The 171,149-nt window shown below is 56.8% G+C and carries 146 protein-coding genes and 1 riboswitch (1 of these 147 running past the window's edge); of the genes, 77 read left to right on the top strand and 69 right to left on the bottom strand.

The features are described from left to right. The 4 genes from VSS37_RS12645 to VSS37_RS12630 form a co-directional block, all read left to right on the top strand. On the top strand, nt 1-773 hold a 773-nt coding region (locus tag VSS37_RS12645; protein ID WP_324695754.1), incomplete at its 5' end, for a restriction endonuclease subunit S. Nucleotides 774-839: 66 nt separating this feature from the next. Next, nucleotides 840-1,058: an AbrB/MazE/SpoVT family DNA-binding domain-containing protein gene (locus tag VSS37_RS12640; RefSeq protein ID WP_324695752.1), complete on the top strand. Its 219-nt coding sequence runs from the start codon at nt 840-842 to the stop codon at nt 1,056-1,058. Further along, on the top strand, nt 1,051-1,467 hold the full coding sequence (locus tag VSS37_RS12635) for a type II toxin-antitoxin system VapC family toxin (protein WP_324695750.1): 417 nt from the start codon (nt 1,051-1,053) through the stop codon (nt 1,465-1,467). Before VSS37_RS12640 ends, VSS37_RS12635 begins: the two co-directional genes overlap by 8 nt. An 84-nt stretch (nt 1,468-1,551) precedes the next feature. Next, on the top strand, nt 1,552-4,812 hold the full coding sequence (locus tag VSS37_RS12630) for a type I restriction endonuclease subunit R (protein ID WP_324695748.1): 3,261 nt from the start codon (nt 1,552-1,554) through the stop codon (nt 4,810-4,812). Nucleotides 4,813-4,826: 14 nt separating this feature from the next. Here the strand turns inward: VSS37_RS12630 and VSS37_RS12625 are convergent, their stop codons facing one another. Then, nucleotides 4,827-5,486 (bottom strand): START domain-containing protein, encoded by a 660-nt coding sequence (locus VSS37_RS12625; protein WP_324695747.1) that lies wholly within the window; start codon nt 5,484-5,486, stop codon nt 4,827-4,829. Continuing rightward, entirely contained in the window at nt 5,483-6,106 is a 624-nt protein-coding gene (locus tag VSS37_RS12620; RefSeq protein WP_324695745.1) for an NAD(P)H-dependent oxidoreductase, read from the bottom strand. Before VSS37_RS12620 ends, VSS37_RS12625 begins: the two co-directional genes overlap by 4 nt. Before the next feature lie 79 nt (nt 6,107-6,185). On the opposite strand from VSS37_RS12620, the gene cysZ reads away from it, so the two are divergent. Then, entirely contained in the window at nt 6,186-6,917 is a 732-nt protein-coding gene (gene cysZ / locus VSS37_RS12615) for a sulfate transporter CysZ (protein ID WP_324695743.1), read from the top strand. 43 nt (nt 6,918-6,960) lie between these two features. Here cysZ and putA read toward each other — a convergent pair whose 3' ends face one another. From putA to VSS37_RS12595, 4 genes are all read right to left on the bottom strand, one after another. Further along, on the bottom strand, nt 6,961-10,137 hold the full coding sequence (putA, locus tag VSS37_RS12610) for a bifunctional proline dehydrogenase/L-glutamate gamma-semialdehyde dehydrogenase PutA (RefSeq protein WP_324695741.1): 3,177 nt from the start codon (nt 10,135-10,137) through the stop codon (nt 6,961-6,963). 152 nt (nt 10,138-10,289) lie between these two features. Beyond that, complete coding sequence (locus VSS37_RS12605) at nt 10,290-10,700, bottom strand: PaaI family thioesterase (protein ID WP_324695739.1); 411 nt, start codon at nt 10,698-10,700, stop codon at nt 10,290-10,292. Nucleotides 10,701-10,784: 84 nt separating this feature from the next. Then, nucleotides 10,785-13,166, bottom strand: coding sequence for a phosphoketolase family protein (locus VSS37_RS12600; RefSeq protein ID WP_324695737.1), 2,382 nt, complete (start codon nt 13,164-13,166; stop codon nt 10,785-10,787). A gap of 110 nt (nt 13,167-13,276) precedes the next feature. Further along, nucleotides 13,277-14,341 (bottom strand): alkene reductase, encoded by a 1,065-nt coding sequence (locus VSS37_RS12595; RefSeq protein WP_324695734.1) that lies wholly within the window; start codon nt 14,339-14,341, stop codon nt 13,277-13,279. Nucleotides 14,342-14,864: 523 nt separating this feature from the next. Between VSS37_RS12595 and VSS37_RS12590 the strand changes: the two genes are divergently transcribed. From VSS37_RS12590 to VSS37_RS12570, 5 genes are all read left to right on the top strand, one after another. After that, nucleotides 14,865-15,215 (top strand): hypothetical protein, encoded by a 351-nt coding sequence (locus tag VSS37_RS12590; protein ID WP_324695732.1) that lies wholly within the window; start codon nt 14,865-14,867, stop codon nt 15,213-15,215. Between the two features lie 460 nt (nt 15,216-15,675). Beyond that, nucleotides 15,676-17,832 carry an HAD-IIB family hydrolase gene (locus VSS37_RS12585; RefSeq protein ID WP_324695728.1) on the top strand — a complete coding sequence of 719 codons (2,157 nt, stop codon included), beginning with the start codon at nt 15,676-15,678 and terminating at the stop codon, nt 17,830-17,832. Next, nucleotides 17,829-18,677, top strand: a complete 849-nt coding sequence (locus VSS37_RS12580) for an HAD-IIB family hydrolase (protein WP_324695726.1) — start codon at nt 17,829-17,831, stop codon at nt 18,675-18,677. The genes VSS37_RS12585 and VSS37_RS12580 overlap by 4 nt, the downstream gene beginning before the upstream one ends. Beyond that, nucleotides 18,674-19,585, top strand: a complete 912-nt coding sequence (locus tag VSS37_RS12575; protein ID WP_324695724.1) for a PfkB family carbohydrate kinase — start codon at nt 18,674-18,676, stop codon at nt 19,583-19,585. The genes VSS37_RS12580 and VSS37_RS12575 overlap by 4 nt, the downstream gene beginning before the upstream one ends. Before the next feature lie 10 nt (nt 19,586-19,595). Further along, nucleotides 19,596-21,551, top strand: coding sequence for an amylosucrase (locus VSS37_RS12570; protein WP_324695722.1), 1,956 nt, complete (start codon nt 19,596-19,598; stop codon nt 21,549-21,551). A gap of 126 nt (nt 21,552-21,677) precedes the next feature. Here VSS37_RS12570 and VSS37_RS12565 read toward each other — a convergent pair whose 3' ends face one another. From VSS37_RS12565 to VSS37_RS12545, 5 genes are all read right to left on the bottom strand, one after another. Then, nucleotides 21,678-22,649, bottom strand: coding sequence for a sugar transferase (locus VSS37_RS12565; RefSeq protein WP_324695720.1), 972 nt, complete (start codon nt 22,647-22,649; stop codon nt 21,678-21,680). 193 nt (nt 22,650-22,842) lie between these two features. Continuing rightward, nucleotides 22,843-24,063, bottom strand: coding sequence for a type II secretion system inner membrane protein GspF (gene gspF, locus VSS37_RS12560; RefSeq protein WP_324695718.1), 1,221 nt, complete (start codon nt 24,061-24,063; stop codon nt 22,843-22,845). Beyond that, nucleotides 24,063-25,589 carry a type II secretion system ATPase GspE gene (gene gspE / locus VSS37_RS12555; RefSeq protein WP_324695716.1) on the bottom strand — a complete coding sequence of 509 codons (1,527 nt, stop codon included), beginning with the start codon at nt 25,587-25,589 and terminating at the stop codon, nt 24,063-24,065. The genes gspF and gspE overlap by 1 nt, the downstream gene beginning before the upstream one ends. After that, entirely contained in the window at nt 25,586-27,697 is a 2,112-nt protein-coding gene (gspD, locus tag VSS37_RS12550; RefSeq protein ID WP_324695715.1) for a type II secretion system secretin GspD, read from the bottom strand. The genes gspE and gspD overlap by 4 nt, the downstream gene beginning before the upstream one ends. Nucleotides 27,698-27,715: 18 nt before the next feature. Further along, complete coding sequence (locus VSS37_RS12545) at nt 27,716-28,501, bottom strand: hypothetical protein (RefSeq protein ID WP_324695713.1); 786 nt, start codon at nt 28,499-28,501, stop codon at nt 27,716-27,718. A 138-nt stretch (nt 28,502-28,639) separates the two neighbouring features. On the opposite strand from VSS37_RS12545, the gene VSS37_RS12540 reads away from it, so the two are divergent. The 4 genes from VSS37_RS12540 (at nt 28,640) to mnmH (ending at nt 33,184) form a co-directional block, all read left to right on the top strand. Beyond that, a complete protein-coding gene (locus VSS37_RS12540) occupies nt 28,640-29,860 on the top strand; it encodes a DUF1015 domain-containing protein (RefSeq protein ID WP_324695711.1) in 1,221 nt (406 codons plus the stop codon). Nucleotides 29,861-29,988: 128 nt separating this feature from the next. Then, entirely contained in the window at nt 29,989-30,852 is an 864-nt protein-coding gene (locus VSS37_RS12535; RefSeq protein WP_324695709.1) for a hypothetical protein, read from the top strand. A gap of 158 nt (nt 30,853-31,010) precedes the next feature. Then, nucleotides 31,011-32,051 carry a selenide, water dikinase SelD gene (gene selD, locus VSS37_RS12530; RefSeq protein ID WP_324695708.1) on the top strand — a complete coding sequence of 347 codons (1,041 nt, stop codon included), beginning with the start codon at nt 31,011-31,013 and terminating at the stop codon, nt 32,049-32,051. Between the two features lie 2 nt (nt 32,052-32,053). Continuing rightward, nucleotides 32,054-33,184 (top strand): tRNA 2-selenouridine(34) synthase MnmH, encoded by a 1,131-nt coding sequence (gene mnmH / locus VSS37_RS12525; RefSeq protein WP_324695706.1) that lies wholly within the window; start codon nt 32,054-32,056, stop codon nt 33,182-33,184. Here mnmH and VSS37_RS12520 read toward each other — a convergent pair. Continuing rightward, nucleotides 33,177-34,814, bottom strand: a complete 1,638-nt coding sequence (locus VSS37_RS12520; protein WP_324695704.1) for an alpha-D-glucose phosphate-specific phosphoglucomutase — start codon at nt 34,812-34,814, stop codon at nt 33,177-33,179. The two genes, mnmH and VSS37_RS12520, sit on opposite strands and share 8 nt — an antisense overlap. A 176-nt stretch (nt 34,815-34,990) precedes the next feature. Between VSS37_RS12520 and VSS37_RS12515 the strand changes: the two genes are divergently transcribed. Both VSS37_RS12515 and iscR read left to right on the top strand, forming a co-directional pair. Beyond that, entirely contained in the window at nt 34,991-35,356 is a 366-nt protein-coding gene (locus tag VSS37_RS12515) for a DUF1249 domain-containing protein (RefSeq protein ID WP_324695702.1), read from the top strand. A gap of 197 nt (nt 35,357-35,553) precedes the next feature. Further along, complete coding sequence (iscR, locus tag VSS37_RS12510; protein ID WP_324695700.1) at nt 35,554-36,051, top strand: Fe-S cluster assembly transcriptional regulator IscR; 498 nt, start codon at nt 35,554-35,556, stop codon at nt 36,049-36,051. Nucleotides 36,052-36,124: 73 nt separating this feature from the next. Here iscR and VSS37_RS12505 read toward each other — a convergent pair whose 3' ends face one another. From VSS37_RS12505 to VSS37_RS12480, 6 genes are all read right to left on the bottom strand, one after another. Then, nucleotides 36,125-36,877, bottom strand: a complete 753-nt coding sequence (locus VSS37_RS12505) for a metallophosphoesterase (RefSeq protein ID WP_324695699.1) — start codon at nt 36,875-36,877, stop codon at nt 36,125-36,127. 142 nt (nt 36,878-37,019) lie between these two features. Next, the gene (locus VSS37_RS12500) at nt 37,020-37,409 is read right to left on the bottom strand and encodes a DUF423 domain-containing protein (RefSeq protein ID WP_324695697.1); all 390 of its coding nucleotides are present in this window, start codon (nt 37,407-37,409) and stop codon (nt 37,020-37,022) included. A gap of 83 nt (nt 37,410-37,492) precedes the next feature. Beyond that, nucleotides 37,493-38,191, bottom strand: a complete 699-nt coding sequence (locus VSS37_RS12495) for a class I SAM-dependent methyltransferase (RefSeq protein WP_324695695.1) — start codon at nt 38,189-38,191, stop codon at nt 37,493-37,495. After that, nucleotides 38,191-38,394, bottom strand: coding sequence for a SlyX family protein (locus tag VSS37_RS12490; protein WP_324695693.1), 204 nt, complete (start codon nt 38,392-38,394; stop codon nt 38,191-38,193). The genes VSS37_RS12495 and VSS37_RS12490 overlap by 1 nt, the downstream gene beginning before the upstream one ends. Nucleotides 38,395-38,406: 12 nt before the next feature. Then, nucleotides 38,407-39,627 carry an argininosuccinate synthase gene (locus tag VSS37_RS12485; protein ID WP_324695691.1) on the bottom strand — a complete coding sequence of 407 codons (1,221 nt, stop codon included), beginning with the start codon at nt 39,625-39,627 and terminating at the stop codon, nt 38,407-38,409. A 109-nt stretch (nt 39,628-39,736) separates the two neighbouring features. Next, a complete protein-coding gene (locus tag VSS37_RS12480; protein ID WP_324695690.1) occupies nt 39,737-40,735 on the bottom strand; it encodes a TapB family protein in 999 nt (332 codons plus the stop codon). Nucleotides 40,736-41,002: 267 nt separating this feature from the next. Between VSS37_RS12480 and VSS37_RS12475 the strand changes: the two genes are divergently transcribed. The 3 genes from VSS37_RS12475 to VSS37_RS12465 are packed head-to-tail and all read left to right on the top strand — an operon-like array spanning nt 41,003 to nt 44,281. After that, on the top strand, nt 41,003-42,106 hold the full coding sequence (locus VSS37_RS12475) for a TRAP transporter substrate-binding protein (protein WP_324695689.1): 1,104 nt from the start codon (nt 41,003-41,005) through the stop codon (nt 42,104-42,106). Between the two features lie 52 nt (nt 42,107-42,158). Further along, complete coding sequence (locus VSS37_RS12470; RefSeq protein ID WP_324695687.1) at nt 42,159-42,695, top strand: TRAP transporter small permease subunit; 537 nt, start codon at nt 42,159-42,161, stop codon at nt 42,693-42,695. Then, nucleotides 42,692-44,281 carry a TRAP transporter large permease gene (locus VSS37_RS12465; RefSeq protein ID WP_324695686.1) on the top strand — a complete coding sequence of 530 codons (1,590 nt, stop codon included), beginning with the start codon at nt 42,692-42,694 and terminating at the stop codon, nt 44,279-44,281. The genes VSS37_RS12470 and VSS37_RS12465 overlap by 4 nt, the downstream gene beginning before the upstream one ends. Here VSS37_RS12465 and rraA read toward each other — a convergent pair whose 3' ends face one another. The 3 genes from rraA to mqo all read right to left on the bottom strand — a co-directional run bounded on the left by rraA (nt 44,282) and on the right by mqo (nt 47,898). Then, nucleotides 44,282-44,773 (bottom strand): ribonuclease E activity regulator RraA, encoded by a 492-nt coding sequence (gene rraA / locus VSS37_RS12460; RefSeq protein WP_324695684.1) that lies wholly within the window; start codon nt 44,771-44,773, stop codon nt 44,282-44,284. 100 nt (nt 44,774-44,873) lie between these two features. Next, nucleotides 44,874-46,181: an isocitrate lyase gene (gene aceA, locus VSS37_RS12455; protein ID WP_445971486.1), complete on the bottom strand. Its 1,308-nt coding sequence runs from the start codon at nt 46,179-46,181 to the stop codon at nt 44,874-44,876. 238 nt (nt 46,182-46,419) lie between these two features. Further along, entirely contained in the window at nt 46,420-47,898 is a 1,479-nt protein-coding gene (mqo, locus tag VSS37_RS12450; protein WP_375339144.1) for a malate dehydrogenase (quinone), read from the bottom strand. Between the two features lie 433 nt (nt 47,899-48,331). Between mqo and VSS37_RS12445 the strand changes: the two genes are divergently transcribed. Then, nucleotides 48,332-48,634, top strand: a complete 303-nt coding sequence (locus VSS37_RS12445; protein WP_324695676.1) for a hypothetical protein — start codon at nt 48,332-48,334, stop codon at nt 48,632-48,634. 780 nt (nt 48,635-49,414) lie between these two features. Here the strand turns inward: VSS37_RS12445 and VSS37_RS12440 are convergent. The 7 genes from VSS37_RS12440 to VSS37_RS12410 all read right to left on the bottom strand — a co-directional run bounded on the left by VSS37_RS12440 (nt 49,415) and on the right by VSS37_RS12410 (nt 55,613). Then, the gene (locus VSS37_RS12440) at nt 49,415-50,680 is read right to left on the bottom strand and encodes an OmpP1/FadL family transporter (protein ID WP_324695674.1); all 1,266 of its coding nucleotides are present in this window, start codon (nt 50,678-50,680) and stop codon (nt 49,415-49,417) included. 150 nt (nt 50,681-50,830) lie between these two features. After that, complete coding sequence (kdsB, locus tag VSS37_RS12435) at nt 50,831-51,574, bottom strand: 3-deoxy-manno-octulosonate cytidylyltransferase (protein ID WP_324695673.1); 744 nt, start codon at nt 51,572-51,574, stop codon at nt 50,831-50,833. Continuing rightward, the gene (locus VSS37_RS12430) at nt 51,571-51,762 is read right to left on the bottom strand and encodes a Trm112 family protein (protein ID WP_324695672.1); all 192 of its coding nucleotides are present in this window, start codon (nt 51,760-51,762) and stop codon (nt 51,571-51,573) included. Before VSS37_RS12430 ends, kdsB begins: the two co-directional genes overlap by 4 nt. Then, nucleotides 51,755-52,726, bottom strand: coding sequence for a tetraacyldisaccharide 4'-kinase (gene lpxK, locus VSS37_RS12425; RefSeq protein ID WP_324695671.1), 972 nt, complete (start codon nt 52,724-52,726; stop codon nt 51,755-51,757). The genes VSS37_RS12430 and lpxK overlap by 8 nt, the downstream gene beginning before the upstream one ends. Further along, on the bottom strand, nt 52,704-54,464 hold the full coding sequence (gene msbA / locus VSS37_RS12420; protein ID WP_324695669.1) for a lipid A export permease/ATP-binding protein MsbA: 1,761 nt from the start codon (nt 54,462-54,464) through the stop codon (nt 52,704-52,706). The genes lpxK and msbA overlap by 23 nt, the downstream gene beginning before the upstream one ends. 1 nt (nt 54,465) lies before the next feature. Beyond that, nucleotides 54,466-54,900, bottom strand: a complete 435-nt coding sequence (locus tag VSS37_RS12415) for an ExbD/TolR family protein (RefSeq protein ID WP_324695668.1) — start codon at nt 54,898-54,900, stop codon at nt 54,466-54,468. After that, nucleotides 54,897-55,613 (bottom strand): MotA/TolQ/ExbB proton channel family protein, encoded by a 717-nt coding sequence (locus tag VSS37_RS12410; RefSeq protein ID WP_324695667.1) that lies wholly within the window; start codon nt 55,611-55,613, stop codon nt 54,897-54,899. Before VSS37_RS12410 ends, VSS37_RS12415 begins: the two co-directional genes overlap by 4 nt. Nucleotides 55,614-55,874: 261 nt before the next feature. On the opposite strand from VSS37_RS12410, the gene ppk1 reads away from it, so the two are divergent. After that, entirely contained in the window at nt 55,875-57,974 is a 2,100-nt protein-coding gene (gene ppk1, locus VSS37_RS12405; protein ID WP_324695764.1) for a polyphosphate kinase 1, read from the top strand. A 56-nt stretch (nt 57,975-58,030) separates the two neighbouring features. Here the strand turns inward: ppk1 and VSS37_RS12400 are convergent, their stop codons facing one another. Continuing rightward, nucleotides 58,031-58,684 carry a lytic transglycosylase domain-containing protein gene (locus VSS37_RS12400; RefSeq protein WP_324695666.1) on the bottom strand — a complete coding sequence of 218 codons (654 nt, stop codon included), beginning with the start codon at nt 58,682-58,684 and terminating at the stop codon, nt 58,031-58,033. Nucleotides 58,685-58,988: 304 nt separating this feature from the next. Here VSS37_RS12400 and VSS37_RS12395 point away from each other — a divergent pair, with 304 nt between their 5' ends. Next, nucleotides 58,989-60,494, top strand: coding sequence for a hypothetical protein (locus VSS37_RS12395; protein WP_324695664.1), 1,506 nt, complete (start codon nt 58,989-58,991; stop codon nt 60,492-60,494). A gap of 82 nt (nt 60,495-60,576) precedes the next feature. On the opposite strand, the gene dapD is transcribed toward VSS37_RS12395, so the two are convergent. Together dapD and dapC are read right to left on the bottom strand one after the other, a co-directional pair. After that, complete coding sequence (gene dapD / locus VSS37_RS12390; RefSeq protein ID WP_324695663.1) at nt 60,577-61,410, bottom strand: 2,3,4,5-tetrahydropyridine-2,6-dicarboxylate N-succinyltransferase; 834 nt, start codon at nt 61,408-61,410, stop codon at nt 60,577-60,579. Between the two features lie 13 nt (nt 61,411-61,423). Then, nucleotides 61,424-62,617, bottom strand: coding sequence for a succinyldiaminopimelate transaminase (gene dapC / locus VSS37_RS12385; RefSeq protein WP_324695662.1), 1,194 nt, complete (start codon nt 62,615-62,617; stop codon nt 61,424-61,426). Nucleotides 62,618-62,837: 220 nt separating this feature from the next. Here dapC and pstC point away from each other — a divergent pair, with 220 nt between their 5' ends. From pstC to phoR, 6 genes are read left to right on the top strand one after another with little or no spacing between them, the layout of a single operon-like run. Then, nucleotides 62,838-64,226 carry a phosphate ABC transporter permease subunit PstC gene (gene pstC / locus VSS37_RS12380; protein ID WP_324695660.1) on the top strand — a complete coding sequence of 463 codons (1,389 nt, stop codon included), beginning with the start codon at nt 62,838-62,840 and terminating at the stop codon, nt 64,224-64,226. An 11-nt stretch (nt 64,227-64,237) separates the two neighbouring features. Next, nucleotides 64,238-65,518: a phosphate ABC transporter permease PstA gene (gene pstA / locus VSS37_RS12375; RefSeq protein WP_324695658.1), complete on the top strand. Its 1,281-nt coding sequence runs from the start codon at nt 64,238-64,240 to the stop codon at nt 65,516-65,518. Between the two features lie 4 nt (nt 65,519-65,522). Next, the gene (gene pstB / locus VSS37_RS12370) at nt 65,523-66,419 is read left to right on the top strand and encodes a phosphate ABC transporter ATP-binding protein PstB (RefSeq protein ID WP_324695657.1); all 897 of its coding nucleotides are present in this window, start codon (nt 65,523-65,525) and stop codon (nt 66,417-66,419) included. A 20-nt stretch (nt 66,420-66,439) separates the two neighbouring features. Then, the gene (gene phoU, locus VSS37_RS12365) at nt 66,440-67,153 is read left to right on the top strand and encodes a phosphate signaling complex protein PhoU (RefSeq protein WP_445971485.1); all 714 of its coding nucleotides are present in this window, start codon (nt 66,440-66,442) and stop codon (nt 67,151-67,153) included. A 12-nt stretch (nt 67,154-67,165) separates the two neighbouring features. Further along, nucleotides 67,166-67,867 carry a phosphate regulon transcriptional regulator PhoB gene (gene phoB / locus VSS37_RS12360; RefSeq protein WP_324695653.1) on the top strand — a complete coding sequence of 234 codons (702 nt, stop codon included), beginning with the start codon at nt 67,166-67,168 and terminating at the stop codon, nt 67,865-67,867. Then, a complete protein-coding gene (phoR, locus tag VSS37_RS12355) occupies nt 67,857-69,152 on the top strand; it encodes a phosphate regulon sensor histidine kinase PhoR (RefSeq protein ID WP_324695652.1) in 1,296 nt (431 codons plus the stop codon). Before phoB ends, phoR begins: the two co-directional genes overlap by 11 nt. Here the strand turns inward: phoR and VSS37_RS12350 are convergent. The 3 genes from VSS37_RS12350 to VSS37_RS12340 form a co-directional block, all read right to left on the bottom strand. Next, nucleotides 69,149-70,414, bottom strand: a complete 1,266-nt coding sequence (locus VSS37_RS12350; protein WP_324695650.1) for an inorganic phosphate transporter — start codon at nt 70,412-70,414, stop codon at nt 69,149-69,151. The two genes, phoR and VSS37_RS12350, sit on opposite strands and share 4 nt — an antisense overlap. A 14-nt stretch (nt 70,415-70,428) precedes the next feature. Beyond that, on the bottom strand, nt 70,429-71,106 hold the full coding sequence (locus VSS37_RS12345) for a TIGR00153 family protein (protein WP_324695648.1): 678 nt from the start codon (nt 71,104-71,106) through the stop codon (nt 70,429-70,431). Nucleotides 71,107-71,190: 84 nt separating this feature from the next. Further along, nucleotides 71,191-71,922, bottom strand: coding sequence for a UDP-2,3-diacylglucosamine diphosphatase (locus tag VSS37_RS12340; protein WP_324695646.1), 732 nt, complete (start codon nt 71,920-71,922; stop codon nt 71,191-71,193). Nucleotides 71,923-72,042: 120 nt separating this feature from the next. Between VSS37_RS12340 and VSS37_RS12335 the strand changes: the two genes are divergently transcribed. After that, nucleotides 72,043-72,792 (top strand): proteasome-type protease, encoded by a 750-nt coding sequence (locus tag VSS37_RS12335; RefSeq protein WP_324695644.1) that lies wholly within the window; start codon nt 72,043-72,045, stop codon nt 72,790-72,792. Between the two features lie 4 nt (nt 72,793-72,796). Here VSS37_RS12335 and VSS37_RS12330 read toward each other — a convergent pair whose 3' ends face one another. The 7 genes from VSS37_RS12330 to queF all read right to left on the bottom strand — a co-directional run bounded on the left by VSS37_RS12330 (nt 72,797) and on the right by queF (nt 81,866). Next, nucleotides 72,797-73,819, bottom strand: coding sequence for a zinc-binding metallopeptidase family protein (locus VSS37_RS12330; RefSeq protein WP_324695643.1), 1,023 nt, complete (start codon nt 73,817-73,819; stop codon nt 72,797-72,799). Between the two features lie 24 nt (nt 73,820-73,843). Continuing rightward, on the bottom strand, nt 73,844-74,692 hold the full coding sequence (locus VSS37_RS12325) for a sulfurtransferase (RefSeq protein WP_324695641.1): 849 nt from the start codon (nt 74,690-74,692) through the stop codon (nt 73,844-73,846). An 85-nt stretch (nt 74,693-74,777) separates the two neighbouring features. Further along, complete coding sequence (locus VSS37_RS12320; RefSeq protein WP_324695640.1) at nt 74,778-78,131, bottom strand: transglutaminase family protein; 3,354 nt, start codon at nt 78,129-78,131, stop codon at nt 74,778-74,780. 9 nt (nt 78,132-78,140) lie between these two features. Next, nucleotides 78,141-79,103, bottom strand: a complete 963-nt coding sequence (locus tag VSS37_RS12315) for an alpha-E domain-containing protein (RefSeq protein WP_324695639.1) — start codon at nt 79,101-79,103, stop codon at nt 78,141-78,143. Then, the gene (locus tag VSS37_RS12310) at nt 79,103-80,578 is read right to left on the bottom strand and encodes a circularly permuted type 2 ATP-grasp protein (protein WP_324695637.1); all 1,476 of its coding nucleotides are present in this window, start codon (nt 80,576-80,578) and stop codon (nt 79,103-79,105) included. The genes VSS37_RS12315 and VSS37_RS12310 overlap by 1 nt, the downstream gene beginning before the upstream one ends. 198 nt (nt 80,579-80,776) lie before the next feature. Further along, complete coding sequence (locus VSS37_RS12305) at nt 80,777-81,400, bottom strand: peptidylprolyl isomerase (RefSeq protein ID WP_375339143.1); 624 nt, start codon at nt 81,398-81,400, stop codon at nt 80,777-80,779. Nucleotides 81,401-81,476: 76 nt separating this feature from the next. After that, nucleotides 81,477-81,866 (bottom strand): preQ(1) synthase, encoded by a 390-nt coding sequence (queF, locus tag VSS37_RS12300; RefSeq protein ID WP_324695636.1) that lies wholly within the window; start codon nt 81,864-81,866, stop codon nt 81,477-81,479. Nucleotides 81,867-82,015: 149 nt separating this feature from the next. On the opposite strand from queF, the gene VSS37_RS12295 reads away from it, so the two are divergent. The 6 genes from VSS37_RS12295 (at nt 82,016) to VSS37_RS12270 (ending at nt 92,548) form a co-directional block, all read left to right on the top strand. Beyond that, nucleotides 82,016-82,579 (top strand): Uma2 family endonuclease, encoded by a 564-nt coding sequence (locus tag VSS37_RS12295; RefSeq protein WP_324695634.1) that lies wholly within the window; start codon nt 82,016-82,018, stop codon nt 82,577-82,579. A gap of 220 nt (nt 82,580-82,799) precedes the next feature. Continuing rightward, a complete protein-coding gene (locus VSS37_RS12290) occupies nt 82,800-87,374 on the top strand; it encodes a PDDEXK-like endonuclease domain-containing protein (RefSeq protein ID WP_324695633.1) in 4,575 nt (1,524 codons plus the stop codon). 76 nt (nt 87,375-87,450) lie between these two features. Next, nucleotides 87,451-87,774, top strand: coding sequence for a type II toxin-antitoxin system Phd/YefM family antitoxin (locus VSS37_RS12285; protein WP_324695632.1), 324 nt, complete (start codon nt 87,451-87,453; stop codon nt 87,772-87,774). Beyond that, a complete protein-coding gene (locus VSS37_RS12280) occupies nt 87,771-88,292 on the top strand; it encodes a PIN domain-containing protein (RefSeq protein ID WP_324695631.1) in 522 nt (173 codons plus the stop codon). The genes VSS37_RS12285 and VSS37_RS12280 overlap by 4 nt, the downstream gene beginning before the upstream one ends. A gap of 42 nt (nt 88,293-88,334) precedes the next feature. Further along, nucleotides 88,335-91,823, top strand: coding sequence for a chromosome segregation protein SMC (gene smc / locus VSS37_RS12275; RefSeq protein WP_324695629.1), 3,489 nt, complete (start codon nt 88,335-88,337; stop codon nt 91,821-91,823). Nucleotides 91,824-91,858: 35 nt separating this feature from the next. Next, nucleotides 91,859-92,548, top strand: a complete 690-nt coding sequence (locus VSS37_RS12270; RefSeq protein WP_324695628.1) for a cell division protein ZipA — start codon at nt 91,859-91,861, stop codon at nt 92,546-92,548. A gap of 52 nt (nt 92,549-92,600) precedes the next feature. Here the strand turns inward: VSS37_RS12270 and VSS37_RS12265 are convergent, their stop codons facing one another. Beyond that, a complete protein-coding gene (locus VSS37_RS12265) occupies nt 92,601-93,146 on the bottom strand; it encodes a helix-hairpin-helix domain-containing protein (protein WP_324695627.1) in 546 nt (181 codons plus the stop codon). A gap of 247 nt (nt 93,147-93,393) precedes the next feature. Here VSS37_RS12265 and VSS37_RS12260 point away from each other — a divergent pair, with 247 nt between their 5' ends. Then, entirely contained in the window at nt 93,394-94,056 is a 663-nt protein-coding gene (locus tag VSS37_RS12260; protein WP_324695625.1) for a potassium channel family protein, read from the top strand. A 17-nt stretch (nt 94,057-94,073) separates the two neighbouring features. Further along, nucleotides 94,074-95,420, top strand: a complete 1,347-nt coding sequence (locus VSS37_RS12255; protein WP_324695624.1) for a TrkH family potassium uptake protein — start codon at nt 94,074-94,076, stop codon at nt 95,418-95,420. Here the strand turns inward: VSS37_RS12255 and VSS37_RS12250 are convergent. The 10 genes from VSS37_RS12250 to VSS37_RS12205 all read right to left on the bottom strand — a co-directional run bounded on the left by VSS37_RS12250 (nt 95,408) and on the right by VSS37_RS12205 (nt 107,522). After that, on the bottom strand, nt 95,408-98,524 hold the full coding sequence (locus tag VSS37_RS12250) for an efflux RND transporter permease subunit (RefSeq protein WP_324695623.1): 3,117 nt from the start codon (nt 98,522-98,524) through the stop codon (nt 95,408-95,410). The genes VSS37_RS12255 and VSS37_RS12250 overlap by 13 nt on opposite strands. A 3-nt stretch (nt 98,525-98,527) precedes the next feature. Further along, nucleotides 98,528-99,646 carry an efflux RND transporter periplasmic adaptor subunit gene (locus VSS37_RS12245; protein WP_324695622.1) on the bottom strand — a complete coding sequence of 373 codons (1,119 nt, stop codon included), beginning with the start codon at nt 99,644-99,646 and terminating at the stop codon, nt 98,528-98,530. Between the two features lie 97 nt (nt 99,647-99,743). Next, nucleotides 99,744-100,496 carry an amino acid ABC transporter ATP-binding protein gene (locus tag VSS37_RS12240; protein WP_445971483.1) on the bottom strand — a complete coding sequence of 251 codons (753 nt, stop codon included), beginning with the start codon at nt 100,494-100,496 and terminating at the stop codon, nt 99,744-99,746. 1 nt (nt 100,497) lies between these two features. After that, nucleotides 100,498-101,544, bottom strand: coding sequence for an amino acid ABC transporter permease (locus VSS37_RS12235; protein WP_324695619.1), 1,047 nt, complete (start codon nt 101,542-101,544; stop codon nt 100,498-100,500). 1 nt (nt 101,545) lies between these two features. Continuing rightward, nucleotides 101,546-102,520 (bottom strand): amino acid ABC transporter permease, encoded by a 975-nt coding sequence (locus VSS37_RS12230; protein WP_324695617.1) that lies wholly within the window; start codon nt 102,518-102,520, stop codon nt 101,546-101,548. Next, nucleotides 102,520-103,551, bottom strand: a complete 1,032-nt coding sequence (locus VSS37_RS12225) for an amino acid ABC transporter substrate-binding protein (RefSeq protein WP_324695615.1) — start codon at nt 103,549-103,551, stop codon at nt 102,520-102,522. Before VSS37_RS12225 ends, VSS37_RS12230 begins: the two co-directional genes overlap by 1 nt. Before the next feature lie 83 nt (nt 103,552-103,634). Beyond that, a complete protein-coding gene (gene lnt, locus VSS37_RS12220) occupies nt 103,635-105,179 on the bottom strand; it encodes an apolipoprotein N-acyltransferase (protein WP_324695612.1) in 1,545 nt (514 codons plus the stop codon). Nucleotides 105,180-105,215: 36 nt separating this feature from the next. Next, nucleotides 105,216-106,088, bottom strand: a complete 873-nt coding sequence (locus tag VSS37_RS12215) for a CorC family transporter (protein WP_324695611.1) — start codon at nt 106,086-106,088, stop codon at nt 105,216-105,218. Next, nucleotides 106,085-106,570 carry an rRNA maturation RNase YbeY gene (ybeY, locus tag VSS37_RS12210; protein ID WP_324695610.1) on the bottom strand — a complete coding sequence of 162 codons (486 nt, stop codon included), beginning with the start codon at nt 106,568-106,570 and terminating at the stop codon, nt 106,085-106,087. Before ybeY ends, VSS37_RS12215 begins: the two co-directional genes overlap by 4 nt. Then, a complete protein-coding gene (locus VSS37_RS12205; RefSeq protein WP_324695608.1) occupies nt 106,530-107,522 on the bottom strand; it encodes a PhoH family protein in 993 nt (330 codons plus the stop codon). Before VSS37_RS12205 ends, ybeY begins: the two co-directional genes overlap by 41 nt. Before the next feature lie 262 nt (nt 107,523-107,784). On the opposite strand from VSS37_RS12205, the gene VSS37_RS12200 reads away from it, so the two are divergent. Both VSS37_RS12200 and VSS37_RS12195 read left to right on the top strand, forming a co-directional pair. After that, complete coding sequence (locus VSS37_RS12200) at nt 107,785-108,867, top strand: FIST signal transduction protein (RefSeq protein WP_324695605.1); 1,083 nt, start codon at nt 107,785-107,787, stop codon at nt 108,865-108,867. Continuing rightward, nucleotides 108,854-110,698 carry a response regulator gene (locus VSS37_RS12195; RefSeq protein ID WP_324695604.1) on the top strand — a complete coding sequence of 615 codons (1,845 nt, stop codon included), beginning with the start codon at nt 108,854-108,856 and terminating at the stop codon, nt 110,696-110,698. Before VSS37_RS12200 ends, VSS37_RS12195 begins: the two co-directional genes overlap by 14 nt. Nucleotides 110,699-110,722: 24 nt before the next feature. Here the strand turns inward: VSS37_RS12195 and murB are convergent, their stop codons facing one another. The 7 genes from murB to VSS37_RS12160 form a co-directional block, all read right to left on the bottom strand. Then, nucleotides 110,723-111,733 carry a UDP-N-acetylmuramate dehydrogenase gene (murB, locus tag VSS37_RS12190; protein ID WP_324695603.1) on the bottom strand — a complete coding sequence of 337 codons (1,011 nt, stop codon included), beginning with the start codon at nt 111,731-111,733 and terminating at the stop codon, nt 110,723-110,725. A 68-nt stretch (nt 111,734-111,801) separates the two neighbouring features. Next, nucleotides 111,802-112,749 (bottom strand): cytochrome-c oxidase, cbb3-type subunit III, encoded by a 948-nt coding sequence (gene ccoP / locus VSS37_RS12185; RefSeq protein ID WP_324695601.1) that lies wholly within the window; start codon nt 112,747-112,749, stop codon nt 111,802-111,804. Between the two features lie 2 nt (nt 112,750-112,751). Further along, nucleotides 112,752-112,979, bottom strand: coding sequence for a cbb3-type cytochrome c oxidase subunit 3 (locus tag VSS37_RS12180; RefSeq protein ID WP_324695599.1), 228 nt, complete (start codon nt 112,977-112,979; stop codon nt 112,752-112,754). Between the two features lie 45 nt (nt 112,980-113,024). Further along, nucleotides 113,025-113,783: a cytochrome-c oxidase, cbb3-type subunit II gene (gene ccoO / locus VSS37_RS12175; RefSeq protein ID WP_324695597.1), complete on the bottom strand. Its 759-nt coding sequence runs from the start codon at nt 113,781-113,783 to the stop codon at nt 113,025-113,027. Nucleotides 113,784-113,803: 20 nt separating this feature from the next. Beyond that, complete coding sequence (ccoN, locus tag VSS37_RS12170; protein ID WP_324695595.1) at nt 113,804-115,249, bottom strand: cytochrome-c oxidase, cbb3-type subunit I; 1,446 nt, start codon at nt 115,247-115,249, stop codon at nt 113,804-113,806. 152 nt (nt 115,250-115,401) lie between these two features. Next, on the bottom strand, nt 115,402-115,761 hold the full coding sequence (locus VSS37_RS12165; protein ID WP_324695594.1) for a diacylglycerol kinase: 360 nt from the start codon (nt 115,759-115,761) through the stop codon (nt 115,402-115,404). Nucleotides 115,762-115,826: 65 nt separating this feature from the next. Then, nucleotides 115,827-116,729 (bottom strand): DMT family transporter, encoded by a 903-nt coding sequence (locus VSS37_RS12160; protein WP_324695593.1) that lies wholly within the window; start codon nt 116,727-116,729, stop codon nt 115,827-115,829. A 71-nt stretch (nt 116,730-116,800) separates the two neighbouring features. Here VSS37_RS12160 and VSS37_RS12155 point away from each other — a divergent pair, with 71 nt between their 5' ends. Beyond that, nucleotides 116,801-117,523, top strand: a complete 723-nt coding sequence (locus VSS37_RS12155) for a sulfotransferase family protein (RefSeq protein WP_324695592.1) — start codon at nt 116,801-116,803, stop codon at nt 117,521-117,523. On the opposite strand, the gene VSS37_RS12150 is transcribed toward VSS37_RS12155, so the two are convergent. Both VSS37_RS12150 and VSS37_RS12145 read right to left on the bottom strand, forming a co-directional pair. After that, nucleotides 117,516-119,027 carry a hypothetical protein gene (locus tag VSS37_RS12150; RefSeq protein ID WP_324695591.1) on the bottom strand — a complete coding sequence of 504 codons (1,512 nt, stop codon included), beginning with the start codon at nt 119,025-119,027 and terminating at the stop codon, nt 117,516-117,518. The genes VSS37_RS12155 and VSS37_RS12150 overlap by 8 nt on opposite strands. Nucleotides 119,028-119,036: 9 nt before the next feature. Further along, complete coding sequence (locus VSS37_RS12145) at nt 119,037-120,710, bottom strand: thiamine pyrophosphate-binding protein (RefSeq protein WP_324695590.1); 1,674 nt, start codon at nt 120,708-120,710, stop codon at nt 119,037-119,039. Between the two features lie 472 nt (nt 120,711-121,182). Here VSS37_RS12145 and VSS37_RS12140 point away from each other — a divergent pair, with 472 nt between their 5' ends. The 13 genes from VSS37_RS12140 to VSS37_RS12080 all read left to right on the top strand — a co-directional run bounded on the left by VSS37_RS12140 (nt 121,183) and on the right by VSS37_RS12080 (nt 134,172). Next, nucleotides 121,183-122,949: an assimilatory sulfite reductase (NADPH) flavoprotein subunit gene (locus tag VSS37_RS12140; protein ID WP_324695589.1), complete on the top strand. Its 1,767-nt coding sequence runs from the start codon at nt 121,183-121,185 to the stop codon at nt 122,947-122,949. A 39-nt stretch (nt 122,950-122,988) separates the two neighbouring features. Next, entirely contained in the window at nt 122,989-123,723 is a 735-nt protein-coding gene (locus VSS37_RS12135; RefSeq protein WP_324695588.1) for a phosphoadenylyl-sulfate reductase, read from the top strand. Next, nucleotides 123,723-125,432, top strand: a complete 1,710-nt coding sequence (gene cysI, locus VSS37_RS12130) for an assimilatory sulfite reductase (NADPH) hemoprotein subunit (RefSeq protein ID WP_324695586.1) — start codon at nt 123,723-123,725, stop codon at nt 125,430-125,432. Before VSS37_RS12135 ends, cysI begins: the two co-directional genes overlap by 1 nt. Nucleotides 125,433-125,684: 252 nt before the next feature. After that, complete coding sequence (locus tag VSS37_RS12125; protein ID WP_324695583.1) at nt 125,685-126,230, top strand: hypothetical protein; 546 nt, start codon at nt 125,685-125,687, stop codon at nt 126,228-126,230. 99 nt (nt 126,231-126,329) lie between these two features. Then, nucleotides 126,330-127,256, top strand: a complete 927-nt coding sequence (cysD, locus tag VSS37_RS12120) for a sulfate adenylyltransferase subunit CysD (protein WP_324695582.1) — start codon at nt 126,330-126,332, stop codon at nt 127,254-127,256. Continuing rightward, a complete protein-coding gene (gene cysN / locus VSS37_RS12115; protein ID WP_324695581.1) occupies nt 127,257-128,528 on the top strand; it encodes a sulfate adenylyltransferase subunit CysN in 1,272 nt (423 codons plus the stop codon). Between the two features lie 117 nt (nt 128,529-128,645). Then, complete coding sequence (locus tag VSS37_RS12110; RefSeq protein ID WP_324695580.1) at nt 128,646-129,659, top strand: sulfate ABC transporter substrate-binding protein; 1,014 nt, start codon at nt 128,646-128,648, stop codon at nt 129,657-129,659. A gap of 56 nt (nt 129,660-129,715) precedes the next feature. Continuing rightward, the gene (gene cysT / locus VSS37_RS12105) at nt 129,716-130,582 is read left to right on the top strand and encodes a sulfate ABC transporter permease subunit CysT (protein WP_324695578.1); all 867 of its coding nucleotides are present in this window, start codon (nt 129,716-129,718) and stop codon (nt 130,580-130,582) included. Beyond that, entirely contained in the window at nt 130,579-131,448 is an 870-nt protein-coding gene (cysW, locus tag VSS37_RS12100) for a sulfate ABC transporter permease subunit CysW (protein WP_445971482.1), read from the top strand. The genes cysT and cysW overlap by 4 nt, the downstream gene beginning before the upstream one ends. Further along, nucleotides 131,445-131,588 (top strand): hypothetical protein, encoded by a 144-nt coding sequence (locus VSS37_RS12095; protein WP_324695577.1) that lies wholly within the window; start codon nt 131,445-131,447, stop codon nt 131,586-131,588. Before cysW ends, VSS37_RS12095 begins: the two co-directional genes overlap by 4 nt. Nucleotides 131,589-131,607: 19 nt before the next feature. Further along, a complete protein-coding gene (locus tag VSS37_RS12090; protein ID WP_324695575.1) occupies nt 131,608-132,699 on the top strand; it encodes a sulfate/molybdate ABC transporter ATP-binding protein in 1,092 nt (363 codons plus the stop codon). Nucleotides 132,700-132,701: 2 nt separating this feature from the next. After that, nucleotides 132,702-133,649, top strand: a complete 948-nt coding sequence (locus VSS37_RS12085; RefSeq protein WP_324695573.1) for a CysB family HTH-type transcriptional regulator — start codon at nt 132,702-132,704, stop codon at nt 133,647-133,649. 130 nt (nt 133,650-133,779) lie between these two features. Then, nucleotides 133,780-134,172, top strand: a complete 393-nt coding sequence (locus VSS37_RS12080; RefSeq protein ID WP_324695571.1) for a hypothetical protein — start codon at nt 133,780-133,782, stop codon at nt 134,170-134,172. Nucleotides 134,173-134,270: 98 nt separating this feature from the next. Here VSS37_RS12080 and gcvP read toward each other — a convergent pair whose 3' ends face one another. From gcvP to gcvT, 3 genes are read right to left on the bottom strand one after another with little or no spacing between them, the layout of a single operon-like run. Then, on the bottom strand, nt 134,271-137,177 hold the full coding sequence (gcvP, locus tag VSS37_RS12075; protein ID WP_324695569.1) for an aminomethyl-transferring glycine dehydrogenase: 2,907 nt from the start codon (nt 137,175-137,177) through the stop codon (nt 134,271-134,273). Nucleotides 137,178-137,223: 46 nt separating this feature from the next. After that, nucleotides 137,224-137,613 carry a glycine cleavage system protein GcvH gene (gcvH, locus tag VSS37_RS12070; protein WP_324695567.1) on the bottom strand — a complete coding sequence of 130 codons (390 nt, stop codon included), beginning with the start codon at nt 137,611-137,613 and terminating at the stop codon, nt 137,224-137,226. 23 nt (nt 137,614-137,636) lie between these two features. After that, nucleotides 137,637-138,743 carry a glycine cleavage system aminomethyltransferase GcvT gene (gene gcvT, locus VSS37_RS12065; protein ID WP_324695565.1) on the bottom strand — a complete coding sequence of 369 codons (1,107 nt, stop codon included), beginning with the start codon at nt 138,741-138,743 and terminating at the stop codon, nt 137,637-137,639. 189 nt (nt 138,744-138,932) lie between these two features. Beyond that, nucleotides 138,933-139,024, bottom strand: a riboswitch (glycine riboswitch). A 210-nt stretch (nt 139,025-139,234) separates the two neighbouring features. Between gcvT and VSS37_RS12060 the strand changes: the two genes are divergently transcribed. The 13 genes from VSS37_RS12060 to VSS37_RS12000 are packed head-to-tail and all read left to right on the top strand — an operon-like array spanning nt 139,235 to nt 150,330. Next, a complete protein-coding gene (locus tag VSS37_RS12060; RefSeq protein ID WP_324695563.1) occupies nt 139,235-139,744 on the top strand; it encodes a Na+/H+ antiporter subunit E in 510 nt (169 codons plus the stop codon). Continuing rightward, nucleotides 139,737-139,997, top strand: a complete 261-nt coding sequence (locus tag VSS37_RS12055) for a monovalent cation/H+ antiporter complex subunit F (RefSeq protein ID WP_324695561.1) — start codon at nt 139,737-139,739, stop codon at nt 139,995-139,997. The genes VSS37_RS12060 and VSS37_RS12055 overlap by 8 nt, the downstream gene beginning before the upstream one ends. Beyond that, nucleotides 139,997-140,335 carry a monovalent cation/H(+) antiporter subunit G gene (mnhG, locus tag VSS37_RS12050; protein ID WP_324695560.1) on the top strand — a complete coding sequence of 113 codons (339 nt, stop codon included), beginning with the start codon at nt 139,997-139,999 and terminating at the stop codon, nt 140,333-140,335. The genes VSS37_RS12055 and mnhG overlap by 1 nt, the downstream gene beginning before the upstream one ends. Next, nucleotides 140,332-140,586 carry a hydrogenase subunit MbhD domain-containing protein gene (locus tag VSS37_RS12045; protein ID WP_324695558.1) on the top strand — a complete coding sequence of 85 codons (255 nt, stop codon included), beginning with the start codon at nt 140,332-140,334 and terminating at the stop codon, nt 140,584-140,586. Before mnhG ends, VSS37_RS12045 begins: the two co-directional genes overlap by 4 nt. Then, the gene (gene mbhE, locus VSS37_RS12040; protein WP_324695556.1) at nt 140,579-141,280 is read left to right on the top strand and encodes a hydrogen gas-evolving membrane-bound hydrogenase subunit E; all 702 of its coding nucleotides are present in this window, start codon (nt 140,579-140,581) and stop codon (nt 141,278-141,280) included. The genes VSS37_RS12045 and mbhE overlap by 8 nt, the downstream gene beginning before the upstream one ends. Next, nucleotides 141,280-141,636, top strand: a complete 357-nt coding sequence (locus VSS37_RS12035) for a sodium:proton antiporter (RefSeq protein WP_324695554.1) — start codon at nt 141,280-141,282, stop codon at nt 141,634-141,636. Before mbhE ends, VSS37_RS12035 begins: the two co-directional genes overlap by 1 nt. Next, nucleotides 141,630-144,764 (top strand): proton-conducting transporter transmembrane domain-containing protein, encoded by a 3,135-nt coding sequence (locus VSS37_RS12030; protein WP_324695552.1) that lies wholly within the window; start codon nt 141,630-141,632, stop codon nt 144,762-144,764. The genes VSS37_RS12035 and VSS37_RS12030 overlap by 7 nt, the downstream gene beginning before the upstream one ends. After that, a complete protein-coding gene (locus tag VSS37_RS12025; RefSeq protein ID WP_324695550.1) occupies nt 144,764-145,684 on the top strand; it encodes a respiratory chain complex I subunit 1 family protein in 921 nt (306 codons plus the stop codon). The genes VSS37_RS12030 and VSS37_RS12025 overlap by 1 nt, the downstream gene beginning before the upstream one ends. A 4-nt stretch (nt 145,685-145,688) precedes the next feature. Beyond that, nucleotides 145,689-146,330, top strand: coding sequence for a NuoB/complex I 20 kDa subunit family protein (locus VSS37_RS12020; protein ID WP_324695548.1), 642 nt, complete (start codon nt 145,689-145,691; stop codon nt 146,328-146,330). Between the two features lie 5 nt (nt 146,331-146,335). Next, entirely contained in the window at nt 146,336-146,863 is a 528-nt protein-coding gene (locus VSS37_RS12015; RefSeq protein ID WP_324695547.1) for an NADH-quinone oxidoreductase subunit C, read from the top strand. A 1-nt stretch (nt 146,864) separates the two neighbouring features. Continuing rightward, complete coding sequence (locus VSS37_RS12010) at nt 146,865-148,037, top strand: NADH-quinone oxidoreductase subunit D-related protein (RefSeq protein ID WP_324695545.1); 1,173 nt, start codon at nt 146,865-146,867, stop codon at nt 148,035-148,037. Continuing rightward, complete coding sequence (locus tag VSS37_RS12005; protein ID WP_324695543.1) at nt 148,034-149,836, top strand: FAD-dependent oxidoreductase; 1,803 nt, start codon at nt 148,034-148,036, stop codon at nt 149,834-149,836. The genes VSS37_RS12010 and VSS37_RS12005 overlap by 4 nt, the downstream gene beginning before the upstream one ends. Further along, nucleotides 149,833-150,330: a ferritin family protein gene (locus tag VSS37_RS12000; protein ID WP_324695541.1), complete on the top strand. Its 498-nt coding sequence runs from the start codon at nt 149,833-149,835 to the stop codon at nt 150,328-150,330. Before VSS37_RS12005 ends, VSS37_RS12000 begins: the two co-directional genes overlap by 4 nt. A gap of 25 nt (nt 150,331-150,355) precedes the next feature. On the opposite strand, the gene VSS37_RS11995 is transcribed toward VSS37_RS12000, so the two are convergent. Further along, on the bottom strand, nt 150,356-150,571 hold the full coding sequence (locus tag VSS37_RS11995; protein WP_324695539.1) for a hypothetical protein: 216 nt from the start codon (nt 150,569-150,571) through the stop codon (nt 150,356-150,358). A 546-nt stretch (nt 150,572-151,117) separates the two neighbouring features. Here VSS37_RS11995 and VSS37_RS11990 point away from each other — a divergent pair. The 4 genes from VSS37_RS11990 to VSS37_RS11975 all read left to right on the top strand — a co-directional run bounded on the left by VSS37_RS11990 (nt 151,118) and on the right by VSS37_RS11975 (nt 154,268). Then, on the top strand, nt 151,118-151,837 hold the full coding sequence (locus VSS37_RS11990; protein ID WP_324695538.1) for a Crp/Fnr family transcriptional regulator: 720 nt from the start codon (nt 151,118-151,120) through the stop codon (nt 151,835-151,837). 72 nt (nt 151,838-151,909) lie between these two features. Next, a complete protein-coding gene (locus tag VSS37_RS11985; RefSeq protein WP_324695535.1) occupies nt 151,910-152,884 on the top strand; it encodes a DUF2167 domain-containing protein in 975 nt (324 codons plus the stop codon). Nucleotides 152,885-152,901: 17 nt separating this feature from the next. After that, nucleotides 152,902-153,624, top strand: a complete 723-nt coding sequence (locus VSS37_RS11980; protein WP_324695533.1) for a site-2 protease family protein — start codon at nt 152,902-152,904, stop codon at nt 153,622-153,624. Between the two features lie 71 nt (nt 153,625-153,695). Further along, nucleotides 153,696-154,268: a YceI family protein gene (locus tag VSS37_RS11975; RefSeq protein ID WP_324695531.1), complete on the top strand. Its 573-nt coding sequence runs from the start codon at nt 153,696-153,698 to the stop codon at nt 154,266-154,268. Here VSS37_RS11975 and VSS37_RS11970 read toward each other — a convergent pair. Genes VSS37_RS11970 through VSS37_RS11955 form a run of 4 tightly spaced genes read right to left on the bottom strand, consistent with a single transcriptional unit; the run spans nt 154,265 to nt 157,787 of the window. Continuing rightward, the gene (locus tag VSS37_RS11970) at nt 154,265-154,846 is read right to left on the bottom strand and encodes a PqiC family protein (RefSeq protein WP_324695529.1); all 582 of its coding nucleotides are present in this window, start codon (nt 154,844-154,846) and stop codon (nt 154,265-154,267) included. The genes VSS37_RS11975 and VSS37_RS11970 overlap by 4 nt on opposite strands. 4 nt (nt 154,847-154,850) lie before the next feature. Next, nucleotides 154,851-156,515, bottom strand: coding sequence for a PqiB family protein (locus VSS37_RS11965; RefSeq protein ID WP_324695528.1), 1,665 nt, complete (start codon nt 156,513-156,515; stop codon nt 154,851-154,853). Next, entirely contained in the window at nt 156,512-157,168 is a 657-nt protein-coding gene (locus VSS37_RS11960) for a paraquat-inducible protein A (protein WP_324695526.1), read from the bottom strand. Before VSS37_RS11960 ends, VSS37_RS11965 begins: the two co-directional genes overlap by 4 nt. Then, nucleotides 157,152-157,787: a paraquat-inducible protein A gene (locus tag VSS37_RS11955; protein ID WP_324695524.1), complete on the bottom strand. Its 636-nt coding sequence runs from the start codon at nt 157,785-157,787 to the stop codon at nt 157,152-157,154. The genes VSS37_RS11960 and VSS37_RS11955 overlap by 17 nt, the downstream gene beginning before the upstream one ends. Before the next feature lie 201 nt (nt 157,788-157,988). Here VSS37_RS11955 and VSS37_RS11950 point away from each other — a divergent pair, with 201 nt between their 5' ends. The 7 genes from VSS37_RS11950 to VSS37_RS11920 all read left to right on the top strand — a co-directional run. Then, a complete protein-coding gene (locus VSS37_RS11950; RefSeq protein WP_324695521.1) occupies nt 157,989-159,806 on the top strand; it encodes an SLC13 family permease in 1,818 nt (605 codons plus the stop codon). Between the two features lie 137 nt (nt 159,807-159,943). Continuing rightward, nucleotides 159,944-161,518: a GNAT family N-acetyltransferase gene (locus VSS37_RS11945; protein WP_324695519.1), complete on the top strand. Its 1,575-nt coding sequence runs from the start codon at nt 159,944-159,946 to the stop codon at nt 161,516-161,518. Between the two features lie 114 nt (nt 161,519-161,632). Then, nucleotides 161,633-165,172, top strand: a complete 3,540-nt coding sequence (locus VSS37_RS11940; RefSeq protein ID WP_324695517.1) for a DUF8742 domain-containing protein — start codon at nt 161,633-161,635, stop codon at nt 165,170-165,172. Then, nucleotides 165,169-166,509 carry an AAA family ATPase gene (locus VSS37_RS11935; RefSeq protein ID WP_324695516.1) on the top strand — a complete coding sequence of 447 codons (1,341 nt, stop codon included), beginning with the start codon at nt 165,169-165,171 and terminating at the stop codon, nt 166,507-166,509. The genes VSS37_RS11940 and VSS37_RS11935 overlap by 4 nt, the downstream gene beginning before the upstream one ends. Before the next feature lie 2 nt (nt 166,510-166,511). Next, the gene (ptuB, locus tag VSS37_RS11930; RefSeq protein WP_324695515.1) at nt 166,512-167,165 is read left to right on the top strand and encodes a retron Ec78 anti-phage system effector HNH endonuclease PtuB; all 654 of its coding nucleotides are present in this window, start codon (nt 166,512-166,514) and stop codon (nt 167,163-167,165) included. After that, entirely contained in the window at nt 167,165-170,563 is a 3,399-nt protein-coding gene (locus tag VSS37_RS11925) for a DUF8807 domain-containing protein (protein WP_324695514.1), read from the top strand. Before ptuB ends, VSS37_RS11925 begins: the two co-directional genes overlap by 1 nt. A 12-nt stretch (nt 170,564-170,575) precedes the next feature. Then, nucleotides 170,576-171,149 carry the start of an AAA family ATPase gene (locus tag VSS37_RS11920; RefSeq protein ID WP_324695513.1) on the top strand. Its footprint extends 614 nt past the window's final position, so the window shows 574 of its 1,188 coding nt (coding positions 1-574); its start codon is at nt 170,576-170,578; the stop codon falls past the right edge of the window.

Below are 171,149 nucleotides of genomic sequence, written 5' to 3'. Positions count from 1 at the left end.
AGCTGCTGGAAGAAATGGCGCAAATCACCTACGAGGAATGGTTTGTGCGGATGAAGTTTCCGGGGCATGAAACAGTAAAAATAGACTATAAAACTGGACTCCCAGAAAACTGGAGAGAGCAAAGCCTCGGTGATTTCATCACAATCAAACATGGCTTTGCTTATAAAGGTGAATATTTTACGGATTCAGAAAGCAATCGAGTATTACTCACCCCCGGAAATTTTAAAATTGGCGGTGGATTAAAGCTAGATAAGCTCAAGTATTATGATAACGATGCTGAATCGCCTACCGATTATGAGCTTTGTAAACACGATTTATTGGTAACAATGACCGATTTGAGCAAGATGGCCGATACACTTGGGTATCCATTGCTCGTTCCTGGCTCAAGTGACAAAGTATTTCTTCATAATCAGCGACTAGGAAAGATTTTATCTTTACCAAACAAGCCCTTTCCAAAGTATTTTTACTACATGCTTTTTAAGGAAGAGCGTTATCGTGGGTTTGTTGTTGGTTCCGCATCAGGAGCTACTGTCAAACATACATCTCCCTCTAAAATATTGTCCTTCAAAATTCATTGTCCCGCATTAGATGGAGAGTTGGTTCTACAATTCAATAAGCAGCTAGAACCAATTTTTGAGATTATTGATCATCTGCAACAACAGAATGCGTTGTTGCGGGAGGCGCGGGATATTCTGCTACCGCGCCTGATGACCGGCATGATTGATGTCGACAAGGTGGAGGTGCCAGAGGCGTTGCTGGAGCGCGTTGCGTAGTATTCGCATTTTGAGGGCGTTCATGCTGAAATAAGAATATAGATTCTTACCAAAGTGGGATACGTCATGCAAATCACCGAACGGGGGCAAGTCACCATCCCCCTCAAACTGCGCGAACAATTCGGTTTTCTGCCTCATACCGAAGTGGAGTTCAGCGTTCAGAACGGCCAGTTGGTCTTGCGTAAAAAAACCGAAGCCAGCCGTAACCGTCTGTCTGGCATCTACGGCAAAAAGCGTTTTGAGCGCTCAACGGATGACCTGATGAAGTTGCTGCGTGATGAGTGAATACCTGATTGATACCAATGTGTTACTGGATGTTATCGGTGCTGATGAGCAATTTGGCGAGCGTTCACGCCTGTTATTGGAACAACTGTCAGAACAAGGGGTGTTGATCATCAACCCAGTTATCTATGCCGAAATCGGCGCAATGTGCGATTCCCTGGAAGAACTGAATGAGTTACTGCCAGAATCACTTTTTCGCCGTGATTCCATCCCCTGGGAAGCCCATTTTCTTGCCGGGCAAGCCTTCCGCCGCTACCGGCATAACAAGGGGCAGCAAAAGCGTGTATTAGCGGATTTCCTGATTGCTGCTCATGCCGCTTACTCAGGCTATACGCTGGTTTCACGTGATAGCGGCCACAAGCGCTACTTCAACATGGAATTACTGAATCCCGCCGTGCAAGCAGTGCCGTAATGGATGACGACCGTGCCAATCTGAGGTAATGTTCAGCAAACAGGACACTTTGTCCTGGATTATTTTTGCTGATAGGGCTGTCGCATGAGCTACGAATATTCCGAAGATGCCTTGATCGAAGACGCGGCTGAAGAAATTCTGCTGGATTACCAGTGGAAGGTAGAAACCGCATGGCACAGAGAAGTCTTTTCCCGTATGCCCGACCGCAGCGATGGCACACTGGGGCGCATCGATAAAACCGAAGTCATTTTGCAGCGCTATTTACTGGCTGCGTTGAAAACGCTGAACCCCGGACTCCCCCTCGCCGCCTATCAGGAAGCCATCGAACAAATCAAACAGGCGGAAGCTGATAAAAAGCTGGCTGACATCAACAAAGCCAAACACGCCATGCTCACTCAAGGTGTTGAAGTCAGTTACCTGGATGACAAAGGCGCGCTGCAAAAGAAAAAACTGGCTGTCTTCAATTTCAGGGAGACGGAGCAAAACCATTTCCTGGCCGTGCGCCAACTGGAAATCAAAGGCCCGCTGTATGACAAACGCCCGGATATTGTCGGTTTCGTCAACGGTATTCCGCTGGTGTTTTTCGAGCTGAAAGCTCACTACACGGATTTGCGCAAAGCCTACGATGATAATCTGACGGATTACAAAGGTGGCAAAAACCACGAAGGCACCATACCCGCCCTGTTTTATTACAACGCCTTCATTATCCTCAGCAATGGCACGGATTCTCGGGTTGGCACCATTACCAGCCCCTACAAGTTCTTTCTGGAATGGAAACGCTATGAGGAAGACGACGAAGGCGAAGTCAGCCTCGATACCATGATCCGTGGCGTGTGCGAGAAAAACCGTTTGTTGGATATTGTCGAAAACTTTCTGCTATTCGACGGCGAAGGCGATGATATGGCCAAGATCATGGCCAAAAACCATCAGTTTCTCGGTGTCAACAAGGTGCTGAATCAGGCCCGGAATATTGAAGAGCTGCAAGGTAAGCTGGGGGTATTCTGGCATACGCAAGGTTCCGGTAAATCCTATTCGATGGTGTTCATGTGCCAGAAACTGCTACGCAAATTTGGTGGCAGTTACACCTTCCTGATGGTGGTGGATCGCAGCGAACTGGAAAACCAGTTGTATGACACTTTCTCTGGCTGTGGAGCCTTGCCCCAGCAATTGCCCAAACGCGGTATCCGTGCGAAAAGCCGGGAGCATTTACGCGAATTGCTGGCGGATAACCACCGCTATGTTTTCACCCTGATCCACAAGTTTTCCTTTGACCCGAAAAAGGAGAAGGAATACCCGTTGATCAGCGAGCGCCCCAATATCATTGTTATTTCTGATGAAGCACACCGCACCCAGGGTGGCACATTTGCCCGCAATATGCGTTTCAATGCGATACCCAATGCTTCCTATCTGGGCTTCACCGGCACACCGCTGATTCATGATGAGGAGGAAATCACCAAAAACATTTTCGGTGATTACATTTCGGTTTATGACTTCAAAAAAGCCATCGACGATAACGCCACCCTACCATTACGTTATCAGAACCGGGGTGAAAAGCTGGCGATTGAAAACCCCAAACTCGACGAACGCATGGCCGCGATTATCAACGAAGAAGAGCTGGACGCTGATCAGATAGCCAAACTCAAACGCGAATTTGCCCGCGATTACCCGATCCTGACTGCTGAAAACCGCTTGCGGGAAATTGCCCGTGATTTGGTGTGGCACTTCAATGAGCGCGGTTATCAGGGCAAGGCCATGTTCGTGGCGCTGGATAAACCCACCGCTGTGCGTATGTATGATCTGATCATGGCTTGCTGGCCTGACTACGTGCACGAACTGGAGCAGCGCCTTAACAATGCTGAAGACGAACAGCAGGCGCAAAAACTCAAACGTCACTTGCAGTGGGTACGGGAAACCGAAGTGTGTGTGGTCGTCAGCCCGGAACAAAACGAGCTGAAAAAATTTGCGGAACTCGGGCTGGACATCCGCCCGCACCGGCAAAAGATGGTGGAACGTGATCTGGAAACCGAATTCAAGGACGACGCCAATCCGTTCCGTCTGGCGATTGTCTGCGCCATGTGGATCACCGGTTTTGATGCGCCCTGTGTGTCCACGGTGTATCTGGATAAACCCATCCACGGCCACACGCTGATGCAAACCATTGCCCGCGCCAATCGCGTGTATGACGATGAAAAGGAAAATGGTCTGATCATTGACTACGGCAATGTCTATCAACAGCTGGAAAAAGCCTATTCCGTCTACGGCGATGGGGGCAATGGCAAACAAAAAACCAACGGGGGCCAAACCGGTGGTGAAAATGATCCCAACGTGGTGGAAAAACTGGAGGGTATGGCATCAGAACTCAGCGCGGCTATCGTTGCTGTGCGCGAATATCTGCAAGAGGTCGGTTTCGAGCTGGATAAGCTGATCCATGCCGAAACTGCCCTGAAAAAACTGGCAGCCCTGAAAGCAGCCGCGAACGCCGTATCGCTCAATGAAACCACTCGCACCCAATACGAATTCGCCGCTCGTAATGTCTTCCGCAAATACAACGCCCTGTACCCTGATCCATTGGTAAAGCCTTACACTCCGGCATTCAACGCGATTGAAGCCATTTACGGCCAGCTCAACCAGAAAACCCAGAGCGCTGATATTTCCGGTGTGATGCGCAGACTGCAACAGGAGGTGAATATGAGTGTTGGCATTCTTCCCGAAGGCGTACAGGAAATAGATGCTCAGGAGGATGATTTTGTTGACCTCAGTAAGCTCGATTTCGACAAGCTACGGGCAGCTTTCGCCAAATCCGGTCAGAAAAATACCGTTGTTTTCGATTTGCAGCAAGCCATTGATCAACGCCTGACGCAAATGCTTCAGCAAAATCCGACCCGGCTGGCGTTCTACGAAAAATACCAGAAAATCATCAAGGCGTATAACGAGGGCAAGGATTTGCAGGCCGTGCAAAAAACCTTTAATGATTTGAGTGACTTTATCCAGAATGACCTCGACCCGGAGGTGGAGCGAGCCACGCGTGAGCAGTTGGATGAAGAAACGCTGGCTATTTTCGACCTGCTGAAAAAACCGAATCTCACCAAAACTGAGCGAGAGCAGGTTAAAACTGTCGCCAGTGGGTTGCTGGAAACTCTCAAGGCCGAAAAATTGCGGATTGAACGCTGGAGCGAGAGCCCTCAGGTTTCCGCACAGGTAAAAATCATCATTGATGAGCGCTTGCAATGGCTGCCTGCTGAAAGTTATCCCGATGAAGAGGTCGATACGAGAAGCACGGCAGTCTATCAACATGTGCATAGCCGCTATCAAGGCGGAGGAATGAGCAATTATGGCGCTGTCTGAGCGGAACCCTATCGCTATTCCACTTCAATCTGGCGGATTTCTTCCTCGCTGAACCGGGCGTTACGGTATTGGGGTTCCTTCGCCACATCGCGCAAGTTTTTCAGCGTATTGAACACCGATTCAACCAGATGGTCATTGCTGGAGCCATTGAACGGTGCCTGTGGGTCAAGCTGAATCTGGTAACTGACCCGGACATTGCCGGGGCTGGCCTGCTGGAACACCCACGAACCCCGCAAGCCCAGCACACGGGTGCGGCCCGGCGCGGCTGGCGCATAGTTTTCCTTGCCGGTCAGGGTGATCGTCAGGGTCGACGTGCGGCGGTTATAGCGGATGACGGAATCAATGTACATGTCCCGGTTTTCCAGCGGAAATGGCGCATCCACCACGGTATACGTGATGCGCTCGGCGGGCGACAGGGTTTTCACCAGCCGCCCTTCCACGCAGCCATGCACCCAGCGCGGGCAAGCGCTGATGTCTTTCAACACTGCCGCCAACGCATCCAGGGTCGCCTCCACCTCCACCACGCCGTTGGTGGTTTCATGGGGCGAGCCGGTCTTCTGCTGCCGCACCTGAATCCCGCCCTCATCCTGTTTCACCACCCAGCCGCCGCCATCCGCATACCCCGGCGGCATCGCCAACAGCAACAGGAAAACGGCGGCCAGCAAGCGTTTCATCGGTACTCCACCATGTCTTCCAGCGGCTGGCGCAGGCGCGGCGTCTGCTCCCCAGCGCGGTAGCCGAAGGTGACAACCACGGCCACGCCATACTGGCTGGTGTCAACGCCCAGCAATTCCTCAACCCCGTGTTTGGAAAAGCCTTCGATCGGGCAGGAATCAATCCCCAGACTGGCGGCTCCCGTCATCATATTGGCCAACGCCAAGTAGCACTGTTTGGAGGCCCAAGCAAACGTGTTCATGTACGGCGCAATTTCAGTGTCGTTATGGGCGGCATACTTGGCCAGATACGCCTCCTCCGCCTCTTGCGGCAGATTGCGGCGGCCAAACAACTTTTTCACGTAAGCGCTGCCCGGCTCCACCGCCGATGTTTTCGCCAGAATCACCACCACATGGCTGCTGTCGGTGATCTGCGGCTGGTTCCAGCAGGCCACGCGCAACTTTTCCCGCAATTCCGGGGTTTGCACCACCACAAAACGCCAATGTTCCATCCCGAACGAAGACGGCGACAAACGCCCGAATTCCAGAATCTGCTGGAAATCCGCTGCGGGAATCGTGCGCTGCGGGTCAAATTTCTTGCAGGCATGGCGGAATGTCATCGCTTGCATGAATGGCTGCATGGTGAAAGCTCCTTCACTTAAAACCGGCTGGTAAATGCGCTACAGTATCACCACGCCGTCACACAAGGATACAGAAATAATGTTTACGGGATTCTTCAAGGGTTTTGGTTACGTGTTCACTGGCCTGTCGCTCATCACGCAGAAAGGCATCCGCCCGTTTGTGCTGGTTCCGTTGTTGATCAACACCATCCTGTTCGCGGGCGGCGTCTGGTTGGCGAAAACCCAGCTCGCCTACTGGATGGGCAGGCTGCTGCCAAACTGGCTGACATGGCTGGAATGGCTGCTGTGGCCGGTGTTCGCCATCCTGATCTTTTTTGTGGTGTTCTATGTGTTCTCCATCGTCGCCAACCTGATCGCCGCGCCCTTCAACGCGGTGCTGGCGGAACGGGTGGAGGCGCGCCTCAACGGCCTGCCGGTTCCGGAATTCGCCGGTTACCAAAGCTTGCCCGGCCTGATCGCCCGCACCTTCAAAAGCGAACTCAGCAAACTCTGGTACATGGGCAAGTGGTTTATCCTGTTATTGATCCTGACCGTGATTCCGGGTCTGAACGTGGTTTCGCCAGTGGCGTGGACAGTGTTCGGTGCCTGGATGCTGGCGATCGAATACGCTGACTACCCGATGGGCAACCACAACCTGTTTTTCAATGACGAATTGCTTGCGCTAAAGAAACGCCGCCCGGAAGCGCTGGGGTTCGGCTGGCTGCTGTCGATCATGACCACCATTCCGGTGCTGAATTTCCTGGCGATGCCGGTAGGAGTTGCGGGCGCAACCGCATTGTGGGTGAAAAGCCTGTCCCCAAACCAACCATAGGATAGGACGTGGATTTGATGCCAACCCACTGGCAGACCCACCCTTACTCACTCTTCAGCGACAACAGTGAAACATCCCCGCCCTGCGCGGTGGTATTAACCGATACCACCCGCTCGGTCGCAAATCGATGCAGGTAATGCGGCCCACCTGCTTTCGGCCCGGTGCCGGACAAACCTTCCCCACCAAACGGTTGCACTCCGACAATCGCGCCAATCTGGTTACGGTTAATGTAGATATTCCCCACTTTGAGCTTGGTCAGCAGATGGTCGATAGTCTGGTTGATGCGGCTGTGGATACCCAAGGTCAGGCCATAACCCGACTGATTGATTTCATCGATCACCCGATCGAGATCCTTCGCGGCATAGCGGCAGACATGCAGCAGAGGGCCGAATTTCTCACCGCCAATCTGGGCGATATTGTCAATTTCAACCGCACTGGGCGCAAAAAACGAGCCATTTTCACACTCAGCCGGAAGTTCGCATTGATGGATCAGCTTACCGACCTGGGTAATCTGTTGCAGGTGCTGCTCCAGCATGGCTTTGGCTTCGGCATCAATGACTGGGCCAATGTCGGTTTGCAGTAACGCCGGGTTGCCGATGCATAGTTCCTGCATGGCACCTTTGAGCATGGCAATGGTCTTGTCGGCAATGGCGTCCTGCAAATACAGGATACGCAGCGCGGAACAGCGTTGCCCCGCACTGTTGAACGCGGAATGCACCACATCATCCACCACCTGTTCCGTCAGCGCAGAGGAATCGACAATCATGGCGTTAATACCGCCAGTTTCGGCAATGAGTGGAATAATCGCGCCAGAACGTTGCGCCAGGGAGCGTTGGATATGCTGCGCCGTTGCCGTACCGCCGGTGAAAACCACGCCACCCAGCCAGGGATGTGACACCAACGCCTGACCCACCACCGCGCCTTCGCCCAGCAACAATTGCAAGACTTCACGCGGCACGCCCGCCTGATGCATCAACCGGGTAGCGAAATGCGCCGTCAGCGAACTTTGCTCTGCCGGTTTAGCCACAACCGCATTGCCCGCTGCCAACGCCGCCGTAATCTGCCCGGTGAAAATAGCCAGCGGGAAATTCCACGGGCTGATGCAGGCGAACACACCGCGCCCGTGCCAGCGCAAGGTATTGCTTTCGCCGGTAGCACCATGCAGCACCAGCGGTTCGCCGAAATCCTGCTGGCAGCGGTAAGCATAATAGCGGCAGAAATCGACCGCCTCGCGCCAGTCGGCCAGCGCATCGTCCAGGGTTTTGCCTGCTTCGCGCACCATCAATGCCAGCAGTTCCACACGCTGCTGCCCGTAAAGTAGCGCGATGTTTTGCAACACTTTGACGCGGGTAATCACAGGCGTGCTATCCCAGCGGTCAGCGTGCTGGGCAGCAAACTCGACTGCCGCCGTAACCGACGCTTTCGACGCATATACTACGCTGCCAACCACATCGCTGTGATCGGCGGGATTGAGCACCGCATGTGGCTCGCCTGCTTCCGTTTCCACACATAGCAAACTGACTGCCTGATACGGCTTGGGAAAAGCGCTTTGCAAAGACTCCTTCAATTGCAGCAGAGTCGGCACATCCGTCAAATCGAGTCCGGCAGAATTTTCCCGTGCAGGCTGATAAAGATCAGGCGGCAACGGAATCGCCGGATGGCGGATCGATTCCAGTTTTCCCACCGCCTCCAATGGCTCTTCGATAATGGCCGCAATCGGCAACTCGTCGTCCTGCACCCGGTTGATGAAGGAGGTATTGGCACCATTCTCCAGCAAACGGCGGATCAGGTAAGGCAGCAGGTCGTGATGATTGCCAACCGGGGAATAGATGCGGCAGTAAATCTTGCGCTGCACCGGACTGTCATCACCCAGCAATTGCGCATATAAGCTTTCGCCCATGCCGTGCAGACGCTGGAATTCAAAGGCACGTTCCGACCCCGCCATGTGCAGGATGGAAACCACTGTTTGCGCATTATGCCCGGCGAATTGCGGATGGATCAGCGGCCCTGCTGCCAGCAGACGTTTGGCGCAGGCCAGATAGGAAACATCGGTATTCACCTTGCGCGTAAATACGGGGTAATCGGCCAAACCTTGTTGCTGGCAGCGTTTGATTTCAGCGTCCCAATACGCACCTTTCACCAGTCGGATATGCAGCGGGCACTGATATTGCTGCGTCAGTTGTTCCAGCCAGTCGATCACAGTCCAGGCACGTTTCTGGTAAGCCTGTACCGCCAGACCCAGGCCATCCCAGCCTTGCGTCGCCGCGTGGTGGTACATGGCGGCGAACAGTTCCAGCGACAATTCCAGCCTCTCGGCTTCTTCCGCATCTACTGTCAGCAGGGTATTGGCTTGCTGCGCCATATCGATCAGCACCAGTAACCTGGGAAGTAACTCTGTCAGCACACGGGCACGCTGCCGGTATTCGTAGCGCGGGTGCAAGGCCGACAACTTGATCGAAATACCGGGCCGGTTTCTGACATCCGCTTCACCCTTCGCCGCCTGTTTGCCAATTTGTTCGATAGCGGATTGATAGGCCTGGAAGTAATGTTCCGCATCCGCTGCCGTGCGTGCCGCTTCACCCAGCATGTCGTAGGAAAAGCTGTAGCCCTGCTTGCGCCAGGCACGGGAACGTTGCAGCGCATCCTGCATGGTGCTGCCCATCACGAACTGCCCGGCCATAATGCGCATACCTTGCCGTACGGATTCACGCACAATCGGCTCGCCAAGTTTCTGCGCCAGGGTGCTGAGGATTTCCGACAGCGGCTTGTCGCCGTATTGTCTGCCGAAATAATCCCGCCCCAGCCAGCGGCCAGTCAGCATCAGCGCCCAAGTCGAAGCATTGGCGAACACGGACGAACTCTTGCCCAGATGTTTGCCCCAATCCGCACAAGCCAGCTTGTCGGCAATCAGCTTGTCAGCGGTTTCCGCATCGGGAATACGCAGGAAGGCTTCGGCCAGACACATCAGCAATACGCCTTCCTCGCTGGAAAGGTCGTATTCGTGCAGGAAAGCATCCAGCCCGCCGCTGGTTTTGCGCTGCTCGCGGATGGCTTGCACCAGTGCTGTAGCGGTTTGTTGAATATCGCGTCGGGTGTCTGGGGAATGCTCAATCTTACCCAATAAAGCCTGTATGGCTTCGGCTTCATCAGTACGGTAATGGCGGGTGATTTCCGCGCGCCCAGTATCGTCTGTCTCAACCATATCGCTCAGAAAATCCATCTTGGCTCCTCCGCCTGCTCGGCGTGCTGACCCCAAAACTGCTTACCGCCTATTTATCCTGATTTGGCCGATTTTGGAAATTGTCTGGTTGGACACCAAGGTGACAAGCTGCACCAGAACGAAACAGGGCGGCCTTGCGCCGCCCTTGTCCATTAAGCCTTGCGGGGTGGCAGCGAATAGGTGCCCACCACATGCGCGACCGGCTGCGGTGTGCCTTGTGAATAGAGGGTGACTTCGCCGACCACCAGCGTTTTGCCGACCTTGATCAGCTTGCATTCCGCCACGATCGGTTTATCCCCCGCCGGTTTGCGCAGAAAATTAACTGTCAGGCTGGTGGTCGCCGCCATCGGCGTAATGCCCGGTTCGCCGTGGATAGCGACATAAAGTGCCACATCCGCAACCCCCATCATGGTCGGGCCGGAAACCGTACCGCCAGGCCGCAGCTCGTTCACCCCGACCTCATGCAGCAGGGTGGAACCACCATTGCCAACCGCCTGCACCACGCATTTGGTTTGGGGAAATTCCTCGGCAATGAATGCCGTCACTTCTTCCAGTGTTGCCACGCTTACTCCTTTGAAACACGGTATGAATGGCTGTTTGCCCCGGTTACGTCATGTACGGGGCAAACAGCACTAGCAGAAAACCACTCAGTATGGCCAAACCCAGGCATCCACTTCCGGCAGGTCGACACCGTTCTGGTAGGCGTATTGGCGGCATTCAATCTGCCTGTCGCGCAGCCGTTCCTTGACGTGCGCACCCGCCACCTGCAAGCGCGGGATACGGTCGATGGCGTCAATCGCCAGCGAGAAACGGTCAATCTCGTTCTGGATCGCCAGCTCCAGCGGCGTATTGATGCTGCCTTTTTCCTTGTAGCCGCGCACATGCAGGTGCAGGTGGTTGCGGCGCCGGTACATCAGGCGGTGGATCAGCCAGGGGTAACCGTGGAAGTTGAAAATGATCGGCTTGTCCAGCGTAAACAGGCTGTCGAAATCCCTGTCGGACAGCCCATGCGGATGTTCCGTCTCTGGCGGCAGCCGGTACAAATCGACCACATTGATGAAACGTATTTTGATGTCGGCGAAGTTCTCACGCAGCAGCACAGTGGCCGCCAACGCTTCCTTGGTTGGAATATCGCCGCAACCGACCATCACCAGATCGGGTTCCACCCCTTCGTCATTGCTGGCCCATTCCCAGATGCCAATGCCTTTGGTGCAATGCTTGATCGCCTGATCCATGGTCAGGTACTGCAAATGTTTCTGCTTGTCGGACACGATCACATTGACGTAATCGGTGCTGCGCAAACAATGGTCTGCCACACACAGCAGGGTATTCACATCCGGTGGCAGGTAAATGCGCGTCACTTTCGGCGACTTGTTCACCACCACATTCAAAAAGCCGGGGTCTTGATGGGTAAAACCGTTGTGGTCTTGCCGCCATACTGTCGAAGTGATCAGCAGGTTGAGTGAGGAAACCGGCGCACGCCAGGGAATCACGCTCGCCATTGCCAACCATTTGGCGTGCTGGTTAAACATCGAGTCAATGACATGCACAAAGGCTTCGTAGGTGGAAAAGAAGCCGTGCCGCCCGGTCAGCAGATAGCCTTCCAGCCAGCCTTCCAGCGTGTGCTCGGACAACATTTCCATCACCCGCCCAAACGGTGACAACTGGCCGCCGTCTTCGTCTTCCGGCAGGTATTCCGCCAGCCAGGTTTTCTTGCTGACTTCGTAAATGTCGTCAAGCTTGTTGGAAGTGTTTTCATCCGGCCCGAATACGCGGAAATTGCTCATATTCCGCGCCATAATGTCGCGCAGGAATTTGCCCAGTGGCCGGGTATTTTCCGCCGTGATTTTGCCTGGGCCGGGAATGTCGGCGGCATACGCGCTGAAATCCGGCATCCGCAACGCCTTGCGCAACAGGCCGCCGTTGGCGTGCGGGTTGGCGCTCATGCGCTGGGTGTATTTGGGCGCCAGCGCTTTCAGCTCCGATATCAGGCGACCATCCTGATCAAACAACTCTTCCGGCTTGTAACTACGCAACCAGGCTTCCAACTGATGAAAGCTTTCCGCATTGCTGCGCACATCGGCAATCGGCACCTGATGCGCCCGCCAGAACCCTTCGACTTTATGCCCATGCACTTCCGCCGGGCCCGTCCAGCCTTTCGGGGAACGCAGCACAATCATTGGCCAGCGTGGGCGCGTCGGGTCATTTTTGGTGCGTGCTTCCGTCTGGATACGGCGGATTTCCAGCACACAGGTTTCCAGCACTTCGGCCATGCGCGCGTGCATGGTCATCGGGTCGCTGCCTTCCACGAAATACGGCGTCCAACCATAGCCCTTGAACAAGTCCTCCAGTTCCTCATGGCTGATGCGCGCCAGGATCGTCGGGTTGTTGATCTTGTAACCATTGAGGTGAAAGATCGGCAACACCGCGCCATCGCGCACCGGATTGAGGAATTTGTTGGAATGCCAGGAAGTCGCCAGCGGTGCGGTTTCCGATTCGCCATCCCCGACCATCACCGTCACAATCAGCTCGGGGTTGTCGTAGGCCGCGCCAAACGCATGTGAAACCGAATAGCCCAGTTCGCCGCCTTCATGGATAGACCCCGGCGTTTCCGGCGTGCAATGGCTGCCGATCCCGCCCGGAAAGGAAAAGTCCTTGAAAAAGCGGCGCATACCGTCTTCATCTTCGCTTTTGTCGGGGTAGATTTCGGAATACGTCCCTTCCAGATACACCGGCCCAAGCACGCCCGGCGCACCGTGGCCAGGGCCTGCCATGAAAATGGCATCCAGGTCATATTTTTTAATCAGCCGGTTCATGTGCACATAGCCGAAAGCCAGACCGGGGCTGGAACCCCAATGGCCTAGCAAGCGGTTCTTGATGTGTTCGGCTTGCAGGGGTTGGCGCAAAAGAGGGTTTGCGCGCAAATAAATCATGCCTGCCGCCAAATAGTTGCAGGCACGCCAATAGGCGTCGATCAGCTGCAATTCCTGGGCAGTGACAACGGGTGAGGGTTGAATGTTGTCATTCATTTTGGTTCTCCTTTGGTGGTCATTTATTTTCGATTGTGGGATTCAACTGTGACGGCCTGATGAAACAAGACCATCACAGTGTCTAAGGAGACAGCAAGATATGCGCCACGTTAATCCGCGAAAGGATAATCCGTGTAGCCGATGGCCGGGTCAGACAAGCCCACGCCATAGAAGCTGTTGAAGTCAGGCGGGTTCAGCGGCAGGCTTTCCTGCATACGGCGCGGCAAGTCAGGGTTGGCAATGATGGTCTTGCCGAAAGCCACCGCATCCGCTTCACCTGCCTGCAACACCTGCTGGGCGCTGGCGGCATCAAAGCCTTCATTGGCGATGTAGAAACCACCAAAGGCTTCCTTCAACTGCGGCCCGATACGGTTTTCGCCCAGCGATTCACGGGCAAAGATGAAAGCGACCTTGCGTTTGCCCAGCTCACTTGCCACATAGCTGAAGGTCGCCAGCGGGTCGGAATCGCCCATGGTATGTGCATCGCAACGTGGCGCCAGATGCACGCCAACCCGCCCGGCTCCCCATACACCAATCACGGCATCAGTGACTTCCAGCAGCAGACGGGCGCGGTTTTCCAGGGAACCACCATAGGCATCGGTACGTTTGTTGGTGCTGTCCTGCAAAAACTGGTCGAGCAGATAGCCGTTGGCAGCGTGGATTTCCACCCCGTCGAAACCGGCGCGTTTGGCGTTTTCCGCACCCTGGCGGTAAGCCTCGATGATGCCGGGCAGCTCTTCCGTCTCCAAAGCACGCGGGGTCACGTAGTTTTGCATAGGCCGTACCAGACTGACGTGCCCTTCCGGCGCAATCGCGCTGGGTGCCACCGGCAGTTCGCCATTCAGGTAGTACGGGTGGGAAACGCGCCCGACATGCCACAGCTGCAGGAAAATCAACCCACCTTCAGCATGCACAGCATCCGTGGTCAGTTTCCAGCCTTCAACCTGTTCGTCAGACCAGACGCCGGGGGTGTCCGGGTAGCCCACACCCATCGGCGTGACAGATGTTGCTTCGCTCAGGAGCAGGCCTGCACTGGCACGCTGACGGTAATATTCCGCCATCAGCGCGTTGGGCACACGGCCTTCGCTGGCGCGGCAGCGGGTCAGCGGCGACATAACAATACGATTGCGCAAATAGAGATCGCCCACCTGGGCCGGGTCAAATAGTGAAGGCATGCTGGGTACTCCATAATTGTTTTAAAAGCCGCCAAGCTTAACATGGGGGCAAAAACCTTACTGTTGATTCAGGGTTAAAGCTTCGTGGATATTCAGTTAAAAGTAGAAAAAATCTATTTATTTAAATAATTTATGTGAAAATGTAAGTGACACACCCATATATCCCATTCCCACCTATCAAGCATTAACAGCCCCTTATCGTCCATCTCACATCATATTTTCCATATTTTAAATATGCTTTTCCCACCCTCCCCGGAATTTAATTTTACATTTGTTAACAGAGGAATAGTTATGCTTGGTGCTGGATCTTTACAACGTAATCTCGCATTGCTTGCACGGACACTTTCAGGGCAGAGGCAACCTGCCGGAATCTCCAGCGAGACCATCGCCAATATCACCACTACGCTGCAAAATCAGTTAAATCGGCTGTCGAATCAACCGGGTATTTCTCAGCAATTGAGAAATCTCATCACGGCGGTCACTGAGCAACTGCAAGCGCTGAACAATTCTGGAGCCACGGGCGGTGCCACCGGAGCCACGGGCGGTGCCACCGGAGCCACAGGTGGAGCCACCGGAGCCACAGGCGGAGCCACCGGAGCCACAGGCGGAGCCACCGGAGCCACAGGCGGAGCCACCGGAGCCACGGGCGGTGCAACAGGTGCCACAGGTGGAGCCACCGGAGCCACAGGCGGTGCCACCGGAGCCACAGGCGGTGCCACCGGAGCCACAGGTGCCACCGGAACCACCGGCGGTGCAACCGGAGCCACGGGCGGTGCAACAGGCGCTACCGGCTCCACAGGCGCTACCGGATTGGGTAACATTGTCATGGGCGACAGCACCTCCGCAGACAGCCGTGCTTTTCTATCATCACTGACGCCCCCTGCCGATGCACTCGCAAAATATCCCAACATATTCCCAGTCCTTATCCGCAAGGAGGGAGAAACCAGCCAAATAGTGGATCTTCAGCATGTGGTTTGGGCAACGTTTTCGGACACCCCAAAAACCGATTGGGAGCCGGTGCTGGAGAATGGACAACCTGTAACTTTTAGCGATGGCCGTCCATTGTATTGGATATATCCGATAATAATAACGAGGTAAACCCCAACCTCAACAGCGTGAGGGGGACTCCCCCTCACGCACAATTATCCGCCGCTGCATTGCGCCCTCCCAATTTCACCCAATCAATGGCCCCAACCAGCCTGATCATTCCCGCCCCTTTCCCTTCCCACAACCTGTAAACAACCACCCTCCCCCCATCCATGCTAGAATAGCCGCCACACCCTCAGACAAACTCCATGCGCGCCAGCTTTTGCGTGCGCAAACCGGAGCACAAAATGACGAACGACAACGGCAAACCTTACCTTGTCCTGATCAGCATCCACGGGCTGATACGCGGGCAAAACCTTGAACTGGGCCGCGACGCCGACACCGGCGGCCAGACCAAATACGTGGTGGAGCTGGCGCGCGCGCTGGGCGAACATCCCGCCGTCGGGCAAGTGGATCTGGTCACCCGGCGGGTGATTGATCCCGCCGTCAGCGACGATTACGCCCAGCCCATCGAACCGCTTTCCGCCAATACCCGCATCGTGCGCATCGACTGCGGCGAGGAAGCCTACATCCCCAAAGAGCAATTGTGGGACAGCCTCGACAGCTTCGCCGACAACCTGATCCATTTCATCAAACAGCAGCCGCGCCGCCCGGCCCTCATCCACAGCCATTACGCGGACGCAGGCTACGTCGGCACACGCATCTCCAGTTTGCTGGGCGTCCCGCTGGCGCATACCGGCCACTCGCTGGGGCGCAGCAAACGCCGCCAGCTGCTGGCCGCCGGACACAGCAAAGAGGCGCTGGAAGCCCGCTACAACATCACCCGCCGCATTGAAGCGGAGGAAACCACCCTGGGCGTGGCCGAGCGCGTCATCACCAGCACCCATCAGGAAATCAACGAGCAATACGCCCTGTACGACCATTACCAACCCGAACGGATGCGGGTGGTGCCACCCGGCACTGATTTGCAGCAGTTTTATCCACCTACCGGGGATGAATTCCATACCAACATTGCCGCCGAAGTCGCCCGCTTCCTGCAAGACCCCGGCAAACCGATGATCCTCGCCCTGTCGCGCCCCGACCCGCGCAAGAACATCGCCCAACTGGTCAGCGCCTATGGCGAGTCGCCGGAACTCCAACAGCTCGCCAACCTGGTCATCATCGCGGGCAACCGCGACGACATCCGCGAGATGGACACCGGCGCACAGGAAGTGCTGCAAGAAATCTTGCTGCACGTCGACCAATACGACTTGTACGGCAAGGTGGCCTACCCCAAACACCACCAGCCAACCGAAGTGCCGACCCTCTACCGGTTGGCCGCGTTTAGCCAAGGCGTTTTCATCAACCCCGCCCTGACCGAACCGTTCGGCCTGACCCTGATCGAAGCTGCCGCCAGCGGCCTGCCCATTGTCGCCACCGAAGACGGCGGCCCCACCGACATCATCGGCAACTGCCACAACGGCCACCTGGTCAACCCGCTGGACAACGCCGACATCACGGACAAGCTGCTGCGCGTCCTGACCGCTGCGGGACAGTGGCAGACCCTCGCCGCCAACGGCCTGCAAGGCGTGAAACAGCACTATTCCTGGCAAGCGCATGTGGAAAAATACCTGGAGGCGACCCGCCCGTTGCTGGAACAGGCGCAGGCTTCCCCACCAATACCGGCCAGACGCCGCAAACAACTGCACCACGACCGCGCGCTGTTCTCCGACCTCGACCAGAACTTGCTGGGCAGGCCGGAATCGCTCACGCCATTCATCCAGGCGCTGCAAGCCAACCGCAAATGCGTGCTGTTCGGCATCGCCACCGGACGGCGGCTGGATTCGGCCATGCAACTGTTGAAGAAACACCGCATCCCACCACCGGACGTGCTGATCACCAGCCTTGGCACCGAAATTTACTACGCCCCCAACCTGCTGCCAGACAGCGCCTGGGAACTGCACATCGACCATCTGTGGAACCCGCGCATCATCCGCCGCACCCTAAGCGGCCTGCCGGGGCTGAAACTGCAACCCAACAACGAACAAAGCCGCTTCAAAGTCAGCTACTTCATTGACCCACAGATTGCGCCAGACCTTCAGCACATCAACAAACTGCTGCACCAGGAAGGGCAGGCGGTGAACGTCATGCTGTCGTTCGGCCAATACCTCGACATCATTCCGGTGCGGGCCTCCAAAGGGCTGGCGCTGCGCTGGTTCGCCGACAAACGCGACATCCCGCTGGAGCGGGTGCTGGCGGCGGGCGGTTCGGGCGCGGACGAAGACATGATCCGCGGCAACACCCTGGCGGTGGTGGTCGCCAACCGCCATCACGAAGAGCTGTCCGAACTGGCCCTGGCCAACGCCGAAGGCATTTTCTTCGCCACCCGCCCGTATGCGGAAGGCATACTGGAAGCCATCGAACATTACCATTTCTTCCAAGCCTGCGAGGTGGCGGCACCATGAACCGGCCATTGCTGATCTGCACCGACCTTGACCGCACCCTGTTGCCCAACGGCGCGGAGCCGGAATCGCCCGCCGCCCGCCGCTGGTTCCGCAAACTGGCGGAACTGCCGGAAATCACCCTCGCCTACGTCAGCGGGCGCCACGCCGCCCTGGTGCGTGACGCCATCATCGACTACGACCTGCCGCTACCAGATTTCGTGATCGGCGATGTCGGTGCCACCCTTTACAGCTGCCAACGCTGGCGCTGGGAACCTTGGCCCGCCTGGACACAGCACATTGCCCCCGACTGGGGTGGGCGTAGCCGCGTGCAATTGGCTGTCCTGCTACAGGACATCCCTGAATTGCGGTTGCAGGAGACAGTCAAGCAGAACACCCACAAACTGAGTTACTACGTCAGCCTGCACACTAACCACCAATACCTGCTGGATCAGGTGAGGCAACGCCTGATCGCCCGCAGCATCCGCGCCAGCCTGATCTGGAGCATTGACGGCCCGGCCAACACCGGCCTGCTGGACATCCTGCCCGCCCGTGCAAGCAAGCGCCACGCCATCGAATTCCTGATGGCGGAGCGGGGCTTCAAGCAGGGGAACACCGTGTTTTCCGGCGACAGCGGCAATGACCTGCCGGTGCTGGTCAGCCCAATTCCGGCCACCCTGGTCAATAACGCCAGCCCCGCCATCAAGGCCGAAGCTTGGCAGACAGTCCGCATGACTGGGGCGGAACGGACGCTGTATCTCGCCCAGGGTGGATTCTTCGGCATGAATGGCAATTACGCCGCCGGAATCCTCGAAGGCATCGCCCATTACCACCCCGCCATCACCGCCCGGCTGGAGAAAACCGCATGACAGACAAACCCCACTGCGCAACCGCTACGCCGCGCCCGGTCATCTTTGGCGAAGTGCTGTTTGACCGCTTCCCGGATGGCTCCACCGTATTGGGCGGCGCGCCGTTCAACGTCGCTTGGCATTTGCAGGCGTTCGGTTTGCAGCCACTGTTCGTCTCCGCCGTCGGTGCCGACCCGTTGGGGGAACAGGTGCGCACGGCCATGCAGGATTGGGGCATGGATGTCTCCGGCCTGCAAACCAGCCCGGATTACCCAACCGGCGCGGTGGAAGTCCGCTTTCATGACGGCGAACCGCATTACACCATCACGCCGGACAGCGCCTGGGATTTCATCCGTGCGGAAAAGCTGCCGCCGCCGCCCGCCAACGCCCTGCTCTACCACGGCAGCCTGGCCCTGCGGCAGCCGGTTTCCCGCCACGCCTGGGAACAACTGGCGCAACAAACCGGCGCGGCGGCGCGTTTCATCGACATCAACCTGCGAGCACCGTGGTGGGACGAAACCCTCCTGACGCCGTGGTTGCAAGGCGCGCGTTGGCTAAAGATCAACGCCGATGAACTGGCGGCCATCGTACCGCAAGCCGGGGACGCTGAAGGGCGCATCCGCAGCCTGTTCGACACCCTGCCGCTGGAATGGCTGGTCATCACCCAGGGCGCGGCGGGGGCGGCCGCGGTTTCGGCCAGCGGCGCACGCTTGCAGGTCAGGCCGGAACAGGCCGCGCAGGTGGTGGATACGGTCGGCGCGGGCGATTCCTTCAGCAGCGTGCTGTTGCTGGGGCTGGCGCACGGCTGGCCGATGGAACAAACCCTGCAACGGGCGCAGCAATTCGCCGCTGCCGTGGTGGGCCTGCGTGGCGCCACCACCCGGCAGCGGGCGTTTTACCAACCATTCATTGATCATTGGGGACTATAAAGGAGCGCTCATGTACGAACAGGTTTCCCATTCCCTGCTCAACGACATCCTGATTGAGCTGGACCCGACCATCAAGGGCGAAGGGCTACGCCACTTTTACACACGGTTGGGGGCGAATTTCTATTCCATCCATTCGCTGTTCAACATCCTGTATGGCAAGCGCGAGGATTTCCGCGTCCATGTCCAACATCTGGTGGAAACCCTGGCGCGGCAATACGTGGCGCGCCCACAACACCTGCGCGATTCCGATCTGGCGCGCGAAAAGGACCACAACTGGTTTTTAAGCCAGGAATGGGTGGGGATGGCGCTGTACGCCGACGGTTTCGCCAAAAACCTGCCGCACCTGGCCGAAAAGGCGCATTACTTCCAGGAACTGGGGGTGAATATGGTGCACCTGATGCCGATGCTGCAATGCCCCCGGGGTGCCAGCGACGGCGGCTATGCGGTCAGCGATTTCCGCCAGATCGGGGCGCGCTTCGGCTCGGTGGAAGACTTGCAGGCGTTGGCGGACGAACTGCGCAAACGCGACATCCTGCTGACCCTGGATGTGGTGCTGAACCACACCTCCAACGAACACGAATGGGCGCAACAAGCGCGGGCGGGCGACCCCAAATACCAGGATTATTACTACATCTTCGACAACCGCGAAGTGCCGGACATGTTTGAAATCACCATGCCGGAAATCTTCCCCGAAACCTCGCCCGGCAACTTCACCTGGGATGAGACGATGGGCAAATGGGTGATGACGGTGTTCAACAACTACCAATGGGACTTGAACTACAGCAACCCGGCGGTGTTCATCGAAATCCTCGACATCATCCTCTACTGGGCGAACCAGGGGGCGGACATCCTGCGGCTGGATGCGGTGGCGTTCCTGTGGAAAAAAATCGGCAGCATCTGCCAGAACGAGCGCGAGGCGCACCTGCTCCTGCAACTGCTGAAAGACTGCTGCCAGGTCACGGCACCCGGCGTGTTGTTCATCGCCGAGGCCATCGTCGCCCCGGTCGAGATCATCAAGTATTTCGGCGAGGACGCCATCAACGCCAAGGAATGTGAAATCGCCTACAACGCCACCTTCATGGCATTGTTGTGGGATGCGGTCGCCACCAAGAACGCCCGGCTGCTGACCCAGGGCATCAAGAGCCTGCCCGACAAGCTGGAGCGGGCGACCTGGCTGAATTACGTGCGCTGCCACGACGACATCGGCCTTGGCTTCGATGACAATGACATCCGCGCAGTCGGTTACGAACCTTACGCCCACCGCCAATTCCTGATCGATTATTACACCGGGCGCTATACCGGCTCACCGGCGCGCGGCCTGCCGTTCGGGCACAACGACAAAACCGGCGACACCCGCATTTCCGGTTCGCTGGCGTCGCTGGTGGGGCTGGAAAGCGCCTTGCAGGCCGACGACCCGGCGCGCACCGACACTGCCATCAAGATCATCCTGCTGCTGCACGGCATGATCCTGTCGTTCGGCGGCATCCCGCTGCTGTACTACGGCGATGAAATCGGCACGCTCAACGACAACACCTATCAGGAAGACCCGGCCAAGGCCAATGACAGCCGCTGGGCGCACCGCCCGCGCATCGACTGGGACAAGGCGGAACTGCGCAATACGCCGGGAACCATCGAATTCCGCCTGTTCAATGCGTTGAAAAAGATGATTGCGGTGCGCAAGGAAGTCAGCGCTTTCGCTGACTTCAACAACCGCGAGCTGCTGGATGTCGGCAATCCGCACCTGTTCGTATTCGCCCGCTTCGAACACTTGCAGCCCGCCAGCCGGGTGCTGGTGGTCGCCAACTTCGACAACTCCCCGCAGCATCTGAACCTGGGGGACATCGGGCATAAAGCCTATTTCCGCAGCGGCGCGGTGCGCGACCTGTATTCGGGGGAGCGCCCGGCCATGTTCAAGGATGAACTGGTGATTCCGCCCTACCGCTTTTACTGGCTGACGGATCAGTAAACAAACAGATCGATGTTGTTTCCGACCCAGGCCATATTTGCGGCTGATACGCCCGCCGCCATTGACGATACGCTACCGAAAGGCCTTGCGGCTCGGCTCCCTTGTAGCCGAAGCCGCACCATAAGCTCAAACACCCTGCCCAGTCACCACTATTTGGATAGTCTTCAGCAATATTTTGACATCCATCCACAAGCTTTGGTGCTTGAGGTAGTACATATCATGCCGATGTTTGTGCATCGCATCTTCGACGGATGCGCCGTAAGTGTAACGCACCTGTGCCAGGCCGGTGACGCCGGGCTTGACCATGTGGCGAAAGCGGTAAAATGGAATATGCTTTTCCAGTTCATGGATAAAGACCTCGCGTTCCGGGCGAGGGCCAATCAGGGACATGTCACCCTTCAGCACGTTAAGCAGTTGTGGCAGTTCGTCAATGCGGGTGCGGCGGATAAACTGCCCCACTTTGGTGATGCGGCTGTCATTGCGCGTCGCCCAGCGGGCACCATCCTTTTCTGCATCCTGGCGCATGGAACGGAACTTGATGATTTCAAATTCCCGGTTGAACAAGCCCGTGCGTTGTTGGCGAAAAAAGACAGCGCCCGGCGATTCCAGTTTGATGGCCAAGGCGGTCAGCAACCAAATCGGGAGGGTCAGCGCCAGCAGGCCCAGCGCCATGATAATGTCCAGCAAACGCTTGAGCCAGTGGCTTTGCTGTTGTAGCTTCTGCTGGAGCAGATTGTTTTCCAGCAGGTAGTCGTCATGCAGCAATTCGACTTCGACAAATTTTAGGCGTTCATCCAAGTGTTCCAACAAAGCTTCCACCTGCCCACCAGCATTGGCGGCGTCCGTCAGAAAAACCCGCTGTTTACAGCTCAGTGCAGAGCGTCGATAAAAACAGAAGGTTTTACCCGCACAATCACCAATATTGTATTGGTTGATAAGATGGGGGATTCCGTTGCGGTTGAGGACATCGGTCACATGGGAGGCTTCCTTTTCAGGAGCATAAACATACAGGACGCTTGGCAGCGTCTGCGGTTCCCGTAACCCCTCCTGATAAAAGGAAGGTGTTGTTAAGCGGAATACTAGGCTTGTTTCTGACATGATGTTTGCTCCACATGGATCGCAGGATGTCTGAAAAATCCTGGCGGTCATTATTTTTGATATTCAATAAGAAAATTTATTGTTTACGCACGGACACTATGCGATTAGGGAGCGATAGGCATCAACGGTGTAGCTTATAACCGAAGCCATTTAGCTGACGAAATGCATGATGAGAAAAAATAATGGCTGCCTGTCAGTGCATTATTTGTGACATGCCGCCCATGACAGGAAGCATGATGGAAAGCACAATCAGGGTGACAATGCCGCCCATGACCAGTATCAGTCCGGGTTCCAGCAAACTGAGCATGGTGGCGATTTTGGTCTGGACTTCACGTTCCTGCTGGACAGCGGCGCGCTCCAGCATATCGTCCAGCTTGCCGCTGCCTTCACCGCTGGCGATCAGATAAATCATCATCGGTGGGAAATGCCCGGAACGCTCCAGCGCCTTGTGGATGGGCATCCCTTCGCGCACCCGTTCGGCGGCGTCCAGCACCGATTCCCGCATGGGAATATTGATGACGACTTCGGCGGAAATTTTCATGGCATCCAACACCGGCACGCCGCTGCTGCTGAGGATGCTGAAGGTGCGGGCGAAGTTTTCGGTATTGACGCCGCGCACAATCCGTCCGATTACTGGCAGGCGCAGCAACAGGTGATGGAATCGGCGTTTCCAGAACGGGCGTTTCAGCAGCCAGACAATGCCCGCAATCAGCAGCAGGACGCTGATCAGCAGCAACAGGCCATAATGTTGCAGGAATTCACTGGCGGCGATCAGCATGCGGGTCAGCAGCGGGAGCTTGATGTCCAGCGTGGCGAAGGCTTCCACCACTTTCGGCACCACAAATCGCAGCAGGGCGGAGACTACGCCAATGGCGACCAGCAGCAGGACAGCAGGGTAAGCCAAGGCGGTGGTGACTTTTTGCTGGTTGTGCTGGCGGTTCTCGGTGTAATCGGCCAAGCGGTCGAGCACTTCGGGCAAATGCCCAGATTGTTCGCCTGCGCCCACTGTCGCCCGATATAGCACCGGAAAGGCACCGGGAAACAATCCCAGCGCCCCGGCTAGCGGATGCCCTTCCATCACCCGTGAGCGGATGGCGGAAAACATGCGGCGGGCGGAGTTGCGTTCAGTCTGGCGCACCACTGCGCCCAATGCCTCTTCCACCGGGGAGCCTGCGCGCACCAGGGTCGCCAACTGGCGGGTCATCAGCGCCAGGTCGGCAGGAGCAAGGCGTCCGCCACCCAGCAGGGAGCGGCTTTCAGATTTTTTCTGCTTTTGCGCGACTTCATTGACTTCCAACGGAACCAAGTCGCGGTTGCGCAATAGCTGGCGCACCTGCCGGGGCGTGTCGGCTTCCAAGATGCCGCGTTCTTCTTTTCCGGCGGCGTTAAGCGCCAAGTATTCATACGCGGGCACTAATGGGAATCCTCACGGGTGACGCGCAGGACTTCATCCAGTGAAGTGCGGCCTTCCAGCACCAGCCGGACGCCATCCTCGCGGATGCTGGGGCAGGACTGGCGGGCGTAGGCATCCAGTTGCATTTCACTGCGGCGGTCATGGATCATCTGGCGTAGGCCGTCGTCCAATTCCACCAGTTCGTAGATGCCGACGCGCCCAATGAAACCGCTGTGGTTGCAGGCGTGGCAGCCGACCGGGCGGTAGAGGATAGGGCGTTCCGTGGCAGTTTCAGCCAGCCGCAGGATTTTCATCTCGCCGTCATCGGCGGCAGCGGGTTGTTTGCATTCTGGGCAGAGCAGGCGCACCAGCCGTTGCGCCACCACCCCCAACAAGCTGGAAGCCAGCAGGTAAGGCTCCACGCCCATGTCCTGCAAGCGGGTGACTGCGCCAATGGCGGTGTTGGTGTGCAGGGTGGAAAACACCAGATGCCCGGTCAAGCTGGCTTGCACAGCGATTTCAGCAGTTTCCAGGTCGCGGATTTCGCCCACCATCACCACGTCCGGGTCTTGGCGCAGGATGGCGCGCAGGCCACGGGCGAACGTCATGTCCACCTTGCTGTTGACCTGGGTCTGGCCGATGCCGTCGATATAGTATTCGATCGGGTCTTCCACCGTCAGGATATTGCGGCGCTGGTCGTTCAGATGGGTCAGCGCGGCGTACAGCGTGGTGGTTTTCCCGGAGCCGGTCGGGCCGGTGACCAGCACGATGCCATGCGGTTTTTCGATCAGGGTTTGCAGGCGCGCATAAATGCGCGGCTCCATACCCAGATGGGAAAGGTTCAGGCGGCCTGCCTGCTTGTCCAGCAGACGTAGCACCACCCGTTCGGTATGGCCGGAAGGCAGGGTGGAAACACGCACATCCACGCCGCGCCCGGCAATGCGCAGGGAGATGCGGCCATCCTGCGGCAGGCGCTTTTCGGCAATGTCCAGCCGCGCCATGACCTTGATGCGTGAAATGATCACCGGGGCGAGTTTGCGCGGCGGTTCGATGATTTCGCGTAAAATGCCGTCCACCCGCATCCGCACCGACATGCGGGTTTCAAAGGTTTCGATATGGATGTCGGAAGCGCCTTCCTTGACCGCCTGGGTGAGCAAGGCGTTGATCAGGCGGATGATGGGGGCGTCGTCTTCCGACTCCAGCAAGTCTTCCGGCTCGGGCAGGGAGCCTGCGATGTCTTGCAGGTCGGCGTCGTCGCCAATGTCCTGCATCATGGAGGCTCCGACCTGGCTGCGGTCATAATGGGCGGCCAGCAGGCGGTCAAAGGTTTCATTGTCAACGGATTGGAAATGCAGCTCGCCATTAACCAGCCGTTGGACTTCCGTCAGTGCCAGCGGCGTGACGCCGTTACGGCACAAGGCCTGCGGGTGCGCCACGCCGGTCTGCAACAGGATGCCGTGGCGCTTGGCGAAGCTGTACGGCAGGCTCAACGCTTCGGCAGGTTCCGCAACCTGTGTATCCGGGGCGGTGGCTTCCCTGGCACTCATAATGCGCCGTTACAGAACGGGTCTGCCTTGTTGCAGCGGCTTTGCGACGCTTTCCGAACGGGTTGCGGTGGCGGTGGCGGCGGGTTGTGCAGGGCATCCGCCGTGCCATTGCTGACTTGGTTCATGTCCGGCGGCAATACAGACGCGCCTTCCGTCAGACGGTTGCGTTGCAGCACCTTGCTGCGCTCCTGCTGCTGCTGCATGGTGTGGTATTTCATGCGGGTGTAAGCGTCGGCGGATTGTCCATCCGGCAGGATGATGGGATGGATGAACACCATCAGGTTGTTCTTGGTCTTGTTGGTGGTGTTGTTGCGGAAGGCACCGCCCAGAATGGGGATGTCACCCAACAGCGGCACCTTGCTTTCGGAGTCGCGGTAGTTGTCTTCAATCAGGCCGCCCAGCACCAGAATCTGGCTGTCTTCCACCATGACATTGGTGGTGATGCTGCGCTTGTTGGTGATCAGGTCGGCGGCACCCACGCTGCTGGAGGCGAGGTTGGATGTTTCCTGCTCGATTTTCAGGTTGACGGTGTCACCCCGGTTGATTTGGGGAGTGATCTTGAACTTGAGGCCAACATCCTTGCGCTCAATGGTCGTGAACGGGTTGGTGGAGGAGTTGGCGGAACTGGTGGACTGGCCGGTGATGAAGGGGACTTCCTGGCCAACGGTGATTTCCGCTTCCTCATTATCCATGGTCACCAAAGTCGGCGTGGAGAGGATATTGGTGGCGGCGTCGCCTTTCAGGGCTTCCACAATAGCGCCAAAGCTGTTGTTGCCACCGCCCAGCAACAAGCCGTTCGGGATGGTGGGGATTGAGCTGGCTTGGATATTGCCGTACAGCCCCGCCAATGTGTTCAGCCCGCCAAAGTTGCTGTAACCGATGGCACCGCTGCCGCCATTATTGGCACCGTTGGAGAGCAGGGCCGCGCCAATCTGGTTGGAGAGATCCGTGGAAACTTCCGCTATGACCGCCTCCACCATGACTTGGGCACGACGACGGTCGAGCTGGTTGATGACGGCGATCATGTTTTTCTGCAAGGTGGGCGGGCCGCTGATGATAATGGAGTTGCTGCTCTTGTCGGCCAATACCTTAACCCCGCCGGAAGTGGCGCTGGCGGCTCCCTGTGTTGTGCCGTCAGGCGACCCGGCAGCGGCGACGTTCGCGCCCGTTGGGGCGGAGTAATCGTAATAGCGGCTTCCGGCATAGCGTTGCAGGTTCGGCGCCACACCGTTGAGGACATTGACCACGTCTTCCGCCTTGGCGTAGCGCAACTGGATGACCTTGGTGTCGCCTTCGACGGCACGCTGCACATCCAGCTTGGCGATGGCATTCTTCATCCGCTCGCGGGTTTGCTTGTCGCCGGAAATCAGGACGCTATTGGTGCGCTCATCTGCCGACGCCTTGCCGGTGGCCGGGATGGCACCGCCGCCCGCCGCCGCTGCGGCACCGCCGCCCATCAACCCTTGCAGGGTGGAGGCAACCTGGGATGCGACGGCGTATTCCAGCGGCACCAACTCGAAATCTTCATTATTGGGCTTGTCGACGTTCCTGATGACATCCAGCAGGCGCGCCACATTTTGCGCCTTGCCTTTGATGACCAGGGAATTGCTGGCCTGATTGGGCAGGATGCTGGTTTCGCCCTGGCCACTGAGCGGCATTAGTGTCTGGATGGCGGTAGTGACGGGAATGTAATCCAGATTGACAACTTGGGTAATGGTTTCATCGGCGTCGCTTTCCGCCGCGTCCGCCACCAGTGGCGCCACATTGGCGCGCGCTTTGCCAGCTGGTACAATCTTGATCAGGTTGCCGGATTGCACCGCTTCATAACCGTGAACCTGCAATACGGCGAGAAACGCTTCATACAACCCATCCTTGTCCAAGCCGCGTCCGGAAATGAAGGTCACCTTGCCGCGCACCTGCTGGTCAATAATGAAGTTCTTGCCAGTGGTTTTCGCCACGATGCCGATCAATTGGCGGATGTCCGTGTCTTGTAAATTGATGGGGGTGGCGTCATCAGCCTGTAGGCTGATAGTTGCTGTCAAAAGCCACAAGGAGCAGGTGATAGCCCCACTGGAAAGGAAGGATTTGAATCTATTGTGCGATTTCATTAAAAACCTGTTATCCGTTTACTGTCGGCTGGCGGCAGCAATCTCGCGCAAGGCCGGAACGTCCAGTCCTGCTTCATCAGCAATCCGCAAGGCGCGTTGCAACCGCGCCGGAGCACTGCGCCCCATGCATTGGTGTCCTGGATCGCCATCAAATGCGACCAGCATGGCTTGCAACAGTTCCTCATGTTCAAGCTTGTTGCCGGTCAGATGTTCTTGTAAGGTGTGGATGTCGCCTGCAATTGTGCGCACCAAGGGTTCATGTTCCGCCCATAGTTTACTGACGTTGCCCCCGACTTTCAGCCCCGCAATATTGCTTGCCAGGATATAATAGTTTTTGCGTACCAGCTCGAATAATAATCGCTCCCGATCATGCACCAGATAAGCGGGAATATCCAGCGCATTCAGACTGCCGGTCAATAGTTCCGCATGCTCACCGTACACGGGGGATGGGATCACCACTTTGACATCCTGCCCTGGCTTTTTTTCAAACCAGATAGAGGCGATGGTCGGGTCAACCAGACCATGACACTGCCAGTCTGCGGGCAACAGTTCATTCTGGATCAAGGCGATGCGGGGTTTCCATTCGTCAGGCAGCTTTTCCAGGGCCGGATGCAAATCGGCCTCCCCCACCGCGACTATGACGACAATGGGTTCAGGAACCTGGCTGCGTTCCGCCTGTATGTCCATGCTGCGGGTGATCGGATAAACCGGATGTCCTGTACGCAGGAAACCCCGCGCAAACACAGCCCCGATTTCGCCAATACCAATAATGACGACCGGATCTTTCACCGTTAAGTCCTTCATGATTAATGTCGGGTATGAGCGCACTGAAGTCTAGCCAACCTTGCCACGGCTCTCAAGTCAAATGGCGGATTGCATGGAAGCTGTTGGAAATGGCGGCTATAATGCGGCGGTTTTTAGCTTTTCGGGAAGGTTTCCAGCATGAATCTGATTTCACCGTTCAAAGGATTGCGCCCTGCGCCGGGGCGGGCCGCCGAAGTGATTGCGCCGCCGTATGATGTGTTGAACTCCGCCGAAGCGCGTGAGCGGGCGCGTGGCAAGCCCTGGAGTTTCCTGCACATTTCCAAGCCGGAAATTGACCTGCCGACAGACACTGACCCCTATAGCGAAATTGTCTACGCCAAGGCAGCGGAAAATCTGGCCCGCACCATTGAGGCTGGGTTGCTGGTGCGTGATGCCACACCTTGTTATTACGCTTACCGCCTGATCATGGGCGAGCATAGCCAGACCGGGTTGGTGGCGGGCGCTTCCGTGGCGGATTACGACACCAACCGCATCCGCAAGCATGAGTTCACCCGCCCAGTGAAGGAAGACGACCGGGTGCGGCAGATTGATGCAGCCAATGCGCAGACTGGCCCGGTGCTGCTGGCGTATCCGGATGCGCCGGTAGTGGATCAGGTTCTGGCGAAGGCTGCGCAGGGCGAGGCGGCGCTGGATGTGACGGCTGATGATGGCATCCGCCACACCCTATGGGTGATTGATGACGAAGCCAGCATTGCGCAATTGACGGCGACGTTCAATACCATGCATGCGCTGTACATCGCTGACGGGCACCACCGTTCCGCCGCCGCTTCGCGGGTGGCCAAAATGCGCAACAACCAGCAAGGTTCCGATTATTTCCTGTCGGTGATTTTCCCGGCGCATGAGATGAAAATCCTCGACTACAACCGCGTCATCCGGGATTTGCACGGTCTGGAGCATGCCCAGTTTCTGGCGGATGTCGAACAGCATTTCGAATTGGAGCCTTCCGCAACGCCGGTCAAACCCGAACGGGCTGGCGTGTTCGGCATGTACATGGACGGCCAATGGTTCAGGCTGACGCTGCGTGCGGAACTGATGCCGAATGATGACCCAGTGGCACGGCTGGATGTCAGCCGCTTGGCGCGTTACCTGATCGAACCCATCCTGGGCATTACTGACCCACGCCGTGACGACCGCATTGATTTCGTGGGCGGGATTCGCGGGCTGCCGGAACTGGAAAAGCGTGTCAACAGCGGTGAAATGGCGGTGGCTTTTGCATTGTTTCCCACCAGTATGACGGATCTGATGGCGGTGGCCGACAACAATGATGTGATGCCGCCCAAATCCACCTGGTTCGAGCCGAAGCTGGCGGATGGCGTGGTGTCCTACCTGCTGGACTGATGCATGCCGGGGGCGGTGGAAACTTCGCCGTCCCCTGCCTTGTAAACATCAGCACCCACTTATATACTCCCCGCATTATTCATGCGGTTTTCCGTGATGCGGAGCCACGAGGGGGCGGAGAATATAAGATGAAAGCCATACCACAGTCCTTGAAACCTACCCTGATCAGCAGCAAAAAGCCGCGCACGATTTCCGTGGGGCTGGATGTGTTCGGCAACGCCATCCCTGAAGTCAGGCCAGCCCTGGTGGAAGGCTCTGGCGGGGCGTTGCGGATCGTCAGGCGGCAGGATGTCATCGTCAGGCCATCGCGCAAGCGCAAGATGGCATCCGCCGGACAAACCTCTGCATCCAAAGCCTTGGTTCCTGTTTCCCCCGCCCTGTTGGGCCGCCTGCTGCCTTGGTGGCTGCAACAAAAGCAGGCGAAAGCCACCGATAACACAGAACCGGCCGTTACGGCGCAACCCTCACTGGGGCATCCGCATCCGGAAGGCGTTGGCGAACGCCTGGAATACGCTTTCCAACACCTGCATCAGGCGTTCAACGAGCGCGAACAGCAGTTGGAAGACAAAATGCGCGAGCTGCGGGAGGAGCACCAGAACCTGCTGGCGGCCAAACCCAAACTGCAAGCATGGGTGTTGCCGACTGTGCTGCTGGGCTCCTCCGCAATGGCTTACATGATGTATGTGATGACCAGCATGCAAGGCTCCATGACCGCCATGTCAGGCAATATCAACACCATGAACGGCCATATCGGCACGATGGCGGCTGACACCCAGTCCATGTCACAAAATACGCAATCCATGTCGCAGAACATGCAGACGATGAACCAGTCCATGTACTACATGAACCATAATGTCGCCTACATGAGCGGCAATGTCGCACAAATGAACCAGAAAGTGGGCACATTGGCGCAAGCCGCCGCGCCGATGGGTGAGGCGGCTTCCACTGTCAGCCCGTTTATGAAAATGTTCAAATCCTTCATGCCGTTTTAGGGTGATGTGGTTTCTGTTTTGTGTTGCCCATCTGCCACCTCGGCAGGGTAGTGCAATCCCTTAGCGAGGTTTCCGGGAGCATTGGCTCCAGGACAATTGAGGACACCAGCCCCTTTCCCGTATGATGTTGCCCTTCGCCTCAATAAAGAACTCCGCACATGGACACCCCAATCCGCATGACCGAATACAGCCACGGTTCCGGCTGTGGCTGCAAGATTTCCCCTGCTGTCCTGGATGTCATCCTGCATAGCCAACTGCCACCCGATGTCTGCGATGCCCTGCTGGTCGGCAACAGCTCCCGCGATGATGCCTCCGTGTATGACCTTGGCAATGGCACCGCCGTCATCAGCACCACCGATTTCTTCATGCCGATCGTCGACGACCCCTTCACCTTCGGGCGCATCGCCGCCACCAATGCCATCAGCGATGTTTACGCCATGGGCGGCAAGCCGATCATGGCCATTGCGATTTTCGGCTGGCCGCTGGACAAACTGCCGCCGGAAGTTGGGCGCGAAGTGGTGGAAGGCGGGCGCAAAGCTTGCCAGGACGCAGGCATCCCGTTGGCAGGCGGCCATAGCATCGACGCGCCTGAGCCAATTTTCGGCCTAGCGGTCACCGGCATCGTCGAAACCCGCCACCTCAAACAAAACAGCACCGCCAAAGCTGGCAATAAACTGTACCTGACCAAGCCCTTGGGGATCGGCATCCTCACCACTGCGCAAAAGCGCAAGGTATTGTTGCCGGAACACGCCAACCTCGCCATCGACACCATGTGCCGCCTGAACAACATTGGCGCACAATTCGGCGCAATGGGGCAAGTCACAGCGCTGACTGACGTGACCGGCTTCGGGCTTGGCGGACATTTGCGCGAACTGTGTGAAGGCAGCGGCTTGCAGGCGGCAATCCAATTCGATCAAGTGCCGCTATTGCCGCATATCCCACATTATCTGGAAATGGATTGCGCTCCCGGCGGAACCAAACGCAATTTTGACAGCTATGGCTATGCGTTGGGCGCAATGACGGAACGCCAGCAGCAAATCATCTGCGACCCGCAAACCAGCGGCGGGCTGCTGGCGGCGGTTGACCCCGCTGGTGAAGCGGCCTTCCTGCAGGTTTGCCGCGACGCGGGACTGGATTTGCAACCCATTGGCCACCTGCGCGAACCGGTTGCAGGCGCTGCCTTGATCACGGTGGAATAGCCATGCCCCTGTCTTCGGCAGGAAAAAACCTGCCCGTGGTGGCAGATTTACAGACGCTGTTCCTACAGGATACGCCGATGCTTGACGTGCGGGCGCCAATTGAATTCAGGGAAGGCGCTTTTCCAAGCAGCGCCAACCTGCCCCTGATGGACGACGCAGACCGCGACGCCATTGGCAAGCGTTACAAACAACTCGGGCAGGACGCCGCCATTGAGCTTGGCTTGCAACGGGTCAGTGGCGGCATCAAGGCATCCAGGGTCAACGCGTGGGAAGCATTTGCCCGCCAACATCCGGCAGGCGTGCTGTACTGCTTTCGGGGCGGGCTGCGTTCCCGCATTTCCCAACAATGGTTATACGAACAAACCGGCATCGCCTACCCGCGCGTACAAGGCGGGTACAAAGCCATGCGCCGCTTCCTGCTGGAACAACTGGAAACCGTGCCGCCACAACTCCAGCCTGTCATCCTGAGCGGACGCACCGGCTCGGGCAAAACCCGTTTCCTCCGCTCATTCCATCAACAAATTGACTTGGAAGCCCTGGCCAACCATCGCGGCTCCGCATTTGGCGCACAACCCACTCCACAGCCTACCCAGATCAATTTCGAAAACGCCCTGGCGATACAGCTGATGCGCAAATGCCATCGGGGACAGCGTGCGTTGCTGTTTGAAGACGAAAGCCGCCGGATTGGTTCATTGCACAATCCTGACACACTTTTCAACATATTGAGTGATGCGCCGGTGGCGCTAATGCAGATTGCCGATGAAGAACGGGTGGAAATCAGCCATCAGGAATACGTGGCGGATGGTTTAGCCGCCTTCACCAAGGTTCATGGCGGTGATAGCGAGGCGGGTTTCATTGCATTCAGCGGCTACCTGTTGGGCAGCCTGGACAAAATCCAGCGGCGGCTGGGCGGTATGCGCCATCAGCAAGCGCGCAAAATGATGCAAACAGCACTGCGTCAGCAGGCGATGACCGGCTCATTGACGGGACATTATGATTGGGTGCGCTTCCTGCTGCTGGATTATTATGACCCCATGTACGATTACCAAATCAGCGGGAAACAAGGCAGGCTGGCGTTTTCAGGTTCACCAGCCGAAGTGCGTGAATACCTGCGGAATCAGGGAATCACGTAATGACGTCCGCCGCTTCGCGCCCGGTAAACTCTTCAATCTTTGCGATCTGCTGGGCGATGGCAACCAGATCCGCTAGGGCTTCCTGCACATCCTGGTCGTGCTTGCCCGGATCAGGTTCGTATTTTTCCAGGTAAACCCGCAGCGTTGCGCCCTGAGTGCCAGTTCCTGACAGGCGGAAAATAATCCGGGAGCCATCGGTAAACAGGATGCGGATGCCCTGATTCTGGCTGGTTGAGCCATCCACCGGGTCGTGGTAGGTAAAACTGTCCGCCGTACCGACCGCCAGCTTGCCAAACTGCGCGCCCGCCAGTGAGGGCAATTGCGCCTGCAAAGCAGCCACCAGCGCATTGGCGTCTTTCAATTCAATCTCTTCATAATCGTGGCGGGAATAATAATTGCGGCCATATTCCGTCCAATGGCTGCGCACAATGTTTTCCACCGAATCCTGTTTTTCCGCCAACAGGTTCAGCCAGAACAACACGGCCCACAACCCGTCCTTTTCCCGTACATGATCAGAGCCAGTGCCAAAGCTTTCCTCTCCGCACAGGGTGATTTTGCCCGCATCCAACAGGTTGCCAAAGAATTTCCAACCGGTAGGCGTTTCGTAGCAAGATAGGCCAAGTTTGGCGGCCACCCGGTCAGGGGCCTGGCTGGTTGGCATGGAACGGGCCACCCCGGCGATGCCGTTGCGGTACCCCGGAATCAGGGTAGCATTCGCCGCCAGAACAGCAAGGCTGTCGCTGGGGGTCACAAAGAAACGCTTGCCCAAGATCATGTTGCGGTCGCCATCGCCGTCAGACGCCGCACCAAAATCAATATCCGAATTGCGGGCGTATAACAGCCCCATCAATTCCTTGGCGTGCGCCTGATTGGGATCGGGATGTCCGCCGCCAAAATCGGCCAACGGTTCGCCGTGAATGACTGTGCCAGCCGGTGCCCCTAAACGTTCTTCCAGAATCCGGAGCGCATAAGGGCCGGTCACCGCATGCATGGCATCGAAACGCATCCTGAACTTGCCGGATTGCAACAAGGCGGCAATCTTGCCGAAATCGAAGATGCTTTCCATCAGCGCCAAATAGTCACTGACAGAATCAATCACCTCCACTTTCATACCGGCAAGCTCATAGCTGCCCAGCTTGTCAACCGGCACAGGCTGGAGCGAAGCAATCCGGTATTCATGAATTTGTTTGGATGCCGCAAAAATGGCCTCTGTCATGCTTTCCGGGGCTGGCCCTCCATTCGGCCCATTAAACTTGACGCCGAAATCGCCATCCGGCCCACCAGCATTGTGGCTGGCTGACAGAATAATGCCGCCTGCCGCCTGATATTGGCGAATCAGATTGGAAGCCGCCGGGGTTGACAGGATTCCGCCCTGCCCCAGAATAATGCGCCCAAAACCTGCCGCAGCTGCCATCCGCAGGATGATCTGGATGGCTTCACGGTTGAAATAACGCCCATCCCCACCCAAAACCAAACTCTTGCCCTGCACATCTTCCATAGTGTTGAAGATGGCTTGTACAAAAGTTTGCAGATAATCCGGCTTCTTGAACTGCTTGACGCTTTTACGCAGGCCGGATGTGCCTGGTTTCTGATCATCGAAGGGTGATGTCTTGATTATCTGGATTGTCATGAGAGTACGCTTACCAGTTGGTTTTTGTTAGGATCAGGGCTTGCCTGCACAGCGTCGCAGCCGTACAAAATTTCTGACCCAATTATGGATTTATGTTAGTCAAAGAACAACCTGCAAACATCTCCCCCCAACCAAAATCTTTCGCCGCCTTGATGGAGATGTATGAAATCAATTACATGCAACTGCGCCTGCTGTGCGGCGATATCCGTACATTGCCTAAAGAAACGGTTTCCCAAATTGCTGGCGGCATTCCAATCCTATTGAGCATTGAGGAAAACACCCGCCATACCACAACCTTGATGCTGACCTACCTATTTCACGAATGCAGCAGCTGTAGGGAAAACCGCCCGGATATGCAGATCCGCATTTATCATGACTCACGGCAAGCCGAGGTCATCAGCCATCGTTGCCGCCTATCAGAAGAACATGTCCAGTATTGGGGCAAAGATCTGGACACTATGTTGCTCTGCCGGTGGCGAATGAACCGTTTCTTATACAAATGGACAAATTATCTACGGCGACAGGGACACCGCTTCGATTGATATAGACATGCTGTACAAGTAATGGATAATAATTACTTGGCAATATGTGCAATTTCTTATGCAATCAAACATAACAAACCATACTTTGTATAACTTTAACTTCAAACATCCTTGACTATAAAACTGGGTTTACTTAATATGTCGAGTAATTCAGTCAAGAATTAGAATGCAGTTACAACTGCAAAGGAGTATACGTTATGAAATTGTCGACAAAAGGTCGGTATGCTGTCACCGCGATGATGGATCTTGCCATTCATGATCATCAAGGGCCGGTGACATTGGCTGATATATCCCAATGCCAGGGCATCTCCCTGTCCTACCTCGAGCAGTTATTCGCCAAATTACGCAAAGAGGGTTTGGTTGAAGGCGTGCGTGGACCAGGCGGCGGTTATCGTTTGGGACGCCCCGCCAGCCAAATCAGCATTGCGGAAATCATCAATGCGGTGGATGAAAACATTGATGTCACCCGCTGCTTGGGCAATAAGGACTGCCATGGCGGAGAGAAATGCCTAACGCATCAGTTGTGGGAAGATTTGAGCCAAAGGTTGTATGAGTTTCTAGATAATTTGACGCTGGCGAATTTTATCAACCGGCCAGAAATCCGTGAGGTATCCCGGCGGCAAGACACCATTGCCAGCCGCATAGCGACCATGTTCCCACCCCGCCCGGTGATTGGCTCAACAGCAAACCTTTAGGGTCAAGCTTAATGGCGGGCAGATGATGGCAGGGAAATCCTCCCATGCTTGTTGCATATAGAGCGTACATGAATCAAGCGGGCATGTGTTCTTCTGTTGCAGTGCGGACATTGAATTGATGCAATTCCAGCAACGGGTGTATTTGCAGCATGGTCAACTTGCCCAAACTGCGGTCTTCCAACAAGGATGCCCCTGTATCAATGTAATAAAAATTTGCCGTTTGCAAAGGTTTGCTGACTGGGGTATGGCCAAACACAACCAAATCGATACCTTCGACCGGAACCGTTCTTCCCATCATTTTAAAATGCTTATACCGGTTGCGTGACCAAAGCGCATATTCCTCCATATCCGGATCAGACTCCAGGGAGCGAATAAACTGATGCCATGGAATACCTGTTGGGATATCTGCGTGGACAATACCGATATGGCCGCATGCAGTTGAAACCTCAAACGCCAAAGGCAATTGTTCCAACACTTTTTGGATGCGAGGACGCATATTGTCGGGAACATTCCGCCACCACGCCCCACCATTATAGCGAGTCCAGTTTTCCATAACTGCGGGGCTATACTCAGAGTCCAACAACATACGTTCGTGGTTGCCCATGATGGAATGGAACCAGTCATAATTGAGAAACTCTATGACCCGATGGGATTCCGCCCCCCGATCGACAAGATCACCGACAGAAAATATCCGATCACAATCACGGTCAAAATTAACCCGTTGCAACAGCTGTTCGAAAGCCGAGAATGAACCGTGAATGTCACCTACGACAAAATCCCGTCCGCGCGAATTTTTACCAAAGAATTTGAAAGGCGTGTAACTCATGGTCATATCCCAGGAACAACCTAATTCAAAATTAGCCAGCCAACACGGGTTTAGTTATAATTTTTTGCGACACCCACTTTACCAGCATCCCTATCTGGAAAAAAGCTTAACCCATATAAGCGCAATAAGAAATAACTCTATTCTATATTTTTTCTGAATCCGCAACTTTTCTTGCTGAAAAAAACAGAAGCATCCAACCAATGATGAAACTCACCCCACCTATTGGTGTAACCGCTACAATACCCTTATACCCTGTCAAAACATAGGCATATAGGCTACCTGAAAACAGGATAATCCCCAGGATAAAAGCATAGCCAGAATATAAATAAATTTTATTATTATACTTATAATAAGCCAAACCAATCACTAGCAAAGCTAGTGAATGATAGAATTGATACTCGACACCCGTATGAAATCGTTGCAACATTTTAGCGTCTACCCAGTTTTCCAGCCCATGCGCGCCAAATGCCCCCAGTATGACTGCAAGCATTCCCGACAGGCTGCCAATCATCAGAAAGTTGTTATATTGCACAAGTAATTGACCTCATGGATACACACCTAAAACGCCAATTATACCGCATCATTCTCAAGCTAATGGCGTGGCTCGGAATTTTTCTATTGCTGGGTGTATTCCTGCGCAGTTGCTTTGCCTAGATAAACGTCATAGCGGACAGTTTTCCCACCAATAACAAAAGCAGGCTTACAGCCCGCCAATTCCGGCGCATGTCTAGGACGCTTCACTACGACCCGATATCTGGCACAGTTACAGGCAAGTTCAAGCAAACTGCCGCTATCCTCGTCTGCGCCTACAATGGCGTGGAAAAAACGCATTTCCTTTTGCACCAATGCTGACTTGTTCCGTTCCGGAAACATCGGGTCGCAGTAGACTACGTCGGCCCCAGGATCATGCTTAAACTGTTTCAGCCATGTGCGCGCATCCGCCAGATGCAAGGTCATGCGCCTGACAATATCCACCACTTCGCTGTCAGCACTGGCCAAAGCACGCCTGAGTGCATCATCCACCAAAGCATGAACGATTGGCGAACGCTCCAGCATGGTGACGGTACAACCCAATGCAGCCAGCACAAAAGACTCGCGTCCCAGCCCGGCGGTCGCATCCACCACATGCGCGTGTTTGAATTTATGCAGGCCAATGGCCTTGGCGATATCTTGGCCTTTGCCGCCGCCAAATTGACGGCGGTGACGAGCCTTTCCCTCCAGAAAATCGACGTAAACGGAACCAACTTTGGGGTCTTGCGTATCGCGGAGCTCCAAGCGTTCTGGCGTCCGCACCAGTTGGTAGCGCTCAGGCATCAATAGTGGGGGGGCGGGGTTTCTTCTGCACGGCTGGCGACAGCGGAAGGTTCGAGGGCTTTAAGCTTGTCGTTCAGGCGCTCGATTTCCAACAGGGCGCGGCGAATGTCCTGCTGTTGCAGGTACAGTTGCCGACTGAGGATTTCGATGGTTTGCTCCTGTTGCATGAACAGGAGCTCCAGTTTTTCCAGGCGTTCTTCCATCAGGGCGATTGATCAGCGGCCCTTGACGGCGGCAATACGCATGCGCAGGGCGTTCAGCTTGATGAAACCTTCCGCATCCTTCTGGTTGTAGGCACCGCCGTCATCGTCAAACGTGGCGATGCGCGCATCAAACAGGCTGTCATCAGACTTGCGGCCCGCCACGGTTGCAGAGCCTTTGTACAACTTCATGCGCACTGTGCCATTGACGAACGCCTGGGAGGCGTCAATCATCTGCTGCATCATCTTGCGCTCTGGACTCCACCAGTAACCGTTGTAAACCAGCTCGGCGTACTTCGGCATCAGGCTATCTTTCAAATGCGCCACTTCACGGTCGAGCGTCAGGGATTCGATCGCGCGATGGGCTGGCAGCAGGATCGTGCCGCCGGGAGTTTCGTAACAGCCACGGGATTTCATGCCGACATAGCGGTTTTCGACCAGATCAAGGCGGCCTACCCCATTCGCCCCAGCCAGCTTGTTCAGCGTTTCCAGAATGGCGGCGGGAGACATTGCCTGCCCATCCAACGCCACTGGATCGCCACCCTGGAAGGTGATTTCGACATAAGTGGGCTTGTCAGGAGCACTTTCCGGGGAAACGCTCCAGCGCCACATGTCTTCTTCGGCTTCGAACCAGGGGTCTTCCAGCGGGCCACCTTCGTAGGAAATGTGCAGCAGGTTGGCGTCCATCGAGTACGGGGATTTCTTGCCCGCCTTTTTGAAATCAACCGGGATATTGTGCTGCTCGGCATAGGCCATCAGCGCTTCCCGGGAATTCATGTCCCATTCGCGCCATGGGGCAATGATCTTGATGCCGGGTTTAAGTGCGTATGCGCCCAGTTCGAAACGCACCTGGTCGTTGCCCTTGCCGGTAGCGCCGTGGGAAATGGCGTCAGCACCGGTTTCATTGGCGATTTCAATCAGGCGTTTGGCGATCAGCGGGCGGGCAATGGACGTGCCCAGCAGATATTCACCTTCGTAAATGGTGTTGGCGCGGAACATGGGGAACACATAGTCGCGCACGAATTCTTCACGCAGGTCTTCGATGAAGATTTCTTCCGGCTTGATGCCCATGGCGATGGCTTTGGCGCGCGCTGGCTCGACTTCTTCACCCTGGCCGATGTCGGCGGTGAAGGTGACGATTTCACAACCGTAATTCTCTTGCAGCCATCTGACGATAATGGAAGTGTCCAGCCCGCCGGAATAGGCCAGCACGACTTTCTTGACTGACTGTGCCATGTCTGTGTTCCCGTTTGGTGATCAAAACGGGGGATTATATGCCTGTCCTCACCTCAAATAAATGCGGAAAAGCGCCAGGGCAACGCCTCGGCGCATTTTCCAGGTGCGGTTATTGCCCTGTGACGGCAGAACCGTTGATTTTTGCCGACTGCAATTCGCTGGTGCTGTCGCCTGCAACGGATTTGACCTCCAAACCGGAACCCATCGCCACCCAATGTGTGCTGGCCTCTGTCGCAGTTGTGCCGACTGCCGTTGTCTTAAGGGATTCCTCATAACGGCAGGCTTTAAATGTGCCCGCTGGCACTGTGACGGTTTCGATGCCAACAAAACGCTTGGTGCGCTCATGGTCTGATGTTTGTGAATAGGGATACCCCATCACGGAAGCATCCGTTTTGATTTTATAGCTTTGGGTGGCCGACTGGTTGGAACCCAGTTCAAAACGGTCTTCCATTGGGGGTGTCAGGGTCAGCGTCGTGGTTCCCGCCGCCACCGCCGGTTCAGTCACATTGATCACTGAGCCATGGTAATACTCGATCATATTGGCGTTATCGATGGTGAAGTAATTGTCCTGGGTTGATTTGGAAGGCGCCGAGCCGGTTGCAGTCACTTCGGAATAAATGTCCATGACGGACTGGCCATTGAAAGTGGCAGTCCCCTTGACCGTATTCTTCGATGTTGAGGTCAGCTGACCGGATGAGGAAACGGTTTTTTCCACCATTTCAACGACTGTGCCGGTTGCATAAAGATCAACGTTGAAGCAGTCGGCGGAATCACCACCGCTGGCCGTGCTGCCCGAACCTGAACCGGAACTTCCCCCCGTGGATGAACCGGAATTGCCCGGATCACTGCCACTGACAGAACCCGAGCCGCCTGATGTGCCCGTAGAACCGCTGCTGGTGGAACCTGATCCGGTCGAAGTGTTGCTTCCTGCATCACCCCCATCACCACCTGTCCCAATCGTGGAGCCACTGGAAGAGCCTGAACTGTCGCCAGAAGAAGTGGCAGAAGCCGTACTCTCAGTACCGGAACCAGAACCGCCGCCATTACAACCGGCAAGAGCCAAACTGAGCGCCAACACACTGGCCAGGGTAAGCATTTTATTATCCATAGACATTCCTCGCATTGTCCCAGATTTATCGGATTGAAGATTTTTTTATGACAATGCACATCTTTGCACCAACCATCAATTCAGTCAATTTATATGGTAATGGGCAAAAATTAATAGGCACACTTTCAGGCCAAGGACACCCCCCCTCAGCCATCGCCTGAACAATGTCAATTCTTCAACCGATTCGCTACACTCTTCCATACAATCATTTACATGACGCCACAAGTCATGCGCATCCACATCCGCTAGAGACACAAAGGAGCCACCATGGAACGCCGATCATTCCTCAAGAAAACTGCATTCAGCGCCGCCGCCCTGGCCGCCACACCCGCCGCCCTGCTGGCCGCCGAAGAAGCCAAATCCGCTGACCTGCCCGCCGTTAGCTGGCGCCTGACTTCCAGCTTCCCCAAATCGCTTGACACCATTTATGGCGCGTCCGACATACTGGCGAATTCCCTCGCTGCCATCACCGGCGGCAAGTTCACCGTCAAAATCTTTGCCGCCGGTGAAATCGTTCCCGGCTTGCAAGTTTTGGACGCCGTGCAAAACGGCACGGTGGAGGCGGGCCATTCCGCCTCCTACTACTATTTCGGCAAGAACGCCGCCCTGGCGTTTGATTGCGCCGTCCCCTTCGGCCTGACCGCCCGCCAGCAGACCGCCTGGTTCATGCACGGCAACGGCAAACAGCTGCTGCGGGAACTGTTCGCCGAATATAACGTGGTCAATTTCATGGGCGGCAACACCGGCACCCAGATGGGCGGCTGGTTCAACAAGGAAATCAACAGTGTCAAGGATCTGGAAGGGCTGAAATTCCGGGTCAGCGGCTTTGCCGGTATGGTTCTCAGCAAACTGGGGGTTGTGCCGCAGCAGTTGCCGGGCGGCGACATCTACCCTGCGCTGGAAAAAGGCACGATAGACGCTGCCGAGTGGGTCGGCCCGTATGACGATGAGAAGCTCGGTTTCGCCAAGATCGTCAAGAACTACTACACACCCGGCTGGTGGGAAGGCGGCCCGCAACTGTCGTTTTACGTCAACAAAGACCAGTGGGAAAAATTGCCTGAACCCTACAAAGCCGCCTGGGAGGCGTCCTGCCAACTGGCGCACAACGACATGCTGGCCAAGTATGACGCCAACAACCCGCAGGCACTGGCCAACTTGGTCAACAGCGGCGTAAAACTGCGCTCGTTCAGCGATGAAGTCATGGAAGCCTGCTTCAAGGCCACGCTGGAAGTCTTTGAGGAACAATCCAAGAGCAACCCATCCTTCAAAAAGATTTTCGACGACTGGAAAGTGTTCCGTAACAACGAAGCGCAGTGGTTCAACGTGGCGGAACAATCCTTCGCCAAGTTTGCCTTCAACAAAAAACTGTAAAACAACCATTGTCAGCCGGGCGCAAGCCCGGCCTGCGCATAGGAAAACACTCATGCTACTTGCCATTTCACACGCGGTTGACACTGCCAACGCTTGGCTGGGGCGTATCGCCAATGTACTGATCCTGCTGGCCTGCGTGGTCAGCGCCGGGAATGCATTGCTGCGTTACGGTTTTGACCTCAGCAACAACTGGCCGCTGGAATTGCAGTGGTACCTGTTTGGGGCCGCCGTGATGCTGGGGGCATCCCACACGCTGCACCAAAATGGCCATGTGCGGGTAGACTTGATCTATGGGCATGTCTCTGAGCGCGCCCGGCTATGGATCGACATTTTCGGCCTGGTGTTCTTCCTGTTGCCTGCCTGCGCCCTGTTTGCCTGGCTGTCATGGGAAACCCTGTTCCTGCCATCATGGGCAATCCTGGAACATTCCAGCAATCCGGGCGGCCTGCCCCGTTACCCGATCAAGTTCATCCTGCCCTTTGGCTTTTTCATGCTGATGTTGCAAGGCCTGTCGGAACTGCTCAAACGCTTCGCCGCCCTGCATGGCGACTTGCAGCTTGACACCCATTACGAGAGGCCGGAGCAATGATCCCACTGGAATTCATGCCGCCGTTGATGTTCGCGGGGCTGGTGCTGTTCCTGCTTGTCGGCTTCCCTGTGGCGTTTTCACTGATGGCGGTCGGGCTATTTTTCGGCTTCATTTCGATTGAAATGGGCTTTTTTACCGAAGCATTCCTGCAAGCCATCCCCCAACGCATCTTTGGCAACGTGCTCGCCAACGAATTGCTGCTGGCGATACCGTTCTTCACGTTCATGGGCGCGGTGCTGGAACGCAGCCGACTGGCCGAAGACATGCTCGACTCGATGGGGCAATTGTTCGGGCGGGTGCGCGGCGGGCTGGGCTATTCGGTGATCCTGGTCAGTTTCGTGCTGGGGGCAATCACCGGCACGGTGGCGGCGCAGGTGATTGCGATGGCGATGATCGCGATGCCGGTGATGATCCGTTACGGCTACAATATGCGCTACACCACTGGCGTGCTGGCGGCTTCAGGCACCATTGCGCAAATCGTGCCACCCTCGCTGGTGCTGATCATCCTCGCTGACCAACTGAAAACCCCGACCGCCAGCGCCGACGTGGGCAATATGTATCTGGGCGCATGGATTCCGGCGGCGATGCAGATCAGCCTGTTCATGCTGTACACTTTTTTCATCACCCGCCTCAAACCCGACTGGTTGCCGGGCATCCCCGAAGACCAGATCACCCTGAAAGGCGTGGCGCTGTGGAAAAAGGCCCTGCGCGGCATTATCCCCACCGCCGTGCTGATTTTCCTGGTGCTGGGAACCATCATGCTCGGCATCGCCACCCCGACTGAATCCGGCGCAATGGGTGCCATGGGTGCCATGCTGCTGTCCTTCCTGCGCAAAAAACAGTTGGGCGGCACGGCGGAATGGTGGAAACTGATCCAGCAAGCTTACAAAAATACCGCACGCATCACCTCGATGGTGGTGTTCATCCTGATCGGCGCCACCACCTTTTCGGTCGTCTTTCAGGGTGTGGACGGCGGGCGCTGGGTGGAGCACCTGTTCTCCGACCTGCCGGGCGGGTGGATGAGCTTTTTGCTGATCGTCAACCTGTTCATTTTCTTCCTGGCGTTTTTCATCGACTTTTTTGAAATCGTGTTCATCCTGGTGCCGCTGCTGGCTCCGGTGGCGCAGAAAATCCTGACACCCGTCTTGCTGGCAAGCATGAACGGCAATGAACAGGCTGCGGCGACCGGCGCGCTGATCTGGTTTGGGATTACCTTGAGCGTCAATATCCAAACCTCGTTCATGCACCCGCCATTCGGCTTTGCCTTGTTTTATTTGCGCGGGGTGGCACCGAAGGAAGTGAAAAGCAGCGACATTTACTGGGGTTCCATCCCTTGGGTTGTCCTGCAAATGATCATGACCGTGATAGTGATGTTCTCGCCGGGGCTGGTGACCGTTTTTCTGGACAAAGGCCATGCAGCCATACCACAGGGACAGGAAATCCAGTTCACGATTGAGAATGATGCGCCCAAGACGGGTTCCGGCGGCAATGAAATCCCGTTCCAACTGGATGGGCAGGCCCCTGCTGCGCCGCAAGAACCTGCCAAACCGCAAAACAATGAAATCCAGTTTCAGCTGGACAAATGATTACTCACCAAGCAATGCAACCGGGGAAACGATGATGCCGTCTTCATCCGAATACAGGTAATGCCCTGGGGTGAACGTCACATCGTAAAAGTGCACCACTTCATTGCGCAGGCCAACACCCCGCTTGACGCTCTTGAGCGGGAACGTGCCCAGCGCCTTCACGCCGATGTCCATCTGGCCAATGTCCACGGAATCGCGGATCAGGCCGTAGATGACGATGCCGCTCCAGCCGTTTTTCACCGCCTTTTCCGCCAGCATGTCGCCCAGCAGCGCGCAACGGGTGGAACCGCCACCATCCACCACCAGCACTTTGCCCTTGCCATCTTCGGCAACCAGTTCACGCACCAGTGAGTTGTCTTCATAAATTTTCAGGGTGACGATTTCACCGGAAAACTTGTTGCGGCCACCGTAATTGCTGAAGCCCGGCTGCACGATTTGCAGCGCCTTGTCTTCATTCTCATCCAACAGGTCGGCTGTTTTAAAATCCGTCATGAAAAACTCCTTTCAATGGCTGAAAAAAGAAAAGCCCGACGGGTAATCGCCGGGCTTTTCCAGATTACTCATTCAAACCCAAAGGCTTGAACCGTCAATCTTAGTGGAACTGCTCTTCTTCGGTGGAACCGGTCAGCGCAGTCACGGAAGAAGCACCACCCTGGATAACCGTAGTAACGTCGTCGAAGTAGCCAGCACCAACTTCCTGCTGGTGAGAGACGAAGGTGTAACCTTGCTCACGGGCAGCGAATTCTGGTTCCTGAACCATGTTGACGTAGTGCTTCATGCCTTCGCCGCGTGCGTAGGCGTGCGCGAACTGGAAGGTGTTGTACCAGTTGACGTGGATGCCCGCCAAGGTGATGAACTGGTATTTGTAGCCCAGTGCGGACAGCTCTTCCTGGAAGGAAGCGATCTGGCTGTCAGACAGGTTCTTTTTCCAGTTGAAGGAAGGCGAGCAGTTGTAAGACAGGATTTGGCCAGGGCATGCAGCCTGGACAGCTTGTGCGAATTCACGCGCAAAGCCGATGTCAGGCGTGCCGGTTTCACACCAGACCAGATCAGCGTAGGGTGCGTAAGCGATACCACGGCTGATGGCCTGTTCCAGACCGTTCTTGACGCGGTAGAAACCTTCGGCAGTACGTTCGCCAGTCAGGAATGGCTTGTCGTTGGCGTCATGGTCGGAAGTCAGCAGGTTGGCCGCTTCAGCGTCAGTACGCGCCAGCACGATGGTCGGGACGCCCATAACGTCAGCAGCGAAACGCGCAGCGATCAGTTTCTCAACCGCTTCATTGGTTGGAACCAACACTTTGCCGCCCATGTGGCCGCACTTCTTGACTGCTGCCAGCTGGTCTTCGAAGTGGACGCCAGCTGCACCGGCAGTGATCATGTTTTTCATCAGTTCGAACGCGTTCAGAACGCCACCGAAACCGGCTTCTGCGTCAGCTACGACAGGCAGGAAGTAATCAATGAACGCTTCATCGCCAGGGTTGACGCCTTTGGACCACTGGATTTCGTCAGCGCGCTGGAAGGTGTTGTTGATGCGGCGAACCATGGTCGGTACGGAGTTGTACGCATACAGGGACTGGTCAGGGTACATGGTCTCGGAGGTGTTGCCGTCAGCAGCAACCTGCCAGCCGGACAGGTAAACCGCTTCCAGACCCGCTTTGGCCTGCTGCATCGCCTGACCGGCAGTGATGGCGCCGAAAGCATTTACATAACCTTTCTTGGCACCACCGTTGATTTTTTCCCACAGCTTTTCTGCGCCACGCTTGGCCAGCGTGTATTCAGGCTGGAGAGAACCACGCAGACGGACAACGTCAGCCGCTTTGTAGCCACGTTTTACGTTGGCCCAACGCGGGTTTTCTGCCCAATCTTTTTCCAGAGCTGCAATTTGCGCTTCACGAGTCATAGTCATGTAAAGTCTCCTCAGAGTCATAGGTGAACGAAACCGGTAAAAATTCAGGCATTACGCCTGCTGGCTGCACGAATGCAACCACGATCCTCCTCGTGTCCGCTATTTGCGAATCTCTCTTTGGGGTATGAAATGCCGGACAATCCTCATGGGAAAGCCGGTCTTGCATGGTATTAAATGGTAAATGTGTCGACAATAAAATAAATTCAATGGTGACCATTGTCCAAGCCAATGTTCAAACCACTGCCGCCTCCGGTGCCTGCATAGTCTCGCCCGTATCTATCAGCCCCAATGTCGACAAAGTGTCCTGACGTATTTGCTTAAGCAGCTCGGCGTCATTTGTCAGCGACCGGCCATATGAGGGGATCATTTCCTTAAGTTTCGCCTTCCACTCTGCTGAAGCCATCTTCTCGGGAAAGCATTTTTCCAACACTTGCAACATCGCTGTGACGGTTACAGAGGCACCCGGCGAGGCACCCAGCAATGCCGCCAGCGAACCGTCAGCCGCACTGATGACCTCGGTGCCAAACTCCAGCTTGCCGCCTTTCTGCGGATCTTTCTTGATGATTTGCACCCGTTGGCCAGCAGTCGCCAATGTCCAGTCTTCATCCTTGGCGTTAGGAAAATATTCACGCAAGGCGTTCATGCGGTCAGCATGGCTTTGCATAACTTCAGTGATCAAATAACGGATCAAGTCAAAACTGCTCATGCCCACTTTGAGCATGGGCCAAAGATTGGCTGGCCGGATGGAGGCAAACAAATCCATGAACGAACCGCGTTTGAGGAATTTGGTGGTGAAACCGGCAAACGGCCCGAACAACAACGCCTTTTCACCATCAATGATACGTGTATCCAGATGCGGGACAGACATCGGCGGCGCACCAATAGAGGCTTTGCCATAGACCTTGGCCAGATGCTGGCTCACGATCTCCGGTTTTTTGCACACCAGCCATTGCCCACTGACCGGAAAACCGCCATATCCGACGCTCTCAGCAATACCCGACGCTTGCAATAGCTGCAATGCTGCACCACCTGCACCCAGGAATACAAAATCAGCGATGATATGCTTGCTGGCAAACGAACCGGACTCGCGCACGCTTACCCGCCATTTGCCATCAGACTGTTTTTCCAACCCATGAATGGAGTGCTTCAGCAGCAAATCAAAATTATCGGAGTTTTGCAGGTAACCCACCATGCTGCGGCTCAGTGAACCGAAGTTCACATCCGTGCCATGTTTGACGCGGGTGCCCGCCACGGGTTGGGCTGGATCGCGCCCATCCATGACCAATGGCATCCATTCACGCAGCACAGCAGGATCCTCGCTGTATTCCATACCGGCAAACATATGGTGCTCGCCAATTGCGGCAAACCGCTTGCGTAGGAAGCTGACATTCTTTTCACCCCAGACAAAGCTCAGGTGCGGGGTTGCATTAATAAAGGAGGTGGGTTCCGGCAATGCCTGCTGATGTATCAGATATGACCAAAATTGCAAGGTGCGTTCAAAGGACTCATTGATGGCAAAAGCCTTGCTGGCATCAATGCCGCCGTCCGCTGTTTCCGGCGTGTAGTTAAGTTCGCAGTAAGCGGCATGGCCGGTGCCGGCGTTGTTCCAGCCACTGGTGCTTTCCTCAGCGACATCATCCAGTTTTTCCACCATGGTAATTGTCAACAATGGATCCAACTGCCTCAACAACACTCCCAGGGTGGAACTCATTATCCCGCCCCCCGCCAGCAATACGTTTACATTCTTCACAGCCATACGGACATTCAGCACTCAAGGATTGGTAAAGTCAGGATGATAGAACGGGATGTACCCTAGTTTCCACCTATTGATGCAGGATTCTTGTAACATTGTCGACAATATTGCAAAAACACCTCTGCTTAAGAAGGCAGAATGCGGCATTGCAATAATCTGGTCAAGTCAAAACCTTTGTATAAGCAAACGTTTGCATTCCCCTGCGTGCGACCCAATCAATCATAGATATTATTTATTGACAAATAATCACTGGACTACAACATATAAGGCCAAGAAATATACAATAAAAAACTTTTCGTCAAAAAAATAATGAAGTGTGCTCGCTATCACATTCTGCGGGCCCTTTTTTAAATATTCTGCTTACACAGGAACAGACAACGGGAGCTAACACATGTTTAACGTATACCTTGATGGTGTTTACCACTCTACACACCAAACGTTTACTGGCGCTTGCCGACATGCCCGCATGGAAGCAGCCAGCAACCAACAATCCTATTTCACCGTATTTGAGGCGGGCGATGAAAGTGAAGACCTGCTGCTGGATAACGAAAAGGAAGTCATGAAAGGCGTCCCTGATTACATTATCGCACCACACACTGTCGTCTCAACAAGCCACGACCAGAGAAAAGTCGGGGTTGCAACACTTGCAGCCGCCGCATCCATTCAAGCAGCAAGGCTTTCCAGGGGCGCATAAAATAAACAACTCAATAAAATATAAGGGCTAAACGGGTAATTTTTACCCGGCAATAATAAGTCTTGGTTTTACAGCAGATGGGGCTTTCTCCGTATACACAAGACAGCTATCAAGCGGGGCATTACCCCGCTTTTCTTTTTTACAACTATCATTTTTTTAATAATTTTTTTAAATAAAAACACATCCAGAAAATTTTTTAATTGCCAATTTTTCAATGTGTGTTTGCTGTCACATCCCAACATCCGCAATTCCCCTATTCTGTACCCATAAAGCAACATGAATGGCAAACAGGAGTCTTTAAACATGTTCAAGGTTTTTTTGGACGGAATATATCATTCAACATACAAATCTTTTGCGGAAGCTTGCCGGAACGCACGTATCCAATCCGCCCGCTACCAACACTCATACTTTACGGTGTTTGAAGCTGGAGAGGAAACTGACCAGCCCCTTCACGCAAACAGCGATACATTGTGTGGCGTACCCGATTACATTATCACCCCAGTTGACACTGTCACCCATGGGGCCATCTCGGTGACAACGCCATCATCGTTGCTGCGCGTCCGCTTGCCGTCACATACGTTCGGGACTCAGGAACATCCACTGATTTAGGTGCATTTAAACAGTTAAAAAAACACCCGAAATAAATTTCGCCTACTTTTAGGGCTGGTAGGCAGAAATTGACAGAGGCGGATTATTGGGCTTATCCGCTTCTAATTTCGGGATAAAAAAGAAAAGCGGGGCAAATGCTCCGCTTTTCCACTCCTCCACTTTCCAATTCTGTCAGAACTCTACACTGTACCCAAGACCAATAATATCCTGATCCATTTTCAAGTCATAAGCATCCAATGGCAGCGGGCCAGGCGGCGGCACAGTTGCATTGCCAGTCACCGTTTTCTTGAAAGCATGCACATAAGAACCCACCAGTTTCGATTTTGGCGTCAGCTTTTTCTCAAAGCCAAGGGAAGCGTGCTTTTCCGTAATACCAGGGGCCAACACGTTAAGGGTCGTTTCATCACTGGAAATCGGGCTTTTCCCATAGTTGTAACCTGCCATTAAGGCAAGGCCTTCATTTAACTGATGTTTGACCCCTAGCTTATAGACTGTTTGGTCATCCCAACCAAACCCCGGGCCATTCGCAGAGCCAAATGGCAATGGGGTGCCGGGCGCATTACCCATCGCTGCAATTTTCGAGTATTCAATTTGTTCAATATCAGCAGCCACGGTTGTCTGGGGCGTCGCTTTATAGGCGATGCCTAGCGTTGTCGCCGCTGGCACATTGAACTCACCGCCATTGGGGAACAACCCGCTATATTTTTCAAACTTACCCATTTTCGTCTTGGAGCGGTAAGCAAGACCTGCGCTCAATTTATCCGTCACCTTGCCCTGGATGCCAACACTTGCGCCCACGCCTGTGGAGGAATCCCCGCCTTTATCGGTCAGGTTGGCAGGGACGCTGCTAAAACCGCTAAATGCGCCCAAACCTTCCGCCTCGAAACGCTGATAGACCATGTTGAGGGAAGCGCCAACCGCCACATTCTCATTCACTTTATAACTGGCGGTGGGGGCAATAAACAATTGTTTGAGGTCAATTCCCGTGGAACCAGGAGTGCCAGAAAAATAGGCCGTCCCAAAAGGCACGCCACCATCATAAGCTGTATTCATCCCACCATTGCCATAAGCGGTGATACCCACCGACAAACCGCCCTTCAGGCTCCTTTTATAGCCCGCATTTGGGATCAGAAACAATTCATCGCCATTGCCATCCGCTGTCGCATCCGCTGGCGCGCCAAACGCTGTACCTTTGAAAGTGGCGCTGCGGCTGGGTTTAAACACCTCTGCGCCAATATCGTAACCATCTTCAACGAATGAAGCGGCAGCTGGATTGGTGGCCATGCTCATGGTATTGGCCGCATAACCGGCAGACGCCCCCCCCATCGACTGCTGAAGCGGATCCAGCCCTGTAGGTGCCATACCGTTTGTCGCCAAAACCGGCTGGGCAGCTATCGCCAGCAAAACCGACGCCGCCAAGGTAGTCTTTTTGAACATAATCATTCCTCCTCTCTACTGATACGTGTGCGAATCCTCACTCTTGTTGCAAAAGAGTGACAGAGGACTATTGATCTGTCAAATGGTAATTATTAACTATAATAATAACTTATTTAGGTATTCTGATATTTTACTTTGAAAACCAACCACTCATCCCTGTTGCAAAAGCGCCGTAACCCTGGCGGCGTCTTCTTCGGTATCGACGCCAACCGCAGGGATTTCCGCCGCAATATCAACATGAATGCGATAACCGTTGGAAAGCGCGCGCAATTGCTCCAGTTTCTCCAGCCGCTCCGGCAAAGAGGGCTGCATGCGCGCAAACGCCCGTAGAAAGCCCGCCCGGTAGGCGTACATGCCAATGTGGCGCAAGGCGTAATCCCCGACAACCATGCCTGCATCCCGCTGGAACGGGATCGGCGCACGGCTGAAATACAACGCCATCCCCTGTTCATCCCGCACCACCTTGACAATATTGGGGTTGGCGAAATCATTGGCGTCCGTAATGGGCGTCGCCAACGTCGCAATGCCTGCCTGTGGATGCTGTTCCAAGTTGCGCGCCAGTTGGTGCAAATTTACAACAGGCGTCAGCGGTTCATCGCCTTGCAGGTTGACGACAATGACCTCATCTTCCCACCCCTGCAAACGCGCCACTTCCGCCAGCCGGTCGCTGCCGGTTTCGTGGGTTGCGGCGGTCATGACCACTTCTGCGCCAAAGCTTTCGCACTCGGCGCGAATGCGTTCATCATCGGTCGCCACCAGCACGGTTGCAAACCCTGCCGCCTGCGCCCTTTCATACACATGCCGGATCAGCGTCTTGCCTGCCAGCACACGCAGGGGCTTGCCCGGCAGCCGGGATGAGGCGTAACGCGCCGGAATCACCACGACCGGATTCATTCGTGCAACTGCTCCACTTCTTCCTGGGTCAAAGGCCGAGCCTCCTCCTCCAGCATCACCGGCACGCCATCCCGGATGGGGTAAGCCAAGCGCGCGGACTTCGAGACCAGCTCCTGTTTGTCCTTGTCATAAATCAGTGCCCCCTTGGTGACGGGACAGACCAGAATTTCCAATAGTTTTTTATCCATGACGGAATCCTTGTAAGCGTGTGAGCAGCGTAGCGGCCAGTTGTGCATCCAGCACTGCCGTAACCGGCAGACACCAAACATTTGGCGTAACGAATTGACGGCATTTTACCGCATCTTTCTCAGTCATGAGGATGGGAAACGCATCGTCAAACTGCAATTCTGCGCCGGAAAAAGCGTGATGGTCGGGGTAAATGTGCGGCAAGACCTGCAAACCGGCTTGTTCCAGTGTGCGGATGAAACGCTGCGGGTTGCCAATGCCGGTCACCACATGGACAGTCCGCCCGGCGAATCCGGCCAGCGCCTGTTGCGCCGCTGTCGCCAGATTCACCAGCATATCCCCGCCCACCTGCATGGTTTCACCATTGGTCACAACAAAATCACAATGTTTTAAGCGGGAAACCGGCTCCCGCAATGGCCCGGCAGGCAAGCAAAAACCATTGCCGAAACGGCGTTCGCCATCCACCACGCAAACTTCCAGGTCGCGCCCCATCCGGTAATGCTGCAAGCCGTCGTCAGCCACCACAACATCACAGGCTGACTGCTGCAACAGGGCGGCAATCGCCTGGTTGCGATCCCGGCCAAGGGCGAGGGGAACGCCGGTGCGTTGGACAATCAGCAAGGGTTCGTCACCAACCTCGGCCGCCCGGTCGCTTTGCGCAACCAACCGTTGCCCACCTTTGGCACCAAACCCCCGGCTCACCACGCCTGGCGTGAAACCGGCCTCACGCAAGCGTTCCACCAGCCAGATCACCAGCGGCGTCTTGCCAGTGCCGCCCACCGAAATGTTGCCCACCACAATCACCGTAACCGGATGCCTGATTTGCCGCCGCTGATGCCGCCAGCGCCGCAATGCCGCCAGCACGCAGAATATCCCACTCAAGGGCAACAGCAGGTATTGGCCCAGCCGACCATCGCCGTACCAGACATCCAACAACCAGCGTTCAAGCCGTCGCCGCATCTTCATGGAACTGCATTGCATGCAATCTTGCATAGTATCCGTTCAATTCCAGCAAATCCGCGTGCTTGCCGGATTCGACAATTGCACCATCCTGCATGACCAGAATCCTGTCGGCGTTTTCTATCGTGGACAAACGGTGGGCGATCATGAAGGTGGTGCGGTTTTCCAGCAAGCGTTCCAGCGCTGCCTGGATATGGCGCTCGGATTCGGTATCCAGCGCAGAAGTGGCCTCATCCAGGATCAGGATGGGCGCATTGGACAGGATGGCGCGCGCAATCGACAGACGCTGGCGTTGCCCACCCGACAGCATCACGCCGTTATCACCGATCAGGGTGTCGAACCCCTGTGGCAGTTTTTCGATAAACTCCAACGCATGGGCGGCTTCCGCCGCCGCTTTCACTTGCGCATCCGGCAACTGGCGCATGTCGCCATAGGCGATGTTGTTGCGCACCGTGTCGTTGAACAGCACGACTTCCTGCCCCACATACGCAATCTGGCTGCGCAGGCTTTGCAGGCGGATGGCCTGCAATGGCGTCCCATCCAACAGGATTTCCCCCTCCTGAATGTCGTGGAAACGCGGCAACAGGTTGACCAGGGTGGTTTTGCCGCTGCCGGATTTCCCGACCAGCGCGATTTTTTCACCCGGCGCGACCTCCAGGTTGATGTGGCTTAACACCTGCTTGTCCGTACCGGGGTAGGCAAAGGAAACATCATGGAACGTCACCGCCCCCTGGCAATGGCTTAAGGATTGCGCCCCGTGATCCGGTTCCGTCGGGCTGTCGAGCAGCTCGAAAATGCCCTCGCCCGCCGCAATCGCCGTTTGCAATTGCGCATTCAATTGGGTGAGGTTGCGGATCGGCGTCAACAGCAAAATCATCGACATAATGAAGGACATGAACACGCCCGGCGTCAGGGCGTCCAACATGGCGTCACGGGTCGCCACGAACACAATCGCCGCCAGTGCCACCGCCACCATAAACTGCACCACCGGCGTACTCAGCAACTCCAGCACCATCCGCTTCATTTGCAGCTCAATGTTCTGCTCATTGGCGGCGCTGAAGCGGCGCGATTCATACTGTTCGCCGTTGAAAATCCTCACCACCTTGTAACCACGGATCATTTCATTGGCGATCTGGGTCACGTCGCCCACCGAATCCTGCACCTTGTGGCTCAACTGGCGCAGGCGGCGCGTCACCCAAGCGATGACCCCAGCGATCAGCGGCACGATGACCAGCATTCCCAGCGTCAATTGCCAGCTGTGCCAAAACATCAACCCGAGCAAACCGATAATGGTGGCGGAATCCTGGATCAGCGATGTCACCCCGCGGATGCTGGTGTTCGCCACCTGTTCAATGTGGTAACTGACGTAGGACAACAGCTTGCCGGAGGAGGAACTCTCGAAAAACCGCACCGGCATCCGCAACAACTGATTGAAAACCTCATCCCGCAAGGTCTTCACCACTATGCGCCCCACCAGCCCGGCATAATAGCCGGACAGGAACATGGCCCCGCCGCGCAGCAGAAAAATACCCAGAATCCCCAACGGCAGCCACTGGATAGTAAGCGGGTCACGTTGGTTGATGGCCTTGTCCAGCAACGGCTCCAAGCTCCAGGCGAACAGCGGCTGGGTGATTGCACCCGCGACCAAACCAAGCAATGCCAGCAACAGGGCGCGTTTCTCCCGCAGCGAATACCCAATCAACCGCCTGTAGTTCTGCAAGCCATCCGTGCGCAGCGTGGTCACCCTATTCCTGTGGTTTGCGTTCCGATTGCGAGGTCGCTATCGAGAAGTTGGTCAGGCCAAGGCGCCCAGCAATGTCCATAGCCGTCACAACCGCCTGATAGTTGACGCTGGCATCGGCGGAAATCACCAATGGCGGCGTACTGTTGCCCATCGATTCCAGCGTTTGGCTCATGGCCTGGAACAAGGTTTCCGGCTGATTGTTCAGCACTTCACGGCCATTGACGTAATAGCGCCCCTGGCTGTCAATCAGCAACTCCAGTTTGTCTTCATCGACTGGCGCAGCCGTATTGCTGGCAGTCGGCAAAGCGATCTTGATTTGCGCATTCTTGTCGAAAGTGGTCGTCACCATGAAAAAGATCAGCAGCATGAACACCACATCGATCAGTGACGTCAGGTCAACCGTACTTTCGCTGCGCACACGGCTGCGGAATTTCATGCCAGCTTACCTCCGCGCCCAGGCATGGCCTGAGCTGGCCGCTGGGCTGCGCCCGTGGGTGCTGCGCCACCTTGCAATGGCCTTGTGGGCGGCGGCACGGGCGTCGTTTTTCGGTTGGAATTGGCGATTTCAATCAAACGCATGGCTTCCCGCTCCATAGTGGCGACGTAGCCATCCACTTTGGCCTTGAAATAGCGCTCGAACACCAGGGTGATAATGGCGATCAGCAAACCTGCCACGGTGGTGATCAACGCTTCGGAAATGCCCCCTGCCATTTGCTGCGGATTGCCAACCCCGGCGACATTGATGGCGCTGAATACGCCAATCATCCCCAGCACCGTACCAAGCAACCCCATCATCGGCGCAATGGTGACAATCGTTCCCAAGGCGGGCAGGTAACGCTCCAATTCATGCACCGCATGCCGCCCAGCCTCCTCCACATTTTCCTTCATGATATGGCGTGGCAGTTCGCGGCTTTCCAGACCCGTCGCCAGCACCCGCCCCATCAACGAACTGTTGCGTAACTCATCCAACTGCGCTTCCGGCAGCCTGGCGATACTGGCCAGTTTCCGCGCCAGATCAATATCCCCTTGCGGCGCAACCTTATGCACCCGCAATGACATGAAGCGTTCAATAACAATCGCCAGCGCCAGGATGGAACTCAGAATCAAGGGGAACATCATGATCCCGCCAGACTTGATCAATTCAAACATATCTATTCATGCCTCATTTTTATATGCTATAGCCCACAGGGTGTGTATGATAAACTGTTTAAACCAACGAATAAATGAATAAAACAATAACAAAGCGCAATACTAACCATGATAATTACAACAAATGGGCTTGCCAAACCGCATTTCCTACCCTACCGCCACCTGTGGTTGCTGGACGAAGATGATCACATCTGCACGGGCTGCAATCAAGTTGCCACACGCTGCGGGCATGTTTGCCGCCAGCAGGGAATAATACCCATTATGGAACAGGAAACCCCGCTACTGGAAAGTGTTTCATACCGCCTGGACGGCGCTGAATATTACATCAATCGTGAACTCAGCCTGCTGGCGTTCAACCGCCGGGTGCTGGAACTGGCGCAGGATCCTGATGTTCCCCTGCTGGAACGCTTGCGCTTCTTGTGCATTTCCAGCTCCAACATGGATGAATTTTTTGAAGTCAGGGTCGCCAGCCTCAAGCAACAGTTGCAACTGGAAGCCGCCTCTGTCGGCGCAGATGGCCTGACACCAGCCGAAGCCTTGCAGCAGATCAGCGTCATCGCCCATGCGCTGGTCGAGCGCCAATACCAGTTGCTGAATGAAGTGCTGATTCCCGCACTGCACCAGGAAAACATCTTTTTTGTGCGCCGCAACCACTGGGATGAGCGCCAGCACACCTGGTTGTCGGATTATTTCGATCGGGAGCTGATGCCGCTGCTCAGTCCGCTGGGGTTGGATCCGGCGCACCCGTTCCCCAATGTCATCAACAAGAGCCTGAATTTTATTGTCAGCCTGTGCGGAACCGACGCTTTCGGGCGCGAAATCGACACCGCCATTGTGCAGGCGCCGCGCACCCTGCCGCGCATCATCCGCCTGCCTGCCGACATGGCGCAAAGCGCAAACAGTTTCGTGTTCCTGTCCTCTGTCCTGCACGCCTTCATTGGGCGGCTGTTCCCCGGCATGGAGGTGCAGGGCTGTTACCAGTTCCGCCTGACCCGCAACAGCAACATGTACGTCGACGAAGAGGAAGTGGACGACCTGCTGCAAGCCATGCAAGGCGAATTGCCGCAACGGAATTATGGCGCGGTTGTACGACTGGAAATTTCCGACCACTGCCCACAAGACAACATCGACTACCTGATGGAGCAATTCGACCTGTGTGAAAAGGATCTTTACAACGTCAATGGGCCAGTCAACCTCAACCGCCTGATGGCGATCGCCGACTTGGTGGAACGGCCCGACCTGCGCTTCCCGCCCTTCCGCCCGGCACCTTCCCTGATGGAACAGCATCCAGACCTGTTTGGACGCATCCGGCAGGAAGATGTGCTGTTGCATCACCCTTACCAAAGTTTCCAGACGGTCACGGATTTCATCGCACAAGCCGCCAACGACCCGAACGTGCTGGCCATCAAGATGACCCTGTACCGCACCGGCAAACAATCCGAACTGGCCAAGCAGCTTGCACAAGCGGCGCGGGCAGGCAAGGAAGTCACCGTCGTGGTTGAACTACGCGCCCGTTTTGACGAAGAGGCCAACATCGGGCTCGCCAACCAGTTGCAGAACGCGGGTGCCCATGTGGTCTACGGCGTCGTCGGCTACAAGACCCACGCCAAACTCTGCCTGGTGGTGCGGCGTGAACACGACTGCCTGCGCCGCTACGCGCACCTTGGCACTGGCAACTACCACTCCGGCACGGCGCGGCTTTATACCGACTTTGGCCTGCTGACCTGCCACCCCGACATTACCGAGGATGTGCACAAGGTGTTCCACATGCTCACTGGGCTTGGCCGGGTGCGTGACCTGAAACACCTGCTGGAATCGCCGTTCACCCTGCATCAGGCCATCATGGAGAAAATCCGGCGGGAAACGGGACACGCCCGCAACGGCAAAGCCGCGCTGATCCGTGGGCGCATGAACGCACTGATTGAGCCGCAAGTCATCCGGGCGTTGTACCAGGCATCCCAGGCGGGCGTGAAAGTGGAGCTGATCGTGCGTGGGGTCTGTTGCCTGCGCCCCGGCATCGCGGGCGTTTCCGACAATATCCGGGTGCGCTCGGTGATGGGGCGTTTCCTGGAACACCCGCGTGTATTCTATTTCCTCAACGATGGGGAGGAAGAGCTGTATTGCTCCAGCGCCGACTGGATGCCGCGCAATTTCTTCCGTCGGGTGGAAGTGGCGTTCCCGATCCTTACCCCAGCGCTGCGCCGCCGCATTATCCACGAAGCGTTTGAACTGCACTTGCAAGACAACAGCCAAGCATGGGAATTACAGGCGGACGGCGAATACCAGCGCCAACAGCCGGAAGATGGCACGCCGCCCATCAGCGCGCAAACCAACCTGCTGAAACTGCTGGGCAAAGGCTGACAAAACAAAAAAGGGCATGAAATTTCATGCCCTTTTCACCATCATTGATTATTGGTTCAATGCTTGTAAAGCTGTGGCGCTTTCGCCTTGTTGAGCTGCCAACCGGCGCGACCGGGTTTGCTGGGCGGCAACACTTTCGGTTTGGATATTTTTACGCCGCCTGCTGTTGTGATTGGGGCCGAAGCCGTCACGACCGGCAACGCCACCGCCTGACCGCTCAGACGGTTGTAAACCGTCAACACCCGGCGCACATAATGCTGGGTTTCAAGATAAGGCGGAATGCCCTTGTACTTGTCGACCGCCCCTTCCCCCGCATTATAGGCCGCGATCGCCCGGTACAGGTCGCCATCGTAGCGATCCATCAGCCAACTCAGGTAACGGGTTCCGCCATGGATATTCTGGTTGCTGTCAAACGTGTTGGCCACCCCAAAACGCTCCGCCGTGGCGGGGATCAACTGCATCAGGCCCTGCGCGCCCTTGGGGGAAACCGCCTGGGTGTTGTAGCAGGATTCAACCGCAATGACGGCCTTGACCATGTCCGAACTGACGCCATATTTATCGGCGTATTTTTGGATAGAGTCCTGATGGAGCTCCGCTTTCTTATTGACTGTGCCTGCATTCAGGCTACAACCGTCGCCTTCCGCCAAAACGGGCTGTGCAACGGCAAAACCAAGCAGTGTGATTAAAATAGCGCTTTTCAAGCGTGTCATCTGTTTTCCCCAAATTAAACCAGCCCGCGAAATATTAGCAAAGCCTGATATTTCAAGTCTATCCCTTTCAGGACAGGCGTCTGCCAAAAGTTCCACCAACAGCTGGGCAAGCGCATTCTATAAGGAATGTGGCGGGGAATGAAGTGATCACCATCACGTATCTTGCTATAGTTTGCCCAACTCGACTTACCCAATGGCGTTCACCATGTTATCAATAAAAAAATTTATCGGTTATGTGGTTTTATTTATTTTTTGTCTCATATCCACCACAACAAGCGCACAGGCGGCGCATTTGCCGTTGGGCATGAACACCAATGAAATCATGCAGGTGGATTCCAGTGTGCCGTTCGCCAACCTGTTCAAAATGGCGTTGCCGTTCGATGAGGCTGACGCCAAACTGACGCACGGCAATATTGTGTATGACGCGGATGGCTGGCCACAGAACCTCAACGGCGGGCAAGCAGGCACCAACTTGCTGCACTGGCTGCCCGCCGGTTCCTTGCCGGAAGGCAATTACACCGTGCTGTACGATGGTGACGGCGACTTGCGGTACGGTGATGACGCCCAGCTTATCAACCATGCCCAAGGCAGGGACATTATCCGGATCGCCGCCGGTGCCGACCGCTACCTCAAGGTCACGCTGACCATCACCCGCACCAATCCGCAGGACTACCTGCGCAATATCCGGGTGTTGCTGCCAGGCGGCATTTGCGCCAGCAACCCGTTCCAGCGCGTCAATGGTTCGGGGCAATGTGATGGCGATTACCGCGACTTCGCCACCCATTACGACAGCATCCTGTTCAACCCCGACTACCTAAACTTCATGCGCCCGTTCAAGACCATCCGCTTCATGAACATGTCCGGCATCACCCGCAACCCGATCACCTCCTGGGAACAGATGCCGCGCATGTCGCAGGCCACCTGGGCAGGCAAGGAAGGCCGCCGCGGCGCGCCGCTGGAAGTGATGGTCAAGCTGGCCAACCAGTTGAACGCCGATGCTTGGTTCAACATCCCACACGCCGCCGATGACAATCTGGTGCGGCAATACGCTGACTATGTGCGCCAGAACCTGCGCCCCAACCTGAAGGCTTACGTGGAATACACCAACGAAGCCTGGAACCCCGCGTTCAACCAAGCGCATTACACCCAGCAAATGGGCCTGCAACAAAAACTGGACGTTGCCCCGGCGCAGGCAGGCAGCAAGTATTACGTCAAACGCGCGCTGGAAATATTCAACATCTGGCGGCAGGCGTTCGGCGATTCCTCCCGGCTGGTGCGGGTGCTGGGCGGCTGGTCGGCCAACCCGAAACTGAGCGCGCTCCTGCTGGGCTACAACAACGCCTACCAGCAGACCGACGCATTTGCGATTGCGCCCTACTTCTACGTGCATGAAAAACAACGGGATGAAATCCGCACCACCGAAGACGTCTTCCGCCTGTTGCAGGACGACCGCAACGCCTACTCCCTGCAAAATGTGCTGACGATGGTGCAAAAGCAGGCTGATGTCGCCAAACAGTACCGCGTCAAACTGATCGCTTACGAGGGCGGGCAACATCTGGTTGACCGCAAGACGCATTCCAGCCGCGAATTCCCCAATCCGCAATACATCGGCGCCAACCGCGCACAGCCCATGGCGGACTTGTACACACAATTGCTGGAAGGCTGGGGGAAAATCACCGGCGGCGGCCTGTTTGTCGCGTTCTCATCCCCGCGCACCTATCAGGCGTATGGCAGTTGGGGAGTGAAGGAATACATCAACCAGCCGACCAACCAAGCCCCCAAATACCAGGCACTGCTGAAATTTCTGTAGAAGAACAGACTGAAAGTAAAGAATAAAAAACCTGCACTGAGGGCGACGGAAAGGGCTTGTCCGCCGCCCTAATAAGCACTGTTTAGATGTCGCGCAACAGTTCGTTGATCCCCACCTTGCTGCGGGTTTTGGCATCCACTTTTTTGACGATGACCGCGCAATACAGGCTGTATGTCCCGTCAGCGGAAGGCAGGTTGCCGGAAACCACCACGGAGCCAGCCGGAACGCGCCCGTACAGGACTTCGCCCGTTTCACGGTCGTAAATGCGGGTGCTCTGGCCAATATAGACGCCCATGGAAATGACGGCACCCTCTTCCACGATCACGCCTTCCACCACTTCGGAACGCGCGCCGATAAAGCAGTTGTCCTCGATAATGGTCGGGCCTGCCTGCAACGGCTCCAACACGCCGCCGATGCCGACACCACCGGACAGGTGCACATTCTTGCCGATCTGCGCGCAGGAACCGACGGTCGCCCAGGTATCCACCATCGTGCCGCTATCCACATACGCACCGATATTGACGTAGGACGGCATCAGCACGCAGCCAGGGGCAATGTAGGAGCCATGCCGCGCAATGGCGTTCGGCACCACCCGCACGCCACCTGCGGCAAACTCATCCGCGCTCAACCCAGCGAACTTGGAAGGCACCTTATCGTAATACTGCGTGCAACCACCATCCATCACTGCATTGTCGTTCAGGCGGAAAGACAGCAGCACCGCCTTTTTCAGCCACTGGTTGACTTCCCAGTCGCCTACGCCGTGCTGGGTGGCGATACGCAGCTTGCCCTGGTTCAACAATTCCAGCGCGGCGTTGACCGCCTCACGGGTCTTGGCGTCTGCATTGCGCGGGTTGATGTCGGCGCGGCGTTCAAACGCCTCCTCAATAATGCTTTGCAGTCCTGCAAATTCAGCCATGATCTTCTCCAGATTAAAGGGTTTCGGTTACGCGCCGGATACGTCCCGCCGCTTCAATACATTCTTCCAGTGAGGCGACCAGCGCCAGCCTGATGCGGTTGGCGCCCGGGTTCAGCCCATTGACCGCCCGTGACAAGTAGCTGCCGGGCACAACGTTGACATGCGCCTGGGCGAACAGTTCGCGGGTAAAGGTTTCGTCATCCACCGGGGTTTGCGGCCATAAGTAGAAACCGGCCTGCGGCATCCGCACATTCAGCACGGGGGCGAGTATAGCCATCACTGCGGAAAATTTCTGCCGGTACAACCTACGGTTCTCCTGCACATGCGCCTCATCATTCCAGGCAGCAATGCTGGCGGCCTGGAACGGCGGCGGCATCGCGCAGCCGTGGTAGGTGCGGAACTGCAAAAAGGCTTGCAACACCGTTGCGTCCCCCGCCACAAAACCGGAGCGCATCCCCGGCGCATTCGAGCGTTTGGACAGGCTATGGAACACCACGCAACGTTTCCAATCGGTGTTCCCCATCTGGGCGGCGGCTTGCAGCAAACCGGGCGGCGGCTGACCCTCGTCGAAATACAGCTCGGAATAGCATTCGTCGGACGCAACAATAAAATCATGCTGTTCCGCCAGCTCCAATACTTGCCGCAAGGTCGCCAACGGCATCACCGCCCCGGTCGGGTTGCCGGGGCTGCAAATATAGAGCAACTGGCAGCGCTTCCAGACCGCCGCCGGAACCGCCGCAAAATCGGGAATGAAGCCATTGTCTTCGGTGCAGGGCAGAAAAACAGGCTCCGCCCCCGCCAGCAGGGCAGCGCCCTCATAAATCTGGTAAAACGGGTTGGGCATGACAATGGCCGCATCCGGCCCGCGCGCCACCACCGCCTGCGCAAAGGCGAACAAGGCTTCTCGGGTGCCATTGACCGGAATGACGTGTTGCTCCGCATCCAGCGAACCTTCCGGCAACTGGAAACGGCGGGCCAGCCAACCGGCAATGGCTTCACGCAGGGCTGCGCTCCCCTTGGTCAAAGGATAATTCGCCAGCCCGTCGAGATTGGCGCTGACCGCCTGATGGATGAAATCCGGGGTCGGGTGTTTCGGTTCGCCAATCGCCAGCGACACCGGCGGCAGCCCGGCGGGTGTGACGTCAGCCAGTAAGTCACGAATTTTTTCAAACGGATAGGGTTGCAAGCGGGCAAGGTCAGGATTCATGGGGCCGTTCAGCTTCCGGATAATGAGGGGAAAGGAGGAGTATACCGAAAACGAAAAATGGCACAAACGGCGGTTTGCAGTATAGGATACCGCAGCACCCTACAAAAGCTTCAAACGTTTGTAACAATACTGTCATATTTCACGCCTACAATCCGGGGCGCCCCGGGGTTGGTTTATGCCACCAGAGGCTTGAGCAACGCCATTCTCCACAGGAGCATCCATGAGTATACCCGCCATTTTGCTGACACTATTGGCGCTTGCTGCTTTCAGTTACTACATAGGCCGTAAACGCTCCCTGGCCGTCGCCAGCCCGGTCAAACGCGGTGGCAACGACCTGCACTCGCTGCCAGGCTATTACGGCCATCTGGTCGCCATCTGGTGTGCGCTGCCAGCATTGCTGATGCTGATTGTCTGGACTTTCGCCGCCACCCCCATCATCACCCAAATGACGCTCGCCCATTTGCCTGCGGAAATGCAAAACCAGTCCAGCGACCAGACCAGCCTGCTGGTCAACCAGATCCATAACTTGGCGGCTGACGGCGCAGGCCCCGAAACCAAACCGGAAATGAAACTTGCGGCGGAGGAATATACCCGGCTGCAAAGTGTCAGCAATTTGGCGAAAACCGTCATCGTGCTGGCGCTGGCGGTGGCAGGCGCATTCATCGGCTTGCGCTTCATCAAACCCAACACCCGTGCCCGCAACCAGGTGGAAATGGTGTTGCAGGCGGCCATGATCATCTGCGCATCCATCGCCATCATGACCACGGTCGGCATTGTGCTTTCCGTCCTGTTTGAATCCTCGCGCTTTTTTGGCCAGATTCCGGTGACAGACTTCCTGTTCGGCACACACTGGAGCCCGCAAATCGCCATCCGCGCCGACCAAGTGGGCGGTTCCGGCTCCTTCGGGGCCATCCCGCTGTTTCTGGGCACCTTGCTGATTTCCTTCATCGCCTTGCTGATCGCGGTGCCGCTTGGCTTGATGTCCGCCATTTACCTGTCGGAATACGCCAACCCCACCGTCCGCGCCTACGTCAAACCGGCGCTGGAAATCCTGGCGGGCGTCCCGACCGTCGTCTACGGCTTTTTCGCCGCCCTTACGGTGGCGCCATTCATCCGCGACATGGGCACAACCCTGGGGCTGAGTGTGGCGTCGGAAAGCGCGCTGGCCGCTGGCATGGTGATGGGCGTCATGATCATCCCGTTCATGTCATCCCTGTCCGATGACGTGATCAACGCCGTGCCGCAGGCCATGCGCGACGGCTCTTACGGCATGGGCGCCACCAAATCCGAAACCATCAAACAGGTGGTGCTGCCTGCCGCCCTGCCGGGGATTGTGGGGGCTTTCCTACTGGCAGCCTCCCGCGCCATTGGCGAAACCATGATCGTGGTGATGGCGGCGGGGCTTTCCGCCAACCTGACCATCAACCCGCTGGAGGCTGTCACCACCGTCACCGTGCAGATTGTCACCCTGCTGACCGGCGACCAGGAATTTGACAGCGTGAAGACACTGGCGGCCTTCGCCCTCGGCCTGACCCTGTTTATCGTCACCTTGATCCTCAATATCATTGCGTTGCATATCGTGCGCAAATACCGTGAACAGTACGAATAAGCGGAGCATCCATGAGTACGACCACCGACAAAGTCCGCGCCAGCCTGGGCAAACGTTACGCCCGCGAAAAGCGTTTCCGCGCCTATGGCATCATCGCCATCACACTCAGCATCCTGTTTCTTGGCCTGTTGCTGATCAATATCTTCAGCAAGGGCCTGCCCGCCTTCACCAGCACCTACATCAAGCTGGATGTGACGCTGGATGCGCAGACCCTGGGCGTCACGCCAACCGACCCGCCGGAAAAACTGCGCGCGGCTGATTACAACGCCGCCATCACCCACAGCCTGCAAACCCTGTTCCCCGGCGTGGACGGGCGCATCCAAAAGAAAGCGCTCAAATCGCTGGTCAGCAGCGACGCCCAGTATGAATTGCAGCGCCGGGTGTTGGCCGACCCCAAGCTGCTGGGAACTGCCCAGACCGTCTGGTTCCTGGCCGATGATGATGTCGACATGTTCCACAAAGGCTACGAGAACCGCACGCTGCCGGAGGCTGACCGCCGCATCAAGGATTTCGAACTGCAATGGCTGGACAAGCTGGAAGCGGATGGACGCCTGGCCAGCAAGTTCAACACCACCTTCTTTACCCGTGGCGACTCGCGTGAACCGGAACAGGCAGGCATCCTGAGCGCCTTGGTCGGCTCCATTTTCACCATGACGCTGACACTGCTGTTTTCCTTCCCGATCGGGGTGATGGCGGCCATTTACCTGGAAGAGTTCGCCCCCAAAAACAACATTTGGGTCGACTTCATTGAAGTCAACATCAATAACCTGGCGGCGGTGCCCTCCATTATTTTCGGCCTGCTGGGGCTGGCCATTTTCATCCAGATTTTTGGCGCGCCGCGTTCGTCACCTTTGGTGGGCAGTTTTGTGCTGACGTTGCTGATCCTGCCGACTATCATTATCGCCAGCCGCGCGGCGCTGAAATCAGTCCCGCCCTCCATCCGGGAAGCGGCACTGGGGCTTGGGGCCTCGAAAACACAGGCGGTGTTCCACCATGTGACGCCGCTGGCGATGCCCGGCATCCTCACCGGCACCATTATCGGCATGGCGCACGCTGTCGGCGAATCCGCCCCGCTGCTAATGGTCGGCATGGTGGCCTTCATCGTGGACGTGCCCCACAGCATCACCGACCCGGCGACCATTTTGCCGGTACAGATTTACTTGTGGGCGGACAGCCCGGAACGCGCTTTCACCGAGCGCACTTCGGCCGCCATCATCATCCTGCTGGCGTTCATGATCACCATGAACCTGCTGGCGATAGTCTTGCGTAAAAAGTTTGAGAGGCGTTGGTAATACCATGGCAGAAGCAGCAACCCTGAATGCAGGCCGCATCCCGGTGACGGTGGGTGTGAGCGACAACAAGACGGTTGTCGATATTGAACGGATCGTGGATGAGCTGAAACATTCCGCCACCGTGGGCAAGCCCCTGATCGACGACCCCAAGTTCGCCTGCCGCAATGTCGATGTTTTCTACAACCAGACCAAGCAGGCCATTTTTGATGTCAGCATGGACATCGGCAAACATCAGGTCGTCGCCATGATCGGCCCTTCCGGCTGTGGCAAATCGACCTTTTTGCGCTGCCTCAACCGCATGAACGACACCATCCCCGGCTGCCGCGTGACCGGCAGCATGGTGCTGGATGGGGAAGATGTCTACGCCCGCGAACAAGACCCTGTCCTGTTGCGCGCCCGGGTCGGCATGGTGTTCCAGAAGCCCAACCCGTTCCCCAAATCCATTTACGACAATGTGGCCTATGGCCCGCGCCTGCATGGCCTGGCCGCCAACCGCGTCGAGCTGGATGACATCGTGGAGGACAGCCTGCGCAAGGCTGGCCTGTTCAATGAGGTCAAAGACCGCCTGAACACCCCCGGCACTGGCCTGTCCGGTGGCCAGCAGCAGCGCCTGTGCATTGCCCGCACCATCGCCGTCAGCCCGGAAGTGATCCTGATGGACGAGCCAACCTCCGCCCTGGACCCGATTGCGACCGCCACCATCGAAGAGCTGATTGACGAATTGCGCCAAAGCTTCACGATCTGTATTGTTACCCACTCAATGCAGCAGGCGGCGCGCATCTCGCAACGCACCGCCTATTTCCACCTGGGCTATCTGGTTGAAGTAAACGACACCAAGACCGTTTTTACCAACCCGCAGCACCAATTAACCGAAAACTACATTACTGGCCGCTTCGGCTAAGGCGGTCATGGGGCATGGACATGAACACCACACAACACACTTCCCACCAATACAACCAGGAACTGGACGACGCCCGCAGCAAACTGATGACCATGGGCGGGCTGGTGGAGACACAAGTCACCAGCGCCATCAAGGCGTTGCTGGAACGGGACAGTGAGCTGGGCGAGAAAGTGGCGTATTCCGACTATGAAATCAATTCGCTGGAAGTCGCCATTGATGAGCAATGCGCCGAGATCATCGCCCGCCGCCAACCTGCCGCCAGCGACCTGCGCCTGCTGATCACCATCATCAAGGTCATCACCGACCTGGAACGTATCGGCGACGAGGCGGAAAAAGTCGGCCGTTACGCTGTGGAAACGACGGAAAGCGCCACCTCCGGCGAATTGCACCAATCCCTGCGCCATCTGGGTGACCACGTCAAAACCATGCTGCATGACACCCTGGACGCGCTGGCGCGGCTGGATGTCAAACAGGCCATGCAGGTCGTGACCAACGACCAGCAGGTTGACGCTGAATTCGAAGCCATTTCCCGGCAACTGATCACCCGGATGCTGGAAGATCCGCGCAACATCAAGGACAGCCTGAATGTCACCTGGTGCGCGCGCTCGCTGGAACGCATCGGCGACCACTGCAAAAATATCTGTGAATACGTCATCTATCTGGTCAAGGGCAAGGATGTGCGTCACACCAACCTGGACAAAATGCGTGAGGAAATTTTCGGCTCAAACGGCTGACCGGGTAACCGGATGAAAAAACTGATCCTGTGCGTGGAAGATGAAGCCGCCATCCGCTCCATGATCCGCTTTTCCCTGGAACGGGAAGGCTATGCCGTGCAGGAAGCGGAAAACGCCCGCAGCGCCCGCAATCTGGCCGCCGAAATGACGCCTGACCTGATCCTGATCGACTGGATGCTGCCCGATGTCTCCGGCCCCGAGCTGATCCGCCGGTTCCGCCGCGACGCGCTGACCAGCGACGTCCCCATCATCATGCTGACCGCCAAAAGCGAAGAGGACGATATGATCCACGGGCTGGAGGCCGGTGCCGATGACTACTTGGTCAAGCCGGTGTCGCTGAAGACCCTCAGCGCCCGCATCCGTGCCCTGTTGCGGCGTTCGGATGGCTTCGGCGCGCAGCGCATCATCAATAGCGGCCGCCTGCAACTCAACCAGGACGCCCACCAGTTGCGCATCGACGGCGCGCCGGTGCACCTGGGCACCACGGAATACCGCCTGCTGGAGTTTTTCATGCAGCATCCCGACAAAGTGTATTCCCGCTCCCAATTGCTGGACTTCGTCTGGGGGCAGAACACCTACATCGAAGAGCGCACCGTCGACGTGCATGTATTGCGCCTGCGCAAAACCCTGAAAGCCCACGCCGCCGACAATGTGATCCAGACCGTGCGCGGGGCCGGTTACCTGTTCAGTGCGGAGTCGCCGGATGCGGAATGATTACTGGGGCGTGGAGCGTTACCGCTTCGGGCTGGTCATTGGCTGCGGGCTGCTGGTGGCTTGGTTCACCCCCTTCCCGTTGCAAGTCATGCTGGCGGTGTTGCTGGCCTATATCGGCTGGATGCTGCACAAGCTGTACCAGCTGCAACACTGGCTGACAGGCGGGCACAAGCTGGAAGACATGCCCGACAGCGACGGGGCCTGGGAACAGATCGCCTACCTGTTCCACAAGGCGCAGCAAAAAAGTGACGACCGCAAACAAAGGCAGCAGGAAGCATTGGGGCGTTTCAACCAGATCCTCTCCGTGCTGCCGGACGCCGCCATCCTGCTGGGCACCGACAACCACATTGAATGGGCCAACAAATCCGCCGCCAAGCTGCTGGGCATACACAGCGCCACTGACAAGGGGCAACGGATCGAAGCCCTGCTGCGCAATCCCGAACTGCACAAGCTGCTGGAAGACAACAATAGCCAGAAAATCACGCTGCCCTCCCCGCTCAACGACAGCCTGACCTTGCGGGCGCGCATCCTGCCACTGCAAGGCGGCTCACGGGTGCTAAGTGTGCGCGACATCAGCGAAGGCACGAAATTGCAGAAAACCCGCAAAGCCTTTATCGCCAACGCCTCCCACGAATTGCGCACGCCCCTGACGGTGTTGATGGGCTACATGGAATTGTTCGAAAACGACCCGGAGCTTCCCCCCCATTTGTTGCCACCTTTGCAGCAATCACGCGAACAGGCGGCGCGGATGCAACAGATCATCAGCGACATGCTGGCGCTGTCACGCCTGGAAAGCCAGGAAAGCACGCCAGTCAAAGGCAACCGGGTGGATGTGCCTGCCCTGCTGGAAAGCAGCATCCAACCTATCCGCGACACGCTGGCGAGCGCCACCCACACCCTGAACGCCGTGATTGAGCCTGACCTATGCGTCTGTGGCTCTGAAAAAGACATCACCAGCGTCATCACCAACCTGCTGGCGAATGCGGTCAAGCACACCCCGGCGGGCACCCATATCCAAATCCGCTGGCAAAGCGACATTGACGGCGGTGCTTGCCTGGAGGTGGAGGACAACGGCCCCGGCATTCCGCAGCAACATATCCCGCACCTGACGGAACGCTTCTACCGGGTGGACGCCGGGCGTTCCCGCGCCAGTGGCGGCACTGGGCTGGGGCTGGCGATCGTGAAACATGTCATGCAATGGCATAACGGCACCTTGACGATTGAAAGCAAACCCGGCAAGACGCTGTTCCGGGCCTGCTTCCCGCCAGAACGGGTGCTGGACTAGGCAAAAATGCCGCGCAACAAATAAAAGAACAGCACGGACAGCAATGCGCCCGCAGGCAAGGTCACCATCCACGACATGAAGATGCCGCCCACCACCCGCAAGTCAATCGCCGCAATGCCGCGCGCAAAACCGACCCCCAGCACCGCCCCCACCAACGTATGGGTGGTTGACACCGGAATCCCGGTATAGGAAGCCATCACCACCGTCATGGCCGTCGAAATTTCAGCGGAAAAGCCCCGGGTCGGCGTCAGTTCGGTGATGCCATGCCCTACCGTCTGGATGACCTTGTAACCGTAGGTGCCCAACCCCGCCACAATCCCGACCGCCCCCACCAGCAGCACCCAGGAAGGCACGTTGGCCTTGGCTGCCAGGAGGCCATTTTGTGCGATGTCGATCACCGCCGCCATCGGCCCGACCGCGTTCGCCACATCATTGGAGCCGTGGGCAAAGGCCATCGACGAGGCGGTAAACACCATCAGGACGGCAAAAATCCTTTCCACATTGGCGTAGTGGAAGCGCTTTTCCTCCTGCGGATCGGCCAGCCGCACCCGGCTGATCAGCACCCGCCCGATAAAGGCGATCACAGCGCCCAGCGCCACGGACAGCGCCAGATCCGCCCCGCCATCCAAGTGCAGGCCGACATGTTTCAAGCCCTTTTTGATGGTCAACAGGGACAGCACAAACCCCACCATGAACAGGTAGAACGGGCCATATTTGATGGCGTTCTGCAACGGGTTCCTGGTGTTCAGCACCAGTTGTTGGATGCTGGTAAAAATCAGGAACGCCACCACGCCTGCAATCACTGGCGAAAACACCCAACTGGTCGCCGTGGAGATCACGGTTCCCCAGTTGACGGCGTCAACGCCTACCCCAACGGCGGCAAAACCGACAACCGCGCCGACAATGCTGTGGGTGGTGGAAACCGGCCAACCCCGCCAGGTTGCGATCAGCAGCCACAGCCCCGCCGCCAACAGGGAGGCCAACATCCCCCATACCAGCAACGCCGGTTGGGCGCTGAAGGCGTCCATGTCCACCAACCCCTTGCGGATGGTTTCCGTCACCTGTCCGCCCGCCAGATAAGCGCCAGCGAACTCGAAAACCGCCGCCAGGATCAGCGCCTGCCGGATGGTGATCGCCTTGGAGCCGACAGAGGTCGCCATCGCGTTGGCAACGTCATTGGCTCCGATTCCCCACGCCATGAAAATGCCGAATCCGGCCGCCAGGAAAATGTAAATGGCCGCAGCATCGGTAAACAAATCCATTCAATCCCCCTTTCTCAGCGCGCCAGCATCAGTTGTAAACGGCTGCCCACACGCTGGGCGTCATCGGCGACACGCCCCATCCACTCGATCAGGCGGTAGGTGAACATGACATCGGTAGGCCGCAGGGAATCCTCCAAAGTAAACAGGATTTTGCGCAATTCGACCTGATGCCCGTCGGTTTCGTGCTCGATCCGCCCCAGCTCCCGGAGCATCTCCTCCACGCGCTCAACCTCCATGCCGCGAAAGCCGGTTTCCACCAGTTCATCCAGCTCATTGATGACGCCCAACGCCTGCTTGACGGCTGCGACACACCGCTGGGTGTACTCCAAGAATAGGTCACGCATGTTTTCCGGCAACCGCATCCGGCGGCCCACCACCATACCGGCGATGTCCTTGGCTTGGTTGGCGATCTGGTCTTGCATCCACAGCACATCCAGCAAATCACGCCGATCCACCGGCATAAAGAAACCGCGCGGCAGGTTATGGCGCAGTTCCTTTTTCATTTCATCAGCGGTGTGTTCCGTGTCGACAATGGCTTGATGGGCGGCAAGGATGACATCCTCATCATCAGCATTCATCCCCTCAACCAGCATGACCAAATGCTTGATCCCCTTGTAAACACAATACATGTGTTCCTGCAAGGGGCGTATCGGCGACTTGCCGAAAAGTCCTGCCATATAATTTTTTGGCATAACGCTCACCTTTTTCAGAGCCAGAAAAAAATCCGCATAGTATGCGCCTTACCAACAGAGCGGAAGGCAATTGTTAAGGTTGCGTTAAAATTCCAAGGCAACGCCTGTGGCGTCGATGCGCAGGAAACTGCCCCGATCCGCATGCCAGTCGCCCAACACCAGCCGTTGGGCAGGCTGGCCGTCCAGCTGGAAATCATGCGTGGCCGGGCGATGCGTATGCCCATGGATCATGCGCAATACGCCCGTCTGGCGCAGCGTTTCCTCAACCGCCTGCTGACTGACATCCAGGATCATTTCTTCCACCCTGCCTTCCGCTGCCGCCCGGCTTTGCGCCCGCATCTGCTCCGCCTGCCGGATCCGCTCCTCCACCGGCAACGCGAGAAACTGCCGCCGCCACTGTGGGCTGCGCAGCACCTTGCGCACCTGCTGGTATTCCACATCATCCGTACACAAGGTGTCGCCATGCAGCAACAGGGTCGGCACCCCATACAGATCGATGACTGCCTGTCCTGGCAATAGCTGGCAGCCGGTGATGGCGGCAAATTCCTCACCGACCAAAAAATCGCGGTTACCGTGCATAAAATATAATCGAACACCGCTGTCGCTGACCTGCCGCAACTGCGCCATCACCGGCTGAAAAACAGCCGCATGCGTCGTTCCGATAACGTCATCCCCCACCCAATATTCGAAAAAATCCCCCAGGATATACAAGGCTTCCGCCCTGCCCTTGATCCTTGCCAGGAAGTCAAGCAGCACCTGTTGCTCACCTGAACTGGAGGCATCCAGGTGCAGATCAGAAATAAACCAGTTAGTCATAGGTAACATCTATCCAAAAAACAAACATTCCTGTCCAAATTCAAAAACTGCCTCAATAGAACATTGACCTGCCGCAAAGAGTCTAATAAGTTATCTTAACCTCAACCATTCCGGACCAACATGACTTACTGTATCGGCGTGTCCCTTGACGCAGGGCTTGTTCTGACCTCCGACTCCCGCACCAATGCGGGCATCGACAATGTCAGCACCTACAGCAAAATGCATCGTTGCATGACCACTCCTGACCGGATGCTGGTCATTATGAGCGCTGGTAACCTCGCCACTACCCAAAGCGTCATACAACAAATCCGCCGCGACGTGCAGGAAGGTGCCCCCCGCAACGTCAACACCCTGAACTATCTGGCCGATGTCGCCGAATACCTCGGTGATGTGCTGGTCGCCAAAATCCGCAAACACACGGAACAAACCGGCTTTGTGCCTGACGCCACCCTGATTCTGGGCGGGCAGATCATGGGACGCAACCCAAACATTTACATGATCTACCCACAGGGCAACTACATCACCACGTCCGATGACACACCTTATCTGCAAATCGGCGAAAGCAAATACGGCAAACCGGTGCTGGACCGTTTCCTGACACGGGAAACCTCGTTGGAAGACGCCGCGATTTGCTCGCTCATTTCGATGGACTCCACCATGAAAAGCAACGCCAGCGTGGGGCCGCCGATTGAAATGATGATTTATTCACGCGACCAAGTCCAAACGCCGAAACACTACCGGTTTGATGCGGAAAACCCCTACCTGATCTCAATCCGCCACGAATGGGCAAACCAATTGAACCATGCTTTCCGCGCCATGCCCAGGCTGGAAGAACACGCCCACCCCAATGGGGGCCTGCACATATTTTGATCCGCTACTTTTCAGCGGTCGCCGCAATCACCTGATGGATGAAACGCAGTTTCACGATCACTTGCGGCGTCAGCCAGAATGGGTAGGCGTCCGGCATGCCCATGCTGCGGTTAAGTGAGTTCATCAGCACCGTCAATTGCTCCCATTTCTGCATCAGCACATGGAAATCGCTGGAATACACATCCGCCTGTGGCAACACCCCAAAGCCCGTCGCCGTTTCCAGCGTGCTCATGATATGCAGGTAATGAGCCCAGCTTTCCGCCCAATCCTCCCACGGATGGGCACTGGCGTAGGCGCTGATATGGCGGCTGCCCCAATTGGGCGCAGGGCCGTAGGTGTAGTAGTAATCCAGTGCCTGGCGGTAGTATTCCTCCCCGCCAAACAAGCGACGGAAACGCGGATACCAGTCTGAGTTGCGGATCAGCTTGTCCCAGTAATAGTGGCCGATTTCATGCCGCATATGGCCCAGCACAGTGCGGTAACGTTCATTCATCTGCTCACGCGCCTTGACCCGGTGCACATCATCCGCCTCGATTGCATGCAGGGTGATTACGCCGTCATTGTGCCCGGTCAGCACCACCTGCTTTTTTACCAGCGGGTTGGTGCGCTGGTCTTCCAGGAAATCAAACGCCAAGCCGACATCCGGATCCTCCTCCCGGTCAACCACGGGCAACCCTAGCCACAACAGCGAATACACCAGCCGCCGTTTGGCGGTTTCGAGAATATTCCAGCGTTGCACATTAATGGGCGTGGTTTGCGCCGGAATTGTGCGGGTCAGGCGGCAGGAGCGGCATTGGGTATGCTCATCCACCGCCGGAATCAGCCAGTTACAAGCGACGGGATGATCACGCAACGCGCACGGGCGCAGCGAACCATCATCACCGAACATGAGTTCCTCCCCCTCATCAGCGAACACCGCCAGCATCTCCAATGTTTCCGGATTGAAGCCCAGCAGTTGTCCACACGCTGAACATTCACTATCCTCGAACATGACCTCCTGACCACAGGTACAATGGAACCGCCTCATTGGTCTGCCTCTCCTCCTGCATCACTATTTTTTTGCACTCGTTTGCTTATATACCGGCCTACCGGGATCACGAATCCATTCGCTCCAGGAACCAGAGTATAGGCGGGTTCCCGTGATCCCGGCGATTTCTAGCGCTAACTGGTTATGGCAGGCGGTGACGCCGGAGCCGCACATATGCGCCACCCTGCCCGGATCTATGCCATGGAGGATGCATCCCCATTCAGCCCGCAACTGTTCCGCCGGTTTGAACAGGCCATTGCACAGATTGTCGGTCAACGGACGGTTGACTGCGCCAGGGATAGTCCCCGCAATCGGGTCAATAGGCTCCAGCTCACCACGAAAACGCTCTGGAGCGCGGGCGTCCACCACCAACCATTCGGAAGAGTCCCGCAGTTGCCGGGCTTCAACAATGAAACCAGCTTGCGGACGGGGTTGGAAATTGCCGGACTGCCGGACGGTTGGCATGACGGTTTCCAGCATTCCCTGCTGTTGCATCCACTCAGGGAAGCCGCCATCCAGCACCGCGACGGCCTCATGTCCCAGCCAGCGCAGCAACCACCAGGCACGCACCGCCATGGCGCCGCCACAATCGTCGTAGGCGACAACCTGCGTATCCGCATTCAGGCCAAGGCTGACCAGTTTCGCCGCCAGTTTTTCCACCTCTGGCAATGGGTGGCGACCAGATTCAGGCGTCACCGGGGATGAAAGGTCGTGATCCAGATGCAGGTAACAAGCGCCGGGAATATGTCCTGCGGCATAGGCGCGTTCGCCATAGCTGACGTCCGCGAGATTGAAACGGCAATCGAGCAACAGCCAGTTGGGGTTGGCCAGCTGTCGCCGCAAGGTTTGGCAATCGATGATGGTGGTATGCATGGGGTTTCCAATAGGATTGACGACACCCCATCATACTACAGGGCTGCGCTTCACTCAGTGCGCAGCCCTGCAACGGCAGACTTATTTACATCCGCCGCAAATCCAACGTATACGGGTAATCCGCATTGGTTTCTTCCGGCGGCGGGGCCATCGGCCTTGCCGGATGCGTATAGAACTGACGGGTGGCGTCAGACAGGAACTTCGGCTCCAGCATCCCCGGCGTATGCTGCTCGCGGAAGCGTGAGAAACGCCGCCCTTCAGCTTCATACGCATTGACCGGGAAGGTGTCGTAGCTGCGGCCACCTGGATGCACCACATGGTAGGTGCAGCCGCCAATCGAACGCCCCGTCCAGGTGTCGATGATGTCGAACACCAACGGCGAGTGGATGCCAATGGTCGGATGCAGCGCGGAAGGCGGCTGCCACGCCCGGTAGCGCACCCCGGCGACATATTCGCCCTGCACCCCGGTCGCATTCATCGGCACGCGCCGCCCGTTGCAGGCCACCACGTAGCGCGAATCCGTCAAGCCGGTAATCCTGACCTGCACGCGCTCAATGGAGGAATCCACAAACCGCGCCGTCCCCATATTGCTGAGTTCTTCACCCAATACGTTCCACGGCTCCAGCGCCGCCCGCAGCTCCAGTTGGATACCGCAATACTGCACCCGGCCATACACGGGGAAGCGGAACTCGTGGAACGGCGCAAACCATTCCTGCTGGAACGGATACCCCGCCAATTGCAGGTCTTCGCAAACGTCGCGCATGTCTTCCCACACGTAATACGGCAGCATCCAGCGGTCGTGCAGTTCCGTACCCCAGCGCACCAGCCGGTGCTTGTAGGGCATGCTCCAGAAGCGCGCGACCAAAGTGCGCAGCAGCAGCATCTGCACCACCGACATGCGGGCATGCGGCGGCATTTCAAACGCACGGAACTCCAGCAAACCCTGGCGACCACTGAAAGAATCCGGCGAATACATCTTGTCGATGCAGAATTCAGCGCGGTGGGTGTTGCCGGTCACGTCGATCAGCAGGTTGCGCAGCAGCCGATCCACCAGCCACGGCTGGGTGTTGTAGCCGCTGGGCATCTGCTGGAAGGCGATTTCCAGTTCATACAAAGCCTCATCGCGCGCTTCATCCACACGCGGTGCCTGACTGGTCGGGCCGATGAACATGCCGGAAAACAGATAGGACAGCCCCGGATGGTGCTGCCAGAACGTCAACAAACTGCGCAGCAAATCCGGCTGGCGCAGGAACGGGCTGTCGCCCGGCGTCCACGAACCCAGCGTGACATGGTTGCCGCCGCCGGTGCCGGTATGACGGCCATCCAGCATGAATTTTTCCGTGCCCAGACGCGCCTGACGCGCCTCTTCGTAGAGAACCTCGGTATTGGAAACCAGTTCCTGCCAGTGTGCCGCCGGATGGATATTGACCTCGATAACGCCAGGGTCAGGCGTAACCTTGAACGACTTCATGCGCGGGTCGGAAGGCGGCTCATAGCCTTCCAGCAATACCGGCATATTCAGTTCGGCGGCGGTCTTTTCAATATTGGCCACCAACGCGAGGTAATGCTCCAGGTAACTCAGCGGCGGCAGGAACACATGCAGACGGCCTTCCCGCGCCTGGATACACATCGCGGTGCGCGGCACATCGCGCCATTCCTTTTCCTGCGGGCGGCTGTCGGCGTGCTGCGGCTGCGGTTCCGGCGGCGCCACCAGCTCACGGTAACGCCATTCGACTTCACCGTGGAAATCCGGCAGCGGCGGACGGTCTTCAAACGGGCACGGCTGCGATTCGATGTCGCGTTCGTCCTCGGCGCTCCACGGCAAGGAATCCAGCGGCATGCGGAAGCCCATCGGTGAGTTGCCCGGAACCAAGTACATGTTTTCGCGGCGGAATGCCCACGGCGCGCTGGCCCAACCCTGCTTGAAATAATCCCAGCGCAACGGCAGCGCATAGCCGGTCGGCGTATCCAACCCATGCTGCAAAGCCAGCACCAGATCATTGCGGTGCTTGCTGTCGCGCAGGTTCAGGGTCAGCCAGTCGATATTGGCTGGTTGGTTGGCTTCCTTCCACAGGTAATACAGGCGGTCTTCGTAACCCGGCACCAGGTAGCGCGTGTGCAGGCCGACATTGCGGCACAGCGTCTCGGCGAACTGTTTGGCTGCGTCGTCGCCGAAACCATAATCCTTCTGGTCATCGGCGATCAGGCTCTGGTCTTTCCAGACCGGCAGGCCGTCGACGCGCCAGAAACAGGCCAGCGCCCAGCGCGGGAACGGTTCGCCCGGATACCATTTGCCCTGCCCGAATTGCAGCACACTGCCTGCATTGGAGAAGACCCTCTGCATCCGGCGCAACAAGTCGCCCGCCAAGGCGCGTTTGTGTTCACCCAGCGCCGCGCTGTTCCATTGCGGCGATTCCATGTCGTCGATGGAGACGAAGGTCGGCTCGCCGCCCATGGTCAGGCGCACGTCGCCACGGATCAGGTCGTTTTCCACCTGATTGCCCAGCGCCAGGATGTGATCCCACTGTTCGTCGGAATACGGCTTGGTGACGCGCGGGTCTTCATGGATGCGGGTGACGGTGTTGCTGAACTCGAATTCGACTTCACACTTGTCGGTCATGCCGTCGATCGGCGCAGCGCTGCCCGGTTTCGGGGTACAGGCCAGCGGAATATGGCCTTCGCCCGCGAACAGGCCGGAGGTCGGGTCCAGCCCCACCCAGCCAGCGCCCGGCAGATAAACTTCCGTCCAGGCGTGCAGGTCGGTGAAATCGGCTTCCGGGCCACTGGGACCGTCCAGCGACTTCTGGTCAGCCGTCAGTTGCACGAGGTAGCCGGACACGAAGCGCGCCGCCAGCCCCAGATGCCGCAGGATTTGCACCAACAACCACGCGGTATCACGGCAGGAACCGCGCTTGATGGTCAGCGTTTCCTCACAAGTCTGCACACCCGGTTCCATGCGGATGTTGTAGCCGATGTCCTGCTGCAAGCGGTGATTGAGGGCAACCAGGAACATGACGGTATTGGGCTGCTCGAAATCAACGCCTTTCAGCCATTCCTGCAACAGCTCGCCGTCCTCATCGACTTCGAGGTACGGCTCCAGCTCGCGCTTCAGTTCCGGCTTGTAAGTAAACGGGAACTCGTGCGCGTAATCTTCAACAAAGAAATCGAACGGGTTGATCGTGACCATATCGGCCACCAAGTCGACTTCCACACTCAGCTCGGTGACCTTGTCCGGGAACACCAGCCGCCCCAGCCAGTTGCCGAACGGGTCTTGCTGCCAGTTAAGGAAATGCTTTTCCGGCTTGATCTTGAGGGTGTAAGCCATAATCGGCGTGCGCGAGTGCATTGCTGGGCGCAAACGCACGACGTGCGGCGACAAATTGACAGGACGATCGAATTTGTACACCGTGCGGTGGTTTAAGGCGACGTGAATACTCATTGCTGGCTCTTATCCTTGTGCTTGCGGCGCCGGATGCGCGTCGTAGTCGGGGTAAAACCAGGTTTTGGCGATTTCGCCATGCAACTGCCCCAGTTCACTCTGCAAATAATCCATCAGAGGATGCACCTGATTGGCAGGAATAGTGCTGAGATCCTGCTCACCCAGATGCTCGAAAATGCGTTGTGCCATTGTCATCGGCAGTTCCGGGTCAGGCAGGTACTGCATGCGCCGTGCCATCGCCGCCAGTGAATAGCCGATCGATCCAGGAAACACCTTGTCGGTCAGCAGGAAATTCAGCACCCGTGCACCATCCACCCGTGCATGGATATGCCGCACATACATCTGCCGCGCACTCAGAGCCTGCAACAGGTTGGTCCACAGGATGCCTTCATACTTGCGCATATTGTCACTGCGCTGCTCGGACAGCAGCATGGAAGCCATTTCCAAAATGCGGCTGGTCATGTCGGCGCGTTCCAGATGTCTGCCGATCTGCATGAAATCGAAGGTGTTGTCACGGCTCATGTGGCTGTCAAGCGTGCCACGAATGCACTGGCCTGCCTGTTGCATCGCCCGCAGCACATTCTGCCGGTCATGCCGCTTGTCAATCAGATCCAGGGCAGCGTTCATTTGGATATGCGCCTGATTGACCTGCTGCCAGATTTCATCCGGCAACAAATCCAGCGAGGTGCGCACATTTTCGCGCACATTGAGCAATGAACTCACCACTGACGCCGGGTTGTCACGGTCGGCGATCAGGAAACGCATGATGTTTTCTTCCGTCACCCGCCCGTAGCGTTCGCGGAAGGCGTGATCGGCGTTGAACAGGCGGATCAGCGTATACCAGTTGATTTCCATGCGCCCCGGCAAATCCAGCAGCATGGAGCTGTACACATTGATCAGGCGGGCGGTATTTTCGGTGCGCTCCAAATAGCGCGCCATCCAGTAAACACGTTCAGCAACTCGGGACAGCATTATTCGTCCTCCCCTTCTTCATATTCTTCCGTGCCATATTCATCGACTATCCAGGTATCCTTGCTGCCGCCACCCTGCGAGGAATTCACCACCAGCGAGCCTTCCACCAGTGCGACCCGGGTCAGGCCACCGGGCGTCACGTAGATGTCCTTGCCACTGAGGATGAACGGGCGCAAGTCCAGATGACGCGGCGCAATGCCCTTGTCGGTGACGGTCGGCGTGACCGACAGGCTCAGGGTAGGCTGGGCGATATAGTTGTTGGGGTTTTCCTGGATCAGCTTGCGGAATTCCTCCACCTTCTCCGCCGTGGAATGCGGGCCGACCAGCATCCCGTAACCGCCGGATTCATTGGCAGGCTTCACCACCAGTTCCGGCAGGTGATCCAGCACGTATTCGCGGTCTTCCGGACGGCGGCACACCCAGGTCGGCACATTCGGCAGGCTAGGCTCCTCGCCAAGGTAATAACGGATCATGTCGGGCACATAGGCGTAAATGACCTTGTCATCCGCCACGCCACATCCTGGCGCATTGGCGATGGCGACCTTGCCCTTTTTCCAGGCGCGCATAATGCCGGGAATCCCGAGGATGGAATCCTCCCGGAACACTTCCGGATCAATGAATTCATCATCGATACGGCGATAGATCACATCAACGCGCTCCAGCCCGTTGATGGTTTTCATATAGACGTAATCGTCCTTGCCGACCACCAGATCCGCGCCCTCCAGCAGCACCAGGCCGGCTTGCTGGGCGAGGAATGCATGCTCGAAATAGGCCGAGTTGTAAATGCCCGGCGTCAGCAGCGCAATGGTCGGCTGCTCCAGTTCGGGGCGCAGGGAAGCCAGCATTTCATACAAATGGCTGGGGTAATCGCGCACGACCCGCACCGGCAACAAATTGAAGATTTCTGGGATCACCCGTTTGGTGATGTTGCGGTTTTCCAGCATGTAGGCGACACCGGAAGGCACCCGTAGGTTGTCTTCCAACACGTACATGACCCCATCGCTGTGACGCACCAGATCGGAGCCGCAAATGTTGGCCCACACCCCATGAGGAGGCGTAATGCCGACACAGGCTTCCCGGTAACCTTTGGATTGCATCACCACATCTTCAGGAATGACGCCATCCTTAATGGCCTGCCCACCATTGTAGACATCCTGGATGAACATATTCAGTGCACGGATGCGTTGCTTAAGCCCCGTTTCGGTGCGATCCCATTCCGTACCTGGAATGACGCGGGGAATGATGTCAAACGGCCAAGCACGGTCAATATTGCCTGCATCACTGTAAACGGTGAACGTAATCCCCATTTCACGGATGACGGCCTCCGATTCACGTACACATTGGCTGAAACGATTCCGAGTGAGATTCCTAAGGAAATCAACCAGCTTATAACTGGCTTTGCGAGGCTGGTGCTGGGCTGCAACCAACTCATCGTAAAAAGTCCCAGGGTTGTAGACATTCCATTCTTGTTTCATGTTTATATCCAGGCGGTCATGCGGTTGAACAACGACACCGACCAACGGTGTTGCTCTTGAGGTTGCACTGCAATATACGTGCCTGCAACCGGCCGCCTATTGCATTCCGTTCTAATAGTTATTTGATTCAGGGAGAAAAAAATTTCATGCACCCGGGATGCGGCATCCCCCCCAAACCGGAGGGGGATGCAGGGGGACTTACTTGACGACGGAGACCTTGGTCATGATGACAGGCTCAACCGGCACATCTTGGTGGAAACCGGAGTTGCCAGTCTTGACGCCCACAATGGCATCAACCACATCCATGCCTTCCACGACTTTGCCGAACACTGCGTAGCCCCAGCCCTGCGGCGTTTTGGAGCGGAAGTTCAGGAAGTCGTTGTCCTTCACATTGATGAAAAACTGCGAGGAAGCGGAATGCGGGTCGTTGGTGCGCGCCATGGCAAGCGTGCCGCGATCATTTTTCAGGCCATTGTCAGCCTCGTTTTCAATCGGCGGGCGCTTGTCGGCCTTTTCACGCATGTCAGACGTCATGCCTCCGCCCTGAATCATGAAGCCAGGGATCACGCGATGGAAAATGGTGCCATCGTAAAAGCCTTCATTGACATAGGCCAGGATGTTCGCCACGGTTTTCGGCGCCTTGGCGGCGTCCAGTTCAACCTTGATATCGCCTTTGTTGGTTTCGATCAGAATAGTGGACATGTTACCTCCAGATGTTGACTGCCCATCAGCCTTGTCAGCCGCCTTTTCATCGGCATTGCCAACCGTAACGCCGACAAGACCAAGCATCAGTGCAAAAATAAACGTAATCAGGTGTTTCATTGGTGTGCGCCCCTTGTTATTGCTTGTGTGCAGAAGCTGCGCATCATACCGCGCGCCCCGGCTTTTTTCCAAGCAATTACGGCAGCTCTATTTTGGGGGCAGGCTGCCAGCCCGCCTTGCGGTGCTCCACCACCACGGTGGTGTAAATGCCGCCCCGCACATTCCACACCCCGGTCAGGCGCATAAAGCGCGGCTCAGTGGCTACCGCCAGATCCTCCAGAATCTTGTTGGTGACGGCTTCGTGGAAAGCGCCTTCCTCACGGTAGCTCCACAGGTAGAGTTTCAGCGCCTTCAACTCCACGCATTTCTGGTCCGGCACATATTCCAGCTTGAACTGGGCGAAATCCGGCTGCCCGGTCTTGGGGCAGATGCAGGTAAATTCCGGCGCGTCAATGCGGATGGTGTAATCACGCTGCGGGTTCGGGTTGGGGAAAGTTTCGAGATCCTTGCTGGGATGTGTGGACATGGTCGCTCCTTGTGACCCGATAAACAGTCGGGCGGATGTTAAAAAGTGCAGGTTTATATCACGAGTACGGGGTTTGTCCAGCAGCCCCATGGATTCCGTTATACTCAGGATGTTTTCCCCTCAAGCCAGCCACCGCCGGAGCCAAACTGATGGAAGCCCTACAACTGAAAACCGTCGCCGATTTGCTGAATGCCACTGATGAACGCACGGAGCTGGTGAACGGTGAACTCATCAAACGCCCGATGGCGCGCGCGGAACACGCCATGGTGCAATCCGGCCTATCGGATGAAGTCCAGCCCTTCAAGCGCAAAAGCGGTGTTGGTGGCTGGTGGATCATGACCGAAATCAGCGTCCGCTATCACGAACACCACTGCCCGACCCACGACCTTGCCGGATGGCGCAAGGAACGTGCGCCCGCCCGCCCCAGCGGCATAGTGGCGCTCCTGCCCGACTGGGTATGTGAAATCACCTCACCGGGGCATGAACGCAAAGACCTGTTCACCAATTTCATGGCGCTGCAACGTCACCAGGTTCCCTATTACTGGGTGATTTCGCCGGAAGACCATACGCTGATCGCTTACCAACTGGTGGGGGAACATTACCATGTGGTGTTTTCGGCGGAGTGTGGCCAACCTGAGCACTTCCGGGGAATGCGCATACCACCGTTTGCGGCAGGGGAAATTGACCTGGGGTATGTGTTCTGGGGGGAGTAGGCAAAATCCATTTGTCTTAAACAGAGGCCTAAAATTTAGCACGCTATTAAAATTTTGTGCTCCTGATCACTGAATTACCCTGCAAATAAAGTAAAAATTTATCGAATTCCCTTCTGCCTATAGTTAGGAACAGGCCACAAGACAGGGAAACCTATCTGTGTGGCCCCTGAAACAGGATAGATGGCTATTTAACCACTTTTGTAAAAAGCCAGTCAGAACCATGAACAGAACCAATAGCCAGCTGCTACAACTCTTTGGTTTTCTAAAAAACTATAATGAGCTAAGGAACCAGTGCCCCAAAAACACCACAGACTACCAAGATGGCTTTCAGTTAGTATCTTCTTGGCCTAAACACCCTAACATTGTCATCAACCAAGGAAATGGTGGCGCTGAAGCACTCATTAGTATCCAACGTCCTAAATTGACCTCATGCCCGCCCCCTCCTGCCATTCTGAAAGACTGGCTACCATCTGGCTGGGACTCCATTAAAAACATACCAGAACCCCTATTTAGCCGGAACATTCAGCAAGCTGACCAGACCACACTTACCGTTAAGTTTGAAGATGACCCAAAGCGAACAGATACCTTCTCCATCTGGAATGCGCAGCGCAATCAGTGGGTTCAGGCCGAACAACCCGCCGTTGACACCTACCAACTATTCGAGCGGATACATGGCATATGGTCACGCCTACAAAAAGAAGGCGATCAAATTGAGCTGATACTGGGATCTGGCATGTTGCATATCCCCGAACAAAGCATCCATCACCCCATACTGCTACAGCGTCTGGAGCTAAAATTCGATACTTCCAAACCAGAATTCACGTTCCATTCTGGGATCGACAACACAGAATTATACAAGGCACTGTTACGCGACATTCCTGATATTGACGGAAAAAGCATTGCGGCCTTATCGCAGGAGTTGGAAAACTCTTCCATCGAACCATTAGGAGAAATCTCCGCCACCGAAGGCTTCTTACAGCGGGCGGCTCAAGGTTTGTTTATAAAAGGCGAGTTCCACGCCCAGCAACCGGAAACCAATACATTTCAGCACCCTGTCATTTATCCAGCCCCATGTTTACTCCTTCGCAAACGCAACCAAGGCCTGAGCCAGATTTTGGAAAACATTCTGGAAGATCTACAAAACCCCAATGCCAAACCTTCCACAGGCCTGAAACGCATTATTGGCATTGAAGATGACGTTCAACCCTTTCCTGATACAAATCAACCTAACAATCAATCCCATGCCACACTTAATCGAACCAATGACATTTTATTTAGCAAGCCAGCCAATGCAGAACAATATGCCATTGCTGACCGGCTCAATCGAGCACACTCTGTTTTGGTGCAGGGGCCACCAGGAACAGGCAAGACACATACCATTGCCAACCTGATCGGCTACCTGCTATCACAAGGAAAAACTGTCCTTGTATGCTCCCACACCAGTAAAGCGTTACGGGTTTTACGGGATAAACTTGACCCGGCAATCCAACCACTATGCCTCAGCGTTTTGGACAGTGACGCTGAAAGCCAAACGCAACTCAGCCAATCTGCGCAGGAGATTGCTGACAAATTATCTGGGCTTGATGCCTCTGCCCTACGTCGTGATGCAGCACAGCTACGCCAACGGCGGCAAGAGTTACTCAATAAACAGCAGCACTTACAACAACAAATCCGTAACGCACGCTATAGCGAAATTGAAGAAATTGTGGTTGCTGGCAATGCCTATATCCCCATCAAGGCAGCTCAAACCGTCAAGGAATTCACCGACCGGGATGGCTGGATTCCCGGCACTATCCATGAACACCCGTTTTGCCCACTATCTGACACTGAAATAACAGCCCTCTATGCCACCAACCAACAACTGCCCCCAAAAGCAGAGGAGCAACTCTCAGTTAAACAACCGGCACATGAAACACTGGTATCAGCAGCTGACTTCCGCACCCTCACCACGAAACGCGACCTGATTGCACAACATACAGCACAGCACAACCCTGACTTATGGATCAACGCCCAATCTGTACCCTATAACCAGCTTCGGCAAATACAACAGCAAATCCAGGAGAGTGTCACGACACTCAACACTAAGGACAAATGGTTACAAGATGTACTGTTCGCAGGCTGGTCTGGCGGTGGCTATCGGGAGATATGGGAAACATTGCTGCAAACGATAGAAGACCTAGCGGATCAGGCCAACAAAGCACATCCACTCCTGATCCAACATGCCCCTGAAATCCCAGCAGAGTGCAATGTCGCTATTCTGGATGCAATTATCACGCATCTGGAACAGGGGAAAAAACTCACCGGAATATTCACCAAATTCGGTAAATCCGCTTGGTTTGATCTCATTGAACAATGCAAAACCAACCAGAATAAGCCAGCAACCATTGAAGAATTCCATTCGCTCAGGGCAAAGGCGCATCTACAACAACAGTACAGAACCCTCGCAAAATACTGGCAACACACAGTCGCACAAGCTGGCGGGGCAGAATTTACAACGTTGGGTTCACGTCCCGAACTGACAGCACCCAACTATATTGAACCCATCCGTAAGCACCTCAACTGGCGACTCGATGTCTGGGAACCCTTGCAAGGGGAAATTGAAGCAGCCGGTTTCCATTGGGAGAAATGGCTGGAATCCAACCCAATCGTGCACACACAGTATGGTGAACTGGAACGTATCAAACTGGCAACGACAGACAAACTTGCCAGCTTGTTTACCGCCAGAGCCGCCTTGTTGCAACAATCTGAGTTATCCAGACACATTGAGAGGCAGGCAACCTACCTTAGCCAGTTCCCTCAAAGCGAGATAGCCAGTGATCTCGTCAATGCACAACAGTCATGGGATGCTGATAGCTATGAAAACCTGTGGAAACAACTGGCACAACTCGAAGGCTTGAAGGAAATCTATCAACAACGCTCTTCCTTACTGGAAAAATTGCATGCCACTGCCCCGGATTGGGCAAAAGCTATCTGGCTACGGATGCCCCCTCACAATCAAGCCACACCACCGGGCAGCGCTGCGACAGCTTGGCATTGGTTGCAACTTCAACAAGCTCTCGAGAAGCGCGCCGCTGTTTCAATCCCTGATTTGCAGCAGCAACTTGATGGGGCTGAACGCGAAATTGCCCAGCTAGCCGCCAAAATTATTGAGCAAGAAACATGGGCGGCACAAGGTGAACGGACGCACTTATCTACCCGACAAGCCCTGATGGGTTTCGTCGGAATTGTAAGGAAAATTGGTAAAGGAAAAGGAAAACGTGTCCCCACCCTATTGAAGGAAGCCCGTAATTTACTTTTATCGGCACGTAAAGCCGTTCCTGTCTGGATCATGCCGCTGAACCGTGTCTATGAAAGCTTTGATCCTCGCGATACCCGTTTTGACGTCGTTATCATCGATGAGTCTAGCCAAAGTGACATGATGGCTCTCGCTGCCCTATATTTGGGAAAAGAGCACGTCGTTGTGGGAGATAAGGAGCAGGTCACTCCTGATGCAATTGGCCAACAACTTGATAGCATCCAGAAATTGATTGATACAGATTTATTGGAAATCCCCAATAAGCACCTTTATGATGGGCAGACATCTGTCTATGACCTTGCTGAAACTGCCTTTGGTGGAGTCATCTCGCTGAAAGAACATTTCCGTTGTGTACCAGAGATTATTCAGTTCAGCAATCACTTGTCTTACCATAATAAAATCCGTCCCTTGCGGGAACCATTGTCTTCGCCACTACGGCCAGCGCTTATTTCGCATCGGGTTGAGGGTGCTCGCAATGACAATGGAAAAATCAACCATATTGAGGCAGAAACCATCGCCTCGCTAATCATTGCCTGTATCCATCATCCGACCTACGCACGTAATGACAGCGGGCAGACCACCACTTTTGGTGCCATCACCTTGTTGGGTAGCGAGCAAAGTGAATACATCGACAACATATTGCGGCACCGCCTTGAATTGGATTTGTACAACAAACATAAGGTTCTGTGCGGCAACCCTGCCCAATTTCAGGGCGATGAACGTGATGTGATCTTTTTGTCCATGGTCGATAGCCCTCCAGATGATGGGGTTCTGAATATGATGGGATTCGGCAAAAACGATATGTATAAAAAACGCTACAACGTAGCCGTCAGCCGAGCGCGCAATCAGCTATGGCTGATCCATTCCCTTGACCCGGAAAACCATTTGAAATCGGATGACATCAGACGACGGCTTATCCAGCATGTCCGTGATCCACAAGCCTTGATGCGTGAAGTCGAAGTGGAGGGACAACGCACTGACTCCCCATTTGAAAAAGCAGTGTTGGCTGACTTGGTAAATGCTGGTTATCGCGTCAAAACCCAGTGGCAAGTGGGTGCATACCGTATCGACATAGTAGTTGAAGGCCAAAACTGTCGGCTGGCAATTGAGTGTGATGGAGACAAATACCATACACCTGACAATCTGCAACAGGACATTGAACGGCAAACCATATTGGAGCGTTTGGGTTGGACGTTTGTACGCATTCGCGGCAGCCTTTATTACCGTTACCCTGAAAGAGCCATGCAGGCAGTATTCACCAAACTCAACGAACTCGGCATCGAAAAACTTGGCATCAGCAATTTGGGCATGTCGGCAGGTACAATTGGCGATCAGGCAGTCATCCAAGACATTCGCCGATCAGCAGAAACAATCCGCCAAGAATGGGAACATGAGCGGGAAATAGAGCAACAACAGAAAAAAGCGGCGACATCACGCCACACCAAAAATGTAACAAAACAGAAAAATCCAATTGTCCAAGCAGAATTTGCCGATTTTTGAATGATCTGCCCAAGTAAAGTGGCATTTCATGATATATTCACCCAAGTTCCCACATTAAGGGGCACTTGGAGGCAACATGCAAACCGTAGGCATCAAGGAACTCAAAACCAACCCTGCCGTGCTCACCAAAACGGTTGAGTCCGGCGATTACCTGCTGATTTCCAAACGTGGGAAGCCATTCGCACTGGCAACATCGCTGGAAAACCCGATGTTTGATCTTGGGCTAAAAACCTGGCTTTTCACCCGCGCTTTTGCCGATGGCGGCATCTCCCTCGGCCAATTGGCGCGGGCACTGGACAAATCCGTCTCCGACACCGCCAAACTGCTGTCAATACTGGGCATCCCTGTGTTGGATTATGACCTGGAAGATGAATTGGATACGCTGGAAAAGCTGTCATGACAACTGCGGTCATTAGTGACAGCAGCAGCCTGATCATGGTTGGCAAGCTAAAGCGCTTGGACTTGTTGGCCAACCTGTTCCAGCAAATCGTCATCCCCCACCGGGTAGCCACAGAAATACAGGCCAAGGAGGATGGTGTGGCAAGCCTGATTCTGGCGCACCCATTAGTCAGCATTGCCGCCACGACCCGCCATGAACTACTGGCCCTGCTTGATGGCACGCTGGGTCACGGTGAAGCCGAAGCGATTGCGCTGGCCGACGAACACCAGATGATATTGCTGGTGGATGAAAAAAAAGCACGCAAAGCCGCCAAAAACATGGGCCTAAAGATTATCGGCTTGCTGGGTGTGCTGCTATTGAACCATCGGCGCACCCACATCACTGGACAAGATGCAATCTTGATGCTGGAACAGGTCAAGGCCATGGGGTTCCGTGTATCTGCTAGGCTGGAAAGCGATTTCATGACCCGTCTGCACAACCCAATAACCCACTGGCATTCCCCCAATACCCTCAAGTAGAATCACCCTCCCCGATTATCAATGGCAAAAAGAACCTGACCTGTGCGCCTGAGCAAAATCCGCATTGCCGGATTCAAGAGTTTCGTCGACCCCGTCACCCTGGATTTCCGCAGCAACCTGACCGGCATTCTCGGCCCGAACGGCTGTGGCAAATCCAACACCATTGACGCGGTGCGCTGGGTGATGGGTGAAACGTCCGCCAAAAACCTGCGCGGCGCATCGATGGAAGACGTCATTTTCAACGGCTCCTCCTCCCGCAAACCGATCGGGCTGGCGTCGGTTGAACTGGTGTTCGACAACGCTGACGGCGCGCTCGGCGGCGAATACGCCCAATACGCCGAAATCTCGGTCAAGCGCCAAGTCAGCCGCGATGGCGACTCCAAATATTTCCTCAACGGCTCCAAATGCCGCCGCCGCGACATCACCGACATATTCCTCGGCACTGGCCTGGGGCCGCGCAGTTACGCCATCATTGAACAAGGCATGATTTCGCGCCTGATCGAAGCCAAGCCGGAAGAGTTGCGCACCACGCTGGAAGAAGCCGCTGGCATTTCCCGCTATAAGGAACGCCGCCGCGAAACCGAAAACCGCATGGCGCACACCCGCGAAAACCTCGAACGCCTCACCGACCTGCGCGAAGAAGTCGACAAGCAACTGGAGCGCCTCGACAAACAGGCCAAGGCCGCCCAGCGTTTCCGTGAACTGCGCGCAGAAGAACGCAGGCTTGAGGCCAGCGCCCTGCTGCGGCAATGGGATCAGCTCAAGCATGACGGTGCCGCACGCCTGCTCGACCTCAGCCAACGCGCCACGGGCCACCAGGCGCAAGTCGCCCAGATACGCCAGTTGGAAGCCGCCATTGAAGCGTTACGCGCCCAATACACCAACGCCAACGAAGCCCTCAACACGGTGCAGGGCGAATACTATCAGGCCGGTTCCGACATCGCCCGCCTCGAACAAAGCATCCGCCACCAACGCGACATCCAGCGCCGCCAGCAGGAAACCCTGCGCAACCTTGAGCAAAGCCTTGAGGAAACCCTGCGCGACGCCGGGGAAGACCGCGACAAACTGGAGGAAGCCGAACAAACCCTCGCCGACCTCGAACCGCGCGAAGCGGAACTCAGCGCACAGCTCGGCATGGCGGAAGAGCGCCTGTTCGACGCCGAAGACCGGCTCAACGATTGGCAGGAGCAATGGCACGCCAGCCAACAGCGCGTCGCCGAACCCACCCGGCAGGCGCAGGTCGAAAAAGCCCGCATGGAGCAGCTCGAACGCCAGTTGCAGCAAACCGTCCAGCGCCTTGAACGCCTACGGCAGGAAAACGCCAGCCTGTCCACTAGCCGCTTCGTTGAAGACTCGCAACTGCTGGAAGCCCAGCTTGCCGAAGCAGAAGCCGCCCGCGCCCATGCTGAGGGACAACTTGCCGCCATTACGGAAACGCTCAACCGGCGGCGGCAGGAACACAGTGACGCGCAGGCGCAGCTTGACCAGGCGCGTTCCCGCCGCCAATCCCTGCAAGGCCGCCTCGCCTCGCTGGAAACCCTGCAACAATCCGGCCTCGACAAAGCCAACAAGGCGCGCAGCCAATGGCTGCAAAGCCAGGGGCTTGACGCCAACCCGCGCCTGGCCGAACAACTGCGGGTGGAAAGCGGCTGGGAAACGGCGGTGGAAACCGTGCTGGGCGACGACTTGGATGCGGTTTGCCTGGACACGCTGCGCGCATTCCCCGAGTTTCCCGGCTCCGGCGTCAGCCTGCTGGAAAACACTGGCAGCCAACAGGAACCCAGCCCGACAACGCTCGCCAGCAAAATCCGCCAGCCCGCCGCCGTGTTGCCGCTGCTGGCCACTATCCATTGCGCCGAAACCCTGGAAGACGCCCTCCGCCAGCGCCGCCGCCTGCCAGCGGGCGAATCCATCATCACCCGCGACGGCCTTTGGCTCGGCCCCAACTGGCTGCGCAGCCGTCGCCGCCATGACACCCGCAGCGGTGTGTTGCAACGCCAGCAGGAAATCGGAGACTTGCGCGGCCAGCTCGCTGCGCTGGAAACCAGCCTTGCCGGATTGCAGGAACACGCCGCCGCCCTGCACGCGTCCATCCACACCGACGAACAGCAGCGCCAACAGGTGCAGGCCGACGCCAACCGCCTGCATCGCGCGGAATCCGAACAGCGCAGCCGGATGCACGCCCTGCGCCAGCGCATTGACCAGTTGCATTCCCGCCGCCAGCAAGTGGAAGCCGAGCACGAAGAGCTCGAAGCCCAACGGATGCAACAGGAAGAAGACCACCTGATCGCCACCGAAAGCCGCAATGCCGCACTGGCAGAGCTAGAAGCCGCCCAGCACGCCCGTGACCGGCTCGCCGCCGCCCGCGAAACCTTGCAGCAAGCGGTCGCCACCGCCCGCCGCCAGCAACAGGAATGGCGGGACGAAGCGCAGGACATCCGCCTCGACATCGAAACCAACCGCCAGCAACGCGACAACAGCCAGCGCCAGCTCGGACGCATCACCAGCCGCCTCGAATTGCTGGAACAGCAACGCGACGCCCTGCTGGAGCAGATCCACACGCAGGATGACCCCGCCGCCGAGCTGCAAGCCGAACTGGAAACGGCGTTGGAGCGCCGCGCCGCAGTCGAGTTGCGCCTCACCCAAGCCCGCCAAGCCGTGCAGGCGCAGGAAGCCGACATCCGCAGCCATGAACATGAACGCCTGCAAGCTGAACGGCTGGCCGAACAGACCCGCGCCGAGCAGGAAAACCGCAAGCTGGAATGGCAAGCCGTGCAGGTGCGCGAACAGACCGTAGCCGAACAATTTGCCAAAACCGAATATGACGCGGACGCCTTGCGCGCTGAACTGCATGATGATGCCAACCTGGAAACCCTGCTACAGCAACTGGAAACCATCCAGCGCAATATCCAGCGCCTGGGCGCGATCAACCTCGCCGCCATCGACGAATTCCGCGAGCAAAGCGAACGCAAGCAATACCTTGACCAGCAACACGAGGATCTGACAGCGGCGCTGGACACGCTGGAAAACGCCATCCGCAAGATCGACCGCGAAACCCGCGCCCGTTTCAAGGACACCTTCGACCAAGTCAACAGCCGCCTGCGCGACATGTTCCCGCGCCTGTTCGGTGGCGGCGAATGCTATCTGGACATGACCGGCGACGACCTGCTGACAACGGGGGTGGCGATCATGGCGCGCCCGCCCGGCAAACGCATTTCCTCCATTTATTTATTGTCCGGCGGTGAAAAGGCCCTGACTGCCGTGGCACTGGTGTTCGCCATCTTCGAATTGAACCCAGCCCCGTTCTGCATGCTGGATGAGGTGGATGCGCCCTTGGATGAAGCCAATGTCGGGCGCTTTTGTGAACTGGTAAGGCACATGTCGGAACAGGTACAATTCATTTTCATTACCCACAATAAGACCACCATGGAGCTTGCTGATAGTTTAATCGGTGTTACCATGCGTGAAGCGGGTGTCTCACGGTTGGTGTCAGTTGACGTGGCGGAAGCCGTCCGGCTGGCCAATGGATGAAAACGACAACGAGGTAAGGATTAAAGGATTCTTTAATGGAACTGGTTAGCCTGATCATTATGGTGCTGGGGTTGGCGGCCCTGGTGGGAATTTACGTCATCAGCCGGATTTCCCGCCGCAACCTGCCACAAAAACGGGATGAAAGCGTCCCCTCGCTGCGCAATGCGGGCGGCGATGAACTGTCCAGCGTACTGGAAGACGCACCGGCGCGGGATGGCAAACGCCCTTCCCCGAATGCGCGCGACCTTTCCGATGTCATGATGTCGGGCGTGGCCGGAAAACCTGCCGGGGAGGCAGCCGCCCATCCCACCAGGGAGCCGGTGGCGTTGCCTCCCCAGCTGGTATTGTTTATCGCCGCCGATATAGACTCCGGATTTTCCGGCAAAGCCGTGTTAAACGCCCTGGATAACGCTGGCCTGCGGTTCGGCGACATGGACATCTTCCACCGCATGGTGCTGACCAACAAAGGCGAAGCCAGCCTGTTCAGCGTCGCCAATGGCGTCAAACCCTGGACGCTGGAACCGGAAGCGCTGGTCGCCCAAACAACGCCAGGGCTTTCCATGATCCTGAACCTGCCTAGCCCGATTGATGACAGTGACGCCATTCATGACTTCCTGCGCACGGCTGAACGCCTGACAGCTGACTTGAACGGGGTGTTGAAAGACCAAAACCAGCAGCCGTTAACCGCCAATACCCGCGCTGATTTGCTGGCATTGGCGGCCTAATAGGGATGGCAGTTGCACAATGGAAAAGGGCGTATCACTTACGCCCGTATGGTTATTCCTGATTCTTTTTAGCTTTCTTGGCAGCTTTTTTAGCCTTCTTGTTGGCTTTCTTTTCCGCTTTGCGGATGGCTTTCTTCGTTTCCTTTTCTAGCTTTTTGGTTTTCTTAGCGGCCTTCTTGGCGGCTTTTTTAGCCTTCTTGGCGCGTTTCTTGGTATTTTTGGCTGCATGTGGGGAAGCTGCCACCGCCACAATCACAGCCTCCAGCACTTCCTGGCTGACCAGCCCCCCTGCATCATCTTCAATCATATCGGCAACGGGTGCCTCCTGATCGGCAGTGTCTTCCACATCCTCTGCAAAAATGTCCACGACATCTGCCGACAGCATTTCCTCCACGCCATCTTCCAGCGCTGGCGGGTTCAAAATGGCCTGTGCGCTCGCCAGGATCAGCGGGGCAGTGCCCGCGCCAATGCCGGGAACCTCCGCCAACTCCCCGACTGGCATGGCCGCCAGTTGCCCAATGGTGGCGACGCCGCGCTCCGCCAGACGTTTTGCAGTGGCCGGGCCTACGTACTTTACAGCAGTAAGATCTTGTTCCATCTTGGAATCTCCTATTGTTCTTTCCCATGACATAAATTAGCGTCATAAAATCGTAACATTAGGGTCTTCCCGAAATGATGAAAAAAATGTTCATATTTTGAACATTTTTAACCATTCCGACATAAAAGCGCTTATCGCAGCCTTACTCCGGCCAGTCTGATCGTGCTTTGATTATTTGGCAGAAACTGGCATAAAGTAGCAGCCGTCAAACAAGGCCGGAATCCAAATCAGCAATACGGAGAACAACATGGCCCCCCAATACAAAAGTTTCGCCATTATCGGGCTGGGAACCTTCGGCAGCACGGTCGCCACCGACCTGATGCGTTTCGGCAACCATGTGCTGGGCATCGACCTGGATGAAAAACGGGTCAGCCGTCTGGCCGACACCCTATCGGAAGCCATTATCGCCGACGGACGTGACGAACAGACCCTGCGGGAAGCAGGGATCGGCCACTACGACGTGGTGCTGGTGGCGGTCGGCGAAAATCTGGAAGCCAATATCCTGTGCACCATGAACGCCCGGCTGCTGGGCGTCAAAACCATCTGGGTGAAAGCCATCAGCCGCACCCATCACCGCATCCTGTCAAAACTGGGCGCTGACCGGATTGTGCACCCCGAAGAGGAAGTCGGCCAGCATATCGCCCAGATGCTGCACAACCCGCTGGTGCGGGATTACGTCAGCCTCGGCAATGGCTTCCATGTCGTCAATATGATCATGCCGGAGCGCCTCAACGGAGCGGCTATCGGTTCGCTCAAGCTGGAGGAGGAATTCGAATTGCGCTGCCTGGGCTTGATGCGCGGCAATGAATACATTTCCTGCCAGGATAACCAAGCGCGCTTGCAACCAGAGGATAAGCTGCTGATCCTGGGTCGGCGCTCGGCTTTCCGAAAATTCAGCGACAGCATCTAAACGCCACGGGAACCATCATGTTTACCCTGCTCCGCTCACTTGCCACCCAGCGTGTCATTCGCCTGCCGCCACCAGCCCTGCTCGCGCTGGCCTATGCCATCCTGATTGTCCTGGGCATGCTGGCGCTGAAACTGCCCATTGCCACCCCGCATGGCATCAGCTGGGGGGACGCGCTGTTCACCTCGGTGTCCGCCGTCACCGTCACCGGGCTGGGGGTCGTCGACACCGGCAGCGGCTTCACCCTGGCCGGGCAGGCTTTCATCCTGCTGATGATCCAGTTGGGCGGGCTCGGCATCATGACCTTTGCGGTGCTGGTGCTGGCCACCCTGGGGCTGCCGGTTGGCATGTCGCACCATATTTTCCTGCGTGAAGACCTGAACCAAACCTCGGTGACGCAACTGATGCGCTTGTTGCGGGTCATCCTGCGGGTAGTGCTGGTGTGCGAATTGGGCGGCATGGCGCTGCTGGCGTTCGTGACGGTGCCGGAATTCGGCTGGGAAACCGGCTTGTGGCAGGCGCTGTTCCACAGCATTTCCGCCTTCAACAACGCAGGCTTTGCCCTGTTCCCGGACAGCATGACGCGCTGGGCGGGCAACCCGCTGGTCAATTTCACCATCCCCATGCTGGTGATTGTCGGCGGGCTGGGCTACACCGTGATCGCCGACATTTTCCAGCTACGCCAGTGGCGGCGGTTTTCGCTGCACACCAAGCTGATGCTGGTGGGTACGGCCATGCTGCTGGTCAGCTCGACCGTGTTGTTTGCATGGTTGGAATGGCATAACCCCCGCACCCTGGGCGGCATGGCGGACGCTTTCGACAAGTGGCAGGCCAGCTGGTTTCAGGCCGTCATCAGCCGGACGGCAGGCTTCAACAGCATCGATCTGGCCGGAATGCACGACAACACCGTGTTGATGTTCATTTCCCTGATGCTGATCGGCGGGGGCAGCACCTCCACCGCTGGCGGCATCAAGGTGACGACTTTCATCATCCTGCTGCTGGCGACGCTGGCGTTTTTCCGGCGGCAGCAAAGCCTGCACGCCTTTGGCCGCAGCATCGGGCTGGAACAACTGCTGAAAGTGCTGGCCCTGACGGTGCTGACCCTGCTGACCATCATGCTGGGCATGTTCCTGCTGACGCTTGCCCATGACGGCGACTTCCTCGACTTGCTGTTCGAGGCGGTGTCCGCCCTCGGCACGGTCGGCGTGTCACGCGGCGTTACCGGACAACTGGACACGACAGGGCGCACCATCATCATGGCGCTGATGTTCATCGGGCGGGTAGGCCCGTTGACGCTGGGCTTTTTCCTCGCCACCCAAACGCCACCCCGGATACGCTACCCGGCCAGCCAAGTCTACTTGGGCTGATCAGCCTTGTTAGACGCGGGAAAAATCCGCCGCACCACCACAAAGAACACCGGCACGAAGAAAATCCCCAACACCGTGGCGGCGAACATGCCGCCCATGACGCCAGTGCCCACCGCATGCTGGCTGCCGGAGCCAGCCCCGGTGCTGATCACCAGCGGCAGCACGCCGAGCATGAAGGCGAACGACGTCATCAAGATCGGGCGCAAGCGTATCCGCACCGCCTCCAGCGTGGCTTCGATCAGGCCATAGCCCTGCTCCATCAGCTCCTTGGCAAACTCAACGATCAGGATCGCATTCTTGGCCGACAGGCCGATGGTGGCCAGCAACCCAACCTGGAAATAGACGTCATTGCTCAGACCGCGCAGATACGTCGCCAGCAAGGCACCCACCACGCCCAATGGCACCACCAGCATGACAGAAAACGGGATCGACCAGCTTTCATACAGCGCCGCCAGCGCAAGGAACACCACCAGCATGGAAATGGCGTACAGCAGCGGCGCCTGCGCCCCGGACATCTGTTCCTGATAGGACATGCCCGTCCATTCGTAACCAATGCCCGGCGGCAAGGATTTGACAATGTCCTCCACCAGCCGCATCGCTGTGCCGGAGCTGACCCCCGTCACTGGCGCGCCGGTGATTTCAGTGGCGGACATGCCGTTGTAGCGTTCCAGCAAAGGTGAGCCGAACACCCACTTGCCGCTGGCGAAAGCGGAAAACGGCGTCATCTCCCCCTGCGCATTGCGCACGAACCACAAATCCAGGTTATCCGGCAACATGCGGCTGAAGGATTCACCTTGCACATAAACCTTTTTCACCCGTCCCCGGTCGATGAAATCACCCACGTAGGAGCCGCCCCAGGCGGTGGACAGCGTGTCATTGATGCTGGCAACCGACACGCCCAGCGCGCCCGCCTGCACGATGTCGATGTCAATCTGGTACTGGCTGGTGTCTTCCTGCCCATTGGCGCGCACCCCGGTCAGTTCCGGGTTCTGCGACGCCTGCTTGATGAAAGTGTCGCGGGCGGCGAGCAAAGCGTCATGCCCCAACCCGCCGCGATCCTGCAATTCCAGGTCAAAGCCCGCCGCACTGCCCAGACCGCGCACCGCAGGCGGCGCCTGCGCCACCACCCTGGCGTCACGGATGCTGCTCAGTTTTTTCATCGCCCGCGCCGCCACCGCCTGCGCCGACTTGTCCGGCGATTTGCGCTGCGACCAGTCGGTCAGGCGCACGAATGCGCGCGCCAGATTCTGGCTGCTGCCCGCAGACCCCCGCCCCGCAATGGCGAACAGGCTGCTCAACACATCCTTTTCCTCGGTCAGGAAATACTGCTCAACCTGCTGGATCACCTTGAGGGTGCGCTCTTGGGTCGCGCCCGGCGGCAACTGGATCATCACAAACAAGGAACCCTGGTCTTCATCCGGCAGGAACGAGGTCGGCAGGCGGATGAACAGGATGGCCAGCGCCGTCAGCAGCAAACCATACACCACCAAATGGCGCAGAGGTTTGCCCACCATGCGCCCGACAATCCCCCGGTAACCCCGGCTGCTGCGGTCAAAGCCCCGGTTGAACCAGCCGGAGAAGCCATGTTCGCCATGCCCGGCCTTCGGCGGCTTGAGCAGGGAGGCGCACAAGGCTGGCGTCAGGATCAGCGCCACCAGCACCGACAGGCTCATGGCCGCCACCAGCGTGATCGAAAACTGCCGGTAAATGACCCCGGTCGAACCGCCGAAAAACGCCATCGGCACAAACACCGCCGACAGCACCAGCGCAATCCCGATCAGCGCCCCGGTGATCTGTTCCATGGATTTGCGGGTGGCGTCACGTGGCGAAAGCTTTTCCTCCACCATCAGGCGCTCGACGTTTTCCACCACCACAATGGCGTCATCCACCAGCAGGCCTATCGCCAGCACCATGCCGAACATGGTCAAGGTATTGATGGAATAACCCGCCGCTTCCAGCACCGCCAGGGTTCCCAGCAGCACCACCGGCACGGTGATGGTCGGGATCAGGGTCGCCCGGAAGTTTTGCAGGAACACCAGCATCACCACGAACACCAGCACAATGGCTTCCAGCAGGGTCTCGACCACGCCCTCAATCGACAGCTTGATGAACGGCGAAGCGTCATACGGGATCACCGCCTGCAAACCTTTGGGGAAATAGGCTTCCAGGTCGTGCAGTTTGGCCTTGACCGCTTCGGATGTGCTCAGGGCATTCGCCCCGCTGGCCAGCGACACCGCCAACCCGGAGGCAGGCTTGCCCTTGTAGCGGGAAATGACATCGTAGTTTTCACTGCCCAGCTCCACCCGCGCGACATCGCTGAGGCGCACCACCCCGCCGTCCGCTGAAGTCCTCAGCACAATGGCGCGGAACTGTTCCGGCGTTTGCAGGCGCGATTGCGCGGTGACAGTCGCATTCAACTGCTGGTTGGGGACGGCGGGCGTACCTCCCAGTTGTCCGGCGGACACTTGCACATTCTGGCTTTGGATGGCGCTTTTCACATCACCCGGCGTCAGCTTGTAATTGTTCAGCTTGAACGGGTCCAGCCAGATGCGCATCGCATACGCCGCGCCAAACATTTGGGTGTCGCCCACGCCTTCCACCCGGCTGACCGAATCCTGGATATTGGTGACGATGTAATCGGCAATGTCAGTTTGGTTCATGCTGCCGTCTTCGGAAATGAAGCCGATGACCAGCAGGAAGCCGGTGGAACTTTTCGCCACCTTCACCCCTTGTTGCTGCACAGCGTCCGGCAGCAACGGCACGGCCAGTTGCAGCTTGTTCTGCACCTGCACCTGGGCGATGTCGGGGTCAGTTCCGGCGATAAAGCTGAGGGAAATGCTGGTGCCGCCCGCCGCACTGCTGGTGGCGGACATGTATTGCAGGCCATCCAGCCCGGTCATCTTCTGTTCGATGATCTGGGTGACGGAGTCCTCCACCGTTTTGGCAGAAGCGCCGGGGTAAGTGGCGCTGATCGAAATGGTCGGCGGGGCAATGTCAGGGTATTGCGCCACCGGCAAATTGGGGACAGCCAGAATCCCCGCCAGCATGATGGTGATGGCGATAACCCAGGCGAAAATGGGGCGGTCAATAAAGAAACGGGACATAACTCATTGCTCCTTGCCGACCATGACCGGCTTGACCGTGACCCCCGGCCTGATCTTTTGCAGCCCTTCCACCACAATCTGTTCACCCGCTTTCAGGCCACTCTCCACCAACCATTTGTCGCCAACGGCCTGCACCGCCTGCACCACACGCTGCTCCAGGCTGTGGTCGGCTTTCACCACCCAAACGCTGGCGTCGCCATTGGCCTTGCGGACAAGGCTTTGCTGCGGGGCCAGCAGGGCGTCCTGCTTCACCCCGGCCTCAAGCTTGGTGCGCACAAACATGCCCGGCAACAGTTTCCGCTGCGGATTGGGGAAACGCGCACGCACCGTGATGGCCCCGGTATTGGCGTCCACCGTCAGGTCGGCGAATTCCAGCGTCCCGGTTTCCGGATAAGCGCTCCCGTCAGGCAAGGTCAGCGCAACCGGCGCGGAATCCTGAAATTCGCTGCGCAATGCGTCCATCCCTTCCTGGGAAATGTCCACCAGAATCGGGTCCAACTGCTGGATGGTCGCCAACGCGCTGCTCTGGTTGGCAGTCACCAGCGCGCCAGCGGTGACGCTGGACTTGCCAATGAAACCGCTGATGGGTGCCTTGACCTGGGTGTAGGCCAGCTTGATGCGGGCGCTTTCCAGGGCGGCGCGCGCCACACCGACATCGGCTTCAGCCTGTTTCTGCGCCGTCACCAGATCTTCCTGGCTGTCGTGGCTGACCAGCCCGCGCGCCGCCAGCGACTGGCCGCGCCGCGCCTTGTTGCTGGCGTCTTCACGGGCGGCCTCGGCCTTGGCCAGTTGCGCCTGGGCGGTGTCGACCGCAGCCTGGTAGGTGGCGCTGTCAATCTGGTAGAGGGGGGCACCCTGCTTGACTTGGCCGCCTTCCTGGAACAGGCGCTTGAGGATGATGCCGTCAACCTGCGGGCGGACTTCCGCCACTTCCACCGGCCTCACCCTACCGGGCAGTTCGCGGGTCAGGGCCACGCGCTGCGGTTGCAGGGTGACCACGCCGACTTCAATATCTTTCTGGGCTGCTTTTTTGTCAGCCTCTTGCGCCTTGCCGCAAGCGCCGAGCAGGGATGCAACCAGCAACAGCGCGGTGAACGGGGCAAGCTTGACGATAGGTTTCATAGGTTTCCTGCTTTAACCTGGAGGGTGTTGGCGAGAACTGCCAAAGGATGTGCCACGGTTGCCACATATCAGGGTTTCAGGGGCATAGTGCTGGCCGTCAGTGCGCCAAAATCTTTGCCAGAAACGCCTGCGTGCGCTCATTGCGCGGATGGTTGAAAAAATCATGCGGGTTATTTTCCTCCACGATCTGTCCCTGATCCATAAAGATCACCCGGTCAGCCACCGAACGGGCGAAACCCATCTCGTGGGTGACGCACAGCATAGTGATGCCCTGCTCCGCCAGTTCAGTCATGACATCCAGCACTTCCTTGATCATTTCCGGGTCAAGCGCGGAAGTGGGCTCGTCGAACAACAGGATCTGCGGCGTCAGGCACAAGGCACGGGCGATGGCGACACGCTGCTGCTGGCCGCCGGACAGTTGCAGCGGGTATTTGTCGGCCTGTTCGGCGATCTGCACACGTTGCAATTGCAGCATCGCCCGCTCCTGTGCGGCCTGTTTCGGCATCTTTTCCACATGAACCGGCGCCAACGTAAGGTTTTCCAACACTGTCAGGTGCGGAAACAGGTTGAACTGCTGGAACACCATGCCGACCTTGCGGCGGATGGCGTGCAAGGTTTTCATATCGTCGCTGAGTTCCAGCCCATCCACCGTCAGCTTGCCCTGCTGGTGCGCTTCCAGCCGGTTGACGCAGCGGATCAGGGTGGACTTGCCGGAACCGGACGGGCCGCAGATGACGATGCGTTCACCCTGCCGCACTTGCAGGTCGATGTCGCGCAGCACATGGAACTGCCCATACCATTTGTTGACTTTGGCGAATTCGATCATGTGAGCCGATTGCGTTGCAGACATCCTAATGCGCCCTCCCCCGGTTGACCTGACGCTCGACCCAGCGGCTGTAGCGCGACAGACTGAAACAGAATACAAAATAAATGGCGGCGATGAACAAATAACCCTCCAGCTTGTAAGGCAGCCAGTTGGTGTCACTGTTCACCGCCAAGTCCAGCGAGCCGGTCAGTTCGTACAAGCTGACGACCGTCACCAGCGACGTGTCCTTGAAGGTGGAAATGAAATTGTTCATGATCCCCGGCGTCACGGTCGCCAGCGCCTGCGGCAGGATGATATGGCGCTGCATTCCCCAGTAAGACAGGCCCAACGCCGCCGCCGCCTCATACTGCCCGCGCGGGATCGCCTGCAAGCCGCCACGGATCACTTCCGCCAGATACGCCCCGGCGAACAGCACCATCGCCACAAGCACGCGCGCCAGCACATCAACCGTGAACCCTTCCGGCATGAACAGCGGAAACAGGAAGGACGCCATGAACAGCACCGAAATCAACGGCACGCCCCGGATCAGCTCGATATAAACCGTGCACAACACCCGGATCACCGGCAAATCCGACAACCGCCCCAGCGCCAGCAGCACCGCCAGCGGGAAAGCGCCCACCACCGACAAGGAAGCCAGCAGGATGGTCAGCGGCAAGCCGCCCCACAAACGGGTTTCCACCACCGACAACCCCAATGCGCCGCCATGCATGAGGATGAAAAACACCGCCAGCACCACCACCCACACCGCCACCAGCCAGCGCCGCCAGAACATGCGCATGCAGCTTGCCACCAACAACGCCATCAGCAGCAGGGTCGCCAGCAAGGGCCGCCACTGCTCCCCGAACGGGTAGCGCCCGAAAATGATGATGCGGTATTTTTCCGCCACCACGCCCCAGCAGGCACCCTCACCCCGGACAGCGCCGCAAGCCTCGGCGTCCGCCACCCACACCGCATGGCCGACGCCCCAGATCCACGCCTGCATCAGTGCGTACAGCAGCAATGTCCCCAGCAACAGGGTCACGATGCTGTTGAATACATTGTTGAACAGATTGGTGCGCAACCAGGCCAGCATCTCAACGCTCCCTGATCGCCACACGGCGGTTGTACCAGCCCATGAACGCCGACGTGAGCAGCGACAGCGCCAGGTAGACGGCCATGATCACGGCGATGCATTCCACCGCCCGCCCGGTCTGGTTGATGGAAGTGTTGGCGACCGACACCAGGTCGGGATAACCGACCGCCACCGCCAGCGAAGAGTTCTTGGTCAGGTTCAGGTACTGGTTGGTCATGGGCGGGATGATCACGCGCAACGCCTGTGGCAACTGGACTAGGCGCATCGACTGGGAGCGGCTCAACCCCAGCGCCAGCGCCGCTTCCCGCTGCCCGCGAGGGACGGAAGCGATGCCGCTGCGCACGATTTCCGCCACATACGACGCCGTATACAGCGTCAGCCCCAGCAACAGGGCCAGGAATTCCGGCGACAGCGTGACGCCGCCGTCAATGCCAAAGCCCGCCTTGACCGGCACATCCCAGTGCAAGCCCTGCCCCCACACGGGGACAGGCAGCGCCAGTCCGGCCTTGCTCAGGTAGAAGCCAAGGAAAGGCTCCGCATCCACCACATCCGGCAGCAGTTGCACACACACCAGATACCACATCAGCAATTGCAGCAGCAGCGGCACATTGCGGAAGGTTTCCACATACGCCAGACACAGGCTGCGGACTAGGATATTGTGGGAAAACCGCCCAACACCCAGCAACACGCCCAGCAGCGTGGTCAGGACAATGCCCAGCAGCGCCACTTTCAGGGTGTTGCCCACCCCGGTCAGGAACGCTTTCCAGTACGGCTGGGTGGAATCGTAACCGAACAGGCTTTCACTGATGTCAAACCCAGCGGGCTGTTGCAGGAAGCCAAAGCCGCTCTGGATGCCACGGACACGCATGTTTTCCAGCGTGTTGTCCGCCAGGATCAGGATGCAGCCCACCACCAGCAACAGCGCCACCGCTTGGTAAAGCTGCCCGCGTATTGTCCGGTTACGCCAAAACCCCATTAGCGGATCGGTTCGGCGTAGAGGATGCCGCCTTTGTTCCACAGGCTGTTAAGGCCGCGCTCCAGCTTGAGCGGGGAACCTTTGCCGACGTTGCGCTCAAAGATTTCGCCGTAATTGCCGACTGCCTTGATGGCGCGGTAGGCCCATTCCTTGTCCAGCCCCAGCAGCCCGCCCATGTCCTCGCTGACGCCCAGGATGCGCTGGATGTTGGGGTCGGCGTTGCTTTTCATCTCATCCACATTCGCCTGGGTGATGCCGTATTCTTCCGCCTCGACCAGGGCATTGCGCACCCATTTGGCGATGGCAAAGAACTCATCGTCGCCACGGCGCACCAGCGGGCTTAAGGGTTCCTTGGAAATGATTTCCGGCAGGATCATGTCTTCGTCAGGATTCTTGGAAATGGCGCGCTCCGCTGCCAGCCCGGAGGCATCGGTGGTGTACGCCTGACAGCGCCCGCTGTGGTAGGCACCCGTGGCGGCTTCGTTCTTTTCGAACACCAGCGGCTTGATTTTCAGGTTATTGACACGGGCGAAATCGGTCAGGTTCTTTTCCGTGGTGGTGCCGGACTGGACGCACACCGTGGCGTTATCGAGCTGCTTGGCGCTGGTGAGCTTCAGCTTTTTGGGGACCATAAAGCCTTGGCCGTCGTAATACATCACGCCGACAAAGTTCGCCCCCAGCGAGGCGTCGCGGGTCAGCGTCCAGGTGGTGTTGCGCGAGAGGATGTCGATCTCGCCGGATTGCAACGCCGTAAAGCGCTGCTGGGCATTCAGTGGCGCCCATTTCACCTTGTTGGCGTCACCAAGAATGGCTGCGGCCAGCGCCTTGCAGTAGTCCACATCCAGCCCGCTCCACGCGCCATTGCTGTCGGCGGAAGAAAAACCCGCCAGCGCCACATTCACGCCACACACCAGTTGACCGCGCGATTTGACCGCATCCAGGGTTTTGCCAGCATGGGCAGGGAGGCTCGAGAGGGCGGCGGCGCATAAGGCGAAACCCGCCAGCCAGCGGGGAAGGGGATGGTTAGACATGGTGGTGTTCCTTGGCAAATTGTTCAACGGGAAGAGGATTGATTTAAACAACAAGCCGCCAGCAAGTAAAGTTGCCCTAGCGATCAAGGCTTACGGCGCGCCAGCAACAGCGGAACACCCAGTAAAATCAACATCAATGGAATGATGAGCCAGTTGCCCGTCCGCACATAGGGGGTGGTGCCGCTTAACGGTACGGCGTAACCGGAAATGACGGTCGCCTCGTATTGCGGGCCCGTTTTCAGCACTTTGCCTTTTTCATTGATGATGGCGCTGACGCCGTTATTGGTGGCGCGCAGCAGGAAACGCCCGGTTTCCAACGCCCGCATACGGGCAATTTCAGCGTGCTGGGCAGGTTCAATGGAACCGGTGAACCAGCCGTCATTGCTGACGTTCACCAGCATGGTCGCTTCCGGCAAACCCTGGATGAGCTCTTCGCCATAGACATCTTCGTAACAGACCGACAGGCGCATCGGCTGGCCCGCCAGCACCAGATTGCCCCGGCCTTCCCAGGCGGTGACATTGTCATACGGCAGGCGGATGATGCTTTCCAGGAAGCGCAGGTATTTCAGCAGCGGAATGTACTCGCTGAACGGCACCAAGTGCTTCTTGGCGTAGACGTTTTCACTCGTTTCGATGGATTTCCCCACATCCCGGTCACCACCGATGGCCATCACCGCATTGTAGACGGCCTCGGTGTCCCGGTTGAGGTAGAACCCGCCAACCAACAGGTCGGCCTTGGCTTCCCGCGCCCAATCCTGCAACGGCTCCAGCACATCCAGCGAACGCGGGAAAAAGTCCGCCAGCGCCGTTTCCGGCCAGATCACCAGGTGCGAACGCTCCACATCCGGATAACGGTCAGGATCCATCAGGTTCAGGTAAGCCTGGATGTTTTCATTGCGGAATTGCGGCTCCCACTTGGTCAGTTGGTCGACATTGCCTTGCAGCATGCTGACATAGAGCGGCTCCCCGGTTGGCTGTGTCCAGCGGATTTGCCCCAGGCCAAAACCAACCGCCACCGTCGCCACCACCAGAGCGGCAGCGATGGCCCGCTCCCGCAGGGTTCCCAGCACGATCAGCACCAGCGCGCCACTGCCCAGCGCCACCAGCCAGCTGATCCCCAGCACGCCGGTGACCGGGGCGTAATTCGCCAGCCAGTTGTCGACCTGGGTGATCCCCAGTTGCAGCCAGGGGAAGCCTGTCAGGAACCAGCCGCGAAACCATTCCGTCAGCACCCAGATGGCCGGGAATGCCGCCAGCAGCCGGACTGCTGTCGGCAAGCGCCCGCAATACGACGCCAACCAGCCGAACACCAGCATGAACAGCGCCATCAGCATCACAAACACTGCCACCATAAAAGCGGCGATGAAGGCATTCGCCCCACCGAAAAAGTGGATGCTGACATAAATCCAGTGCGCCCCACCGGCGAACATGCCGACGCCGAATGCCCAGCTCAACCGCAAACGCCGCCCCAGGGGCATGCTTTTCAGGTTCAGCCAGAACAATACCGCAGGCGACAGCCAGGCAAACGGGCGCAGCTCAAACGGCGCAAACGCCAGCGCCATGACTGCCCCCGCCAGCGCCGCCAGCAGGTAATCAAACTTCGACAGGGAATCTCGGAACAACAGCATCTTGTCAATAATCCAGCCAATGCAAATGTGCCGGGATTATAACGCAGGCGTTTCTTCGGGAATATGACAATCCGTGTTGGGCAACACTTCCAACAGCAGGATACGGCGTGAGTCGCTGCGCAGGACGCGGAACAGCCAACCGTCCAGGATGGTTTCCTCCCCCTGGCGGGGAATTTTCCCCAGTTCGTTGATGACGATGCCCGCAATGGTGTCGAACTCGTCGGTGTCGAAAGCCGTGCCCACCACCGCATTGAATTCGTCGATCGGGGTCATGGCCTCCACAATGTAACGGCCATCGCCCTGCGGCGTCACATTGGCGGCGGAATCTTCTTCGTCATCGTGTTCATCGTCGATATCACCGACGATCTGCTCCAGCACATCCTCAAACGTCACCAGCCCGGAAACTCCGGAATACTCGTCAATGACGACCGCCATGTGGTTGCGGGTATTGCGGAACTCGGTCAGCAGCCGGTTGAGGCGCTGGCTTTCCGGCACAATCAGGGCGGGGCGGATAATGTCGTCGATCGCAAACTCCTGTTCCCGCCCAATGTATTTGAGCAAGTCCTTGGCCAGCAGGATGCCGACCAGGTCATCACGGTCTTCATCCACCACCGGATAGCGGGAATGTTCACTTTCCGCAATGCGTTCAAGAATCTGGGGAAAACGGTCTTCATGGTAGATGAAATTGATCTGTGAGCGCGGAACCATGATGTCACGCACCTGTAGCGCGCCAAATTCCAGCACCCCTTGCAGCATCCCCACGGTTTCCCCCGAGAGGAGGTTTTTTTCGTTGGCCCGTTGCAGGTCATCCATCAGGTCTTCCCGGCTTTGGGAAGTAAGGTCAAATTTTTCTATTAGCCACTGTTTCCATCGCGGTCGAGGTCGCGACTCACCTGTATCAGTTTTCATTTTTCCTCTGGGGATAGCTGGTAAGGGTCGGGAAAGCCGAGCCTGCCCAGGATTTCAGTTTCCAGGGCTTCCATTTCGCTGGCTTCGGCGTCCGTTATATGGTCGTAGCCCTGCAAATGCAACAAGCCATGTATCAGCAAATGCGCCCAATGCTGCGGCACAGTTTTGCCCTGTTCCTGCGCTTCACGCCGCATCACAGGCTGGCAAACCACCAAATCGCCAAGGTAATCCGCCTCGCCATCCTCCAGTGGAACCAAGGGTGGATCATAGGGAAACGACAGCACATTGGTCGGGCAATCCTTGGCGCGGTAGCTGTGGTTCAGCTCCCGGCTTTCCGCCTCCGCCACCACCCGCACCACCACGCCCGCTTCGCCTTCGCCCTGCCAGGCGGCCTGCGCCCAGCACGCCAACTCCGCATCGGCGGGAATATCCGTAAAGCCCTCAGGGTTCTGGATGTCGAGCAGCAAGGTCATAGCTGTCATACGCCTCCACAATCTTTTGCACCAATTTGTGCCGCACCACATCGCGCCCGCCGAAGAAATTGAAACTGACGCCCTGCACCCCGTCGAGAATCTCCACCGCCTGTTTTAGGCCGGACTTCTGGTGGCGCGGCAGGTCTATCTGGGTGATGTCCCCGGTGATCACGGCGGAGGAGCCAAACCCCAGCCGGGTCAGGAACATTTTCATCTGTTCGGCGGTGGTGTTCTGCGCTTCATCCAGCAAAATGAAAGCGTCATTCAGCGTCCGCCCGCGCATATAGGCCAGTGGTGCAACCTCGATGACATTGCGCTCAATCAGTTTGTTGACCTTTTCAATGCCCAACATTTCATACAGGGCGTCGTACATCGGGCGCAAATACGGGTCGATCTTCTGCGACAGGTCGCCCGGCAGGAAACCGAGACGCTCCCCCGCCTCCACCGCTGGCCTGACCAGCACCAGACGGCGCACTTCGTCACGCTCCAGCGCCTCGACTGCGCACGCCACCGCCAGCCAGGTCTTGCCAGTGCCCGCCGGGCCGACGCCAAAGGTGATGTCATGGGTGCGGATATTCTGGATATAGCGGCTTTGCGCCATGCCCTTGGGCTTGATGAAGCCCCGGCGGGTGCGGATGCGCACATCATCGCTGGTGTTCGCGTATACCTTGTCGAGGTTCGCTTCCTGCAAAAACAAATGGATGCTTTCCGGATTCAGGACTGAATCGGCGGTCTCGCGATACAAATCCTGCAACAGCCTCACGGCAAGCTGGGTAGTTTGGGGCGAGCCGGTAATCTGGAAGAGATTGCCACGGTTGTTGATTTCAACGCCCAGACGATTTTCCAGTTGGCGCAAGTGCTGGTCAAATTGGCCGGAAAGGTTCATCAAGCGGGCAGTGTCAGCAGGTTCAAGCTCAACCTGGACGGTGTGCCTGTCACTCTCCGTTCCAGTCGTTGTCATGGTGGTCAAGCAGATTGAAAAGCCGTTAATTATTAAAACAGAAAGTATAGTGACAGCATCACCAAGGTTCAACCACTCCGATAAAAGGTAGCCTAATCCAGTAGACACTATTAACCCTTTTCGTGGTATTATTTTTTAGTCATTGAGGGAAAATAAAAAAACTACAAACAGCCGGAACCATCATGATCAGGGGGTAATAACCGTGCAGGTCACGTTAACTTTTTTCACGCCATCAGCTGGCTGGTATAGGCCGTTACCTGCTGTGGACTCACCCAAGACATTGGTATTGGTTTTTGGCGAAACCGATATTTCACACCATCAATATTTACTCGACGAATTGCGCCATCAATATCCCAGCGCCATTATGGCCGGTTGTTCAACCGTTGCAGGCATTTTCAGCGAACATTTGATGGAAAATGCGCTGGTGGTTGGAATAATTTGTTTTGACACTAGCTGGATTGCGCTCTCCGTCGCCGAAGTGCACGGCATATCCGACTCACGGCAAGCGGGCATCCAACTGGCGCAATCACTCAACTCCCCCGACCTCAAGGGCATGCTGATCCTGGCGGACGGGCTCAACACCAACGGCAGCGAACTGGCTCGTGGCCTCATGTCCATACTGGCCCCGAACGTCATGGTGGCGGGGGGGCTGGCCAGCGACAATATGCAATTCAAGTCCACTTGGGTGCTGCATAACGGCCATCCTTGCCCCAATCTGGTTTGTGGCATTGGCTTTTATGGCGACAAGCTTTTTTTCTCCACCCAGGCGAAAGACGGCTGGCGGCCTTTCGGGCCGGAACGGCGGGTGACGCGCTCGGATGGCAACATCCTCTACGAAATCGATGACCAACCTGCCCTTGACCTTTACAAGAAATACCTGGGCGACCGCGCCGACGGCCTGCCTGCCGCCGCCTTGCACTTCCCGCTATCCATCTGGGAAAAAAGCAAGGATTCCTATGTGGTGCGCACGATCCTGGGTGTCGATGAGCCAACCCGCAGCATGCGCTTTGCCGGAGACATCCCCAACAACAGTCAGGCACAACTGATGTATGGTAGTTTTGATAACCTCGTGGATGGTTCAGAATCCGCTGCGCACCTGTTACGAAAGAAACTGCCTTCGCCGGATGCGCCAGTATTGTGTTTTGCCATCAGCTGTTCAGGCCGCAAACTTGTCATGGAAGACGACACCACCCTGGAACTGGAAGCCACCCTGGAAGCGTTGCCTGCGGGCAGCCAGCAGATTGGCTTTTATTCTTTCGGTGAATTGGCGCCGCCTTTTTCCGGCACAGGTTGCAGCCTGCACAATGAAACCATGACCCTTACGGTATTGTATGAAGGAAGTTAACCCACTGCACCGCCGCCTGCAAAAACAGCTCCAGCGCACTGGCCTAGCCCAGGGTTCACTTCCTGACGACCTGAACCGCTGGCAGGATTTTTTGCATCTGGTCGACCGCTCCTATGCAGGCACCAGTGATGCCCAATACTTGCTGGAACGCTCATTGGAAGTGTCCTCGCAAGAAATGCGCAAGCTCTATGACGACCTGAAAATAGAAACCGAACAACGCATCGAAGCCCTGCACCGCTCAGAACAGAAAACCCGCTTCATGGCCAATATGAGCCATGAACTGCGCACCCCCATCCATGGCATCCTTGGCTCCTTGGAAATCGTCAAGAGCACCGACATGGACGAGCGGCAAAAGCTGTTTGTCGAGACCGCCTATGCGTCCTGCGAAGTCATGCTGGACATCATCAACAACATCCTTGATTTCTCCAAACTCAAAGCGGGCGGCATTGAGCTGGAAATCATCGAATTTTCCCCACGCGAACTGGTGGAAAGCATCAGCAGCATCATGGCCACCATGGCGCAGGAAAAAAACCTCGAAGTCCAGTGTTACATTCCGGAAGAGGTTCCGGCGCGCGTCAAAGGCGACCCGGCGCGGCTGCGGCAAATGCTGATGAACCTGATTGGCAACGCCATCAAATTTACCGAACAGGGCGAAGTTTATACCGGCCTGGAACTGCGCTCACTGGGCGACACCGAAGCCTTGCTGCGGTTTGAAGTGCGCGACACTGGCATCGGCATCCCGCCCGCCATGCAGAAAAGCATCTTTGAATCGTTTGTCCAGGTTGACGCCTCCATCAACCGGCGCTATGGCGGCACTGGCCTAGGCCTGACCATTGTCAAGGAATTTGCGGAAATGATGGGCGGCCGGGTTGGGTTGGAAAGCGCACCGGAAAGCGGCAGCACCTTCTGGTTTGAAATCACCTTCCCGATTGTCGAAATCAGCCAGCACGTACACCAGGCGAAGCACCTTGAAGCCTGCCGCATACTGGTGGTGGACGACAACGAAACCAACCGGCGGATTTTGGAAAACTACCTGAACGCTTGGCAAGCACGGGCCACCATCGTCAGCAATGGCCACGACGCCTTGCATAAGCTGGAGGAAGCTCTGGCCGACAACAACCCGTTTGATATTGCGTTGCTGGACTGGTTCATGCCGCAAATGGACGGCATCGCCCTCGCCAAAGCCATCCGCAGCGACGCCCGCTACGACGGCATCCCCATTGTGATGCTGACCTCTTACGGTTTGTCCCTGGAAAAACAGAAGCAAGCAGGCATCCAAGCCGCCGTCACCAAACCAGTCCGCTCCATCACCCTGCGTGATGTGCTGACCGACACCTTGCGGCGTCACGGCGGCAGCGCGCCGAAACCTGCCAGCAAACTGCCGCCATTCCCCGAACTGGCGCTGCCAGTGGCAGCGGCGGATGCCGCCCAACCTGCTGGCGGCATCCTGCTGGCGGAAGACAACTCGGTCAACGCCCTGATCGCCATCACCATGCTGGAAAAGCTCAACCTGCCCATTGACCATGTCACGACTGGCAAACATGCGCTTAAAGCATTACGCACACGCGCCTACCGGCTGGTGCTGATGGACATCAACATGCCGGAAATGGATGGCTATACTGCCACCCGTTACATCCGCAAGTGGGAGCGCGAAGGCATCCTGCAATATACGCCCGTCATCGCCATGACCGCCAACGCCCTCAAAGGCGACCGAGACCGCTGCATAAAAATGGGCATGGATGACTACCTTCCCAAGCCGGTCAAACAGGATGAATTATTGCGGATCGTCAAAAAATGGCTGGGACAACCTGACACCGCCCCTGCAACCTGAGGAAACGCTTGCTGTAGGCGTTTCCTACACAATGACCCTCGGCTCTGGCTCCAATGTCACACCAAACCTGTCTTGGACGGATGTGATGACGTCCTGGGCAAAACGCCAGATCTGCGCCCCACTCGCATTGCCGTGGTTGACCAGCACCAGCGCATGCTTTTCGTAAGCGCCAGCGTCGCCATCCCGCTTCCCTTTCCAACCGCATTGGTCAATCAGCCAACCCGCCGACACCTTCACCTGATCCTGCTGCGCCCAACCCGGAATTGCCGGAAACGCCGCCTTGAGCCCTTCCCATTGCGCCTGCGACACCAAAGGATTCTTGAAAAAGCTGCCCGCATTGCCGACCTGCGCCGGATCAGGCAACTTGCTTTGCCGCAACTTGATGATGGCGTCACTGATGGAGCGGGCATCCGGCGCATTGCCCCCCAAGTGTTCCTTCACGCCTGCATAGCCCACTTTCCATTCAGGCTTGCGTGGCAAGCGGAAAATCACGCTGACGATCAGCCAACGATCCGGCTCCACGGACTTGAAAAAGCTGTCGCGGTAACCGAACTGGCACGCATCCAAGGTGAAGTTGCGGATTTCCCCGCTGCGCCAATCCAGCGCCTGCAATTCGTGGAAACAGTCCTTCAACTCCACGCCATAAGCGCCAATGTTCTGCATCGGGGCGGCGCCTACCGTTCCTGGAATCAAGGACAAGTTTTCCAAGCCTGCAAGATTTTGCCCAATCGTCCAGCGAACAAATTCATGCCAGTTTTCGCCCGCCGCCGCCCGCACATAGCAAAAGTCGTCATCCTGGCCGAGGATTTCCCTGGCCTGCAACCGCACATGCACTAACAAGCCCGGAAAATCATTCACGAACAGCATATTGCTGCCGCCGCCCAAAAACATGACCGGAAGCCCGGCGTGCGCATCCGCCCACTGTATGATGCTGCGAATTCCACCTAACTTTTGCAGAGAACAGAAGTAACGGGTCCGGGCGTTCAGGCCAAAAGTATTCAACGCCTTGATATTGTAATTTTCACGAATTTGCATGTGGGTCACCTTACGCAAAAAGGCCGGAACAAAGTCCGGCCTTGCGCATATCCTAAACAGGAAAATGCTTATTGGGCTGCTGCGCCACCTGACATTTGTTGCAGGTACGCCACCAACACCTTGATCTCGGTATCAGACAGGTTACGTCCAGCCGGGCCAAAAACTGGCATCTGACGGTGAACGCCATTGCTGATGACAGACTCTACGGCTTCCAACTTGGCTTCAGGCGTTTGGGCGGCAGGCACATTGGCGATCGTCCAAATCTTGTCAGTCAGGTTGGCGGAGCCTTGAGCATGCATGCCCGTGCCTTCCTTGGTGTGGCAGTAATAGCAACCGCCGGTTTCACCTTGGAAAATTTTCTGGCCTTCCGCCGCCGCTGTCTTGTCTGCCGGTTCCCCGGACAAACTCAGCACGTAATTGGCGACGTCTTTCAACTGCGTTGCATCAAAGGTGGTCTTGAAGGCAGGCATATAGCCCAGGCGACCGCCACGGATAGTGGTTTCGATAGTCTTGGGGTCGCCGCCCCACAACCAGTCATCATCCACCAAGTTCGGATACTGGCCCACCACCCCTTGACCACCGGACTGGTGGCAAGCGGCGCAGCTATCGCCAAACTTGCCTACCCCGTAGGAACGGACAAATGCAGACATTTCAGGATCTTTTGCAATCTGTTCGTAAGAGGCAGCCCCAACTTTGTCCAGGTACTCCTGCTGCTTCATGGCCTCTTCACCTGTCTGCATTTCGTGGGCCAATAGCGCACGCATGTTCCAGTGGGTGCTTTTCTCTTCACCAGCATCAGTTTTATAGGTAATGCTGTTGCCGATACCTTTCAGGTAAGTTTTGCCAATTGGCCAAGAGGGGTACATCACCCAGTAAATCAGCGCGAAAATGATAGTGCCGTAGAACGTCCACAACCACCAACGCGGCAGCGGATTGTTGAATTCTTGCAGCGTGTCGTCCCATACGTGGCCGGTTGTTTCCGCCCCGGTCAGCGGATCTTTTACAGGAGTTGCCATAACTATTTCTCACCTTTAGCCTGGATGGCGGCCTCTGCCGCCTTCACCTTCCTGTCAGCATCGTCCTCATCCAGCAACGGAGTGTAGCGGTAGGATTCAAGCCTCTCGCCACGCTTCCGGTTTGCATACACGTAAAACAGAATGCCGATAAAAACGGAGAAGAAGATCAACAAGGCCACGGTTTGGCTATTGCCAATGTCCATGATCCATGTCTTGAAATCTGTCAGCACTTATATCTTCCCCTTCGCAGCAGAAAGCCGCCATCCAGTAGCAAATTAACGGAACTGGATGAAGTAGTCTTCATCAAACTTCTTGAAATCAACCATGGTGCCAAGCACTTGCAGGTAAGCCACCAATGCGTCCATTTCGGTCACACCGTTGGTGTTGCCGTCATAGTTGCCTTTATCAGCCTGTGCCAGCAAGTTGTCTTCAGCACGGTTAATATCCAGCGTTTTGGCGACATCCTCACCAAATTTCTTGACGTTGATGTCATACTCCGCCTTGGTCAGGGAGTAAGGGACGCCTACCCGCTTCAATGCGATCATCCGATCCTGAATATCTGAATAATCCAGTTCCGTTTCTTTCAACCAAGGGTAGTTAGGCATAATGGACTGCGGCACAACAGAGCGCGGGGCCGTCAAGTGCTGCACATGCCATTCGTTGGAATACTTGCCACCGACACGCGCCAGATCTGGGCCAGTACGCTTGGAACCCCACTGGAATGGGTGGTCGTACTTGGATTCAGCCGCCAGTGAGTAGTGACCGTAACGCAGGTCTTCATCACGGAATGGACGGATCATCTGTGAGTGGCAAGTGTAGCAGCCTTCCCGGATGTAGATGTCACGGCCACGTTGCTCCAGCGGGGTATAAGGGCGCACCAGATCCACGCCGGTGGCCGGATCTTTCACTTCCTCAACCGTCTCATTGATGTAGTGCAATGGCACGATTTCAACCAAGCCGCCGATGCTGATCGCCACCAGCGTCAGCACGATCAACATCGCGGAATTGGTTTCAATGCTTTCATGTTTGAACATAGCGTCTCAATCCTCTCTGATTACGCCTGAGCGGCTGCGGTGGCCGGAGCGGTGTCTTCCTGCTTGGCGCGCGCAATGGTCATGTAGATGTTATAAGCCATCAGCACCATACCGGATACGAAGAACAGCCCACCCAATGCGCGCGCCGCCAGTGGGCCGTGCATGAATGCAACCGTTTCAACGAAGGTGTAAGCCAAGTTGCCGTATTCGTCGAATGCGCGCAGCATCAGGCCTTGGCCGATACCGGACACCCACATCGCAGTGATGTACAGGATCGTGCCAATGGTCGCCAGGAAGAAGTGGGTGTAAACCAGTTTCAGGCTATACAGGGTGGTGTTCCACAGGCGCGGGATCATGTGGTACAGGGAAGCGATGGAGATCATGGCAACCCAACCCAAAGCGCCAGAGTGGACGTGGCCAACAGTCCAGTCAGTATAGTGGGACAGCGCGTTGACGCTCTTCAGGGACATCATCGGGCCTTCAAAAGTGGACATGCCGTAGAAAGACAGTGCAGTGATCATGAACATCATGATGGGGTCAGTACGCAATTTGTCCCATGCGCCAGACAGGGTCATGATGCCGTTGATCATACCACCCCAGGAAGGCATCAGCAGCAGGATGGAGAAAGTCGCAGCCAGCGTGGAAGTCCAGTCAGGGATCGCAGTCCAATGCAGGTGGTGAGTGCCTACCCACATGTACATGAAGCTCAACGCCCAGAAGTGGATAATGGACAAACGATAAGAGTAAACCGGACGGCCCGCCTGCTTAGGAACAAAGTAGTACATCATCCCCAGGAACGCAGCAGTCAGGAAGAAACCAACCGCGTTGTGGCCATACCACCATTGAGTCATCGCATCCTGCGCACCAGAGAACAAGCTGTAAGAAGTTGCAGAAGTCAGGCTAACGGGCACCGCCAAGTTATTGAAGATGTGCAGCAACGCAGTTGCCAAGATGAAAGACATGTAGAACCAGTTGGCGACATAGATATGCGGCTGGTTACGTTTGATCAGGGTGATAGTGAACAGCAGGAAATAAACAACCCACACAACCGCAATGGCGATGTCGACAAACCAGACGGGTTCGGCATATTCACGGCCTTGCGTATAACCAAACAGGTAGAGGACACCAGCAACCAGGACAGACAGGTTCCAGCCCCAGAACGTAAAGTTCGGCCAGAAAGAGCCACCCGCCAGACGGGCTTGACAAGTGCGCTGCACCACATAGTAGGAAGTGGCAAACAGTGCATTACCTCCGAAGCCGAAAATAACACCACTGGTGTGGAGCGGACGCAAACGCCCGAATGTAATCTGCGCAAGATCAAGGTTCAGCGCTGGCCAGGCCAGTTCTGACGCAATGTAAACCCCGGCGGTCATGCCGAGGATTGCCCAGACAATTGCAGCAATCGCGAATTTCTTCACGATTTCATAGTTGTATTGCTCCGAAGAGAGTGCAGCACTATGAGCCATCGTATGCCCTCTGGTTAACAAGATTTAAGAAAATAACAGCTTTAAAACGGCGCAAGCATACAGGAAAAACCCGGATAAGAAAATGTTAATATGGGAAACGAAACCGCTTCAGAATACGGTTTTTTGCGTAGAAGCATCCGTGTTGACCTATATCAAGAAAGCATCAGCACCCACACCACCAGCACATTGATAATTGCCAACAACACCGCTGCGGAACCCATATCCTTCGCCCGCCCTGACAGCTTATGCAACTCCAACCCTGTACGGTCGACCACCGCCTCCACTGCGGAATTCAGCAACTCAACAATCAACAGCAGCAAAAGGCTGCCGATCATCATCGATTTTTCCACCGCATTGTCCCCCAGCCACAAGGCCAACGGCACCGCAATGACCAACCCCCACACCTCCTGGCGGAAGGCCTCTTCATGCTTGTAAGCCGCCCGGAATCCCTGCCAGGAATATTGCCCCGCCTTGATGATGCGCTTCAAACCCTTGTTGCCGCTGTATGCCATCGTTACCTCCTGAAAATTTTTGCGCAGCATAGCGAATTCCAACCAACAAGGTCGACAAGGCATGCTTACCTTTTTCGCTTCCAGTTGGTCAGCGCCAACCCTGCGGCCGCCAGCGCAATTCCTGCCGCATGGTAAGGGTGCAGACGCTCCCCCAAAAACAGCACCGCCAGCAGGATGCCAAACACCGGCATCAGGTGGCTGAACTGGCCGGTGCGGCTGGCTCCAAGACGGTGGGTCGCGTGATTCCAGAACAGGTACGACAGCAAGGAAGGGAAAATCGCCACATACCCCACGCTCAATACGCTGACCTGGGAAAACGGCATGGCGCGGACAGTCAAACTTTCATGCACATACAGCGGCAAAATCGCCAGCGCACCCAGGGCCACAGTAAAACCCAGCACCGGCAAACCTTTCAAACCATCCGGCAACTTGCGCAACAAGATGGTGTAACACGCCCAATCCAGCGACGCCGTCAACACCCACAAATCGCCGGAGGTGAAACCCAGCCGTTGCAGCAAGCCTATGTCCGCATGGGTGATGATGATCAGCACACCCAACAACGACACCATCACCCCTGCCCACTGCCGGAAACTGCTGTGTTCGTGCAGGAACACCCCCGCCAGCACAATCGTGAACACCGGCGTCACCGATTGCAGCAGCACGCCATTGGTCACTGTCGTGGTTTGCAACCCGATGTAAACCAGGCTGTTGAAGCCCGCCACACCCAGCAACGCCAGCGCCAGCACCAGTTTCCAGTGCGACCGCGCCAGCGGCAGCGCCCGTTTCATCCCCGGCAAGGCGAACGGCAGCAGGATCAGCGCCGCCACCGCCCACCGCCAGAATGACAACCCCAACGGCGGCAAATCGGCATTCACCGCCCGCGCCAGATTAAAATTGCCTGCCCAGAACAGCACCGCCAGCACCAACAGCAAATAGGGCGAAAAGCGGTCAAGAAAGTTGGCTTGCATATTTCAGGCTCCACAGCGACGGGCAAGCAGACTATCATGCGGCGCAATTCCCGCACAGCCGAAGCCCCTCCATGCCGCAGCCATACCAAAGAATTTTCCTGCTCAGTCACATGCGTGCCTACACCAGCCTGCTGGGGCACATCCTCGGCTCGCACCCGGCCATCAATGGCTATTACGAAATGCAGATGGCTTACGCCTCGGAACAGGCGCTGACGCAGCAGGAGCAGTTCTACGCCCGGCAAGACAGCTTCAAGCCCGGCAGCCGTTACCTGTTCGACAAGCTGCTGCACAACAAGCATACGCTGAACCTGCAACTGCCAGGGCTGGAAAACGCCATTCTCATACTCGCCCTGCGGCAGCCGGAACAGACCCTCAAAAGCATCATCAACCTGTTCGCGCAAAAGGACACAGACCACCCCTATTCATACCCGGAGAAGGCCACCCGGTACTACCTTGAACGCCTGGAAAACCTAGCCACATTCAGCCAGCGCCACCCACAGCGTTACTACTATTTCGACGCAGAACTGATCCGTAGTGACACGGAAAGCACCCTGAAAAAACTGGAAAAATGGCTGCAACTGGACTCGCCGCTTACACCGCACTACCACCGTTTCAGCAAAACCGGCGTGGCGGGCGCAGGCGACACCTCTGCCGCCATCGGCAGCGGCACAATCATCAACCAGGAAACCCAATACCCCAACATCCAGTTGGAAACCGGCCCCCTACAGCAGGCAATACACAACTACTGGGAATGCCGCGCCCAATTAATGCGCAACGCCCTGGAGACTATGTGAACAATTGATCCCACGCATCACGTTCACTGCGGTAATGCAGCAGCGCATCCAAAATCTGCGCCTTACGCCCCACCCGGTGTGTTTCCGACTGAATCTGCCGCCACGCCAGCGACTGGTCACTGAAATTCCGCTCGATATTACGCAGAAACTGCGCAATCTGGCGCATGGCTGACGTTCCTCGCCACCAATGCTGTTCTTGGTTTACCCACTGCTCCAAGCCCTCAAGGCGCGCGTTCACAGCCTCATGCTTGGCCTGATACAAGCCCAACAGATCCGCTTCCACCTTCCCCGCCACCTGTTGCAGCAAGCCGACATCCGTCAACTGTTCCAGGGTGTGGGTTTTCAGGAATTCCACCACCGAAAACAACATCAGGTCGCCGAAAAACTGGCGCTCGAATTCATCAGAAATGTCGATGGCGGCGTCCTGTTGCTGCTCCACGCCAGGGCGGAAATCATCGCCTGTATCCTCCGTCGTGCGCCGGTGCAACATCGGCAGGTTGGCGGAGGCAAAACGCGCGCCGATTTCCGCCTGGATCAAGCGCCCGGCAGTCGGCCCGGACATGCGCAACCGCAAATGCCCGAACGGAATAATATATTTCAAGCCTTCGAAATTGACGATGTAATTGCCAGGATAAACCGTCCGCGCCGGAGCCAGCCCCATTGGCTTGCCGTCATCCTGATACGCCGTCTTGCGGGTCAGATGCTCACCGAAAAAGAACGCCTGCAAACGCCCGGCAAAGGTATCCAGGCACGCGGCATGATCATGATCACCCACTAACGGGCAACGGTAATCGAAATGCTCCTGCTTGTGCTCAAAGCCAAACATCCTCGCCATATCATGGTAAGCAGCATCGCCCGGTAACGGCGTATCACGGTGAAAGCTGCACGCCTCTTGCGGCGCATAATCCGCGATTTCGTGCAGGAAAGCGCTCACATCATCCAGAAAATTGGCCGCCATGACCGCTGGCGACACTGGCGGGTCACCAACCAGCTTGCCGGTCAACATCAAGGCATCGGTAGCCTGAAAAATCTGGCTGATAGAGTGAAAGTAATCAATTGCAGGCAGAAATAACTGGTCGCTATCCACCAGATAATACAGTGTGCGACCCCTGTCCTGAGTCAGCGCCAGCATTTTCAGGTAACTGAGATTGCGGTTGGCCGCCTGCCCCTTGCGGTAAAAGCGCTCTGCCGGTTGGGCCGTCAGCAGTCTGCCCAGGTGTCGCCGCTGTGCTTCCGGAATGCTGTGCAGCATCTGATACTGCTCCGGCAGGTCAACGTGCATGACATCCAGCCCCTTGCCGCGATATTCCGCCACCAACGCCTTGTGCTGCCCGATGCAATGCGGATCACGGCTATCCTCAGCCACCACGATAGTTATTCCACCGCCATAACCATGCAACGCAAGCTGCTGGTGGATGCTTTCCAGACAGCGGCGCAAATGTGGCGGGCGATCCGCCACCGGGATACTCACAATGAAACGGTAAAAATCTGCAAGGTCTGGCATGGGCAACCTTTAACGGCGGGAGGAATAATTCGGGTAAGCTTCGCGGTCGACCATCAATTCAATCAGGTTGATGCTGCGGTGAAAATCGGCCTGTCCGAACACCTGCCTGCATTCAGCCTCGCTCCCAATCCGGAAATGCTTGATGCCAAACGATTGTGCCAGCAATGCATAATCCGGGTTCTGAAAATCGCAATCGAGGAAGCGTTGTTCATACTGCTGATGCTGGTTCTTGCGGATCAGCCCCAAGGTCTGGTTGTTGAACAGCACGATATTCAGCGGAATCTGGTAATTGACGGCGGTCATGATCTCCATGCAACACATCTGGAAACCACCGTCGCCGAGAATGGCGAAAACCGGCTTGTCGAGCACAAATTTCGCACCAATCGCCGCCGGAATCGCATGCCCCAGCGAGGAAACCCCAGTATTGGGCACGAACAGGTCACCCTCTTTCACCCGGTAAAAATTCTGCGCGAAAATGATATTGTCATCGACCAGCACAATGCCTTCCTCGAAACGCTGCTCCAGCAACGCAAACAGGCTTTTCACCAGATCGAATTTCTCGTTGAAAATGACCTGCCCACTGCTGGCGGCCTGTTGGTCAATCTGCTGCTTGAAAGCCGCCAAGTTGGGGGCAAGTTTTTTTTCAATTCCCTGTGGCACACAACAGACATTGATCGCCTGCAAAAAATCCCCCAGATCGGACTGGATCGCCAGATCAGCCTTCACCACCTTTTCCAGTTGCGCCACATCGCGGTCAACCTGGATGATTTTGCGTCCATGCACCAGATCTTCCTTCCACACGTAGCTGGTGCGCTCATTGAAGCCAGCGCCAAGCAGGATGATCAGATCCGCTTCCCGCATGAAATAATGCATGGCATGGCCACCGGAGGTCACCCCTAGCGTCCCCAGCGCCAACCCGGAACGTTCATCAATCGCCCCCTTGCCTTTCAGGCTGGTCGCAACCGGGATATTCAGATGTTCGCTGAACTTGCGCAACTCAGCGCGGGCCTTGGCGGAATGCAGGCAACCATACCCCGCCAGCACCACCGGACGGCGCGCCTGCCGGATCATTTCCGCGCACTGCTCCAGCAACGGTGGGGCAATCTGCAACTTGGGAGGCGCTTTCAACGTAGGCAGTTTGTCTAGAATGGCGGCGTCCACCCACTCCTTCTGCACATTCACCGGAATGCTCAACACCACCGGCCCCGGCGTATCCGACGCCAGTTGGCGCGCCGCCTGGTTCAATACATTGGCAATGTAATCGGTGCGTTCAATCAGCTTGTGGTAGCGGGTCACGCCGGAAAACAGCGCCGTCTGGTCGATGCTGCCGCCCTCCCCCGAGCTTTCCTGCAAACCACCACGCCCGAAAATATGGGTCGGCGCTTCGCCGGTAACCACAATCATCGGCAGTTTGTCGGCATAGGCATTGGCGATGCCGGTAATCAGGTTGCTCGCCCCTGGCCCTGCGGTCGTAATGCAGGCACCGATGCGCCCGCTGACACGGGCATAGCCGCCCGCCATAAACGCCGCCCCCTGTTCATGCTTGACCAGTACAGTCCTAATGCCCGAGGCATACAGGCCATCATACACCGGCAGGATATGTGCGCCGGGCATGCCGAAAATAGTGTCGACGCCGAGCCGGTGCAGGAATTTGACGATGAGTTCACTAACCTGGATTTTCATACGCGGTGCGGGAGGCCGTATCATTCTGACTGGAAACCCCCGCAGGATAGCTTTCCCAGGAAATGAATGGAACCCTGAACCACCAGATTGCGCCCCCTCCAAGAAAGACCCAGTCAATTAGTATGGTTTATTGCGGTCAAAATGATCCCCAATAGAATCATTGTCTGGAGGTCTAACCGCCAAAATCAAAAACTATAAGGAGCAAGGTTATGTTTCACAAAGTAAAGCTATTGCCTGTTGAATACAAAATCATTGGGGTCATGTTGTTAACGACATTCATCAATATGTTGGTCACGCTGAATTGAAACAAAACGGCGTCCCAGCCCATCTTCACGGCCAGGTGACCCGTCAGTTATCTGCCCGGGTCAATCTATCAATATCTGTTTATGGGATATATTTATCGAAATATATCGTTTTTTTCGCTTTTAATAATCGCTGATACTGCGCCAATACATTCTGAAGGAGCAGCATCATGCTATTAAGTCCGCAACAATTCCAGCAGGTTTCCGGGGCGGTGCGCAGCCTGACGCCTGCGCAGCTGGCTTGGGTAAGCGGGTATATCTCCGGCTTATCCCAACAGTTCGACGCAACGCCCGCCGCTTTCCCAGCCGCTGACGTTGGCGGCCTCAAAACCACCATTTTGTACGGCAGCCAGACCGGCAACAGCAAAAAGGTGGCGGAACAACTGCTGGCGCATTTGCAGGCGCAAGGCTCCGTAGCGGTGTTGGCCAATATGAAGGACTACCGCCCGCAGCAGTTGAAAAAGGAACAACGCATCGTCGCCGTGATCAGCACACATGGCAACGGCGAACCGCCGGATGACGCGCGCGCCTTTTTCGCCTTCCTGCAAAGCGACCGCGCACCCCGGCTGGAAGCGCTGGAATTCGCCGTGCTGGCGCTGGGCGACTCCAGCTATGAGGAATTCTGCCAAACTGGACTGGCGTTGGATCAGCGGCTGGAAGCATTGGGAGCCAAACGCCTGTTGGATCGGGTCGATTGCGATGTCGATTTCGCCGCAACCGCCAAAACATGGCAGCAGCAAGTAGCTGAAAAAACACCAAAAACACAGGATAACGGCGCAATCCGCTTCCAACCCTCCCCGCTGGCGGAACAGATTGCCTCAGCGGCTGAATACACCGCCGCCCGCCCGTTCCGCGCCGAGTTGCTCAACAGCATCGTCCTGACCGACACCGGCTCGGACAAGGATGTGCTGCACCTGGAACTGTCACTGGAAGGTTCCGGCATCCGTTACCAGCCGGGCGACATCCTGGCGGTGGCGTTCGACAATGATACGGCGCTGGTGGATGAAATCCTGCAACTGGGCAGGCTGCAAGGCAAGGAACGGGTGCAGGTGAATGGCGCGGAAACCAGCTTGTACAGCGCCTTGCGCTATCAACGCGAACTGACCAGCGTCACCCGCCGCCAGCTCAAAGCCTACGCGGAACTGATCGCCCACCCAGAACTGCAAGCGGCAGCGGAAGACAAAAACGCCCTGCGCGACTGGCTGTACGCCGCCGACTGGGTGGATGTGCTGAACGAATTTTCCGGCAAACTCTCCGCCCAACAACTGGTGGATGTGCTGCGCCCCTTGCAGCCGCGCCAATACTCCATCGCCTCCAGCCCTAGCGCACACCCTGACGAAGTGCATTTGCTGGTCAAACGGGTGGAATACGCCTTCCAGGGGCGCAGACACCTGGGGACGGCCTCCAACTGGCTGGCGCGCCTACAGGCTGGGGAACTGGCATCCGTGCACCTCAAGCCCAACCCGAATTTCAAACTGCCGCAAGACCCGCAGGCCAACATCATCATGATCGGCGCGGGGACTGGGGTGGCGCCATTCCGCAGCTTCCTGTTCGAACGTGAGGCGCAGGGCGTGCAAGGCGGCAGTTGGCTGTTCTTTGGCGAGCAGCATTTCCGCACCGACTTCCTGTACCAGACTGAATGGCGGCAATTGCTGGAAAACGGCGCACTGGAGCACATGAGTGTGGCGTTTTCCCGCGACCAAGTGGAAAAAATCTACGTGCAGCACCGCCTGCTGGAAAATGGTGCGGAAGTTTGGCGGTGGCTGCAAGCAGGTGCCTACCTCTACGTCTGCGGCGATATGAACCGGATGGCGCAGGACGTGCAGCAGGCGCTGCTGACGATCGCCTCCACCCATGGCGGCAAATCTGCGGATGAAGCAGCGGAATGGCTGGAGCAATTGACCGCAGACCGCCGCTATCAACGGGACGTTTATTAAGGCCACCCTTCCAACATTATCAATAAGGTTAGAAAAAACATGATTTTTAGCAATACACCGCTGCAAACACTGCATGCCGAATTCGCCGACTTGACGCTGGATGAAGCCCTGATTGCACTGCGCCAGCGTTTCGATGGGCGTATCGCCTTTTCCACCAGCCTGGGGCTGGAAGACCAGGTGATTACCGACGCCATCTTCCGCAATGATCTGGATATCGACGTTTTCACGCTGGATACCGGGCGCAATTTCACTGAAACCTACGACGTGCTGGACGCCACCCGCAAGAAATACGGCAAGCCGATCAAGGCGTTTTACCCGCAAACCGCAGCGGTCGAACGTTACGTCACCATCAAAGGCATCAATGCGATTTACGAATCGGTCGAGAACCGCAAGGAATGCTGCTACATCCGCAAGATCGAGCCGCTCAATCGCGCCTTGCAAGGGGCCCAAGTGTGGATCACCGGACTACGGGCAGCGCAATCCTCCTACCGCGCCGACATGGGCCTGTTTGAACGTGATGAGCAACGTGGTTTGTTGAAATTCAATCCGCTGTTGCATGCCATTACCAGTGACTTGTGGACTTACATCCGCAAGTACGACATCCCCTACAACAAGCTGCACAGCGAGTTTTACCCCAGCATCGGCTGCGCGCCCTGCACCCGCGCCGTGGCGGTGGGCGAAGACGAACGCGCAGGCCGCTGGTGGTGGGAATCCCACAATCAGGAATGCGGTTTGCACGACGGCACCCGTGCGCCCGTGAGGAAGGCAGCGTAATGACAACGCGCATCGAACCCAAGCCGCTCAACCAGCTTGCGCCAAATGGTTCTGCTGTCGAGCACATCAAGGACAGCAGCAATTACCTGCGCGGCAATCTGGTGGAAGATTTCCAGAACCCGATCACTGCCTCGATCAGTGAAGACAATGTGCAACTGGTGAAATTCCACGGCTCCTACATGCAGGATGACCGCGATGTGCGCCTGCACCGCCAAGACAAGAAGCTGGAACCGGCGTATTCCTTCATGATCCGCCTGCGTGTGCCCGGCGGCGATTTGACGGCGGAGCAGTGGGTTAAGCTGGATGACATCAGCAACCGCTACGGCAATGGCACCTCGCGGATCACTACCCGGCAGGCCTTGCAGTTTCACGGCATTATCAAGTTTGATATGAAAGCGACCATCCAGGCGATGGACGCCGCGCTGCTGGACAGTATTGCCGGTTGTGGCGATGTGAACCGCAATGTCATGTGTACGCCTGACCCCACACTGTCGAAGCTGCATGCCGATGTCTTTCCGTGGGCGCAGAAAATCAGCGATCATTTGCTGCCGCAATCGCGTGCCTACCACGAAATCTGGCTGGATGAGGAACAGGGCAAAACGCTGGTCGCCGGTGGCGAAACGGATGAAGTCGAGCCGCTGTACGGCAAGCATTACCTGCCGCGCAAATTCAAGGTGGCGATTGCGATTCCGCCGTTCAACGATATGGATGTGTACGCCAATGACATCGGCCTGATTGCGATTGAGGAAAACGGCAAACTGGCCGGTTTCAATGTCGCGGTCGGCGGTGGCCTGGGGATGACGTTTGGGCGCGATGATACTTATCCGCGCTTGGCATCAACCATCGGTTTTTGTACGCCAGAACAGGTGCTGGATGTGTGTTTCCACATCGTTGCCATCCAACGCGATTACGGTAACCGGCAGGATCGCAAGCTGTCGCGCTTCAAGTACACCCTCGACCGCTTTGGGCTGGACTGGTTCAGGCAGGAACTGAATACCCGCCTGGGCTTTGAGCTGGGCAAGATTCGCCCGTTCGAGTTTGCCACCACTGGTGACCGTTTCGGCTGGCGTTCCAGCACCGATGGCTTGTGGCATCTGGGTTTGCGGCTGGAATACGGGCGCGTGCTGGACAATGAAACCCACGGCCTGAAATCAGCCTTGCGGGAAATCGCCACCCAGCGCCTGAGCGGTTTCCGCATGACCGGCAACCAGAACCTGATCCTGACCGGGGTGCGCGAAGAAAATATCGAGGCGGTGGAAGGCATTCTGCGCGCTTACGGCTATGAACCGGACGCCAGCCATTTGTCCGGCTTGCGGCGTAATTCCATTGCCTGCGTGGCGCTCAACACCTGCCCACAGGCGATGGCGGAAGCAGAACGCTACCTGCCCGACCTGATTGGCAAGCTGGAAGTGTCGCTGGAGAAACACGGCTTGCGTGATGACGAAATCAAGATTCGCATGACCGGCTGCCCGAATGGTTGCGGGCGTTCGGTGCTGGGTGAAATCGGCCTGATCGGCAAATCGCCGGGGCGTTACAACCTGTACCTGGGGGCAAGCTTCAACGGCGACCGGCTGAACCGGCTATACCGCGAAAACCTGGATGAAGCCGCCATCCTGGGCACGCTGGATGAGCTGTTTACGGCTTATGCTGCCCAGCGGCGCGATGCTGAACCGTTTGGCGATTTTGTCATCCGCAAGGCTTACGTGTGACCCACCACATTCCCCGCCGGGCCTCATCCCTCCGCCTGTTCAGGCAGGCCCGGCGCAGGGCTTCCATCGGCTGATTCCCCTGCTTTCCGTCAGGCTTTTTTAGGCCTGCCCACCTATCGCAGGTTTACCTGATCCCGAATCTTGTGTATTTGTATACGGTGTAAACTAAAATTCGACCAAATCATTCCAACAATCCAGCTTTACACAACAAACGAATACCCAAAAATTGACTTGCAGAGGAGGAATCAGCACATGAATGGAGCCATAGCCATGGATTGCCTGTTCGCCAAAACAGCCAAAGGCTATACCGAAGTTGACACCAAGGCCGATGGCCTGCCGCTGGTGTTGCGCCGCCTGCTCATTTTCGTCAACGGCAAACGTGACCTCAAGGAACTGGCGACCCTGCCCAGGGTTGATGACTTGCACAAGGCCTTGTTGGAATTGGAGCAAGGCGGTTATATCACACGGGTTCCGCTGGACGCGCCACCACCGGCAACTTTCGCCGAAGCCGCCGCAACGCCCGCCCCGGCAGCCCCGCCACCCGCCGACGGTTTCCGCCCCTTGCCGATGGCCGACAACCCATTGCACATCCAGCAGGCGCGCAATTTCATGGTCAATACCCTGACAGCTTTCGTTGGCTCCTTTGTCGTCACCGCCCTGGTCGGCAGGCTCAATAACGCCCGCTCCCATGCTGAGTTCCGCGCCTTGTTCCCAGAATGGGTGGCCGCCATCCAGGGTAGCCGTGAAGGGCGGCGTGAACTGGACAAGCTCAAGACCGAGCTGCTAAAAATCATCTAATCTTTTTTCAAGATATTAAAATCTGATTTTATCGTTTTTTTAACTTAATCACTTACCGGATACTGCGTTGCATCCACCGATTATTCAGGATGCAACGCAATGTTTTTCTCCTCCCTCCATGCACAGCAACGCCTGCTCAGTCATCTCGACTGGCTGGAAGCTGAAGCCATCCACATCCTCCGCGAAGTTGCCGGGCAATGCGGCAACCCGGCGCTGCTGTTTTCCGGCGGCAAGGATTCCATCTGCCTGCTGCGGCTGGCGGAAAAAGCCTTCCGCCCTGGGCGCTTCCCGTTCCCCTTGCTGCATATCGACACCGGCCACAATTACCCGGAAGTGATCGGATTCCGCGACCGCACGGCTGCCGAGCTGGGCGAACGCCTGCTTGTGCGTTCGGTGGAAGACTCGATGCGGCGCGGCACGGTTGTGCTCAAACATGCGGACGAATCGCGCAACAAGCACCAATCCGTCACACTGCTGGAAGCGATTGAGGAATTCGGCTTTGACTGCTGCATCGGCGGGGCCCGCCGCGACGAGGAAAAGGCGCGCGCCAAAGAACGCATCATGAGTTTCCGCGACGAGTTCGGCCAGTGGGACCCGAAAAACCAGCGCCCGGAATTGTGGGATCTGTACAACGCCCGCAGCCACAAGGGCGAAAACATCCGCGCCTTCCCGATTTCCAACTGGACTGAGCTGGATGTCTGGCAATATATCGAACGCGAAAAGCTGGAACTGCCCAGCATCTATTTCGCCCACCAGCGCCCGGTCGTCAAACGGAACGGCGCGATTACGCCCATCACCCATTTGACGCCCGCCAAACCGGATGAGGAAGTCATCAACCTGCAAGTCCGCTTCCGCACCGTCGGCGACATCACCTGCACCGCGCCGGTCGAATCGGACGCGGACACCATTGAAAAGATCATTGCCGAAACCGCCACCACCACGGTCACCGAACGCGGTGCCACCCGCCTGGATGACCAGGCTTCCGAAGCGGCCATGGAGCAACGCAAGAAAGAGGGGTATTTCTGAATGACACATCCGCTAGAAGACCACGGCCTGCTGCGCCTGTTGACCTGCGGCAGCGTGGATGACGGCAAGAGCACCCTGATCGGGCGGCTGCTGTTCGATTCCAAAGTGATCCTGGCCGACACGCTGCACGCGCTCGCCAAGACTTCAGAGAAACGCGGCTTGCAGGATGTCGACCTGTCGCTGCTGACCGACGGCTTGCAGGCTGAACGTGAACAAGGCATCACCATCGATGTGGCTTACCGTTATTTCTCCACCGGCACGCGCAAGTTCATCATTGCGGATGCGCCGGGGCATGAGCAATACACCCGCAACATGGTGACGGCGGCCTCCACCGCCAACCTCGCCATCATCCTGGTGGATGCGCGCAAGGGCGTGCTGACCCAGACCCGCCGCCATTCCTATCTGGCGCACCTGCTTGGCGTGCCGCACCTGTTGGTGGCCGTGAACAAGATGGATCTGGTGGATTACAGCCAACAGCGTTTCGAGGCAATCAAACAGGATTACCTGGCGTTTGCCGAGCAACTGGGCATCCGCGATGTCAACTTCCTGCCGCTGTCCGCCCTCAAGGGCGACATGGTGGTGGAGCGCGGCGACAAGCTCGGCTGGCATCAAGGCCCAACCCTGATGGAGATCCTGGAAACTGCGCCTGGTGCGCAACGCCGCCACGCCGCGCCGTTCCGTTTCCCGGTGCAATACGTCTGCCGCCCACAGGACTCCGCCAATCCGCAACTGCACGATTACCGTGGCTTCATGGGGCGGGTGGAATCCGGCCATCTCAAGGTGGGCGACCGCATCACCGCGCTGCCTTCCGGCCTCAGCAGCACGGTCAAGGCCATTGAACTGGGCGGCGCACCCTTGCAGGAAGCCGAAGCCGAACAATCCATCACCCTGCTGTTGGCCGATGAAATCGACATTTCGCGTGGCGACATGCTGGTGAAAAGCGACGAACCGCCCCTCCAGACCAAGCAACTGGAAGCCACCGTCTGCTGGCTGGCGGAAACGCCGCTGGAACGCACCCGCACCTACCTGATCCGCCACACCACCCGCGACACCAAAGCCAAGCTGACCGGGATTGCCTGGCGGATGGATGTCAATACCTTGGAACGGCAGGAGGCGGCGCAATTGGCGATGAATGATATTGCCCGTGTCAGTTTTAAACTGGCGCAGCCATTGTTTATTGACCCGTATGAAAAAAACCGCAGCACTGGTGCTTTTATCGTGATTGATGAAAGCACCAATAATACGGTCGGCGCGGGAATGGTGACCCTATGAAATAAACACCCATAGCAAATATAGGCATAAGCATTGCAGTTTTTCTTGGTTTGTTCATAAAAGCAATGTCGATATATTCAAGCCCATCATTATTAACCACCTACAGAGGTAATAAACATGGCGTTCAATAAAACCCGTCATTATATTTTGGCGCTGACGCTAGGGCTTGGAACATTGACCAATATTGCTTTTGCAAATGATGTCAAACTGCGTAATGTTTCTTATGACCCTACCCGCGAATTGTATGCAGATTATAATGCTGCTTTCGCCAAATACTGGAAAGAAAAAACCGGGGACACGGTTGCCATTGAGCAATCCCATGCAGGCTCCGCCAAACAGGCGCGCGCCCTGCTGGATGGCCTGGAAGGCGATGTCGCCACCCTCGCGCTGGGTTATGACATTGACTCCCTGTACACCCAAGGCAACCTGCTGTCCAAAGACTGGCAGGCCAAACTGCCGGACAACTCCACCCCATACACCTCCACCATTGTGTTCCTGGTGCGCAAGGGCAATCCCAAAGGCATCAAGGATTGGCCAGACTTGGCCAAAGAAGGCGTCGAAGTTGTCACCCCCAACCCGAAAACCTCAGGCGGCGCGCGCTGGAATTATTTGGCGGCCTGGGGTTACGCCCTCAAGCAACCGGGCGGCAATGACGAAACCGCCAAAGCCTTCGTCAAAAAAATCTTTGACAATGTAAAAGTGCTGGACACCGGCGCGCGCGGCTCCACCACCACCTTTACGCAACGCGGCGTCGGCGACGTGCTGGTGACATGGGAAAACGAGGCTTATCTGGTGCTGAATGAGCTGGGCAAGGACGATTATGAGATTGTCACCCCATCCCTTTCCATCCTGACAGAACCGCCAGTCGCGGTCGTGACACGCTACGCCACCCAGCATGGCACAGAAGAATTGGCGAAAGCTTATTTGGAACACCTGTATAGCCCGGAAGGCCAGGATATTATCGGCAAACATTATTTCCGCCCGCGTGATGCAGCGGCATTGGCGAAATATAAATCCCAGTTTGCGCCAGTTAAACTGTTTACGCTGAATGAATTGTTTGGCGATTGGAGTAAAGCGCAGTCCGTCCATTTCAGCAATGGCGGGACATTTGACCAAATCAAGGGACAATAAATAAAAGCGGAGGCTTATAGGGCCTCCACTTTATTTAGCAAGGGAGAGCAGGATTTATGGCCTACACGCGCACGGCGCATTCCGCGACATCTGGCGTTATCCCCGGGTTTGGCCTTTCACTGGGTTACACGCTGGTTTATATGTCGTTGCTGGTGCTGATTCCCATGTCAGCCATTTTCATCAAGGCCAGCGCACAAAGCTTGCCGGAATTCTGGGCGACCATTACAGCGCCCCCAGTCGTGGCATCCTATCGGGTGTCATTTCTGACTTCACTACTCGCCGCCGCCATCAATGTGGTTTTCGGCTCCTTACTGGCATGGTCGCTGGTGCGCTACAACTTTTGGGGCAAGCGCCTGGTGGATGCACTGATTGACCTGCCTTTCGCGCTGCCGACCGCCGTCGCCGGGATCACGCTGTCCGCACTGTATGCGCAAAACGGCTGGATCGGCAGCCTGCTGGCACCGTATGGCGTCAAGGTCGCCTTTACGCCGTTGGGCATCCTGGTGGCGCTGACATTCATCGGCCTGCCGTTTGTGGTGCGCACCATCCAGCCCATCTTGCAGGACTTGAGCCCGGAATTTGAAGAGGCCGCCGCCACCCTGGGCGCGCGCCGCTGGCAGACATTCCGCCATGTGATCCTGCCCGCCTTGCTGCCCGCCATCCTGACCGGCTTCGCCCTGGCGTTCGCCCGCGCCGTCGGCGAATACGGTTCGGTCATCTTCATTGCAGGCAATGTGCCAATGGTGTCTGAAATCACCCCGTTGCTGATCATCACCCGACTGGACCAATTCGACATCGCCGGAGCCACCGCCATTGCCGCCGTCATGCTTGTGGTTTCATTCATCTTGTTGTTTTTGATCAATGGGTTGCAGCACTGGACAGCACGGCGGAGCAGCTACCTGAGCGGGGAGGATGGCGTATGAGCGGCATGGTTGGCGGCCTGCATGCCCAGCAGCATGGCCAAACCTATTACGAGTCCAACCCGGCGACCCGCGAAGCCCGTTGGGTGAAATGGGGCATCCTGGCAGTGGCGCTGACGTTTTTCGCCCTGTTCCTGTTACTGCCATTGCTGGCGGTGTTCACCGAAGCGTTGCGCAAAGGCTACACGGCGTACTGGGAAGCCATTGCCCAACCCGACACCCTTTCCGCCATCACCCTCACCCTCATCGCCACCCTCATCGCCATCCCGCTGAATGTGGCGTTTGGCGTCACGGCGGCGTGGTCCATCAGCAAATTCGACTTTCGCGGCAAGCAATTGCTCAAGACCCTGATTGACCTGCCATTTTCTGTCTCCCCCGTGGTGGCGGGCCTGATGTACGTGCTGGTGTTTGGCGTCAACGGCTGGTTCGGCAAATGGCTGACCGCCCATGACATGACCGTCATTTTCGCCGTGCCGGGGATTGTGCTGGCGACCGTGTTCGTCACCTTCCCGTTTGTCGCCCGAGAACTGATCCCCTTGATGGAGGCGCAGGGCAATGAGGCGGAGGAGGCGGCGGTGTCGCTGGGCGCTTCCGGCTGGCAGACGTTCTGGCTTGTCACCTTGCCCAACATCAAGTGGGGGCTGTTGTACGGCGTGATCCTGTGCAATGCGCGGGCGATGGGCGAATTTGGCGCCGTGTCGGTGGTTTCCGGGCATTTGCGCGGGCAAACCGTCACGCTGCCGTTGCAGGTCGAGATTCTTTACAACGAATACCAGTTTTCCGCCGCGTTTGCAGTGGCTTCACTGTTGGCCCTGCTCGCGCTGGCGACACTGGCAATCAAGCTCTATGTGGAAAGGAGGACAACATGAAACGTTTTGCCGAAACATTCATCCAGTATTGCCAACGGGAGCGCCATCAGGCAGATGCCGCCCCTACCGCCGGAAGCTGGCTATGCCAATGCTGGCAAGCCATCGGACGCGGCCTGCAATGTCAATGGATGACCTCCTGACCCGCTAACTGAGATACCCATGAGCATAGAAGTCAAACAGATCCACAAACATTTCGCTGCCTTTCAAGCGCTGGACAATGTCTCGCTGGAATTCCCAAGCGGGAAGCTGGCGGCATTGCTGGGGCCATCCGGTTGTGGAAAAACCACCCTGCTGCGCATCATTGCGGGCCTGGAACGTGCGGATAGCGGGCAGATCATCCTCGAAGGCGTGGACGCCTCCAACATGCATGTCCGTGACCGCAAGATCGGTTTCATGTTCCAACATTACGCGCTGTTCCAGCACATGAGCGTCTTTGACAACGTCGCCTTTGGCTTGCGCGTCAAGCCGAAAGCGCTCCGCCCTCCTGAGGCGGCCATCCGCAAGCAAGTCACGGAGCTGCTGGAATTGGTGCAACTGGGCGCGCTGGCCAAACGTTACCCGGAACAATTGTCCGGCGGGCAACGCCAACGGATTGCCCTGGCGCGCGCGCTGGCGGTGCAGCCGCGCGTGTTGCTGCTGGATGAGCCGTTTGGCGCGCTGGACGCCAAGGTGCGTAAGGAATTGCGCCGCTGGCTGCGCCAGTTGCATGACGAATTGCACATCACCTCCATTTTCGTGACCCATGACCAGGAGGAAGCCCTGGAAGTGGCGGACGAAATCGTGCTGATGAACCGTGGGAAAATCGAACAGACTGGTTCGCCGCTGGAGGTCTTCAACCAGCCCGCGACACCGTTCGCCTACAACTTCCTCGGCCCGGTCAACCGTTTTGAAGGCAAATGGTCGCAAGGGGCGCTGCATGCGGAAAGTGGGCGGCTGCCGCTGGCAAGCGCGCCGACGGGCGTGCAGGAAAATGCGCAGGTGGTGGCGTTCGCCCGTCCGCATGAATTGCAGATTATCCCAACCGCACGGCCTGACAATGGCAATGATGGCGTCCCGGCGCATATCAGCCGCATCCTGCCATTCGGGCCAATGACGCGGGTGGAGTTGACGCAGGTGAATTCCAGCACACAATTCTATGAGGTCGACTTGCCTGCCCAGCACATCGGTGCCTTGCAACTGGTGCAAGGCCAATTGGTGCGCCTACTGCCGTTGCAATTGCGGGTGTTTGCCGACGCCACCCAAGGGGGATGACCGTGAATTTCCAGCAACTGCGCATTATCCGTGAAACGGCCCGGCAGAATTTCAACCTGACCGATGTCGCCAACGCGCTGTTCATGTCCCAATCCGGCGTCAGCAAACATATCCGGGAGTTGGAGGATGAACTCGGCGTCGAGCTGTTCATCCGCCGGGGCAAGCGCCTGCTGGGCCTGACCGAACCGGGGCGGGAATTGCTGGCCATTGTCGAGCGGATGCTGCTGGACGCCAATAACATCCGGCAGGCGGCCAAACAGTTCAGCAACCGGGAAGAAGGCTCCCTGACCATTGCGACCACGCACACACAGGCGCGTTATGCGCTGCCGCCAGTCGTCATGCAGTTCAAAAAGCAGTTTCCCAAGGTGCATTTGATCCTGTTGCAGGCGACGCCCGCCGAAATCGCCGTCCTGTTGCAGGAAGGCCGCGCAGACATTGGCATCGCCACGGAATCGCTGGAGAACGCCGCCAACCTGGCGCATTTCCCGTTTTACACCTGGAGCCATATTGCCATTGCGCCTGAGGGGCACCCGCTGGCCGCCAAAGCATTCATCACCCTGGAAGACATAGCGGCCTACCCATTGGTCACTTATGACAAGAACATTACCGGGCGGGCGGTGATTGATGAAGCCTTCAGCAAGGCGGGCATTACGCCGGACATTGTCATGTCGGCGCGGGATTCCGACGTGATCAAAACCTATGTCGAGCTGGGGTTGGGTGTGGGCGTCGTGGCGGCGATGGCGTACAGCCCGCAACGTGACGCCGGGCTGCGCATGCTGGACTGCACGCACCTGTTCGCCGCCAACACAGCCCTGATCGCCGTGCGCTATGGGCATTATCTGCGCGGGTACGCTTACCATTTCATCGAGCTGTGCTCCGCCCGGCTCACGGAGGCGGTCGTCCGCAGCCAACTCAGCAGGGCGGAACAGGCGGAAGCGGGGGATGCTTAGGCACCCCGTCACTACCCATTTTCACTTTCTTTACACATTCCGGCCATTTTTGTTGCCCGATTCAGCCGTAAAGTTACTCCATCGAAAGCTTAAACACTGACACACACTAACATCCACAAGGAGTAATCTTATGAAAATCCAAACCATTTTTTCTGGCGCATTGGTAACTGCCATCCTGTTCGCCTCTTCTGCCGCCTTCGCAGCGCCGCACCACGAAGTGCTCAAGGCCAATACCTACAAACTGGGACAACGCATTGACAGCGGCGTGAAAAGCGGCAAGTTGACCCCCAGCGAAACCCGCCAGTTGCGCACCGAACTGGGCAAGCTCAAGGCAACCATCAAAGCCGCCAACAAGGATCACAAGATCACCAAATGGGAACGCAAAAACGCGGCGTCCAAAGAGCTGGCGTTAAGCAAAAACATCACCAAGCTCGCCAATAACCGGGATGTGGTCAAAAAGTATGGCAATGACAAACACAAACCAGCGCCAGCCAAACAAATGCAACAAGGCAAGCATTTCTAATAACGGGGCTAACTAAAGACAAAAAACCAATCTAATAGGGCTGTGGGGGCTAAGGGGCGACTTGTTTGGGTCGCCCCTTATTTAACGTCCTGAAACCCTTACCGATAAGCCTCAACCGACGGGCAGGAACACACCAGATTGCGGTCGCCATACACATTGTCAATGCGGTTCACGGTCGGCCAGTATTTCGCCGTCGGGCTGACGCCCGCCGGGAACACCGCTTCGGCCTGGGTATAGGGACGTTCCCACGCATTCACCAGATCGTCCAGCGTATGCGGCGCATTCACCAACGGGTTATTGTCAGCAGGCCAGACGCCTTCCTGCACCTTGTTGATTTCCTCACGGATCGCAATCATCGCCTCACAGAAACGGTCAAGCTCCTCTTTCGGCTCGGATTCGGTCGGCTCGATCATCAACGTGCCCGCCACCGGGAACGACATGGTCGGTGCATGGAAACCATAATCCATCAAACGTTTGGCAATATCAGACTCATCAATCCCGGACGCCGCCTTGAGTGGGCGAATGTCAATAATGCACTCATGCGCCACCCGCCCATTCGCCCCCCGGAACAGCACCGGATAATGCGCCGACAGCCGCTGCATAATGTAGTTGGCGTTGAGGATCGCCATCTCAGTTGCGCGCTTGAGGCCCTCCGCCCCCATCAGCTTGATGTACGCCCAGGAAATCGGCAGGATCGCCCCACTCCCATAAGGCGCTGCGGAAACCGCGCCAACGCCATCTTTTAGCCCCTCCCCCCTTGCGGGGGAGGGGTTGGGGTGGGGGGAGGAATCAAGCACAACATGCCCCGGCAGGAACGGTGCCAGATGCGCCTTCACCCCAATCGGCCCCATGCCCGGGCCGCCGCCGCCGTGCGGAATCGCAAAAGTCTTGTGCAGGTTCAGATGCGACACGTCAGAGCCGAACTTGCCCGGCTTGGAAATGCCCACCTGTGCATTCAGGTTCGCGCCATCCATATACACCTGCCCACCGAACTGATGCACGATCCCGCAGATTTCCACAATCTCCTGCTCGAATACACCGTGGGTGGAAGGGTAAGTCACCATCAGGCATGACAAGTTGTCGGCGTGCTTTTCTGCTTTGAGGCGCAAATCCGCCACATCCACATTACCGTTGGCGTCACACTCGACCACCACGACTTTCAGGTTCGCCATTGCCGCTGACGCCGGATTGGTGCCGTGCGCGGAACTGGGGATCAGGCACACATCGCGCTGCCCCTGGCCGATGCTTTCCTGATAACGGCGGATCGCCACCAGCCCGGCGTATTCACCCTGCGCGCCTGAATTCGGCTGCATGGAAATGGCGTCGTAGCCGGTCACTTCGACCAGCCAGTCTTCCAGTTCCTTGATCATGGCGCGGTAGCCCACCGTCTGCTCATTCGGTGCAAACGGGTGGATGCCCGCAAACTCCGGCCAAGTGACCGGTATCATTTCCGCCGTCGCATTCAGCTTCATGGTGCAGGAACCCAACGGGATCATCCCGTGCGCCAGCGAGAAATCCTTGTTTTCCAGCCGCTTGAGGTAGCGCAGCATCTCGGATTCGGAATGGTGGGTATTGAACACCGGGTGGGTAAGGAAATCCGTATCGCGTGCATAAGCTGTCGGGATACCACTGAAATTTTCCGCCACCACTTCGGCATCGAGGGTGGCCACATCCAGCCCATGCCCGTCGCCCAGCAGGATGTCGAACAACTCGGCGATGTCCGCGCCTGTTTTGCATTCATCCACACTGACGCCAATGTTCCCATCCGCACACTGCCGGAAATTCACGCCAGCGCCCTTCCCCCCTTGCAGGGAAAGGGCTGGGGAAGAAACTAGGGTGATCGTGTCGAACCAGGTGTCATCCAGCAGCTCCACACCCTTTTGCCGCAAGCCTTTCGCCAGAATATTGGTCAGGCGGTGGATGCGTCCGGCAATGGCCTTCAAGCCTTCCGGCCCGTGATACACGGCATAGAACGCCGCCATGTTCGCCAGCAAGGCTTGCGCCGTACAGATGTTGGAAGTCGCCTTTTCACGGCGGATATGCTGTTCACGGGTCTGCATCGCCATGCGCAGCGCCTGCTTGCCGTGGCTGTCGATGGAAACACCGATCACGCGCCCCGGCATGGTGCGCTTGAAGGCGTCCTTGGTGGCGAAGAACGCGGCGTGCGGCCCACCAAAGCCCATCGGCACGCCGAAACGCTGCGAGTTGCCAAACACCACATCCGCACCCATCGCGCCCGGTGCTTTCAGCATCACCAGCGCCATCAGGTCGGCGGCAACACACACCAGCGCCTTTTGTTCATGCGCCTGTCGGATCACGGCTGCAATATCCGCCACTGCGCCGGTGGTGCCGGGGTATTGCAGCATGATGCCGAACACTTCGTGCTGCGCCAGATCGGTGTGCGGGTTGCCGATAACCAGTTCGAAGCCGAAATACTGGGCGCGGGTTTTCAGCACATCAATGGTTTGCGGATGCAGCCCCGCGTCCACAAAGAATTTGTCCGTCTTCAGCCGGTTGGAACGCTTGCACAGCGCCATTGCTTCCGCCGCTGCGGTGGCTTCATCCAGCAGCGAGGCATTGGCGATGTCCATGCCGGTCAGGTCAATGACCATCTGCTGGAAATTCAGCAGACCTTCCAGACGGCCCTGGGAAATTTCCGGCTGGTACGGCGTATAGGCGGTATACCAGCCCGGATTTTCCAGCACATTACGCAGAATGACTGGCGGCGTGATGGTGTCGTAATAGCCCATGCCGATGTACGACTTGTTCACCTTATTTTGCATCGCCAGTTGCTTGAGGTAAGCCAGCACCTCGGTTTCAGTGCGGCTCCCGTCCAGCGCCAACGGGGCATTCAGCAGGATGCTGGCCGGAACCGTACTGTGGATCAGCGCATCCAGCGACTCCGCGCCCACGGTTTGCAGCATTTCCTGTGTATCCGCCGCCGATGGCCCGATATGGCGGGCGATGAAATCATCGTGTTGCTCAAGTTCGTACAAGCTTGTCATTCAGTCGTTACCTGTTGGAATGGGGGAATCCCCGTGCAAATTAGTCTTACGCTTCCGCCGCCACTTCTTCGTAAGCTTCAGCATCCAGCAATTCACCCAGCGCGTCTTCGTCATCCACGCGCATGATGAACATCCAGCCGTCGCCATAAGGGTCGGAATTGATCATTTCCGGTGCCTTATCCAGCGCCTCGTTGACATCGATGACGACACCAGGGACTGGCGCATAAACGTCGGAAGCGGCCTTGACGGATTCAGCCACCGCGCAACCGTCTTCCGCGCCGTATTCCGCGCCGACCGTCGGCAATTCGATATGCACCAGATCACCCAGCAGTTCCTGCGCGTGGTCGGTAATCCCCACGGTGACAGTGCCGTCGCCATTGTCACGCACCCACTCGTGGGATTTGGTGTATTTCAGGTCAGATGGAATGCTGCTCATTTGTTGTTACTCCTAAAACTTGATTACAAAACAGATTTGCCATTGCGCACGAAAACCGGCTTCACCACCCGGGCCGGATGCAGCTTGCCACGAATATCGACCTCACAAGTGCCGCCACAATCCGCCGGAACCCTCGCCAGCGCAATCGCCAAACCGAGTGTAGGCGAAAAAGTGCCGCTGGTGGTTTCCCCTTCACCGCCATTACACACAACCTTCATATGGCTGCGCAGCACGCCTTTGCCTTCCAGCACCAAACCAACGAATTTCTGCGCAACACCGGCGGCTTTTTGCGCCTCCAATACCGGGCGGCCAATGAAATCACGCTCTGCCGGTTGCCATGCAATTGTCCAGCCAAGCCCGGAAACCAGCGGGGATGTGGTTTCATCCATATCAGTGCCATAGAGGTTCATCCCGGCTTCCAAACGCAAGGTGTCGCGCGCGCCCAGGCCAATTGGTTTGATTCCCGCCGCCAACAGCGCATCCCAGACTTTTTCTGCTTGGGTGGCGGGGAACATCATTTCGAAGCCGTCTTCGCCAGTGTAGCCGGTGCGGGCAATGAACCAGGAGGCGTCATCCCCCGCCGGTGGGGAAGGGGGAACAAATGCGCCGTAGAACGCTTGCAGCGGCTCGACAATGGCGACTTCATTGGCAGGCATGATGCCCAGGACTTTGGAACGGGCATTGGGGCCTTGCACAGCAATCATCGCCAGGTCATCACGTTCGGTCAGGGTGGCGTCGAAACCGGCGATCTGCTGTTGCATCCAGGCAATATCTTTTTCACGGGTAGCGGCATTGACCACGATGCGCCATTGGCTATCGGTGATGAAATACACGATCAGGTCGTCGATCACCCCGCCCTGCCCGTTCAGCATGCAGCTGTACAAGGCTTTGCCGGATTCTTTCAATTTGTCGACGTTATTGGCCAGCAGGCGTTGCAGGTAAGCCTTGGAACCGGCTCCGCGCAGATCGAGGATGGTCATGTGCGACACATCGAACATCCCGGCGTCATTGCGCACCTGATGATGTTCCTGAAGTTGCGAGCCGTAATGGATGGGCATTTCCCAACCAGCAAAATCGACCATTTTGGCACCGGCTTGCAAATGTTTGGTGTAAAGGGCAGTTCGTTGCATATTTTCCTCCCGGTTCAGGCATAAAAAAAGGGCGGCAGACCGCTTGATCTGCCGCCCCTCTGTCCTTCTACCTGAGAGATTCCTTGTTACCCCCCTTCCCCAACCCTTCCCCCGCAAGGGGGGCAGGGGGCAGAGCATCAAGTTACTACCCTTCGGTGAGCGCGTCCGCGCTGCTCTCCAGAGTCAGATATAGCACTGCCAGTCCTTTTGCCTGAGCGTTTCCGGGCGGAATTGCGCCTTCGGCGGCCGCTACATGGGCGGCGCTCTCCTGCCAGCTTATTACTGAACCGGGCGATTGTAGCGGATGCAGTGCAGCAACAGAAGCGAAAACATGGAAAAGATACTTTTTTATCAAAAAAGGCCTAATAACTATTATCACTAGTTCTTTTTATGAAGATTTTAAGAATATAATTCTTTCCTAATAAACTTATGTGCGCCAATCTGAGAGAATATCCGCCTCACTATTGGCTCTGGAAAGGAGAACAACAACCATGCACACGGGTAAAAGCAAGGGCCGCAATGTCATCATCATGTTTGCGACACTCATGCTGTTCTGGCTGATGCTGAACGGCAAACTGGACACTGATGTCCTGATTGTAGGCGCTGCCATCTCCCTCATTATCGCGCTGTCATACCGTAACGGCCTGTCATTCTTCACCGAATTCCGTTTCACTCCCGCCGCCATCGTGGCTGGCTTTTGTTACTACGGTTACTTTTTCAAGGAACTGTTCAAGTCCAATTTCAAGCTGGCCGCCATTGTGCTGACGCCGTCCCTGCCGCTCAACCCCGCCATCGTCAAGGTGCGCACCAAACTGAAAACCCGCATGGGGCGTTTGATGCTGGCCAACTCCATCACCCTGACACCGGGCACCTTGAGTGTGGAACTGGAGGGCGAATGGCTATATGTGCACTGGGTGAGGATGGAGGCCGACGATATTGAGGAAGCCACCGCGCACATTGTCAGCGGGTTCGAGTCCTATCTTGAGGTGATGTATGGTTGATGTGCTGATCATGCTGGCCGCCGGTATCGCCGGAGCCGCATTCCTGCTGGCGCTGGTGCGTTTTGTGCGTGGCCCGTCGCGGATGGACCGGGTGGTGGCGTTTGACGTGCTGACCGTCATCGCCATCACCTTCATCGTGCTGGCGGCGCTGCTGGAAAACCGTGGCGTCTACCTGGACGCAGCGCTGGTGTACGCGCTGCTGTCATTCCTCGGCGTCATTGCCGCCGCCCGCTATCTGGAGGGCCGTTTCTAATGGAACCAATACTCGACATGGCTGGCGGTGCGCTGCTGGTGGGGGGCGCATCCTTCCTGCTGTTTGGCGGGCTGGGCCTGGTGCGGATGCCGGACATTTACAACCGTATCCAAGCTGGAGCGAAAACCACCACGCTGGGCACGTTGTTGACCCTGGCCGGAGCCGCCTGCCTGCAACCGGCATGGGGCTGGAAACTGCTGCTGATCGGCGTTTTCCTGATTTTCACCAACCCGGTTTCCGCGCAAGTCATCGCCAGCACGGCCCATCGCCGGGGCGCTGCGAAATCCCCGCTGACCAAGGTTGACCGGCTGGCCGAAGACCAGGAGGGAAAATCATGAGTATGGTATTGCTCGCCATCGCCGCACTGCTGGTGGTGGCCATGCTGGGTGCGGCGTGGATCACGATCCGCGCCAGACGGGTCGCCACCGCGATGTTGGCGGCGGGGCTGGTCAGCCTGTTTGCCTCCGTCATGTTCCTGTTCCTGGCTGCTCCTGATGTAGCCATGACTGAAGCGGCTATCGGCAGCGGCCTGACCACCTTCCTGTTCTTCTTTGTGCTCGGACGGGTGCGGGGAGGCAGCGATGATTAGGAATTTTGCCGTTTTCCTGCTGCTGCTGGGGCTGGCGGGGATCTTCGCCCATTTGTTGCAGGGTTACGTTCCGGCCACTGAACTCAACCAGACCGCCCGCTATTACGCGGAACATACCGCGCAGGATCTGGGCGCGGCCAATATCGTCACCGCCATTGTCGTCACCTACCGGGGGCTGGACACGCTCGGGGAAGTGACCGTGCTGTTCCTGGCTTCCACCATCATCGGCATGGTGCTGTCGCAAGGCCACAAACGCCACCGCGCCCTGCAACGCAAGCTGTCGCCATCCGGCGAATTGTTAACCACTGGCAGCCGTTTGCTGGTGCCGTTGATCTTGCTGTTCGGTGCATATGTGTTTGTGAATGGCCATTTGACGCCCGGCGGCGGCTTCCAGGGCGGTGCCATTCTGGCGTCAGCGGCGCTGCTGCTGCTGTTGACTGACCCGCTCAAACGCTTCAGCCACACGCTGATCGCTGTGCTGGAATCCATTTCCGGGCTGGTGTTTGTCGGGGTCGGCGTGCTGGGGCTGCTGCTGGCGGGCGGCTTTTTGGACAACCGCATCCTCCCGCTGGGCGAGTTCGGTGCGCTGCTGTCCGCCGGAGCCATTCCGCTCATTTACAGTTTCGTCGGCCTGAAAGTCGGCGCGGAATTCACCTCAATGCTGACCAATCTGGCAGAAACGGAGAAATCATAATGGACTGGATTGCAATGGCCACCGGCTTCATCCTGATCCTGATGGGGCTGTATGGCGCGCTGACTGACCGCAATATCCTGCGCATCATTGTGTCGTTTACGGTCGCCGACACCGGCGTGAACTTGGTGCTGGTGGCGGTGGGCTACATGCGCGGGCGCACCGCGCCGATTCTGGACAAGGCAGTCCCTGTCGCCGACGCGGCCACCCGCATTATCGACCCGGTGCCGCAGGCTTTGGTGCTGACCGCCATCGTCATCGGCCTGGGCGTCACCGCCATGATGCTGACCTACGCCTACAAGCTGCATGAAGAAAAAGGCACGCTCGACATCTCCAAATGCAGGGATCTGAAATGGTAAGCCCAATCTACATCATCGCCGCCGGGCTGGGTGGCGCTTTCCTGCTCGGCCTGTTGCCCAACAAATGGCGGACGCTGGCTTACGCCGTCACCCTGGCCGCACTGGCCGGGATGGCGTGGATCGCGGGAAGCTGGTTGTATGCGTTCGCCGTGAATGGTGCCGCCAGCGTGGAGATTTTCACCGCAGGCACACAGCCGCCGTTCGCCATCAATTTCCGCGTCGGGTTGCCGGAAGCCGCATTGGCCCTGCTGACCACGCTGGTTGGGCTGCACTCCGCGCTGTACATGAAAGACACCCTGTTCAAACAGGGGCGGCAGGCGATGGCGGTGCTGCTGATTTTCGTCATGGCGCTGTGCGGGGTGGTGTTCACCCGCGACGTGTTCAACCTGTTCGTGTTCATGGAGCTGACCGTGATCGCCACCGCTGGGCTGGTGCTGTTGTCGGCTGACCGGCGGGCGCTGGGGGCGGGTTTCAAATACCTGATCGTGTCGCAAGTGGTGTCCATTTTGATGCTGGTGGGGATCATTTTCCTGTATCACGCCAGCGGCACGCTCAATATCGACGACATGGCGGCGGCGCAAGCCAGCCTGTTGCAAGGTGGGGCGATGGCGTTCTTCCTGCTGTTCATTGCCGTGCTGGCGGAACTGAAACCGTTCCCGGCCAATGGCTGGGGGCTGGATATTTACGAATCCGCACATCCTGCATTCTCCGCCATTTTCTCAACAGCGACTGGCGGTGCCACCATTTATGCAGCAGATAAACTATTGCAGATTGGCGGTGATGTCTGGCTGCCTGCGGCAACCGCTATCGGCATCATTACGTTTGTCGCCGCCAATATTTTCGCACTGGTGCAAACCAATGACCGGCGCCTGCTGGGTTACTCCTCCGTTGCGCAGATCGGCCTGATCCTGACCGTGGTGGGGCAACGCGACATTCTGGGCGATGCTTACTATTTCATTGCAGGCGGTATTTTGCTGGCGCATGCAGTTTCCAAAGCCGGGCTGTTCTGGCTGTCTGGTTTGGTGGTGAAACGTGAATTGACCGACTGGGCAGCGTTGCGGAAACAACCGGTACTGGTGTTTGCATTTGCCACCTTCATTGCCCTGCTCACCGGGCTGCCCCCCTTCCCCGGCTTCTATGCGAAATGGGATCTGGCGCATCATCTGGCGGCAGATGGGCGTTTGTGGCTGCTGGGCCTGATTCTGTTCGGGGCTTTGGTGGAAGCAGCCTACCTGTTCCGCTGGTTTGGTTATGCCGTCAAACGTGAAGCCGATGAATCCGGTCTGGCTTGGCAATCCGGCAAGGCGGACATTGCTTTCAGTGCAGTGATCGTGGCGTGGCTGCTGGCGTATCTGTGGGGTCACTTGTCCGGTCACGGCAACCTGCTGCATGCAATTCCATTGCTGTTTGCACTGCTGTTCCTGCCGCTGGATTGGCTGCCCGCGAAACTTAAAAACGTGCTGGCGATTGGCGGGTTGGTGTATTGGTTCTACCTCAATTATCCGGCCTATGACCCGTTGCAACTAATCTTTGCGGCGGTGATGCTGCCGGGTGGGGCGCTGATCCTGCTGGCCAGTTTCCAGACGCAAAAGAAACGGGTGGGCTTTTATCCATCCACCATGCTGATGTTTGCAGGGTTGGCGATGTTGATCAACGCGCAGACTTCATTCGACTTCTTTGCGGCCTGGGAACTGCTGACAGTAGGCTCTTATTTCCTGATCCTGCGCGGTAAGCATTCCGAACCACATGCGCTGTCTTATCTGGTGTTCTCACTGGGTGGTGCCTTCATGATCCTGGCCGGGTTTGCCCTGGCAGCACAGGGAGCACCTGAGTTCAAACTGGCCGCGCTGGCACAAGTCGCACAACAACCACTGGCACCATGGATTTTCGTCCTGCTGGCTGTCGGTTTCATGACCAAGACCGCAGCGGTAGGCGTGCATATCTGGCTACCCGGCGCACATGCCGAAGCTGAAACCGATGTTTCGCCGATGGTGTCCGGCATCCTGTTGAAAGCGGGTCTGTTCGGCCTGTTCATGTTGCTGATCACCATGGGCAAGCAACAGCTTTACGGGGTGGAACTGACCCACGTCATGCTGTGGATCGGCGCGATTTCCGCTCTGGTCGGCAACCTGCTGGCGATTTTCCAGGAAGACGCCAAGCGCCTGCTGGCTTACTCTTCCATCGGCCAGATGGGTTACGCGGTATTCGGTCTGGCACTGATGAATCATCTGGGCTGGCTGATGGCGTTGATGTTCGTCATCAACCACTATATTTACAAGTCCATGCTGTTCCTGTCAGTTGGCGGCATCGCTAAACGTACCGGCACACGCCTCATGTATCGCATGGGCGGGCTGATCACGTTGATGCCGCTCTCTTTCATTGCTGTGCTGGTTGGTATTATCGCGGTATCCGGTGTGCCACCACTGTCCGGCTTCGGCGGGCGCTGGATTTTCTACAACGCAATCATGAGTGCGGAATACCGCCTACCGATGGTGATCATTTTCCTCGCCGGGCCTATTGCCTTCCTGTACCTGTTCCGCCTGATCCATACTGTGTTCCTGGGGCAGTTGAAGGATGAAATGCGCAAGATCAGGGAAGCGCCCTTCTGGATCATTCTGCCGCAGATGATTTTCGTCGCCGCCCTGATTGCATTTGCACTGGTTCCTGGTGTCGCCCTGCACAAGGTGGATATCTACATGTCGCAGTTCTTTGCAGGCAGTGGCGGCCTGAGCTGGGAAGGCCTGACCATCACCAGTCAGTATGGTTACTGGAGCCCGATCAGCATTATGCTCGTGATCATCGCGATTTTCGTCACGCTGTTCGTCTGGCTGCTGATCGTCAACCGCAAGGCGCAAAGGGTCAAACAGTTCAATATCGTGTTTGCGGCTGAACGCCCGTACCGCCCGGAAACCACCCATTTTGCGTGGAACTTCTTCGCCCCCTACCGTAAGGCGATGGGCTTCATGACCGAGCCGCTGGTCACGCGCTTCTGGGGAGCCGTATCGGAGCTGCTGCATTCAGCTGCCGATATCCTGCGGCGTTTCTATACCGGCAATGGCCAGACCTATGCAATTCACTTGCTGGCCTTTGTCATCATTGTGTACGTGCTGTGGATGGGGCCAAGATAATGATGGAATCACTCATGGACTTTAACTGGATGCGCATTCCGTGGGCGCTACTGACAGTCTTCATCGTCTTCAACTACGGCTTTCTGATGACCGCGCTGATCCAGAAAATCGCAGCCCGGGTCGGGCGTCGGCATGGCATTCCGGTCTGGCAGAACTATGTCGATCTGATTAAGAACTATGCGCTGCGCACCTCCATTACCCACGGTGTCATGTACTACCTGGGGCCGGTGTTCCGCTTATCTGGCGGGGTTGGGTTGCTGCTGTTCGTACCGACCATTTACGGCTCGGAAATGTTCAGCAACTTCTCGTTTGCAGGCGACCTGATCCTGGCGCTGTACTTTGTGTTCTTCGGCACCTTGGGCATGGCGCTGGGTGCTGCGGAAAGTGGTCACCCCTACGCAGCCATCGGCATTACCCGCGGGCTGTCACAGATGACAGCGGCGGAACTGCCATTTGCACTGGCGGTGTTTGCCGTGGCACTGCAATACCAAACGCTGTCAGTGACCGAGATTGTGGCGGCACAACAAGGCAGCATTCTCAACTGGACAGTGTTTACCAACCCGTTTGCCGTGGCAGCAGCGATGCTGTCGTTCCTCGGTTCCATGATGCGCCCGCCATTTGACGTGGTGCTGGCACCGCAGGAAATTCCGATTGGCCCACCGACTGAATACCATTCTTCGTTCCTGGCGCTGATGCAGACCAACCGTGCGCTATTCCCGGTGGCCAAGATCGTGGTGTACATGAACCTGTTCTTTGGTGGCGCGGCCAGCTGGCCGGTGCTGTTCCTGAAAGTGTTCCTGCTGTACATGGTGTCTGCCATCGTCGGCGTGGTCTTCCCACGTTTTCGGGTGGAACAATCAATCCGCTGGTTTTTGATCTGGGCGGTGCCGCTGGGCATTCTCGCCGTAGTATTGGTGTAATGATATGAAAGAAGAATTACTCAAACGCGTCGTCAAAACGCCTGATGGCCAGGAGATTGAGATCAATCCCCTACAGGATTACTACTGTCAGGCAGGCCCGACGGTACAAACGGCGGCCTATACCGAAATCGTCGAAAAGCTGTTCAACTGGGCGCGTTCCGAATCCTTGTGGATTCTGGGCTTCGGCACCGGCTGTGGGGCAATTGAAATGCGCCCGTTGATGACGCCACGTTTCGACGCCTACCGCTACGGCATCCAGTGGCGGCCTACCCCACGGCAAGCCAACCTGTTCGTGATTTCCGGCTATCTGTCAGTGAAAACGCTCAAGCGCGTGATCCGTTCCTACGAGCAGATGCAGAACCCGAAATACGTGGTGGGCTTAGGTTCCTGCACCATCAATGGCGGTATGTACTGGGATTCCTACAACACCATCAAGCGGCTGGATGACTACCTGCCGGTCGACTTGTACATCACCGGCTGTATGCCACGCCCCGAAGCGTTGCTGGCCGGGTTTGAGGAACTGAAAAAAATCATCCGTGCAGGCAAGGCGGAAGGCGCTAACAAGTATGCCGAGAACTTCGATTGGTACAAGGCAAACCAGAAAAGCGTCATCTATGACTGGGATATGCCGGATTACAACTGGTGATGGCTATGCAGGCACTATACGACACTCTGAAACAACGTTTTGCCCTAGGCGAGTTTACCCAACAGCGTGACGATCTGGCCTTCCTCAGCGTGGACGCCATCCGTCTGTACGCCGTGCTGCGCTACCTGCGCGACCACGAAGGCTTCACCCATCTGGTGCTGTTGACCGCCGTCGACTGGATTGAGGATGAGCAGTTCCAGCTGACTTATCTGCTGCACAATCGCCCCAAATGCCAGGATATTGGCCTGCGGGTGATGATTCCACGCGACCCGGCAACGATGGAAAGCATTCACGACCTGTGGCCTGCTGCTGCGACTTATCAGCGCGAACTGTATGAAATGTTCGGCATCGATTTCCCCGGCAGCCCACGCATCGATGAAGAATTCATTCTGGAAGGCTGGCACAACACCCCACCCTACCGGCGTGATTTCGACACGCTGGAATATGCGCGGGAAACTTACCGTGACCGGCCTGGCCGTGAGACCCACGACCCGGCGGCGCACATGAAAAAACAACTTTACGGGGACGACTGATATGTTCGAATTAGACCGCAGCCAGTACCCGCAGAAAAAAGCCGACGGCACACTGGACATCGACCTCACCTCCGGTAAATACCTGAAACTGTGGCAAGGCCCGCAGCACCCCGGCATTACCGGCAATATGTCGATCGAGCTGACCGTGTGCGGCGACGAAGTGGTCGAAGGCCGCACCCACGTCGGTTACCTGCATCGCGGCTTTGAAAAACTGATGGAACGCCGCACCTTTATGCAGTGTTTCCCCATTGTCTGCCGTATCTGCGTACCCGAGCCGGATTTCAACGAATACTGCTACGCCGCCGCCGTCGAAGAACTGGCCGGGCTGGAAATCCCGGAAATGGCGAAGTGGATACGCACCCTGATTCTGGAAATGGGCCGCATCAACAGCTACATGATGTACCTCGGCGGACAAGCGGGTGCACTCGGCCAGGGCGTCATCGGCCAATGGACGACCTACGTGCGCGACCTGATGCTGGATCGTTTCGAGGAACTGACCGGTGCCCGTATCTACCACATGTTCATCATCCCTGGCGGGGTACGTGACCGGCTGCCGGAAGGTTTCACTGCCCGTATGGAAGAAACCTTGCAGGAATTTGAAAGCACGCTGGCCGATGTCGAGCGGGTCATGTTCCACAATGCCGTGTTCAAGAAACGCACTAAAGGCGTCGGCGTGATCGACCCTGGCTGGATCGACACTTACGGTATTACCGGCCCGAATGCGCGGGCGGCTGGCACTGCCAACGATGTGCGCAAGGATCACCCTTATCTGGTCTACCCCGAGCTGGATTTCGAACCAGTAACCGGTAAGGACTCCGACATTTTCACCCGTGCCGATGTACGCCGCCGTGATGCCCTGCTCTCCATCGACCTGATCCGGCAGATTCTGGCGAAAATGCCTAAAACCGGCGAAGTCATGACCACACTGCCGAATGTCCTGCACTGGAAGATTCCGCGTGGTGAAACCTATGTTCGCGGGGAATGCTCCCGTGGCGAATACGGCTATTACCTCGTCACCGATGGCAGCGGTTATCCGCGCCGGGTGAATGTGCGCGGCCCGTCCTACACGCATTCCATCGCGCTGTTTGAACGGATGGTGGTCAACGCCAATATTTCCGACGTCGCCGCTTTGCTGGTGTCGCTCCACACTTATCCACCGGAGATCGAAAGATGAGTATCCGTGACGTTCTTTCCCCGTTTACTGCGTGGAAAAATCTGTTCCGCGAGCCGGTGACGATCAAAGACCCGCTCAATGACCGCCCCGGCTCCGCCCGCTATCGCGGCTTCCACCAGAATGATCTGGAAAAATGCATCGGCTGCGGCACCTGCGAAGCCATCTGCCAAAATGGTGCCATCGACATGCTGCCGGTGGAAGGTATTCCTGCGACCCAAGGCGATTCTGGCTTGCGCCCACGTATCGACTACGGCCGCTGCTGCTGGTGCGCCTTGTGCGTGGACGTGTGCATGACCGCCTCACTCAGCATGTCCAATGAATACAAATGGGTGGAAATCGACCCGGACAAATTCCTGTACATGCCCGGCGTGGATAAAAAACCCTGGGATGATTCCAAACTGGGTTACCGCCGCCACGAAGAAAAGCACCTGACGCCTGGCGAACGCATTGAGATGCCGGAACTTCATCCTGAGCAGCGGATGGATTCCTTCGTCGAGATGGTCAAAGGCTACGATATTGCCCAGGCGCAGCTGGAAGCAGACCGCTGTGTGTCCTGCGGGCTGTGTATCGCCACCTGCCCTGCGCACATGTCGATTCCTCAATACATCAAGGCGGTACGCGAGGGTGATTACGACCTGGGCGTGCAATTGCTGTACGAAACCAACCCGTTTTCACAAGTCTGCGGGCGCGTTTGTACCCACCGCTGCGAAGATTCCTGCGCGGCACGCCATGAAGGTGACCCAATCGCCATTCGCTGGCTCAAGCGCCACATCATCGATCAGGTTCCGCAGGAACGGGTGCTGGAGCTGATTGGCAAACCAGCCGCCCCAACGGGCAGAAAAGTCGCCATTATCGGCGCAGGCCCGGCAGGTCTGACTGCTGCATTCGACTTGGCGCGCAAAGGCCATGCAGTCACCGTATTCGAAGCACAGGCAGCAGGCGGCGGCATGACCCGTTACGGCATCCCTGAATACCGCCTGCCCTACGATGCGCTGGACAAAGACATTGCCGTGATTACCGCCATGGGTGTGGATATCAAATACAACCACCGTGTTGGTCGGGACATTTCCATGCAGCAACTGGAAAACGACTACGACGCCGTGGTAATGGCGATTGGCCTGCATTTGGGCCGTTCCACCCGGATTCCTGGTTCCGATCATCCGCAGGTACGCAAAGCCGTTGACCTGCTGCGCCAGATTACGGCCGGTGAAGAAGTTGACGTACCTAAATCCATGGTCGTTATCGGCGGCGGCAATGTGGCGATGGATATCGCCCGCAGCATGGCCCGCCTGCAATTGCAACAATACGGCAATATCAATATCACGTTGACCGCGCTGGAAGACCGTGTGCATTTCCTCGCTGACCCGGTGGAAGTGAAAGAGTCGCTGGAAGAACAGATCGACATCCGTGACAGCCGTGGCCCACGCGAATGCGTGTTCGACGACAGCGGCAAGCTGGTTGGCCTGAAAACCTGGAAAGTACTGTCGATATTCGATGAAGAGCACCGCTTCGCCCCCAAATACGATGAAGCTGACGAGCAGGTTCATGAAGGCGAAATGGTCGTTGAAGCCATTGGTCAGATGGCGGATGTCAGTATCCTCGGCGATGAGCTCACCGAACGGCTGGACTGGAACCGTGGCCGCATTCAGATTGACCATGATGGACGTACATCCGAAGCCTGGTTATGGTCAGCAGGCGATTGCGTCAAAGGGCCGGATGTTATCAACGCCGTAGCCGACGGTCACCGGGTCGCGGCCAGTATCGACAGCGTATTTGCTCAACAGGAGGTAACAGCATGAGCAGTGAAGCCAATATCGAAAGGCTCAAAAGCAAAACCACCCTGCAAGAGATTCTGGAAATCGCCACTGAGTTTGAACGCACTGCACGTGATTTCTATACCGCCCTGGCTCCCAAGGTACGCAAGAATATCCGCTGGCTGGTGGACGAACTGGCGGAAGAAGAGCAACGCCATTTCGACCTGTTCACTGGCCTGGCGGAACGCAGCGATATTGATGAGCAACTGAAAGCGGAGATCGAACGCCCGGTCAACGACCACAAGTTCTCCGACTGCATCCACCTGCCTGATCTTGGCGAACAACCGGATGATCAGGCTGTGCTGCAATACGCGTTAATGCGTGAGCATGCCGCCATGGAGCAATACCACGCACTGGCGCAAAGCACGCAGCCAGGGCCGATTCATGACCTGTTCCTGTATCTGGCTAATGAAGAGACCAAACACAAGAACGAGTTGGAAAAAGTCTATTATGAAGTGGTGCATAGCGGCGGGGTATGACCGCTATGCGGGTTGCTGATGTACGTTACTCCGCCATTACGGGCGCAATGCCTGTTTGCCGTCCGTTTTTGTCGTAACTATAAAGCAATGATCCCTTTTGCACGCTGATGTCGCTCGCGGTATAGGCTTTCAGCCCATCCGTCGGCCAGCGGCTGGGCGCGGAAATGGAGGTTATGGCCTTACCCTCCTGATCGTAAATATAAATCAACGTGCCGCGCTGCACTGCTTTGCCAATAGCCATCCTCTCTCTCCTAACTGGTTAATTTAATTTAATATTTTCAATATTGCCCACGGTTGGTCTCCACAACCGCCAGTCTCCATCTAAAGCTTTTATCATAGTAAAGTATAAACTTCTAACAGGTATTGACTTATATCAATCAGGATCGCCCTTAAACCAAATGGTCATACGATCAATAGCCTAAATAAATAAACGCCGAGCCTACCCATGCAAGCCCGGCGTTTAGCACGCTTATGGTTTACCCGGTCAGCGGCAAGGACTAACTGTGATACTTGCGGCGATTGACTGCGGAATTATTGGATGCAATTGCAGCCCTCTCCATGACGATTTCCTCTCTCTACTTTAATTTTCAGCCAACTTTATTGCAAAGTGGCATTTACACCCTACACATTCCAACCTGAACCAGGCCTTGATACACATCAAGCAGATCGCGGATTACGGCAGGGTATCCCCAAAGACCAGGGCACTGGCAAACGGAGCAGAAGGTTTTACATCCCTGGCGGATGTGGGCTACACTCGACCTGCTTTAGGAGAGGAGGAACAGGGGACATGAAATCCCAACCAGCAAATCCCCCCATAACATTTAAAACCCGCATTATTGAGTTGTTACGGCACACCCCCTTACTACAGGCATTTTCGCCCCAACAATTCACTATCCTGCTCCAACATTCCAAAACCCATTATCTCAAGGAAGGTGAAATGCTCTTCCGCCAGGATGAGCCTTTACAGGAAGTCTTTATCTGCCTTTCCGGCTGCATCAAATTGTTTCACCTGACAGCCGATGGCCACGAAAAAATCATCAATATCATTCCCCCCGGCCAGAATTTCGCCGAAGCCATGCTGTTCACCGAAGGCAATAGGTGCCATATGAACGCCGCCGCCTTGAAGCAGGCGGAGGTGCTTGGCATCCCGGCGGTGCAGTTCCTGGCGTTCCTGAACGAGTCCCCCCTGCTGTGCTTCAACGTTATGGGCCTACTCAGCAAGCGTATCCAGTGGCTGCTGGATGAAGTGGACCGCTTGAGCCTGCATAACGCCACCTTCCGGCTGATCTATTTTCTGCTGGAAACGCACCAACATCCTGACTATTGCAATATTATTTCCTTGGATGTGCCAAAACATGTGATTGCCTCACGCCTGTCTGTCCGGCCTGAAACCTTATCCCGCATCCTCAAAAACCTGGCGAAACAGGATCTGATTGCGCTCCACGACCATAAAATTGAACTGGTCGATATTGAGGGCCTAAAAACTCTGCTTAGTCACGGAATTTAACAAGCTAATGGTTTTATAAACGATAAAATCAGGTTAAGATTTGCCCTTAAAATAACTAACGGGCTATCAACGATGGAAAAGAAATCAGGCACTTTGCTGCCCTACCTCTTGCTTCTCGGCATGTTATCAGCGGCTCCCCTGCTCCACGCAGCGGGTTCGGCCACGCCTTCCCAACACAGTGATATGGGCCAACCGGCCCCCACCCAAGCAGAAGAAGCCTTGCTGCAAGAATTGGACTTTGCCGTCGATGCCGCCCACAAAGCATTGCAAGCAGGCCCACAAGCAATCCCGGTGGCAGGGCAAGCCACCCTCAATCTGCCGAAAGGCTATGGCTTTATCCCTGCCCATGAAGCCAGGAACCTGCTGAACGCCATGGGCAACACCCCCTCTGCGCAAACGCAGGGCATGATTGTGCCTAAAGGCGAGCACGATGAAACCGCTGACTGGTTCATGGTGGTCAGCTATGAGAACGCTGGCTATATCAAGGACGACGACGCCAAAAACTGGAACGCCGACGAACTGCTTTCCAGCATCCGCGCAGGCACGGAAGCTGGCAACGAGGAACGCCAAGCGCGCGGCATACCCGCCATGGAAGTGGTGGGCTGGATTGAAAAGCCCCAGTACAACGCCAGCGCCCGCCAATTGGTCTGGTCCATCGAATCCCGCGACAAAGGGCAACCCGCCGACATGGTGAACGGCATCAACTACAATACCCTGGCATTGGGGCGCGAAGGCTATATCAGCATGAACCTGGTCACGGATGTGGACGCAGTGGAAAGCCTGAAACCAACCGCCAAGTCCCTGCTCGCCGACCTGGACTTCAACACCGGCAAGCGTTACAGCGACTTCAATGCTGACACTGACAAGGTGGCGGAATATGGCCTGGCGGCGCTGGTCGCCGGAGTCGCCGCCAAGAAACTGGGGTTGCTGGCGGTGCTTTCCGCCTTTCTGATTAAATTCTGGAAACTGGGAGCCATCGTACTGTTTGGCGGCGGTGGTTTTCTGCGTAAAATATTCTGGCGCAAGGGCGCTGACGCCAATCTCTGAACCAAGGGAGCCCCAGTATGGGCAAACTGCTTTTTTACCTGATTTCGGCAGGCAAACTCGGCAAGGTGCTGACCACGGGCGGCACCATGCTGATTTCCGTGTTCGCCTACGGGCTGGTGTTTGGCTGGCCATACGCTGTCGGCTTTGTCGGCCTCATTTTCGTCCATGAAATGGGGCATTACATCGCCGCCCGGCAACGGGGACTGGATGTGGGGGCACCGACGTTCATCCCCTTCATTGGTGCCTGGGTGGAGCTGAAGGATATGCCTCATAATGCAGAAACCGAGGCGTATGTGGGCTTCGCTGGGCCGTTTGCTGGCACACTCGCCGCCTTCGCCTGCTATTTCGCCGCCCGCAGCTTTGACAGCCAGTTGCTGTTGGCCCTTTCCTATGCAGGCTTCTTCATCAACCTATTCAATCTAATCCCGCTGTCCCCGTTTGACGGCGGGCGCATCACGGCAATCCTTAGCCCACGCATTTGGCTGCTGGGTGTGCCAGTCCTGATCGGCATGTTTTTTTACTATCCCAGCCCCATGTTGATCCTGATGGCATTTCTGGCGGCACCGCAAGTCATGCGCGCTTGGAATTTCGACCCGGAAGCGCCGGAAAACCAGGCGTATTACACCGTCAAGCCGGAACTGCGGATCACCTACGCCCTGTACTACATTGGTCTTGCCACATTTCTCGCCATCATGACCCACGACGTGCATGAAATGCTAGCCCCGGTTTCCAGCTTCTAACTACAATCGGTATTGTCAGATGCCCGCGCCAGCGCGCCATCGCCAACCCCAATCAGGAGAGGACACTTACCATGCCTAAGCTGTTAACACTTGCCGCCAGCCCCATCCTTGCCTTCGCCCTGCTGTCAGGCCCTGCCTGCGCCGACTGGGTGCTGGACAAAAACAAATCAGCCCTTTACTTCGTCTCAATCAAGAAAGAAAACATTGCGGAACCCCATACCTTCAAAAAGCTTTCCGGCGTCATCACCGCCGCCGGGCAGGGAACCCTCAACATTGACCTGGGCAGCGTGGAAACCAATATCGATATCCGCAACATCCGCATGCGCGACCACCTGTTTGAAACCAACACTTTCCCCACCGCCACCGTCAGCGTTGACCTGACCAAAACCGGCGTCAAACCCGGCATCCAACCCATTACGGTGACACTGGATTTGCATGGGGTGAAAAAAGAAGTCCCGGCGCTGGTCGCCCTGGCCGATGTCGGCGATACCGTGCAGGTTTCCACCGTGGCCCCGATCATACTGGATGCAGCGGCCTTTGACTTGGCGAACGGGCTGACCACACTGCGGGAAATCGGTGCCGTCAGCAGCATCAGCAATGCCGTGCCTGTCACCTTCTTCCTCAGCTTCGTCAAGCAGGATTAGCGGGCGGCGAGGCTGCGCACAATCTGGTTGGCCAGATCGGCCACCAGCGCGCTTTGCGCCTTGACCACACCCGCCACACCCGGCTCCGCCGTTTTGCGCTCCAGCGCCACCGGTTCGGTGGTGAGGATTTTGCCGTCAGCGCCTGCCTGCAACCGCCATAACCCGCGTAACGCCGCCTTGCCGCCGGGCATGCCGTCAAACTGGTCTAGCCTGACTTCCACCTGATATTGCGGGGTCTGGCTCAGTTCCCAAGGGACTGTCTGCACCCGCGTGGCGGGCAGCCGCCACTGCAATTGCTGGGAAAGGGCGCTGAGGAATTCGTCCTCCAATTGCCCGCCCCACAGGTGCGTGTCAGACACTTCCACCGTCGTCGCATCCTTGCGCACCACCATCCCTTCGCGGTCAAGCAAGGTCGGCAGCTTGACCGGCCCCACCCCCAGGCTGTGGATGCGCTGGGAAACATCAGCGGCCACTGCGACATTGCCTGGGTCAGCGGCGAGGGTGTGGTACAGCGTCGGGCTACTGGAGCAGGCCGCCAGCAACAATAAGCAGGCCACCGGAAGCAAATTCTTCAACATGCCATCATTCTCCTTTCTTGCCGCGCAGCAATGACGCAGGCTGGCGTTGCAGGGTTTCGGTCAGGCTGCGCACCGAACGGGAGGCGGCGGTCAACTCTTCCAGCATTTCCTGCAACTGCTGCTGGGTGGGCGAGTTGCGGGCGGTCAGGCGGTCAATCTGCAACATGGATTCCTGGATTTTCTGCGAAGTCTTGCCCAAGTCCACCGTGATCTGGTTGATGTCACGGGAAACACCGGGCAGGGTGTCCTTGTCCACCGTGCGCATGGCTTCCTTGGCGGCTTTGATGGCCTGTTCCGTTTCCGCCAGCACGGCGTTCACCTGATCCAGCGCCTTGTCCAGCTTGCCGCCGTTGACCAGCCGGTTGACGCCATCAAGGGTGTCTTCCAGGCTCGCCATCACATCCGCCGCCATCAGTGGCAAGTTTTCAAATGCCGCGCCGGTGGTCGGGAACTCACTGTAAAACTGGGTCTTGACGATCTGCGCCGGTTTCGGATCCTTTTCCATGCTCAGGGTGATCACTTTCTGCATGGTCAACAGGCTGGCAGTTTCCAACCGGGCGCGCAGGCCTTTTTCCACCAGCTTGCGCATCGCCTCTTCCGCTTCCGCCAGGGTAATGGCGCTGTCGAAATGCTGGGGCTGGATGGACACCAGCACCGGCACCCGCACATCCAGCGAATCCCGGTCCAGGCGGATGTCAATGTTTTCAACCTGCCCAACCGGAATGCCCTCGTATTCCAGCGGTGCCCCCACCGTCAGGCCGCGCACTGAACCGTTGAAATACATCACGTAATATAACCGCTGGGTGAACTGCTTTTCCTGGGTGTCGGCGTAACGGCCATACAAAGGGAAGCTCGCCCCTTCCGGGCTGACATCACCCGCCAGCAAAGAGCTTGGGGTTTCAAAAGCCACCCCGCCGATCAGGAACGAGGCCAGCGACTCCATCCGGAATTCCGCACCCGCCGATGTCATGGTGAATTCCGCGCCGCTGGCATTCCAGAAACGGCTGTTGGAATGCACATACTCGTAATAAGGGTCACGGATGAAGACCTCCAGCCGCACCTGGCTGCCATCCGGCATCAATTGGTAGTCGATCACCTCACCGACCTGCAATTGCTTATAGAAAACCGGCGCGCCCACATCCATCGACCCCAGTGAATTGGACAATAGGAAAAAGCGGCGGCCATTTTCGCTCGGCGCAATCACCGGCGGGCGGTCTTCCCCCACATAAAAACTCAGGTCGTCGGTATTGGTGCCCGGATCCATGCCGATATAGGTGCCGGAAAAGAAGGTGCTCAACCCGGAAACGCCGGAACGGCTGATGCGCGGGCTGACCACCCAGAAACGCGCGTCGCTGCCCAGATGGCGGCCAATTTCCTTGTTCAGGTCGATCACCGCCTCAATGGTTTGCAGGTCGTCGCTCAGGCGCAGCTTGCGCAGCTTGCCCACCGTCACCGCCTTGTAGCGCACTTCGGTTTTGCCTGCCTCAATGCCTTCCGCGCTGTTGAACTGCACCGTGATGGTCGGCCCCTGCTGGTACCATGCCTGCAACAACAGCCACAGGCCTATCAGGATGGCGGTCAGCGGGATCAACCATACCGGCGAAGGCCAGCGCTGTTCGCGCACCTCCACTTCCGGCAGGAATTCAGGCTGTCCATTGGCGTCGCTCATGCAACATGCTCCTCTTGGCGGGAAATATCCCAGATCAAATGCGCATCCAGCGTGCGGGCGGCGAACATGGTCAGCACCACGACCGTTGCAAACGACAAGGTGCCGACATTCGTGTCAATGTGCGCGAAGGTGCCGAACTGCACCAAGCCGGTCAGGATCGCAATCACAAACACATCCACCATCGACCAGCGGCCAATGTATTCCGTCACCTTGTACAACAGCATGCGCTCATGCGGACGCCAGCGTGACCGGCGCTGGATGCTGATCAGCAGGAAACTGATGGCGAACAGTTTCAGCAGCGGCACAAACACGCTGGCGACGAACACGATCACCGCCAGCGGCCACTGTCCCGCTTCCAGCAGATGCAACACACCACCAATGATGGTGGAGGGCTCCCCCTGACCCAGCATGTAGACGCTCATCACCGGCAACAGGTTGGCGGGAATGTAAAGCACGGCGGAAGCGATCAGCAACGCCCAGGTGACTTCCACACTGTTGTTGTGCTCCTGCAAATGGATGGGGGCGCGGCAACGCGGGCAAAACATGGACTCATGCCCTTCCAGGTGCGCGGGCAGCCTGCTCAGGCAGCCGCAGACCCGGCACTGGGCCATGCCCGCCTCATTGGCGGTTTGCGCTTCACGGCTGGTGGCCATGCCTGCTCCCGCCTTTGGTTTTCTCCAGTTCACGCCAGACTGTGAACGGGTCGAGCGTCGCCGTCGCCGCCGCCATGGTCACGATCAGCCCCGCAAACGACCAGAATGCCGTGTCCACAATCAGGGTCGCCAGCTCGCCCAGCTTGACCACCGCCACCAGCACGCCCAGCATGAACACTTCCAGCATCCCCCAGGGTTTGAGTTCGCGCATCCAGCGGTACAGGAAGATCGCCAGCGACGATTCCCAGCGGAAACGCACGGTCAGGGTGACGACCAACAGCGACAACAGCTCAAACAGGGGAAAAATAATGATGTTCAGCACTATCAGCACCGCCAGCACCTGGTATTCCTGGTTCCAGAACGCCAAGCTGGCGCCGAACAGGTGCAATTCCTGCTCCACGCCCTGCGCACGCAAACCGATCAGGGGAAACACATTGGTCATAAGAAACAGGATCAGCCCCGCCACCGTCAACGCCAGCGCCGTCTCGAACATATGCGGGCGGTTACGGTAGATCACCGCCCCGCAATGGGTGCAAGCCGCTGCCTTGCCGGGTTCAATCGGGCGGTAGCGATGCAACTGGCCACAATCATGGCAAGCAATGTCAATACGATTATTCATCAAACAACGTAGGCAATGGCTTATCGCCAGCATCAGGCATCGCGGCTCTCCCGGACTCGACCGGGACAGTATAGTGGAACGGCCATTCTGCGTCATCCCAGGCAAAGCCGAGCAACTTCGGCAAAGGCGGCGGCTGTTGCAAACAGCGGCTTCCCAGCCCTATATTCAGGCAGGAATGAATCCGTACCGAGGGAGAGGCAAATGCCGGACAATCACGCCATCGCTGTCTTGCTGTTGACTGTGTTCGCCCTGTTTCTGTTCAGCCGGGAACGTATACCGCTGGCAACTTCCTGCTTGCTGATCCTGGCCGCCCTGGCGGTTGGGTTCGAAGTGTTCCCCTATGAAACGGCGGAAGGCGTGGTGCGTCCGGTCGATTTCTTCTACGGCTTCGGCCATGAGGCGCTGGTGGCGGTATGCGCCCTGATGGTTATGGGGCAAGGGCTGGTGCGCACCGGGGCGCTGGAGCCACTGGGTTTCGGGCTGGCGAAACTGTGGGGCCGCCGCCCAATGCTCTCCCTATTGTTGACGTTGCTGCTGTCGGCGCTGTTGAGCGCCTTCATCAATAATGTCCCCATCGTTGTGCTGCTGATCCCGGTCTTGCTCAATGTCGCCGGGCGCACCAACAATTCACCCGCAGGCCTGTTGATGCCAATGGGTTTCGCCACCTTGCTGGGCGGCATGGGCACCACTATCGGCACCTCCACCAACCTGCTGGTGGTGAGCGTGGCCTCGGAAATGGGCATGTCGACCTTTGAAATGTTCGACTTCGCCCTGCCCGCCGCCATTGCTGGCAGCATTGGCCTGGCGTTCCTGTGGCTGGTCGCCCCGCGCATCTTGCCCAGCCACCAAGTGGACGCCTCCCACAACATCAACCGTATCTATACCGCACATCTGCACATCCCCGGCGGCAGCTTCGCCGATGGCAAGCCCGTGCAGGAAGCCATTGCCAAAACGGACGGGGAAATGCGCATCAGCCTTATCCGCCGTGACACCCATGAAGGCCTTGTCCCCTTGCCTGACACCATCATCCATGCCCATGACCGCCTGCTGGTGCATGACACCCCCGAACGCCTGAAGCGCTTTGAACAACTGCTGGGGGCTGGCCTGCATCCGGTTGACCCTGAATTTGCTGGCCGGGAATTCATCATGGAGGGCAAGCAGCAACTGGCCGAAATCCTCATCCACCAACGCTCCCCGTTATTGGGGCAAAGCCTGCAATCGGCGGGCTTTGTAGACCGTTACCGCCTGGTCGCGCTGGGGGTGCACCGTGACGGCCATATCATCCAGTCCATGCCGCACGGCTTGGGCAACCTGAAGCTGCAACTGGGCGACATACTGCTGGTGCAGGGCAGCAGCGAGCGGATCAACAACCTGGAATTCATGGAGGATTTTTTCGTCCTGGCAGGCAAGACCGATTTGCCCCACTCAAAGAAAATTCCGCTGGCATTGCTGATCATGTTCCTCGTCATCCTATTGGCGGCGCTGAAAATCCTGCCCATCGCCATCAGCGCCACTGCCGGGGTATTGCTGATGATTGTGACCCGCTGCATTGACTGGAAAGATGTGGGCCAAGGATTAAACCTGCCGGTGATCATGATCGTGGCTTCCAGCCTTGCGCTGGGGCACGCCCTGACAGTGACTGGCGGCAGTGAATTCCTGGCTGCGCAATTCCTGAAACTGGCGGCAGGCGCGCCGCCACCCGTCATCATCAGCGGGCTGATCCTGCTGATGGCGATCCTGACCAATGTGGTTTCCAACAACGCTGCCGCCGTCATCGGCACGCCGATTGCCATCAATATCGCCAATGAGCTGCAACTCAGCCCGGAAGCGTTCGTCATTGCCGTGCTGTTCGGCGCAAACATGAGCTACATGACGCCGATGGCCTACAAGACCAACCTGCTGATCATGGCGGCGGGAAATTACCAATTCATGGATTTTGTGCGGGTCGGGCTACCGCTGACCTTGATCATGTGGCTGGCTTACAGTTTGCTGTTGCCGCTATTTTACTATTTGCCATAATCATGGGTTCCCCATAAGACAAGGAACCCCAATGGCTGCTGAAATAAGTGCCCCCTTGCCAGATTTGCAATCATGGGCTGGCTTGGCCACAATCAACCACACTGATTCCTCGACTACACAAGGGAAAAGAACCCAGCATGAAGTCCTCCAACACCCTCTCCAACCCCAAAACCCAGTTGAAAGTCCGCAACGCCACCGTCGCCGACATTCCGCAAATATCCAAACTGTCTGACCGCGCCTATGCTGGCACCGGCATGTATGGCTACTCCGAGCCGGTGCTGACCGGCCAGCTCAACCACTTCCCGGAAGGCCAGTTCGTGGTGGTGGCGGGTGAAAAAGTCATCGGTTACTGCGCCACCTTGCGGGTCAGCGAGGAGGATGGGATGAAACGCCACTCCTGGGGTGAAGTCACCGGCAACGGTTACGCCTCCACCCACGACCCGATAGGCGAATGGCTGTACGGCATGGAAGTGTGCGTCGACCCGGATTACCGTGGCTACCGCATCGGCCAGCGCCTGTACAACGCCCGCAAGCATCTGGCAGAGCAGCTGAAATTGCGCGGCATCATGTTCGGCGGGCGCCTGCCGACATTGGCCAACCGCATCAAGCGTTTCGGCAGCGTCGAAGCCTACGTGGACGCCGTCAAAAAGAAACAGCAGCACGACCCGGTGCTCTCCTTCCAGTTGCGCAACGGTTTCGAAATCATCGGCCTCATCCCGCACTACCTCGACGCCGACAAACAGTCGCTGGGTTACGGCGTCCACCTGATCTGGCGCAACCCCAAAGTCCCGCAGGCGGATGAAACAGGCAAGCGGAAACATTACGGCTCACGGGTGCCGGACAGCGTGCGGGTTGGTTCTGTGCAATACAAACAACGCCGGGTGGAATCCTTCGAGGAATTCATCGGCATCGTGCGCTACTTCGTGGATGTGGTGGCCGATTACAAGGGCGATTTCGTGGTGTTCCCCGAACTGTTCACCCTGCAATTATTGTCGATGGAATCGCAGGAACTCACCCCGGTGCAGGCGATCGAAGCCCTCACCAAATATACCCCGCAGTTCAAGACAGCGATGCGCGACCTGGCCTTGCGCTACAACATCAATATCATCGGCGGCTCGCACCCGACGCGGATGCCAAACGGACGGGTGGAAAATATCTGCTATGTGTTCCTGCGCGATGGCAGCATCCACGCCCAGGCCAAGATCCACCCCACCCCCAACGAAGCCTGGTGGTGGAATATCGAAGGCGGCAGCGAACTGGATGTCATCCAGACCGACTGCGGCCCGATTGGCGTGCTGATCTGCTACGACTCGGAATTCCCGGAACTGGCGCGGCACCTGACCGACCAAGGCGCGCAAATCCTGTTCGTGCCATTCTGTACGGATGAACGCCAAAGCTATCTGCGGGTGCGTTACTGCTGTCAGGCGCGCGCGGTCGAAAACCAGATTTACGTGGTCATGTCCGGCAACTGCGGCAACCTGCCGAACGTGGCCAATATGGACATCCAGTATGCGCAAAGTTGCATCCTCACCCCTTGCGACCTGCCGTTTGCCCGCGACGGGGTAGCCGCTGACACCACCCCCAACACCGAAATGGTGGCGATTGCGGATTTGCGCCCGGAAACCCTGCTGACCGCCCGCCACAGCGGCACAGTGCAGAACCTGCGCGACCGGCGGCATGACCTTTACCATGTGCGCTGGCAGGGAAAATAGCTTCATTATCCAACTTGGATAACCTCATCTCCCCCTATGGGCCATTTGAAAGATGTCCCATAGATAACTTGCTTCACTTGGCTTCACAACGCTTTCTAAATCGACACACGAACTATGCTCAAACTCGAAGACATCAAAAAGGATGCACAAATTCGTGGCATTCTGGCGAATGAAATTGTCCGCATTGTTCAGGTAGAGCCTGTCGGCGAGTCTGCCGCCACCGTGTACTATAAAGACAACCGGGGCAGATTAAGCGAACAGATGCTGTTTCGTTCTGACGAGGCACGCTTGGAACTGGCTCAGGTGGGTCGCCAGTGGGCTTTCGATGCTGATGGTGAAGCGTTTAAATTAGGGCTGGAAGCTTGGCGCATCTCCCAATCCGCCCTGTTTGACCCCATGATGGCAGTGCATACCTCGAATGTCGATCCGCTGCCGCACCAAATTTCCGCTGTGTATGAAGCCATGCTTCCCAGGCAACCGCTACGTTTTGTGCTGGCTGACGACCCTGGCGCAGGTAAAACCATCATGGCAGGTTTGCTGATCCGCGAACTGCTGATGCGGGCGGATGCCAAACGTATACTGATCATTTCCCCCGGTTCCCTGACCGAACAATGGCAGGATGAATTACTGGAAAAATTTGGTGTGCAATTCGAAATATTCAGCCGGGAAAAACAGGAACAATGTGCATCCGGCAATTATTTTGATGAAACCAATCAGCTGATCTGCCGCCTTGACCAACTCTCCCGTAACGAGGAATACCAGGAAAAACTGCGCCTGACCGAGTGGGATTTAATCATCGTTGACGAGGCACACAAACTTTCCGCCAGTTACTTCGGCAATGAGATCAAGAAAACCAAACGTTTTCGGTTAGGTGAAATGCTGGGTGCCATTACCCGTCACTTTTTGCTGATGACGGCAACACCCCATAACGGTAAGGAAGCAGATTTCCAAATTTGGTTGTCGTTGCTGGATGGCGACCGTTTCTATGGCAAATTCCGCGAAGGTGCGCACAAGGTCGATGTCTCCGACATGATGCGGCGTATGGTCAAGGAAGAACTGCTCAAATTTGACGGCACTCCCTTGTTCCCGGAACGCTGCGCTTATACTGCCAATTATGAGCTTTCCCCTCTGGAAGCCAGCCTGTATGAGCAGGTGACGACCTATGTGCGTGAGGAAATGAACCGGGCGGACAAACTCAATGGCAAGAAAAAGAACACTGTCGGCTTCGCCCTCACCCAGTTGCAACGCCGTCTGGCCTCCAGCCCGGAAGCCATTTACCAATCCATCAAACGGCGCCGCAAACGGCTGGAACAACGCCTGGAAGAAATTAAGCTGGAAGCGCGTGGCAAGGCTTCCCGACGTGATGGAGTGGCGGAAACCCTGGAAGAGTATCACGTCAAACGCCGCATCGACGTACCGGACAATTACGACGAGCTGGATGAAGAACTCAGCGCCGAAGAATACGAGCTGTACGCGGATCAGGTGGTGGATCAAGCCACCGCAGCGGAAACCATCCCCGAACTGGAAGCGGAAATCCTCAGTCTGCGCGACCTGGAGCAACAGGCATTAACGCTGGTGCATTCCGGCAATGACAAGAAGTGGGAGCAGCTTTCCCATTTGTTGCAGGACAAGCCGGAGATGCACACCACAGGCGGCCAGCGCCGCAAACTGATCATCTTTACCGAACACAAGGACACCTTGAACTACCTGCGTACCCGCGTCAGTGACATGCTGGGCAATGCAGAGGCCGTGCGGGTCATCTCTGGCGGCACCAACCGTGATGAACGCCGCAAGATTCAGGAAGAATTCCGCAATGTGCCGGAAGTGCTGGTGCTGATTGCCACTGATGCCGCCGGAGAAGGTGTCAACCTGCAAAACGCTAATCTGATGGTCAATTATGACTTGCCGTGGAACCCGAACCGGCTGGAACAGCGTTTCGGACGGATTCACCGTATCGGCCAGACCGAAGTCTGTCATTTGTGGAATCTGGTGGCGCACGAAACCCGTGAAGGTGCGGTCTTCCAAAAATTGTTCGAGAAAATCGAAACCGAGCGCGCAGCTTTGGGAGGCAAGGTATTCGATGTATTGGGCGAGGCTTTCGACAACGTTTCCCTCAAAGACTTGCTGATCGACGCAATTCGCTACGGTGAACGCCAGGATGTGCGGGATCGTATGCACCAGGTCATTGAAGGGGCGCTGGATGCCGATCACCTGAAAGAAATCCTGCGCCGCAATGCGTTGGTTGAACAGCACATGACACTGGCCGACCTGTATGCCGTGCGGGAGGAGATGGAAAAGGCCGAAGCCCGCAAGCTCCAGCCCTATTTTATCCGCGCCTTTTTCACCGAGGCATTCAAAACACTGGGCGGTGAAATGCGCTCACGCGAAACCGGGCGTTTTGAGGTACGGCATGTACCTGCCGCCATCCGTGAACGTGACCGCATCATTGGCGAAACCCGTACCCCGGTGCTGCGCAAGTACGAGCGCATCTGCTTTGAGAAACAGCATGTGCGTCAGACCGGCAAGCCGATGGCTGACCTGATCCACCCCGCACATCCGCTGATGCACGCTTCCACCGATCTGGTGCTGGAAGCACACCGCCCCAAACTCAAACAGGGCGCGGTACTGGTTGATCCGAACGATGACAGCGTAACGCCCAAAGTGCTGTTCATGATTGACCATGTGGTGCGGGAAGCAGGCGATAATGCCAAAGTGGTTTCGCGTCGCTTGCAGTTTGTGGCGATTGATGAGCAAGGTCAGGCCAGCCATGCCGGGTGGGCACCGCATCTGGATTTGCAGCCGATCAATGAATACGACCGAAAACTGGTGGGCGATATCCTGCGAGCCACATGGCTAAACAACAATCTGGATACGCTGGCCTTGCATCATGCCTCACAGGCGCTGGTTCCCGAACACTACGCCGAAATCAGGGAACGCCGCCAGCGACAAGCCAGCAAGATTCATGCTGCTGTGCGTGAGCGGCTGGTGAAGGAGATCGGCTATCAGGAAAGCCGCTATGTCAAGCTAAAAGCGGATGTGGAAGCAGGCAAGCAACCGCGCGTGGCTCCCGAACAGTTCCGGCGGCGGGCGGAAGAACTCACTGCCCGGCTGGAGCAGCGTGAACGGGAACTGGAAGCGATGAAAAACGTGGTGTCCAGCACGCCGGTGGTGATGGGCGGCGCACTGATCATTCCTCAAGGCTTGCTGGCTTACCGCAAGGGTGAAACGGCGTTTGCCGTGGATGCTGCCGCCCGCGCCCGCGTGGAACAGGTGGCGATGAATGCAGTGATTGCCGCCGAACAGGGCTTTGGCTTCAGCGTGCGCGATGTATCCGCCGACAAATGCGGTTGGGATATTACCTCCCGCCCACCCATCAATGCTGACGGCTCCATCCGCGCTGACCGGCACATTGAGGTCAAAGGGCGCGCCAAAGGACAAACGACCATCACGGTCAGCCGTAATGAAATCATTTACGCGCTGAATCAGGCAGAGAAGTTTTTGCTGGCGGTAGTGATCGTGGATGGAAACAATCATGAGCGGCCGCTTTATATCCCCAATCCCTTTACCACCGAACCTGACTTTGGGGTTTCCAGTATAAACTATGACTTGAACGACCTACTCTCCAAGGCTGTGACACCGGAGCAAACCCTATGATATTGAGAACATTGCGGCTGAAAAATTTCCGCCGTTTTGCCGATTTGAACATTGATTTCCATGAACAGTTGACTGTCATCGTGGCACGCAATGGTCAGGGCAAAACCACGCTGCTGGATGCCGCCACGATTGCCTTGGGAACCTTTGTCGGTGCGTTTGATCTGGGCAAAGCCAGTCATATTGAGCGCAGTGATGCCCGCTATTTTTCCACGCTGGAGCGGGTTGCCAGTGAACAACAGTATCCAGTGGAAATTGAAGCCAGCTTTTTGCAGCCTGCGATCCATATTCTGCGGCAATTGATGGGGCCTAAAAACAAAACCACTATCAAAGATGCCAGCGAATTGACGGACTACGGCAAACGCTTGCAGGCTGCCATGCGCGAATTCAGCGATGAAGCCTTGCCGGTGGTGGCGTATTACGGCACCGGACGTTTGTGGAAAGCCCACAAGAATATGAACCGCAAGGCGGTTTTGTCGGAAAGCCGTTCGATGGCGTATGAAGACTGCCTGTCACCTGCCTCCAGCTTCGTGCAAGTGCAGCAATGGATGGCGAAGGCAACCCTGGCCGTGTGGCAGCAGGAGAGAACTCCCGGCTATGAAAAAAGCACATTGCCTGCGCAAGTGGAAAACATTAAAACCACCGTGGACAACCTGTTGGCGGGGGAAGGCTGGAGCAATTTCCATTACAGTTCCCAACATGAGGAGCTGGCGATGCAGCACCCTGATCACGGTATTTTGCCGGTTAGCCTGTTAAGCGATGGGGTTCGCGCCATGATTTCACTGGCGGCTGATCTGGCGTGGCGTTGCACCAAACTCAACCCTCAGCTTGGGCACAAGGCATCCATTGACTCCCCCGGCATCGTCATGATTGACGAGGTGGATATGCACCTGCATCCGATCTGGCAACAAAAAGTGATTGCCTCGCTGCAACATGCGTTCCCCACTATCCAGTTCATTGTTACGACGCACAGCCCGCAAGTGCTGTCCACCGTTCCTGCTGAGTGTATTCGTAGCCTGGAGACAGAGGTCGATGCGGATACCCTGGAAGTACGCGCACTTGTAAAAACGCCGCTAGTACAGACACAGGGCCTGCCTAGTGCAGATGTATTGGCGCGAATTCAGGGAGGCGACCCCATTCCTGATGTGCCCCCTGCACGTTGGCTTGGCGAATACAAAGCATTGATTCAGCAATACCAGTACGAATCAGAAAACGGTTTGGCGTTACGTCGAAAACTGGACGGGCATTTTGGCAAAGAACACCAGGTCATGCTGGAGTGTGATCGGCTGATCCGTCTGATGGCAATGAAAAAGAAGTTGCCTGCCCAAAAGGCGGGATAAACATGCACAAGCTGACCCGACCGAGAGAAGCTCCAAACTGCTTGTCCCGCTATCGTCATGGTCTCAACCAATGGAATGAAGTGGCACCCGCCGAAAAAACTCAAATCTGGGAAAAGCTGGATCAGATGCAGCAAGGTCGCTGTGCCTATTGTGAAAATGGTTTGTCGATGTCCGGTGAGCACTATGCGGCGCATATTGAACATTTCCGGCAACGGGGACGTTATCCGCAGGGAACGTTTGAGTGGGCAAACCTGTTTGGCTCATGCAATCGAAAGGATAGCTGTGGCAAGCATAAGGATGAATCCGACGCTTATCCCCATGAAGACCTGATCAAACCGGATCTTGAAGACCCGGAGCATTTTTTCCTGTTTGTATCTGATGGCAGCATTGCTATTCGGCAAGGGTTATCAGCAGCAGAACAACATAGAGCGGCTGCAACCCTGCGAATTTTTAATCTGGATGTACAACACGGTGCGTTACGGCAGATGCGATCCAGTGCTGTGCAAGGTTACATACAAACCGCTGAAGAATTGGCGGCGATGTCTGCCGATTTCCCTGAGGACGAATGGCTGGAACTGCTTCAGCAAGAGCTGGCAGCAGTCGAGCATTTACCGTTTGTGACTGCGATCAAACACATTTTAAAAAGTGAGCCCTGATGACAACCCCCGTCAAATCCCCGAAAAAACTCGTCGAAGTTGCCCTGCCTCTGGATGACATCAACGCTGCCGCAGCGCGCGAAAAATCCATCCGCCACGGGCACCCTTCCACCCTGCATTTGTGGTGGGCGCGGCGTCCGCTGGCGGCGGCGCGGGCGGTGTTGTTTGCGCAGATGGTGAATGACCCCGGTTATCAGCGTGAACTGGGTTTTGGGGTCAACAAGAAGGAAGCCGAAGCCAAGCGCGAAAAGCTGTTCCAGATCATCCGCGATCTGGTGCAGTGGGAGAACACCAACAACGAGGAAGTGTTGCAGCGGGCGCGGGCTGCCATCTGGGAAAGCTGGCGCGAAACCTGCCACCTGAACCGCAACCATCCGCAGGCGGCGGAATTGTTCAACCCTGAAAAGCTGCCAGCCTTCCACGACCCGTTTGCCGGTGGTGGGGCGATTCCGCTGGAGGCGCAGCGGCTGGGGCTGGAGGCGTATGCGTCCGACCTGAATCCGGTGGCAGTGATGATCAACAAGGCGATGATTGAGATTCCGCCGAAGTTTGCCGGGCGTGCGCCGGTGGGGGCAATCCCTGCCGATGAAAAACAAACGCAAACCATGCAGGACTGGAGTGGTGCGCGGGGTTTGGCGGAAGACGTGCGCCGTTATGGGCACTGGATGCGTGAGGAAGCCTTCAAGCGCATCGGGCATTTGTACCCGCAGGTGGAAATCACCGCGGCAATGGCGCAAGAGCGCCCTGACCTCAAGCCCTACGTGGGCGACCAGCTCACCGTGATTGCGTGGCTGTGGGCGCGTACTGTCAAAAGCCCCAACCCGGCGTTTTCGCATGTGGATGTGCCGCTGGTATCCAGCTTCATCCTCTCCAGCAAGGCGGGCAAGGAAGCGTGGGTGGAACCCATCGTCGACGGCGACCAATACCGTTTTGCCATCCGCACCAGCAAACCACCCGCCAAAGCCAAAGACGGCACCAAGCTGGGGCGTGGGGCCAACTTCAACTGCCTGTTCTCCGATACGCCCATCCAGCCGAAATACATTTATTCCGAAGCCAAAGCCGGTCACATGGGGCAACGCTTGATGGCTATTGTGGCTGAAGGCAAAAAGGGGCGCGTCTACCTAGAACCGATTGCTGCCATGGAGGACGTTGCCAATTCAGCGCAGCCGACATGGAAACCGGAAGTGCTGATGCCGGAAAATCCGCGCTGGTTTTCACCGCCTGCTTACGGGATGGATGCTTACGGCGACCTCTTCACTCCCCGCCAGCTTGTTGCGCTCACCACCTTCTCGGATTTGGTGCAGGAAGCCAGAACCAAGGTCATTGCCGACTACAAAAAAGCCCACTCGCCCTCCTTTTCTTCCTCCCTCCACCCAACGGGGGGAGGGTTGGGGAGGGGGGAAACAAACCCAACATCTTGGCAACCCACTCCAGTTCCCTCCCACCTGTTGGAAGCCGCCCGCGCATTACGCAAACAGATGACCAATGCCGAACAACTGCTGTGGGAATGTCTGCGTAAAAAACAGTTGGATGGCTATCGTTTCCGTAAACAACACCCGGTTGGGGCTTATGTGCTGGATTTTTATTGTGCATCGGAACGGCTGGCGATTGAGCTGGATGGTGCTCAACATGGAACCGTGGATGGATTGGCAAAGGATGCAGAGCGTACTGCGTGGCTGGAGTCGCAGGGAATTCGTGTGCTGCGGTTTTGGAATACGGAGGTGCTGGAGGATATTGGTGGAGTGCTGGGGAAGGTTTGGGGGGTATTGGTGTCGTCGTCCCCCCTCCCCGACCCTCCCCCCGCTGGGTGGAGGGAGGAAGAGGATAAGTTGGGGATTGATGCGGGAGGAATGGGGGCTACGGCTTATGGGGATGCAGTAGCATCTTATCTATCTTTTGCTATCAATAAAATGGCTGATCGTGGCTCAACGATTTGTTCATGGGACTCATCAAGAAGTAGCACGCGCAATACTTTCGGTCGTCAAGCTATTCCAATGACGTGGGACTTTGCGGAACCTAACCCACTTTCTGAGTCCACAGGTAACTTTACAGGAGGGATTGATTGGGCTGTGAGCGTTTTAAATTCTATGCAGTCAGCAATTGCCAGCCATGCTTTGCAGCAAGATGCAGCCGCACAGAATATCAGTTCCAATAAAGTGATTTCCAGCGACCCGCCTTATTATGACAACATCGGTTATGCGGATTTGTCGGATTTCTTTTATGTTTGGATGCGTCGCTCTTTAAAAGCTATTTATCCGAATCTGTTTGCCACGATGGCAGTTCCCAAAGCAGAAGAGCTGGTAGCTACCCCTTATCGGCATGGCAGCAAGGAAAAAGCCGAAGCTTTTTTCATGGAAGGCATGACCAAAGCCATTGGCAATCTGGCAGTGCAAGCCCACCCGGCCTTTCCGGTTTCGATTTATTACGCCTTCAAACAATCTGAAACCAAGGATGACAGCACCAGCAGCACGGGCTGGGAAACGTTTCTGGAGGCAGTCATCAAAGCCGGATTTTCGATTGATGGCACTTGGCCGATGCGTACCGAACTGGGCAATCGCATGATCAGTTCCGGCACCAATGCCTTGGCGTCAAGCATTGTGTTGGTGTGCCGCAAGCGCAAGGCCGACGCCGAGACGGTTTCCCGCCGCGACTTCCAGCGCGAACTGCGCCGCGAAATGCCCGAAGCCCTTGAAGTCATGACCGGCATTACCCCCTCCACCCAGCGGGGGGAGGGTTGGGGAGGGGGGTACTCCCCCATCGCCCCGGTAGACCTCGCCCAGGCCGCCATCGGCCCCGGCATGGCGATCTTCTCCCAATACGCCGCCGTGCTCAATCAGGACGGCAGCCAGATGAGCGTCCACGACGCCCTGATCCTGATCAACCGCGAAATCACCGACTACCTCAACCCCGACAGCGGCAACTTCGACGCCGACACCCTGTTCTGCTCCAACTGGTTCGACCAGTACGGCTGGGCCACCGGCGTGTTCGGCGAAGCCGACACCCTCGCCCGCGCCAAAGGCACCAGCGTCGACGGCGTGCGTGACGCAGGCGTGATCGAATCCGGCAGCGGCAAAGTGCGCCTGCTCAAATGGGCCGAATACCCCAACGATTGGAACCCCGAAACCGACAACCGCACCCCGGTCTGGGAAGCCGCCCACCACCTGATCCGCGCCCTCAACCAACAAGGCGAAAGTGCCGCCGGAGCCTTGCTCGCACGGATGCCGGAACGCGGTGAAGCCATCCGCCAGCTCGCCTACCACCTCTACACCCTGTGCGAACGCAAGAAATGGGCGGAGGAAGCCCGCGCCTACAACGAACTGATCGGCGCATGGGGCGCGATAGTGGCAGCTTCGCACGAAACCGGGCATATTGATGAGCAGATAGGAATGGGGTTTTAAGGAGGAGTCGCCATGCACATCGTTTCCCTGAAGCTGGAGAACTTCAAGGCATTCAAAGAGGTCGAGATCACCGATATTCCAACTTACTGCGTTGTGGTGGGCGCGAATGGCACAGGCAAAAGCACCCTGTTTGACGTATTCGGTTTCCTCAAGGATTGCCTGACCTTTAATGTGCGTCAGGCATTACAGGGGCGTGGTGGTTTCAAGGAGGTCATCAGCCGAGGCTGCACCGCCAAAGACCTCATCAAATTACAAATCCAGTTTCGCCTGGACATCGCAGGCGTCAACCGCCTGGTGACCTACATACTTGAGATTGGCCAAGCAAAAGGCCGCCCGTATGTCGCCAAAGAAATCTTGCGTTACAAACGCGGGCGTTATGGGTCACCTTTTCATTTTTTGGATTTCTCCAATGGCAGCGGCTACGCGATCCGCAATGAAGAGGATTTCAAAAAGACCGATGAAGAGCTGGATCGTGAAGAGCAAAACCTTTCCCCAGATACACTAGCCATCAAAGGGCTAGGCCAGTTTGAACGCTTCAAGGCGGCCAATGCCTTCCGGCAACTACTGGAAAACTGGCATGTTTCTG

This window comes from Candidatus Thiothrix phosphatis, from assembly GCF_035668035.1.
In the GTDB taxonomy this organism is placed as follows: domain Bacteria; phylum Pseudomonadota; class Gammaproteobacteria; order Thiotrichales; family Thiotrichaceae; genus Thiothrix; species Thiothrix phosphatis.
This window is presented reverse-complemented; position numbering and strand designations above follow the sequence as displayed.

Bases quoted from the DNA above. Each gene is read 5' to 3' on its own strand.
- VSS37_RS12640 (WP_324695752.1), top strand. From the start codon at position 840: ATGCAAATCACCGAACGGGGGCAAGTCACCATCCCCCTCAAACTGCGC.
- VSS37_RS12635 (WP_324695750.1), top strand. From the start codon at position 1,051: ATGAGTGAATACCTGATTGATACCAATGTGTTACTGGATGTTATCGGT.
- VSS37_RS12630 (WP_324695748.1), top strand. From the start codon at position 1,552: ATGAGCTACGAATATTCCGAAGATGCCTTGATCGAAGACGCGGCTGAA.
- VSS37_RS12625 (WP_324695747.1), bottom strand. From the start codon at position 5,486: ATGAAACGCTTGCTGGCCGCCGTTTTCCTGTTGCTGTTGGCGATGCCG.
- VSS37_RS12620 (WP_324695745.1), bottom strand. From the start codon at position 6,106: ATGCAGCCATTCATGCAAGCGATGACATTCCGCCATGCCTGCAAGAAA.
- cysZ (WP_324695743.1), top strand. From the start codon at position 6,186: ATGTTTACGGGATTCTTCAAGGGTTTTGGTTACGTGTTCACTGGCCTG.
- putA (WP_324695741.1), bottom strand. From the start codon at position 10,137: ATGGATTTTCTGAGCGATATGGTTGAGACAGACGATACTGGGCGCGCG.
- VSS37_RS12600 (WP_324695737.1), bottom strand. From the start codon at position 13,166: ATGAATGACAACATTCAACCCTCACCCGTTGTCACTGCCCAGGAATTG.
- VSS37_RS12595 (WP_324695734.1), bottom strand. From the start codon at position 14,341: ATGCCTTCACTATTTGACCCGGCCCAGGTGGGCGATCTCTATTTGCGC.
- VSS37_RS12585 (WP_324695728.1), top strand. From the start codon at position 15,676: ATGACGAACGACAACGGCAAACCTTACCTTGTCCTGATCAGCATCCAC.
- VSS37_RS12580 (WP_324695726.1), top strand. From the start codon at position 17,829: ATGAACCGGCCATTGCTGATCTGCACCGACCTTGACCGCACCCTGTTG.
- VSS37_RS12575 (WP_324695724.1), top strand. From the start codon at position 18,674: ATGACAGACAAACCCCACTGCGCAACCGCTACGCCGCGCCCGGTCATC.
- VSS37_RS12570 (WP_324695722.1), top strand. From the start codon at position 19,596: ATGTACGAACAGGTTTCCCATTCCCTGCTCAACGACATCCTGATTGAG.
- VSS37_RS12565 (WP_324695720.1), bottom strand. From the start codon at position 22,649: ATGTCAGAAACAAGCCTAGTATTCCGCTTAACAACACCTTCCTTTTAT.
- gspE (WP_324695716.1), bottom strand. From the start codon at position 25,589: ATGAGTGCCAGGGAAGCCACCGCCCCGGATACACAGGTTGCGGAACCT.
- gspD (WP_324695715.1), bottom strand. From the start codon at position 27,697: ATGAAATCGCACAATAGATTCAAATCCTTCCTTTCCAGTGGGGCTATC.
- VSS37_RS12545 (WP_324695713.1), bottom strand. From the start codon at position 28,501: ATGAAGGACTTAACGGTGAAAGATCCGGTCGTCATTATTGGTATTGGC.
- VSS37_RS12540 (WP_324695711.1), top strand. From the start codon at position 28,640: ATGAATCTGATTTCACCGTTCAAAGGATTGCGCCCTGCGCCGGGGCGG.
- VSS37_RS12535 (WP_324695709.1), top strand. From the start codon at position 29,989: ATGAAAGCCATACCACAGTCCTTGAAACCTACCCTGATCAGCAGCAAA.
- selD (WP_324695708.1), top strand. From the start codon at position 31,011: ATGGACACCCCAATCCGCATGACCGAATACAGCCACGGTTCCGGCTGT.
- mnmH (WP_324695706.1), top strand. From the start codon at position 32,054: ATGCCCCTGTCTTCGGCAGGAAAAAACCTGCCCGTGGTGGCAGATTTA.
- VSS37_RS12520 (WP_324695704.1), bottom strand. From the start codon at position 34,814: ATGACAATCCAGATAATCAAGACATCACCCTTCGATGATCAGAAACCA.
- VSS37_RS12515 (WP_324695702.1), top strand. From the start codon at position 34,991: ATGCAACTGCGCCTGCTGTGCGGCGATATCCGTACATTGCCTAAAGAA.
- iscR (WP_324695700.1), top strand. From the start codon at position 35,554: ATGAAATTGTCGACAAAAGGTCGGTATGCTGTCACCGCGATGATGGAT.
- VSS37_RS12505 (WP_324695699.1), bottom strand. From the start codon at position 36,877: ATGAGTTACACGCCTTTCAAATTCTTTGGTAAAAATTCGCGCGGACGG.
- VSS37_RS12495 (WP_324695695.1), bottom strand. From the start codon at position 38,191: ATGCCTGAGCGCTACCAACTGGTGCGGACGCCAGAACGCTTGGAGCTC.
- VSS37_RS12490 (WP_324695693.1), bottom strand. From the start codon at position 38,394: ATGGAAGAACGCCTGGAAAAACTGGAGCTCCTGTTCATGCAACAGGAG.
- VSS37_RS12485 (WP_324695691.1), bottom strand. From the start codon at position 39,627: ATGGCACAGTCAGTCAAGAAAGTCGTGCTGGCCTATTCCGGCGGGCTG.
- VSS37_RS12480 (WP_324695690.1), bottom strand. From the start codon at position 40,735: ATGGATAATAAAATGCTTACCCTGGCCAGTGTGTTGGCGCTCAGTTTG.
- VSS37_RS12475 (WP_324695689.1), top strand. From the start codon at position 41,003: ATGGAACGCCGATCATTCCTCAAGAAAACTGCATTCAGCGCCGCCGCC.
- VSS37_RS12470 (WP_324695687.1), top strand. From the start codon at position 42,159: ATGCTACTTGCCATTTCACACGCGGTTGACACTGCCAACGCTTGGCTG.
- VSS37_RS12465 (WP_324695686.1), top strand. From the start codon at position 42,692: ATGATCCCACTGGAATTCATGCCGCCGTTGATGTTCGCGGGGCTGGTG.
- rraA (WP_324695684.1), bottom strand. From the start codon at position 44,773: ATGACGGATTTTAAAACAGCCGACCTGTTGGATGAGAATGAAGACAAG.
- aceA (WP_445971486.1), bottom strand. From the start codon at position 46,181: ATGACTCGTGAAGCGCAAATTGCAGCTCTGGAAAAAGATTGGGCAGAA.
- mqo (WP_375339144.1), bottom strand. From the start codon at position 47,898: ATGAGTTCCACCCTGGGAGTGTTGTTGAGGCAGTTGGATCCATTGTTG.
- VSS37_RS12445 (WP_324695676.1), top strand. From the start codon at position 48,332: ATGTTTAACGTATACCTTGATGGTGTTTACCACTCTACACACCAAACG.
- VSS37_RS12440 (WP_324695674.1), bottom strand. From the start codon at position 50,680: ATGTTCAAAAAGACTACCTTGGCGGCGTCGGTTTTGCTGGCGATAGCT.
- kdsB (WP_324695673.1), bottom strand. From the start codon at position 51,574: ATGAATCCGGTCGTGGTGATTCCGGCGCGTTACGCCTCATCCCGGCTG.
- VSS37_RS12430 (WP_324695672.1), bottom strand. From the start codon at position 51,762: ATGGATAAAAAACTATTGGAAATTCTGGTCTGTCCCGTCACCAAGGGG.
- lpxK (WP_324695671.1), bottom strand. From the start codon at position 52,726: ATGAAGATGCGGCGACGGCTTGAACGCTGGTTGTTGGATGTCTGGTAC.
- VSS37_RS12415 (WP_324695668.1), bottom strand. From the start codon at position 54,900: ATGAAATTCCGCAGCCGTGTGCGCAGCGAAAGTACGGTTGACCTGACG.
- VSS37_RS12410 (WP_324695667.1), bottom strand. From the start codon at position 55,613: ATGTTTGAATTGATCAAGTCTGGCGGGATCATGATGTTCCCCTTGATT.
- ppk1 (WP_324695764.1), top strand. From the start codon at position 55,875: ATGGAACAGGAAACCCCGCTACTGGAAAGTGTTTCATACCGCCTGGAC.
- VSS37_RS12400 (WP_324695666.1), bottom strand. From the start codon at position 58,684: ATGACACGCTTGAAAAGCGCTATTTTAATCACACTGCTTGGTTTTGCC.
- VSS37_RS12395 (WP_324695664.1), top strand. From the start codon at position 58,989: ATGAACACCAATGAAATCATGCAGGTGGATTCCAGTGTGCCGTTCGCC.
- dapD (WP_324695663.1), bottom strand. From the start codon at position 61,410: ATGGCTGAATTTGCAGGACTGCAAAGCATTATTGAGGAGGCGTTTGAA.
- dapC (WP_324695662.1), bottom strand. From the start codon at position 62,617: ATGAATCCTGACCTTGCCCGCTTGCAACCCTATCCGTTTGAAAAAATT.
- pstC (WP_324695660.1), top strand. From the start codon at position 62,838: ATGAGTATACCCGCCATTTTGCTGACACTATTGGCGCTTGCTGCTTTC.
- pstA (WP_324695658.1), top strand. From the start codon at position 64,238: ATGAGTACGACCACCGACAAAGTCCGCGCCAGCCTGGGCAAACGTTAC.
- pstB (WP_324695657.1), top strand. From the start codon at position 65,523: ATGGCAGAAGCAGCAACCCTGAATGCAGGCCGCATCCCGGTGACGGTG.
- phoU (WP_445971485.1), top strand. From the start codon at position 66,440: ATGAACACCACACAACACACTTCCCACCAATACAACCAGGAACTGGAC.
- phoB (WP_324695653.1), top strand. From the start codon at position 67,166: ATGAAAAAACTGATCCTGTGCGTGGAAGATGAAGCCGCCATCCGCTCC.
- phoR (WP_324695652.1), top strand. From the start codon at position 67,857: ATGCGGAATGATTACTGGGGCGTGGAGCGTTACCGCTTCGGGCTGGTC.
- VSS37_RS12350 (WP_324695650.1), bottom strand. From the start codon at position 70,414: ATGGATTTGTTTACCGATGCTGCGGCCATTTACATTTTCCTGGCGGCC.
- VSS37_RS12345 (WP_324695648.1), bottom strand. From the start codon at position 71,106: ATGCCAAAAAATTATATGGCAGGACTTTTCGGCAAGTCGCCGATACGC.
- VSS37_RS12340 (WP_324695646.1), bottom strand. From the start codon at position 71,922: ATGACTAACTGGTTTATTTCTGATCTGCACCTGGATGCCTCCAGTTCA.
- VSS37_RS12335 (WP_324695644.1), top strand. From the start codon at position 72,043: ATGACTTACTGTATCGGCGTGTCCCTTGACGCAGGGCTTGTTCTGACC.
- VSS37_RS12330 (WP_324695643.1), bottom strand. From the start codon at position 73,819: ATGAGGCGGTTCCATTGTACCTGTGGTCAGGAGGTCATGTTCGAGGAT.
- VSS37_RS12325 (WP_324695641.1), bottom strand. From the start codon at position 74,692: ATGCATACCACCATCATCGATTGCCAAACCTTGCGGCGACAGCTGGCC.
- VSS37_RS12320 (WP_324695640.1), bottom strand. From the start codon at position 78,131: ATGAGTATTCACGTCGCCTTAAACCACCGCACGGTGTACAAATTCGAT.
- VSS37_RS12315 (WP_324695639.1), bottom strand. From the start codon at position 79,103: ATGCTGTCCCGAGTTGCTGAACGTGTTTACTGGATGGCGCGCTATTTG.
- VSS37_RS12310 (WP_324695637.1), bottom strand. From the start codon at position 80,578: ATGAAACAAGAATGGAATGTCTACAACCCTGGGACTTTTTACGATGAG.
- VSS37_RS12305 (WP_375339143.1), bottom strand. From the start codon at position 81,400: ATGAAACACCTGATTACGTTTATTTTTGCACTGATGCTTGGTCTTGTC.
- queF (WP_324695636.1), bottom strand. From the start codon at position 81,866: ATGTCCACACATCCCAGCAAGGATCTCGAAACTTTCCCCAACCCGAAC.
- VSS37_RS12295 (WP_324695634.1), top strand. From the start codon at position 82,016: ATGGAAGCCCTACAACTGAAAACCGTCGCCGATTTGCTGAATGCCACT.
- VSS37_RS12290 (WP_324695633.1), top strand. From the start codon at position 82,800: ATGAACAGAACCAATAGCCAGCTGCTACAACTCTTTGGTTTTCTAAAA.
- VSS37_RS12285 (WP_324695632.1), top strand. From the start codon at position 87,451: ATGCAAACCGTAGGCATCAAGGAACTCAAAACCAACCCTGCCGTGCTC.
- VSS37_RS12280 (WP_324695631.1), top strand. From the start codon at position 87,771: ATGACAACTGCGGTCATTAGTGACAGCAGCAGCCTGATCATGGTTGGC.
- VSS37_RS12270 (WP_324695628.1), top strand. From the start codon at position 91,859: ATGGAACTGGTTAGCCTGATCATTATGGTGCTGGGGTTGGCGGCCCTG.
- VSS37_RS12265 (WP_324695627.1), bottom strand. From the start codon at position 93,146: ATGGAACAAGATCTTACTGCTGTAAAGTACGTAGGCCCGGCCACTGCA.
- VSS37_RS12260 (WP_324695625.1), top strand. From the start codon at position 93,394: ATGGCCCCCCAATACAAAAGTTTCGCCATTATCGGGCTGGGAACCTTC.
- VSS37_RS12255 (WP_324695624.1), top strand. From the start codon at position 94,074: ATGTTTACCCTGCTCCGCTCACTTGCCACCCAGCGTGTCATTCGCCTG.
- VSS37_RS12250 (WP_324695623.1), bottom strand. From the start codon at position 98,524: ATGTCCCGTTTCTTTATTGACCGCCCCATTTTCGCCTGGGTTATCGCC.
- VSS37_RS12245 (WP_324695622.1), bottom strand. From the start codon at position 99,646: ATGAAACCTATCGTCAAGCTTGCCCCGTTCACCGCGCTGTTGCTGGTT.
- VSS37_RS12240 (WP_445971483.1), bottom strand. From the start codon at position 100,496: ATGTCTGCAACGCAATCGGCTCACATGATCGAATTCGCCAAAGTCAAC.
- VSS37_RS12235 (WP_324695619.1), bottom strand. From the start codon at position 101,544: ATGCTGGCCTGGTTGCGCACCAATCTGTTCAACAATGTATTCAACAGC.
- VSS37_RS12230 (WP_324695617.1), bottom strand. From the start codon at position 102,520: ATGGGGTTTTGGCGTAACCGGACAATACGCGGGCAGCTTTACCAAGCG.
- VSS37_RS12225 (WP_324695615.1), bottom strand. From the start codon at position 103,551: ATGTCTAACCATCCCCTTCCCCGCTGGCTGGCGGGTTTCGCCTTATGC.
- lnt (WP_324695612.1), bottom strand. From the start codon at position 105,179: ATGCTGTTGTTCCGAGATTCCCTGTCGAAGTTTGATTACCTGCTGGCG.
- VSS37_RS12215 (WP_324695611.1), bottom strand. From the start codon at position 106,088: ATGAAAACTGATACAGGTGAGTCGCGACCTCGACCGCGATGGAAACAG.
- ybeY (WP_324695610.1), bottom strand. From the start codon at position 106,570: ATGACAGCTATGACCTTGCTGCTCGACATCCAGAACCCTGAGGGCTTT.
- VSS37_RS12205 (WP_324695608.1), bottom strand. From the start codon at position 107,522: ATGACAACGACTGGAACGGAGAGTGACAGGCACACCGTCCAGGTTGAG.
- VSS37_RS12195 (WP_324695604.1), top strand. From the start codon at position 108,854: ATGAAGGAAGTTAACCCACTGCACCGCCGCCTGCAAAAACAGCTCCAG.
- murB (WP_324695603.1), bottom strand. From the start codon at position 111,733: ATGCAAATTCGTGAAAATTACAATATCAAGGCGTTGAATACTTTTGGC.
- ccoP (WP_324695601.1), bottom strand. From the start codon at position 112,749: ATGGCAACTCCTGTAAAAGATCCGCTGACCGGGGCGGAAACAACCGGC.
- ccoO (WP_324695597.1), bottom strand. From the start codon at position 113,783: ATGTTCAAACATGAAAGCATTGAAACCAATTCCGCGATGTTGATCGTG.
- ccoN (WP_324695595.1), bottom strand. From the start codon at position 115,249: ATGGCTCATAGTGCTGCACTCTCTTCGGAGCAATACAACTATGAAATC.
- VSS37_RS12165 (WP_324695594.1), bottom strand. From the start codon at position 115,761: ATGGCATACAGCGGCAACAAGGGTTTGAAGCGCATCATCAAGGCGGGG.
- VSS37_RS12160 (WP_324695593.1), bottom strand. From the start codon at position 116,729: ATGCAAGCCAACTTTCTTGACCGCTTTTCGCCCTATTTGCTGTTGGTG.
- VSS37_RS12155 (WP_324695592.1), top strand. From the start codon at position 116,801: ATGCCGCAGCCATACCAAAGAATTTTCCTGCTCAGTCACATGCGTGCC.
- VSS37_RS12150 (WP_324695591.1), bottom strand. From the start codon at position 119,027: ATGCCAGACCTTGCAGATTTTTACCGTTTCATTGTGAGTATCCCGGTG.
- VSS37_RS12145 (WP_324695590.1), bottom strand. From the start codon at position 120,710: ATGAAAATCCAGGTTAGTGAACTCATCGTCAAATTCCTGCACCGGCTC.
- VSS37_RS12140 (WP_324695589.1), top strand. From the start codon at position 121,183: ATGCTATTAAGTCCGCAACAATTCCAGCAGGTTTCCGGGGCGGTGCGC.
- VSS37_RS12135 (WP_324695588.1), top strand. From the start codon at position 122,989: ATGATTTTTAGCAATACACCGCTGCAAACACTGCATGCCGAATTCGCC.
- cysI (WP_324695586.1), top strand. From the start codon at position 123,723: ATGACAACGCGCATCGAACCCAAGCCGCTCAACCAGCTTGCGCCAAAT.
- VSS37_RS12125 (WP_324695583.1), top strand. From the start codon at position 125,685: ATGAATGGAGCCATAGCCATGGATTGCCTGTTCGCCAAAACAGCCAAA.
- cysD (WP_324695582.1), top strand. From the start codon at position 126,330: ATGTTTTTCTCCTCCCTCCATGCACAGCAACGCCTGCTCAGTCATCTC.
- cysN (WP_324695581.1), top strand. From the start codon at position 127,257: ATGACACATCCGCTAGAAGACCACGGCCTGCTGCGCCTGTTGACCTGC.
- VSS37_RS12110 (WP_324695580.1), top strand. From the start codon at position 128,646: ATGGCGTTCAATAAAACCCGTCATTATATTTTGGCGCTGACGCTAGGG.
- cysT (WP_324695578.1), top strand. From the start codon at position 129,716: ATGGCCTACACGCGCACGGCGCATTCCGCGACATCTGGCGTTATCCCC.
- cysW (WP_445971482.1), top strand. From the start codon at position 130,579: ATGAGCGGCATGGTTGGCGGCCTGCATGCCCAGCAGCATGGCCAAACC.
- VSS37_RS12095 (WP_324695577.1), top strand. From the start codon at position 131,445: ATGAAACGTTTTGCCGAAACATTCATCCAGTATTGCCAACGGGAGCGC.
- VSS37_RS12090 (WP_324695575.1), top strand. From the start codon at position 131,608: ATGAGCATAGAAGTCAAACAGATCCACAAACATTTCGCTGCCTTTCAA.
- VSS37_RS12080 (WP_324695571.1), top strand. From the start codon at position 133,780: ATGAAAATCCAAACCATTTTTTCTGGCGCATTGGTAACTGCCATCCTG.
- gcvP (WP_324695569.1), bottom strand. From the start codon at position 137,177: ATGACAAGCTTGTACGAACTTGAGCAACACGATGATTTCATCGCCCGC.
- gcvH (WP_324695567.1), bottom strand. From the start codon at position 137,613: ATGAGCAGCATTCCATCTGACCTGAAATACACCAAATCCCACGAGTGG.
- gcvT (WP_324695565.1), bottom strand. From the start codon at position 138,743: ATGCAACGAACTGCCCTTTACACCAAACATTTGCAAGCCGGTGCCAAA.
- VSS37_RS12060 (WP_324695563.1), top strand. From the start codon at position 139,235: ATGCACACGGGTAAAAGCAAGGGCCGCAATGTCATCATCATGTTTGCG.
- VSS37_RS12055 (WP_324695561.1), top strand. From the start codon at position 139,737: ATGGTTGATGTGCTGATCATGCTGGCCGCCGGTATCGCCGGAGCCGCA.
- mnhG (WP_324695560.1), top strand. From the start codon at position 139,997: ATGGAACCAATACTCGACATGGCTGGCGGTGCGCTGCTGGTGGGGGGC.
- VSS37_RS12045 (WP_324695558.1), top strand. From the start codon at position 140,332: ATGAGTATGGTATTGCTCGCCATCGCCGCACTGCTGGTGGTGGCCATG.
- mbhE (WP_324695556.1), top strand. From the start codon at position 140,579: ATGATTAGGAATTTTGCCGTTTTCCTGCTGCTGCTGGGGCTGGCGGGG.
- VSS37_RS12035 (WP_324695554.1), top strand. From the start codon at position 141,280: ATGGACTGGATTGCAATGGCCACCGGCTTCATCCTGATCCTGATGGGG.
- VSS37_RS12030 (WP_324695552.1), top strand. From the start codon at position 141,630: ATGGTAAGCCCAATCTACATCATCGCCGCCGGGCTGGGTGGCGCTTTC.
- VSS37_RS12025 (WP_324695550.1), top strand. From the start codon at position 144,764: ATGATGGAATCACTCATGGACTTTAACTGGATGCGCATTCCGTGGGCG.
- VSS37_RS12020 (WP_324695548.1), top strand. From the start codon at position 145,689: ATGAAAGAAGAATTACTCAAACGCGTCGTCAAAACGCCTGATGGCCAG.
- VSS37_RS12015 (WP_324695547.1), top strand. From the start codon at position 146,336: ATGCAGGCACTATACGACACTCTGAAACAACGTTTTGCCCTAGGCGAG.
- VSS37_RS12010 (WP_324695545.1), top strand. From the start codon at position 146,865: ATGTTCGAATTAGACCGCAGCCAGTACCCGCAGAAAAAAGCCGACGGC.
- VSS37_RS12005 (WP_324695543.1), top strand. From the start codon at position 148,034: ATGAGTATCCGTGACGTTCTTTCCCCGTTTACTGCGTGGAAAAATCTG.
- VSS37_RS12000 (WP_324695541.1), top strand. From the start codon at position 149,833: ATGAGCAGTGAAGCCAATATCGAAAGGCTCAAAAGCAAAACCACCCTG.
- VSS37_RS11995 (WP_324695539.1), bottom strand. From the start codon at position 150,571: ATGGCTATTGGCAAAGCAGTGCAGCGCGGCACGTTGATTTATATTTAC.
- VSS37_RS11990 (WP_324695538.1), top strand. From the start codon at position 151,118: ATGAAATCCCAACCAGCAAATCCCCCCATAACATTTAAAACCCGCATT.
- VSS37_RS11985 (WP_324695535.1), top strand. From the start codon at position 151,910: ATGGAAAAGAAATCAGGCACTTTGCTGCCCTACCTCTTGCTTCTCGGC.
- VSS37_RS11980 (WP_324695533.1), top strand. From the start codon at position 152,902: ATGGGCAAACTGCTTTTTTACCTGATTTCGGCAGGCAAACTCGGCAAG.
- VSS37_RS11975 (WP_324695531.1), top strand. From the start codon at position 153,696: ATGCCTAAGCTGTTAACACTTGCCGCCAGCCCCATCCTTGCCTTCGCC.
- VSS37_RS11970 (WP_324695529.1), bottom strand. From the start codon at position 154,846: ATGTTGAAGAATTTGCTTCCGGTGGCCTGCTTATTGTTGCTGGCGGCC.
- VSS37_RS11965 (WP_324695528.1), bottom strand. From the start codon at position 156,515: ATGAGCGACGCCAATGGACAGCCTGAATTCCTGCCGGAAGTGGAGGTG.
- VSS37_RS11960 (WP_324695526.1), bottom strand. From the start codon at position 157,168: ATGGCCACCAGCCGTGAAGCGCAAACCGCCAATGAGGCGGGCATGGCC.
- VSS37_RS11955 (WP_324695524.1), bottom strand. From the start codon at position 157,787: ATGAATAATCGTATTGACATTGCTTGCCATGATTGTGGCCAGTTGCAT.
- VSS37_RS11950 (WP_324695521.1), top strand. From the start codon at position 157,989: ATGCCGGACAATCACGCCATCGCTGTCTTGCTGTTGACTGTGTTCGCC.
- VSS37_RS11945 (WP_324695519.1), top strand. From the start codon at position 159,944: ATGAAGTCCTCCAACACCCTCTCCAACCCCAAAACCCAGTTGAAAGTC.
- VSS37_RS11940 (WP_324695517.1), top strand. From the start codon at position 161,633: ATGCTCAAACTCGAAGACATCAAAAAGGATGCACAAATTCGTGGCATT.
- VSS37_RS11935 (WP_324695516.1), top strand. From the start codon at position 165,169: ATGATATTGAGAACATTGCGGCTGAAAAATTTCCGCCGTTTTGCCGAT.
- ptuB (WP_324695515.1), top strand. From the start codon at position 166,512: ATGCACAAGCTGACCCGACCGAGAGAAGCTCCAAACTGCTTGTCCCGC.
- VSS37_RS11925 (WP_324695514.1), top strand. From the start codon at position 167,165: ATGACAACCCCCGTCAAATCCCCGAAAAAACTCGTCGAAGTTGCCCTG.